Origin of the sequence: Bradyrhizobium sp. ISRA436 (assembly GCF_029910015.1) — a bacterium.
Lineage (GTDB): Bacteria > Pseudomonadota > Alphaproteobacteria > Rhizobiales > Xanthobacteraceae > Bradyrhizobium.
The window spans coordinates 1635543-1865413 of the sequence record NZ_CP094519.1 but is presented as its reverse complement, the minus strand read 5'-3'; the positions used below and the strand labels follow the sequence as shown (position 1 = coordinate 1865413).

Sequence of the window (229871 nt, the reverse complement as noted above, 5' to 3'; positions counted from 1 at the left end):
TCCTCGACGGCTTCCAGGCCGGCCTGTCCTGGATCACGATCCTGCGCAAGCGCGACAACTTCCGCAAGGCCTTCGACGACTTTCAGCCCGAGAAGATCGCGCGCTACAACGACAAGAAGGTCCACGCGCTGATGAACGACGCGGGCATCGTTCGCAACCGCGCCAAGATCGAGGGCGCGATCGCAAGCGCCAAGTCGTATCTGGAGATCATGGAGAAGGGCCCCGGCTTCTCGAAATTCCTCTGGGACTTTGTCGACGGCAAGCCGAAGGTCAACCAGTTCAAGACCACCGCGAGCGTACCGGCCTCGACGCCGATCTCGATCAAGATCTCCAAGGAGCTCGGCGCACGCGGCTTCAAGTTCGTCGGCCCGACGATCGTCTATGCCTTCATGCAGGCGACCGGCATGGTCAACGATCATCTCGTCACCTGCTTTTGTCACGAGAACTGCAGCGGCAAGCACCGCGCACCGCGGCTCAAGACGAAATGATCGCACGCAAATCGACGGAAACCGCTCGCGCCTGGCAGCGCATGTTGTCCGGGCGCCGGCTGGACCTGCTCGACCCCTCGCCGCTCGACATCGAGATTGTCGACATCGCGCACGGCCTGGCGCGGGTTGCGCGCTGGAACGGACAAACCAGCGGCGCGCATATTTTCTCGGTGGCCCAGCACACGCTTTTGGTCGAGGCGGTAATGCGCCAGCAGATGCCGCGCGTCGATGCCAGCTTCCGCCTGGCGGCGCTGCTGCATGACGCGCCGGAATACGTCATCGGCGACATGATCTCGCCATTCAAGGCAGTGCTCGGCGGCGACTACAAGGTGGTGGAGAAGCGGCTGTTGTCCGCGATCCATATCCGCTTCGGCCTGCCTGCCGTGCTCGCGGACGAGATCACCCAACAGATCAAGGCCGCGGATCGCGGCGCGGCCTATCTCGAAGCGACGCATCTCGCGGGATTTTCGGAAAGTGAAGCCAGGCGTCTGTTCGGCCGCGATCCCGGACTGCCCGAGGCGACGGAACGCGACTATCTGACGCCCTGGACCGCGGCCAGGGCCGAAAAGCAGTTCCTCGAGCGCTTCAAGGCGCTGCATAGCTGACCGGCCGCAGCGGCTTTAACCGGCCTCCACGCGGGCCTATAATTGCGGGTACAGAGACTATCTTCTAAGGACCGTCATGCTTCACGTCTGCTCACTTGCCGCGCTTCCCAACACGGTCAGGACCACGGGCGCCAGCCATGTGCTCACCGTGATGGCCAATGTCGACCAGGTGCAGCGGCCGCCTTCCGTGCTTCCCGCCAATCATCTGAAAGTGTCGATGGACGACATCACGGAAGCGATGGACGGGTTCGTCGTACCCAACGAAGAGCATATCGAAAAAGTGCTGAGCTTCGTGCGCGGCTGGGACCGTCGTGCGCCGATGGTGGTCCACTGCTATGCCGGCATCAGCCGCTCGACCGCGAGCGCATTCGCCGCCGTTTGCGCACTCAATCCGCACCGTGATGAAATGGTGATCGCCCAGCTGATCCGCGAAGCCTCGCCGATCGCGGCACCGAACAGGCTGATCGTCAGCCTTGCCGACAAGGCACTGGGACGCGAGGGCCGGATGTTGCGCGCACTCGATGCGATGGGTCCGGGCAGCATGAACGTCGAAGGCCGTCCATTCCGCATCGATGTGGAATAGCACGAACGTGCCCCGCGCGATCGCTTGAACTTCCAGCCCGTCAGGCTGCACATAATAGGTTGCGACGGGCCGCTGGCTGGCCAAAAGTCCGGCGCGGCTTTGCCGGAGGCTCAATGTTCGATTCACCCTTCGAGTTCCTGACGCTGGTCATCGCCATCGTCGCGGTCATCTTCGCGCGCAAGGCGCTGAACCAGATTGCCGCGCTGCGGAGCCGGCTGGACGCGATCGAGGCCGCGACAGGAACCCGCGCGCACCCGCTCACACGGGCACCACCAGAGGAAGCCGAGCAGACGCTGCCCGCGGCACCGTCGATCGCACCGATGCCGCCGCCGTTGCCGGAGGCGGCACCCGCTGCACCTGATGTTCAGGACCAGCCGGCCGCGAGCGCGCCGAGCGCTGCGCCGCCACCCCTGCCGCAACCACCGCCCGGCCTGGAGGAGAGATTGGGCACGCGCTGGGTGGTGTGGATCGGCGGGCTCACGCTCGCGCTCGGCGGCCTCTTCATGGTGCGCTACTCGATCGAGGCCGGCCTGCTCGGCCCCGGCGTACGCACAATGCTCGGCGGCCTGTTCGCGCTGGCACTGCTTGCGGCCGGCGAATGGACGCGGCGCAAGGAAAGCATCTCCACCATCGCAGCGCTGCCGATCGCCAACGTTCCGGCGATCCTCACCGCCGCCGGCACCGCGGTGGCGTTCGCCACCGTCTACGCCGCCTACGCGCTCTATGACTTCCTCGCACCAGCGACCGCGTTCATCCTGCTCGGTCTGGTCGCGCTCGGTACGCTCGCAGCCGCGCTGCTGCATGGGCCCGCGCTCGCCGGGCTCGGCATCGTCGGCGCCTTCGTCACACCGATCCTGGTGTCATCCGACAAGCCCGACTTCTGGTCGCTTTATATCTATCTCGCGATCGTGACCGCGGCGTCGTTCGGGCTCGCGCGGATCCGGTTGTGGCGCTGGCTTGCGGTCACGACGATCGTGTTCGCGCTGCTGTGGACCTTCCCCTGCCTGCAATGCGGTCCGGAGATGATCGCGCCGCACGCCTTCCACGTGATCGCGGGGTTCGTGCTGGCCGCGCTGCTCGTGGTGTGCGGCTTCATGTTCGGCCCGGACGGTGACGGCGAAGCGATCGAGCCGATCTCGTCCGCCTCGCTCGCGGCCTACCTGTTCGGCGCGATGCTGATCGTGCTGAACAGCGCGCATGCGGACGCCGCCATGATCAGCTTCGCGCTGCTGGTGGCCGGCAGCCTTGTCGTCGGCTGGCGCGCGCCCGCGGCAGTGGGCGCGATCGGCGCCGCGTCGATCTTCGCCTTCATCGTGTTTGGCGAATGGGCCGTCCGCCGCAATGTCGAGATGCTGGTGCTGCCGGGCGGAGCGATCCCGGGCATCGGCCCGTCAGCAACAGATGGTTCGGTCTCGCTGCACCTCGTCACCGCTGCGGTGTTCGCGGCCGCGTTCGGCATCGCGGGCTTCCTCGCGCAGATGCGTTTTGCCGCGACGAAGATCACGGTGACCTGGGCCGCCGCGGCCGTGTTCACGCCGGTCGCGTTGTTGATCGCGCTCTATGCCCGCATCGCGCATCTGGATCGCTCGATCCCGTTCGCGATCCTCGCCGTGCTGCTTGCTGCGGCCTACGCTGCCGCGACCGAGGCGCTGACACGGCGCGGCGAGCGGCCGGAGCTGTCTGCCTCGATCGCGCTGTTCGCCACGGGGGCGCTCGCCTCGCTTGCCCTCGCGCTGACCTTCGCGCTCGACCGCGGCTGGCTCACCATTGCCCTCGCGCTGGTCTCGATGGGCACCGCGTGGCTCTCGGTGCAGCGGCCGATCCGGTTCCTGCGCTGGCTCGCCGCGATCCTCGCCGCCATCGTGGTGCTGCGCATCGGCTATGAGCCGCGGATCGCCGGTGATGCCGTCGGCACCACGCCGATCTTCAACTGGCTGTTGTGGGGCTACGGCATCCCGGCACTGTCGTTCTGGGCGGGAAGCCACTTCCTCCGCCGCAACGGCGACGATGTCCCGCTGCGGATGCTCGAGTCCGCCGCCATCTTGTTCACGGTGCTGCTTGCTTTCATGGAGATCCGCCACGCCGTCAACGGCGGTGACGTCTATCGCGATACCGCCGGGCTAACCGAGGTCGCGCTGCAGGTGGGCGTGACGCTGGCGATGGCGATCGGGCTGGAGCGCCTGCGGCTGCGCAGCGGCAGCATCGTCCACAATGTCGGCGCGGTGCTGCTGACCGCCTTCGCCGGACTCGGCACCGTGTTTGGACTGCTGGGGCTGGAAAACCCGATGCTGTGGTCCGAGAACGTCGGCGGCAGCTTCATCAACCTGCTGCTGCTCGGCTACGCCCTGCCGGCCGCGCTGGCGCTGCTGTTGTTCTGCGCCGTGGCGGGACATCGCCCCGCGAGCTACGGCAACACCATCGCCGCGGGCGCGCTGATCCTTGCGCTCGCTTACGTGACCTTTGAAATCCGCCGGCTCTATCACGGACCGTTGCTGACCTACGGCGAGACCACGGACGCGGAGCAATACACCTATTCGATCGCCTGGCTGATATTCGGCGTCGCGCTGCTTGGTATCGGTATCCTGGTGAACTCGCAGCGTGCACGACTCGCATCCGCCGTCGTGATCGGCCTGACGATCCTGAAGGCGTTTCTGGTCGACATGTCGACGCTGACCGGCGTTTACCGCGCGCTGTCGTTCATGTGCCTGGGCATCGTACTGGTCGCGATCGGCTGGCTGTACCAGCGCATCCTGTTCCGCAGGCAGGCCCCGCCGCCTCTCCCGCAAGCGGAGGGATAGGCGGAGTGTTGGAGAGCGGCGAACGTCAGTCGACCGATTCCGCGACAAGGCGGATCCTGAACACGGGCTTCCGGCCTTCGTCGAGCAACTCCATGTGCCACTCGCTGTTCTGCTTGAGATTGCGCGAGATGCTGCCAAGGAAGTTGCCGCAGACTTTCGTCATCTCGGCCCAGGCCACGTCCCGGTTCTCGAACTCCGTCGCCTGATCGGAGGCGCCTGCGTATTCGCCGTGACTGATCCTGAAAAAATACTGCGCCATAAACTCTACTCAAATACGGGGCCAACGTCCGGCCTTTCGGAGAACGTTGGACATTGAGTAGCTACCAACGCATGAAGGCCGCCATCCGTATGACTACGGCTTGGCGGCCGATATAGGTCCCGGCGCGAAGATTGACTGGTGGCGTTACTCGGTCGAGCGACGCAGCTCGGGCGGGCTCTCGCTCTTGGCCGGCTCCGCCTTGGCCTCGGACTTGACCGGGTCGAGCTTGTTGCTCAGGACTCGCGGCGTTTCCACGCGTGCCGTCACCTCGGTTTGCGACGCGTCGGCCGCGCGCGTCTGCTCGGAGCGATGATGCGACCGCGGCCGCGCCACCGCGCGTGCCATCAGCATCTGATGGCCACCCTGGTGATGGAAGTCGCAATAGGCAAAGCCCATTCCGGAGACCGAGCCGCGGAATGAACGATCGTCCTGCTTGTCGAGATTGAAACAGGGCTCGAACGGCAGCCCCTTCAGCGAGGCGCAAACGCTCTGGCCGCGGATCTGCAGCGTGTTGCCGGGCAGGCGCACGTGGCGGATCGGACCCGATCCGGAGAACTGGATCGAGCCCGCCGCACCCATGTCGTCGAGAATGCGGCCGGCGCCGCGGGTGCCGTCGAAACAGGTGAAGGCGAACACCTTGCCGGCGACGAACTTACGGGCCTCGTCGGCGTTCATCATGCCCGCGAATGCCGGCACGACCATCGCTCCGGCCGTGACGGCCCCCAACATCAAACGCGCAAGCATGCAGCTACTCCAACTTACGAGCGCGGGCTCCCGCTCCTTGTACCCACAAGATTCCCGCACAGGCGCTTTCGACATCTGCGCGAGGCCTCCCAGATCATGCTGTAGGTCTCTTTACCCGCTGCTTACCATACCAACCGTGGCAACATTGGAGCAGCTTGGTTGGTAAAGTCTGAACGCGCTCAGACTATTTTTACCACGATCCGGCCGCGGACCTGGCCGCCGAGGATTTTCGGACCATAGGCAGCGACCTCGTCCAAGGCAATTTCGTGAGTGATATCAGCTAGTTTTGCCTTATCCAGATCGCTCGCAAGGCGGCGCCAGGCAGTCCTTCGCAACTCGATCGGGCACATCACCGAATCGATGCCGAGAAGGCACACTCCCCGTAAAATGAAGGGCGCGACCGACGTAGGCAGGTCCATACCGGCCGCCAAACCGCAAGCGGCGACGGCACCGCCATAGCGCGTCATGGAGAGCAGATTCGCCAGCGTGGTCGATCCAACGCTATCGACACCACCGGCCCAGCGCTCCTTCGCGAGCGGCTTGACCGGGCCCGACAGCTCGGCGCGCTCGATCACCTCGGACGCGCCGAGACCCTTCAGATAGTCGGCCTCGGACATCCGTCCGGTCGAAGCGATGACGTGGTAACCGAGCTTCGAGAGCACGGCGATCGCGACCGAACCGACGCCGCCGGCGGCGCCCGTCACTGCGATCGGACCGCTCTTCGGCGTCAGGCCATGCCTCTCCAGCGCCAGCACCGACAGCATTGCGGTGTAGCCTGCGGTGCCGATCGCCATAGCATCCCGCGCCGAGATGCCGTCCGGCAGACGCACCAGCCAGTCGCCTTTGACACGGGCCTTCTCGGCATAGGCGCCGAGATGGGTCTCGCCCATGCCCCAGCCGTTGCAGACGACCTTGTCGCCCGCCTTCCAGTCGGGATGGCTGGATTGTTCGACGGTGCCGGCGAAATCGATGCCGGCGATCATGGGGAACCGGCGCACCACCGGCGCCTTACCGGTCAGCGCGAGGCCGTCTTTGTAGTTCAACGTCGACCACTCGACCCGCACCGTGACGTCGCCGTCCATCAGCTCGGCTTCGTCGAATTGCGTGAGCGCGGCGGTGGTACCCTTGTCCGCCTTGTCGATCCTGATTGCCTTGAACGTTGCCACGATGTGCACTCCCGAAATCCCTAGGTTCGGGGCATTGTTTAACCCATCAGGCGGGCTGCGCAACCGGGCGTGCGACCGGGGCTTCGACGATCGGCAGGTTGATCAACGCCGACAGCACGCCGAACAGGATCGAAAGCCACCAGACCGGCGTGTAGGAACCGTACTGCTCGAACACCACGCCGCCGAGCCAGACGCCGAGGAAGCCGCCAACCTGATGGCTGACGAAGGCGAAGCCGTAGAGCGTGGAGAACCAGCGCGTGCCGAACATCAGCGCCACCAGCGCCGACGTCGGCGGCACGGTGGACAGCCAGGTGACGCCCGAGACCGCGCCGAACGCGATCGCCGAGAATGTCGTGATCGGGAATGAGATGAAGGCGACGGTCGCAAGCGCGCGGGTGAAATAGATCGCCGACAGCAGATAACGCTTCGGGAAGTAGTTCTGCAGCCAGCCGACGCCGAGCGAGCCGACGATGTTGAACAGACCGATCGCCGCGACCACCCAGCCGCCAGTCGATGCCGGAATGCCGCGATCGGCGAGATAGGCCGGCAGATGAATCGTGACGAACGCAAGCTGGAAGCCGCAGGTAAAGAAGCCCAGCACCAGCAGCACGTAGGAGCGATGGCCGAAGGCTTCAGCCAGCGCGGTCTTGAACGATTGCTGGTCGGCGGCCGGAACGTTGTCGGCCTCGGCCGGCGGGGTGGCGAGCGCCAGCGACAGCGGCAGGATCAACAGCATCAGCGCGCCGAACACGACAAGCGCGGTCTGCCAGCCGAAATTGTCGATCAGGGCGACGCCGAACGGCGCGAACAGGAACTGGCCGAACGAGCCGGCGGCGGTGCCGGCGCCAAGCGCGATGCCGCGCCGCTCGGGCGGCAGCAGCTTGCTGAAGGCCGCCAGCACCAGGTTGAACGACGAGCCCGACAGACCGAACCCGATCAGCACGCCGGCGCTCAAATCGAGCGACAACGGCGTGGTCGAATAGCGCATCAACAATAGGCCCGCGGCATAGAGCAAGGCGCCGACGATCATCACGCGCAGCAGGCCGAAGCGGTCGGCGATCGCGCCGGCCACCGGCTGGCCCAACCCCCACAGCAGGTTCTGGAACGCGATCGCAAGGCCGAAGATGTCGCGGCCCCAGCCGAATTCACGGCTCATCGGCTGCACGAAGAAACCGAGGCTGGAGCGCGGGCCGAAGCTGAGCAGCGCAATTGCGCAACCACAGACGATGATCACGAGTGGCGTGCGCCACGTGTCGGATGCCGGACGAAGGTCTCCGGTGGTTACAGCCATCTGATCTCTCCCCCGCAACTACCCATGCACGGCGCCGGCCGCGCGAAACGTTACAGGGAGTTAATGCAGATGCATGAAAACCCCAAGGGGGCCCGGAGAAAAATTTTCGCCTGCAGAACAGCTCTGCAAAATGAATAGAACCGCGGCCGTTCGTCCCGGGCTCGCCAAGATGCCGTGCGATCAGCGTTTCGCGCTGGCCTGCTCGGCCGAACTCTGCGCGGCTTCGGCAAGCTCGGCCGAGATCTCGGCGGTTTCCGCCGGATTGCCCCACTTCGGCGCGTCGCTGCCATCGCCCCAGGCGCGCGGGCGGTAGAAGGTGTGGACACCGAATTTGTACGTCTTCTTCATCTCGCTGACCCAGGACGGCCGTACCCAATAGGCATGGTAGTGCGTCGAACGGTTGACCTCCGGCAGCCACAGCTTGCCGTCAAGCATCGCCTTCGCGATCTTCTTCGCGCGATCCCACATGTCGGGCTCGCGAACGACGTCGGGAATGTTGTCGCAGGCGAAGGTGAACTGGCAGGCGAAATGACGGTTCTTGTTCTGGTAGACGACGCCGCACACGGTCTCCGGATATTTGCCGGAGAAGACCCGGTTCATCACCACCTGAGCGACCGCGATCTGGCCGCGCACCGCTTCGCCGCGGGCCTCGAAATAGACCGCTTCCGCCAGACACTTCTCCGACTTGGCGCGCGATTTCGCGTCGAACAGACCGAGTCGCTCGGCCGGCGTCTTGGCGCGTTGGTTGTCGGCGTTGACCTGGCCTTTCGGCGCGATGCTTTCGCCCATCTCTCCGGCCTTGACCGGGCCGTCGGCGTCGACGGGCAATGATGCCATCACCTTCATGTCGGGATCCGGCTGGGCGGCCGGCGTCACGATCACCGGCTCCTCGCCCGGCAGCCAGCGCTCGATGCTCTCCGGCGAACCGAGCGACGAGCCGAAGAACAGGCTCGCCGTCTGGAACGAGAACGGATCGCTCGGCGGCGTCGCGTGGGCGGCGGATGGTGGCGTGGCGGGCGCAGCCTTCAGGTCGTCGAGCGGGTCGGCCTCGAGCGACAGCGACACGTCGTATTGCGGCAGCGACGACGTCGAATATTGCGGCAATGGCGGCGCACGCAATGCGTCCTGCAATTCGGGATCGAGCGGCGCGTTTTCGGCAGGCGCCTTATCTGCGGTCTTCATGCCTCTGACCGACGCATTCGACGTTGCCGGGTCCTCGTGCGACGGTCCCCCGTTGGAGGGCGCAGTGGGCGCGACCGCATCGGGCTTGGTGATGACGAGGCGATCGCCCTTCAGCGTGCGATCGACCTTGGGAAAATCGGAGGCCTGGTAACGCGGCGGCGATGCCGCGACCGGATTGCGCGTCACCGCCCGGCTGACGTCGATGCCCTGATTGTCGAGCCTTGCAAGCAGGAAGGTTGGAGCCAGCGGCGCGGATGTGCCGATCGGGCGGCCGAAACTGTAGGTGGCGACCTGGATCGAGCCGACGGCGGACGCGAACACGCGCTTCTGCCAGCGCTCCGCGACGCCCGGCTGGCGGGCGAGCAGCGAGGCGATATCCTGATATCCGGTCTCGGTCGGCATCAAGGCGAAGATGCTGAGACCGAGGCCGAAGAGCGCAAGCCGAGCGCTCTTCGGCTGGTTACGCAACACAAACATCGTACGCTCACGCAACGCTTACAGAGTGCGATCGAACGCGCGGATGCGCGCAATTCGACCCTTTTTGTAGCTAACCTGTTTAGGTTGCTGCGGAGTTAATCGGCGTTGCAGGCGCGCTACACGCAAGTCATCGCGGACTTTTCGCAGGTCACATCGTGCGCCTTGGTAAATGTGCAGCGCATGAAGGTCGTAAACGTCTGGTCAACAGAGATGGTGAAGAGATTCTTGCCATACCTCTTCCATCGTCATTGCGAGGAGCGAAGCGACGAAGCAATCCATGCTTCCGCATATGCGGCGAGATGGATTGCATCGCGGAGCCTGTCATCCGGGCGCGCATTCGCGCGACCCGTTGGCTCGCAATGACGGTGGGCGGTGGCGGTGCCAGGAAACACGAATGCCCGGGACAGGCCCGGGCATCACGTCGTTTGCGGCTATGTCAGCGCCAGTTGCACGCTCACGCCTGGCTCGCGATTGGCTTGCCGAGTGCGGCCTGCGCCGCGGCGAGGCGTGCGATCGGCACGCGATAGGGCGAGCACGAGACGTAGTCGAGGCCGACCTCGTGGCAGAACGCCACCGAGGCGGGATCGCCGCCATGCTCACCGCAGATGCCAACCTTCAGGCTCGGCCGTGTCTTGCGGCCGCGCGTGACGCCGATCCTGACGAGCTCACCGACGCCGTCGCGATCGACCGAGATGAACGGATCGATCTCGAGAATACCCTTGGCGACATAGGTACCGAGGAAGCTCGCCGCGTCGTCGCGGCTGATGCCGTAGGTGGTTTGCGTCAGGTCGTTGGTGCCGAAGGAGAAGAACTCCGCGGTCTCCGCCACCTGGCCTGCCATCAGACAGGCGCGCGGCAGCTCGATCATGGTGCCGACCTGGTAGCTCAGCTTGACGCCGGTCTCCTTCATCACCGCATTGGCGGTCGCATCGATGCGCGCCTTGACGAGATCGAACTCGGCCTTGGTCGCGATCAGCGGCACCATCACTTCAAGACCAACCGGCTTGCCGGTGCGCTTACCGGCTTCGACGGCGGCCTCGAAGATCGCGCGCGCCTGCATCTCGGCGATCTCCGGATAGGCGATCGCGAGACGACAGCCGCGGAAGCCGAGCATCGGGTTGAACTCCGACAGCTCACGGGCGCGGTCGGCGAGCTTGCGCGGATCGGTGTTCATGGCGCGCGCCACTTCCTCGATCTCGGCCTGCGTGTGCGGCAGGAACTCGTGCAGCGGCGGATCGAGCAGACGGATCGTGACCGGGAGGCCCTTCATGATCTCGAACAGCTCGACGAAGTCAGCGCGCTGCATCGGCAGCAGCTTCGACAGCGCCGCGCGGCGCGACTGCTCGTCCTCGGAGAGGATCATCTCGCGCACGGTGCGGATCCGGGTTTCCTCGAAGAACATGTGCTCAGTGCGGCAGAGGCCGATGCCTTCGGCGCCGAACTTCACTGCGGTGCGCGCGTCATCAGGCGTATCGCCGTTGACGCGGACGCCGAGCTTGCGGACCTCGTCGGCCCAGCCCATCAGCGTGCCGAACTCGCCGGACAGCTCCGGCTCGATCATCGGCATGCGGCCGGCCAGCACCTGCCCGACCGAACCGTCGATGGTGATGACGTCGCCGGTCTTGAAGGTGCGCGAACCGACGCTCATGGTGCCGCGGCCGTAGTCGACGCGGATGGTGCCGCAGCCGGAGACGCAAGGCTTGCCCATGCCGCGCGCAACCACCGCCGCGTGCGAGGTCATGCCGCCGCGCGTGGTCAGGATGCCTTCGGCGGCGTGCATGCCGTGGATGTCTTCCGGGCTGGTCTCGATACGGACCAGGATGACCTTGTGCCCGTCGGCTTGCAGCTTGGCGGCTTCGTCGGACGAGAACACGATCTCGCCCGAGGCGGCGCCGGGAGACGCCGGCAGGCCGGTCGCGATCACGTCGCGCTTGGCGGCCGGATCGATGGTCGGATGCAGGAGCTGATCGAGCGAGGCCGGATCGATCCGCGTCACCGCGTCCTTCTTGGAGATCAGGCCCTCATTGGCGAGCTCGACGGCGATCCGCAGCGCCGCCTTCGCGGTGCGCTTGCCGCCGCGGGTCTGCAGCATCCACAGCTTGCCCTGCTCGACCGTGAACTCCATGTCCTGCATGTCGCGGTAGTGCTTCTCGAGCAGCGTGTAGATCCGCGTCAGTTCCTTGTACGCGTCGGGCATCGCGACTTCCATCGACGGCTTGTCTGAGCCGCTTTCCTGGCGTGCCTCCTCGGTGATGTCCTGCGGCGTGCGGATGCCGGCGACGACGTCCTCGCCCTGCGCATTGATCAGGAATTCGCCGTAGAGCTTGCTCTCGCCGGTCGAGGGGTTGCGCGTGAAGGCGACGCCGGTCGCCGACGTCTCGCCCATGTTGCCGAACACCATCGCCTGCACGTTGACGGCGGTGCCCCAGGACTCCGGAATGTCGTGCAGCTTGCGGTAGGTCACCGCGCGCGCATTCATCCAGGACGAAAACACCGCGCCGATCGCGCCCCAGAGCTGATCATGCGGATCCTGCGGGAAGTCCTGCCCGGTCTCCTTCGCCACCGCTTCCTTGTACTTGCCGACCAGTTCGACCCAGTCGTCGCCTGTGAGGTCGGTGTCGAGCGAGTAGCCCTGGCTGTCCTTGAAGGTGTCGAGGATGTCCTCGAAGTGGTGATGCTCGAAACCGAGCACCACGTCCGAATACATGGTGATGAAGCGGCGATAGCTGTCATAGGCGAAGCGACGGTCGCCGGAGAGCTCGGCGAGCGCTTCGACGGTCTGGTCGTTGAGCCCGAGGTTGAGCACGGTGTCCATCATGCCCGGCATCGAGGCGCGCGCGCCGGAACGGACCGAGACGAGCAGCGGGTTCTTCGAGTCGCCGAACGACTTGCCGGTCAGCTTGCCGACATAGTCGAGCGCCTTCTCGACCTGCGCCTTCAACTCCTTCGGATAGGTCTTGTCGTGTTCGTAGAAATAGGTGCAGACCGAGGTCGGGATGGTGAAGCCGGGGGGCACCGGCAGACCGAGATTGGCCATTTCCGCGAGATTGGCGCCCTTGCCGCCGAGCAGGTCGCGCAGGCCGGCCTGACCCTCGGCCTTGCCGTCGCCGAACGTATAGACCCACTTGCCCGCCTTGATTGCAGCAGGCGACGTCTTCGCGGATGCCGCCTTGCCGGCGGGCTTTGCCGCCGGCTTGGCGGCAGCTTTCGGCGCCGCCTTGGGGGCGCTCTTCTTCAGGACCTTGCGTGCCTGCGGCGCGGCCTTGCGGGCCGGTACGGAGGGCTTTGATTTCGCTGCTATTTTCTTGGACTTCGCGACGGCTTTGGCCATGTCAGACAACAATCCGAAAAGAGGGGTCGAAGATGCGCGCCTTACACCATTTTGAGGGGTCCCGCGCAAGCCGCGAAACCCCGCTTTCCCGCTACAAGTGGAGCCAGCGCAGGAGGCCCATTCCGACCAATCCGATGAAGATGAGGTAGATGGCTACAATGAAGTTCAGGAGCCGCGGCATGATCAGGATCAATATGCCCGCGACCAAAGCCACGATGGCAGGCACATGCGCGGCGGTGATGACCATTGAAGTTTCTCCGGCTGGGTTTCGGAAGATCGAATCGAGGGTGGGGCCGTTTATCGGCTGGCGGTGTGCCGACATCAAGACGCCCAGCGCGCCAACAGGTTCCCGCAACTCACGAAATTTGCCCGAAAATACCGCGTGTATGACGGTGATTTTTCCGGAACATCACCACAACAGATGCATTGGCTCCCTATGCGCGTCGGCGAAGGCCGGCGTGATGCAGCGTGAAAAATTGGAGCGAGCCCATGCGAAACAGAATACTGACCGTTGCAGCCGTTGCTGCTGCAATCACGGTGCCGCCTGTTGCCGCACAGGCCCAGACTGTCGGCATCGTCCGCGGTGGTCCGCCGGTCGCAGTCGAGGCTGACGAAGGGATCGCGGTCGAGCAGCGTCCGGCGTTCCGCGAATACATCGTGCGCGAGCGCGTGCCGAACTACACCATCCCTGATCGCGTCGTGGTCGGCACCGTCCTGCCGGAAGCCGGCGTGACCTATTACGATGTACCGCAGCGGTTCGGTGCGACGCCTTATCGCTACACCGTCGTGAACGGCGAGACCGTGCTGGTCGAGCCGCGCTCACGTCGCATCGTTCAGGTGATCGACTAAATGACATGATCCGGATCTGGAGGGCCGCGTCAGCAGAGAGTGGCGCGCGGCCTTCCGATCGGGAGCATGTCCCCAAGGTCGTCTGAACGATCAGTCCGGGCGCCGCGCAAGCGGATGTGCGCGAAGATCGACCGGACCCGAAAGCCCCGCTTGGCCCTCCCCTCCAGGCGGGGCTTTTGTTCCCCTGCGCGGGTGTTCCGCTTTTTCTAACGATCAATTGCCCCCTTCCGCACGACGATGCGGTGAACGACCTTGCCGGACGATGCGCTGACGAGTTCCTGGTCGAGCAGCGTCTCTGCGGCCGCCAATTCCGCCCGCACCTCGGCCGCATCGAATGCCGCGTAGAGCCGGCCGTGCGCATCGCGCCGGTCGTCGTTCTCGGTCACGCGCCAGCTCAGATAGAAGATGCCGCCGGGCTTCACGATGTCGAGCATGCGGCGGACCGACGGCGCGATCAGCGCGTGATCGAGATGCATGATCACGGTCTCGCACAGCACATTGTCAAAGCTGTTGGCCGCGATGCCGCGCAGCTCGGGCAGTTCGGCGCGGGTAAGGCGCAATTGCGGATAGCGCGTGCGGGCTTCAGAGAGCAGACCCTCTGAGGCGTCGTAGCCTTGCGCCGGGAAGCCATTGGCATTCAGCCACGCCACCTCGCGGCCGCTGCCGCAGCCGATATCGGCGGTTGAACCGCCCCTGATGAAGAAGCGCGCGACGATCTCTTGCAGGTCGACCGGCGCCGGCTGCTCGTGCCAGTCCTGCGCAAACGCCGCCGCCTCCTTGTCGTAAGCGGCAAGCGTCGCGCGATCCATCGATCAGCCCTCGATCCTGGAGAAGTCGGCAACCGCACGGGTCGCGGCGCGGATCTCATTGAGCAGCTTCAGGCGGTTTTCGCGGACTTTCGGGTCATCGTCATTGACCTTGACCTTGTCGAAGAACGCATCGACCGCCGGACGGAGTTTTGCCATCGCGCTCATCGCGGCGGCAAAATCCTCCTGCGCGACCGCGGCGGAGGCTTCGCTCTTCGCCTGGTCGATTGCCTTCGCCAGCGCCTTCTCCTCGTCGAGCTTGTACAACGCGGCATCGGGCGCGCCGTCGAAGGTCCGCTTGTCCCTCCTCTCCTCGATGGCGAGGATGTTGCTGGCGCGTTTGGTGCCGGCAAGCAGGTTCTTGCCGTCGTCGCTGTCGAGGAATTTTCCGAGCGCCTCGACGCGGCGGACGACGAGCAGGAGATCGTCCTGACCGCCGAGCGAGAACACGGCGTCGACGAGGTCGTGACGTGCGCCCTGGTCGCGGAGCTGCACCTTCAGACGGTCAGCGAAGAAGACGAGGAGATTTACGGTCCGTTCGTCCAAAAATCGTCCGCCGAATGAGATCTCTCGCCGGCCGACCGCGGCAGCCATTGCGCCACCAGTGATTCCGAGGGTCTTTGCAGCTTCTTTCTGCGCATTTGCTAGATCAATCCCCTCAAACTGATGGTCAAGTAGCGTACCGAAGGCGAGGCGAAGCTGATTGTCTACTACCAGCCTAATTACACCCAGTGCCGCACGGCGCAGCGCATAGGGGTCCTTCGACCCTGTCGGCTTCTCGTCGATCGCCCAAAACCCAACCAGCGTGTCGAGCTTGTCCGCCAGCGCCACCGCGACGCTCACTGCATCCGTCGGCACACGATCGGTGGGCCCCTGCGGCTTCCAGTGCTCTTCGCTTGCGGCGGCGACGGAGGCATCCTCGCCCTGCGCCAGCGCGTAGTACTTGCCCATCAGGCCCTGCAGCTCGGGGAATTCGCCGACCACCTCGGTCAACAGATCCGCCTTCGCCAGCCGCGCCGCGCGTTCGGTCTTCTCGACATCGGCGCCGACCAACGGCGCGATCTTGGCCGCGAGCCGCTCGATCCGCTTGATCCGCTCGGCCTGCGTGCCGAGCTTCTCGTGGAACACGATCTGTTCGAACTTCGGCAGCCGGCTCTCGAGCTTGGTCTTGAGGTCGGTCTCGTAGAAGAACTTTGCGTCCGACAGTCGCGCGCGGATCACGCGCTCGTTGCCGCCGATGATGGTCTTGCCGCCGTCGGTCGCCTCGATGTTGGCGGTCAGGATGAACTTGTTGGCGAGCTTCCCAGTCTTGGGATCGCGCACCACGAAGCATTTCTGGTTGTTGCGGATGGTGGCGCGGATCACCTCGTCGGGGATCGACAGGAACTCCTTGTCGAACGAGCCCATCAGCACGACCGGCCATTCGACGAGGCCGGAGACCTCGTCGAGCAGAACCTGGTCCTCGACCAGTTCATAGCCTTGCGCGAAGGCCAATTGCTTCGCATCGGTCAGAATGGCGTCCTTGCGCCGCTCGGGGTCGACCACGACCTTGGCGTCGAGCAGCTTGGCCTCATAGTCCGCGAAGCGGCGCACCGGGATCGGGCCCGGCGCCATGAAGCGATGACCGAAGGTGGTCTGCCCGGCCTCGATGCCGTCGACGGAGAATTTCACCACGTCGGGTTCTTCGGTCTCGAGCCCGAAGGTCGCGGTGATCGCATGCAGTGGGCGCACCCAGGTGAGCGAGCCCGATTTGGCCGAGCGCGTGCCCCAGCGCATCGATTTCGGCCAGGGGAAGGTGCGGATGATCACCGGCAGCATCTCCGCGATCACGTCGATCGCAGGACGGCCGGGCTTCTCGATCAGCGCGATGTAGAAGTCGCCCTTCTTGTCGCTCTGGATTTTTGCCTCGCTGATCGAGGCAAGGCCCGTGGCCTTCAAAAATCCCTGGATCGCGGGCTCGGGGCCGCCGACGCGCGGGCCGCGGCGCTCTTCCTTCAGGTCGGGCTGGCGCGTGGGGACACCGTGCACCGTCAGCGCAAGCCGCCGCGGAGTCGCGAACGCCTTCGCGCCCTCGTAGACGAGGCCTTCGGCGACAAGCTTGTCGGTCACCATACGGCGCAGATCGTCCGCCGCCTTGGCCTGCATGCGCGCGGGGATTTCTTCGGAAAACAGCTCGAGGAGAAGATCGGGCATCAGATCGCCCTGCCCGCTTCGGTGTGGACCCACGCCTCGCCGCAGGCCTTCGCCAGCTCGCGCACGCGCATGATGTAGCTCTGCCGCTCGGTCACCGAGATCACGCCGCGGGCGTCGAGCAGGTTGAACACATGGCTCGCCTTGATGCACTGGTCATAGGCCGGCAAGGCCATCAGATGTTCCTTTTGATTGCTGCTCTCGCGCCAGCCGGCGGCGAGATATTTCTTGCAGGCGTCCTCCGCCATCCTGAACTGCTCGAATAGCATCGCAGTGTCGGCATATTCGAAATTGTGCCGCGAATATTCCTGCTCGGCCTGCAGGAACACGTCGCCATAGGTGACCTTCTCCGCGCCCTCGCGGCCGTTGAAGTTGAGGTCGTAGACGCGGTCGACGCCCTGCACATACATCGCGAGACGCTCGAGCCCGTAGGTGAGTTCGCCGGACACCGGCGCGCATTCGACACCGGCGACCTGCTGGAAATAGGTGAACTGGCTAACCTCCATGCCGTCGCACCAGCATTCCCAGCCCAGGCCCCAGGCGCCCAGCGTCGGGCTCTCCCAGTCGTCCTCGACGAAGCGGATGTCATGGACGGCGGAATCGATGCCGATCGCGGCGAGCGACTTCAGGTACAGGTCCTGAAGGTTCGGCGGCGACGGCTTCATGATCACCTGGAACTGGTAATAGTGCTGCATCCGGTTGGGGTTTTCGCCGTAACGGCCGTCCTTGGGCCGCCGCGAGGGCTGCACATAGGCCGCGTTCCAGGGCTTCGGTCCCAGCGCGCGCAGGGTGGTGGCGGGATGGAAGGTGCCGGCGCCCATTTCCATGTCATAGGGCTGCAGGATGACGCAGCCCTGCTCGGCCCAGAACCGCTGGAGAGCAAGGATGAAACCCTGGAACGATCGTTCCGGGCGCATGTGGTCAGGCAGGGCGTCCATCGTCAGTACAGGTCTCGCGAGGGGGGTGTGAAGCGCGCGGGACCGTATCGGCGGCGGCCAATGGAATCAAGGCGATGGGGTGGATTCGGCGAGCTCTTCACCTCTCCCGTTTGCGGGGGAGGTCGGATCGCATCTCCAGATGCGATCCGGGTGGGGGCTCTCTCCGCAGTACGACTCGCGGTGATACCCCCACCCCAACCCTCCCCCGCAAGCGGGAGAGGGAGCGCAGTCCCTGCATGGCAATTAAGCGACTCTCATGCCCTAGCCCGGGCGATAGGCCCCGGTCACGGGGTCGCGGCGCAGGGTCTTGATTTCGCTCGCGCGCGCGGCTTCGGCCACGCGGGCAAGCCGCGCCTCTTCCAGTTCCTGGTTGATCCGGACGGCCGTCCTGTAGGCCCAGCGGACCACGGCCAGGCCACCCAGGACGCCTGCAAATGCGATCAGCGGCGGCATCGGTCGATCCTTGTCGTTCACGTCGGTCAGGCCCCCAATGAACGGTATTCTCGCCCAAGCCGGCCTGCGCCGCAATCGCACTTTTGGGGCCAAATGGCGCGCTCAAATCCACGTGTTCAGAACCCGAATCGGGCCCAAATCGCCCTAGTTTCCAGCGCCGAGATCAGTTCCTCCGGCAAGCCGCCGAATCCGTCGAGCCCGGCCAGCGCCCCCGCCCCGGGGGCCCGGCGTCCAAGCAGCCCTGACAGCATGCCGCTTGCGGGCGCGATCACCGGCGTCAGCACCTTGTCGCCGTAGCGGGCACGCAGCGTCGAGCGGAGATCGCCGATGCCGTCCGCGAGCCCCAGGCCAACCGCGGTCTCGCCCGCCCAGTACTCGCCGGTGAACAGCACGTCGTCGGCGCCGTTCAGGCGGCCGCCGCGGCTCTGCCTGACCAGCGCGATGAAGATCGCGTGGATCTCGCGCTGGATCGCCTTGAGCCGGGCCACATCGTCGGGGTTCTCGGGCAGGAACGGATCGAGCATCGCCTTGTGGCTGCCCGCTGTGTAGAGCCGCCGCTCCACCCCGATCTTCTTGATCAATCCCTCCAGGCCGAAGCTGCCACCGACCACGCCGATCGACCCCAGGATCGAGGACGGGTCGCAATAGATCTCGTCGCCCGCGCAGGCGATCATGTAGCCGCCGGAAGCCGCGACATCCTCGACGAACACCAGCACCGGCAGCTTCTTCTCCGCGGCCAATTGGCGGATGCGCAGGTAGATCTGCCGGGACTGCACCGGCGAGCCGCCCGGCGAGTTAATCACCAGCGCCACCGCCTTGGCATTCCGAGTGCCGAAGGCGCGCTCCAGCAGCTTGGCGACGCCGGCGAGCGTCATGCCTGGCCGCAGCGGGGTCACCGCGCCGATCACGCCGGATAGCCGCACCACCGGCACGACGGCCACGCCGCGCCTGAACCGCGCCGGAAGGATGTCCTGCATCCGCTCGACCAGTCCCGGCTTCGCTGCGCGATCACTTGTTTGTTCACTCATGCCGTTACCTCGAATTAACCACTTCTTATCACGCCACTGTCATTGGAAAGCACGGAACGCGTTTTGCATTGTGTCCGTTGGGGGTGCAATGCGCAGCGGAGAGAGCGACATGAAGATCTATCTGCTGATTTTGCTGATCGGTACACTCCTCACCGCGATCCATTTCACGTCCAGGCCGGAGCGGCAGTCGGAAACGGCTCCGCAATAAGGCCGAGCCAATGAGGGCGCGGGTAGCGGACCTGCTCGCTACGGCCGCGCCATCGGCAATCCTTCCTTTCCAGCCAAAATTCCCTGCACCCATTTGTTGGGCATGCCTGATTGATCATTGAGCAGCAGCGCGGCGTGGAGCCGCGTCGGTGCCCGTCCGCCCTTGGTGGCGCGAACCAGGATGCGGATCGCCGGTGACGTCGCGTCGGCGTGAACGGGCAGGATCTCGACGCTGCCGAAGCCGCGACCGAGCGCGCCCAAAACCTCGGCGATCCCGTCGGCCCGCCAGATCATCGCAAGCCGCCCGTTCGACTTGAGAATCCGCCGCGCGACATGAACCCAGCTCTCCAGCGTCGTCGTGGTCGCGACATGGGCGCGCTCCCGCACGCTGTCCGGCGAGGCGCGATGCCTGACCGGATCGTTGAAGGGCGGATTCATCAGCACGACATCGGCACTATCGGGCCCGAGCCCGGCTGCGGCGAACGCCGACGCCTCGGCCTCGACATCGAGCACGACCACGTCGGCCATGATCGCGTTGGCGCTGGCATTATTCCGCGCGAGCTCAGCCAGGGTTGGGTCGATTTCGACCAGCGCGAGATCGATTCCGCTGATCCGTCGTGCCACGGCCAGCCCCGCCGCACCGACGCCGGAACCGAGATCGACGACGCGATCGCCCGACCGCGCCGGCGTGGCCGCGGCGAGCAGGATCGCGTCATGGCCGGCGCGATGACCGCTGCGCGGCTGCCGCAACCGCAATTGCCCGCCGAGGAATCCATCCTCGGTGACATCAGTGGCCGGACTACTCATCGGTCCGCAATTCATGGCCAAGGCCGGCCTCGGTCAGAAGCTGGCGCGCTTGGTGGTTGTCGTCCTCATGCACCAGGATCCGGCGTGGCAGCACGCCGAGCGAGCCCTCGATGATGCTCATGTTCTGGTCGAGCACCAGGTGATGGATGTTAGCGCTGTCGAGCAGCGCGCCGACCGCGGAAACCAGCACCATGTCGTTGGTTCGAACCAATTCCCGCAAATCACGCTCTCCTCTGAACCCGGCTGTGCTGACGCGGCAACACATGTCAACAACTTCGTGGCCTTGCCGCTTCACCGCGCAGTTTCTAATGTTATAGCTGAGGATAGTGCGAATTCGGCAAAATTGGAGACCAGCGTGGCGGTTATTGTACCCTTTGAAAGCCCGTCCAATGCTTCGATCGACGGGCTGGTGGGGCTTGTCGCCGCCGACATGGAGCGCGTCAACGCGACGATCATTTCGCGGACCGGCTCCGAGGTCACCATGATCCCCGAGGTCGCCAATCATCTGATCTCCTCCGGGGGAAAACGGCTGCGCCCGATGCTGACCTTGGCGATGGCCCAGCTCTCCGACTATTCCGGCGACGGCCATATCAAGCTCGCCGCCGCGGTCGAGTTCATGCACACCGCGACGCTGCTGCATGACGACGTGGTCGACGAGAGCGAACTGCGCCGCGGCAAGCTCTCGGCCCGCATGCTGTGGGGCAACGAGGCGAGCGTGCTGGTCGGCGACTTCCTGCTCGGCCAGGCCTTCCGCATGATGGTCGAGGTCGGCTCGCTGCGCGCGCTCGACATTCTGTCGGCCGCCGCCGCCACCATCGCCGAGGGCGAGGTGATGCAGCTTGCGGCGGCCAAGAACACCGCGACCACCGAGGACGAATATCTCGCCGTGATCAGGGGCAAGACCGCCGAGCTGTTCGCCGCGGCCTGCGAGGTCGGCCCCGTGATCGCCAACCGGCCCAAGGCCGAGCAGACCGCCTGCCGCTCGGTCGGCATGAATCTCGGCATCGCCTTCCAGCTCGTCGACGACGTGCTCGACTATGGCGGCAAGTCCGCCAAGCTCGGCAAGAATGTCGGCGACGATTTCCGCGAGGGCAAGATCACGCTGCCGGTGGTGCTCGCCTTCCGTCGCGGCAATGACTCCGAGCGCAAGTTCTGGATCCGCGCGCTCGAGCGCGGCGAGATCAGTGCGAACGATCTCGATCACGCGATCGGCCTGATGACCAAGCACCGCGCCCTCGAAGACACGATCAGCCGCGCCCAGCATTACGGCGCGATGGCCGTCGACGCGCTCGCGCTGTTCCCGCCCTCACCGATGAAGACGGCGCTGGAAGGGGTGGTGGCGTTCTGCCTCGCGCGCTCGCATTGAGCATCCCTGTCGTCATGGCGACAGCCAGGACGCATAACCATCGGCGTTTGTTGTTAGAGGGGATCGCGGCCCCTGCGTCGCGCAACAATGAGCATTTGGGGTAATGGGTCCTGGCTTTCGCCAGGACGACGCTGAATGTGCGGCACGGCTTGATTTCAAGCGACCCGCAGCCTCGCATTCTCGCGACACTAATTGCCCGAGGTTTGCTGTCATTTTCTCCGCCCTCTCCTGATCAGAGGGCGCAGGGAAAGCCGGGTGCCGATCGCACCCATGGGCCCGGTGCAACAAAAAAAGCACCGGGGGTAGGACCACAGGTGAAACCGGAGCAATCCGGCTTTCCCTGCGCGATGGGTTACGGCTTACTTCGTGCTCTCCCCGGCGAGACTTGGCTTTTTTGTCACCTTCTTCGCAAAGACGCGTTCGCGTGCTTAGCGAGGAGACACCTGCCACTGGGGCGTCAGAACCACACGACTTCACCGTCCGCTTCATGCGCACTCGTCACTTGCGCAATCCGCGTCCACCGCATCCCACACCACGTTCGTGACGATCGCGATCCGCCCCTCGTGTCGGGTGAGACGCGCGCATCATAGACTGAGTTACAGTTCTGAAAAACAGAAATATTTTTGCTGCGGGGCCTTGCGCCGTCGGGCAAATCAGTGATTGCCCTGTGAGGGAGCCACCCGGCGGAAGGGTTCCCTCCCCCAAGCGCATATAACATCGGCGAGCTCCGGGCAGACGCTTCCACGTCGTCATGGCCGGGCATAGCCGTCCGAAGGACGGCGTCGCTTCCGCTCGCCTATGTCCCGGCCATCCACGTCTTCCTTCACGTGGAAAACCAAAGACGTGGATGCGCGGGACAAGCCCGGGCATGATGAGTTTGTGGGTAAACCAACCGAACCACAGGCATCGAACGCGCAGTACCGGCATATGCGATAGCCCTGCCCTTGCGGGGGAGGGAGCCTGAGAAGCGTCACTCCAAGGCGCGCCTCCTGGCGAGCCCCGGAATGACGGATGGGGGTGGCTACACGATGCCTACTCCCTCACCGGCACCCAGATCTCCAATCCGCCATTGCCGGTCGACGCATCGAAGTTTTCGTCATAGCGCTCGAAGTTGGGCGCGTCCGCGACTTTCATGCCGGATTGCGGCAGCCAGCGATTCCAGATCGTGTTGACGGTGCGGCGGATGGTCGAGATGTGATCGCCGTGGGTGAACACGACATATTTCTGCTCGGGGATGCGGACGTGCGCGAATTCGCGCGGCAGGTCGGAGAAATCCGCGACCTCGACACCGGCGATGTAGTCAAAATTTCCGGCATCGTCGCCGTTGCAGCAGACGCCATATGCCACCTTGCCGATCTGGCGGGGAATGTTGGCGCATTGCAGGTGAAACTCTTGCCACTGGTTCGGGATCCCGGCCGTGCTGCCGTTGGCGTGATTGTAGCGCTCGCCGATGCCGGCGACGAGGAACGCCTTGCCGGTCGCGATGCGCGGTGGATCGATGTGATCGAGGGCTGTCGAGATCATGGTGATCGGCTCCTGGAGCTTGAGCGTCTTCAGGCACGTCGCCGCACGCACCGTCTCGGGCGTGACGCCGAAATGGTCGCGGAACGCGCGGGTGAATGCTTCGTGGGAGCCGTAATCCGCATCCAGCGCGAGGCTGAGGATATCGGGCGCACCGGCGGCGAGCTGGCGCGCGGCCTCGCTGAGACGGCGGGCCCGCACATAACGCATCACCGAGAACCCGGTCGCCTCCGCAAACGCCCGCACCAGATGGAAGCGCGACACGCCGGCGACGCCGGCAATCTCGTCGAGCGTCAGCGGCGTGCCGAGATGGCTTTCGATGTACCAGAGCGCCTTCTGGGCTGGATTCATGGACGACGGCTTTCCCTGGAGCGTGATCTCCGCGCAAACGCGTTCCGCGTTTGTCGCGAGGAATGCTCAAACCAAAGCAGGCGCATCATGCACTGACGCCCTGCGCGGCATTTGACAGTCCTTGCTGCTCGGCGGACGAAATCGCGGTTCCGCTCCACGGAAATTTAGCGCAAAGGCGTCGCTGGTCACATGGTCGCAATCGTGCATACTCACCGCTGCATCGATCCGACGGCTCACCAAGCTGCCCGATAATCAAGACTGCATGAGCCGCGGCCAGCATGTCAGGGAGGACAATGATGCACCACCGACGCTCGAGCTATGCCCGAATCGCCGCGCTTGCGGGATGTCTCGTACTCGCCGCAAGCGCGGCCAACGCGCAGAAGAAATACGATCCGGGCGTGACCGACACCGAGATCAAGATCGGCAATATCATGCCCTATTCCGGCCCGGCCTCGGCCTACGCCACCATCGGCAAAACCGAGGCGGCCTATTTCAAGAAGCTCAACAGCGAAGGCGGCATCAACGGCCGCAAGATCAACTTCATCTCTTACGACGACGGCTACAGCCCGCCGAAAATGGTCGAGCAGGCCCGCAAGCTCGTCGAGAGCGACGAGGCGCTGCTGATTTTCAATCCGCTGGGCACGCCGGGCAACACGGCGATCCAGAAATATATGAACGCCAAGAAGGTGCCGCAGCTGTTCGTCTCGACCGGCGCCGCCAAGTGGAACGACCCGAAGAACTTTCCGTGGACCATGGGCTGGCAGCCGAGCTACCAGGTGGAGGCGCGCATCTACGCCAAATACATCCTGCAGCATTACCCCGGCAAGACGATCGGGGTGCTCTACCAGAACGACGATTTCGGCAAGGACTACCTGATCGGCCTGCATGAGGGTCTCGGCGATCAGGCCAAGAAGCTGATCGTGGTCGAATCCGCCTATGAGACGACGTCGCCGACGGTGGATTCCCAGGTGGTGCAGATCAAGGGCGCCAATCCCGACATCTTCGTCAACATCGCGACCCCGAAATTCGCGGCGCAGGCGATCAAGAAGGTCGCCGAGCTGGACTGGCATCCGGTGCAGTTCCTAACCAACGTGTCAGGCTCGATCGGTGGCGTAATGAAGCCGGCCGGCTATGAGGCGAGCCAGGGCGTGCTGTCCACGGCATATCTCAAGGATCCCAAGGACGCCGAGTGGAGGAACGATCCGGCGATGACCGAGTGGCGCGCCTTCATGACCAAGTGGTACCCCGAAGGTGACCTCGACGATGCCGCGACCGTATTCGGCTACGGCGTCGCCAAGGGCCTCGAGCAGGTGCTGCGGCAATGCGGCGACAACCTCACGCGCGAGAACGTGATGAAGCAGGCCGCCAGCCTGAACTTCGAGATCGGCATTTATTTGCCTGGCACAAAGATCAAGACCGGGCCCGACGACTATGCTCCGATCGAGCAGCTTCAGATGATGCGCTTCAAGGGCGAGAGCTGGGAGCGGTTCGGCCCGATCATGAGCGGCGGGAAGGAGTCGTAAGTTCCAGCCGACCGCCCCTCGTCATTGCGAGGAGCTCGCGACAAAATTGCAAAGCAATTTTGCGCTGAAGCGACGAAGCAATCCATTTCTCCGCAAACTCGGATAGAATGGATCGCTTCGCGAAGCCTGTCATCCGGCGGCGCTCGCGCCGACCGGGTGGCTCGCCATCACGCGGCGGTGCCCCCCGCGCAAGAAAGGCAACGACAATGAAAATCACCGACGTCCGCGCCCACCATATCCGCATCCCCTATGACGCCGGTCCGGCGAGCTTCCGCCAGGGCGCGTCGGCGATCTCGGCGCTCGACATGGTGCTCGTTGAGGTTTCGACCGATGCCGGCCTCACCGGCTGGGGCGATGCCTTCGCCTATGTCTGCCCGCAGACGAGCAGCACGGCGGTGACCGAGATGATCGCGCCGCAGGCGCGCGGCCTCGAGGTTCCCGACGCCGCGGGCATTCCCGCGGTCATGGAGCAGATCCAGCGCAACCTGCATCTGTTCGGCCGTTACGGCATCACGATGTTTGCGATCTCGGCGCTCGACATCGCGCTGTGGGATCTCGCCGGCAAGGTGCAGCGCGCGCCATTACATCAGCTGATCGGCGGCGCGAAGCGCAAGGCGATCCCGGCCTATGCCAGCCTGATGCGGATCGGCAATGCCGGGCACGTCGCATCCGAGTGCAAGAAGGCGATCAAATCAGGCTATTCGGCAATCAAGCTGCACGAGACCACGATCCCGGCCGTTACGGCCGCGCGCGAGGCGATCGGCCCCGACGTGCCGCTGATGGTCGACATGAACTGCCCGCTGGACGGACCGGCGGCGATTCAATTTGCCCGGGATTGCCAGCAGGCGGCGCCGATGTTCCTGGAGGAGCCGATCTGGCCGCCGGAGGATTTCGCGACGCTTGCGGAAGTGCGCAAGGAGGGCCGGCTCGATATCGCAGCCGGAGAGAATGCCTGCACGGTGTATCAATTCCGCCAGATGATGACGGCCGGCGCGGTCAGCCACGCGCAGCCGTCGGTGATCAAGGTCGGCGGCGTCACCGAATTCCTGAAGGTCGCGGTGCTCGCCGACGAGTTCGGAGTCAAGGTGATACCGCATTCGCCCTATTTCGGGCCCGGCTTCCTCGCAACGTTGCATCTGATGGCGATCCGCGACGAAGGCCTGATCGAGGTGTTCTTCATGAAACGCCCCGCCTGCCTGTGGGGCGACCGCATCGATGTCGATACCGGCGGCCATGTCGCCGTGCCGCAAGACCCCGGGCTCGGCTACGAGCCGGACCGCGACGTGATGGAGAAGTATCGGGTGGCGTGAGACCTCCATGAGACAGGTTCGAGCAGTCCCCGCGAAATGACTGCGCCCCCTCTCCCGCTTGCGGGGGAGGGTTGGGGTGGGGGCTTTCTCCACGAGTCGCATCGTGGAGAGAGCCCCACCCCGCAAGCGGGAGAGGCAAGCGAATTCCCGGATCAAATTTTCCTATTTCGTATCTTTCGCCGCAGGCGCTGCATCCTTCGGCGGCAGCGCGTCGGCTTTCTTCTTCAAATCGTCAGCCATCTTGACCTGCGCGGTCTGCAAGTCGGCGACGAGCTTCTGCAAGCTCGCGACCGAGCTCTTCAAGGTTTCGACCTGGCGGTTGGCGGCATCGAGCTTCTGCTGGTGATCGGCGGTGAGCTTGTTGATCGTCTTCTGCAGGAAATCGACATTGCTCTGCAGGCAGCTGGTGCGCCGTTCCATGGTTTTTTCCACGGTGCAGATTTCGATGCCGGGTACGTCCTGTGCATGCGCTGATCCGACGACGCCGAACGCAAGCGGCACGACAAGGGCAACAGCAAAGCGAGCGATCATCATCATCATCCCCAATCCGGCGCGCCGTTCACAGCTTTGTGCTTGTGACGTTGAAAGCGAGGCAGACATACCACACTGATACCGCATTCAAGCGGTGTGCTCTGGCTATTACGGGGAACTTCTCGTGGGGACGGGGGTCTTCGGAACTTGTTTGGTTCGACTCTGGAGACAAATCACATGGCGACACGCGAAAAACGGCTGGCGCAATTCGATGGCAACGGCGCACCTTCGCCAGACCAATGCGTGGAAGTGCTTTGCGAGGATCATAGCGGGACATATCAATTGCCGTTCGCCTGCCGTTTCGTCGACGGCCAGTGGCGCAATGACACAACCGGCGGCGCCTTGGAGGCCAATGTCATCGCCTGGCGCAAGCCGCGCGAGAAGCAGGCCGGCGCGACCTAGCAGGGTGCGGTTCTGCGAACCGCCCTCCGCTCTCTGCATTCGAGCATGATCACCTCGCGGCAAACGCGTCGCATTTTGCCGCGGGGGGAAAGCTTGCCGCGGGGGGAAAGCCTCTCCCCAGTTGGTGCATGGCCAGCCGCGCAGCCGGACGATGCGCGACGCGCCGCGCGTTGTTCCAAAACGCGACGCGCTTCGACCTAGTCTTAAGATTCGGAACGGGGATGGAACGAACCGCGTCCGAATCACTGATCGGGCGCTGTACTCCGTTGTTCACGGCTAGATGTGGTCATCAAGCCGAGCCAGCGCACCACATACAGAAGCATCACGATCGGCCGCAGCCAACGCCCGACGACGAAAGTTAATTCCTCCGCTGACACATCGCGATTACGTCCACGACCTCGTGCTCCTCGACAGCAGCCAGCTCAGTCTTCGCTGCATCGATCCAATGGTGCATCTCGGGCATCGTCATGACGTGCCGGCAAAGGCCGCAGCCCGTGTTCGAGCTTCACATTTAGGGATCATGAAACGGGTGACGACGGGCGTACAGCCGGTCGTTGCGAGCGAGGTGGCCAAGGACCGCTGGTCACGCCCCCTCCCGAGCATTAGTCTCCCCGCCACGACGACCCCGCGCCTCAAGAATCGTCTCCAGGAGAAACCTCCATGCGTCCCTCCGCCGTCCTCCGCACGCTCGCGCTCGCCTTCGTCGGCGCGCTTGCCATCACCACCGCGGCCTCCGCCGTCGAAATCCATGTCATGATCTCGGGCGGGCTGACCGCAGCCTACAAGGCGCTGGTGCCGGAGTTCGAGCGCAAGACTGGGAACAAGGTGGTGACCGCCTTCGGGCCGTCGATGGGCACCACGACAAACGCGATTCCGGTGCGGCTTGCGCGCGGCGAGCCGGCGGACGTGCTGATCATGGTCGGCTATGCGCTCGGCGACCTTGTCAAGCAGGGCAAGGCGGTCGCCGACAGCCGCGTCGACCTCGTGAAGTCGCCGATCGGGATCGCGGTGAAATCAGGTGCCCCGAAGCCGGACATCAGCTCGGCCGAGGCCATCAAGCGGGCGTTGCTGGCGGCGAAATCGATTGCCTATTCCGACAGCGCCAGCGGCGTCTATGTCTCGACCGAGATGTTCCAGAAGCTCGGCATCGCCGACCAGATGAAGGACAAGGCGCGGACGATCCCGGCAACGCCGGTCGGCGAAATCGTCGCCAAGGGTGAGGCCGAGATCGGCTTCCAGCAGGTCGCCGAGCTCAAGCCGGTCACCGGCATCGATATCGTCGGTCCGCTGCCGGAGCCGCTGCAGAAGATCACCGTGTTCTCCGCCGGCATTGCCACCGGATCGAAGGAGCCGGATGCCGGCAAGGCGCTGATCAGCTTCCTGGCCTCGCCGGACGCGCGCGACGCGCTGATCAAGAGCGGGCTGGACCCGATCGCGGCCGGCGCGACGCATTAGCCTGGGTGAACCTCGCCCCGCTTGCGGGGAGAGGTCGAAATTCATGCGAAGCTTGAATTTCGGATGAGAGGGAGCCTCCGCAAATTCGACTCTCACTTTGATCGCGGAGAGGGCCCTCACCCCGACCCTCTCCCCGCAAGAACGGGGAGAGGGAGCTCAATCCCTTCGCGACGGCTATCCAACCTATCGAACATGATGCGCGCCGTAGGCGAGCAGCAGGATCACGACCAACGCGAGCAGCAGCGTCGTCGACTTCCAGAACAGCACCGGATTGCGCTCGATCAGCGGTGTCGACGACTTCGTGAGGTATTTTGGGTTGGGATTGCGCAGGTCGAACAGGAATTCGGAAAAGCTGTCGTAACGCTTCAGCGGATTGGGATGCACGGCACGCTCCAGCGTGCGGTCGACCCAGGCCGGGATGTCCCGGCCGCCATGCGCGGCAGGGGCGTAGACCAGCCTGCTGAAATCGGAGCGGGTGCGGGCGCGCGCGATCTGCACGCCGTAGGGCAGCCGCCCGGTCAGCATCTGGTAGGTGATGACGCCGAGCGAGAACAGGTCGGATCGCGCCGAACCGCCCTCGCCCAGGAAATACTCCGGCGCGGTGTATTGCTGGGTGCCGAGGATAGGCTCGGTGCCCGAGGGCGCCGCCTCTGCGACGCCTGATATCCGCGTCGAGCCGAAGTCGATGATCTTCACCGTCCCGGTCTTGTCGATCATGATGTTGTCGGGCCTGACGTCCTGGTGCAGCATCTCCTTGCGGTGGAAGGCGCGCAGCCCCTTGGCGATCTGCTCGGCGATGTCGCGCACCGTCTCAAGCGCCGGATCGGGATGGTCGATCATCCACTGCTTCAGCGTCTGGCCGTCGACATATTCGGTCGCGACGTAGAGGAAATTGCGCCTGCGTGGCGGCAGCCAGGGTTTCAGCACATGCGGGCTGTCGATCCGGCGCGCGACCCACTCCTCCATCATGAGGCGCTTCAGATAGGCCGGATCGTCACGCAGGTCGACCGACGGGATCTTGATCGCAACCGTCGTGCCGCTGTCCTCATCGACCGCAAGATAGATATGGCTGCGGTGTGATGCATGCAGCTCGCGCACGATGCGGTAGCCGTCGAAGCGCATCCGCGCCTCGAGCAGCGGCGGCAGCGGCAGCTCGGTCGGCTGGCCGAACACCTCGCTTGCCTCGCCGTCGGGGAGTTCGTCGATCCGGACGATCTGCGCGGTGAGATTGTCCGGGCTGCCGCGCTCGAACGCCTGCTCCACGATCGCCCGCGCGGCCCGATCGAGGTCGGCGGCGCCGTCCTGGATGATCTTCGCGAGCTGGCGCGACGGCACATGCTCGTAGATCCCGTCGGTGACCAGCAGGAAGATGTCGCCCGGCTCGAGCCGCAGGTTCTGGTAGTCGATCTCGAGCTGCGGTTTCACGCCGAGCGCGCGGCCGAGATAGCTCTGCTGCGACGAGATCACGACACGGTGGTCGCTGGTCAACTGCTCGAGGCTGCCGCCGGACACGCGATAGATCCTGCTGTCGCCGACATGGAAGAGATGCGCTGTGGTCGACTTGATGACCACGGCGCTCAGCGTGCAGACGTAGCCCTTGTCCTTGTCGTGGGGATTCTGGCTGCGTCGGGTCTGCGCGTGCAGCCAGGAATTGGTCGCCTCCAGCACCCGCTGCGCCGAGGTCTTCACCGACCAGGATTCCGAAGTGCAGTAATAGTCGGTCAGGAAGCCCTTGACCGCGGACTCGGCGGCGATGCGGCCGACGCTGCTCGAGGAGATGCCGTCGGCCAGCACCACCGCGATGCCCTTCAGGCCGAGTAGCGGCTCCTCGGGAATCAAGACGCCGTGGAAATCCTGATTGGTGTCCTTGCGGCCCTTATCAGAGAAATGCCCAACCGATATTTTCAGCGCACGCGGCATCGCTTCGTTCAAGCTCGATGGGTCTCCCCCAAACAGGAGAGACCCATAAGCCCGGCCGGATCAAGCCGCGAGGCGTTCACGCTTCGGCGCGGTCTTCACATGCGTCGCGTAGAGCGTGAGGCCGGTGAAGGCGAGACCGCCGACCATGTTGCCGAGCGCGGTCGGAATCTCGTTCCAGATGAAGTAGTCCATGATCGAGAATTTCGCATGGAGCATCAGCCCGGACGGGAACAGGAACATGTTCACCACGGAATGCTCGAACACCATGTAGAAGAACAGCAGGATCGGCATCCACATCGCGATCACCTTGCCGGGGACGGTCGTGGAGACCATGGCTCCGACGACGCCGGTGGAAACCATCCAATTGCACAGCATGCCACGGATGAACAGCGTTGCCATGCCGGCCGCGCCATGCGCGGCGTAGCCAAGCGTGCGACCCTCGCCGATATTGCCGATGGTCATGCCGACCTTGTCTGGCTCCTGCGTGAAGCCGAATGTCGTCACGAAGGCCATCATGAACGCCACTGTCAGCGCACCGGCAAAATTGCCGATGAAGACGAGGCCCCAATTTCGCAGAACGCCGCCGAGCGTCACGCCGGGGCGTCTGTCGATCAGCGCGAGCGGCGACAGGACGAACACTCCCGTCAGCAGATCGAAGCCCAGGAGATAAAGGATGCAGAAGCCTACTGGAAACAACAACGCTCCGATGATCGGCTGCCCCGTGTTCACGTTGATCGTCACGGCGAACCAGGCCGACAGCGCGAGGATTGCGCCCGCCATGTAGGCGCGGATCACGGTGTCGCGCGTCGACATGAAGATCTTGGATTCGCCGGCGTCGACCATCTTGGTGACGAATTCGGAAGGTGCGAGATAGGCCATTTCGTCAAGTCCCCTTAAACAATCTGGTCGCGCCGATGCGACGCGGGTTGGTTGAAATGCTCGTCCGTCCGAGAACGCTGGTCGGGATCGGAAACGGCGAAGCGGCAGCTTCAACGCCGGCTGAACATCCGATGCACGATCAAGGCAGGGATCGGCGGGCGATCGCAGAGACAGAGTCGCAACGATTGCTCGAGGCGCCCAGGCATGGCGCCTTTGATCCCTTGGCCTCGGCCGGCACTGGCCAGGGCATTCCGGAGGACGGCAGTCGTCGTTGACTGAAGCAATCAAAAGCAATGGGTATGCCAATCGCCGGCTCTGTCGCCGACGCGAAAAATCCTTTTGATACAATAGCTTTGCGACCACCCCGGAAGGCCGCGCGGCAGCTTGCTGCCTATTTGTGCAGCTTGCCCAGATGTCGCCCACGGCAACGCGCGGCCGAGCACCGGGGCTTGGTGCGACCAGCGCGGCTCGCGGATGTCCGCAGACGCGCGTTACTTCGCCTCGGTGCGGACCGGCGTGTCCTTCAGGCCGTTGCCGTCATAGGCCTTGCGCAGCGTGCCGTTGGCGGTCGCTTCCGTCATGAACTTGGTGACGAAGGCCGCGGCGAGCGGATGGTTGAGCGGCACCGCGACCGCGGTCACGGTCTGCTTGAAGGTCTCGTCGAGCACGCGCGTGCCCGGGATCTTCTTCGCCATCGCATTGAGCTAGTCGCGCGACAGCGCGAAGGCGTCGATCCCGCCGCTCTTCAAGAGATTGAAGATCTCGTCGTAGGTTTGATAGCCCGTGACCTTGGGATGCTTGAGATGCGCGATCGCGCCGCGCATGGTCGTGGTGTTGTTGACCGCGGCAACCTTGACGCCGTCGCGATCGAGCTCGGAGAATGTCTTCACCGTCGAGCCCGGCCTGACGATGTAGGTGGCGTCGGCGACCTCGTAGATCGGACCGAACGTCATTTTGGTCTCGCGCTCGGGATCCCTGGGCAGGAAGGTGACGTCCCAGGTGTTCTTCGCGGCCGCGTCGGTGATCTGGCCGGAATTCTGGTGCACGACATATTCGACCGGCACCCCAACAAGCAAACGACGGACAACACGGACTCGCAAAAGATCTCACGGCCAAACAGGTACGCCGTCCAGCCCTGCGGTTTCTGGCAGGCCGCAGATCAGGTTCGCATTCTGCACCGCCTGACCGGCCGCTCCCTTGCCGAGATTGTCGACCACGCCCATCGCGATCACCAAGTTGCGCTCTGGATCGGCCGCATAACTGACGAACGCGAGGTTCGAGCCGGTAGCCCATTTGGTCTGCGGCGGCTTGTCGGTCACGCGGACGAACGCCCGCCCGGCGTAAAAGCGCCGGGCCGCGTCCAAGCACTGGCCCGTGGTGGCGCGGCCGCGGCAGTAAATGGTGGCGAGAACGCCGCGGGTCATCGGCACCAAGTGTGGCGTGAACACCAGCCCGGCCGCGCTGCCGCCACTCAGCCGCTCGATCGTCTTGGCAATCTCGGGCATGTGGACGTGCTTGAGCAGACCGTAGGGCAGCAAGTTCTCGTTGCTCTCGGCGTAGCCGAACTTGCTGTCGGCGCCGCCCCGGCCGGCACCGGAGATGCCGGTCTTGACGTCGATCACGATGTTGCCAGGCTCGATCAGCTTGTTGACCAGCAGCGGCGCCAGCGCGTTCAGCGTCGCCGCGGGGAAGCAGCCGGGGTTGGCAACGCGGATCTGACCCTCGATCTGGGCTGGCCAGACGTCGGCCAGGCCGTACGCCCACCCCTCGACGTAGCGGTGGTCGCCGCCGATGTCGACGATCTTCACGTCCTTGGGGACGCGCGCCAGCGCTTCGGCCGAGGCGCCCGTGGGCAGTGACGCGAACAGCACGTCGAGCTTCGGCAGGGTCACAGGGTCCCACTTCTCGATCACCAGCTCGGCCAGCTTGGCCGGCACACCGGGGAAGCGGTCCACCAACCGGCTGCCGGCGCTGCCCTCGCCCGCGGCGTAGATTAGCTCGAAAGACGGGTGGCTCGCGACCAGGCGCATCGCCTCGCCGCCGCCAAAACCGCTGATCCCGACAATGCCGACGCGAATGCTCATGGTGGTGTCCTACTGCTGGAGTGAGGGAAGCACAAGTTCTCATCGAACAATGGCGCAACCACTATAATACGTTGCGGCCGCATTCGGCCTTAGGATACCGGCCACCGGCGCCGCAAACCGTGCGGCCAAATATAATCCACCTCGACTACGCCGCATGATCACGCTATCTCAATAACGCTGGTATAAAATATCCGGCAGGGCCGGCAACAAACCGCATGCGACGGGGGAGCGCAACCGCCAGTTTGCGCAACGCAGCCTTCGGTACCGGGCGGTCTAGCGGACCCTGATGGTGATCTTCTGAGAGACGACGGGCGGATTGAAGGGATAGTGCTTGGCATCGCCCAGCACCAGCTGCAGCGTATGCTTGCCCGGCGGCAGGTCGAGCCGGGTCTCGGTCTGGCCCGCACCGAAGTGCAGATGCGACTTGTCCGACGGGATAGGCTCGTTGGGGTTCAGCGGCTCGTTCACGTCGACAAAGAGGTGATGATGGCCGCTGTTCGGATAGTCGTCGCCGGCGTGGGTGACACCCATGTTGCGCAGGCCGAAGCGGCACCAGAACGCCCCTTTGATGGTCGCCCCGTTGTGCGGCCAGACGAAATACAGCACTGCATCCTTGGGCGCGGGCTTGCCTTGTGCGTAAGCGGGGCTTGCGAATAGCGCGACCGCCGTGAGCAGGATGGCACACAGACCTTTCATCGACCCCTCCCCCATTCAGCGTTTGAGCTGCATCTTACCGAAAACTGGTGTCCGCCTTGCGTTCAAGTGACCCTCCGGGCTCGGATCGCGCTTTAAAGTGACAGCGCGACCCGGAAGCCGTGGGTCGGATAGCGAACGTTGGTGTCGTAATTGTCGCGATTGGCCGGTCGCATATAGCGTGCGTCGTTCTTCCAGGAGCCGGACCGGATCACGTGGGAGAAGCAGTCGCCGTCATGCCGCGCCGTCCCGTCGGCCGGCGCGCCCTGGTAATTCCGGTGCCAGCAGTCTTCGACCCATTGATCGACCCCGCCGCCCATGTCGTAGAGGCCGAACGGATTCGGTCTGAAGCTGCCGACCTTGACCGGCTGTTCGGCCGCGGCGTCACCGCCGCAATCCTTGCAGCTCGCCACGCCCGGTTGCACCTGATCGCCCCACCAGTATCTGGTCTGCGTGCCGCCGCGAGCCGCGTATTCCCATTCGGCCTCGCTGGGAAGCCGGTACGGCTTCTTCGTGCTGTCCGCGAGCCACGTTACATATTGCTTCGCATCGCTCCAGCTCACATTGGTGACCGGCGCGTCGTCATTGCCGGTCGCCGTAAAGCCGCAGCCCTTGGCGGCCGCGCAGGCATTCCATTCGCGCACGGTGACCGGATATTTGCCCATGGCAAAGGGCTTGACCGTCACCCGGTGGATCGGCCGTTCCGAAGCGTCATCATTGCTACCCATCGCAAAGCTGCCGCCGGTCAGCGAGACCATTTCGGGCTCGGGCGCGGCCGCGGCTAGCGCCGGTCCGGCAGGACTGGCGGAGGGCGCAGGCTGTGGCTGAGCCGACGATTGCTGCGCGGTCGGCGCCGGAACCGGACTCTGCGCTTGATTTGGCGCGACCGGCTCGGCTGCAGGCGCCGGCTCGGCCGGCTTCGGCGCCGGCGCGGGAGATGACGATGGCGCCAGCACCATCTCGCGCGGATTGCCGCGCGGTTGCACCAGCAAGTACCAGAGCGCGCCGCCGGCGATGATCGCGATCGAAAGGCCGAGCAGGCTGATCAGGACGTTCTCGCGGCGCCTGCGCGTCCGGCTATACGCCGCCACATCCGGCAGCACGCGATAGACCCGGACGGGATCGGTGATGTTCTTCACTCTGCGGTCGCCGAGCGACTCGTAGCCGCAAACCAGCTTGTGCTTGATCTGCTCGTAGATGCCGCCGGAGATGAAGACCTCGCCCGGGTCGGCGATCCCCTCCAGACGCGCGGCGACATTGACGCCGTCACCATAGATGTCCTCGGGTTCGATGATGATGTCACCGAGATTGACCCCGATCCGGTATTCGATCCAGAACTCCTTCGGCACCGCCGCATTGCGGCCGACCAGGTTCTGCTGAATGACAATGCTGAAGCGGACGGCCTCGACCGGACTGTCGAACATCGCGATGAAGCCGTCGCCGGTGGTCTTCACCAGCCGCCCGTGGTGCTCGGCGATGGTTGGCTCGATGAGATCGCGCAGGATTCGCTTGACGCGGTTATGCGTGCCCTCTTCGTCGAGCTGCATCAGTCGGCTGTAGCCGGCGATGTCGCCCGCGACGATCGCCGCCAGACGCCGCGGCACCGCGCCGTCGGACGGCGGCTTGCCTGATTTGAAATCGCGGATTTCACCCATGATTCCGGTTGCTCCACAAACCACAAATGGCAGTGTTTGAGGCGCAACCGGCGCCTCAGTCCCCGAAACCTGCACAAAGCCTATCACACCATCGTGCCGGGACAAGCGAAGAACGGCCCCCCGCTTGCGGCGGATGCGCGCTCCCCGCGGGGTTAATCCTACTGGGTCACAAACCTCGTAACCCTCATGGTGAGGAGCGCGGAACGCGCGTCTCGAACCATGAGGCTGTGGCCTACATCCTTCGAGACGCCCGCTTCGCGGTCTCCTCAGAATGAGGGGATATGCCGCAGTAAGATTAAGCGGAACCGGCGCGGTAAGGCGTTCCCGCCGTCAATTCACCTGCGCGACAGGCGTCCTGATCTCGCGCGGCAGGATGATCGCGGCGGCGACCGCGAGCAGGCACAGCGCCGCAAACGCACGCAGCATCGTCGTGAAGCCGCCCTGATCGTAGAGCCAGGCGACAAGACCGACCGAGGCGCCGGCGGCGGTGAAGCCGACGAAGTAGCGCACCGCATAAGCACGCGAGCGCCATTCCTCGGTGGTGTATTTGCCGACCATCGCGTCATTGACGGTCACTTGGCCGAAGGCGCCCATCACGATGCCGATCGAGACCAGGATCAGCGGCAGGTTCGACAGGCCGGCCGCGAGATAGAGGAACGGCGCCAGCACGAACGAAAGCGGCAGGGCCACCGCCTTCAGCGAATGTTTGTCAAGCAACTTGCCGATGGTGTATTGCGTCATCGCGCCGAACACGTAGACCCCGGCCGCAATCAGCCCGAGCAGCGCCGGGCTCTTGGTCAGGTCGGCGAGCCGTTCGGCGAACAGTTTTGGCAGCGCCACCGTCACCGCATTGAAGGTGGTCGAGATCGCAATCACAACGATCAGCAGCGCCAGCACCACACGCCACATGTCCTCCTTGGCGACGCGGACCTGGGCTGCGGCCTGCTTCGAGCCCTTGCGGTCCTCATGCACCACGGTCATCGCAAAGGCGATGCCGATCAAAACGGTGATCATGCCGGGCAGGATGAACGCCCAGCGCCAGCCGAGATACTGGCCGATCACGCCGGTGACCAGCGCCGAGGAGGCGACGCCGAGATTGCCCCAGACGCCGTTGATTCCCATCTGCGCGCCGAGCTTCTCGGCGTAGGACACGATCATGGCGGTGCCGACCGGATGGTAGATCGAGGCGAAGATACCGATCGCAAGCAGCGCCGCGCCGAGCTGCAACGGCGTCTGCACGAAGCCGACCGAGATCATCGAAAGCCCGATCCCGACGAAGAAGATCACCATCATGTGGCGGCGGCTCCAGCGATCGCCGAGCCATCCGGTGACCAGCGAGCCAGCGCCGAAGGCGATGAAGCCCGGCGTCGCATAGGGCAGAAGCTCCGAATAGGCCATGCCGAGCGCCGGGCTCATGATGATGACCGCGGCGGCGAAAATCAGCATCGAATAGTGGTCGATAAAGTGGGCGGCGTTGACGAAGGTGATCACCCGGCCGGGGCTGTTCATGGGGCAGTCCTGACTCGAATCTTCAATTGCTCGAAAATAGGTTATAGAAACTTGTCCTGACGGAATGTCGCCAATGACTATCGCCGAACCGCCAATCCGAGCGCTTCATGACGACCGGCGCGCCGCCGACGACGGCGTGCACCTCGTCGCGCGCACCTACAGGAAAGGCGTCCGGCTCGACCCGCACATGCACCGGGAGGCGCAACTGGTCTATGCCGCGAAGGGCACCATGCAGGTGACCACACCGAAGGGCCGCTGGCTCGTGCCGCCGGACCGCGCCGTCTGGGTGCCTGCCCTGTTTGCGCATGCGATCGACGTGCTCGCCGACATCGAGATGCGGACGCTGTATTTCGACCAGGCATGGCTTGCGCGCGAGAAACGCAGCGACAGCCTCGCCAATGAATTCGTGGTGCGGGTGTCGCCGCTGCTGCACCAGGCGATCCTTGCGCTGTTCGACAGCGCTGGCAACCGCGAGCGCACCGAGCTCCTGGTTAGGCTGCTGATGCTGGAGCTGCACCGGGCCGAGGATCCCGCGACCTTCATTCCGTTGCCGCAGGAGCCGCGTTGCCGGCGCGCCGCCGACGTCGTGCTGGTGGATCCGACACGCGACTACGAAATCGAGTCGCTGGCGCGCACCGTCGGCACCTCGGCACGGACGCTGTCGCGGCTGTTCTCGGCGGAGACGCAACTCTCCTTCAAAAGCTGGTGCCAGCGCGCCCGCATCGCGGCTGCGATCGAGCGTCTCTCGACCGATGCCAATGTTTCGGTCAAGCAGGTCGCATCCGACCTCGGCTATGCCAGCGTGCCGGCATTCTCGCACGCCTTCCGCCAGGTGACCGGCAAGACGCCGACGGAATTCGCGGAGAAAACGTGAACGCGATCCGTCATCAAGCGCCAACCAATTATACCATTGTTGTGCCGCGACATATTTCCGTACGATCCATGCGCTTGATTCCAGTGCTCCCGGCCTTAAATCCCGTGTAAGGTTCGGCTAAACTGGATACGATCCGCCAATGGCCAACGCCTTTTTCTCCGATCTGCTCGCGACGATTTCCGAACGCGGCCGCACCCTGCTCCGCCGCGCCGTCCCGACCGACGACAAGCAGGATCCTTCCGAGCTGCTGGAATTGTGCGAGGCGCTGCTATCTGGGCGCGGCGAGGCGTCCGGCACCGCAATGGCGCGCGAGGTGCTCGACCGCTACCATCACCTCGATGGCGACGGCCGGCTGTCCTTCTTCCACACGCTGGCCCGCGATTTCGGAGCCGACCAGGCCAGATTGTCGCAGGCGATCGACAGCTGGCGCGCGCAAGCCAATGGCGACGACGCCAGCGACCTGCATTTCGCCTCCGAACCGCGCCGGCAGGAGTTGATTCGCCGGCTCAATCGCGCGCCGGGCGGCACCGGCGAGTTGGTGTCGATGCGATCCGATCTGCTTTCACTGATGAAGGGCAACAAGGACCTCGCCGTGCTCGACCGCGACGTGGTGCATCTGCTCTCATCCTGGTTCAACAGGGGATTTCTCGTGCTGCGCAGGATAGACTGGTCGTCACCGGCCAATATTCTGGAAAAGATCATCCGCTACGAGGCCGTCCACGAAATCCGCGACTGGGACGATTTGCGCCGGCGCATCGACCCGGTCGATCGCCGCTGCTATGCGTTCTTCCACCCCGCCCTCGCCGACGAGCCATTGATCTTCGTCGAGGTGGCGCTGACCGAATCGATCCCGGGCGCGATCGCGCCGCTGCTCGCCGAGGAGCGCGAGCCGGTGCCGGTCGAGCGCGCCCGCACCGCCGTGTTCTATTCGATCTCGAACACGCAGCGCGGGCTCGGCGGCATCTCCTTCGGCAGCTTCCTGATCAAGCAGGTGGTCGAGGAACTGCGCCGCGAATTGCCGAAGCTCGACAATTTCGTGACGCTGTCGCCGGTGCCGGGCTTCGTGCAATGGGTGAAGCAGGCGACCGACGTGCCGCTCACCGACGACGATCGCCAGTTGCTGGAAAGCCTCGACAAGCCCGACTGGTTCGAGAATGCCGAGCTTGCGACGCAGCTGCGTGCGGTGCTGGAGCCGCTTGCCGCCTACTATTTCCTGAAGGCGCGTACGTCGAAGGGCCGGCTGATCGACTCGGTCGCACGCTTCCATCTCGGCAACGGTGCGCGGCTGGAGCGGATCAACTGGCTCGGCGATCTCTCGCCGAAGGGCCTGCGCGAATCCGCCGGCATCATGGTCAACTATCTCTACCGCATCGAGGACATCGAGAAGAACCACGAGGCCTACGCCAACACCGGCGAAGTGATCGCCTCGAGCGCGGTTAAGAAGCTGCTCAAGGGCGAAGGCCGCCGCTTGCTGGACATGCGGCTGGGGCAGTAGCCGCAGAATTCTCCACGTCGTTGCGAGGAGCGAAGGCGACGACTTGTCCACGGAAGCCTTGGCGAAGGCGGACAAGTCGCTTCGCGCGCAATGACGATCGGCGCGCGCTTTGCTACTCCGCCAGCGCCTTCATTTCCTTGTAGAGATCCGACTTGCCCTCGAAGCCGATGCCGGGAAGGTCGGGCATGACGATGTGGCCGTTCTCGACGCGCACCCCATCTGGGAAGCCGCCATAGGGCTGGAACAGGTCGGGATAGCTCTCATTGCCGCCGAGCCCGAGGCCGGCCGCGATGTTGAGCGACATCTGGTGGCCGCCATGCGGGATGCAACGGCTCGGCGACCAGCCATGGGTCTTCAGCACGGTGAGCGTGCGCTGATATTCGCAGAGCCCGTAGGACAGCGCGCAGTCGAACTGCAGCCAGTCGCGATCCGGCCGCATGCCGCCGTAGCGGATCAGGTTCCTCGCATCCTGGTGGCTGAACAGGTTTTCGCCGGTCGCCATCGCGCCCGGATAGAACTCGGCGAGCGCCGCCTGCAGGGCATAATCAAGCGGATCGCCGGCCTCCTCGTACCAGAACAGCGGATAGTCCCGCAGCATCTTGGCGTAGGCGATCGCGGTCTCCAGATCGAAGCGGCCGTTGGCATCGACCGCAAGCTGCGCGTCCTTGCCGATCTCCTTCAGCACCGCCTCGATGCGTTCGCGGTCCTCGGCCAGCGATGCGCCGCCGATCTTCATCTTCACGACGTTGTAGCCGCGGTCGAGATAGCCGCGCATTTCCTTGCGCAGGCCGCCGAGATCCTTACCCGGATAGTAATAGCCGCCGGCGGCGTAGACGAAGACGCGCGGATTGGCGGTCAGGCCGTGGCGCTCCGCGAGCAGGCGGAACAGCGGCTTGCCGGCAATCTTCGCCACCGCATCCCACACCGCCATGTCGATGGTGCCGACCGCAACCGAGCGTTCGCCGTGACCGCCCGGCTTCTCGTTCGACATCAAGGTCGACCAGACCTTGTCCGGATCGAGATTGTCGCCGCTGGCGTCAAGCAGCGACTTGGGATCGGCTTCCCTGAGCCGCGGCGCGAAGCGCTCGCGGATCAGGCCGCCCTGTCCGTAGCGGCCGTTGGAATTGAAGCCGTAACCGATCACCCGCCTGCCGTCGCGCACCACGTCAGTGACGACGGCGACCAGGCTCGAGGTCATCTTGGTGAAGTCGATATAGGCGTTGCGGATTGGCGAGGAGATCGGCTTGGTGACCTCGCGGACATCGACGATACGGACGGACATGGTGTTGTCGCTCTCTAAGTTGGATCCCCGCTTCTCTTGTCACCGTCATTGCGAGGAGCGAAGCGACGAAGTAATCCATTTCTCGACAAGCGGAGGGATGGATTCCTTCGCTTCGCTCGCAATGACGGCGCAGGGAGCGCCTCAGGACTTCTTATCCCGGAAATACGGTTCGACCGGACCGTGCACCTTGATGGTCAGCGGATTGCCGTAGCGGTCCTTGGCATTGCCGGCGGTGACGCGCACCCAGCCCTCGCTGACGCAGTATTCCTCGACATTGGTTTTCTCGACGCCCTTGAAACGGATGCCGACGTCGCGCGCCAGAATCTCCGCGTTGTAATACGGGCTGTTCGGATCGACCGAGAGGCGGTCCGGCAATTGGTCGTTGGTGGTGTCGTTGTTCTCGCTCATAGCAGCGCCTCGATATCCTTCCTCAATCCTTCGGGCCGGGCGGTCGGCGCATGCCGCGCCACCACCTTGCCGGCGCGATCGACCAGGAATTTGGTGAAATTCCATTTGATCGATGCGCCGAGCAGGCCCGACTTCTCACGCTTCATGTACTCATACAGCGGGTGCGCATTGGTTCCGTTGACGTCGATCTTGGCGAACATCGGGAACGTCACGGCGTAATTGGTCTCGCAGAACTCCGCGATCTGTTTCGCGTCGCCGGGCTCCTGCGCGCCGAACTGGTTGCAGGGAAAGCCGAGCACCGCGAAACCGCGCGGCGACAGGTCGGCGTGCAGCTCCTGCAGGCCCTTGTATTGCGGCGTGAAGCCGCAGGCGCTCGCGGTGTTGACGATCAGCAGCACCTGCCCCTCGAACCGCTGCAACGGCACGTCCTCGCCCGCCAGCGACCTGGCGGTGAAATCATAGACGCTCGGCATCCTGTCTCTCGTCGTGACCTACGTCGCCGGATCGATCGCCGCCGACGGCGTGCCACCGGCCTCGATCGCCTCGCCTGCGGCAAGGCAGAGATCTTCGCGATAGCGGCCGGCCACCAGTTGCACGCCGACGGGAATCCGCCCGACCAAGCCGGTGGAGACCGTTAGCCCGGGAAGCCCCATGAAGGGAATGGCAATCTGCGGCAGCTGCGCGTGCCATACCCGCGCAAACGACGCCTCGTCCTTGCAGTCGAGCTGATCGGGGAACGGCAACTCGCCGGACACCGGCAGCAGCAGCACCGGATATTGCTCGAAGAACGCGAACCACTCGCGGGTCAGCGTGGCGCGGCGGGTCAGCGCCTGCGACAGGTCGAACGGATGCACCTTGGCGCGGTTGCCGCGCAGGCAAGCGAGCGCGCCGGGATCGCCCTCGCGCTCGGCGATCGCGAGCTGGGCCTCGTAGCCGTCGCCGAGCCAGAGCTTGGTCTGGATCTCGGCCGCCTCGCGCAGGGGCGGCGTGTTGGCGATCTCCTCGACGATCCAGCCCGCGCGCTGCAGCCGCCTGCCGGCATCGGCCACCGCGGCGACCACCTCGGGCACCGGGTTGAGGCCGTCAGGATTGAGGCACATCGCGACGCGCTTCTCCCGCGGCGACCCCTCGAGCGGCACCGGCGCGTACCAGGGATCGCGATAGTCCGGCGCCGACATCGCCGCCAGCGCGACGCGCAGATCGTTGACGGTGCGCGCCAGCGGGCCGGACACTGCGCTGATCTGCGGGCCGATCGGGCGTTCCGGCAGCGCCGGGTTGAAAGCGGGGATGCGGCCCATGCTCGGCCGCAGGCCGTGCACGCCGCAGGCATAGGCGGGATAACGGATCGAGCCGGCGATGTCGGTGCCATGCGCGATGTGGCCGATGCCGGCCGCGACAGCCGCCCCCGCGCCGCCCGAGGAGCCGCCTGGCGTGATGCCGGGATCGCGCGGGTTCTTGGTGTCGCCGTGAATGAGGTTGGTGGTGAACCAGCGATAGGAGAAAGCCGGGCAGTTGGTGCGGCCAAGCAGCACCGCGCCGGCCTTGCGCAGATTGGCGACCACGGGATTGTCGATTTTGGCGATGGTGTCGCGCTGCAGCTTCAAGCCGTTGGTGGTGGGATAGCCTTCCTGGTCGACATTGACCTTGATCGTGACCGGCACGCCGGCAAGCGGCCCCACCTCGTCGCCGCGCGCAATCGCCGCGTCGATCGAAGCGGCCTGCGCCAGCACGTCGTCCGGCCGGTGATCGACCACCGCGTTGATCTTCGGGTTGACCGCATCGAGCCGGGCAAGCCCTGCCTGCGCCGCCTCGTTCGCCGAAACCTTCCTGGATTTGATGAGGCTGGCCAGCTCGCTGGCCGACAGACGCCAAAGATCCTGCATGTGCAACTCCGTGTGACGGGAGGCGTTTTAGCGCCGCACGAGGGACAAGGCCAGCGCTCCGCTGCCCGGGATGTCAGCGAACGCGGGCGATGTAATAGGCAAGATCGGTGATCTGGTCCTTGGTGACCGTCTGCATCACGTCGGCCATGGTGGCGTCGTAGCCGTGGCGGCTGTTGTCCTTGTATTCGGCGAGCGTCTTGGCGAGGTAATCCTCGCGCTGGTTGGCGATGCGCGGGACGTTCTCCTTCCCCGAATAATCCGTGTTGTGGCAGGTGTTGCAGCGGTTCTGCTGCGCCAGCGCCTGGCCGCGCGCGATCCGCGCCGGATCGCCGGTATCCGCGGGCGGCGCGGGCTTTGGCAGGGTGGCGATGAAATCGGAGAAGGCCCTGAGATCGTCGTCGGTCAGCGGCTTGGCCATCTCGTTCATCGGATCGAACACGCGCAGCTTCTCGCGAAACATGAAGAGCTGGACCAGCGCATACGGCGCCTGCTGGCCGCCGAGCGAGGGCGTGTTCTCGGTTTCCGATGTGCCGTGCTCGCCGTGGCAAGCAAAGCATGCTGCCGCGCGTTCCTGGATGGTTTCGGCGTTGGCGGAGAAGGCGGTCGAAGCCAACGCCACGGCGACAGCGAGCTTGCGCATCGATCCATCCTCGCATTCAATTTTCAATAGAAATCGGGGGCAGCGGGTGCTGCCCCCGATGATCTGTTGTCGACTTACCGGTCGGCGACCTTCGGCTTGCCGTAGCTGACGCGGTAGACCGCGCCGTTCCAGTCATCGGAGACGAGCAGCGAGCCGTCCTTCAACAGCATCACGTCGACGGGGCGGCCGACATACTTGTTGTCCTGGAGGAAGCCGGTCAGGAACGGCTCGACCGACTTCACGGTGCCGTCCTTGTTCAGCTTGACGACGACGACGTCACCGCCCTGCTTCTGCGTCTTGTTCCAGGAGCCGTGGCGCGCGACGAAGATCGCGTTCTTGTCGGACTTCGGGAACATGCTGCCGGTGTAGAAGCGCATGCCGAGCGAGGCGGTGTGCGGGCCCATCAGGCCGGCCGGCGGCGTGTAGTCCTTGCAGGACTTACCCCAGCCAAGCTCCTGGTCGATGATGTTGCCCTCGTAGCAGTACGGCGCGCCGAAATCCTCGCCGGCCTTGGTGATGCGGTTGAGCTCGTCTTCCGGCACCGTCTCCGACAGCCAGTCGCGCCCATTGTCGGTGAAGTACATCTGCTTGGTCTCGGGATTCCAGTCGAAGCCGACCGTGTTGCGCACGCCGAGCGCGTAGACTTCGGCGCCGGTACCGTCGAGATTCATGCGGCGGATCTGGCCGTGATCGGCGTCGTGCAGCACGTTGTTGCCGGGCTGGCCGACCGGGACATAGAGCTTGTTGTCGGGACCGATGGCGATGAACTTCCAGCCATGGGCCTCGTCCTTCGGCAGCTTGTCGTAGATCACGGTGGGCTTCGGCGGGTTGTCGAGGACGTCCTCGACCCTGTCGATCTTGGAAACCTGCGAAAGCTCGGCGATGTAGAGCGTGCCATTCTTGAAGGCGACGCCGTTCGGGCGAAGGAGGCCGGAGGCGAGCACCTTGACCGAGCGTTTGCCGTCCCTGTTGACGATCGCATAGACCTTGTCGACGAGCCGGCTGCCCACGAACACGGTGCCCTTGTCGCCGAGCGCCAGCGAGCGCGCATTGGCCATACCGGCAGCATAGACCTCGACATTGAATCCGGCCGGAACCTTGAGCTTGGCGAGTGGCAGCTTGTCGGGCGAGGCGGGGAGCGGCGGCGGTGCGACGGGTGCGAGCTTGGCAGCCGCCTCATTGTCCGGACGGCCGATCAGCGGCGAGCCCGGCGGCAGCGGCTGGGCGGCAGGCGCTGCGCCGGACGCCTGCGGCGCGGTCGGCTGCTGCGCGGCGGCACCGAGCGTGAATGCACCGAAGACAGCGCCAGCCAACAACAGGCTGCGCGGCGCGAACGAGTAACGCATCATGGTGTTCTCCCCTGGGCGGAAGCCGTCTTGGTTGGCACCGGCGACATCGACCGGCGTTAGCGGCCTTCCCGAATCGCCAATCTCGCGATTGTCCGGACAAATGCAATCGGAAACATGCCGGAAGCAGACGCGACCGGGGAAGTGTCGCGCCACGCGGCCTTTCGACACGTCAATGTCGGGTGATCGAGCGGGCCGGGCGATCGAGGATCGCTTCCGTGAACGGGAACTCCAGCACGATCTCGCCGTCGTCGTCGGTCACCTCGATCACCGCGCTCAGCAATGCACCGTCGGCGCCTTCGGTCTTGAGCAATTCGCGAATCATGGCCCGCGCCATTTCCCAGGCGCGATCGGGATCCCGCAGGATTTCGCCGTCAGGATCGGAAATCAGCTCGTCGCCGATACGGGTGTTGAAAAAATAGCGTGGCATCGGCTGAACTCGGCTCGGTTAGGCACCCCTCGTCGCCGCGGGCGCAAGAATCGTCACCAGGACCTTGGGAGGAGGCTTACGAACCCACCTCCATCCCAACATCACTATTCACCCAACTGCGAACAACAGGAAAAAGGTCTGATGCCACGGGCTTTTGACGGGAAGGCGCGCACAACTCCGTGAGTGATCGCGAAGAGATGCCGCATCGCAGCATAACAGACGCAACACAACCTTGCGAAAAATTTAAGTGGCGAACTTTTTCTGCCGCAGTACCTTAATTGCAGGGCGGAAGTTCGTCCGGTTGCAATGGGAGAGCCAAATGGCCTGGAAAGCACCGAAGATCGTCGAAGTGTCGGTCGGCATGGAAATCAACATGTATATGTGCGCAACCCGCAAGTAAGCGGCAGCGCTCCATATACATATACATTTAGCAATTAACGCAGGTGGACGTCCGGGCCTAATACGCTCCCGAGGATGGGAGCGTGTTCGAAATCCGGGCTCCACCTCGTAATGTTTCTGGGCCCGAGTCCAAGTCCGCCAGGAGACGGATCATGCTTCGCGTCGTCGTCCTGGGTGCCGCAGCGGGTGGCGGCGTTCCGCAGTGGAATTGCGGATGCCCGGTGTGCCGGGCGGCACGGAACGATCATCCGGAATTGCAGAGCACGCAGGCCTCGATCGCCTTCAGCGGCGACGGTACGCACTGGTTCCTGGTCAACGCCTCTCCCGACCTCCGCCAGCAACTGATCGCGACCCCGCAGTTGCATCCGAAGCCAGATGCACTACGCCACAGCCCGATCACGGGCGTGATCCTCACCAATGGCGAGATCGATGCCGTCGCGGGACTGCTATCGATGCGCGAGGGATCGCCCTTTACGATCTACGCGCATGAGCGCGTACTGGCGATCCTGCGCTCCAACAGCGTCTTCAACGTGCTGAGCGAGAAGAACGTCGGGCGCCACGGCATTGCGGTCGATGCCGCCTTCGAGCCCGTCCTGCCCGATGGGGCGCCCTCCGGCATCGAGGTGCTGGCGTTCGAGGTTCCCGGCAAAGGCGCCTGGTATCTCGAAGGCAGGGCGCATCCGGCAGGCGGCGACGGCGCGGGCGATACGCTGGGCCTGCGTATTGCGGACAAGCGGAGCGGCAAATATTTCTATTTTCTCGCCGCCTGCGCGCGGGTGACCGACGACCTCAAGGGACGGCTCAAGGGCGCGCCTCTGGTGTTCTTCGACGGCACGGTGTGGCGCGATGACGAGCTGATCGCGGCGGGACTCGGCAACAAGACCGGCCAGAGCATGGGACATATCGCGATGTCGGGCGAGCACGGCGCGATTGAGAGCCTCGACGGTCTCGACATCGGACGAAAAGTGTTTTTGCATATCAATAACTCCAACCCAGCGCTGCTTGGGACCTCGGCCGAGCGCAAGACGGCCGAACAGACGGGCTGGCAGATCCCCTCCGACGGAACGGAGATCGTGCTGTGAATGTGGTGCCTACCAGTGGAATGACCGCGCTTTCGATCGGCAAGGGCATCATGCTCGACAGCGCCGAGGCGATGGAGGCGACGCTACGCCAGATCGGCGCGACGCGTTACCACAGCCTGCATCCGTTCCACCGGTTGCTGCATGGCGGCAAGCTCAACAAGGGCCAGGTGCAGGCCTGGGCGCTGAACCGCTACTATTACCAGAGCACGATCCCGCTGAAGGACGCGATGGTGATCTCGCGCTTCCGCGACCGTGCGACACGGATCGAGTGGCGCCACCGCATTGAGGATCATGACGGCGACATCGGCAATGAAGGCGGCATCGAGCGCTGGCTCAAGCTGACCGACGGGCTCGGTCTCGACACCGCTTACGTGGAATCGACCGAAGGGATCTTGCCGGCGACGCGCTTCGCGGTAGAGGCCTATGTGCATTTCTGCCGCGACCGCACTCCGCTGGAGGCGATCGCCTCCTCGCTGACCGAATTGTTCGCGCCGAACCTGCATGAGGAGCGCATCGCGGGAATGCTGAAGCACTACGACTTCGTCAACCCCGACATCATGAGCTATTTCAGCCGCCGCCTGAGGCAGGCGCCGCGCGACGCGAACTTCGCGCTGGACTATGTTAAGCAGCACGCTAGGACACCGGCCGAGCGCGAGGCGGTCTGCAACGCACTGATCTTCAAGACCAACGTGCTGTGGGTGCAGCTCGACGCGCTCTATCACGCCTATGTCGACGGCCACGTTCCGCCGGGTGCCTTCGTGCCGAAGACGAGCTAGGGACAAGCCATGGCCAGCCGCAACATCAGCGTCAGCGAGACCAGCCGGCCGAAGCTGCCGCGCCATGCCAAGCTGAAATTCGATGAGACGCGGCAGGTCTGGGTGATCCTGGCGCCGGAGCGCGTGCTGGCGCCGGACGAAATCGCGGTCGAGGTACTGCAGCTCTGCGACGGCGTGCGCAGTGTCTCCGAGATGGTCGACCAACTCGCGGTGAAATATGCCGCCCCGCGCGAGGCGATCTCGGGCGACGTGGTCGCGATGTTGCAGGATCTGGCCGACAAGGGCTTCCTCACCGAAGCGCGCGAGAAGACGCCATGAGTGACACGCTCGCCGACAACAAGATGACGTCCACGGGCCCGAGCGACGGGCTGGCGGTGCTGGAAAGCCGCCGCTCGGCGGCCGAGACCTACGGCATCCCGCTCGCCGTGCTGGCCGAGGTCACGCACCGCTGCCCGCTGCAATGCCCGTACTGCTCGAACCCGGTCGAGCTCGACCGCGGCAGCACCGAGCTCACCACGGACGAGTGGAAGAAGGTACTGAACGAGCTTGCCGAGCTGGGCGTGCTGCAGATCCATTTCTCCGGCGGCGAGCCGACCGCGCGCAAGGACATTGTCGATCTGGTGCAGCACGCGACCGATGTCGGACTCTATTCCAACCTGATCACCTCGGCCGTGCTGCTGACGAAAGACAAGCTCGCGGCGCTGGCCAATGCCGGCCTGTGCCATGTGCAGATCAGCTTCCAGGGCAACGAGCCTGTTGTCGCCGACCGCGTCGCCGGGCTGAAGGACGCGCACAAGAAGAAGCTCGAGGTGGCGAAATGGACGCGCGAGGTCGAATTGCCGCTGACCGTGAATGCGGTGATGCACCGGCAGAACCTGCATCAGCTCCGCGACATCATCCAGATGGCGGTCGATCTCGACGCCGACCGGCTCGAGGTCGCCAATGTGCAGTACTACGGCTGGGCGCTGAAGAACCGCGCCGCGCTGATGCCGACGATTGCGCAGATCGAGGAGACCAGCCGCATCGTCGAGGAGGCGCAGGCGCGGCTGAAGGGCACGCTCGCGATCGACTACGTTGTGCCGGACTATTACGCGCTGCGGCCGAAGAAGTGCATGGGTGGCTGGGGCCGCCAGTTCTTCAACATCTCGCCGGCCGGCAAGGTGCTGCCGTGCCACGCCGCCGAAAGCATCACTGGGCTGCAATTCGAATCCGTACGCTCGAACCATTCGATCGCGTGGATCTGGCAGAACTCGGAAGCCTTCAACCGCTATCGCGGGACCGGGTGGATGCCCGAGCCATGCAAATCTTGCGAACTCCGCGAGGTCGATTTCGGCGGCTGCCGCTGCCAGGCTTTCGCGCTGACGGGCGATGCCGGCAACACCGACCCGGCCTGCGCGCTGTCGCCGCGGCATGAGGAGATCTTCAAGCAGGCCGAGCGCGAATCCGAAGCCGCGCAGAATCGCTTCCTCTACCGCAACTTCGCCGGCGGCACGCTGGAGACGGACGACCCCCATGGCGCCTGACGCCGAAGCCGGCAAAGCCGCCAGGCGTTCCGACCCCTTTGCACCCCTGACGTCGGAATTGCTGGATGTCGGCGACGGCCATGCGATCCATGTCGAGAGCGTCGGCCGCGAGGGTGGCGTTCCCGCCGTCTATCTGCATGGCGGACCCGGCAGCGGTTGCCAGCCGGACCATCGCCGCCTGTTCGATCCCGAGCGCTTCCACGCCGTGCTGTTCGACCAGCGCGGCTGCGGCCGCAGCCGGCCAAAGGGCAGCCGCGAGCACAACACGACGCCGCATCTGATTGCGGACATGGAAAAGGTTCGCGCGCGGTTCGGCTTCAAACGCTGGATGGTGGTCGGCGGCTCCTGGGGCGCGACGCTGGCGCTGGCCTATGCGCAAGCCCATCCCGACCGCGTCAGCGGTCTCATGCTGCGTGCAACCTTTCTCGGCACGAGTGAGGAATTAGTCGGAGCCTTCCTGCACACCTTGCCGCGCGTCTATCCCGCGCTCCATGAGGATTTCGTCGCGCTGCTGCCGGAGCACGAACGCGGCTCACCGCTCGCCTCCTATTATCGCCGCATCCTCGATCTGGACGCCGCCGTGCATGCCCCGGCCGTGCGCGCCTGGCACGACACCGAGCGCGCGCTCTCGGAGCACACGCCGAAACAGACGCGACTCGACCTCGCGTCCCTGAACGGATCAGGCGCCCTGCCCTCGACGCCGTTCATGGAGGCGCATTATTTCGCCAATGACTGCTTCATGCGGCCGAACCAGCTCATGGACGAGGCCGGCAAGCTCGCCGGCATTCCCGGCATCATGGTACAGGGCCGCTACGACCTGCTGTGCCCGCCCGCGACGTCGCACGCGCTCGCCGCGCGCTGGCCCGGCAGCGAGGTCCGCATCATCGACGGCGCCGGCCACATCCTCTACGACCCCGGCATCCGCAATGCCGTGATGAAGGCGATCGCGGATCTGGCGTCGAAGGCAGTTTGAGATTTAGTCGGATAGCGGTCGCGATGGAACTGCGCTCCCTCTCCCCGCTCTTAAGGGGTCGAGACGAGCGGAGCTCGCTCTTAGAGGGTTGGGGCGAGGGACCGTCTCCACACAACGGCGAGAGGTGCGCCTGGAGACTCCCCCTCACCCGGATCGCATCTCGCGATGCGATCCGACCTCCCCAGCCGCGCGGGCCGCCTGGTGGCAAGCCACCAGCGCTGCAATCGCGCCAAACAGGAACTTCAAAGTCGACCGGAATCCGAGAGATCCGATCTGCTCATGGATCCTGACCTGCCCGGCCCTCCCTCTTACACGATCAGTGTGGGCACCGTCCGGGCGGACACCGCGCCGGCGCGGGCCGCGCGGCAGCCGCGGGCCTCGGAGGTGCCGGCGGCGCCATCCGTGGTGGCGGCGGCGCGGCCATCCGTGGTGGCGGCGGCGCGGCCATCCGCGGCGGCGGCGGGGCGGCGCGCTGCACCTGCATCGCCGGCCGCGGGGGCGGCGGAGCAGCGACGCGTGGAGGCGGCGCAGGCGCGACGCGCGCTGGCGGAGGAGGAGCAACCCGCGGGGGCGGAGCGACCGCGCGTTGCGGCGGTGGCACCGCCGCCGTGCGTCGAGGCGGCGGTGGCGGAGCGACCACGCGCGGCGGTGGCGTCGGCCGCGATGCTGGTGGCGGGGTCACGGCGGCACGCGCCGGTGCGCTACGCATCGCCGGCGCCGGCCGGGCCGGAGCCGCGCGCATCGCCGGCGTCTGAACCGGTGCGCCCGAAGGCCTCAAAGTGCTGGTCGGCGCCGTCGCGGCGCGCGAGGGCGGTGGTGCCGTCGGCGGCTTGCCTGCGGCAGGCGCGTTCGTCCGGGCCCCCGGGGTCGGCCGTCCGATCACCCCTTGCGCCGGCGCATTGGCGGGCGCTAGGGCCGTCGCAGGCCTGCCCGGAGTGAGCGCATTCGGCCTTGCGCCCGGTTGTGCCGGATTCGCGGGTGCGGTCTGTGGCAATGGCGGGCCGTTCCTGGCACCGGGCAGCGTGTGGGCGCCCGGCGCAGCAGGGTTGTTGGGCGCGGTCGCGGCGCTCGTGCTCGGCGCTGCGCCCGGCTGGGTCGGCAGCATACCCGGCCGCGCACCGGGACCCGGCTGGCCGCCTTGCGGTCCGCCCGGCTGCACCAGATTGGCGCGCTGCAGGGCCGCTGGCGGCAGCGACGGTGCTCGCGAGATCGGCCCGCCTGGGACCGTCGGCCTCACCCCGGCCGCAGCGAGTTGCGCGGGCGTGGGATTGGGATTGTTGATGACCGTGTTGATGATCGTCGTGTTGTGGATGTTGTTGAACACGATGTTGTTCGGCGGCGGCACGACATAGGGCGGCGGTGCCACATAGCCCGGCATCGCCACGAAGAACGGCGTCGGCAGCACGAACAGGCCGATCGGTGGCGGGGGCGGCGGCAGCACCACGAAGTCCGGCGGCGGCGGCGGCAGGAAGAACACCGGCGGCGGCGGTGGCGGTTCGAAGTCAAACACCGGATCGCCGTAATAGAGCACCGGACGGTCGACATAGACCACCTCATCCGGCGGCGGCGGCGGCACGTCGTAGTCGATCGCAGTGAACTGCGGCGGCGGCTCGAGCGCAGCCGAGAGATAGGCAAGGCGCCGCCGTGCGTCGGCCGCATGCGGCCCGCGCGGATAGCGATTGAGATAGGACCAGTAGGCATCCGGCGTATCGGCGCTGTAGGTGCGCCGCCAGGTGATCGCCTCGCGCCGCGCCGCCAAGATCGCGCGCACGCGCTTGGCAAGCGGATCGTTCGGATAGGCCTGCAGGTAATCCTCGTAGCCCTGCATCGTGTCGCGCTCCAGCGCCGCTGCATAGGCATCCTGCGCCGAGTAGTCGCGGATCGGCTTGCTGCGCATTGCGGCATCGGCCTGGGCGGGCGGCGCGTCCAGCTTGCGATCGAAGAACACGAAGGGTGCGTCGATCTTCTGGGCGTCCCACGGGATCTGCGCGCCCTTGGTCATCTCGTTCACGCGCAGGCGGACCCGGTCGAACACGTCGGGCAGGCTGAGGCCGCCGGTGCGGATCATCTCGGCAAGCGCCTGGGCGTAGGGCCCGTAGGGCGGTGCGCCGTCGGGCGCGACGGTGCCGGGCGCCGAGTTGAAGGCGATCAGCATCTTCGGATCCGGATCGACCAGCGCAAGGCCGCCGGCCAGCGGCTGTCCTCCCTTGGCAAACGGATTGCTGCGCGCCGCATCGAGCACGATCACGCTCGCCTTGATCTGCAGCGCCGAGAGTTGATGGGTGTAGTCGGACAGGCGAATCGCCTCGACCGGCACGTCGGTGTCGCGGGCGATCTTGGCATCGACCGGCACGAAGTAGTTCTCGCCGGTCAGCTGCAAGCCATAGCCGGCGAGGTAAACGAAGGCGACGGTGTTCGGTCCGGCCTCCTGCACCTTCTGGACGAAATCGCGGAACGATTTGCGCAGCGTCTCGCCGTCGAGGTCGCGCGCGCCGATCACGTCGAAACCGGCCGCCTGGAGGGTCTGCGCGATCAGCCCGGCGTCATTGGCGGCGGTCTGCAGCGGAGGAGCGGCCTCGTAGGAGCCGTTTCCAATGACGAGCGCGAGCCGCTTCTCCTGGTCCTGCGCCAGCGCGGGCAGCGACGCCAGCGACACCAGACCGACGATCAATGCCCACAGAATTCGCGCCATAGCGGTCGTCCTTTTCTTCTTTAAAGAAATTGGCGGGCCAAATGGAAATGCAACCTCCGTGAACCCGCGCTGAACAGGATTGTAGCAATTGTGGCAATCCTTGGTCTGGACCGATTTTCGTCGCAGGAACCGGCTTCCGTTGCACCGGCCATTCGGCAATATTCGGCAATCAAAACAGGCACACAGGAGCAGAAGATGCCGATCACCGGACAGGGTATGCTGCTGACATCGATGGATGTCGACAGCTTACATGAAGCTGAATTCAACCGCTGGTACGACCGCGAGCACATCGAGGAGCGAGTCGCAATCGATGGTTTCATCGAAGCCCGCCGCTACGTCGCCCATGACGGCAGGCCGAAATATCTGAGCCTCTACTCGACCGCGACCTTCGACGTGCTCGACAGCGAGGCCTATCGCACGGCCCTCGCCAACCAGACCGAATGGTCGAAGGCCAACATCGCGCGCTTCAAGAACATGATCCGCGGGGTCGCCCGCATCACCATCAGCCGTGGCACCGGCCGTGGCGCAGCACTCGGCATCATTCGCCTGCGCCCGCCCGCCGACGGCGCGGACAAGCTTCGCGCGGCGCTGGAGGAGCAGCTTGATCCATCCGCGCTGGACGGGATCATCTCGATGCACCTGCTGGAGAACGATCCGGTTTTGTCGAGGCCGCTCACGCCTGACGTGGCGAAAGCCGATCCCGGCGCCGGCGATTGGTTCGTGCTTATCGATGCGACCGATGTGGATGCGGTGCCGGCCGCCGCGGCGCGCATCATCGATAACGCCGCACTCAAGCCGCTGGTGGTTACGAACGGCGTCTATCGGCTGCTGTGGGATCTCGCCAAGAGCGATCTTCCGCGCGATTAAGCGCGCTATGCGGCGGCGCGACATGCTGCACCGCCACATAACGACATTGAGATTAACGCTGGGCGCACATCAGCCGCGCGAAAGCTGATGATCGCGCAAATTTGGCTTTGCCTTCTCTGGAACGCCTCTAATAAGATAAACCTATGATCCAATTCAAAAACCAGAACAACGTCGCGTGAGCGTTCGTCGTCAACAATAAGGCCGCGCAAGCTCTGGCATTTTTCGCGCGGGTCAAAGGTAGGAATGAAACCGACTGATATCTCGGCGCCGGATTACTTCCACAAAGTAGTCGATTGCCAATGGGCCTGCCCCGCACACACCCCCGTTCCTGAGTACATCCGGTTGATTGCTGAGGGGCGTTACAGCGACGCCTACATGATCAATTGGAAGTCGAACGTGTTTCCCGGGATCCTGGGACGCACCTGCGACCGCCCCTGCGAGCCGGCATGCCGCCGCGGGCGCGTCGAGGAAAATCCGGTCGCGATCTGCCGCCTGAAGCGCGTCGCGGCCGACTTCAAGGACGACATCAAGCATCGCCTGCCGAAGCCGGGACCGAAGAACGGCCGCCGCATCGCGCTGGTCGGCGGCGGTCCGGCGTCGCTCGCGGTGGCCCGCGACCTCGCCCCGCTCGGCTATCACTGCACCGTGTTCGACGGCGATCCCAAGGCCGGCGGCATGATGCGCAGCCAGATTCCGAAATTCCGGCTGCCCGACAGCGTGATCGACGAGGAGACCGACTACATCCTGGGCCTCGGCGTCGAGTTCAAGGGCGGCCAGCGCATCGACAGCCTCAAGCAATTGCTGGCCGAGAACTATGACGCGATCTTCGTCGGCAGCGGCGCGCCGCGCGGCCGCGAGCTCGACATCCCCGGCCGCAAGGAAGCCGCCGCCAACATCCATATCGGCATCGAATGGCTGGCCTCGGTCTCCTTCGGCCATATCGACAAGATCGGCCGCCGCGTCATCGTGCTCGGCGGCGGCAACACCGCGATGGACTGCTGCCGCACTGCGCGCCGCCTCGGCGGCGAGAGCGTCAAGGTGATCGTCCGCTCCGGCTTCGAGGAGATGAAGGCCTCGCCGTGGGAGAAGGAAGACGCCATGCACGAGGACATCCCGATCCTCAACTTCATGGTGCCCGTCGCCTTCATTCACGACAACGGCAAGCTCACCGGCGTCACCTTCCAGAAGGTGAAGGCGGAATACGACGCCAAGGGCCGGCGCAATTTGGTGCCGTCCGGCGAGCCGGACGAGACCGTGCCCTGCGACGACGTACTCGTTGCGGTCGGCCAGGAGAACGCGTTCCCCTGGATCGAAGCCGATTGCGGCATCGAGTTCGACAAGTGGCACATGCCGAAGGTCGATCCCAAAACGTTCGTCTCGAGCAATCCGAAGGTGTTCTTCGGCGGCGACGCGGCGTTCGGGCCGAAGAACATCATCTGGGCGGTAGCGCACGGCCACGACGCCGCGCTCTCGATCCACCGGACGCTGTCCGGCGAGGACATCAACGAGCGCCCGCTGCCCGAGGTGGAGGTCTCTTCGCAGAAGATGGGCATCCATGAGTGGAGCTACGACAACGACATCTCCGCCGACAAGCGCTTCAAGGTGCCGCATCGCGACAAGGTGATCGCACTGAAGGACATCCGCGCCGAGGTCGAGCTCGGCTACGACCTCAAGCTCGCGCTGGGTGAGGCGCAGCGCTGCCTGAATTGCGACGTGCAGACGGTGTTTTCCGCGCCGCTTTGCATCGAATGCGACGCCTGCGCCGACATCTGTCCGATGGATTGCATTACCTTCACCCAGAACGGTGAAGAGGACGACCTGCGGCAGCGGCTGAAAGCGCCCTCGCCGCATCACGACCAGGAGCTCTATGTCTCGGGCGACCTGAAGACCGGCCGCGTCATGGTGAAAGACGAAGACGTCTGCCTGCATTGCGGGCTGTGTGCCGAGCGCTGCCCGACCGGCGCCTGGGATATGCAGAAGTACCTCATCGATATGGTTCACGCAGGTTCAACATGTCCGTCCAAAGCCCGATCAGCAGCGTAAACGACTTCGTCGTCCGCTTCGCCAACGTCAACGGTTCGGGCTCGGCGAGCGCCAACGAGCTGTTCGCGCGCTCGATCCTGCGCCACGGCGTTCCGGTCAGCCCGCGCAATATCTTCCCCTCCAACATCCAGGGCCTGCCGACCTGGTACGAGGTGCGGGTCACCGAAGCTGGCCATCTCGGCGCCCGCGGCGGCGTCGACATGATGGTGGCGATGAACCCGCAGACCTGGGACAAGGACGTCGCTTCGATCGAGCCCGGCGGCTATCTGTTCTACGATTCGACCAAGCCGATGCCCTCGTCCAAGTTCCGTGAGGACATCACTGTCATCGGCGTGCCGCTGACCGCGATCACCAACTCGACCTACACCGATCCGCGGCAGCGCCAGCTGTTCAAGAACATCATCTATCTCGGCGCGCTCTGCGCGCTGCTCGACCTGGATCCCAAGCTGGTCGAGCAACTGATCGGCGAGCAGTACAAGGGCAAGGAGAAGCTCTTGTCCTCCAACGTCCACGCGCTGCATCTCGGCCGCGACTGGGCGCTGCAGAACCTGAAATGCCCGATCGGGCTCCGGGTGAAGAAGGTGGACAAGGTCGGCGACCGCATCTTCCTCGAAGGCAACAGCGCGGCTGCGCTCGGCGCCGTCTATGGCGGCGCCACCGTCTGCGCCTGGTATCCGATCACGCCGTCATCCTCGGTCGCAGAGGCCTTCACCAGCCACTGCAAGAAGTATCGGCACGATCCTGAAACCGGCAAGGCGAAATACGCGATCGTGCAGGGCGAGGACGAACTCGCCTCGATCGGCATCGTGATCGGCGCCTCCTGGAACGGCGCGCGGGCCTTCACCGCAACCTCGGGCCCCGGCATCTCGCTGATGACCGAGTTCATCGGCCTGTCCTATTTCGCCGAGATCCCGGCCGTGATCATGAACATCCAGCGCGCCGGCCCCTCGACCGGCATGCCGACCCGCACACAGCAATGCGACGTCATCGCCTGCGCCTACGCCTCTCATGGCGATACCAAGCACGTGCTGCTGTTCCCGGAAGATCCGGCAGAGGCCTTCGAGTTCGCCGCGGCGGCCTTCGATCTCGCCGAGCGGCTGCAGACCACGATCTTCCTGATGCTCGATCTCGACATCGGCATGAACCACCGGCTATGCCGCCCGCTGAAATGGGACGACGCCCGCCAGTACGACCGTGGCAAGGTGATGACCGCGGAGATGCTGGAGGAGGGCCGCGACTTCGGCCGCTACCTCGACGTCGACGGCGACGGCATCCCCTATCGCACCTATCCCGGCACACATCCGACCAAGGGCTCCTACTTCACCCGCGGCACCTCGCGTGACCGTTACGCGCGCTATTCGGAGGAAGGCGCCGTCTACGCCGACAACATGCAGCGCCTGGTGCGCAAGTTCGAGACCGCGCAGGACATGGTGCCGCGGCCGCTGCAGGCCAATGCGGCGAAGCCGACCAAGTATGGCGTGATCTATTTCGGCTCGACCTCGCCGGCGATGGACGAGGCGATCGGCATCCTGGAGGCGCGCGGTCATCAGCTCGACCGTCTGCGCATTCGGGCCTTCCCGTTCCACTCCAGCGTCGCGAGCTTCATCGCCGACCATGATTTTGTGTATGTGGTCGAGCAGAACCGCGACGCCCAGCTTCGCCAGCTCATCGTCAACGAGAACGGCATCGATCCGGTCCGGCTGGTGCCGATCCTGCACTATGACGGCACGCCCATCACCGCGCGCTTCATCGCCAACGCGATCGGCGACCACCAGGATCATCTCAAGGTGACCCCTCTCCGCAAGGCCGTGTCATGACCTACATTGCAAAACCCAAATTCCATCATCCCGGCCTGAAGAAGAACGAGCTCGGCTATACCCATCGCGACTACGAGGGGAAGATCTCGACGCTGTGCGCCGGCTGCGGCCACGACTCGATCACCGCCTCGATCATCGAGGCCTGCTACGAGCTGTCGATCGAGCCGCAACGGGTGGCGAAGATCTCGGGCATCGGCTGCTCGTCGAAGACGCCGGACTACTTCCTCGGCAATTCGCACGGCTTCAACTCGGTGCACGGCCGCATGCCGTCGGTCCTGACCGGCGCCAACCTCGCCAACCGCGATCTGATCTATCTCGGCGTCTCCGGCGACGGCGATTCCGCTTCGATCGGCTTCGGCCAGTTCGCGCATTCGATCCGGCGCGGCGTCAACATGACCTACATCGTCGAGAACAACGGCGTGTATGGCCTGACCAAGGGCCAGTTCTCGGCCACCGCCGACCGCGGCTCGAAGTCCAAGAAGGGCGTCACCAACACCGACAATGCGATCGACCTCGTCGCGATCGCGCTGCAGCTCGGTGCGACCTTCGTGGCGCGCAGCTTCTCCGGCGACAAGACCCAATTGGTGCCGCTGATCGCGGCCGCGATCCGCCACAAGGGCGCGTCCTTCATCGACGTGATCAGCCCCTGCATCGCCTTCAACAACCACGCCGGATCGACCAAGAGCTTCGACTATGTCCGCGAACACAACGACGCGGTGAACCGCCTCGACGTGCTGGTCGGCCGCGATCCGATCAGCGTCGATTACGCGCCGGGCACCGTGCAGGTGGTCGAGCAGCATGACGGCTCGCGGCTTGCGCTGCGCAAGCTCGACGCCGACTACGATCCGCATGATCGCCTGGGTGCGATGACCTTCCTGCAGAAGCACGCGGCCAAGGGCCAGATCGTCACCGGACTGCTCTATGTCGATCCGGACGCCGAGGACCTGCACACCCATCTCGACACCGTCGAGACGCCGCTCAACACGCTCGATGAGAAGGCGCTGTGCCCCGGCTCGGCGGTGCTGGACAAGATCAACGCCAGCCTGCGTTGAGTCCCAGCTTGGTTTCAACCCGGGCCTTCCGGACTCCGCCGGAAGGCCCGGTTCGCGTTTTGGCGGTTAGTTGTCGCTCAGAACATCGCCGAACAACGCCCAGGACTTGCCGTCGAACCGCGCCATCTGGATCTGCCGGATCGGCGTCACGTTGTCAGGCTCGGTCTGGATCTTGATGCCCGGCAACAGCATCGGCATGTCCAGCGCCTTCAGGTTGGTCGCCTGCTTGATGATGTTGTCGCGGCTGTAGTCGCCGTTGCAGTTCTTCAGCACAGCCGTCATGACCTGCGCGACGGTGTAGCCCTGCACGTTGAAGAGATCGCCCGGGCTGGCGTTCGGCTGGTACTTCCTCATCCAGGCTGAAAACTCCTTCTGCCCGGGATCGTCGGCCCAGCGCGGATCCGTAGGATCCTTCAAATAAAGGCCGGTCACCACGCCGACGACATTCTCGAGACCGGCCGGTTCGAGCACCGCCGAGACCGAGTTGGATACCGACGGCAGGATGGTCAGCGGCTTCCAGCCCATGCCCGCCGCCTTGCGCAGCGCCTGCGCCGCGAATTTCGGCGTCGCCTCCGCGAAGAACACGTCCGCGCCCGACTCACGCATCGTCACCATCTGTGAATCGATGGTCGGGTCGGTCGTCAGATAAGTCGTCTCCGCGACGATCTGGCCGACATGCTCGCCGAGCCCTTCCTTGAAACCCTTCAGATAATCCTTGCCGGCGTCCTCGTTCGGCGTGATGACGGCGATCTTCGCATCCGGCTTGGTCTTCAGGATGTATTTTGCGTAAAGCTTGCCTTCGAGCTCGTAGGTCGGATTGAAGCCGACCGTCCAGGGGGAATGCTTCGGATCGTTCCACCGCGTCGCGCCCGACGAGACGAACAGCTGGGGCACGTGCTTGATGTTGAGGTACTTCTGCACGGCGATGTTAGGCGCGGTGCCGACCGCGCTGAAGAGCGCGAGCACCTCATCCTGCTCGACCAGCTTGCGCGTCTGCTCGACCGTCTTCGACGGCGAATAGGCGTCGTCGAGACTCTCGAACTCGATCTTGCGGCCGTTGATGCCGCCCTGATCGTTGAGCATCTGGAAATACGCCGCCTCGGCACGCGCAATCGTGCCGTAGGCAGATGCCGGGCCGCTATAGGGTGCGGTGTTGCCGATCTTGATCGAAGTCTCGGCTGCAACAGACGGCGAGATCAGCGAGGCCGTGAGCGCAGCAACGGCGAGAGAGCCCGCCAGACATGTGCGAGTTGACAAGAGTAAAGTCCTCTTCTTGGTTTTCTTGACGCGGCGCACATTATCAATCGCGTCCGCGCAGGCAATCACCAAGAAATTTCCGCGCGCCGGCAATCACCTTGGCGCGCTCGGCGCGACGGCGTCATGTGAGCTGAATGTTTCTGTGACGTTCGCGATGCAGACCTTCGATAGTCACGAAGGTTCATCAAGCGAGAAATCCATTCCGTACGACGGTCGATGCAGCGGCGCTAGCGTCCGCTACGCCGCAATCGCCGCCGCGCGCGGGCTGATGACGTATTCCTTCAGCACCTTGTCGGTGCCATCGACCTCGGTCAACGCAACGTCGTAGCTCCAGAGATCGGCGAGGTGCTGCAGCACGCGCCGCGTGTCGGTCTCGTTGAGTTGCGCGCCCTTCACCGTGGTGTGGCGCAGCAGCAGCCGGCGATCGCCGGCGAGATCGACATCGACCACCTCGATATTGGCGTCGACGAAGCCGACGTCGTATTGCCGCGCCAGCTCGCGACGCACCCGGCGATAGCCGCGCTCGTCGTGGATCGCATCGACCCTGATCCCTGCGCTCTCGGCGGGATCGTCGTGCAGGTGGAACATGCGGAAGCGACGGATCAGCGCCGGGCTGAGGAACTGGCCGATGAAGCTTTCGTCGCGATAATTGCTCCAGATCTCGCGCAGCACACCCTCGACGTCGCCCTTGCCCGCGATATCGGGGAACCACTCGCGGTCTTCCTCCTCCGGATTGGTCACGATCCGCTCGATGTCCTGCATCATCGCAAAGCCGAGCGCATAAGGATTGAAGCCCGAGTAGCGGCGGTCGTCGAATTCGGGCTGGAACACCACATTGGTGTGCGACTGCAGGAACTCCAGGAAATTGCCGTCGGTGATCCGGCCCTGCCGGTGCAGGCGATTGATGATGCGATAATGGACGTAGGTGGCGGTGCCCTCGTTCATCACCTTGGTCTGGCTCTGCGGATAGAAGTACTGCGCGATGTGGCGAACGATACGGATGATCTCTCGCTGCCAGGGCTGCAGCCGGGGCGCAGACTTCTCCAGGAAATAAAGGATATTCTCCTGCGGCAGCCCGAGCAGCGCACGGCGGCGCTCGGCCGTGAGCGCAGCCTTACTCTTGGTCTTGGTGTGCGGCACCGTCCGCCACAAATCGTTGAAGATGCTCTCCTCGTGCTGCCGGCGCTCTCCGGCGCGCTTTTCCTCAGTGCGGAGGTCGAGCGCCTTCTTGCCGGGATAGCGGTCGACGCCGTGCGACATCAGCGCATGCGCGGCATCGAGCGTCCGTTCCACCGCCTCGCTGCCGTGACGGTCCTCGCAAGCCGAGATGTAGGCCTTGGCGAACTCGAGATAGTCGAGGATGCCGTCGGCGTCGGTCCACTGCTTGAACAGGTAGTTGTTCTTGAAGAAATGATTGTGCCCGAAGGCCGCGTGCGCAATCACCAGCGTCTGCATCGTCGCGGTGTTCTCCTCCATCAAATAGGAGATGCACGGCGACGAGTTGATCACGATCTCATAGGCGAGGCCCATCAGGCCCTTGCGATAGGACGCCTCCTGGAAGGCGAACTGCTTGCCGAACGACCAGTGCTTGTAGAACAGCGGCATGCCGACTGACGAATAGGCGTCGAGCATCTGCTCGGCGGTGATGACCTCGATCTGGTTCGGATAGACATCCAGGCCAAGTTCGGTGCGCGCGATCTCCTCGCAGGCGTCGTGAACCCGCTGCAAGGTACGGAAGTCCCAGTCGGCGCCCTCGAACAGCAACTCGCCGGAAGATGCCATCACGCAACCCTTTCCTGCTTGCCGCGGCGCTTGAACAGGTCCTGGAACACCGGGAAGATTTCACCGCGCTCGCTCACCTTGCGCATCGACAGCGGCGCGCCATCGTTGCGCAGGCGCTCGTAGAGCGTCCAGAGCGAGGAATCTGGCATGTCGAAGGTGTAGTTGGCGGCCTCGCCGACCTCGAGATAGGCGAAGAACTGGCTCACCGGCAGGATCCTATCGGTCAGAAGCTGGCCCGTCAGCACGCTGTCGGACGTCATGTTGTCGCCGTCGGAGGCCTGGGCGGCGTAGATGTTCCAGTCCGCCGGGCGGAAGCGCGTACGAACGATCTCGTCCATCGCGACCAGCGCGCTCGACACCAACGTGCCGCCGGAGGCCGGCCCGTGGAAGAAGGTCTCCTCGTCGACCTCCTCGGCGCGGTCGGTATGACGGATGAACACGATCTCGACATGGCGATAACGCCGCTTCAGGAAGACGTAGAGCAGCATATAGAACCGCTTTGCCAGATCCTTCATGTGCTCGGACATCGACCCCGAGACGTCCATCAGGCAGAACATCACAGCTTGCGCCACCGGTTTCGGCACCGCCTCGAAACGGCGGTAGCGGATGTCGATCGGATCGATGAACGGGATCCGCTTGGCCTTCGCCTTCAGGGCCTCGAGCAGCGCCAGCAGTTCGCGCCGGCGCGCCGCATCTTCACATTCCGCAAGTTCGGCCTCGAGGGCCTCGATGTCCTCCTTGCGCGGTCGGCGCAGCGCCACGCGGCGCGCCAGCGCCCGGCTCACGGTGCGGCTGATCGAGATGTTCGCCGGCGAGCCCGACGTGGCGTAGCCGGCGCGCTGGATGCCCTCGCTCTCGGTCTCCGCAAGCTTGCGCTTGGCAAGGTCCGGCAATTCCAAGTCATCGAGGAACAGGTCGACGAACTCGTCGCGGCTGAGCACGAAACGGAACGCGTCCTCGCTGTCGCCCTCGCCGGCTCCCGAGCCCTTGGCTCCGCTCTGGTTCGGACGCGGCAACCAGTCGCCTTCGACGAATTTCTTGTTGCCGGGCAGCACCATGTCACGCGTGCCGCCCTCGCGCCGGAACCGCGGCTCGTCCATGCCGTCCAGCGGGATCGTCACTTCGCCGCCTTCCAGAACATCCTTGATGTCCCGGTTCTGCGACGACTTCTTTACGGCTCCCTGAACCAGCGCCTTGGCGCGCCGCAGGAAGCGCTGGCGGTTCTCCAGGCTCTTGCTACCCGGATTGAGCCGCCGATCGACGATATGCATGACCACGTTGCATCTTCCCTCGGATCATGACGCGATCAGGAAAGATCACATCACAATCTCATCTGATTGAGCAAGGAAAACCGATGTACAGTGTTCGGATCATGCCTAACCGGCCTGCTTCACCCTCATGTACCACTCGACGAGGCGGCGGACCTGGCGCTCGGTATAACCGCGCTCCACCATCCGCGCGACGAACTCGCCGTGCTTCTTCTCGGTCTCGCCGTCCTTCTTGGAACCGAACGAGATGACCGGAAGCAGATCCTCGACCTGCGAAAAGATCCGCTTCTCGATCACGTCACGAACCTTTTCATAGGAGGTCCAGCTCGGATTCTTGCCGCCATTGTGCGCCCGCGACCGCAGCGAGAACTTGACGACCTCGTTGCGGAAATCCTTCGGGTTGGCAATGCCGGCGGGCTTCTCGATCTTGGTCAGCTCCTGGTTCAACAGCTCGCGGTTCATCAGCTGACCGGTGTCGGGATCCTTGAAGTCCTGATCTTCGATCCAGGCGTCGGCATAATCGACGTAGCGGTCGAACAGATTCTGCCCGTAGTCGGCGTAGGATTCCAGATAGGCCTTCTGGATCTCGTTGCCAATGAACTCGGCATAGCGTGGCGCGAGATCGGCCTTGATGAATTCGAGATAGCGCTTCTCGACCTCGTCGGGCAGCTGCTCGCGCCGGATCGCCTGTTCCAGCACATACATCAGGTGCACCGCATCGGCGCCGACCTCGGTGGTGTCATGGTTGAAGGTCGAGGCCAGCACCTTGAAGGCAAAGCGGGTCGAGACGCCGTCCATGCCTTCGTCGACGCCGGCGGCGTCCCGGTACTCCTGCACGCTGCGCGCCTTCGGATCGGACTCCTTCAGGCTCTCGCCGTCATAGACCCGCATCTTGCCAAACAGCGTCGAGTTCTCGTGCTTGCGCAGGCGCGACATGACGCAGAAGCGAGCCATCGTTTCGAGCGTCGCCGGTGCACAGGGCGCGGCGGCGAGCTCGGAGCTCTGGATCAGCTTCTCGTAGATCTTCTGCTCCTCGGTCACTCGCAGGACATACGGGACCTTGATGACACAGACGCGGTCGATAAAGGCCTCGTTGTTCTTGTTGGTCTTGAAGCTCTGCCACTCTGCTTCGTTGGAGTGCGCGAGGATGATGCCGGTGAAGGGGATCGCGCCGATATTCTCGGTGCCGATGTAGTTGCCTTCCTGCGTCGCCGTCAGCAGCGGATGCAGCATCTTGATCGGCGCCTTGAACATTTCGACGAACTCAAGCACGCCCTGGTTGGCGCGATTGAGGCCGCCGGAATAGCTGTAGGCGTCCGGATCGTTCTGCGCGTAGGTCTCGAGCTTGCGGATGTCGACCTTGCCGACCAGCGAGGAGATGTCCTGGTTGTTCTCGTCACCGGGCTCGGTCTTCGCAACCGCGATCTGGCGCAACCGAGAGGGCTGGATGCGCGCGACGCGGAACTGCGAGATATCGCCGCCGAAGGCTTCGAGCCGCTTGTAGGCCCATGGCGACATCGGTCCGCTTAGCCGGCGTCGCGGGATGCCGTACTTCTCCTCGATCATCGGCCCAAGCTGTTCCGGATCGAACAGGCCGAGCGGGCTCTCGAACACGGGCGAGAGCTCGTCGCCGGCCTTCAGCACGTAGATCGGGTGAACCTCCATCAACGACTTGATGCGCTCGGCGAGCGACGACTTGCCGCCGCCGACCGGCCCGAGCAGGTAAAGGATCTGCTTGCGCTCTTCGAGGCCCTGTGCCGCATGGCGAAAGAAGCCGACAAGGCGCTCGATCGTGTCTTCCATGCCGTAGAAGCCGGCGAAGGCGGGATAGGAACGTATCGTACGGTTCAAAAAGATACGGCCAAGGCGTGGGTCCTTGGCCGTGTCGATCATCTGGGGCTCACCGATCGCCGCCAATAACCGCTCGGCCGCATTTGCATATCGCATCGGATCGCTTCGACACGACTCCAAATACTCGGCCATCGACATGTCGGTCTGGCTTCGTGCTTCAAACGACCTGGCAAAGGCGTTGAACAAAGAATCGTTGTACATGATCCCTCTCTCCACGATATGTATCGCCGCACGACTGACACGAGTCGTAACCAGAGCATCCAAGGATCGAATCAGCGTCGGCACGCTGGGTCCATTGGACACTCGACCGACTCGGTTCGGCAATGCACGGCGCGTGCAGCCTCTGCCTTATCAACAGGCAGGAAGCTTAATAGTTCATCAAGATCCCCCTGTTTCTGGCCGTTGTCGCACTCTCGCAACATCCGTGGTTTAACGGGCCCGGCCTCCAAAGGCGGACATCCGAGCGGGGCAAACTTCCCTGCCTGTCGATGAACGTTGGCCTCCCTGAAAAGGTGTGACTGTCCAGCCGTGGCGTCAAGATGCACACCTCCCAGACTGCATGAACAAATAGGTCCAGGCGCCGTTGAACGTGCCTTCTTGTCGCCGCGACTAAGGCAGCGAGCCCGCGCAGTTCCGCGCGACACCATCGCCGCGCATCAATGGTGATGCCACGACGGCGCGGCATATTCCCGAGGCCGGTCATGAAGCGGACACTCTTTGTCGTCGCTCTCGCAACTGCGGCATGCGCGGGCACCACGTTAGCCGTTCAGGCGCAGGAAGGCGTCGACAGGGCAAAGGCTGCCGCCTTCGACGACAGGGTGTTTGGAGGCCCTCCGGGCGCGAAAGCCTATGCCTGCTTTGTGCGACGATACGATGCAGATCATCTGGCGCAACATCCGCGGCAGAAGGTCAGCGCGATGAAGCTGCTGGTCACGGCGGAAGGCGGGCCGGAGGACAAGGCCCTCAACTACTCGTTCCGCCTCGGCATCCAGTACCGCCATCGCACCGGCAATTTCGATTCCAGCGGCTACTGCGATCACGCGATCGCGACCGCCGCCGGTAGTGAAGTGCGCTTCGACTGCGGCGTCGATTGTGAAGGCGGTGGCATCAATGTGGCGCTGTCGAAGGACGACAAGTCTGCGACCATCCGTCTCCAAAAAATCGTGGTCTGGAATCGCGACAAGCCGGACGACGAGGCCGGAGACGCGCTGGTCGCCGGTGCAGACGACAAGATCTTCCGGGTCGATCGCGCGGATACGAGCGAATGCGCCGAGCTTGTCACCGACCGCAAGGAACTCGCGGCACTCCGCCACAAGTGATAGGCTTCGCCCGGTCAACAACATCTGCGGGAGGGACGCCATGCATCGACGCGGCATCTTGTGGGGCGCCGTCTCGGCGGTCGGCGCGGTCTTCGCAGCGTCACGGGCGAGCGCGACCACGGAGGCGTCGCCGAAGAAGCTGAAGGTGGTCTATCACCTCGACGACCTCGACAAGGTCAACTTCGTGATCGGCAACATCCAGAACCATCTCGATGGTGTCGGCGGCCCCGACAATGTGACGATCGCGCTGGTGATACACGGCCAGGCATTGAAGGCGTTTCACTCGGCCGCGGCCAATCCCGACCTGGCGCGCCATGTCGGCCAGTTCGCAAAGGACGGGATCGAGCTCGCCGCCTGCGGCAACACCATGAAATCCCAGCACATCAGCCTGACCGACCTGCTCCCCGGCTTCGTCAGCGCCGAGAGGGGCGGCGTGGTCCGCCTCGCCGAGCTGCAGTCGCAGGGCTACTTGTACCTGAGGCCGTGAGCCGGTGGCGCGCCCCGCGACACGTCATAAAAATGCGCTGAGATCGGGTTTTCTTCGGGTCAGCATCCGGAGGGATCGAACTGATGTGAATGGCGTTATCCCTTGGAAATGCTGATATTCCGCCCGGGCCCCCACCCCATGTTGACAATCCGCTTCCGCCCCCGAAAGCTGCCCGGGAACCCAAAAACCGACCTCGATCGAACGAGAACAGGCACCCATGAATCCCGTCAAAGCACTCGAAAACCATGGCCAGGCAGTCTGGCTGGACTTCCTGGCCCGCGGCTTCGTCGCCAAGGGCGACCTGAAGCGGTTGATCGAGACCGACGGCGTTAAAGGCGTAACGTCCAACCCCTCGATTTTTGAGAAGGCGATCGGCAGCTCGGACGAATATGACGGTGCGATCGGCCGGGCCCTCCAGAGGGGCGACCGCTCGGTCGCCGACCTGTTCGAGCATCTCGCGGTCGCCGATATCCAGCATGCCGCCGACGTGCTGAGCCCGGTGTACGACCGGACCGAGGGCGGCGATGGCTTCGTCAGCCTGGAAGTGTCTCCCTATCTCGCATTGGACACCAAGGGCACGATCGCCGAAGCCGAGCGGCTGTGGAAGGACGTCCACCGCAAGAACCTGATGGTCAAGGTGCCCGCGACGCCGGAAGGCCTGCCTGCGATCGAACAGCTGATCGGCGAAGGCATCAGCATCAACATCACGCTGCTGTTCTCGCAGAAGGTCTACCGCCGGGTGGCGGAAGCCTATCTCAAGGGCATCGAAAAATATGTCGCCAAGGGCGGCGATCCCTCCCATATCGCAAGCGTCGCGAGCTTCTTCGTCAGCCGCATCGATACCGCGGTCGACAAGCAGCTCGACGAGAAGATCGCCAGGGCGAACGACCCGTCCGAAAAGGAGCGGCTCGCCGCATTGAAGGGCAAGGTCGCGATCGCCAACGCCAAGCTGGCCTACCAGGACTACAAGCGCCTGTTCGCGGGCCCCCGCTGGGACAAGCTCAAGGCCAAGGGCGCCAAGCCGCAGCGGCTGCTGTGGGCCTCGACCGGCACCAAGAACAAGGATTACAGCGACGTCCTCTATGTCGAGGAGCTGATCGGTCCCGACACCGTCAATACCATGCCGCCGGCTACGCTCGAGGCCTTCCGCGACCACGGCAAGCTGCGCGACAGCCTCGAGGAGGACATCGACGACGCCCGGCGCGTGCTGGATGAGCTGGAGAAATCTGGCATCTCGCTCGACGCGATCACCGCGGAACTGGTGAAGGACGGCGTCAAGCTGTTCGCCGACGCGACCGACAAGCTCTACGGCGCGGTTGCCTTCAAGCGCGCGACCTCGCTGGGCGGCATCGACCATCAGAAGCTTGTGCTCGGCCCGACCATCGAAAAGGCGGTCGAGAAGAGCACCGAGGAGTGGCGCGCCGTCGGCAAGATCCGCAGGCTTTGGCAGAAGGACAAGTCGGTCTGGACCGGCGACGACGAGAACAAATGGCTGGGCTGGCTCACCAGCGCCGCCTCGGCCAACGTCCCCGACTACGAGGATTTCGCCCGCCGCGTGCAGGGGCAACAGTTCACGGACGCGGTCGTGCTCGGCATGGGCGGATCGAGCCTCGGTCCGGAGGTGCTGGCCGAAACCTTCCCGCACAAATCCGGCTTCCCGAAGCTGCGCGTGCTCGACTCCACCGATCCGGCGCAGGTGCGCGCGATGGAGGAGAGCGTCGACATCGCCAAGACGCTGTTCATTGTCTCCTCCAAGTCCGGCGGCACCACCGAGCCGAACGTGATGAAGGACTATTTCTTTGATCGCGTTGCCAAGGCGATCGGGAAGGACAAGGCTGGCCACCGCTTCATTGCCGTGACCGATCCCGGCTCGTCGCTGCAGAAGGTCGCCATCAAGCAGGGCTTTGCCCGCATCTTCTACGGCGATCCCACGATCGGCGGCCGCTATTCCGTGCTCTCGCCATTCGGGCTGGTGCCGGCGGCCGCTGCCGGCATCGACGTCCGCAGCCTGGTCCAACATGCGCTCGCCATGGTGCGCTCCTGCGGCGCCGACGTGCCGCCGCATGAGAACCCCGGCGTGCAGCTCGGCCTTGCCATGGGCCTTGCCGGCCTCGAGGGCCGCGACAAGGTGACGATCTTCGCCTCGCCAAAGGTCGCCGATTTCGGCGCCTGGGCCGAGCAGTTGATCGCGGAATCGACCGGCAAGGACGGCAAGGGCCTGATCCCGATCGACGGCGAAACGATCGGCGAACCCATCAGCTACGGCAACGACCGCTTCTTCATCGACCTGCGCACCGAGGACGAGGACGATACCGCCCATGAGGCAAAGCTCGCCGCGCTCGCGGCCGCCGGCCATCCGGTCGTGCGGATCGTGATGAAATCGATCGACCATATCGGCCAGGAGTTCTTCCGCTTCGAGATCGCAACCGCGGTGGCAGGCTCGATCCTCGGCATCAACCCGTTCAACCAGCCCGACGTCGAGGCAGCGAAGGTCAAGACGCGCGAACTCACGGCGGCGTTCGAGAAGACCGGCGCACTGCCCGAGGAGCAACCGGTGGTGTCGTCGGCGGAAGCCGATCTCTACACCGACGCGCAGAACGCCGAGGAGCTGCGCAAGGCCGGCGCCGACGGCGACCTCAACTCATGGATCAGAGCGCATCTTTCGCGCTGCGGCCGCGGCGACTATGTCGCCCTGCTCGCCTATATCGAGCGCGAGCACGACACCATCGACAGCATGCAGACGATGCGGCTGAAGGTGCGTGACGCCAAGCACCTTGCGACCTGTGCCGAGTTTGGCCCGCGCTTCCTGCACTCGACCGGGCAGGCCTACAAGGGCGGGCCCGACAGCGGCGTGTTCCTGCAGGTCACGGCGGACGACGCCAAGGACCTGCCGGTTCCCGGCCAAAAGGCGAGCTTCGGCGTGATCAAGGCAGCGCAGGCGCGCGGCGATTTCGACGTGCTCACGGAGCGCGGCCGACGGGCCCTGCGCGTGCATCTCAAGGGCGATCTCGCCTCCGGATTGGCGGCGCTCGATGCCGCGATCTCGGCGGCGCTGAACTGACGGAGGCCCGAGATGCAACTTGGCATGATCGGTCTGGGGCGGATGGGCGGCAACATCGTCCGCCGCCTGATGAAGCACGGCCACACGACCGTGGTCTACGACAAGGACGCCAAGGCGGTGGCGTCGCTCGCCGCCGACAATGCCGCGCCCTCCTCGTCGCTGGAGGACTTCGTGCTCAAGCTGCAGGCGCCGCGCACCGCCTGGGTGATGCTTCCGGCGGGCAAGATCACCGAGGCTACCATCGACGCGCTGTCGAAGCTGATGCAGCCGGGCGACGTCATCATCGACGGCGGCAACACGTTCTGGCAGGACGACGTCCGCCGCGGCAAGGCGCTGAAGCAGCGCGGGCTGCATTACGTCGATGTCGGCACCAGCGGCGGCATCTGGGGCATCGAGCGCGGCTACTGCATGATGATCGGCGGCGACAAGGCCGTGGTCGATCGGCTCGACCCGATCTTCAAGGCACTGGCGCCCGGCCTCGGCGACATCCCGCGCACGCCCGGCCGCGAGGGCCGGGATCCCCGCATCGAGCAGGGCTATATCCACGCTGGTCCCGTGGGCGCCGGACATTTCGTCAAGATGATCCATAACGGCATCGAATACGGCCTGATGCAGGCCTATGCCGAAGGTTTCGACATCCTCAAGAACGCCAACATCGAGGCGCTGCCGCCGGATCATCGCTTCGACCTCGATATTGCCGACATCGCCGAGGTGTGGCGGCGCGGCAGCGTGATCCCGTCATGGCTGCTCGATCTCACTGCGGCCGCGCTCGCGGAGAACCATACGCTCGACACCTACTCCGGGTTCGTCGAGGATTCCGGCGAGGGACGCTGGACCGTCAATGCGGCGGTCGACGAGGCCGTTCCGGCCGAGGTGCTGACCGCCGCACTCTACACTCGCTTCCGCTCGCGCAAGGATCACACCTTCGCGGAGAAAATACTCTCGGCGATGCGCGCAGGCTTCGGCGGCCACAAGGAGCCGCCCAAGAAGGGATAGTGAATGGCTGAAGGTCACGTACAGAAGAAACCCGATCCCTGCTCCTTCATCGTCTTCGGCGCCACCGGTGACCTGACGCACCGGCTGGTGATCCCCGCCCTCTACAATCTCGCCGCCGGCAACCTGCTGCCGGACAAGTTCTGCGTCGTCGGCATTGCCCGCAAGGGCATGTCGGGCGACCAGATGACCGACAGCCTGATGCAGGGGCTGCGCAAATTCGCCACCCGTCCCGTGGACGATGCAATTGCCAGGCGGCTGTTCGAATGCGTCACCTCGATCGAAGCCGACCCGAGAGACCCTGCGTCCTTCGATGCAATGAGCGAACGGCTCGAAAAGCTCGAAAAGGCGCGCGGCACCGGCGGCAACCGGCTGTTCTATCTCGCGACCCCGCCCAACGCGTTCCTGCCGATCAGCGAGCAGCTTGGACGTACCGGAATGCTGGAAGAGAACGGCGCCTGGCGGCGATTGGTGGTGGAGAAGCCGTTCGGCACCGATCTCGCATCGGCCAAGGCGCTGAATGCCGCACTGCTGAAGCTGATGGACGAGCATCAGATCTACCGGATCGACCACTATCTCGGCAAGGAAACCGTCCAGAACATCCTGGTATTGCGGTTTGCCAACGGCATGTTCGAGCCGATCTGGAACCGCACTCACATCGACCACGTCCAGATCACGGTCGACGAGAAGATCGGCGTCGGCCATCGCGGCAGCTTCTACGACGCCACCGGCGCGCTGCGCGACATGGTGCCGAACCACCTGTTTCAGTTGTTGTCGCTGGTGACGATGGAGCCGCCCGCGCGGTTCGATGCACATGCGGTGCGGTCGGAAAAGGCCGAAGTGCTCAGCGCGATTCAGATCCAGAGCGAGCATGACGCGCTGTACAATTCGGTGCGCGGCCAGTACCGCGGCGGCAAGGTCGGCGACACCGAGATCGAGGATTATCTGAAGACACCCGACGTCAGGCCCGATAGCACGACGGAGACCTATGCCGCGCTGAAGCTGACGATCGACAACTGGCGCTGGGCCGGCGTGCCGTTCTATCTGCGCACCGGCAAGGCGCTCGGCATCAAGCGCACCGAGATCGCGATCAAGTTCAAGCAGGCGCCGTTCTCGATGTTCCGTAGCACGCCGGTCGACCGCCTGTCGCAGAACTATCTGGTCATCTCGACCGAGCCGACCGAGGGCATCGAGCTGCAGTTCAACACCAAGGTGCCGGGCCCGGTCATCGATATCGACGGCGTCGAAATGAAGTTCCGCTACAAGGACTACTTTAAGGCGGAGCCATCGACTGGCTACGAGACGCTGATCTACGACTGCATGATCGGCGACAACATCCTGTTCCAGCGCGCCGACAGCGTCGAGGCCGGCTGGCAGGCGGTGCAACCCTTCCTCGATGCCTGGAAGAACGCCGGCGGACGCGGCCTGCAGCCCTACAAGGCCGGCTGCGAAGGGCCAGAAGCCGCCAACGCGCTGTTGACGCGCGACGGCCGCAGCTGGCGGAAGCTCGGCTGACCATGGCAGCGGGCAGCGAACGCAGGATCATCGCCGTTGCCGATCCGGCGGCGCTGGCAAAGGCTGCGGCCGAGCGCGTGATCGCGCGGATCGCGGAGAACAGCGGCCGGATCGCGATCTGCCTCACCGGCGGCTCCAGCCCCAAGGCGCTCTACCAGCTCTTGGCGACGCCGGAGTATCGCAGCATGATCCCATGGGACCGCGTGGAGTGGTTCATCGGCGACGAACGCCTAGTGCCACGCAAGGACCCGCTGCACAACATGAGCATGGCACGCCAGGCCTTTCTCGACCGCTGCGCGCCGGCCGCCAATGTCCATCCGATTGCCACTGACACGGCCGACCTCCTGGACCCGGACAAGAGTGCTGCGCTCTACGAGAACGAGCTGATGGCCTTCTACGGCGCCGAACAGCTCGATCCGGCGCGGCCGCTGTTCGACCTCGTGCTGATGGGCGTCGGCCCCGACGGCCACACCGCCTCGCTGTTTCCCGGCTACCCGGCGGTCGAGGAGACCGCGCGCTGGGTGGTCGGGGTGCCCAAAGCCAATGTCGAGCCGTTCGTGCCGCGCGTCTCGCTGACCCTGCCCGCGCTCGCCTCCTGCCGCGAGATGCTGTTCGAGATCGCGGGCCAAGGCAAGCGCGCGATCTTGACGCGACTGCTCGCGGGCGAGAACCTTCCGGCGAATCGCGCGCGATCGCAGCACGAGACCATCTGGCTCGTCGATCAGGCCGCGCTGCCGGAGGATTTTCGTGGGTGACAAGCACAGCCCCTGCGCACTGGTGGTGATGGGTGTTTCCGGCTCGGGCAAGAGCACTATCGCCGACCACCTCGCGATCAGGATCGGCTGGCGCTACGAGGACGGCGACACCTTCCACCCGCCGGGCAATGTCGCGAAGATGAGTGCGGGCCAGCCGCTGACCGACGAGGACCGCCGGCCGTGGCTGCAGGCGATCGCCGACGAGATCGACCGGACCTGCAAGGTGCGCGAACGCGCCGTGATCGCCTGCTCGGCGCTGAAGCGCACCTACCGCGACATCCTGGTGCATGGACGCGACGACGTCCGCCTCATTTTCCTCGAGGGCACGCAGGACCTGATCGCCGCACGCCTGGCCGCGCGCAAGGGCCATTTCATGCCGCCCGGTCTTCTCACCAGCCAGTTCAGGACGCTGGAACCGCCGACCGCCGATGAGCGCCCGATCGTGGTCGCGATCGACCGCACGGTCGACACCATTGTCGAAGACATTGTCAGCCAACTCAACCTGGACCGCCCATGACCCGTATCGACCTTGTCGTGTCCGACGTCGACGGCACGCTCCTGACCAAGGACAAGATCCTGACCGATGGCGCCAAGGCCGCCGTGCGCAGGCTGCACGATGCCGGGATCGGCTTCACCATCGTTTCCAGCCGGCCGACCATCGGGATGGACTTCCTGGTCGCGCCGCTCGCCATCACACTGCCGATCGGGGCCTTCAACGGCTCTTCGATCGTCGATGCGGAGCTCAAGCCGGTCGAGCAGCACCTGATCCCGCCTGCGATCGTCAAGCGCAGCATCGGCCTGCTCCGCGACCGCGGCATCGACATCTGGCTGTTCACCAACGACCGCTGGCTGACGCGCAATCCCGACGGCGAATACGTCACGCATGAGCAGCGCACGATCAAGCACGATCCGGCCATCGTGCCGGATTTTGCGCCCTATCTCGAGCGGACCTGCAAGATCGTCGGCACGAGCTCGGACGCCGCCCTGCTGCAGCGTTGCGAGGCCGAGATGCAGCAGGCGGTCGGCAACCAGGCGCTGGCAGTCCGCTCGCAAACCTACTATCTCGACATCACGCCGCCCGGCCACGACAAGGGCACCTTCGTCGAGACCATCGCCAAACGCGTCGGCGTGCCGCTCGCGAACGTCGCGACGATCGGCGACATGCAGAACGATCTCGCCATGTTCGCAAAGAGCGGCGTCTCCTTCGCGATGGGCAATGCGAGCGACGACGTGAAGGCGCGCGCCACAAACGTCACCGACAGCAACGAGCATAACGGCTTCGCGCGCGCGATGGACGTCGTGCTGAGGACCGGCCGCTAGATCGATAGATCGATTCTATTTCGAGCGTTGCATCGCCGGCTTCCCCGCCTCCGCCATGGCCTCGCTGAGGTTGTGCGCGGTGTTGATCAGCGCGATATGGGTCAGAGCCTGCGGGAAGTTGCCGGTCTGCCGGCCAGCGCCTGAATCGAACTCCTCCGCGAGCAGGCCGAGGTCGTTGGCGACGGCCACCACCCGGTCGAACATGGTCTGCGCCTTGTCAAGATCGCCCGCCAGCACATGGGCGTCGGCGAGCCACAGGCTGCAGGCAAGGAACGCCCCCTCGATCGGCTGCGTCTCGTCGGACACCTCGCGCGGATCATGGCGCAGCACAAAGCCGTCGCGCATCATGTATCTTTCGATCGCATCGATCGTGCCGCGGACACGCGGATCGGTCGGCGGCAGGAAGCCGACCGCCGGCAGCAGCAGAATGCTGGCATCGAGCAGCTTCGAGCCATAGCTTTCGACAAAGCTGTTGAGGTCGCGGTCAAAGCCGTTCTGGCAGACGTCGCGGTGGATGGCTTCGCGCAACACCCGCCACTTGACCAGAGGCGCCTTGAAGCCGAACCGCTCCGCGCTCTTGATGGCGCGGTCGAAGGCGACCCAGGTCATGACCTTGGAGAAGACATAGTGCCTGGGTTCGCCGCGGCGCTCCCAGATGCCGTGATCCGGCTTGTCCCACACATCGGCGAGATGATCGATCACCGTGCATTCCAGCGACCAGTTCTCCTCGCCGAGTTTGAGCTGGGCCATGCGGGATTGGTGGAAGGCATCGATCAATTCGCCGTAGACATCAAGTTGCAGCTGCGCATGCGCGGCGTTGCCGATGCGCACCGGCTGGGCCCCTTCATAGCCCGGCAGCCATCCGGCCTCCCATTCAAGGAGCCGGCGCTGGCCCATGATGCCGTACATGATCTGCATGTCTGCCGGCGTTCCGGCCACCGCCCGCTGCAGCCAGCTGTGCCAGGCCGCCGCTTCCTCGGTATAGCCCGAGTTCATCAGCGCCAGCAGCGTGAAGGTGGCATCGCGCAGCCAGCAGAATCGGTAGTCCCAGTTGCGCGCGCCCGCGAGCTTTTCCGGCAATGAGGTGGTCGGCGCCGCGACGATGCCGCCGGTCGGCCGGAACGTCAGGGCCTTCAGCGTGATCAGCGAGCGGACGACGAGGGCGCGGTTGACACCGTGATAGCTGCATCGGTTGCACCATTCGGTCCAGTAGTCCTCGGCATCCTTCAGTGCCGCTTCCGGGTCGATCGGCTCCGGGACCGGAAGATGCGACGGGCCGTAGGTCAGCACGAAGGGGATCGTCTCCCCCTCACCGACCTCGAAGTCGGCCACCGTGGTCAAGTCCTCGCCGCGGGTTTCGACCTGAGTGCGCAGCACGATCATGTCCTGCCCGCAGATCGCGAGCAGCCCGGGCCCATCCGGATTCCTCCTCACCCAGGGCACATCGATCCCGAGGCCGAAGCGGATCACCAGGTCCAGGCGCATCTTGACCCGGCCGCTGATCCCGCGGACGAGGCGGACCACGTCGGAGGCTTTGCCGCGCGGCGGCATGAAATCGATCAGCACGACCACGCCGCGATCCGTCTCGAACCGCGTCTCCAGGATCAGCGTATTGTCCCGGTAGCGGCGCGACGTCCCGGTGATCCCGCCTGCGGGCGATATCCGCCAGCGGCCATGCCTCGACTTGCCGAGCAGCGCCGCGAAACAGGCATCAGAATCGAAGTTCGGCCAGCACAGCCAGTCGATCGATCCGTCGCGGCCGACCAGCGCCGCGGTCTCGCAGTCCCCGATCAGTCCATAATCTTCGATCCGCGAGGCCAAGTGCTGCGCTCCGCGTTAGCTTGCGCGCGACCGCTCACGGGTCGCACGCTTGAGCGCTTCGAGGTCGATCGCCGACGACAGATGCTCGATCGAGACCGGAAGCCGCCGCCGCCAGTTCGGATGTTCGTAGACGGTGCCCGGAATATTGGGCTGCTCGACCAGGCCGAGCAGATCCTCCATCGAAACCGCCGTCATCCGCGATCGGGTCCGCGCCAGGAAGCTCACCACCGAATAGAAATCGTGGTTGTGGATGTCGTGCCGGCGCAGCACGTCGTCGAACTGGCCGAGTGCGTGCCAGCGTCCCTCGTCGGTTTCCCCGGGATCGATCCCGAGCGCGCGCTTGGTCTTGAGATCGCTGAAGGAGCGCCAGCCGGCATAGGTCGAGAGGTCGTGGGTGTTGAAAGTGACGAGCGCATCGGCGAGGTAATAGTCGGCGTTACGGAAGGCACCCCGCTCGTCGGTTTCGAATATCATCACGAGGTAGGACCAGATGCCCCAGCCATTCATCTGCTCGCGAAACCCCTCCGGCACGGTGCCGAGATCCTCGCCGATCACGACGCAGCGATTGGCCACGCTCTCCTGTGCGGTCGCCGCCAGCAGCGCCTCGAACGGCATCAGCACATAGGCGCCGTTGGCGGGGCCGAAGCCCCGCGGCACGAGATAGAGCCGCTTCAGTCCGAACGCGTGGTCCAGCCTGACGGCGCCGGCATGCCGCATCGCGGCGCGCAGCATCTGCCTGAACGGCTCGAAGGAGCGCAGTTCGAGGCCTGCGGCATTGAAGCCGGCGAGCCCCCAATCCTGACCGGCGGTGTTGAGCGGATCCGGCGGCGCACCGACGCCGAGGTGGCGCGAGATCGCGGTCTGCTCGTTCCATGCGTCGAAGCCGTCCGACTGCACGCCGACGGCGACGTCGAGATAGAGCCCGACGCGCATGCCGAGCTTGTGCGCGAGCGCCTGGCAGGCGCCGAGCTGGCGATCGGCGATCCACTGCACGAATTCGACGAACTCGACCTCGGCGGCGGTGTCATGTGCCCTGCGCAACTTCGCGCATGCCGTGTCGTTGGGTTGCCTCCATTCATCCGGCCATTCCCACCACGGCGTTTTGAATTTGTGCCTGACGACCTCGAAGCAGGCGAAGTGCGACAGGAGCGCGCCCTGTTCGCTGCGATAGGTCTCGAAATCCTGCCAGCGGCCAAGGCCTGGATTGGCCTTGAAGGTTGCGAAGGCCGCGCGCAGCGCGCGCCACTTCAGCGCAGCGACCGCAACATAATCGACCATGTCGCGGGTGTGGAGCTGCGCCAGTGCGGCCTGCGTCTCCGCATCGATCCGGAACTCGGGAATGGCTTCGACGTCAATGTACAGCGCGTTGAGGAACAGCCGGCTGTTCGGCGAGTAAGGGCTGCAATCGCCGGGCCGATCGTCGAACAATGCGTGCAGCGGATTGAGCCCGATACCGTCGGCGCCGACCTGATGGGCGAATTCGAGCAACTGATGCAGGTCGGTGAAGTCGCCGATGCCCCAGTTGCGCGCGGAGCGGACGCCATAGAGCTGCACGGCGATCACCCAGCAACGATCGAAGTCGCCGCCAAAGGCCCCTTCCGGCGCAACCAGCAGCGGCACCTCTTCGCTCGTGCCGGACGCATCCGACAGGTGCAGGCGATGCACGCCTCCGGGCAGATCGGCCGGCCAAGCCACGCTCCGGTCGCGCGCCTCGCCTTGCGCGAGCACGCCGGAGCCATTCGTGACCTTCCACTGCACCGGAAGCCGGGCGACCTCCGAGAGCTCCGTTCGCGGGGCGCGACCGGCGCGAATGACCACCGGATCGGCGATGAGCCGGCGCGGTGTCTGGGGGGGCAGCGCATCGAGAATCGCCGAGAGCGCCGCAGGCGTCGTCACACGGCGGTGACCACTGCCATCGATATATTCAGTCTGGATTCCCAGGGTTCTGGCTTTGGCGTAAAGGTCCATTCGGCACGCTGCTTGCTTGCAACGGCATTTCGCTCGTTGCTAAATTGTCCAGATAAAGGAAAGGGATAGACGATGCTCAACGCTCTACCCCGCCTCGCGTTCCCGCCGGGAACCAATGCCCGGCGAGCGACTTTCTATATGGGTCTGGCGCGCCTCCTTCCCGCCGCCGGGACGTCATTTGCATGTTCGATGGCGGCATCACCGTGACCAAAACTGCCCGACCTGTCGAGAGTGCCAACGGCACTTTTCATATCACCGACGTCTATCCGTCGGTCGATTGCAGCCGTTTTCCGGTCAAGCGCATTGTGGGCGAACCCGTTGAGGTGTGGGCTGACATTTACCGCGACGAACATCACGTGATTGCCGCCACACTGGTGTGGCGGCATGACGGCGACGACGAATGGCAGCACGCGCCGATGACGCTACACAGCGATGATCGCTGGGGCGGCGCCTTCGTTCCTGATCGGCCCGGCCGTTACACGTTCGCGATCGAGGCGTGGACCGACGAATTCGCCAGCTGGCGGCAGCGCTTCGAGCAGAAGCAGAAAAGCAACAACGACCTCACGCTGGATGCGATCGAAGGCGCGGGCATGCTGACCCAGGCGCAGGCGGGGGGTCCGGCGGCAGCTGCCGTGATCATCAGGCAATGCGAAATCTACCTGCAGACCGGTGAGGCCGGCGCGCTGCTCGCGCCGGAATTGAAGGAGGCGATGGAAGGCAGCCAGTTTCGTTCCGATGTAACTCGATCTCAGCTATTTCCCCTGATCGCTGACCGGCCGCGGGCGCGCTATGGCGCCTGGTACCAGATGTTTCCGCGCAGCCAGGGCAAGGTGCCCGGCGCGCATGCGACCTTCCACGACTGCATCGCGCGACTGCCCGACATCGCCGCGATGGGCTTCGACGTCGTCCTGCTCGCGCCGATCCACCCCATTGGACGCGAGCACCGCAAGGGCCGCAACAATACGGCAACCGCGCAGCCCGGCGATCCCGGCAGCCCCTACGCGATCGGCACGGCGGATGGCGGCCACGACGCCGTACACCCTGAACTCGGCACGTTGGAGGATTTTCGTGCCTTCGTCGCAGCCAGCCGGACGCATGACATGGAGGTCGCGCTCGACTTCACCGTGCAATGCTCGCCTGAACACCCCTGGCTGAAGCAGCATCCGCAATGGTTCAAGCGACGCCCGGACGGATCGATGCGCCCTGCCGAGGACGGGCCGCGACGAGACGATGCCGTCGATCCCGACTTCGCAAGCGAGGACGCCGCTGCGTTGTGGCAGTCGCTGCGTGACGTGGTCCTGTTCTGGGTCGACCAGGGCGTCAGGATTTTCCGGGTCGACAATCCGCACACCAAGCCCCTGGGCTTCTGGGAATGGCTGATCCGCGAGGTACAGCGTCACGATCCCGGGGTCATCTTCCTGGCGGGCGCCTTGGTGCGGCCGAAGCTGATGAAGGGCCTGGCAAAGCTCGGCTTCACGCAGTCCTATACCTACTTCGCCTGGCGCACGCTGCGCTGGGAGCTCGAGCGGCATCTCGGCGAATTGATCTCCTATCCCGAGCGCGACTTCTTTCGGCCGAATTTCTTCGTCAACACGCCTGACATCCTGCCCTTCCACCTGCAAAGCGGCGAATCCTGGATGTTCAAGTCGCGTCTCGCGCTCGCCGCGACGCTGTCGAGCAATTACGGCATCTACAGCGGCTTCGAGCTGCTGGAGCATGCCCCGGTCCCCGGCCGGGAAGAATATCTCAACGCGGAGACATACGAGATCAGGGTTCGGGACTGGGAACAGCCCGGGAACATCAGGCCGTATGTCGCCGCCCTCAACCGGATCAGGCGCGGCAATTCAGCGCTGCAACAGACGAGCAATTTGCGTTTTATCGGCGTCGAGGACGGCAATGTGATCGGCTTTGTCAAGGAGTCCGTCGATCAGACCAATGTGATCGCGGCCGTGATCGCATTGTCACCCGATGTGCACGACATCTGGCTTCCACTCGGGGACACCAGGGTCGGCCCTGGCGATGCGCGCCGTCCGGTCGCTGCCGTGGAAGACCTCGTCACCGGCGAGCGTCATACACTCGAATGGGGAGGTGTACGCCTGCATATTGATCCCGAGCGCGATCCCGCGCGGCTGTTGCGCTGCGTGGCCTGAAGGAGCCGTCATGAACGTATTCTCCACCGTCGATACCAAGGTGAAGATCGCGACCGAGACCGCGGACGAGCTCTGGTACAAGGACGCCATCATCTATCAGCTTCACGTCAAGGCGTTTGCCGACAGCAACAATGACGGCATAGGCGACTTCGCAGGCCTGACGGAAAAGCTGCCCTATCTGCAGGAACTCGGCGTCACCACGCTGTGGCTGCTGCCGTTCTATCCCTCGCCCGGCCGCGACGACGGTTACGACATCGCCGACTATGGCGACATCAACGCCGATTTCGGGACGATGAAGGATTTCAAGCGCTTCATCCAGGAGGCGAAAAAGCGCGGCCTCCGCGTCATCACCGAGCTCGTCGTCAATCACACCTCGGACCAGCACGCCTGGTTCAAGCGCGCGCGCCGCAGCCCGCCGAACTCGAGCGCGCGGAGCTGGTACGTCTGGAGCGATACCGACCAGAAGTATCCGGGCACCCGGATCATCTTCACAGATACCGAGAAGTCCAACTGGACGTGGGATCCGGAGGCCGGCCAGTTCTACTGGCACCGTTTCTTCTCGCATCAGCCGGACCTGAATTTCGACAATCCGCGCGTGGTGCGCGCGATCGTGCAGGTGATGAAGCGCTGGCTCGACACCGGCGTCGACGGGTTCCGGCTCGATGCCATTCCCTATCTCTGCGAGCGCGACGGCACCAACAACGAGAACCTGCCGGAGACGCACGCCATCATCAAGCAGCTCCGGCAGGAGCTCGACGCCTACGCCAAGGGCAAGGTCCTGCTGGCCGAGGCCAATCAGTGGCCGGAGGACGTGCAGGAGTATTTCGGCCATGGCGACGAATGCCACATGGCCTATCACTTCCCGCTGATGCCGCGCATCTACATGGCGATCGCGCAGGAAGACCGCTTTCCGATCACCGACATCCTGCGGCAGACGCCAGACATCCCCGCCGCCTGCCAGTGGGCGCTGTTCCTGCGCAATCACGACGAGCTGACGCTGGAAATGGTGACCGACGTCGAGCGCGACTATCTGTGGTCGACCTATGCCAACGATCCGCGCGCGCGGATCAATGTCGGAATCCGCCGGCGGCTTGCGCCCTTGATGGACAATGACCGGCGCAAGATCGAGCTGATGAACTCGCTGCTGCTCTCCTTCCCGGGCACGCCGATCATCTACTACGGCGACGAGATCGGCATGGGCGACAACATCTATCTCGGCGACCGCAACGGCGTGCGCACGCCGATGCAGTGGTCGCCGGACCGCAACGGCGGCTTCTCGCGCGCCGACCCCGCGCGGCTCTACGCGCCGATGATCATGGATCCGGTCTACGGCTACGAGGCCGTCAACGTCGAGGCGCAGTCGCGCAGCCTGTCGTCCCTGCTCTCTGCGACCAAGCGGCTGATCGCGGTGCGCAAGTCGACGCTGGCGTTCGGGCGCGGTACCATGACATTCATCCGCCCGGAGAACCGGTCGGTGCTCGCCTATGTGCGCCAGTACCAGGGCGAGGCCATCCTGTGCGTTGCCAATCTGTCGCGCTCGGCGCAGGCGACCGAGCTTGACCTCTCCGCCTTCAAGGACCGCATTCCGCTGGAGATGCTCGGACGGACCCGCTTCCCGGCGATCGGCGAGCTGCCCTACATGATCACGCTCGCGCCCTACGGCTTCTACTGGTTCCAGCTGCAGGAACGCGACAAGTCCGAGCCGGTGCCACCGCGCGCAGTGCCGGAGTTCGAGACGCTGGTGGTGCCCCTCAATTCCACCTGGACCTCGCTGGCACGCACTCGCGGTGTGTTCGAGCACGACGTGCTGCCCGGCCACCTCGCCCGCACGCGATGGTACCCCGAGCACTCCGCCAGGGCGATCCAGCCGACGCTGATGTCCGCGATCCCGTTCTGCGACATCGGCGACAACCGGCCCTGGCTGATCTTCTTCGAAACCACGGAGCGCGGCACGACCAGTCGCTACGTTCTGCCGATGCAGATCGAATGGGTGCGCTTCGACCGCGAGCGCTACAACCCGCGTGCCTTCGCCGCCGTGCGGCAGGGCGCCCGCGAGGGCACGCTGCTCGACGTCGCCACCGACCAGATTTTCACCGGACTGTTCCTGCGCAATCTGCGGGAAAATCTGACCGTCGATGAAGGCGAGCAGGGCCTGAAACTCGAATTCCGGCCGACCAGCCGTTTCGCCGACAGGCCGGTCCGGCAGCCGGAGCACATTCGCGTCTTCGAGAACGATCAGCCGCACTCAACCGCGTTGGTCGACAACGAATATGTCACCAAGATCTACCGGAAGCTCGAGGTCGGCATCAATCCGGAGATCGAAATGAGCCGCTTCCTCACCGAAGTGATCGGTTTCCCGAACACTCCCGCTTTGCTCGGCACGGCCGAACTGATCGAGGGCGACAAGCGCAGCGCCATCGCGGTTCTGCATGCCATGGTCGTCAATCAGGGCGACCTCTGGGCGGTTGGGGTCGCGCATTTGGATCGCCTTGTCGAAAAGCAACGCTTGCTCGCGGCGAGCGAAGACCCGGTAGAGAACGGCGATCAAGCAACCTATCTGCGCCACATGTCGCAGGCCGGCAAGCGCCTCGCCGAGTTGCATCTCGCGCTCGCCAGCAACAGGGACCTGCCGGACTTCGCGCCCGAGCCGACCCGGCCCGAGGACCTGCAGCGCTGGAACGACGAGATCATGGCGCGCGCCGAGCGCGTGTTCGACACGCTGAAGCAGCGCCGCGACAGCCTGAAGGAGGCCGACCGGTTGCTGGCCGACCAGTTGCAGGCGCAGCACGACACGCTGCCCAATAGGCTCAAGGCCCTGTTGCCGCGCGAGACCGAAGGGCTCAACATCCGCCATCATGGCGACCTGCATCTTGGCCAGCTGCTGGTCGTCAAGGACGACGTGTTCATCATCGATTTCGACGGAGGCCCGGGCCGCACGATCGCCGAGCGCCGCCGCAAGGCGCCGGCTGCACGCGACGTCGCGGGCCTGATCCGCTCGATCGATTATGCGATGACAGCCGCGCTGGAACGCGCGCTCAAGGTCGCGCCGGACGAGAGCGGCAGATTGAGCATCGCGCTGGGCGAATGGCGCGATCGGGCAACGGACGCTTTCCTCGCAGGCTATCGCGAGGCGATGGCCGGCCAGCGCCTGTGGCCTGCCGACGCCAAGGCGGCCGACCGCCTGCTCAGCTTTTTCCTGCTTGAGAAAGCCCTCTACGAGATCGAATATGAGCTCGCCAACAGGCCGGATTGGCTGCGGATTCCGCTGACCGGCTTGTTGAGAATCCTGGCGGAACAGCCGCATGAGGTCGCATGAGCAAACTGCCTGCCGAGGCCTATGCCATCATCGAGGGCCGCCACTCGGATCCCTTTCACTATCTCGGCCTCCACGTCGAGGGGGACCGCAACGTCGTGCGCGCCTTCCTGCCGGACGCCAGCAATGTCGAAGCGATCGGTGAGCATGGCGAGACGGCGCCGCTCACGCGGATTCATGACGCCGGGCTGTTCGCCGGCCCACTGCCCAACGGCTCCACGCGCTATCAGCTCCGTGCGCGGTTCGGCGACAACGTCGTCGAGTTCGAGGACGCCTACAGGTTTCCGCCGATCCTGAGCGACTTCGATCTCTATCTGCTCGGCGAAGGCACGCATCTCCGCATCTACGATACGCTCGGCGCGCACCCGATGACGCTGGATGGCGTCGACGGCATCGGCTTCGTGCTGCTGGCGCCGAACGCGCGGCGCGTTAGCGTGGTCGGTGACTTCAACTTCTGGGATGGCCGGCGGCACCCGATGCGGGTCCGCGGCGTCGGCTATTGGGAGCTGTTCATCCCGCGCGCGCGCGTCGGCGACCACTACAAGTTCGAGATCATCGGACGGAACGGCCAGCATCTGCCGTTAAAGTCGGATCCACTAGCCTTCGCGGCCGAGGTCCGTCCGAAGACCGCATCGATCGTGTTCGACGAACGCACCATCCCGCGTCCGCGCCCGGCCCCCGACGCCGTCAATGCGCTGCGATCGCCGGTCTCGATCTACGAGGTCCATCTCGGCTCCTGGCGGCGCAAGGGTCACAACGAGTGGCTGACCTATCGCGACATGGCGGAACAGCTTCCCGGCTATATCAGGGATATGGGTTTCACGCATGTCGAGTTCCTGCCCGTCACTGAACATCCGTTCGACGGCTCCTGGGGCTACCAGCCGACCGGCCTGTTCGCGCCGACCAGCCGCTTCGGTTCGCCGGACGACTTCGCGGCGCTGGTGAATGCCTGCCATCGCGAGGGGCTGGGCGTGCTGCTCGACTGGGTCCCCGGGCATTTTCCTGACGACCCGCACGGGCTCGGCCACTTCGATGGCACAGCACTCTACGAACACGCCAACCCGCTGCAGGGCCGTCATCTCGACTGGGGCACCCTGATCTACAATTACGGGCGCACCGAGATCACCAATTTCCTAGTGTCGAATGCGCTGTTCTGGCTCGACCGCTACGGCGTCGATGGGCTGCGCGTCGATGCCGTTGCCTCCATGCTCTATCTCGACTACAGCCGCCCCGCCGGCGGCTGGATTCCGAACAAGTATGGCGGCCGCGAGAACATCGAGGCCATCGACTTCCTGCGCCGCTTCAACACCGAGGTGTTCGCGCACTTTCCCAAGGCGACGACGGCGGCCGAGGAATCCACCGCTTGGCCGCAGGTATCGCGGCCGGTCGAATATGGCGGGCTCGGCTTCGGCTACAAGTGGAACATGGGCTGGATGCACGACACGCTGAAATACATCGGCAAGGATCCGATCCACCGCAAATACCATCACGGCGACATCCTGTTCGGTCTGCACTACGCCTTCTCGGAAAACTTCATTCTGCCGCTGTCGCATGACGAGGTCGTGCACGGCAAGCGTTCGATCCTGGGACGCATGCCCGGCGACGACTGGCAGCGTTTCGCCAACCTCCGCGTCTACTACAGCTTCATGTTCGGCCACCCCGGCAAGAAGCTGATGTTCATGGGCTGCGAATTCGGCCAGGAGCGCGAATGGGACCACGATCACTCGCTGGACTGGCACCTGCTGGAACAGCCGCGACATTCCGGCGTCCAGAATCTGGTCCGCGACCTCAACCGCCTTTATCGCGCACTGCCGGCGCTGCATGAGCTCGACTGCGATCAGGCCGGCTTCGAATGGGTTGTTACCGACGACGCCAACAACAACGTGTTCGCCTGGATTCGCAAGGGCAGCGGCGAGCGGGCCCGCTGCCTTGTGGTCGCGAACTTCTCGCCCAACGTCTATCGCAACTACCGTGTCCGCGTGCCGTTCGCTGGCAAATGGCGCGAAGTGCTCAATTCGGACTCGGCGCATTACGGCGGCAGCAATGTCGGCAATGTCGGCGAGGTCCGTGCCTCGGAGGGCGACGCGCCCGAGCTGAGCCTGACCATTCCGCCGCTGGCTGCGATCTTTCTCGTACCGGAAAGCTGATCCATGCGACTGACCGAGGGGACGTCCTCGCGGCTTGGTGCAAGCTGGGACGGCAGGGGCACCAATTTTGCGCTGTTCTCCGCCAATGCGGAGAAGGTGGAGCTGTGCCTGTTCGACGGTCAGGGCCGCCGCGAGCTCGAGCGGATCGAACTGCCGGAGCGCACCGAGGACGTCTGGCACGGCTATCTCAACGATGTCTCGCCGGGCCAGCTCTACGGCTATCGTGTCTACGGGCCCTACGCGCCGGAGCGCGGCCACCGCTTCAATCCCAACAAGCTGCTGCTCGATCCCTATGCCAAGCGGCTCGCCGGGCGGCTGGTGTGGAGCGACGCGCACTTCGCCTACCGCACCGGCAGCGCGCGCGAGGACCTTTCCTTCGACCGGCGCGACAACGCCCGCGGCATGCCGAAGGCGGTGGTGGTCGACGAGACCTTCAACTGGGGCCGCCGCGAGATCCGGCCGCAGATTCCCTGGGAAGACACCATCATCTATGAAGCCCACGTCAAGGGCTTGACGCAGAGGCGCGAGGACGTGCCGCCGGGCCTGCGCGGCACCTATGGAGGGCTATCGTCGCCCGCGATGATCGATCACCTCAAGCGGCTCGGCGTCACCACGATCGAGCTGTTGCCGATCCACGGACTGATCGACGACCGCATCCTGATCGAGAAGAAGCTGGCGAATTACTGGGGCTACAACACGATCGCCTTCTTCGCGCCGGAGGCGCGCTACGCGCAGGACAATGCGCTCGACTCCTTCCGCACCACGGTGGCACGGCTGCACGACGCCGGCATCGAGGTGCTGCTCGACGTCGTCTACAACCACACTGCCGAGGGCAACCATATGGGCCCGACGCTGTGCTTCCGCGGCATCGACAACGCCTCCTATTACTGGCTGAACCGCGAGAACCCGCGCTACTACGATGACTTCACCGGCTGCGGCAGCTCAGTCAACCTCACCCATCCGCGCGTGATGCAGATGGTGATGGACTCGCTGCGCTACTGGGTCGAGGTCTGCCATGTCGACGGCTTTCGCTTCGACCTCGCCACCACGCTGGCGCGCGGGCCGAACGGTTTCGACCGCGGGCACTCGTTCCTGACCGCGGTGCGCCAAGACCCGGTGCTGGCGACCGTGAAGCTCGTCGCCGAGCCCTGGGATCTCGGCCTCGGCGGCTACCAGGTCGGCGCGTTTCCGTCGCAATGGTCGGAATGGAACGATCGCTATCGCAGCGCGATGCGACGCTACTGGAGCGGCGAAGGCAGTCTGATCGGCGATATCTCGAGCCGCATGACCGCCTCCTCGGACCTGTTTCACCACGACAACCGCGCGACCCGCGCCAGCGTCAACCACATCACCGTGCATGACGGCTTCACGCTCGCCGACCTGTTCAGCTACAACGAGAAGCACAACGAAGCCAACGGCGAGGATAATCGCGACGGCTCGAACGACAATCACAGCAACAATTGCGGCCATGAGGGCCCGACCGACGATCCCAAGATCAACGCGCTGCGCCGCCGGCTCAGGAAGAATGCGCTGGCCTGCCTGCTGCTCGCGCAGGGCACGCCGCTGATCCTGGCCGGCGACGAGGTCGCGAACACGCAAGCCGGCAACAACAACGCCTATTGCCAGGACAACGAGACCGGCTGGATCGGCTGGGAGAATCTCGGCAGCGAGGACGACTTCACCGGCTTCATCGCGCATCTGACCGGGCTACGCCGCCGCTTCAGGCAGATCCGCTGCCAGCGCTGGCTCGATGGCCGCCGCACCGACGGCAGCTACGGCGTGCTGTGGCTGACGCCCGCATCGGAAGATATGAAGGAGTCCGACTGGAAATTCCCCGAAGGCCGCTTCCTCTCCTATGTGCTCGGGCCGATGGAACCAGGACAGGCGCCGATCTTTATCGTGCTGAATGCCGCCCCCGAGGAGATCCTCTTCAAAATGCCGGTTATGAAAGACATCAGAGCCTGGGAGCAGGTTCTGAACACAACCGAGACGGTGCAGATGCCCGAGCAATTCGCTGGCGGCGCCGACACCAAGGCGCCGCCACGCTCGGTGCTCGCGTTTGCGGGGGTCACATGAATGCGCAGCATTTCGGTCCGCAGCTGACATCCGACGGCGCGCGCTTTCGGCTGTGGGCGCCGGCGGCAAAGCGCGCCGACCTCCTGCTCGAGAAGCCCCATGCGCTCACACGTGACGCAGGCGGCTGGTACGTCGCCGAGATACCGGGCGCAAGGGCCGGCACGCGCTACAAATTTCGCATCGATGACGAGGTCGACGTCCCCGATCCGGCCTCCGCGTTCCAGCCGGATGACGTGTTCGGCCCGAGCGAGGTGATCGATCACGCGGCCTTCAAATGGCGCGCGACGGGATGGCGCGGGCGGCCCTGGCATGAAGCCGTCATTCTCGAGGCTCATGTCGGCACCTTCACGCCCGAGGGCACCTATCGTGCCATGATCGACAAGCTCGATCATCTTGTCGCGACCGGCATCACCACGCTGGAATTGATGCCGCTCGCGGATTTCGCAGGCCGCCGCAACTGGGGCTATGATGGCGTGTTGTGGTACGCCCCCGACAGCGCCTATGGACGCCCCGACGATCTGAAGACGCTGATTGACGAGGCGCATCAGCGCGGCCTGATGGTGATGCTCGACGTGGTCTATAATCACTTCGGGCCCGAGGGGAATTACCTCGGCCGCTATGCACCCTCCTTCTTCAGCGATGCGCACACGCCATGGGGCAGCGCGATCGATTATCGCGTACCCGAAGTGCGCGCCTTCGCGATCGGCAACACATTGAACTGGCTGCGCGACTATCGCTTCGACGGGCTGCGGCTCGATGCCGTCAACACCATTGTGGAAGCCGGCGAAGTCTCCATCCTGCACGATCTCAGCGACGCGGCAGGACGCCTCGCCGCGGAGACCGGACGGCATATCAACCTCGTGCTCGAAAACGGCGATAACATCGCAAGCCTGCTGGACGCCACGGAGGACCCGCCGCGCGGCAAGTATCGCGGACAGTGGAACGACGATTATCACCACGCCTGGCACGTGATCCTGACCGGCGAAACGCAGGGCTATTACGGCGACTATCGGCGCGCGCCGAAGCAGGATCTGGCGCGTGCGCTGGCCTCCGGCTATGTCTATCAGGGCGAGGTCTCGACCTTCTGGGGCGGCAAGGCCCGCGGCGAGCCGAGCGGCGCGCGGGCGCCGACCTGCTTCATCAATTTCCTGCAGAACCACGACCAGATCGGCAACCGGCCGCTGGGCGATCGTCTCGTGGGCGTCGCAAAGCCGGAAGCGGTCGCGGCCGCGCTGGCGGTCACGCTGATCGCGCCAACGACGCCGATGCTGTTCATGGGCGAGGAATGGGGCGCGACGTCACCGTTTCCGTTCTTCTGCGATTTCAAGGGCGATCTGGCCAACGCGGTTCGCAAGGGCCGGCGCAAGGAGTTCGCCTGGGCCTACGCGAAATATGGCGACGACATTCCGGATCCGCTCGCCGACGACACCCTGCGATCGGCCGTGCTTGACTGGACGGCCCTCGACCACAGCCCGGGCCGCGCGCGGCTGGCGCTGGTGCGCGACCTGCTCGCCGTCCGACGCCGCGAGATCGCGCCGCGGCTCGCGGCCGCTCGCTTCGGCGATGCTCGCATCACGGGCGATCTGCTGACCGCACATTGGACGATGGGCGATGGGAGCACACTGCAGCTCGCGGTCAACTTGTCGGACCGGGAGATCGCAAGCCCGGTTCAGCCGACGGGACGCCTGATCTGGGGTCATGCATCGTCGGACCGCATCGCGCCGTGGTCGGTGCGCTGGTACATCGGATAGCGCAATGCCCCGGGCGATCCCGATCGCGACATACCGCCTGCAGCTCACCGCCGATTTCAATTTCGATGCCGCCGCGAACGTCGTGCCGTATCTGAAGGCGCTCGGCATCAGCCACCTCTATGCGTCGCCTTTCATGAAAGCGCGTAAGGGGTCGACGCACGGCTATGACGTTGTCGACCACACCAAGTTCAATCCGGAGCTCGGCGGTGAAGAGGGTTTTGCCCGGCTCAGCGATGCGTTGAAGCAGAATGACCTCGGCCTGATCCTCGACTTCGTGCCGAACCATGTCGGCGTGCATTTCGCCGACAATCCGTGGTGGCTCGACGTGCTGGAATGGGGTCCGCTGTCGCCGCACGCGGTCTCTTTCGACATCGACTGGGACCAGCTGCCCTATCGCGCGCGCGGCGGCGTGTTGCTGCCGATCCTCGGCTCATCCTACGGGCAGGCGCTGGAGCGCGGCGAGATCGAGCTGCGCTATGACGAGCGCGAGGGCAGCTTCTCGGCGTGGTATTTTGAGCACCGGCTGCCGATCGCGCCGGAACGCTATGGCGATGTGTTGCGGACCATTGTCAGGGAGACCGCAGCCGAGGACAGCGCGGCCGGGCGGGCCATGCTCGCTCTCGCGGCACGCTACAGGGGGCTGCGTCATCCCAATCGCGCCGAGGCTCCGGCCTTCAAGGCGGAGCTGCGCGCGGTCGACGGCGGCGCCGAGATCATTACGCGCGGCATTGCCGCCTATCGCGCCGGCGACGGCCCCACCCAGACGCTGGCGCTGCATCGGCTGATGGAACGCCAGCACTACCGGCTCGGTCACTGGCGGCTCGCCTCCAGCGACATCAATTACCGCCGCTTCTTCGACGTCAACACGCTGGCGGGCCTCAGGGTCGAGGATGCCGACACCTTCGAGGCGAGCCACAGCCTGGTGAGGCGGCTCATCGCGGAGGACCGGCTGCAGGGCCTGCGGCTCGACCATATCGACGGCCTGCGCGATCCCGCGCAATATTTCCAGCGGCTGCGCCGCCTGATCCGCTCCGCGCAAGGCGCCAAGGCAAGGCCGTTCTACATGGTGGTCGAGAAAATTCTCGGCGAGGGCGAGAAGTTGCCGAAATTCAGCGCCGTCCACGGCACCACCGGTTACGAGTGGATGAACGCGATCAGCCGGGTTCTGGTCGAAGGTAGCGGGCTTGATCCGCTCAGCGAGATCTGGCGCCAGATCAGCAACCAGTCGCCGAACCTGACCCCGGTACTGCGCGAGGCCAAGCAGCGCGTGCTCGAGACGCTGCTGACCAGTGAATTCACGGTGCTCGCGCGGCTGCTGGCGCGCATTGCCAGCGGTCACTATTCGACCCGCGACTTTTCAGCCGACAGCCTGCGGCAGGCACTTGAGCTCTACGTGCTGCATTTCCCGGTCTATCGCACTTATCTCGCCGGTGCCGGCCCGACGGGGCACGACCGCGCGCTGATCAGCGCCGCGATCGGGCGCGCCCGCGCCGACTGGTTCGCCGCCGACGAAGGCATCTTCGACTTCCTGCGCGATGCGCTGACCATGGACCTGCTCAAGCCCGGCCGGCCGCCGCATGGCGCGCCGCGGGTCCGCCGCTTCGCGCTGAAGGTGCAGCAATTCACCGGGCCGATGATGGCGAAGTCGCTGGAGGACACGACCTTCTACCGCTACCACCGCTTGCTCGCGCTCAACGAGGTCGGCGGCGATCCGGCAGCGAGCGCGCTCTCCGCCGAGCGCTTCCACGACATGATGAAGGCCCGCGCCCATGAGCTGCCGCACGGAATGACGGCGACCGCGACCCACGACACCAAGCGCGGCGAGGACGCACGCGCGCGGATCATGGCGCTCGCCGAAATTCCGGGCGAATGGACCAGCGCGGTGGCGCGCTGGAAGGTGCTGAACGCGCCGCATCTTGTGCTCGACGGCGACATGCGCGCCCCATCGGCGACGTTCGAATATATGCTGTATCAGGCTCTGCTCGGCGCCTGGGATCCGGACGACGCGTCGCTTGTCGCGCGCATCCAGGCCTATGCGCTGAAGGCGGCGCGCGAGGGCAAGCAGGAGACGAGCTGGCTCAATCCGCACGAATCTTACGAGGCCGGCGTCACGACCTTCATCGACCGGATCCTCGATCGCAAGCTTTCCCCTGAATTCCTCGATGCTCTTGATACGCTGGCGCAACGCACCGCGCTGATCGGCGCGCTGAACTCGCTCGGTCAGATCACGCTGAAGGCGACGATGCCTGGTGTGCCAGATTTCTATCAGGGCACGGAAACGTGGGACCTATCGCTGGTCGATCCCGACAACCGCCGTCCGGTCGACTTTGCCAGGCGCGCGAAGACGCTCGCGACGGTGGAACGGTCCGATTGGGACGCACTAGCGCAGAGCTGGCGCGACGGCCGCCTCAAGCTGGCGTGGACACGTCACCTGCTGCGGCTGCGCAACGAGATGCCTGACGTCTTCACGAACGGCGACTACGAGCCGCTCGCGGTAAGCGGTCCGCATTGCGATCATGTCGTCGCATTCGCGCGGCGCCACGGTCGCGATGCGGTCGTCGTCGCCGTCGGTCGGTGGTTCGCCCCGTTCACGCAGGGCGGGCGGGCATGGCCGCGCCCAGACTCTTTCGACGGCACAATCGGTACCGCCGGACTTGCGACCGAACTTGGCAGGGACAAGCTTCAGCTCTCTGCACTGTTCGGTCACCTGCCTGTCGCGGTGCTGAAAGCGAAGGTCGCAACCGGAGCGAAGCGAGCGTCGAAGCGAGCGCACGCGGGAAGCCGCTCCTAGAAGCGCGACGGCCGCGAGTCAGCCTCGCTTGGTCAACAGCAGCTGTCCGCGCTTCTGGATGGCGACCTGCGCGGCCTCGGCGAAGCGCTGCAGCAGCCAGGGCAACGTCACCTCCAGCCGCACATGCGCATCCTCGACGTCGAGGTGTCCGGCAGCAACCTGACCGAGCGCGCGCACCCGGAAAGTCATCCGGTTGGCGTCCCAACGCTCTTCCTCGACGCTCAACACCGGCACGCTCGCCGCCGCACGCGACAGGCCCGTCTTCAGGCGACGCATGGCCTCGTCACGACCGAGATTGTGCGGAATTGAAACGATAAGCGGCGCCGACATCGCAAAGCTCTCCTCCACCGTTTTCGTTGATGTAATTCCGTTCCTCGCAAATGGAAGGTTCAAGCATCATATCACGCCCCTTCGCGAGTCCGATTGTTTGCTCAAACCGCCGCGGCGTACTGGATGCCCCGCCTCCGCGGGGCATGACGGCTGAGGGTGCCGTGCCTCCCAGCGTGGTCTACCGCGCCGCGAGCTTCTTCATCGCCGCTTTGATCGAGGCCGCCGCATCGTCGTAGCCGTCCCAGGCCTTGGTCTTGGCGAGCAGCGCCGGCACGGTTCGTATGGTATATTTCTTCGGATCGAGATCGCCACGCACTTGCGTCCAGGTCAGCGGCATCGAGACGGTGGCGCCCTCGCGTGCACGCGGCGACAGCACCGCGACCGCCGTCGACAGGCGATCGTTGCGCAGATAATCGAGGAAGATCTTTCCCGTGCGCTTGGCCTTTGACATGTTGAGCAAATAGCGCTCGGAATCATCCTGCGCCATCCACTGGCAGATGCCTTGCGCAAAGGCCTTGGCTTCCTTCCACGTCACTTTGTCATTGGCGCCGTGAAGCAGCGGCGTCACGACGTGCAGGCCCTTGCCGCCGGTGGTCTTGCAGAAGCTTTCGAGGCCGACCGCGGAGAGGCGCTTCCGCATCTCCTTGGCGGCGTCGATCACCTCGCTGAATTCAACATCGGGAGCCGGATCGAGATCGAACACCAGCCGGCCCGGCGTGTCGTAGGCATCGGGCGCGCAATTCCAGGGATGCAGCTCGAGCCCACCAAGCTGCGCGACCGCAGCCAGTCCCTCGACCTGATCGATCTGCAGATAGGGTTTGCGGTCGCCGGAAACCTTGGCGAGCTTCAGGAGCTTCGAGGTGCCGGCCATCGCGTGCCGCTGAAAGAATGTCTCGCCCTTGATGCCATCCGGCCCCCGCACGATCGAGCAGGGCCGGCCCTTGAGATAGCCGATCATCCATTCGCCGACGGCCTCGAAATACCTGGCGAGATCGAGTTTCGTCACCGGCTCATCGTCGCCGGCGCTGGGCCACAGTTCCTTGTCCGGATGGGAGATGACGACGCCCATCACCTCGGCGGATGACTTCCCCGCACCCTTGGCCATCGGCTTCACCACTTTCGTCACGGCGGGCGTCTCGGCCTCCACCTCGTGCGCCGGTTTGTCCTGTCGCAGACCCTTGAATGCGGCCTGCCGGATATTGCCGCCCTCAGTCCAGCCGGCAAACTCGATCTCGGCAACCAGCTCCGGCTTCAGCCAATGCACATCGCAGGTCTTGTTCGGCGCATCCTCGCCGCCGAACGGGCTCTTGTCGGACGCTGCCGCTTTCAGCGCCGGCATGATGCGGCGAACGGTGTCCTGTCCAAAGCCAGTGCCGACAATGCCGACAAAGGCCAGATGATCGCCGCGATAGACGCCCGCCATCAACGAGCGGAATTTGCCGTTGGTGGTCTTCCAGCCGCCGATCACCACCTCGTGGCCTGCTCGAACCTTCGTCTTTGTCCAGTCGTCCGACCGGCCGGACCGATAGGACGCCGCAAGCTTCTTGGAGACGATCCCCTCCAGCCCGAGCTTTCGCGCCGAGTCCAGCACGGTTTCGCCATCCTCCTCGAAGTGCTCGACATAGCGGATCAGCTTTTCCTTGCCCTTGCGCGCCTTGAGCAACTGCTTCAGCCGCGCCTTGCGCTCGCTCAACGGCAACGGACGAAGATCCTCCTTGCCGGCAAACAGCAGGTCGAATGCATAGAAGATCAGCTTGTCCGTCTTGCCGTCCGACAGCGCGGCCTGCAGCGTCGAGAAGTGCGGCGTACCGTCCCGGTCGAGCGCGACGATCTCGCCGTCGATCAGGGCGTCGGGCAGCTTGCCGGCCTCCTTCGCGATCGCGCCGAACTTCTCGGTCCAGTCCAGCCCCTTGCGGGTCTTCAGCACGGCCTCGCCATCCTCGACGCGGAGCTGCACCCGGTAGCCGTCGAACTTGATTTCATGGCACCAGCCCGCACCGCCGGGCGGAGTTTCGACCGCCGCACAGAGTTGCGGCGCGACGAAATCCGGCATCGCCGACACCTGCTTCGGCTGCGCCTCAAGCCGGGCCTTCGGCGGCGGCGCCTTGGTTCGAGCCCGCGCCTCGGCGGCCTCGCCGCGATTGGAGTGCCAGACCGCGTCGGCCTTGGCCTTGCCGTTGCCCTTGGCCAACATGAACGGCTTTGGCGCCCGCCCCTTGCCGGCTGCGATCTGCGCCATCGACCGGCCGGAGGCGACCGAGTGGTCGTCCTCGAGGATGCCGGCCCCGTCGCCATCCACTGCGTATTCGTCCCGATGCTTGATCAACAGCCAGTTGGTGCGCTTGCCGCCGTAGCGATCGCTCTTCATCCGCACCAGCACCCAGCTGCCATGCAGCCTCTCGCCGTCGAGCGTGAATTTCAGGTCGCCCTTCTTGAAGCCGCGCTCGGGATCGTCAGACTCCCAATAGCCGCGGTCCCAGAGCTGCACCGTGCCGCCGCCATACTGGCCTTCCGGGATGGTGCCTTCGAAATCACCGTAATCGAGCGGATGATCTTCCACCTCCACCGCCAACCGCTTATCGTGCGGATCGAGCGAGGGGCCGCGCGTCACCGCCCAGGATTTGAAGACGCCGTCGAACTCGAGCCGGAAATCATAGTGCAGCCGGGTCGCATCGTGCTTCTGGATGACAAAGCGCCGCCGCTTCGCCGGCGCGACCCGGACATCGCCCGACGGCTCACTGGTCTTCTCGAAGTCGCGCTTCTTGCGATAGGTGGACAGATTTCTCGGCGACACGTGCGGGCCTCTGCGCAAACGACGGCCACCGCCCTTCGCGGCCATCAGGAACCAAAACCAACGGTATCCGTTCAGGTTCCAAACTCAAGCTGTTTGGAGACGATCATGGCCGCTCCCCGCGCCTACTGGAAAGGCACGCTCAAGCTCTCGCTGGTGTCATGTCCCGTGGCGCTCTATCCGGCCTCGACCGCAGTCGAGAAGACCCGCTTCCACATGATCAACAAGGAGACCGGCAACCGGCTGAGGCAGCAGATGGTCGACGCCGAGACCGGCGATGTCGTCGATGGCGACCAGAAAGGCCGCGGCTACGAGATCAGCAAGGGCAAATTTGTCGAGATCGACATGGACGAGCTCGAGGCCGTGCAGATCGAGAGCAACCACACCATCGACATCGACAGCTTCGTGCCCGAGGGCGAGATCGACAAGCGCTATCTCGATCACCCCTATTACATCCGACCCGACGGCAAGACCGGCGCCGATGCATTCGCGGTGATCCGCGACGCCATGAAGGACCAGGATCGCGTCGCGCTGGCCCGCATCGTCCTGACAAACCGCGAGCACGTGATCGCGATCGAACCGCTCGACAAGGGCCTGCTCGGCACCACGCTGCGTTACCCCTATGAGGTCCGCGACGCGGACGATTATTTCGACGACATCAAGAGCCCGAAGGTGACAAAGGACATGATCGAGCTCGCCGGCCACATCCTCGACAGCAAGGCCGCGCACTTCGATCCATCGAAATTCAAGGACGAGTATGAGACCGCGCTGAAGGCGCTGGTCCGCCGCAAGGCCTCCGGCAAGTCGATCAAGACCGCCGAGCGCGAGGAAAAGCCGAGCAACGTCGTAAACCTGATGGATGCGTTGAAGCAGAGCCTTGAGGGCCGGGGCGGCGCACGGCGCTCGACGGCGCGTCGGCCGACCTCGCATCGCCGCGCCGCCAAGAAGTCCCATCGGTCGAGCGCGCGATCGCGCAAGGCGGGGTGAGCTTTCACCTATCGTCATTGCGAGGAGCGAAGCGACGACTTGTCCGCGAAGCATCGGCGAAGGCGGAAGCAATCAATCTTTCCGCGTATGCGGAGAGGTGGATTGCTTCCGCCTTCGCTCGCAATGACGGGTGGGTGGATTTTGCGCGCCCTACCGCTTCTTGGCGGGCTTGCGCTTCTTCGTCGTCTTCCGCTTCTTGGCCAACCTCTTCTTCGGTACCTTCCTGCCCTTGGCCCGCGCCTCCGACAGTCCGATGGCGATCGCCTGCTTGCGGCTCTTCACCTTCTTCTTGGAGCGACCGCTGCGCAGCGTTCCGGCCCTGCGCTTCTTCATCGCGCGTCGAACGTCGCTCGACGTCTTCCTCGAATACTTTCTTGCCATATTTCTTCTCCCGGTGAGAGAAAACAATCCTCGCCGGCTACGAAAGTTCCGAAGCTGTATGTTGTCGCGAGAGACCGTAGCGTACTGATCGGCTCCGCGTGAGGCAGGGTACTAATCCGCCGCGCACAGCCGATGCCGGCCTCGGTCAACACGAATTGCGGACGCTCGGGATCAGCCTCGATCTTCTGGCGCAGCTGGCACACATAGACGCGCAGCAGACCGATCGACACGACGCCGACAAGCGAGTAATCGAAGATCATCGCGCGCTCCCCTAGAGCCGTTCGCGGCCAACCTCACTCACTGGGATGAAATGACCGCCTACGTCGCGCTGCGCGCGCTCGGCACCGGCATCGTCCAGCACCTCTGAAATCACCTGCGCACTCCTATGCTCCTCCTGTGATGTCGGGCTCTCATTCGCACTCGATTTCATATCCGGCCCTCGCGACATTGAACGCGTGACCTGAACTTGAGGTCACTTGGACAAGGAATGACGTAAAACTCGTCAAACCTCCCTCGTGAGCGCAGCTCCCACTGTCGTCTTCATCGGCCGCGCACGGCAGACAACCAACCTCCCCGCAAGCCACGTCGCCGATCCAGCGATGACTCGCCACCGCATGCGACCGAATGGCTCACTGGTTACGCTCCCGATCTCCCGACGCCCTTCAACGAAGAGGGCGGGATCGACGAGATCGTCCAGGCGATGGCTGGCTTCGCCGATGAATATCTGGCCGGAGCGCAGTGAAGGCTGCGGCGTGAGCCATCGCAACGCACAATGACCTGAGCGTACGTCGCCTGCGATCCCGTACCCATATTGAGGTTGCGGAACGGACCCCCATATGCTCGGCAAGGGAGTGCTTGCCGTGCAGACCGTAAGGGCGGCCCTCGTTGCGGCGACCGTGCTTGTCGCTCTGGTTCTCTCGATCCGCCCCGGTGCGGCGGAGGATAGCAGCCGCCGTGCCCTGACCATTTCGATCGACGGCGCGATCGGGCCGGCGACCGCCAGCTACGTGAAGGACGCCTTGGCCAAGGCGGCCGAACGGCGCGCCGAGGTCATTATTCTGCGAATGAATACGCCCGGCGGTCTCAGCAGCAGCATGCGCGAGATCATCACCGACGTGCTCGCCTCGCCCGTTCCTGTCATCGGCTACGTCGCCCCCTCCGGAGCTCATGCGGCAAGCGCCGGGACCTATATTCTCTACGCAACGCATATCGCAGCCATGGCGCCCGGCACCAATATCGGCGCCGCGACGCCGGTCCAGCTCGGCAGTCCGATACCGGGCCTGCCGAGCGGCACCCCGGAGAAGGGCGACAAGGACAAGAAGGGCAGCGACCACCCGTCCGAGACGGACACCATGACGATGAAGGTGACGAACGATGCCGTCGCCTTCATCCGCAGCCTGGCCGAATTGCGCGGCCGCAATGCCGACTGGGCCGAGAAGGCGGTCCGTGAGGCCGCCACCCTCTCCGCCAAGGGCGCCTTGCAAGCCAAGGTCATCGATCTCATCGCGCAAGACCAGGCCGACCTGCTGAAGCAGGTCGATGGTCGGGCGGTGGAGGTCGCTGGCGGCAAGGCGCAACATTTGGCGACGAAGGACGCCGTGATCGAAGCCATCGATCCCGGCTGGCTTGCGAAGTCACTGGCGATCATTACCGACCCCAACGTCGCCTTCGTTCTCCTGATGGTCGGGATTTACGGCCTGATCTTCGAATTCATGTCGCCCGGTGCGGTGGCGCCGGGAGTTGTCGGGACGATCTGCCTGCTGCTCGGCCTCTACGCCCTCAACATGTTGCCGATCAATTATGCCGGCTTCGCCCTGATGCTGGTCGGGATCGCGCTGCTCGCCTTCGAGGCCTTCAACCCGACCGTCGTGATCGGCATCGGAGGCGTGATCGCTTTTGTGTTGGGCGCGGCCATGCTGTTCAGGATCGAGGCGCCCGGATACCGGTTGTCATGGTCGGTCATCGGCATTGTCGCGGCGATGTTGGTCGGCCTGATTGTGGTCGTGCTCGGCGCACTCCGCCGGGCGCGCAAGGGTCCTGTCCGGCTCGGCGCGCAAGCCATGCGCGGACTGCCGGCCGAGGTGCTCGACTGGTCGGAGACCACGGGTCACGTCTTCGCCAACGGTGAACGCTGGCAGGCGCGCGGCACCGAGACGTTCAGGTCCGGAGAGATGGTCGAAGTGGCCAACATCGTTGGCTTGACGCTGGTGGTTCGGCGTGCGCCAGCCGCCACCGGCGAAGGAGGTACAGCATGATGCTCGACTATCTCACCTACGCTGCAATCGCGCTGCTGATCATCATATTTCTCTCGCAGGCGGTTCGCATCCTGCGCGAATACGAGCGCGGCGTCATCTTCACGCTCGGCCGCTTCACGGGTGTGAAGGGCCCGGGGCTCATCATCCTGATTCCGGTCGTGCAGCAACTCGTGAAGGTCGATCTCAGGGTGATGGTGCAAGTCGTGCCGCCGCAGGACGTGATTTCGCGCGACAACGTCTCTGTCAAGGTCAACGCCGTGCTCTACTTCCGCATCGTCGACGCGGAGCGCGCCATCATCAAGGTCGGCGACTACATGGCGGCGACCAGTCAGCTCGCGCAGACCACGCTGCGCTCGGTGCTCGGCAAGCACGATCTCGACGAGATGCTCGCGGAGCGCGACAAGCTGAACGCCGACATCCAGGAGATCCTCGACAAGCAGACCGACGTCTGGGGGATCAAGGTCACCTCGATCGAGATCAAGGATGTCGACATCAACGAAACGATGGTGCGGGCGATCGCCAAACAGGCCGAGGCGGAACGGTTGCGGCGCGCCAAGGTGATCAATGCGATGGGCGAGCAGCAGGCCGCCGAGAAGCTCGTCGAGGCCGGCCGGATGCTCGCCCAGGAGCCGCAGGCGATGCAGCTGCGCTATTTCGCGGCGCTGCACGACATCGCGGGCGAGCGCTCATCGACCGTGGTGTTCCCGCTGCCGATGAACCTGCTCGATCACCTCACACGACGAAGCGAGGCAACCTGACCCTGCTGATGCTTGGCGCGCCAGGCCGATCCCGGACCCACAGCGATGCCGAATATGCCCGGCATAAAGGGCGAGCCGCGCCCGAGGCCTGATGGGCATGCTGCAGATCGGGACATCGTGAGGGTCTCCTCAGTTGACCCGCACTGGAGCCGGTTTACGGCAGGCGACAACATCGGTAACCTTGTGTCCCAATGCGACATGGAGAGCTGCCCATGCGGCCCAAGGATCCCATCAACTGGATGCTGTCGGATGCGATCGAGACGCTCGCCCGCGCCGAGCGCCTGCACCAGCGATTCCTGACCATCCATCCGCTCACAGAAAATCGCGAGCCGAGCTGGGAACCGCCGACCGACGTGATCGAAACGGATGATGAAATCCTGATCCTGGTCGCGCTACCGGGGGTCGACCCCGACGACGTCGAGGCGGCGCTCGATGGCGGAACGCTTGTGATCAGCGGACGCCGCACCCTGCCCCCGGAACTGCGCAATGCGCGCATCCTGCGCCTCGAGCTGCCGCAAGGCCGGTTCGAGCGCCGCATTCAGCTGCCTACCGGCCGCTACACCATCAGCCGCTTCGCCGCGCATGGTTGCGTCGGGCTGCGGCTTGGAAAATCGAGCTAAGGAGTTCGGCATGGCTGCTTCCGACGCATCAAGCTCGACGCCGGTCTCGTCGTCCGAACGTACGACGCCGATTCCGGGCGATGCCCTCATCATCGTCCCGGCACGCAACACCGTGCTGTTTCCGAACGTCATTGTCCCGATCACGATCGGGCGGGCGAAATCGATTGCTGCGGCCCAGCAGGCCGTCCGCGAACAGCGGCAGATCGGCATCCTGCTGCAGCGCGACGCTGAGGTGGACGAACCCGGCCCCGACGATCTGTACCGCATCGGCACCGTCGCCAATATCGTGCGCTATATCACCGGCCCCGATGAGACGCATCATTTGGTCTGCCAGGGTGTGCAGCGCATGCGTGTGCTCGACTACCTGCCGGGAACGCCGTTCCTGGCCGCGCGTGTGCTTCAGATTCCGGAGCCCACCACGACGTCCCCGGAGATCGAGGCGCGCTTCCTCAATCTTCAGCGGCAGGCGCTCGAAGCCGCGCAGCTCTTGCCGCAGGTGCCGCCGGAATTGATCGCCGCGCTGCAGGGCACGAGCTCGCCAGCGACGCTGGCCGATCTTGCGACCTCCTACATGGACATCAAGCCGCAGGAGAGGCAGGACATCCTCGAGACGATCGACCTCGCGGCTCGGATGGACAAGGTGTCACGTCATCTCGCCGAGCGCATCGAGGTGCTGCGGCTCAGCCAGGAGATCGGGCAGAAGACCAAGGCCGCCTTCGACGAGCGGCAACGCGAGGCGATCCTGCGCGAGCAGATGGCGACCATCCAGCGCCAGCTCGGCGAAGGCGACGGCAAGGCGGCCGAAGTGGCGGAGCTGACCAAGGCGATCGCCGCGGCCGAGATGCCGCCGGAGGCCGAAAGCCAGGCGCAGAAGGAGCTGCGCCGCTACGAACGGATGCCGGAGGCTGCCGCCGAATCCGGCATGGTCCGCAGCTACCTCGACTGGCTGATCGATCTGCCCTGGAGCCTTCCGGACGAGAAGCCGATCGACATTGCCGAAGCGCGGCGCATCCTTGACGCTGACCACTATGGCCTGGAGAAGATCAAGAGCCGCATCATCGAGTATCTGGCGGTGCGCAAGCTGGCACCCAGCGGCAAGGCCCCGATCCTCTGCTTCGTCGGGCCGCCCGGCGTCGGCAAGACCTCGCTCGGACAGTCAATCGCGCGCGCGATGGCGCGGCCGTTCGTCCGCGTCAGCCTCGGCGGCGTGCATGAAGAGGCGGAGATCCGCGGCCACCGTCGCACCTATATCGGCGCGCTGCCCGGCAACATCATCCAGGCGATCAAGAAGGCCGGCGCGCGCAATTGCGTGATGATGCTCGACGAGATCGACAAGATGGGCCGCGGCATCCAGGGCGATCCCTCGGCGGCGATGCTCGAAGTGCTCGACCCCGAGCAGAACTCGACGTTCCGCGACAATTATCTCGGCGTGCCGTTCGATCTCTCGCGCGTCGTCTTCATCGCGACCGCTAACATGCTCGACGGCGTCCCGGGGCCGCTGCTCGATCGCATGGAGCTCATCAGCCTTGCGGGATATACCGAGGAGGAGAAGCTCGAGATCGCGAAGCGCTATCTGGTCCGCCGCCAGCTCGAGGCCAACGGCCTGAAGGCCGAGCAGGCCGAGATCGAGGCCGACGCGCTCAGGCTGATCATCCGCAGCTACACCCGTGAGGCCGGCGTGCGCAATCTGGAGCGCGAGATCGGCAAGGTGCTGCGCAACGTCGCGGTGCAGATCGCCGAAGGCAGCGCGAGCCATGTCACCATTGCCCCGAAGGACATCGTGCCGCTGCTCGGCCAACCGCGGTTCGAGAACGAGATCGCGATGCGCACCAGCATTCCGGGCGTTGCGACCGGGCTCGCCTGGACCCCGGTCGGCGGCGACATCCTGTTCATCGAGGCGTCGCGCACGCCGGGCCGAGGCTCGCTGATCCTCACCGGCCAGCTTGGCGAGGTGATGCGCGAAAGCGTGCAGGCCGCGCTCACGCTGGTGAAGAGCCGGGCCTCGCAGCTCGGGATCGATGCTGGCGTCTTCGAGAAGAGCGACATCCACGTTCACGTGCCCGCGGGCGCGACGCCGAAGGACGGTCCGAGCGCGGGCGTAGCGATGTTCACGGCACTGACCTCACTGCTGACCGAGCGCACCGTCCGCAGTGACACCGCGATGACCGGCGAGATCTCGCTGCGCGGCCTCGTGCTTCCGGTCGGCGGTATCAAGGAGAAGGTCGTCGCCGCCGCCGCAGCCGGCCTGACCCGCGTGATGCTGCCGGCGCGCAACAAGCGCGACTTCGACGACATCCCGGCGAGCGCGCGAGCCAAGCTGGAATTCATCTGGCTCGAACGCGTCGACGACGCCATCGCTGCGGCGCTGGAGACCGCCAAGACGACGCCCGCCGCCGCGGAGTGAATGCAGCGCGAGGCTTCGATCGGTCAGCTCGCCTGGGGCTTACCTCTCTCCCGGCCCCTCCCCCACAAGGGCGGAGGGAGCCCGATCAGCGTGCTCACCTCACGTTGTGAACATATTAAAGAAACGCAGACGATGTTTGGGACACGTGCGTAAGGCACATGCGGACACGTTCCCTCCTCCCCTTGCAGCAGGGCAATCGCATATGACATCGGCGAGGTCCGGGGCAGACGTTTCCACGTCGTCATGGCCGGGCCTGTCCCGGCCATCCACGTCTTCCTTCACGTGGGAAACCAAAGACGTGGACGCGTGATTGCCCTGCCCCTTGCGGGGGAGGGTTAGGGAGGGAGGTGCCACACGGCATGCTCCCTCAACGGCTCACTTCAAGCATGAATCCAGCAGCACCTACTCCGCCGCCGAGCGGAATTCGGCCTTTTCGGCGCGCACCGCGCAGAACTTGAATTCCGGAATCTTGCCGAACGGATCGAGCGCCGGATTGGTCAGCAGGTTGGCCGCCGCCTCGGCGTAGCAGAACGGCATGAACACCATGTTCTCGGGCACGTCGCGGTCGGAACGCACCTTGACCTCGACCGCGCCGCGGCGGGTCTGCAGGCGGATGAAATCGCCCGGCCAGAGCTCGAGGCGGCGCATGTCCTTCGGCGCCATGAACGCGACCGCCTCCGGCTCGATCTGGTCGAGCACGGCGGCGCGGCGCGTCATCGAACCGGTGTGCCAGTGCTCGAGCACGCGGCCGGTCGACAGCACCATCGGGTACTCGTCGTCGGGCAGCTCATCCGGCGGGATGACGTGCGCCGGCACGATCTTGCCGCGCCCGCTCTCGGTCGGGAAGCCCGTGGTGAAGATGATCTCGTTGCCGGGCTGATGCGGATCGTCGACCGGATAAGTCACTGCGCCCTCGCGCACCAGGCGCTCCCAGGTGATGTTCTTGAGCGACGGCATCACCTCGGTCATTTCGGCGAACACATCGGCGGGGCCGCCGTAGTTCCACGGCAGGCCCATGCGCCTGGCGATCTCCTGGATGATCCAGAGGTCCTGGCGCGCGTCGCCCGGCGGCCGGATCACCTCACGCGCGAGCTGCACGCGGCGGTCGGTGTTGGTGAAGGTGCCGGACTTCTCGGCGAACGCCGAGGCCGGCAGGATCACGTCGGCATGGAACGCGGTCTCGGTGACGAAGAGATCCTGCACCACCAGATGATCGAGCTTGGCCAATGCCTCGCGGGCATGCTGCAGATCGGGATCCGACATCGCGGGGTTTTCGCCCTCGACATACATGCCGTGGATCTCGCTGGCATGGATCGCGTTCATGATCTCGACCACGGTCAGGCCGCGCACCGGATCGAGCTGCTGCTGCCAGAGCTGTTCGAACGGCGCGCGCAGATCGGTGCGATCGACCGGCTGGTAATCCGGCAAAAACATCGGGATCAGGCCGGCGTCGGAGGCGCCTTGCACGTTGTTCTGGCCGCGGAGCGGATGCAGCCCGGTGCCGGGACGGCCAACTTGGCCGGTGATCAGCGCGAGCGCGATCAAGCAGCGCGCATTGTCAGTGCCGTGGACATGCTGGCTGATGCCCATGCCCCAGAAGATGATCGACGACTTCGCTTTCGCGTAGGTCCGCGCCACCTCGCGCAGGGTCTCCGCCGGGATACCGCAAATCGGCGCCATCTTCTCCGGCGGGAAATCCTTGATCTTCTCCTTCAGCTCATCAAAGCCCTCGGTGTAGCCGGCGATGTACTGATCGTCCGTCAGGCCTTCGGTGATGATCGTATGGATCATCGCGTTCAGCATTGCGACATCGCTGCCCGGCTTGAATTGCAAATGCTGCGTCGCGTGGCGCGACAGCGTCTGCCGGCGCGGATCCATCACGTAGAGCTTGGCGCCGTTCTTGGCCGCGTTCTTGATGAAGGTCGCCGCGACCGGATGGTTCACGGTCGGATTGGCGCCGATCACCCAGATCACTTCGGCGTCCATCGCCGCGGCGAACGGCGCCGACACCGCGCCGGAGTTGAGGCCTTCCGTCAGCGCCGCCACCGACGAGGCGTGGCAAAGCCGCGTGCAATGGTCGACATTGTTGGAGCCGAAGCCGGTGCGCACCAGCTTCTGGAACAGATAGGCCTCCTCGTTGGAGCCCTTGGCCGAGCCGAAGCCGGCGAGCGCCTTGACGCCCTTCTTGTCGCGGATCGTCTTCAAGCCCCGCGCCGCGAGGTCCAGCGCCTCCTCCCACGAAGCTTCCCGGAAGTGGGTGTAGGGATTGGCCGGATCGACCTGGTCGTTCGGATCCTTCTTGACATTGGGCAGCCGCACCAGCGGCTTGGTCAGGCGGTTGGGGTGATGGATGTAGTCGAAGCCGAAACGGCCCTTGACGCACAGCCGGTTGTGATTGGCCGGACCGTCGCGCCCCTCGGCGTAGATCACCTTCTCGTCCTTGACCTGGTAGGTGACCTGGCAGCCGACGCCGCAATACGGGCACAGCGAATCCACCTTGCGGTCAGGATAGGTGACGCGCTCCTGCCTGTCGTCGAGCATCACCGCCGGCATCAGCGCGCCGGTCGGGCAGGCCTGCACGCATTCGCCGCAGGCGACACAGGTCGACTCGCCCATCGGGTCGTCGAAGTCGAACACGACTTTTGAGCCGTGACTACGATAAGCCATGCCGATGACGTCGTTGACCTGCACCTCGCGGCAGGCGCGCACGCATAATCCGCACTGGATGCAAGCGTCCAGATTGACGCGCATCGCCGGGTGGCTGGCATCGGTCGTCCAGCGTTCCGCGGCCGGAAACCGGCTTTCAGTGACGCCGGTCTTCTCAGCCCAGTGCCAGAACTTGGAGTCCGGATCGTGCGAGGTCTCGCGCGCCGGCTGGTCGGCGACCAGGAGCTCCATCACCATCTTCTGCGCGGCAACGGCGCGATCGCTTGCGGTCTTGACCTTCATGCCGACGCTCGGCGTGCGCTTGCAGGACGCCGCCAGCACGCGCTCGCCCTCGATCTCGACCATGCAGGCGCGGCAATTGCCGTCGGGCCGATAGTCCGGCGCCGGCGAGTAGCAGAGATGCGGAATCTCGTTGCCTTGGCGTTTTGCGACTTGCCAGATGGTTTCGCCGGGATTGGCCTCGACCTGCTTGCCGTCGAGCTCGAACGTGATCCTGGTCATTCGGCAGCTTCCTTGAACTCGTCGGGGAAGTATTTAATCACTGATGTCAGCGGATTGGAGGCAGCCTGCCCGAGGCCGCAGATCGATGCATCGCGCATCGCCTGGCTCAGCTCGTCGAGCAGCGCCCGGTTCCAGACCGGCCGTTCCATCAGCTGCGCCGCCTTCTGGGTGCCGACGCGGCACGGCGTGCACTGGCCGCAGCTCTCGTCCTCGAAGAAGCGCATCAGGTTCAATGCCGCCGCCTTCACGCTGTCCTGCTGCGACAAGATGATGATCGCGGCGGAGCCGATGAAGCAGCCATATTTCTCCAGCGTACCGAAATCGAGCGGAATGTCGTCCATCGCCGCCGGCAGGATGCCGCCCGACGCGCCGCCCGGCAGATAGGCGTGGAAGCTGTGGCCGTCGGCCATGCCGCCGCAATATTCGTCGATCAATTCGCGCACCGTGATGCCGGCCGGTGCCAGCTTCATGCCGGGGTTCTTCACCCGCCCCGAGACCGAGAAGCTGCGCAGCCCGAGCCGGTCGTGGCGGCCATGGCTCTTCCACCAGTCGGCGCCCTTCTCGACGATATCGCGCACCCACCACAGCGTCTCGACATTGTTGATCAGCGTCGGCAGGCCGAACAGGCCGACCTGGAACGGATAAGGCGGCTTGTGCCGCGGCAGCCCGCGCTTGCCCTCGATGCTCTCGAGCAGCGAGGATTCCTCGCCGCAGATATAGGCGCCGGCGCCGCGGCGCATGTGCAGCTTCGGGCCGCCGGCGGGCAGCTTCGCGATCTCGCGTTCGAGGATTTCGCGGCAGGCCGGATATTCGTCACGGATGTAGATGTAGACCTCAGACGCCTCCACCACGTGCGCGCCGATCAGCGTGCCCTCGAGGAAGCGATGCGGATCCCTTTCGAGATAGACGCGGTCCTTGAAGGTGCCGGGCTCGCCCTCGTCACCGTTGACGGCCATCAGCCGCGGGCCGGGCTCGCCAAGCACCGCGCGCCATTTCCGGCCCGTCGGGAAGCCAGCGCCGCCGAGCCCACGCAGGCTGGCGTCGTCGAGCGCCTTCAGCAGGCCTTCTTTCGCGAGCTCGCCCGAACGCAATCGGTTGAGCAGCCTGTAGCCGCCATCGGCGACATAAGTGTCGTAGTCGATATAGGAGGGCAGATGCGCATGCGTGTCTTGGGCTTTCGCCGTCGCCAGCACATTGTCGACGGTGGCGTGATCGATGAAATTGTGCCCGACCTCGGCGGCGGGCGCGGTGTCGCAGCGGCCGACGCAGGGCGCGCGCACGACGCGGATGCCCGGGCCGGCCGCGCTCTGCAAATCCTGCAGGAGCTGCTCCGAGCCGAGCATCGCGCAGGTCAGCGAGTCGCAGACGCGGATGGTCAGCGGGGCGATATCGGGCTCTCCTTCCTTCACCACGTCGAAATGCGCGTAGAAGGTGGCGGTCTCGAACACCTCGGCAAACGACAGCTTCATCTCGTCGGCAAGGGCGGCGAGATGCGCCGCCGAGATTTGGTGGTAGCGGTCCTGGATCAGGTGCAGGAACTCGATCAGCATGTCGCGCTGCCGCGGCCGGTTGCCGAGCAGTTGCTCGACCTCGTGGGCCGCGGCCGGGTCGACCTGGCGGCCCTTGGGGGTAGGTTTCGCGCGCTTCCGCCCCGCGCCGGGGTGCTCGAAGCTGCGAACCTGGTGCACGTCATGCGTCGTCATAGGCGTCTCGTTACCGCTGTCAGATCAATAGTCTAGCCCCTTGGCATGCCAGATGCCAATTAAATTCGAAGTGTTCCAAACAGCATTAGGGGGCATGCAGCCGCCGCTGTCACGCCCCCTGATCCCAACGCATTTGCGAAGTACCGGTTCGTCTTCTCCATGCAATCCGCGATGTAGAACCGGGGGTCGTCGCCGGTCAGCCCCTTGGCCTTCACCTCCTTGCGACAGGCTTTCAGCTTCGGTTTGTCGGCTCTCCAGTGCGCCTTCATGCTCTTCAGCTTCTTCATCGTCAGCTTGATCTTCGACGATTTGGCCGTGGTCGAGGCCGGCGCAGGCGCGGCCGGCGAAGCGGTCTGGCCGATGCCATATGCAGCCTGCCTGATACGAGCAGCATAGCGGCGAGACAGGTTCCGATGCGAAACATTGGGAAATTCCCTTTTGGTCTATCCATTGAATTGAAAGACGAGGCAAGCCGCGGAACGAGCCTGCTCGTTCCGCGGACTGCGTGACATGAAATCAGAGGATCTTGACGGCGCTCTCCAGCGTCTTCCAGACGCCCCAGGCCAGCGGAATGCCGACGAACAGCCAGAACAGCGCCGCCTTGCCGTCCAGGCCGCCCTTGCCGATGCCGAACGACCCATGCTGGATCGCCGCGTCGCTCTTGGCGCTTGCCGCCTGCAACTTGGCGACCTCCTCCTCGCTCATGTGCCATTTCGGATCGACCGGCTTGATCAGATAGTTGCAGATCAGGCCCGCGATCAGCATGGCGCACAGGATGTACATCGTCGTGTTGTAGAGCTGGTCGCGCGGCACGCCGGCGGCGAGCTGGAATTCGCGGATGTAGTTCACCACCACCGGACCGATGATGCCGGCCGTCGACCATGCCGTCAGCAGCCGGCCATGAATGGCGCCGACGAACTGGGTGCCGAACATGTCGGCGAGATAAGCCGGCACCGTGGAGAAGCCACCGCCATACATCGACAGGATGATGCCGAAGCCGAGCACGAAGAGGAGCTTCGAGCCCATCGCCGCAAAGGTCGGCGCCAGCGCATAGAGCGCGATGCCGAGAACGAAGAAGGTGTAGTAGGTGTTCTTGCGGCCGATATAGTCCGACAGCGAGGCCCAGAAAAAGCGGCCACCGATGTTGAACAGCGACAGCAGGCCGGCAAAGCCCGCGGCAATTCCGGCGATGACGGTCTTCTGCTCGACCGAGAGCTGACCGAACGCCAGCTCAGGATGTCCGATCAGCTTGCCCGCGAAGATCTCCTGAAGCATCGGCGAGGCCATGCCGATCACACCGATGCCGGCCGACACGTTCAAGCAGAGCACCCACCAGATCAGCCAGAACTGCGGCGTCTTGTGCGCATTATCCAGATGCACATTGTGCTCCGAGATCATCGACTTCTTCTCGCTCGGCGGCGTCCAGCCGTCCGGCTGCCAGCCCGGCGGGGTCACGCGATAAGCGAAGGCGCCGATCATCATGAATACGAAATAGATGACGCCCATCGCGACGAACGTCTCCCAGACGCCGACCGAGGTCGGCGTCTTGAAGTAGTTGATCAGCAGGTTGGCGAGTGGCGCACCGATCATCGCGCCGCCGCCGAATCCCATGATCGCCATGCCGGTCGCCATGCCGCGGCGGTCGGGGAACCACTTGATCAGCGTCGAGACCGGCGAGATGTAACCGAGGCCGAGACCGACGCCACCGATCACGCCGGCACCGAGCCACATGATCCAGAGCTGATGCACGTAGATGCCGAGCGCGGCGATGATCAGTCCGCCGCCCCAGCACAGCGCCGCGACCACGCCCGCCTTGCGCGGTCCGGCGCGCTCGAGCCATCCGCCCCAGATCGCAGCGGAAACGCCGAGCAGCACGAAGAACAATGTGAACATCCACCCGAGGCTCGCGACCTTCCAGTCGCAAGTGGTCGTGAACAATTCACCGAGCAGCGAAATGTCCGGGCAGGCCTTCGGCGCGTTCAGCCCGATCGCACGCGACAGCGGCAGCCAGAACACCGAGAAGCCATAGGCCATGCCGATGCAGAGATGAATGCAGAGCGCGGCGGGCGGCACCAGCCAACGGTTGAAGCCGGCGGTCGCAACCGTCCGCTCCCTGTCAAGGATACCTGCGCCTGCTGCGGATACAGTTCCGGCGCTGCTCATCGTCGTCATTGTAGCCTCCCCTGCAGCCGCCGTCCTTCCCAGCGCGTCTGCCGTATTCGATCCCGCTTCCACCCGTTGCGGCGCAACCTTGATGCTGTTGTTCCGCACAATTCGTTGCATGCGCCGGGACCACCATGCGCATTTTGGAATTCTAACACCCGACGCGGCCGGATATGCCTGCGGTCGTGCGGCCGATCTGGAGGGAGGTCTGCCCTATGCCCACCCTCGCGCCGCTTCCCAGGCACGACTCCGTCTCCACACCCCAGTGGAGATTATCAATTCGTGCAGAAGCCGGAATAGGTGTCGATAGGCAAAAGGTAGATATCAAGCCGCGTCTAGTTGATACGCGGCGATGCAGCATTTGACTTGTCTATCGCTCCATTCATCTTCTCGATCAGGAAGACGATGCGGACGTCGCTTCGTTCAGTGATCTCGACCTTGTCGCCGGTTTCGCGAATGAGGTTCGGGATGTCGATCACCGAAAGCGGATCGGTGCAATGCACTTCGAGAAAATCTCCGGGTGTCACGCTCTTGAGCGCCTTGCGCGTCTTCAATGCGGGCAGCGGACATTTCAAGCCGGTGAGGTCGAGCTTTGTCGTGGTCATGGCTCGAACATGGCGAAGCGACTGCGCATCGTCAACGCTCACATCAGGTTTGCATAGGACAGGAAGCCGACCATCTGGCCCGGCTCGACGCGCGTCACCTGCTCGCCCAGTTCGACGAGCCCGTCGGTGTCGACCAGTGACGACAACAGCCCGGCGCCTTCGCGCGGAAACTTGATCGCCTCGCGCGCACCGTCATGCGTTTCGCGGAGATTGACACGCACATATTCGCGCCGCCCGAACTTCTTCTTGTATGTGAAGGCCGCGCGCACCGGCAGCGGAACCAGCGGCTCCTGCCGCGCGCCCATCAGCGCCAGCACGGTCGGGCGCACCACGTGAACGAAGGTGACGAAGCTCGCCACTGGATTTCCCGGTAGCCCGATCAACGGCGTGCCCTCGATGATGCCCATCGCGACCGGCCGCCCCGGCTTGATCGCCATTCGCCACAGCACGAGCTTGCCGACCGCCTCGATACCGGCCTTGACGTGATCCTCCTCGCCGGTCGAGACACCGCCGGTGGTGAGGATCAGATCATGCGCGCCGGCGACGTTGCGCAGCGCCGCCGCAAGTGCCGCGCGTTCATCGCGCAGGATTCCGAGATCGCTGATCTCGCAGCCGAGCCGGCGCAGCATCGCCATCAGCATGAAGCGGTTGGAGTCGAAAAGCTGTGGCGCCGCGCGGTGTTCGCCGGGCGAGACCAGCTCATTGCCGGTCGAGAACACCGCAACGCGCAGCCGCCTGACGACGGCGAGTTCGGTCAGGCCGAGCGCTGCCGCGAGCGCCACATCCTGCGGCCGCAGCCGCTGGCCGGCCTGCAATGCCACATGTCCGAGCGGAATGTCCTCACCCGCCGGGCGGACATTGGCGCCGGGCTTCAGCCCCGCCGGCAGAACGACCTTGTCGTGCTCGAGGCGGACATCTTCCTGCATGAACACGGTGTCCGCGCCATCAGGCATCGGCGCCCCCGTGAAGATGCGCATCGCCTCGCCCGGTTTCAGCGCGGCCTGCGCCGAGGCGCCGGCTTGCACGCGGCCGGATAATGGAAAGGCTTGTGCATCGGCCTGCGGCAGGTCGCCGCTCGCCACCGCATAACCATCGACCGCAGAGTTCGTGAACGGCGGCAAGGGCACGGGCGCCGCGATGTCGCCGGCAAGCACTCGACCGTCGGCAGCCGCAAGCGTCACCGTCTCGACATCTGCGACTGCGGTGACACGCGCAGCGATCAGGCGCACCGCCTCGTCCACCGACATCATCGGCCCGCCAAAGGCAAAGCAATCGTCGGACAGTTGCGCCATTCAGCCTCTTCAGAGTGGAATGAGATGACGTCGACCTGCTACCGCGGCGGAGCTGCGCCCCCTCTCCCGCTTGCGGGGGAGGTGATGTGAACTCGCGGATAGACTGATCAAACTGGAGATCGTCATGTTTCAGCTCCCGGCCGAAGCCATCGCCAGCACGTCGGCGACCGGAATCGCCGCCCGCAGCATCAATTTGGCGACCTCCTCGATGTCGTCGAGATGAGCCACCGGCAGCGTGGTTTCAACCGCGACGTCGCTTGCGATCCCGACCACGGTCGCATCGTGGGGAAACAGCAGCGGCTTGCCGTTGGCCGCGCGATGCACCTCGATCTTGTTGATCGGCTCGCGCTTGAAGCCCTCCACCACCACCAGATCGACCCGCGCCATCTTGGCGAGCAGTTCCGGCAGCCGCGGCTCGCTCGCGCCGCGCAGCTCGTGCATCAGCGCCCAGCGCCGTGTCGAGGACACCAGCACCTCGGTGGCGCCGGACTGCCGGTGCACCCAGGAATCCTTGCCGGGGACGTCGACGTCGAACTCGTGATGGGCGTGCTTGATCACGGAGACGCGCAAGCCGCGGCCGAGCAGGTGCGGGATCACCCGCGACAGCAAGGTAGTCTTGCCGGCGCCGCTCCATCCCGCGAGGCCTATCACTTTCATCTGACTTCGCTCTCCATGACGGAACCGGCTCGCCCCGTCATTGCGAGGAGCGGAGCATGGCTCCACCGGGTGGATAGATGGACTGCTTCGCTGCGCTCGCAATGACGGAGCCGTATTTTACTTGGCTTCCCACATGCTTATATCGGTTGTAGGCCCTTGTCATGCTAGCCTGACCGACATGATGAAGATCGAGAAAGCGCCCGTTCCCCTGATCGTCCCCAATCCGGACGATCCGCGCCTGACCGAGCGCGTCAAGGGTACCGACCAGACCGGAGCTGCGGTCGAGATCAAGGTGCCGGTGGAGCGGCCGCTGACGCTGTACCTCAATGCGCAGGAGATCGTCACCATGATGACGATCGGCGACTATCCGGAATACCTGGCGCTCGGCTATCTCCTGAACCAGAACATGCTCAAATACGACGATGTCGTCACCGAGGTCGAATATCACGGCGATCTCCAGGTGGTGGTCGTCCGCACCGAGCACCACACCAATTTCGAGCAGAAGCTGAAGAAGCGCACGCAGACCTCAGGCTGCGCGCAGGGCACCGCATTCGGCGATCTGCTGGAGGCGGTCGAAAGCGTCGTGCTGCCGAAATCCGAACTGCGCACCTCCTGGCTTTACCAGATGACGCACACGATCAACACCATGCCCTCGCTCTATCTCGAAGCCGGCGCGATCCATGGCTGCGTACTGTGCAAGGAAGGCACCCCGCTCTGCTACACCGAGGACGTCGGCCGTCACAACGCCGTCGACAAGATCGCCGGCTGGATCTACCGCCACGGGGTCGATCCCGGCGACAAGATCCTCTACACCACGGGACGGCTGACCTCGGAGATGGTGATCAAGACGGTGCGGATGGGGATTCCGATCCTGGTGTCGCGGTCGGGCTTCACCGCCTGGGGCGTCGAGCTGGCGCGGCAGGTCGGGCTGACGCTGGTCGGCCGCACGCGCGGCAAACGCTTCATCGCATTGTCGGGGCAGGAGCGCCTCGTGTTCGACCAGAACCTCGACTATGTCGAGGAGGAATCGGCGCTGCACAAACGCAAGGGCGAAGCGCGTGACGACTAATATCCCTGGCGTTCTCCTCGCTGGCGGCCTGGCGCGGCGAATGGGCGGCGGTGACAAGCCGATGCGCACGATCGCCGGCCGCACCATCCTCGAGCGCGTGATCGCGCGGCTGGCGCCGCAATGCGGCGGCCTTGTCCTCAACGCCAACGGCGATCCCGCGCGCTTCGCCGCGTTCGGGTTGCCCGTGATCGCCGACACGGTTGCGGATTTCCCCGGCCCGCTCGCCGGCATACTTGCCGCACTCGATTGGGTCGCGACGAACCGGCCTGATGTCTCGCTGGTGCTGAGCGCCGCCGCCGACTGCCCGTTCCTGCCGCGCGACCTGGTGGCGCGGCTTTACCGGGCGCTCGCCGAGCAGGACGCGAAGCTCGCAGTCGCCGCTTCCGGCGGCCAGTCGCATCCGGTGATCGGACTGTGGAGCGTTGGACTGCGCGACGAACTGCGCCACGCACTGGTCGTCGAGGACGTGAGGAAGATCGACCGCTGGACCGCGGGTTACAAGCTTGCGACCGTCACCTGGCCGACCACCCCGCTCGACCCGTTCTTCAACGCCAACACGATGGACGACATCGCGGAAGCGGAGCGGCTGGCGGCGCTGGATGGGGCGGGTGCGCGGTAGGACCGCGCCTCGGCAATCAGGCAGCCGTGCACGAATCTCCTTGGCGACCTCCGGGCGATAGCTGGCGCGCCGCTATCCCGGAGGTCCCAACCCCGTAGGGTCAGTCACTCCGTTGACTGACAGGCCGTCCTGGCTTGGCAAGCCTTGCCGATCGGTGCTCTTTGGAGGCCTGGTAGCACGCGCGAAACCGCTTCCGAAGGCGCTGCGGGTCGCCCGCCAGGACTTCTTCCAAGGTTGTGTTCCTGAAACGAAGTCGTCTTAACATGGCATTGCTCCCTGACACAGGCGGGAGCCCAATTGGTCTCTCAGCCACAGGCGCCTGCGATGGGCCCTGCCGGTGATAAACGATAACTTGCGACGGGGTATTTTGCTTCAACCGGACGATCGCAACTTTTGTCGTGTTCCACCTCCTGTACCCGTTACCGGTTGAGATACCTCTTATCCGATTGATTTACCGCGAAATTTCCAGGAGGTTCCTACAGGAAGGCGCCTGAAATGGAGTAGGGTTCCACGCATTCGTCGCAGCGGGAATTTTCACACATGCCTCGCGCGCCTTCGATCGTGCCGCAGCAAGCGGACCATGATACCTATTTGGTGCTGAACGATTTCGGCAGACTTGGCCGCGCCTGGTGCGAAGCGGATGAAGAAGGCACCGATCGGAAGACCCTGATCCGACGTCTTATGGACGACCAGTATAGCCACCCGGTCCGTATTGTGGCCTTCAACACTGCCGAAGGATGGTCTCGTGATGTAACCAAGGATATTGCCGACGAACTCCGGCGCTGCATTGCGGAGTACGATGAAGTCCCGCGCTCTGTACAGGAGTTCGTGGAGGCAACCCTCCGGCACTGAGTTCAACACGACGGCCAATGTCCTTCGCAATCGATGTCGCGTCCGAACCACTTGAGCCAACCAAGGGTTATCACGGCAATTAGGCACCGCCCTAAGCCCGATTTGTGGATTGGAACTCGACCTCCAAGGTGTAGGTTGTTCCCCATCACCAGTTTCGGCTCTTGCCCGTAGGCGCTGGTGGCTGAGAGACCGATCGCGCTCCCGCCTGCAAAGGAGAGGACCGCATGTCCCACCTTGGAAGAACGCCTCGAGAGGCACCCCACCGGGCGTTGAGCGCGAGCGTCTTATTCGCAGAACCCGCCAAGCCGAGACCGCTTCTGATCTGACCAAGTGGCTGAACTCGCGCGGACTGCAAGCACCAAAGTGAGGCTATATGATTATCGACCGATTGTTGCACGGCTTCACGATAGAGACGGAAACGATTAGCCGCATCACAGCGGCTTACGAGCGAGCGTTGCATACGCTCTGCGTCAAGGACCGCGACGACCCGCTCACGGAAATGATCGCGAAGACGATCATCAAGGTTGCGCAAACCGGTATCGAAGACCCCGCAAAGATTTCGGCTCAGGCGATCAAGGAACTGGAAACCCGGTAGCCGCCGATAGCCTCCTTGCTATGCAGGACTTGCCGCCATCCGCTTGGACGACGCGGTGCATTTGGTTGCTTCAAAAAACGAGAAAGGCCCCGACGCGGGGCTGATTGCGTTGAGGCCCATTCCGGATAGCAGTGCCCGGTAAGAACGGCCGCGACTGGGCAGTCGTTCTCTCGGGTTACTCCAATTTCCTCAATAACTCTACTGGGACGACATGGTGAACGTTCTAGCCACAGCAATGTTTACGAGGCGGAAGGACTTCTCATTCAGCGCGGGATTTATTTCCGTAGTTCTCCGGCCGTGAACATAGTTCGCGCGCTTCAACTGTTACCGGTGGAGCTTGGGAGGACGATCGCCGGATCGCAGAATTCAAGCCGGTGAACGAGAAGACGCGCACTCTAGAACGACTGTCTTTCCCGCAATCAGGAACGACATGCGCGAACCGGCATTGGCGACAATGGACGACAAAAACCTGCAAGTGAACAAGCCCTTGTCGTGATGGCCCTCAGCACCGCAACGCTGATCGCGTCCGTCGCCCTTTTAGTAGCTGCATTGTAAGGCCGTCTCAGTTGGCGCCTCGATGCCAGATCAGGCGCTGTTCGATATTTGGATCGCGCTCCCGAGTGGAACGAGCGCGATAGCGCCGATCGCAGCATTCGCTCCCGCGTTCGGGAACCGAAACATTCCGACCCTCGGCGAATTAACGCTTGGAGGCTTCGGAGCTTCGCAAGATGCGAGGCATGTCATGACCCCACTTTCAGCGGGCAACGCCTTCCTCATAGTCGCGATTATGAGCGTCACTTTCCTGACTGAGGTCGCCGTTTTCATCTTGGTCGGGTTGTTCTGAAAGGAACGCGCGCGCTCTGGGCACCGCACCAGCCAAGCGAGGATCTAACTCAACGGCGAGGCTTATCCCGGCGCTCAGCCGCTGGAATGATCGAGGGTGACCGCTCTTCCAATTCGCGGAGCCGGCTGATTTGCATTCTTAGTCTCGGCGAGAGTTCCGTCTCTGGTTTCAGCGACGCTCGCAGCCTCTCGCCGATCTCTCGAACGATGGCCCGGCTGTGGACGTAGTTGATGTCGATGCGGTTGCGCATAACACAGCCTCCGGTCGGTATGAACAACGCCACCGGCAGGCCGACAGTACGCTCCCCCCGCAACTGATCGGGGCGCAGTTGGCGATTTTGAATAAGACCGGAGACCGCCGCTTTTGGCTATCTTGCGCGAGCGCTTGTTTTGACAACAGCGGGTCTGATAGCGACCTTTGGCTATCCGCGACATGCGCCGGGTTGTTCACCAGCGAGCGGCGGTCTCATGGCTTCTAAAGTCCTGGCAAGGCTCTTCGTTCCCAATTCTGATCGCGAACGGAATGAGGAATCTATGGGAGCGCAGTGCCGAAGCATTGATCATGCAAAGGCCGGGCAGCGATCCCTGCCGGCGATGCCCATGGAACTCACTCGCGCTCGGGAACCAATTCTGAAAGTGTCCGGTTAATTCGTGGGACCGATGGGAGGGACCATCGCCATGAGGATCGAATATCTTGCTGCAATTGCGATCGCTGCCTTCACCGCTGGTGCTGCACTGGCGGTGCATCCCGTCGGCGCGCTAACGCTCGAAAAGCAGTCCACGCCGTCCGCCGCCGAATTGGCGACCCGGCTGGCTGCGTCCGTGGATACGTTTTTGCATCGGCCCGGTGGCTAACAGCCGGCGCAACTCAAGCGCATAGGCGGCGTTCGGCCCCTACGGCAGTAAACATCAATCGGCTGATCGCAAACAAGTTGTATCTGTTTATCATGCCGCTGACGAATGCCGTACAACCAGCCCCGCCCGCGCACCAAACACTAAGAGTAAGGTCGCCTTAGTTCGTGGCCTCTCGCGCGCTGGCCAACCGCCCGCCGTTTAACAGTTTGGTACCAATTGGTGTCGGCATCTCATAATTGCAGATAGGGCGCGATCAGCGGCAGCGAATTCTCAAATGTCCTAACCCGACCAGCGCGGTTGGCGGTCTTTCCGAAGGAGAGGCCCATGCTCAAAGGCTTCGCAATAGCAGCATTCGCGCTGCTTGGTGCATCCAGATCGATCAGTATCTTACCCACAGTCGGATACCCCACAGCCGAATGCGGGTGCGGTGGATGTCGAGGGTATCGCCGTCGATGACGCTGGCCTGTCCGATCAGGCCGGCGGACAAAGCTGGGCTCATCGACATGTAAACCGTAGCGGCAACAAGAAGCGATCGCATCCAAGAAGCGACAAGATCGTTCGGGTGCCCGCCGAGCCCAAGATCCTGCCGCCGGCGGCGCAGCGTGCGCTGGCCGAAGCCGAACGGCGCCGCGCGCCAACGACGGCTCTCTAAGACGCTCCCGTGCTTTCCATTTGCACGGGACCCATGGGTGCGATCGGCACCCGGCTTTCCCTGCGCCCTCTGTTCAAGAGAGGGCGAAACGAAATGCAGGCCTCGGCAGATCATGTCGCGAGAATGCGAAGCTGCGTCCCCATCCACTTCTGTCATCGCCCGGCTCGACCGGGCGACCCGGTACGCCGCGGCCTCTCGGTCAAGCTCCGCGTCTCTGGAATACTGGATCACCCGCATGCGGCTGGTGATGACACCGCGCTGTTTGACAATCGAATCCGAGCCTAACCCCAACGTTGTCCCGGCTTTTCGCCGGGACGACACCGGACTTGTTGCGCCACCCGCCCTACGCGGCCAGCGCGCGGTGGACTCTGGCCCGGCTATGCCGGTCTGAAGCCCGCTTTTGCCAACGCCGCGCGGCTCTCCTCCGACGCCAATGCGTCGAGGAACGCCTGCACCGCGGACCGTTGCTTGCGCGCCGTCACCAGCGCGAAGTCATAATGCTCTTCGGCCAGCGGAATGAAACCAAGCCCGGACGCATGGGCGACCGGCGCGATGGTCATGCCCCAATCGGCGCGATGCTGCGCTACTGCGGCCGCGACCGCGTTGTGCGAGCGCGGCTGATTCCAGTAGCCGTCCGGCCTGCAGCCGCCGAGCAGCCGGTCGATCAGAATGCGCGTGCCCGCCCCCTGATTGCGGTTGACCATGATGCAGGCGGGATCGGCGAGCGCGGCCTGCACCGCTTCCTGCGCGCTCAGGCCTTCGAAGCGCGTGTCGTCCTTGCGGAACACGATGCCCTGCATGCGGCGCCAGCCCGGCACGAGCTCGAGGCCGTCGGCAAGATACGGCGTGTTGTAGGTCTCGGTCCTTTCGTCGAACAGATGGATCGGCGCGAGATCGCATTCGCCGCGCTTGGCCGCCGCGAGCCCGCCGAGGCTGCCCACCGCGATCGACCGCACAGTAAGGCCGGCATGCGCGAGCGGCGTGGTGACGAGATCGAGCCCGGTGCAATGGCTGCCGACGATGACGAGATCCGGCACCCGCACATGCGGCGTGAACATCGTCACCTCGGCTTCACTGCCTGCCGGCATCTGGTCGGCGAGCGCGTCGATCTTCAGGAAACCATCGGCCTGCGCAAAGGACGTGATTGCGCCCGAGCCCTTGCCGCTGGGATAGGCGATCAGCCCGTCGGCTCCTTCGACCAGCGACACCATCACGAACTCGGTGCGCCCGAGTTCGGATGCGATCCGCACCGGCACCTTGGCCGTCACCTTGGCATCCGAGCGCGGCGGCAGGCCGGCCATCCGCCGCAGCACCGGGACGATCATGTCGTGGAAGGTGAACATCGCCGAGGTCGGGAAGCCCGGCAGGATGATCACCGGCTTGCCGTCACAGACCGCAAGACAGAGCGGCTTGCCCGGCTTCAGCGCCACGCCATGTGCAATGATGCCGGGCTGGCCGAGCCGGCCGATGATCCGGTGCGAGACGTCGCCCGCGCCCTTGGATGTGCCGCCAGACAGCACCAGCATATCGCTTTCCGCCAGCGCCTGGCGCATCGCGGCCTCCAACTTGCCCTCGTCGTCCGCGATCGCGCCAAGGAAATGCGCCTCGCCGCCGTTCTCGGCAATCGCCGCCGTGACGATCGCGCCGTTGGTGTCATAGATCGCGGCCGGCCGCAGCCGCTCGCCTGGCTGCACCAGTTCGTCGCCGGTCGAGAGGATCGCAACGCGAGGACGGCGCGCCACCAGGACCTCGGCGATGCCGCAGGCCGCGAGCATGCCGATCTCGCGCGAGCCGATGATCGTGCCGGCGCGAAGCAACGCCTCGCCGCGCGCGATGTCGGAGCCGGCATAGGAGACGAATTTTCCGGGCGATGCGGCGCGCCGCACCTCGATCGCGCGATTGCCGGCGGGCTGGGTGTGCTCGACCATCACGATGGCGTCGGCGCCGCGTGGCACCGGGCCGCCGGTCGCGATCGCCGTTGCGGTGCCCGACAGCACCGGCCGCGTCGGCGCGGTGCCGCAGGCAATCGTCTCGTCGTTCAGGGTGAGTTGCACCGGCGCGGCTTCGCCCGCGCTTGCGAGATCGCGGGAGCGCACGGCAAAACCGTCGACATTGGAGCGATCGAACGGCGGCACGTCGATCGGCGCAACCACGTCCTCCGCCAGCGCGCAGCCAAGCGCATCGGCGAGCGGCCGCGCCTCGCTCGGTGCTCCGCGCGGAAACAGCGCGGCCTCGAAGCGCGCGAGTGCGGCCTCACGCGAGAGGATGGTCAGGAACTGGTCCTGATCGACGGACGGACTGGGCTTCGGCGTGGGCGTGGGCGTGCTGGTCATCTCGGGAACTCACTCCCGCAACATAAACTCACTCTCATAGCATATAGGCATCGACGAGCGTGCCCGCAGCAAAACCCTCCGCGGCGCCGGGCACGATCAGCACGGCCTCAGCGCGCGCAATGGCGTCGAGCGACAGTTCCCCGATCGCGAGCGTCGCCCAGGTACCCTGCTGACGCGCGAGCAGCGCGACCTCGGCAATGCCGACGCTGGACGCAATCTTGCGCGCAAGCGGCAGCGCGAGCATCTCGTGCGGATGCCGGCCCGACAGGCGATCAAGCACGGGAACCGCAATCGCCCACCACGCCGCGAAGGCCTGATCCGGCGCGCCCGGCAACGCGACGACCGGCGTCGTACGGATCCGCCCCACCGCCATGGTGCGCCCGGGCTGCAAGGCGATACCGTGCGCGATCACCTCGCCACGGCTGGCAAGCGCGGTCACCGCCGCATCGGTACGGCCGACGCCGCTGCCGCCGATCGTGATCAGCAGATCGCAACCATCCGCATCGAGTGCGCTTGCGATCGCCGCCGCATCACGCCCAGCTGCGTCGATGCAGACGACATCGGCGCCCGCGATGCGCGCGGCTTCCGCGATGAACGGCGCGGTCACATGGCCGCCGGGACTATTGACGATGCGAAGCCGCGGCCGCCGCACACACAACCTCTCCAGTCCGGCCGCCCCCGCGAGCAAGAGGTCGCGCGCCAGCACGGGCTGCCCTGCTTCCACTAGCGCTCGCCCCTCGGCGATATCGCCGCCGGCGCGCCGAACTCCCTGCCCCGGGATCGCTTCGGCAAGCACCTGCGCGAGCGGGCCGGAGATGTCGACCTCGTCGGCATCGACCACGCAGTCGGCGCCATCCGGCATGGCTTGGCCGGCCTCGACCCAGACCGGGGGCGTGGCCAGCAGCAAGGGCGCATAGGACGATGCTCCGACCAGATCGTTGGCGCGCATCGCCCAGCCGTCATGGACCGCGACGTCGCGCGACGGATGCGCGCGCAGCGGCGGCATCTCGGCTGCGATGCAGCGCAAGGCGTCGGCCAGCGGCAGTTCGATCGGCGCCACCGGCGCGACGCCGCGCAACAGGGCGGCGAGCGCCACATCGAGCGGGGTGAGCGAAGCCGGCAGACGTTGGGCTGTGACCATGGCCCGCTATGGACTGAATCGACGCCGAAAGAAACCGCCTTGGGCCGGTCTGCCCCTCGCCATTAGACCGAAGGCGCGTTGACCGGCCTCCAAAATGGTTGCAAAAGAAACCAATATGGCCGGACGGCAAAGCCGCGGCTCAAGCAATAACGGGCCAATGCGCCAATCCAGGGAGGGAAACAGGATGATCGCCAGAAGACTATCCATGTTCGGGACGCTCGCAGCCGCGCTGCTGGCCTCCTCGGCCGCGATGGCGCAGATTTCCGATGACGTGGTCAAGATCGGTGTGCTCACCGACATGAACGGCCCTGCCTCGACCCCGACGGGACAAGGCTCCGTCACCGCCGCGCAGATGGCGGTCGACGATTTCGGCGGCAAGGTGCTGGGCAAGCCTGTTACGGTGATCGTCGGCGACCATCAGCTCAAGCCCGACATCGGCGCGACCATCGCCCGGCGCTGGTACGATGTCGACCAGGTCGATCTCATCGTCGACGTGCCGGTGTCGGCGGTCGGGCTCGCGGTGCAGAACATCGCCAACGAGAAGAAGAAGCTGTTCATCGCGCACTCGACCGGCGCGACCGATTTCCACGGCAAGTTCTGCTCGCCCTACGCGATACAATGGGTGTTCGACACTAGGGCCCTCGCGGTCGGCACCGCCAGGGAAGTAGTGAAGCGCGGCGGCGACAGCTGGTTTTTCATAACCGACGACTACGCGTTCGGCCACTCGCTGGAGAAGGACGCTTCCGCCGTGGTGACGAAGAACGGCGGCAAGGTGCTGGGCGCGGTGCGGCCGCCCTTTGCCACCCCCGATCTGTCGTCCTTCATCCTGCAGGCGCAGGCGTCGAAGGCGAAGATCATCGGGATTGCCGGCGGGCCGCCGAACAACACCAACGAGATCAAGACCGCGGGCGAGTTCGGCGTCTTCGCCGGCGGGCAGCAGATGGCGGCGCTGCTGGCCCTGATCACCGACGTCCACTCGATCGGCCTCTCTGCCGCGCAGGGGCTGTTGCTGACCACGTCGTTCTACTGGGACATGGACGACAAGACCCGCGAATGGTCGAAGCGCTATTTCGCCAAGATGAACCGGATGCCGACGATGTGGCAGGCCGGGGTCTACTCTTCGGTCATGCACTATCTCAACGCCATCAAGGAGAGCGGCACCGACGATCCGCTCAAGGTCGCCGCCAAGATGCGCGAGAAGCCGATCGAGGATTTCTTCGCCCGCAACGGCAAGCTGCGCGAGGACAATCTAATGGTGCACGACCTCTGGCTGGTGCAGGTCAAGACGCCCAAGGAATCGAAATATCCGTGGGACTATTACAAGATCCTGGCGAAGATTTCGGGCGACGACGCGTTCGGCCCGCCGGACCCGGCCTGCCCGCTGATCAAGAAGTGAGCGAGTGGCGAATGGCGAGCAGCGAATGGATGTCGCGATTCGCTAGTCGCCACTCACCATTCGCCCCTCTACTTCACCAGCCCGACCTCGCGGAAATATCTGAGCACGCCGGGGTGGATCAGGTTGATATCAGGCGCGGCGGCGACGGTGTTCGCCGCCGTGGTCTCGCAGGCCTGCGCGAGCTTCTTGCAGAAGGTCGCCTCAATCCCGTGCAGCGTCTTCGCGAGGCGATAGGCGACGTCATCGGGCAGGCTCTCGCGCACGAGGATGTAGCTCCAGGACCCGACCGAGGCGATCGGCTCGAGCTGCTTCGGATAGCTGCCCGCCGGAACCGTCAGCGGCTTCAGGAAGGCGTGCTTGGCGCGGATGCGCGCAATCTCGTCCGCACTTGGCGCGATGAAGCGCGCGCCGCCCGCGCTCTCGGCCATTTTGGTGAAGCCGGGCCAGCCGATGCCGGCGCCCCACAGCGCAGCGGCGCGGCCGTCCTCCACCATCGCCGGGCCGTCGCCGGCGCGATCGAGATAGATCGACTTGAAGTCCTCGTCCTGCTTCAGCCCGATGCCGTCGAGGATGTAGCGCGACAGGATCGGCAGGCCCGAGCCCCTGGCGCCGAAGGCCACGGGCTGACCGACCAGATCCCGGATCGTCTTGTAGGGGCTGTCGGCGCGAACCACGAACATGCCCGGACTCGAATACATCGCGGTGAGGATCTTCAGCTTCGTTGCCGGCGGCCGCCCGATTCCCATGAAGGCCTCATAGGACGGCTCACCCGCAACAGTCGCAATATCGATCGTACCGGCCTCGAGCAGCGGGATGTTCTCGTTGGATCCCTTGGTGTTGCGCGGCTCGATCGACAGCGTCGGGTCGGCGGCGTTCATCACCTCGGCGAAGGCGTTGCCATAGAGCGGGAAGCCACCGCCCGGCGTCGCGGTGCCGAAATGGATCGTGGTCTTCGACATGGCTTTGCCCCCTTCTTGCGCGCCCGCGCCGGCCGCGAACAGCAACACGGCGGCGAAAATCATGACAGCGAATTTCATGTCAGGCCTCAAGCAGCATTCGATGCAGGGCCAACCATCGTCGCACGGCCGATGTCCGTAGGCAAAGGCAGCGTTTTGTGAAACCATGACGGCAACGCTCACAAGAAAATGACGGGAGAAACAATGATCCGGTTTGCGCGCGCCGCCTGCTTGGTTTGACCTGCTGCCTTGCCTCTGTCGTCCCCTCCTCCGCCTCCGATTATCCGAACCGGCCGGTGCGCTGGCTGATCGGCTTTGCCGCCGGCGGCCCGGTGGACATCGTCGCGCGCATCATGGGCCAGTGGCTGTCGGATCATTTCGGCCAGCAATTCGTGGTCGAGAACCGCGCCGGCTCCGGCGGTAATATCGCAGCGGCGGCGGCGATCAACTCGCCGGCGGACGGCTACACGCTCTTGTTCGTCGCGCCCAACAACGCGATCTCGACCTCGCTCTACAAGAAGCTGCCCTACGACTTCCTGCGCGACACCACGCCGGTCGCGAGCATCATGCAGCTCACCAACATGCTGGTGGTCACCAACGCGCTGCCGGTGAAGACCGTCCAGGAGTTGATCGATTACTGCAAGGCCAATCCGGGCAAGCTCGCCTATGCCTCGTCCGGAAACGGCACCTCGGTGCACATGTCGGCCGAGCTGTTCAAGGCGATGACCAAGTGCGACATGCAGCACGTGCCCTATCGCGGATCCGCGATCGCGTTTCCCGACATCATCTCCAACAAGGTGCAGCTGATCTTCGACAATTTGCCGTCGGCGCTGGAACAGTCGCGCGGCGGCAGCGTCCGCGCGCTCGGCGTCACTTCGCCGCAGCGCTGGCCCGGCGTGGCCGACGTGCCGGCGATCGCCGAGACGGTGCCGGGCTTCGAGGCGGTCGGCTTCTACGGCATTTCCGCGCCGAAGGGCACGCCGCCGGAGATCGTCGATGTCCTCAACAAGGCGGTGGGCGAAGCGTTGAAGGACCCCAAGCTCGCGGCGCGCCTCGCCGAGGCCGGCGGCATTCCGAAGCCGATGACCCCGGCCGAATTCGGCAAGCTGGTGGCCGACGAGACGGACAAATGGCGCAAGGTGGTGGAGTTCGCCGGCGTCTCGGTCGATTGAACCACGGTCTTTCGAGAAGAGAGCGGATTGCATCCGGTCGATCATCAGTCGGCCAGCACTCCGCGCTCCCGCGACATGATGTGTCCGAGCTTTGCATCGTCATTGTCCCTCGCTGCAAGGCAGAGGGCGCAGGGAAGACCGGGTGCCGATTGCACCCATGGGCCCTGTGCAACTAAAAAGCACAGGGGTAGGACCACAGGTGAAACCGGAAACAACCCGGCCTTCCCTGCGCGATGGTTTTACGGCTTACTTCGTGCTCTCCCCGGCGAGACTTGGCTTTTTTGTCACCGTCTTCGCAAAGACACGTTCCGCGTGCTTAGCGAGGAGACACCTGCCACTGGGGCGTCGGAACCACACGACTTCACCGTCCGCTTCATGCGCACTCGTCAGTTGCGCACTCCGCGTCCACCGCATCTCACCGCAACACTCGTGACGATCGCGACGCGCCCCTCAATCGGGTGAGACGAGCGGATTCAAACCACTGATTTGCCCGATGAGGGAAGCGGAATATTTTCCGTCCAGGGACTGGACAGCCCAAATCGGCTTGAGATCATTTAGGAATTTCGATTTCTTGCGCATGGGTTTAAAGCCCGAAATTGAGGCTTCGACAATCAGGACGGGGCGGAAGCGGTGCAGTTGGCCGATACCTCAACAGAGCGCGGAGCGGCATTGCCGGAACGCCACTCACCCTGTAAACGGAGCCCGCACCGTTGCCGGCCGCCCCGTGCGACCCGCAGGCGGCGGGGCCTGTAGCTCAATGGTTAGAGCCGGCCGCTCATAACGGTCTGGTTGCAGGTTCGAGTCCTGCCGGGCCCACCAATGAAATCAACTCCTTATTGGATCTTGTTTGGCCGAAGCGGGATAACCGCACCAGAAACCGCACCAGATACGTGCGCATTTCGTTCGCTGTGCTCATGCATGGCGATCTTCTCGACGGCGTCGGAGAGATAATCTGGGTGATGATGACCGTAGGTGTTCAGCAGGACGTCAAGTGACATTCCGAGATAGCCAGCTGCCTGCCACGGATCTGCGCCCCTCTGCATCAGCCAAGTCGCCGCCGTGTGTCGCAAGGTATGAGGAGATATTCCGGGACCAAGCCCCGCAAGCTTGACGGCGCTCTTGAATGCGGTTTTGACCGAGGCCACCGGCCTGCCGTTGAACTCAACGAAGTGCCTTGCGTCTGGATCAATGCGGTGCCAACGCCGCAAGTGGGTGAGCAAGCGCGAGGGGATCGGGACCGTCGGTTGCCGCTTGTTGGTTTTCGCGCTGCCCTGCTTCTGACGGTAGTAGCGTCCGCGCTCCAGGTCGACATAAGAACGACCGACCGCTGGGATTGGTGATGCCGCGGCTATGGCTCCAGCCCGCGTCCCGCTGTAGATGCCCAAGAGTATGAAGCGAGCAAGATGTCGCAGCGGACGCTTGCGCGTCGGGGCCTTCACATCCTCCATCGGTCGGCGCGAATTCTTTTGCCGTTCGCGATAGCGCCAGCAAGTCCAAATCAGCTTGGCCGCGTCGCTGCGTGTCAACCACTTGTCGCGCGGCTCACCCTTCTCCGGCAACGAGACCTTGACGATTTCCCTGTGGTATCCTTCGGCTGCATGGTGACCAACAGCGGCACGCAGATCCTCAAGATCTCGGCGCGCGCCGCCCTTTCTGCGGCATTTCTTGTATGAGCGGCATGCCTCTCCGTTTACTTCGCCAAGCATTTTTGCGCCCCACCACTCGTTCAATCGCTCGATGCGCTTCTTGAACTTGCGGATAGCGGGAATGGAATCTTCGTTTTCGCCATCGACGTTAAAGCGATCGCGAAGCTTTTCAAGCTGCGCATCTAAGTAAATCGACAGAACATCCGCGACCGGAATATCGTCGATGTGCCGTATTCGTCGCTCCGGCGTGTACTTAGACGCTAAGTATTCCTCTAATTTCCTTTCCGCAGCCGCAATCTCATCTGCAGCGCAGCCTGTGCCGACATCCCGGCCGTTGTCTCTGATAATCCAGGTAGCTTGGTGGGTGATCTTTCCGCTTTTGTCTCGGCGGGCGGCCTTGAGCTGGAGCCTGGCGCCCTTGCTTCGTCGCGGCATAGCTCTCGCATCCGTTCAATGTGAGCCAGAGTGGTAAATTCCTTGCCGGCAATCTTCTCAACTAGCAGTCGGTTACGATCGCGCTCACGTCGCAGGCCGGCGACCGTCATTCCGCCCATAGGGAATGCGATCTTCACGGCATCAGCAAGGCGAAGCGGGGTATCTGGCGTAATTTCCGATTGCGTTCGATCTCTCATCGACGCCTGCGCGGTTCTTCAGCGGCAAAGCCGCACTTGTTGAATTATGGTCCTCCCAATCCTGCGAAGGAAGCCGACGTTCCCCATTATCGCACAGTGCCGTGTAACCTCGTACAATTGGCCAGATAGCTTCAAGACCACCGTCCGGGAAGTTGGCGCTTGGACACCCGAGCGGGTAGCCACGGCTTCGCGCGCTTCGGTGACACGACTGAGAAACGTTTTGTACGTTTCGGACGTTGCCATCGAGATTTCCCCATACATTTCGAAGTTACCGTCGTCGACCCTGATCGATGATTGCGCAAGATAAGCAATCTGCTGCGGCACGATCGAACATCGACACCGGTCGTGTCGTGCGTCTTGAGGACGCCCGCCGCTAATTTATGCCGCGAACGCGTCGATCCCTTATCAAATTGTCCGATTTGCACCTCGCAGCCGCCAATTGCCGCACTAGCCGAGGGAAAGGCTTCCCGAAACGCAGAATTCACATACACCTTGAACTAACGGCGGAGCCGAAGGGCTCGCTAATCCATGAGCACCCTGTCCAAGCATGCCGAAGCATAAAGTCGACAAGCTCGCCCGCGCAAAAGCGCGGCCCAATCCCGCCCAATGGGACGAGGACGAAGTGATGACGCTTGTGGAGGCTGTTGCCGTGTTCTTTCCACACGGACCGTTGACGTTATCGTCCTTGCGCAAGGCCACGGCTGTAGGGACTCTTGAAATCGCCAAAGTAGCAGGGAAGGATCTGACGACCCCTCGTGCCATCCGCAAAATGGTCAAACCATCATGCCGGGCCGCAAAGCCAAACCGCCGCGACTCTGGCTGCGAGAAGACGAAGGATGCTGGGTCATCCTCGATCAATCGGGCGGAAAGCGACGGCAGATCCGCACAGGCTGCTGCCGCGATGACACTGATGGAGCAGCGCAAGCGCTGGAAAAATACATCGGCTCGCGCCACACGTTCGCAATTGGGGCGACCGACCCTCGTATCCTCTCGATAGCGGATATCCTGACCTTTTATGAGACGTTGAAACGACCCCGGTCGCAGGACTCCCGGAAACTCGCAGACCATGAGCTATTGCTCATTCGCTTGCTCGATCTGAACGCATTTTTCGGTGCGAAGAAGATCTCAGAGCTTAAGGCGCAGCTCTGCCGGGACTTTGTCGACTGGTCGACCGGCGCTCCGAACCAGAACAATAGAGCGGCCGGTATTACACCGCGCGCCGGAACTGTCTCGGATCAAACGGCGCGGCGGCGGCTAGAAGATCTGCGTGCCGCGATTAACGCCTACCATGCCGAGCACACGCTTAGCATCGTGCCAAAGGTTACGTTGCCGCCAAAGGCAGACGGCCGGCAGCGTTGGCTAACGCGAAACGAGGCCGCTCGTCTATTCGGTGCAGCGATGGGCTACGTTTGGGATGTCGCGCGTGGTCACTGGAAGAGCACTCTGAACGGGCGCCTGATCCGCCGTGAGCGCTGGATCATCAATCGGCGTCGGCCGGCAGCACGCTTTATTCTCATCGGGCTGTACAGCGCCAGGCGAGAGGAGACGATCCGCCGGACACAATGGATGGCGACCACTACGCATCCATGGTTGAACCTCAATGCCATGATCTATCAGGGTCGAGGCAGCGACGAACAAGCCACCAAGAAGCGGCGTCCTCCAACAAAAATTGCCAATCGACTACGACCACATTTGGTGCGCTGGCGTTCTATCGACGCGCGGCGTTCGGCCAAACTGCGCGCGGCGGGGCTGATGAAGGATGGCGAGGAAATCCGCTTCGTCGTCAACCGCATGCATGACGGCCAGCCTCTCGCTGGAAAGATCCGCTCCGCCTGGGAGGGAATCCTTGAGGATGCAGGGCTTGGCGATGAAGTCGTGCGGCACTCGCTCCGACATACCGCGGCTACGTGGCAAATGCAGGCAGGTACCGATCTGTGGGAAGCCGCTGGATGGCTTGGTATGACCGTCGAGCAGCTCGAGCAAAACTACGGCCATCATCATCCAGACTTCCAAGAGGAAGCGGCAGAGGCTTTCGGGGGACGCCGCTAGCTCAACATTCGAGCTTCGACCTCAAGCGTCGACACGCGCGTCGCGGGCCTCCCGCCACCGAATGCCGATTATCACGACTAAGAGTTCCCGGACGTCGCCCCCACACCTCAAGGGGCGAGGACCGCCACCCTGATGATACTGCCAGCACCAGAAAGAATGGCATCAAATGGCCGCGCAACGGTGTAAGATGACCCAATTCGTTGCGCATTTCGTTGCGCCATCAGACCGGCGAAACTATAAGCCATTGAAAGAATGGTCGGAGTGGCAGGATTCGAACCTGCGACCCCTGCGTCCCGAACGCAGTGCTCTACCGGGCTGAGCCACACTCCGACTAAGAGGCCCGGCTTATAGCGTTGGGTTTCAGGGACTGCAAGATACCCGATTGAGGATTTGGTCACAGTGGATACAGGCCTGAAAACGCTCGTTTTGCCCGCCGGCTCCGCCGCCACCGCGACGGCTGCGGGGGTGTTGGCCGAGGGCGGCCTGGTGGCCTTCCCGACCGAGACCGTCTACGGCCTTGGCGCCGATGCCGGCAACGCGGCCGCGATCGCATGCCTTTACCAGGCCAAGGGCCGGCCGGCCTTCAATCCGCTGATCGCCCACGTCGCCGATCTCGCTGCCGCCCGGCGGATCGCCCTGTTCGACGGGCAGGCCTTGCGGCTTGCGGAAGCCTTCTGGCCCGGCCCGCTGACCCTGGTGCTGCCAAAGGCCCTGTCCTGCCCGGTGGCGGAGCTGGCTACCGCCGGCCTCGAAACTGTCGCGATCCGTGTCCCGGCCCACAAGGTGGCGCGCGAGATCATCAAGACCTTCGGCGGTGCCGTGGTGGCCCCCTCGGCCAATCTCTCCGGTCATGTCTCGCCGACCACGGCCGAGCATGTGAACAGCGACCTCGCCGGCCGTATCGACCTGATCGTCGATGGCGGGCCGGTCGAGGTCGGGGTTGAATCGACCATCGTCGGCTGCTTCTCGGATCCAGTGCTGCTGCGGCCCGGCGGCCTGCCCCGCGCCGAGATCGAGCGCGTGCTCGGCCATCCCCTGCAATCGCCGCCGCCGGGCGCGGAGGGCGACGACGGCCAGCCGGTGGCGCCCGGCATGCTCGCCTCGCACTACGCGCCGCGCACGCCGGTCCGGCTCAATGCCAGCGACGTCCACGTCGGCGAAGCACTGCTCGCGTTCGGGTCCGCCAAGATCGCGCGGGCCGGATTCGCCTCCGTCGTGATGAACCTGTCCGAGCGCGGCGATCTCGCCGAGGCCGCCGCCAATCTTTTCGGCTATCTTCGCGCGCTCGACACAAAAAACGCCGATGCAATCGCGGTGATGCCGATTCCGGACGACGGCCTCGGCGAAGCCATCAACGACCGGCTGCGCCGCGCGGCCGTCGGCCGGGCATGATCCGAACAAGGAACCGCCGTTCGGACAGCCCCCGCTCAGCCAAGGAGATCAGCGCGTGATGCGGTTGCCGCAATGGCATCATGCTCGACATCGGGAGTGAAAGACCAAGAACAATGAATATCGTCCAGCCTGCCATGCCCCCGCTTCCGCCCGACCTGATCCAGAAATTCCGCGCCATCGTCGGCGAGAAATATGCGGTGACCGATGCCGCCGATATCGCGCCCTACCTCACCGAGGAGCGCAACCTGTTCCAGGGCCGCTCGCCGCTGGTGCTGCGCCCGGGCTCGACCGCCGAGGTCTCCGCAATCTGCAAGCTCGCGACCGAGCACCGGATCGCGCTGGTGCCGCAGGGCGGCAACACCGGCCTGGTCGGCGGCCAGACGCCGCACAATGGCGAAGTGGTCGTCTCGATGCGGCGCATGGACAAGATCCGCGACATCGACACTGAATCCAACACCATGACCTGCGAGGCCGGCGTGGTGCTGCAAGTCGCGCAGCGGAAGGCCGGCGAGGTCGACCGGCTGTTTCCGCTCTCGCTCGGCGCCGAAGGCAGTTGCACGATCGGCGGCAACCTCTCGACCAATGCCGGCGGCACCGCGGCGCTGGCCTACGGCGTCGCGCGCGAGATGGCGCTTGGCCTCGAGGTCGTGCTGGCGGACGGCCGCGTGCTGAACGCGCTGTCAAAGCTGAAGAAGGACAACACCGGCTACGACCTGCGCAACCTCTTCATCGGCGCCGAAGGCACGCTCGGCATCATCACCGCGGCGACGCTGAAGCTGTTCCCGAGGCCGCGTGCAGTCGAGACCGCCTATGTCGGCTTGAAGTCGCCGGAAGCCGCATTGAAGCTGCTGTCGATCTCGCGCAACGAGGCGGCGGGCGCTCTGACCAGCTTCGAACTGCTCGGCGACATCGCGGTCGATTTTTCGATCCGCCACGGCATCGACATCCGCGATCCCTTGACGAGCAAGCATCCCTGGTACGTGCTGATGGAGCTGTCGTCCTCGCGTGACGACGCCCGCGACACGCTGGAAGCGATCCTCACCAAAGGCATGGAAGACGGCATCGTCGACGACGCCGTCATCGCCGCGAATCTGAGCCAGCGCCAGGCCTTCTGGAAACTGCGCGACGAGATGTCGGCGGCGCAGAAGCCCGAGGGCGGCTCGATCAAGCACGACATCTCGGTGCCGGTCGCCGCCGTCCCCGCCTTTATCGAAGAGGCCAACGCCGCCGTGGTGAAGCTGATCCCGGGGTCGCGGCCGGTGCCGTTCGGCCATCTCGGCGACGGCAACATCCACTACAATGTCAGCCAGCCTATCGGCGGCAATGCCGCCGACTTCCTGGCGCGCTGGCACGACGTCAACGCCGTGGTGTTCGAAATCGTGCTGCGCTTGGGCGGCTCGATCTCGGCCGAGCACGGCATCGGCGTGCTCAAGCGCGACGAGCTTCCGGACGTGAAGGACAAGGTCGCGATCGAGCTGATGCGTTCCATCAAGGCGATGCTCGATCCGCTCGGCATCATGAATCCCGGCAAAGTGCTGTGACTGCGTGTGCGACCATGCCCTCTCCCGCCCTGTCCATTGCTCCGATCACCGATCACGACATCGCCGACGTCGTTGCGCTGTGGCAGGCTTGCCGCCTGACGCGGCCGTGGAACGATCCCACAGCCGACATCGCGCTGGCGCGGCGCGGGTCGAATTCGGCCGTGCTGGTCGGTCGCGCCGGCGGCGCGATCGTGGCGACCGCGATGGTCGGTCACGACGGGCATCGCGGCTGGGTCTATTACGTGGCTGTCGATCCCGGCCGGCAGGGCAAGGGCCTTGGCCGCACCATGATGACGGCGGCGGAAGACTGGCTGCGCGAGGCCGGCGTGCCGAAGCTGCAACTGCTGGTCCGGCGCGAGAACGCCAAAGCGGGCGCATTCTACCAATCGCTCGGCTACGAACAATCAACGTCGGTGATGCTGGCCAAATGGCTCGACGGCCGCGAAGCGACGACGTGAACGAGATCCGGATCCACGCATGAGCATATCCGACCGCGTTCGCGTCAAGGAGGTCCGCGTCCTCTCCAAGGCGCGCTACCTGCTCACGAGCGCGACGTTCGACTACCGCCGCGCCAATGGCGAATGGCAGACCCAGGTGCGCGAGGTCTACGACCGCGGCAATGGCGCGGTGCTGCTGCCTTACAATCTGAAGACCCGCACCGTCGTGCTGGTGCGGCAATTCCGCTACCCCGCCTTCGCCAACGGCTATGACGACCTGCTGATCGAGGCCGCCGCTGGCATGCTCGACGACGCTGCGCCGGAGCTACGCATTCGCGCCGAGGCGGAGGAAGAGATCGGCTACCGGCTCGCGCACGTGCGCAAGGTGTTCGAGGCGTTCATGACGCCCGGCGCGGTGACCGAGAAGCTGCATTTCTTCGTCGCCGAATACGATGCCGCGATGCGCGCCGGCGACGGCGGCGGGCTCGCCGACGAGGGCGAGGACATCGAGGTGCTGGAGCTATCGATCGACGAGGCGCTCGCCATGATCAGCGACGGCCGTATCGTCGACGCCAAGACCATCATGCTGCTGCAATATGCAGCGCTGCATCTGTTCAGGTGAATGCCGAGCCGTCCCGTCGCGTGGCGGGACGACATCACGCAAGATGCGCCGATGAGCGCGGCGCGCTACTGCATCGTGATCGCAAGGCCGCTCAGATCGGCGTTCGCCATCAGGCCCACTTGCTGGCCGGTCAGTTCGAGCACGGCGCCCTTCTGGTTGGTGAGCACGATCGCGCGGGCGCCGCGGCCAAGCGCCAGCCCCGCGCCCGCCGCGCCATAGACGCCGGCGACGTCGGAGGGACGATTGATGTTGCTGACACGGCCGCGCAGCACGGTCTTCGAGCCGCCGAACACCAGGCCGTAGTCGAGCCCGCCGGTGGAGAGCGCATAGGTGCGGCCGCGGAACGTCAAGGTGCCGCTGCCGCCGGAACCGCCGATGATCCATCCGGCCTTGTAGATCGTGAGTCTGATGAAGCCGCTATCGGCTTGGGCGGCAGAGGACAAGGCGGCGCCTGCGAACGCCGTCAGTGCGACCAGCGCAGCACGAAGGGCGGATGACAATCTCATTGTGCGGTCTCCCCGAAGTTTGCTCACGTCGCGACGCGGATACGAATCGCGGCGCACCGACTGTAGCAAGCGCGCGTCGCGGCGCAATTTGGCACGGCGGCCGAGAATGCCCGGGCGGGCGTACGGCAATGCCGCGACGCCCGTCCGTGTGCTGTCCGGCATGGCGATGCCGCGTCAATGATGCTTGATCAGCGCGTCGCGCGCGGCGGCCAGTTCGAGGAACGCCGCGCCGTTGCCGCCGCCATCGGGATGCACCGTCTTGGCGGCGCGCTTGAAGGCCTGATGGATCTCGGTCGCTGCCAGGCGCCGACCGAGCGGCAGGCCGAGCAATTGCCGATACTGGTCTTCCAGCGTCAGCATCTTCGGCGCGAGGCCGCGCCGGCCGAACTGCGGCGCGGACAGCCTGTGCAGCGCATCGCTGATGATGCCAAGGCGGCGTCGCGCCATCTCCTTGGTGCGGCGATCGGCCGATCTTGCGGCCGCGCGGCGCAGGATCGGCAGCACCTGTGCGGCCGCCTGTCGCAGCGTCTCGTCGATATCGGTTGCGGCGAGCTCGGCCACCATCCGGGCCATCTCGCCGTAGTCGGGATCGGGCGCCGCGCGGAAGCGCTCGATCGCAAGTCTCCACTGTCTGATATGCGGGTCCATGTTCGGGTCCGTGCTGTCATCCGAATCTGGATGACAGCAACGCACAAACACGGCTTGGCGTTTCCATTGCCGCAGTTTTGAATAGTGTTGTCGACAACCCACAACAAACGAGGAACGCCATGCCCCTACTCGACAATCACATTGCCGTCGTCACTGGTGCGGGCTCCGGCATCGGGCGCGCGATCGCCGTGGGCTACGGACGCGAGGGCGCGCGCGTCGTGCTGCTCGACATGAACGGCGACGCCGTGGCCGCGGCGGCAAAGGAAATCCGCGGCGCCGGCGGCAAGGCGGAGAGCTTCGCGCTCGACGTCACCGATCGCGACGCCTGCATCGCGATGGCAAGGCAGGTGGCCGACAAGGTCGGGCCGGTCTCCATCCTGGTCAACAATGCCGGCATCGCCCGCCGCAACGGCATGCTCGGCACGGACGAGGCCGTGATCAAGGATTGGGAAGACATCATCTCGATCAATCTCACCGGCGTCTTCAACGTGACCCATGCCTTCCTTGCGCCGCTGCGCAAGAACAAGGGGCGCATCGTCAATATCGGTTCGATCCAGTCCTTCGTGCATCTGCGCACGCCGAGCTCGCCCGCCTATACCGCTTCCAAGCACGGCGTGCTCGGCTTCACCAAGGCGCTCGCCGCCGAGCTCGGCAAGGACGGCGTGCGCGTCAATGCGATCGGCCCGGGGTTCATCGAGACACCGCTGAACGAGAAGGTGCGCGCCACCAATCCGGATCTGGTTAAGGTGTTCATGGATCACACGCCGCTCGGCCGCGCCGGCAAGCCGGAAGACATTGTGGGGCCCGCGATCTTCCTGGCCTCTGATATGTCGGCCTATGTCTCCGGGTCGATCGTGATGGTGGATGGCGGCTATCGGACACTGTGACGACGGGAACCCAATCGTGGCGATTTCGGGGTATTTGCGTTATAGTGCAGATGCTTAGTGGATATTAAGGAGTTGTTAACCAAACAGGCACAGCGTGAAATTACAGGCTTTGGGGTAGTTCGATTCTCGATGTTTCCGCTTCATCGGTGAGGCGGGCGTTGATCGGGAGGTGTCAATGTCCTACGCGTCCACCCTGCCTGCGCCGGAAGCTGTGCTGCTGCCGTCGCTGGCCCCAAATGAAATCGTGCCACTGCTGATCGGTGCGACCGTCGACGAGGTCGAACGGGAGCTCGTGCTGCAGACGCTGGCGCGCTGCGACGGCAACCGCACCCGCGCCGCGCGCGTGCTCGGGCTGTCGGTCCGGACCTTGCGGAACAAGATACGCGAGTATTCCGCCGACGGCATCGTCGTGCCGCCGCACGCCGATCACGGCGGCGGCTAGCGGCTCAGATCGGCAGGTCGATCGCAAGGCGCCGCCAGCGCGACAGCAGCGGGCTGTCGTCGGGACCGAGATAGCTTGCGAGGCTCATTTCGGTTGCCGCGGTCTGTTGCAGCGTCTGCGCGGTCAGCGCGACCGCATAGTCCCAATAGTCGCGCCGGTCGCATGGATCCTCCGCGACCAGCGACTTTGCGAGGATCTCGACATAGATCGCGGTCACGGCCTTCCGCCAGAGTTCGCGAGCGTTGGTCGCTGCGCGCGGCCCGTCGCTCCGCGCGTGCCACATCAGCCAGTAGTTCTCTTCCGCACCGGCCCAGGCCGACGGCGGTAACGTCGGATCGAGACACGGCGAGCGGCACCGCAGCGGCTTCCTCATACGCGCATCGCAGAAGAAGGAATAGCCGAGCTTGTGATACCAGCTCACGCGAAGAAATTTGCGGATCTCAGCCTGCTCATGCGCCTCCAGCAATCGACCGCCCGAACGTTCGAGATCGGCGATGATTGCCTCCACCCTGTCACGATCGAACGGTTCGACTTCCAGCACCACGCCGACATTGCGCGGAAACAATTCGTCGAGCATGTCGATCATCTCGCGATAAAACATCCGCGCCAGGCCGCCGCCCCGCCACGCCTTCTGTACGCCGACATAGTTGCAAAAGATCAGATTGCTTGCGTGATCGCAGGTGAAGAAGCCGAGCCCGATCGCCCGCTCGGCGGCGCGCAGAATGAAGAAGCGCGAGTCGAGGCAATACGACATCTCCTGACCGTCGAGAGTGAAGGACCGCGGCTCGCCGACATCATCTGATAGCACCCAGTGCACGATATCGTCCGAATCGTCGCGCTCGCTCGCGGGAAACAGCTCTTCATAGAGATCGAGGACGCCAGTACCGCGCAAGGTCTCCTCGTCAAGCAGGTCGTGCCGCGCGACCACGATATCGAGCGTCGGCAACCGTGCAGGTCCGCCTGCAGCCTCGCCACGCGTGTCATTCAGAATCCGCAACGCGCCCTCCATCGTCACCAACACATCGAATTATGACTGTTGATCGCTTGCATCAGCATTGGCCGCCAGAATTGAAGCTGTCATCCAACCTCTGTTACAAGCAGCCTGAAATCTTGACGGAGCATATCAGTGGCTGACGACGCAACTTCCCGCCAGGGGCTGCGGGGACCGCAGGGGCCGCAAGGCCGTCAGGGCGAGCCGGGACGTCCGGGTCCACAGGGCCATCCGGGGCGGCCGGGGCCGGAAGGCCCGCGCGGCAAGCCGGGTCCCCAGGGAAAGGCTGGGCCGGTCGGCAAGGCAGGCCCGCAGGGCAAGCCCGGGACGCCGGGCAAGGCGGGCCCGCAAGGCGCCCGCGGCGAGCCTGGTCCGCAAGGCCCGCAGGGTCCCGCGGGGCCGCGCGGCGAAGCCGGACCGCCCGGGCAGTTGCCGTCAATCGACCAAGTGATGCCATGGCTGCACATGATCTTCGACGCCTGGGAAGACTACAAGCGCGCCAAGGAGCGCGAAGCGGCCGAGCAGGCCGAGCGCGACGCAGCCGAACGCGCAGCCGCGGAGGCGATCGCCCTTGACGTCGACCCCGGCGATTACGACGAAGATGATGACGACGACGATGATCACAAGAAAAAGAAGAAGCACCGCAAGAAGGACAAGAAGTAACCCTTCTTGTCCTTAGCTGCGCGGGCACTCCTTGTAGCCGAACCGGTCGATGATCATCGCGCCCGGGATCGCGTGGAATTCCAGCGTATCCATGTAGTGATGCGCAAGCACGTATTGCCGTAGCGCGGGCTTGTAGGCATTCAGCATCCGCTGGGTCGACGTCGCATTGATGTTGCGCTGGCGGTCGTGGCCGGCGTGAAACAACAGCGTCGCGCTGCGCTCGACGCAGACATTGCGCAGCCCGAGGAATAGCGTGCAGTTCGACTGACAATGTCCCTTGATGCGGAATAGCTCGCGCGTAGCGTTGGCCCGGTCTGTCTCGGGCTGGAATTTGCCGATCCAGCCGCCCATGCCGTAGCCCTCGGACGTGCCCGCGCAAGCGGCCGACGACACCAGCGCAACGACCGTGACCTGCATCACGGAATGTCGGGGCCTCAGCCGAACCGCAAACGGGAGCGCTCCCTCGCCTTTTCAGCCTCGACCTCGCGGTCGCGCGCCGGCGCCGTGGTCTGCAACGAGATCAGGAGTTTTCGCGCCGCCTCGGAGACCTCGGACACGGCAAGATTGAACGCGGCCTCATTCGCCTGCGACGGCTTGTTGAAGCCGGACAATTTGCGCACGAACTGCAGCGCTGAGGCGTGGATCTCCTCCTCCGTGGCGGGCGGCTCGAAGTTGAACAGTGTCTTGATGTTGCGGCACATGATGGTCTCCCTCGCCCCCGGATGAGGGGGCGGCTGCCCCAAGGACGATCGGCTGCTGCAAAATACGACATCGTGGTTTATTCTGGCAGCCCTCATCGTCCAAAGCGGAGCGAGGTTCCCGATGAGCCACGTGATCTATAAGGTCGTTCAGCACGATGGTGGCTGGGCCTATACCGTCAACGGGGTGTTTTCGGAACCGTTTCCAACGCATGCCGCAGCGCTCGCCGCCGCGCGCCGGGCCGCGACGGAGCAACGCGTCCCCGGGCGCACCGAGGCGATCCAGTACGAAACCTCCGACGGCAAGTGGACGACCGAAACCGCCGCCGGCAACGATCGCCCCGAGACGGATGTCGATGACGGCCGCTAGCGTATTTGACGTAGTCAAAACGGAACCTGCACGCCTAGCCGATCGAAGAACGCCCGTCCCCTATCCGTGATCTGCAACGCACGCGGAATGCGATGCGGTGCGACACAGCGCGCCGCGAGCAGTCGCGCGAGCACCGCATTGGCAAAGGGACCGGCGAGATGCGGCACGCGCTCGGTCCAGTCGTTGCAGAGCCGCAGATGCGGCTGCCGCGCAGGGTCGAAATCGATCTCCTCGGCCCGGCACCAGGCCAGCCCCTGCTCGGTCACGTGACCGCTGCGGCCATCGACGACGACGAGCCGGCGGCGAACCAGCGCATTCGACAGCAGCACGCCAAGCTGACCCGCCAAATGATGGTAGCAGGTGCGAGATTGCCTAAGCTGCTCGGCCGGCATCGCTCGCCTGCGCGTGGCATTGGTTCTGGCGGCCAGGTCGACCAGGGTCTCGATCAACGCCGCAACGTCGTCGTCCTTGATCCGATAATACCTGAACCTGCCCTGAGCCCAGACCGACAGCACGCGCGCATCGACCAGCTTCTGCAGATGCGCGCTCGCACTTTGCGGTGAGATCCCAGCGACGGCGGCAAGTTCGCCGGCGGGCAACGCCTTGCCATCGGCGAGCGCGCTGACCATCGCCTCGCGCGCCGGATCGCCAAGCGCCTCCGCGATCCGCGAAAATCCTGTCTGCACGGACTGGGATGATCCCACCGCATCGTCCTCCACGTCGACCGCAACGTCCTAACCATATTCAGGACGCTACGAAACTCATTTCAGATTTTCCTGAAACGTCAGAGCCGCGTCTTCAGCTCAAATCGGTACAGGTCAACAGAAAGACAAGGGAACAGTCATGACATCCGACAGGAACGATGCGGAACGCATCTACAGGCTTTGGGACGAAGCCCTCGGCAACAAGGACTTGGAAGCGGCGCTGGTGCTCTATGCCCCCGACGCCTCGATCGAAAGCCCGCTGGTTCAGCACCTGATGCAGACAAGCGAGGGGATCGTCCGCGGAAAGGATGTGCTGCGCGAGTTCGTCACGCGGGTGTTCCGCACCAACCCGCCGCAGCGCAGGCGCTTCAAGCAAGGCTTCTTCACCGACGGCCGGATCATCACCTGGGAGTATCCGCGACAGTCTCCGGACGGCGATCAGATGGATCTCGTCGAGGTCATGGAGATCAAGGACGGCCTGATCCAGCGCCATCGCGTCTACTGGGGATGGTATGCGCTCAACATCTTGAGGGCGAGCTAGCGCGACAATTCTCCCCCGATCGCGCGGCGGGCCACTCGGAGAGCTCGCTCTGTCATGATAGGCTTGCGCCTACGCGGCTGGACAAATGCGCCGCGCTCGGGGAGAAGGCGCGATGATCCGTTTGTGCGCGGCGCTTGTGGCCGCTCTGGTCTTGATGTCGGTACCGGCCATGGCTGCAGACTATCCCGCCCCGCAGCGGACGATGTAGCGATCGAAATCAGCCGATGTCGCAGGACCGCTTCCGCAAGATCGCGCTCAGTCTGCCTGACGCGATCGAGAGCGCCCATCAGGGCCACGCCGATTTCCGTGTCGGCAAGCGCATCTTCGCAACCTTAGGCTATCCCGACGAGGATTGGGGCATGGTGAAGCTGACGCCGGAGCAGCAGGCGATGATCGTCGAGGCGGAGCCGGAGATCTTCCGGCCCGTGCCGGGCGGCTGGGGCAAGGGCGGCAGCACCAATGTCCGCCTTGCGAAAGCCGATGCCACCACGCTGCGCAGCGCGCTCAAGTTGGCCTGGGACAACATCACTGCAAAGCCGACCAGGAAGCCGCAGGCGAAGAAATCGCCTTGAACGACAACGATGATGTCGCACTGCATCAGGTCCCGTGGCTTCGTTTCGGCGATTCGTTGAGCATGCATCTCAGCACCCGTTCCTGCCCAATCGCATCAACAACTGCTTCGTTCCCGCGGACGCGGTTCAGATGACGTCGAGATGACGGCGCCCGGCGCTCGGTGCTAATCTCAGGTTTCATCCGATGGGAGAGCGCCGTGACCGATCTTGCCGCAACCGACCTCGCCACGATCTATCCGCAGCCGACCGCACGCGTGATCGCCAAAGCGCGTCCGGAGATCGACGTGCACGCGCGAAAGTTCATCGAGATGTCGCCGTTCTGCGTGCTGGCAACCTCCGGCTCCGACGGCAGCGTCGATGCGTCGCCGCGTGGCGGCACGCCGGGCTTGGTCAGCGTGACAGGGCCAAATGAACTGTTGCTGCCGGACCGCTCCGGCAACAATCGCATCGACAGTTTCCGCAACATCGTCGAAGGCACGGGCCTCCTGCAGCTGATCTTCTTCGTGCCGGGCATCGACGAGACGCTGCGGGTCGGCGGCAAGGGCCGGCTGTCGGCCGATCCGGATCTGCTTGCGGCGATGATCGAGTTCGGCAAGCCGCCACGCGCAGTGCTGCGCGTCGATGTCAAGGAAGCCTATTTCCATTGTGGCAAGGCGCTGATGCGCTCGAAATTGTGGGCGACAGAGACGCGGGTCGAACGCAAGGTGTTTCCGAGCATCAGCCAGGTGATTCACGAGCAGACCGCGCTCGGCGAACCGGAGACCCAGGAGGCGGTCTACGAGCGCTACAAGACCCAGCTGTAACGTAGATACGGCGGCGCCTCCCGAGATTTTGAGACAAGTCTCCCTATTAAGATTACTTCTTAACTAATAATTAAGTATGAGTTTGCGGACGCAGCGGGGCACGGCTTAGCGTCCCTCACCGAGTCCGTAACGCAAGAATTGGTGCGTGCCATGGCCTGTAGAATCTATCGGACGCTTGTTGCGTCCGCCGGCGTTGCCGCGCTGATGTTTGCGGGCGCGACCGAGACTTTCGCAAGATCGGGAGCGGCGGCGCGCGGTGCGTTCGCCACGCACCATCCGGCCTTCCGTCATCATGGACGTGTGCCCGGCACCTTCTGGCCGGCCACCGTCGGCTTTGATTACGGCCCGTTCGAAGAGCCGCTCGTCGAGGCCGCGCCGCCGATCTCGAACGACATCCGCTACACCTACACCTATGACGTTCCCTGGGACTGGGCGCATCGCTATCCGCCGGCGGTCGTGCCGTCGGACCGTCCCTATGTGTCGAGCTGTCCGACCGAGAGTGTCACGGTTCCCGGACGCGGTGGAGACCGAACCGTCAACATCACCCGGTGCTACTGACGCGCCGGATCCAACCGATACCACAAGCGAAAGAGGCCGCCCGTATGGGCGGCCTCTTGCAATTTTGAGGATGATCCAGCGAACGCCGCTCAGGAATCCTCGCCCTTCAGATGGCCGACGTGCTTCTGGGTGTAGAGCTCAAGGCCGATACGCTTGATCAGGTCGAGCTGGGTCTCGAGGAAGTCGATGTGATCCTCCTCGTCCTTCATCAGCTCCTCGAACAGGTCGCGGCTGACATAGTCCTTGACGCCGTGGCAGTGAGTCGCCGCCTCCTCGTACAGCGCGCGTGCGGCGATTTCGGACGCGAGATCGCACTCGATGATTTCCTGGACGTTCTGGCCGATCTTCAGGGGATCAAGCACCTGCAGATTCGGAAAACCCTCAAGGAACAGGATGCGAGCGACGAACTTGTCGGCGTGCTCCATCTCCTCGATGGATTCCTTGCGCCAGACCTTGGCCATCTCCAACAGGCCCCAGTTGTCCAGCATCCGATAGTGGAGCCAGTACTGGTTGATGGCGGTCAGTTCGCTGCGCAGCCCCTTGTTGAGATAATCGATGACCTTCGGGTCGCCTTGCATGATCCACTCCACCTGTCGCGGCCTAATCGGCCAGATTCCAACTTTAGAATGCTTCTAAGTCAGATCGCTGGCAAGGGCAACCCTCCGCGGAAGCGCGTGGATAATCCTGATTGCAGTCGATTTGGGGAGGGATCAGCAGGCCGCGAGCGCGAATTCGGCGGGCTCGGCATCCTCGTCGTTGGCCGCGTGGGGATGGCTGTGCGGGCAGCCGGCGCAGCAGGCCTTGGCGCAGGGACCCAGCGCCTCATCGATGATGGCCTTGATCGTGCGCGCGCAACGGCCGCATTCGGCGCTGCAGCCGAGGCAGCCGTACATCTGCTTGGCATTTCGTGTCAGGGACCCGCCGGTGCTCACGGCATTGCGGACATCTTGGTCGCTGAGGACGTTACAGGAACAGACAATCACGGGCAGGTCCATCGGTGATGCTTGCCATTATCGATATTGTCGGGTCTCGCCGGATGCAAAAGGAAAAAGCGCTTTTTGAAGCAATTCCAAACTGATGCGGGATTCATATTGGAACGAGTCTAAACTGGTCGGGCATTGAAGCCCATTCTGGCGCTCGTCAGGCCAGTGGCACTCAATCGCCGCTGCCACCACCTCCTCCATCGCCGCCGCCGCAGTCGCCACCGCGCCGTCGGCGCTGCAGTAACCGGAACCGCCGCTATCGGAGCTACTGCTGAACCAGCCGAAGCCCTCGCCGTCTCCGCTGGGATCGCTCGCGCCGTCACCGGCCCCGCTGTGCCGTCTGCGGCCGTGCTCCGCGTTCGCGGACCTCAGGACGTAAGCGACGAGCGAGGCGCCGGCGACCGTGATCATCAAGCCCGTCATACGCTTATCGCCATGCCCCATGTCTCCGTTGTCCACAGATACGTCCTCGGTTTGTGCGGCGCGAGACGTGGCGAAATCTACACGCATTCGTGGCCAAATGAGGCGGCTCCGTTCATTGATCGTTCAAGCGAAATATGGAACCTTCGGCGAGACAGATCACTTGCATGCTGTCCCCGCTCGCGAGAGAAAAGGTGAGGCCATGAAGAAGACATTGCTGGCGCTTTGCGCCGCCGCCGCCTTGGCGGTTTCGACCGTGGCGGTCCCCGCCCCTGCCCACGCACAACGCGGTGTCGCCGCTGGCGTCGCTGCAGGCTTGATTGGCGGCGCCATTGTCGGCGGCGCGATCGCATCGCAGAACGGCTATTACGGCCCCGGCTATTACGCGCCACCGGCTTATGTTGCAGGGCCCGGCTACTACTACGGCCCGGACTGCTATTGGCAGCGCCAGCGCTTCTGGGATGGCTACGGCTGGCGGATTCGCCGCGTCAGGGTCTGCGATTAATCGCCGTTCATCTTGATTAAGTCGAACCAGACGTTCCGGAGAACCGACTGTTTTCCGGGACGTCCGCTTTATGTGGCCTGAAAAAACCGCTTTCTTGGCCGATAGAGCCGCCGACGTTTACTTTCGATTGACTGTTCTGCGCTGTTTAGCAAGACAGCAGTTCGAACCAGCGTGTGAGTCATCTCAAACCGGCGTCGGACCACGGCGCCACCCCTTCCAGGAGAGCCAAAGACATGAAGAAGACTTTAGCTGCCCTTGTCGCCGTCACTACGATTGCCGGTTCGCTGGCCGTTGCTCCGGCCGCCAAGGCCGGTGACGGCGGCGCGATCGCGGCCGGCGTTGCCGGCGGCCTGATCGGCGGCGCCCTGCTCGGCGGCGCTATTGCGGGAGCCCGTCCCGCCCCGGTCTATGTTGCACCGGCCCCGGTCTACGTCGAAGAAGCCCCTTGCCGCTGGGTTCGCGAGCGGTTCTGGGACGGCTATGGCTGGCGTTTCCGTCGCGTCCAGGTTTGCGACTGATCCATCGACGCGACTTCAGCATTAGTTTTCGAAACCCGGCCTCTTGCGGCCGGGTTTTTCTCTGGTCACGGATGCGCCCCGGGAATTCCGTGCCGCAGCGTCAGCGCGCGCAGGATCGCGTCCTTGCCCTCAACGAACCGGCGGCCGATTGCTCGACCGGTTTCGAGCCCGTGTTCAGCATCGTCGGCAAGCACGAGAACCGGCAGCGACTGGTTCTCGACACCGATGAGCGCCACAACCGCCTGCCTTGGCCGCGGCCACGCGATCCGCTCGACGTCGATCGCCTCCTCAAGGTCAGGAAATGACGCAAGCACGCCTTCCAGCAACGCGCAGTGCCAGCAATAGAAGCGCTGGCCGGGGAAGGCCGGATCCTCGAAGCCGGGCTTGAGAAGAAACAGCCTGTCGCGCACCGCGCTTCCTCCCCCGGATCGACTGTCAGCGTTGGCCGCGCATCGCGCGCAGCACCGTGTCGCTCGGCCAACAATCGACCTTCAGCCCGGCCTGTTTCTGATAGGCACCGAGCGCGGCGCGGGTGAGCATTCCGGCCTTGCCGTCGAGCTTGTCCTTGTAGAGGCCGATCCGCGTCAATTCATGCTGCATGGCCTCGACGTCGGCGGAGCGAAGCTGCGTCGACGCCGACCACGGCGTCGCAAACGACAGCGGGCTTGTCATGCGGTCGGCGAGATGGCCGACGAACAGCACGTAGAGATCGGAGAAATTGTACTCCTTGATCACGAAGTAGTTCTTCGTGGTCAGAAAAGCCGGGCCGTAGATGCCCTCCGGCTGCAGCAGCGAGGCCGGCTGCGCCTGCTCGGCGGCGCTGAGCTTCAGCCCGCGCACCGGCACGAAACCGGCGCGGAGCCACTGGCCGATCGGCCTGGTCACCTCGGGCACACCCATCGTGCAATCGACATCGGCCGGCGCCTTGACCTCGTAGGCCCAGCGCACGCCGGGCTGCCAACCCTTGTTGACGAGCTGTTGCGCCGCGGAGGCGAGCGCATCCGGCACCGAGTGCCAGATATCGACGCGGCCGTCGCCATCAAGATCGACGCCGTGCTTGTAATACTCGGACGGCAGGAACTGGGTGTAGCCGGTCGCGCCGGCCCAGGAGGAGGTCATTTCCTTGCGCTTCACCATGCCCTCGCCGAGGATCTTCAGCGCCAGGATGAATTCGGTGCGGTACTGATCCTTGCGGCGGCCGACATAGGCTTGCGTCGCGACCACGCGCAGCGTGTCGTAGGGCAGCGCATAGCGGCCGTAGTCAGTCTCGCGACCCCAGATCGCCAGCACGATCGGGGCCGGCACGCCGAAGCGCTTCTCGATCGCGTCGAGCGGCGGGCGATATTTCTGCAGCAGCTTCTGCCCTTCGGCCGCAAGCCGCGCGATGGAGGCTTCCTTGATGTAATCAGCCGGCACCTGCACGAACTCGGCCTGCGCCGGCGCGCCGGTCTTGGGACGCCCGGGCAGAATGAGGTCGGGCAGCTTGTAGTCGGGCTCGAGCCCGCGGGTCTCGCGCTCGAAAGTCGCGCGCGACACTCCGGCGGCCTGTGCTTCCGGCCACAGCGAGGCGATGAACTGGGTGAAGGCGGCATCTGCAGCGCGCGCGGGCGAGACGATGGGCCAGGATAAAAGCAGAAGCCCGAGGGCGAATGCGCGGAGGAATGTCAAATCCAACAGCCTGTTCACGCAGCGGTCCAATGGGCGCGCCGTCCGGCGACGCCCGTCATGTTCGTGCCGTGAGCCTTATCACGACACCGGATGGCTGTGAACCGCAGGCGGCGCAAGGGCTGCGCTCAGTGCGCGGCCTGCTGCTTGGCTCCCTCGATCGAGTCGTTCGACAGCTTGTCGACGATGGCGATCCCGATGGCCGACAGGATGAAGACGCAGTGGATGATGGTCTGCCACATCACGCCGGTCTCCGTGTAGTTGCCCTTGCCCGACGTCAACGCGCCCGCCTCGATGAAGGTGCGCAGCAGATGGATCGAGGAGATACCGATGATCGCCATCGCCAGCTTGATCTTCAGCACGCTTGCGTTGACGTGGCTGAGCCATTCCGGCTCGTCGGGATGGCCCTGCAAATTGAGGCGCGACACGAAGGTCTCGTAGCCGCCGACGATCACCATCACCAGCAGGTTCGAGATCATCACGACGTCGATCAGGCCGAGGACGGCCAGCATGATCTGCTGCTCGCTGAAATCGAAGGCATGGGCGAACAGGTGCCAGAGCTCCTTCAGGAACAGCACCACATAGACGCCCTGGGCAATGATGAGGCCGACATAGAGCGGCAATTGCAGCCAGCGCGATCCGAAGATCAGCATGGGAACTGGACGCAGCGACCGGCCCTTCAGGGGCGCACGCACGTCGGAGATGGCGGACATGTCGGATAGCTCGCGGAATTTGGATTGCAGAGCGCTCTATCTACGCAATCCCAGGCGCTTGAAAAGCGACAACTGGCCGCAGATTGCGCCGCGGTGCGGTCACGATCTTACCGCTCCTTCAGCCTTCTCCGCCGGCCACAGGTCGGCAGCACGGCATCGTCTTCAGTTGTCGAGCTCAGCTCTGTGAACGAACGGCGACAACCATCTCCAATTCGATGGGCGCGCCTCGCGGTAGCTCGGCAACGCCGATCGAGGTGCGTGCGTGCCGCCCGCGCTCGCCGAGACGTTCGATGAGCCGATCCGAGGCGCCATTCACGACTTGTGATTGCTGGGTGAATCCTGGCGCCGAGGCGACATACCCCACGACCTTCAAGACTTGGACGATCTTGTCCTCACCGCCCGCGGCATGTCTGACGGCGGATATGCAGAGATCAGCGCACAACGCGGCAGCTTCCTGGGCGGCCTTAATATCGACGGCGGCTCCGACCTTGCCGGAGTAAAGGAGATCTTCGCCGCGGCGAGGCAATTGACCACTCACATAGGCAAGTCCGCCGTGGATCACGACGGGGACGTAGTTTCCTCCGGGCTTATTCACGCCTGCAGGGCCATCCGTAGACATTCTGTGTCACCCTTCTGCGTCGCGCGTGAGGCATTCCTCGACAGGTTCGACCGTCCCGGCCGCTCGATCACCGCGTCAGCTTCTTGTACTTCACGCGATGCGGAATGATGCTGTCCTGGCCGAGCCGGCGCATCTTGTCCTTCTCATAGTCCTGGTAGTTGCCTTCGAACCATTCGACATGGCTGTCGCCCTCGAAGGCCAGGATGTGGGTCGCGATGCGGTCGAGGAACCAGCGATCGTGGCTGATGATAACGGCGCAGCCGGCGAAATCCTCCAACGCCTCTTCCAGCGCGCGCAGCGTGTCGACGTCGAGATCGTTGGTCGGTTCGTCGAGCAGCAGCACGTTGGCGCCCGACCTCAGCATCTTGGCGAGATGCACGCGGTTGCGCTCACCGCCGGAGAGCGCGCCGACCTTCTTCTGCTGATCCGCGCCCTTGAAGTTGAAGGCCGAGCAATAGCCGCGCGAATTGACTTCCTTCTTGCCGAGCAGGATCAGCTCGTTGCCGCCGGAGATCTCCTCCCACACGGTCTTGCTGCCGTCGAGCGCGTCGCGCGACTGATCGACATAACCGAGATGCACGGTCTCGCCGACCGTGATCGTGCCCTTGTCCGGCGTTTCCTGCTGGGTGATCATCTTGAACAGCGTGGTCTTGCCGGCGCCGTTCGCGCCGATCACGCCGACGATGCCGCCGGGCGGCAGCTTGAAGGTGAGATCGTCGATCAGCAGGCGGTCGCCGAAGCCCTTGCTGAGGCCTTCGAAGTCGACCACGTTGGCACCGAGCCGCTCGGCGACCGGAATGATGATCTGCGCGGTCTGGGTCTGCTTCTCGCTCGCCTTCTTGAGCAGATCCTCGTAGCGCTGGTAGCGCGCCTTCGACTTGGCCTGACGCGCCTTCGGCGAGGACGCGACCCATTCCTGCTCGCGGGCCAGCGTCTTCTGGTGCGCGGCCTCCTCGCGGCCCTCTTGCTCGAGCCGCTTCTGCTTCTGCACCAGCCAGGACGAGTAGTTGCCCTCGTAGGGAATGCCGCGGCCGCGGTCGAGCTCGAGAATCCACCCGGTGACGTTGTCGAGGAAGTAGCGGTCGTGGGTGACGATCAGGATCGCGCCCGGATAGTTCCGCAGATGGCTTTCCAGCCACGACACCGACTCGGCGTCGAGATGGTTGGTCGGCTCGTCGAGCAGCAACAGGTCTGGCTGGTCGAGCAAGAGGCGGCACAGTGCGACGCGGCGGCGCTCGCCGCCCGAGAGCTTGGTGACGTCGGCGTCGTCGGGCGGGCAGCGCAGCGCGTCCATCGCCTGGTCGACCTTGCTGTCGAGATCCCACAGGCCCTGGGCCTCGATCTCGTCCTGCAGCTTGGTCATCTCGTCGGCGGTCTCGTCCGAATAGTTGACCGCAAGCTCGTTGTAGCGGTCGAGGATCGCCTTCTGCTTGGCGACGCCCTGCATGACGTTTTCGCGAACGGAAAGCTTGGGATCGAGGTGCGGCTCTTGCTCGAGATAGCCGACGCGGGCGCCGTCGGCGACCCAGGCCTCGCCGGTATATTCCTTGTCGAGGCCGGCCATGATCTTGAGCAGCGTCGACTTGCCCGAGCCGTTGACGCCGAGCACGCCGATCTTGGCGTCCGGGTAGAAGCTCAGATGGATGTTATCGAGCACCTTGCGGGTCGGGTAGCTCTTGGTCAGACCCTGCATGAAATAGATGAACTGGCGCGCCATCCGCTGTCCCTGGAATTGATCCGATTTGTGGAAATTTTGCTGCCGCCGATGTAACGGCCAGCCCCCGAAAGCGCAACCGCGGGACCGGCGTTTTCCGGCCGTTCACCACGAGCGATTACCGGTTCGACACCATGTGTGCGCCGGATCACGACAATTGAAACCATCTTTTAATAAATCAGGCCAAAACTCGTTTTCAGGCGCCGAAAATGGCGTTTTTCGCGGCGAAACCGCGATCAAATGAGTAGAGGCCGCGTCATGGCTACCATCACTTCGGCATCTTTCCCGCGCCCGGCGACCAGAAGCGAGACCGGGCTGTTCAACGAATTCCGTGCCTTCTGGCGCGCCTTCATTGCGAGGGCGTTCAACCCCTATCGGCCGGAACTGCACTATATGCGTGGCCCGGGCCCGGCCTGGCGCGCCAAGCACGTCGCCGTGTCACCCGCTGTGCAATCGATGCTCGCCGAAATCCGCACCGCGAAGGCGCACAAGTCCTCTCCGTCCGCATAACAGCCGTCACCACAGCCGCTTGCGCGCCCGCCGATTGCGCGCGACCATGACGACCCACGACGGTGCATATTCGCCGTCGCCCTCGCCATGAACGGACCTGCCAATGACGCGGCTCAGCTGTGCAATCCTCGACGACTATTTTGATCTCGCGCTTTCGGTCGCCGACTGGCCCCGGATCAAGGACCGCGTCGATGTCAGCGTCTTCGACAAGCCGTTCGCAGGCGAGGCCGATGCGGCGGCGAAGCTGAAAGATTTCGACATCATCTGCGCGATGCGCGAGCGTACCCCATTTCCGCGCTCGCTGCTCGAGGGCCTGCCTAGGCTGAAGCTCTTGATCACCTCGGGCATGCGCAACGCGTCGATCGACATGGAGGCGGTCAAGGATCGCAAGATCGTGCTGTGCGGCACGCAGTACGGCCGCGATCCCACCGCGGCCCTGGCCATGGGCCTGATCCTGGAACTCACCCGCGGCATCGGCCGCGAGAACGCACGGATGCATGCCGGCGAGCCCTGGCAGACCTTTGCCGGCACCGAGATCGAGGGCAAGACGCTCGGCATCATCGGCCTCGGCAAGCTCGGCAGCAAGGTCGCCGGCATGGCCAAGCCGTTCGGCATGAACGTCATCGCCTGGAGTCCCAACCTCACGCCCGAGAAGTGCAAGGAGGTCGGCGTCGGTTACGCCAGCAAGGACGAGCTGTTCGCCACCGCAGACATCATCACCATCCATGTCGTGCTGAGCCCACGCTCGCGTGGGCTGGTCGGTGCCGCCGACCTCGCGCGGATGAAGCCGTCGGCCTATCTCATCAACACGGCGCGCGGACCGATCGTCGATGAGGATGCCCTCCTCGCGGTGCTCCGCGAGAGGAAGATCGCTGGTGCCGGCATCGATGTGTTCGCGGTCGAGCCGCTGCCATCGGACCATCCGTTGCGCAAGCTCGATAATGTCGTGATCACGCCGCATCTCGGCTACGCAACGCGCGAAGGCCTGCAGACGCATTACGGGCAGATGGTCGATTGCATCGACGCCTTCGCCAAGGGCGGCGAGCTGCCGCGGCGTCTGGCCTGAGGCGCACGGAACCACGCTCAGCGCGACCGAACTGCGAGAGCGGCGACGCCTCTACGACTTCAATATCCAGCGAAATGCGCGTCGAAGCTCGGCGCCGCCGTCACGGTCGTACCAGCGGCCATGGGCGAGGATGATCCGTTCGGGATTCCATTCGATCATGGAGGCGACGGCGGCCTTCACCGTGGCACCGTTCTTCGCGAAGGTCAGCCGCATGTCGCGCGGCGTGCTGCCGTCGGGATCGCGCACGCCACCGATCCAGGTCAGAAATCGCATCAGCGATGAGTTGATCCGGCCCGCCTCGAAATTCTCGATCAGGTCGGTCAGCACCAGCGTCAGCGACGGGCGATGGAAGAACACGACCTCCGTCATGTACTTCCCTGCGACTGGCAACGTCGCGATCGCGTCGTCCCAGGGATAGCCCGATGGCCGGTCCAGCGCCTCGCCATCGCAGGCCAGCCGCGCGCCGGCCTGCTGCCTGATCCCGGGTGCGAGATAGACGCGTGCCTCGGGATAGGCAGCATGCCAATCCGGTATCCACCAGTAATGCAGCCGGTTTGGTCCGACGATCCAGCAAGGCTTGCCGAGGCGCGCAATCTCGGCCTTGAGCGCGTCATCCAGCGGCGTCGGCGAATGAACGAACAGCCTGTCCCCGGCGAGCCGAATGATCGTCGCACGTGTTGGAAACGGCATCCTGAGCCAGCGCGGACCGAACCGGATGACGGGGCCATCGACGATCCACACGTCGTCTGCGACCGGCTTCGGCGTGTTCAGCGGTGGGTAGGTCAGGCGGGCTTCGTGCATCGCATGCCTCGCGTCGGCAACGTCGAGATGCCCAGCTTGTTACAACAAAAAAGGCGCGCTGTTCGCGCGCCGTTTTCGATGAATTGTGAGCCAGCCTGGAGCGCAATGAATTTGGATCGAATCGGTTCGGCGACCTCTCCCCGACGGGGAGAGGTCGATTTGCGCAGCAAATCGGGTGAGGGGCCGCGGCTTTAACGAGAGACCGTAATCCCTCACCCGGCGCTACGCGTCGACCTCTCCCAAGGGAGAGGTGAACCGCCGCCACTCCTCTCAACCTAATCTCATCGCGCTCTAAGGTCCGGACTCAATCAGGTCCACCAAATGATAGCGGCAGCAAGATTGACGGCCGAGAGGAAGTTTCTGGCGAGCTTGTCATAGCGGGTTGCAATGCGCCGCCAGTCCTTGAGCCTGCAAAACATGCGCTCGACGAGGTTGCGCCGCTTGTATGCGGCGCGGTCGAACGGATGGAAGCGTTTTCGGGTGGGATTGTTTGGGATGACCGGGGTTGTTCCCCGTTCGATGAGGAATTGCCGCAGTTCGTTCGCGTCATAGGCCGTGTCGGCCGCACAGCAACGCGGTGGTGGCAGAGAGCTGAGCAGGGGCAGCGCCGCGCGGATGTCACCACGCTGACCTGGCGTTACTTCGAGCGCGATGGCGCGTCCGAGACTGTCGCAGACGGCGTGGATCTTGGTGGTCCTGCCACCGCGGGAACGACCGATGGCCTGAGCCTCCGCCCCCCTTTTCCACCGGCCGCCGCACGGTGCGCCTTGGCGGTCGTGGAATCGATGGCCTGGAAGTCGTCATCGGGCGACAGGCCCCGAAGTGCTTCGAACAGATTGCGCCAGACCTCGCGCCGCGACCAGCGGTTCCAGCGATTGTAGACGGTCGTGTAAGGGCCGAACACTGCCGGGCAATCGCGCCAGCGGCAGCCGGACTTCAACACATGGATGATGCCACTGATCACGCGGCGATCATCGACTCGACGAGCGCCGGGCTGATTTTGCGGCAGCAAGGGCTCGATTGCTGCCCACTGCCGATCATTCAACCAAAACTCGCCCGCCATGATCCAAGCCCCGCAAATGCAGAGCTTGAATCATATCTCCACGTAAAATTATACATCTGATTGAGTACAAACCTTAGCGGACCGTGACCGGCGCAGGCAGCGGCTGGACGGAGGTCGGCTGCGTGCCGGGCAGCGGCGCGGCTTGAGCCTGCGGGGCGGCAGCAGCCACCGAGGTGCTGTCGGGTGTCGGCGCGGCGGATGCCGTCGCCGTTCCCGCAGGCGGGTTGCCCGGCCAGACAACCACGCGGGTGCCGACCTTGACCCGATCGAACAGGTCCGAGACGTCTTCGTTCAGCATGCCGATGCAGCCCGACGACACGAACTTGCCGATGGTCGACGGCTGGTTGGTGCCGTGAATACGGTACACGGTCGAGCCGAGATACATCGCACGGGCACCGAGCGGGTTGCCGGGTCCGCCGGCCATGAAGCGCGGCAGATAGGGCTGACGCTCGATCATCTCCGGCGGCGGATGCCAATCCGGCCACTCGGCCTTGCGGGTGATCTTCTGCACGCCGGTCCAGGTGAAGCCATCGCGGCCGACGCGGACGCCGTAACGGATGGCCCGACCGTTGCCGAGAACGTAGTAGAGATAGGTGTGCGGCGTATCGACCACGATGGTGCCCGGCGGCTCCTTGGTCTGGAACGCCACTTCCTGGCGACGCAGATTCGGCGCAAGTTGCGCCGGACCGTCTTCGGGCTGCTCATCCGGCGGCAGGGCAGCAATCTGCACCGGCTTGCCGTCGGCGCCGATCGGAGGCGACTGCGGCGGCACCGTTCCGGTGACACCGGCCGCATTCACTGCGCCCGGCGGGCGCATTCCGTTGCGATCATTTCCATTCGGATTGGCGGGATAGACCACGTTTGCGGCCGGAACGCCGCCGTCACCGTAGGCCTGTTGCTGCTGCGATCCACCCTGCGGGCGGTCGGCATAGATCACCGGTGGCGGCCCCATCGGGCGGCCGTAGCGCGGATCGTCCGGCGACATCACCGGGCCCGATGGCGCACGATCGGAGTAAGCCGGCTGGGCATTCATCGGACGCCCATAGCGCGGGTCATCCGGGGACATCACAGGACCGGGTGGCGGCAACGAGGCCGAATTCTGCGGCGCATCGTCATCGTCGAGCGAGTCGAAATTCGGCATGTTGCCCGGCGAATAGGGCTGGGGCGCCGCGGAATAGGCGGGACCCTGGGGAGCCGGATAACCCTGCTGCGCATGCGCAAACGAGGTTCCTGCCACCCCAAGTGCCGCGGCAGCGCAAATCGTCAGAATGCGGTTGATCATCATTGCTCTTGTATAGTCCCCAAGCCACACCGGACCGTTAACGGCCCAATGACCGAAGATAGCGGCGCATTCAAGACAAATCCGCGAAACCCAGCCCAATTCGGGCATTTTGTGATCCCGTGTGACTACGGCAACGGTGTCCCATGGCTTGGAAAAGACTGTCTACGTGCCCGAAATCATCAATCACCCGCATTTTGTAACAAACAGTCTTCAAGCGTTGCGATATCCTCGAATCGGCCTGATTCGCGCTCGCGACACTGGCCTCCTCGAGTGGTCACCGCGTTCCCTGTTCATCAAGACCCCGCGCAGAAGGGGGAACCCGCGCCCATGCTTCCCGGCCTCCGTTTCTTGTTCGCCGCGATCGTGCTGGCGACGTCGCTCTTGGTGTTCGGGTTGGGTGCCGCGGCGCTGTTCCGCGCCGCGCATGAGGAATTCGCCAGCATTCCCGCCCGCCAGGCTCCGCCCGAGCCACAATTCGCCCAGCCGCCGGTGCTTGCGATGATGCGCGTCGACCCGCCCGCGGACGCGCCGCTCACCGACAAGGTGACAGCGGATAGCCCATCGCCATCGATCCCCGCCGCGTCCGAACCCACCGCCCCGGCAGAGCCACCGCCGGCCGCCGAACCGGAGAAGGTCGCTGCCGTGAAGGCGGCGGATGATCTGCCTCCCCCGGCTGCACCGACGCTTGTGACGGAGGCCGTGGAAGGCGCCGCGCCGGTGCAGGCCGCCGAGGCCGCTCCGCAGGCCCCGGTCACGGACATTCCGCCACCGACTGAGGCCGCGCCGCAAGCCACAGAGGCCGCGCCGGTGGCGCAGCCGGCTCCGGCGGCCGCCGGAGCTGCGCCCGCTCCCGCCGAGCCGAAGGTCGCTGCGGTGGTTGAGCCGCCCGCCGCAGTCAGCGAACCCGTATCCGCCCCATTAGCGCCAGCCATGGTTGCGCCGGAACCGGCGCCACCGCCATCGCCCGAAGCGATCGCGGCTGAGAGCAAGATCGCAACGTTGGGCGGACCGGAAGTCGTGATCGAACAGCCCGCTCCACAGAAGTCTGCAGGGACGAAGCACGCGACCGCCGAGGCGAAGAAGAAGCCGGACCACAGCGCGAGCCGCAAGCCGGCGCATCGCAAGGAGCGCCGCCGAGTGGCCCGTGCGCGACCGGCCCGGCAGGCGGTGGTCCAGCAGCAGGTGCTGGATCCGTTTGGCCAGCCAGTGACCGTGACCCGACGATAGCGCCGTCGTCAGGCCGGCCCCGTTGCAATCGGCGGGCCGCCGGCCTGCCCCCATTCCGACCATGAGCCGTCATACAGCGCGGTGTCGGTGATGCCGAGCCGGTAGAGTGCGAGCGTCAGCACGGCGGCCGAGACGCCCGAGCCGCAGCTCGTCACGATCGGCGCATCGAGCTTCACGCCGCCCCCCGTGAACGCTGCGCGCAGATCGTCGAGCGGCTTCATGGCGCCGGTCGCGGCATCGAACAGGACGTTGTAAGGGACGTTACGGGCACCCGGGATGTGGCCTGCGCGGATGCCCGGCCGCGGCTCCGGCGCGCGCCCCTCGAAGCGATCGGCGGCGCGCGCGTCTATCACCTGCTCCTTGCTGCTTTCGACATTGGCGATCATCTGCTCGATGCTGCGCACGCGCTTCGGATCGTAGCTCGCCCTGAAGGTCGCAGGCTGCGGCGTCGCCTCGCCGCTGTCGACGGGGCGGCCCTCGGCGCGCCACTTCTTCAAGCCCCCATTGAGGATGCGCACATCGCGGTGACCGTACGAGAGGAACATCCACCAGGCGCGAGGCGCGGCCACCCAGCCGCCGGCATCATAGATCACGACGGTGTCGGCGTTGCTGACGCCGAGCGCGCCGACGTCGCGGCCGAACTGCTCGGCGCTAGGAAACATGTGCGGCAGCGGATTGGAATGATCCGACACAGCATCGACGTCGAAGAACACCGCGCCGGGAAGATGCGCGGCGAGGTAGTCGTCCTTCGGCAGCGGCAGCACGCCCGGCAGCTTGAAGGTCGCGTCAAGGAGCTTCACCTTGGCGTCGCCGAGATGCGCGGCCAGCCATTCTGTTGAGACAAGCGGATCGTCGGCAACGGTCATGATGCGCATTTCTCCAATCGTCATTGCCGGACTTGGTCCGGCAATCCATCTTTTGAAATGATGGACGCGCGGGTCAGGCCCGCGTGTGACATCTACTAACCTTTCTTCTTCGGCTCCCACGCCTCGATCGGCCCGCCGGCGTCGCGCCAGGCCGCGAAACCGCCGCCCATATGCGCGACCGGCTTCAGGCCCATGTCCTTTGCGGTCTTGGCGGCGAGCGCAGAGCGCAGGCCGCCGGCGCAGTGGAAGATGAATTTCTTGTCTTCCTGGAAGATCGGCTTGGCGTAGGGGCTCTTCGGGTCGATCCAGAATTCCAGCATGCCGCGGGTGCAGGAGAAAGCGCCGGGGATCCTGCCGTCGCGCTCAATCTCGCGGGGATCGCGGATGTCGACAATGACGACGTCGTCCTTGCCGATCAGCGTGATCGCATCGGCCGCGCTGATGGTCTCGATCTCGGCATTGGCCTCGTCGATCATCGCTTTGATGCCACGGTGAATGGTCTGGGCCATGGGACTCTCCCTTGATGTTGTTGGCACGCCCGTGGGCGCGCGACGCCTTGTGCGCTTATCGCACCAGCTCCCTCATCGCATTCTCCAGACCCTCGATCGTAATCGGATACATGCGTTCGGAGAAGATGCGGCGGATGATGGTGGTCGATTCCGAATAATCCCAGTGCTTCTGCGCCACCGGATTGAGCCACACCGCATGCGGATAGGTGCGGATGATGCGATCGAGCCAGACCGAGCCGGCCTCCTCGTTGACATGCTCGACCGAGCCGCCGGGGACCATGATCTCGTAAGGCGACATCGACGCATCGCCGACGAACACCACCTTGTAGTCGTGCGGATACTTGTGCAGCACGTCCCAGGTCGGCGTGCGGTCAGTGAAGCGCCGCTTGTTCTGCTTCCACACGCCTTCATAGAGGCAGTTGTGGAAGTAGAAATACTCCATGTGCTTGAATTCGCTCTTGGCGGCCGAGAACAGCTCCTCGACCTGCTCAATATGCGAATCCATCGAGCCGCCGATATCGAAGAACACCAGCACCTTGACCGCGTTGCGCCGCTCGGGACGCATATGCACGTCGAGATAGCCGTGGTTGGCGGTCTCCTTGATCGTGGTGTCGAGGTCGAGTTCGTCGGGCGCGCCGGTCCGCGCGAACTTGCGCAGGCGGCGCAGCGCGACCTTGATGTTGCGGATGCCGAGCTCGACATTGCCGTCGAGGTCCTTGAACTCGCGCCGGTCCCACACCTTCACCGCGCGGTTGTTGCGGTTCTTCTCCTGCCCGATGCGGACGCCTTCGGGATTGTAGCCATGGGCGCCGAACGGCGAGGTGCCGGCGGTGCCGATCCATTTGCTGCCGCCCTGATGGCGGCCCTTCTGCTCCTCGAGCCGCTTCTTCAGCGTCTCCATGAGCTTGTCCCAGCCCATGGCCTCGATCTGCTTCTTCTCTTCCTCGGTGAGATATTTCTCGGCGAGCTTCTTCAGCCACTCCTCAGGGATCTCGGCCTTGTCCATGGCATCGAGCAAGCTCTCGAGCCCCTTGAACACGGAGCCGAACACGCGGTCGAACTTGTCGAGATTGCGCTCGTCCTTCACCAGGGCGGCGCGCGACAAATAATAGAAGTTCTCGACCGATTGTTCGGCGAGATCGGCGTCGAGCGCTTCCATCAACGTCAGATATTCCCGTAGCGTCACGGGGACCTGGGCGTCGCGCAGCGATGTGAAGAACTGCAGGAACATAGTTACCTAGATCGCCCGCTGGGCCGGTGCCGTCAAGGGGCCCCGGCCGTGCTCCATCCCGAGGTCAGCCATTCATTTCCACCCGATGGCTGGCTGCGACCCTCGGTCCAGCAGAGGTGTTTGCACGGTGTAACAGTCGCGCACGAGCCGGCAGTCATTCCGCACAGCGGAAAGATGATACCTGACATTCCATGCCGATACCGCTTTCGGCACCGCTGCACTGCGGAATCCGCGCTAGACCGGCCGGGTTTTTCAACTAGAATTGTATGTGACAGGTCATTGAGGCAGAGGCGGTTTGAATGGGTATCATCGCGGCGCTGGTGATCGGCGCGATCGCCGGCTGGCTCGCGGGGCAGATCGTGCGCGGCGCCGGCTTCGGGTTGATCGGCAACATCATCGTCGGCATCATCGGCGCGCTGGTAGCCAGCTGGCTGTTGCCGCGGCTCGGCATCAGCCTCGGAAGCAGCGCGATCCGCGACGTCATCAACGCGACCATCGGCGCGGTGATCGTGCTGGTGATCCTGTCGCTGGTCAGACGTGTGTGAACGACGAAATTGCACCCCGAACGACCGCTGCGAAAGCGGTCGTTTCATGTTGAGGCCCAGTTGGCCAAGGAACGAACCAAGGCAAAGAGATAGATGAAATTCACGGGTACCAAGGACTACGTCGCAACCGATGACCTCAAGGTCGCCGTCAATGCCGCCATCGTGCTCGAGCGCCCGCTCCTGGTGAAGGGCGAGCCCGGCACCGGCAAGACGGTGCTGGCCGAGGAGGTCGCCAAGGCGCTCGACGCGCCGCTGCTCACCTGGCACATCAAGTCCACGACCAAGGCACAGCAGGGCCTCTACGAATACGATGCCGTTTCGCGCCTGCGCGACAGCCAGCTCGGCGACGCGCGCGTGTCCGACATCAAGAACTACATCAAGCGCGGCAAGCTGTGGGAAGCCTTCGCCAACCAGAAGCGCCCGGTGCTGCTGATCGACGAGATCGACAAGGCGGACATCGAATTCCCCAACGACCTGCTGCTCGAACTCGACCGCATGGAGTTCCATGTCTACGAGACCGGCGAGACCATCAAGGCGAAGCTGCGCCCGATCGTGATGATCACGTCGAACAACGAGAAGGAGCTGCCGGACGCCTTCCTGCGCCGCTGCTTCTTCCACTACATCAAGTTCCCGGACTCCGAGACGATGGGCAAGATCGTCGACGTGCACTTCCCCGGTATCAAGAAGCGGCTGGTGGAAGAGGCGCTGCGCATCTTTTTCGAGGTCCGCGAGGTGCCCGGCCTGAAAAAGAAGCCCTCGACCTCCGAACTGCTCGACTGGCTCAAGCTGCTGCTGAACGAGGACATCACGCCGGAGATGCTGCGTGAGCGCGATCCGCGCAAGCTGATCCCGCCGCTGCACGGCGCGCTCCTGAAGAACGAGCAGGACGTGCATCTGTTCGAGCGGCTGGCGTTCCTGAGCCGCCGCGAGGTCTAGTTCCGATATCGGCGAACGCCGGGGCCGAGGCTCCGGCGTTTTGCTTAACCGCCTCATCCAACAAGAAGACCAGGGAAGATGAACGTCCAGACCCAAATCCGCGCCGCCGAGCCCGTCACAACCGAACATTTCGACGTCCTGATCGCGGGCGCCGGCATCTCCGGCGTCGGCGCCGCCTATCATTTGACGACGCAATGCCCGGGCACCAGCTTCGTGGTGCTGGAGACGCAGAAGACGTTCGGCGGCACCTGGTCCACTCATCGCTATCCCGGTATCCGCTCGGACAGCGACCTGCACACCTTCGGCTATCGCTTCAAGCCGTGGACCAGCGCGCCGATCGCGACTGCGGCCGAGATCTTGAAGTATATGGGCGAGGTGATCGAGGAGAACCACCTCGCGCCCCACATCCGCTATCGCCACACCATCACCGCGGCGAAGTGGTCGAACGAGACCAATCTCTGGACCATCGATGCGACGCGCATCGACACCGGCGAGAAGCTGCGCTTCACCACCAATTTCTTTTGGATGTGCCAGGGCTATTACCGCCACGCCGAGGGCTACACGCCCGAATGGACCGACATGGCGAAGTTCAAGGGCCCGATCGTGCATCCGCAGAAGTGGCCGGAGGACCTCGACTACAAGGGCAAGCGCGTGATCGTGATCGGCTCCGGCGCTACCGCCGCAACGCTGATCCCGGCGATGGCGAAGGACGCCGGCCACGTCACCATGCTGCAGCGCTCGCCGACCTATTTCCGCACCGGCCGCAACGCGATCGAGATCGCCGAGGAGCTGCGCAAGCTGCAGGTCGACGAGCACTGGATCCACGAGATCACCCGCCGCAAAATCCTGTTCGACCAGGACGCCTTCACCCGCAAGACCTTCGCAGAGCCCGAGGCCGCCAAGAAGGATTTGCTGTCGGCGGTGGAGGCCTATCTCGGCAAGGACTACGACATCGCCACCCACTTCACGCCGCGCTACCGGCCGTGGCGGCAGCGCATCGCCTTCATTCCGGACGGCGACCTGTTCCAGGCCATCAAGGGCGGCAAGGCGTCCGTCGTCACCGACGAGATCGACCGCTTCACCGAGAAGGGCATCCTGCTGAAGTCCGGCAAGGAGCTCGAGGCCGACATCATCATCACCGCGACCGGCTTCCACCTCTCCGCCAACGGCGACATCGATTTCGAGATCGACGGCAAGCCGCTCGATTTCGCCGATACCGTGACCTATCGCGGCATGATGTTCACCGGGGTGCCGAACCTGGTCTGGGTGTTCGGCTATTTCCGCGCCAGCTGGACGCTGCGCGTCGACCTCGTCGCCGATTTCGTCTGCCGCATGCTCAAGCACATGAAGGAGACCGGCGCGAACAAGGTGACGCCGGCGCTGCGCCCTGAAGACCGCAACATGCCGCTGCTGCCGTGGATCGATCCGGAGAACTTCAACCCCGGCTACATGATGCGCGGCATGCATCTGCTGCCGAAGCGCGGCGACAAGCCGGAATGGCAGCACAACCAGGACTACTGGGCCGAGAAGGACGAATTCCCGGCGATCGACCTCAAGGACAAGGCGTTCGTCTACGGCTGAGCTCCTTCTCTGGTTCCGTCATCCTGGCGCTGTCCCGTCATCCCCGCGCAACGGCTTTGCCGTTGTCGCTGGAGGTGCTCGCGCAGCAAGCCTCGAAGGATGCACGGCCCCAGTCGGGCCGTCGTGCTTCGAGACGGCCGCTGCGCGGCCTCCTCAGCATGACGGTGATAGATCAAGCGCGCTGATCGACGAGCATCATCGCGCACCGCCTCTCTTTCCTCACGCATATTCCGGCAGCTTCGCGGCGAGCTCAGGTGCCTTGCCGCGGATCATGTCGGAGGCCTTGTCGGCGATCATCAGCGTGGAAGCGTTGAGATTGGCCGAGATCATCCGCGGCATGATCGAGGCGTCGATCACGCGCAAGCCCTCCATGCCGTGGACACGAAGCTGGTCGTCGACCACGGCCCATGGCGCGTCCGCCGGGCCCATCCGGCAGGTGCAGCCGGGATGGAAAGTGGTGGTGCCGCGCTGGGTCGCGGCGGCGAGGAACTCATCGTCGCTCTGCACCTTGGGACCCGGAAAATCCTCATAGGCGAAATACGGCTTGAGCGGCTCGGAGGCGAGCAGCCGGCGCGCCAGCTTCATGCCGGCGACGACGACGCGGCGGTCGATCTCCTCGGCGAGATAGTTGGTCTGGATGATCGGCGCCTGGAACGGATCGGCGGAGCGGATCCGGACATAGCCGCGGCTCTCCGGCCGCTGCTGCCAGGACGCCACCGTCATGCCGGGCTCGTCCTCGAGCTGGCCCTGCACGCCTTCCTTGTAGCTGGCCGGCGTGAAGGTGAGCTGCAGGTCCGAGCTCTCGGTGGTCTCGCCGGAATGCCAGAAGCAGTAGACCATGGTCGGCGACAGCGACAGCAGGCCGCGCCGCGTCGTCGCCCATTTCAGCGCCTCGACCCACAGGCTCATGCCGCGGCGAAGCTCGTTGATGGTCCTGATGTTCTTGACCCGCGCCACCGAGCGCGGCGCGTAGTGATCCTGCAGGCCCTCGCCGACACCCGGCAGCGCGTGGCGCACCTCGATGCCGTGCGACTTCAACAAATCGGGCGAGCCGACGCCGGAGAGCTGCAGCAACTGCGGCGAGTTGTAAGCGCCGCCGGAGAGAATGACTTCCTTGGTGGCGCGGATCTCGAGCGGGTCGCCATACTTGCCGCCCCTGTTGTAGCGCACGCCGACCGCGCGCTTGCCCTCGAAGATAATGCCGGTCACATGCGCATGCGTGCGCACGTCGACATTCGGCCGCCGCCGCGCCGGATGCAGGAAGGCGGTCGCGGCGCTGACGCGGCGGCCGTTCAGGATGGTACGCTGGCAATAGGAGACGCCCTCCTGGATCTTGCCGTTGTAGTCGGGATTGCGCGGAATGCCGAGGCTGACCGCGCCATCCATGAAGGCCTCGCAGAGCGGGTCCTGCCAGTCCATCGTGGTGACGGTGAGGTTGCCGTCGCGGCCGCGATAGGTGTCGTCGCCCTCACCGATGCGCCGCTCCATGCGCCGGAAATAGGGCAGCACGTCGGGATAGCCCCAGCCGCGATTGCCGAGTTGCGCCCAGGTGTCGAAATCCTGGCGCTGGCCGCGATTGTAGATGTGGCCGTTGATCGAGGACGAGCCGCCGAGCGTCTTGCCACGCGGCGCATAGATGCTGCGCCCGCCGGTGTACGGACCCACCTCCTGCTGATAGGCCCAGTTCACGCTCTTCATGTGGAAGGTCTTGATGAAGCCGGCCGGCAGATGGATGTAGGGGTGCCAGTCGCTCGGGCCCGCCTCGAGCACACAGACCCTGACGCCCGGATCTTCACTCAACCGGTTGGTCAGCACGCTCCCGGCGGAGCCTGCGCCGATAATCACATAATCGAACGTTTCCATCGTCTCGCTTCTCGCGCCGACTGCGGTGTCAGCGCGGCTTGTCGTTGAGTTGATAATTGAGATGCGCCTTCACCGTCGGCCACTCGCTGGCGATGATGCTGTAAACCACCGTGTCGCGCAACGTGCCGTGGGGCGAGATCTGGTGGCTGCGCAGGATGCCGTCCTGCTTGGCGCCGAGACGCTCGATGCCGCGGCGGCTCTGGTGATTGAAGAAATGCGTGCGGAACTCGACCGCGATGCAGTCGAGCTTCTCGAAGGCATGGGAGAGCAGCAGCAGTTTGCACTGCGTATTGACCGCGCTGCGCTGCACACGCTTGGCGTACCAGGTCGAGCCGATCTCGACGCGGCGGTTCGGCGTATCGACATTCATGTAGGTCGTCATGCCGCTGATCTGGCCCGCGGCGTCGAACACCGTGAACGGCAGCATCGAGCCGGCGGCCTGCAGGCCGAGCCGGCGATCGATCTCCTTGGTCATATTCTCCGGCTTCGGAATGGCCGTGTACCAGAGCTTCCAGAGCTCGCCGTCCTTCACGGCCTCGGTCAGTCCAGCGACATGATCATGCGACAGCGGCTCGAGCCGCGCATGGGTGCCGCGAAGGGTGACCGGTTCAAGCCAGGGCATTTTGCATCCTTTCCGTCATTGCGAGAAGCTCGCGACAAAATTGGAAAGCAATTTTGCGCTGAAGCGACGAAGCAATCCATTATTTCCGCGTCCGTGGCTGCATGGATTGCTTCGCTTCGCTCGCAATGACGTTCTTACGTCACTTGTTCAGAAAGTTCAGCGGCAATCCCGGCCGCGACCAGTCCATCGCGATCAGTTCGCCCTTGCCCGACAGCGTGATGTAGGCGGTCTTCAGCTCCGGGCCGCCGAAGGCGATGTTGGTGGTGACGCGGTCGCCGGTCGGCACCTGCTCGACCAATGTGCCGTCGGGCGCGATCACCGAGATGCAGCCCGAGACCAGCGTCGCGACGCAGACATTGCCGTTCGCCTCCACCGCGAGTGAATCGAACATCTGGTAGCCCCCGAGGCCTGCGATCGGCTTGCCGCGCTCGCCGCGATAGATCACGTCGCGCGGCTTGACGGTGCCGGGCTCGGAGAGTTCGTAGGCCCACAGCCGCGCGGTCGGCGTTTCAGCGATGTAGACGGTCTTCTCGTCAGGCGACAAGCCGATGCCGTTGGCCGGCAGGATACCGTGCACGGCCTCGACGATCTCGGTCATGCCAGGCTTCAGATAGTAGAATGCGCCGACATCCATGTCGCGGGCGCGGCGCTTGCCGAGGTCGGAGAACCACAGGCCGCCCTGCTTGTCGAACACCAGGTCGTTCGGCCCGCGCAGCTCGTGCTCGCCGCATTTGGTGGCGACGGTCTCGACCTTGCCGGATTGCAGATCGACGCGCTGGATCGAGCCGCCGAGATAGTCCGCCGGCTGCGGCCCCGGCATGATCATGTTGCGGGTCGGGATCCAGGAGAAGCCGCCGTTGTTGCAGATATACATTTTGCCGTCGGGACCGAGCGCGGCGCCGTTCGGGCCGCCCGGGACCTTTGCGACCACTTCCTTGCGCCCATCGGGATAGACCCGGGTCAGGCGCTGGCCGCGGATTTCGACCAGCACGACCGAACCGTCGGGCATGACGACCGGACCTTCGGGAAACTCCAGATCGGTGGCGAGAACACGAATATTGGCCATGGCATCCTCCCGGCTCTTTGGCTGCAGGCGGATTCCCTTGCGGTCCCCCACGCGCAACATGTTGTTTCGTCCTGTTATGGCAAAGTGGGTATGGCTTGCCAAGCAATCGGGCCGCAACGCTGCCCGGCGTTGGGAGGTAGCCGGCCCCCAAAGTGGCAGCGGCGCTCAAATGCCAAACGTCGTCATTGCGAGCGAAGCGAAGCAATCCATGGTTCAGCATATGCGGAACGATGGATTGCTTCGTCGCTTCAGCGCAAAATTGCTTTGCAATTTTGTCGCGAGCTCCTCGCAATGACGGTGGCTTGGCGCAGAAACCCGCATTCTCGCGGCACGATGTGTCCGAGGTTTGCCTGTCGTTTCACCCTCTTGCTCAATAGAGGGCGCAGGGAAAGCCAGGTGCCGATTGCGCCCATGGGTCCCGAGCAAATGGAAAGCTCGGGAGGTAGGACCACAGGTGAAACCGGATCATCCCGGCTTTCCCTGCGCGATGGGTTACGGCTTACTTCGTGCTCTCCCCGGCGAGACTTGGCTTTTTTGTCACCGTCTTCGCAAAGACGCTGTCCGCGTGCTTAGCGAGGAGACACCTGCCACTGGGGCGTCGAGACCACACGACTTCACCGTCCGCGTCACGCATGCTCGTCAGTCATGCGATCAGCGTCCACCGCATCTCACCGCAACACTCGTGACGATCGCGACGCGCCCCTCAATCGGGTGAGACGGGCGGATTCAACATCTGAGTTGGGTGAATCGCGAAGCGAAAAATTGCCCGTCGGGTTGGTTTGTCGCACCCTTCCCTGTCATTCCGGGGCTCGCGAAGCGAGAACCCGGACCAGAGTTTGACGGTGGATAGAACTTATTCGTAGGGTGGGTTGGCGAAGCGTAAACCACCGCCTCCGTCGCAGCGATTTTGGTGGATTACGCCTGCGGCTAAGCCACCCTTCGGATCATGCGAACTCCATCAGCTCAACGTGCCCGCGTGCACCCACCAGCCGGGATGCTCGACACGCAGCTTCTCGCCGGCCGCCTGGGCGTCGGCGTCCTTGCCGAAGATCGCAAAGCACGTCGCGCCGGAGCCCGACATGCGCACGAGGCGAACGTCCTTGGTCTCGCGCAGCGCAGACAGCACGTCGCTGATCACGGGTTCGATCCGCGCCGCAGGCGCTTCGAGATCGTTGGTGCCGCGCGCGAGCGCCTCGATCCAGTCGTCGATCGCGCACCCCGCCTCCGGCCAGGACGGCGCCTGGATCACGACGTCGGTGGCGCCGACCAGGAGCTCGCCGTGACGCAGACCGAGCGCATTGAACACGTCCTTGGTCGCGACCGGCACCCGCGGATTGACCATCACGCAAGGCAGCTTCGGCAAATTAAGCGGCAGCAGCGTCTCGCCGACACCGGTCATGTCGCAGGCGTGCGAGGCGACGCACACGGGCACGTCGGCGCCGGTCTGCAGCGCCACTTCCATGATCCTGGTGTCGTCGAGCGAGAGCTCGTTGAGCCGCGCGAGCAGCCGCAGCGCGGCCGCGGCATCCGCCGAGCCGCCGCCGATGCCGGCAGCGACGGGCAAGACCTTTTCCAGCGTGAAGTGGCCGACCCTGAGGTCCGCGACGCGTTCACCGAGCAGGCGCGCCGCCTTGAGTACGAGATTGTCCGAGGTGTCGCCGCAGGCATCGGCCAGCGGTCCCTCCATCGTCAACGCGAGCTCGGAGCCCGGCTTGAGCGTGAGACGATCGGCGCAATCGGCAAACGCGACGACGCTCTCCAGGTCATGAAAACCATCGACGCGCCGCCCGACCACCTTCAGCGTCAGGTTGACCTTGGCACGCCCCTCTTCAACAAGCGCCGGCACGGCGACAAACCCCTAAAAAACAAAGATCGTGTGCGATTAGCGTAAATCGCATCATGATCCTATCCCTTTTGTTTGAGCAGAAATTCCGCGCTGCTACCTCTCCCGCTTGCGGGCAGGGCAATCGCATATGATATCCCCGGGCTCTGGCGCTGACGTTTTCACATCGTCATGGCCGGGCTTGTCCCGGCCATCCACGTCATTCTTCACATGGAAAACCAAAGACGTGGATGCCCGGGACAAGCCCGGGCATGCCGCATTTGTGGGTAGACCAACTAGGCCGCAGCAGCATGATCCGCATATGCGATCGCCCTGTGCTTGCGGGAGAGGGAAACGAAACCTCAGCGACGCAGCATCCTGCCCGACTAGATCATGATGCGACTAGATCGAATTGCATCATGATCTCATCTCTTTGTTTGAGCATGATCTTTTCGGAAAACCGGTTTCCACTTTTCCGGATCATGCTCTAACCGCCCTTGTCGTTGTCCTTCTTCTTGTCGGCTGCCGCGGCGGCCGGCGCAGGTTCGTCGGGCAGGCCGTTCTCGATCTTGGCCAGGATCTTCGGCAGCTCTTCCGGCTCGGGCTTGAGGTCGCGCGCATGCGCCCACTGGAACTTGGCCTCCAGCTTGCGGCCGACGCGCCAATAGGCATCGCCGAGATGGTCGTTGATGGTCGGATCCTCGGGCTTCAGATCGATCGCGCGCTCGAGATTCTTCACCGCCTCGTCGTAATTGCCGATGCGGTAATAGGCCCAGCCGAGCGAGTCCACGATGTAGCCGTCGTCGGGGCGCTGATCGACGGCACGCTTGATCATCTTCATGCCTTCGTCGAGGTTGATGCCCTGGTCGATCCAGGAATAGCCGAGATAGTTCAGCACATGGGGCTGCTCGGGCTGCAGCTCGAGCGCCTTGCGCATGTCGACCTCGGCCTTGTTCCACTGCTTGGAGCGCTCCTCGCAGATGCCGCGGTAGTAATAGGTAACCCAGGCGTTCTTGTCGCCGCCGTCGACGGTCGGCAGCACGTCGATCGCCTGCGAATAGGTCCCGACGCAGTCGGCGAACTTCTTGCGGCCGCGCTCGATGTTGCCGAGCGCCATGATGGCCTCGATATCCTTCGGCGCGTCTGCCGTGACTCCCTTCAGGATCTTGATCGCCTCGTCGCTGCGGTCGGCGGCGTCGAGATCGGTCGCGAGCTGGATCTGCGCGTTGCGCTTCAGCGGCGAAGACGCCGGCATCCGCTCATAGACCTTGATCGCCATCTGCGGCTTCTTCACCGATTCATAGAGATCGGCAAGCGACAGCAGCGCCAGCGGATGGTTGGGCTGCAGATACAGCGCAAGCTGCAGGTAGACCAGCGCAAGATCCTCGCCGCCGCGCCGCGTCAGCGTCGCGCCGATGCCGTAGAGCGCCTCGGCCGCGCCGGCCTGCGCCGACTCGACCAGCGGCGGCAGCTTCTTGCCGGCCTTGGTGTCCTTGATGCCTTCCAGCACCAGCGGATGCCGCGGCAGCTTCTTGTCGAAGGCCTCGTAAAGCGCGGTGGCGGCGGCCGCATCCTTGTTGCGCGAGGTCCAGCGCGCATATTCGTCGACCGTGCGCAGCATGGAATCGTCGAGCTTGTAGGCGCGCTCGAAGCGTGCGCCGGCATCCTTCTCCTTGTGGGCGAGCTCGAGGATCATGCCGGCGTGCAGGTCCTTGAAGATCGGGTACCAATCCGGCCCGGTCAGCTTGTCGATGCTGGCGACCGCGCCCTTCGCGTCGCCGGCGCCATAGGCCGCCCAGGCCGACAGCAGCGTCGCCACCAGGTCGGTGATCGGACCGCGCACCGACTGGTTGATGTTGGACTGCGCGGCTGCGTATCTCTTCAGCTTGAGGTCGCGCACGCCGATGACCAGACGCGCGACGCGGTTGGCCTTGTCCTGGGTCAGGATGCGGTCGGCGAGCTTGACCGCCTCGTCGATGTCGCCGTCGGCGAGCGAGGAGATGAAGGCGCGGTCGAGCAGCTCGGAATTCTTCGGATCGGTGCGCAGCGCCGAGCGGTAGAACGCCGCGGCGGAGGCCGCATCGCGCTCGACGCTGGCATGGCGGGCCGCCAGATAGCTGCCGGCCGTCGTCAGCGACTTCAGCTCGTTCTTGGTCGGAAACTGCGCCGCGTTGTCGGCGGGGTGATCGGGCGTTTGCGCCGCAAGCTGCGCGGGCGCGGCGAGCGCGGCAGCGGCGATGAGGGCAATCGTCAGGCGGTTGAAACGGGTGGACAGCATCACGGTCGCCTTGCTCCAGGGATTTACGGCCACGATCTTGCGTTCAGTCTCAAATGCGAACCCAAGCGGCGGCATCGCGGCCAGCGACAATGCCGCTTTTGGCGTTCAACCGCAAGGATACGCATGACGAATCGATAGGCAGATTAAGCCTTTAGGCCCGCCGATCCAGCCAGGCCACCGCAAAACGCTTCCAGTGTGGCGGTATCGTGGCCGGTCCGGGCACAATCGCGTTGGGAAACAACTGTGTGGGCAAGTGGCCGCCACGGTACCGGTTCCCACCTCTCCCCTTGCGGGAGAGGCGAAGCAGAATTCGCAGCAACAGCAGAAGGTCCCCTCACGCAAATGTGGTCTGGCCAGCCTCTCGTTACATCGCCTCGTAGTTCGGGCCGCCGCCGCCCTCCGGGGGAACCCAGGTGATGTTGCCATTGGGGTCCTTCACGTCGCAGGTTTTGCAGTGGACGCAGTTCTGGGCGTTGATCTGGAAACGCGGGCCGGAGGCTTCCTCGACCCATTCATAGACGCCGGCCGGGCAATAGCGGTTGGAGGGCCCGGCGAACACGTCGTGCTCCGACGTCTTCTGCAGGTTCATGTCGGCAACCTTGAGATGGACCGGCTGGTCCTCCTCGTGATTGGTGTTGGACAGGAACACCGACGACAGCTTGTCGAAGGAGATCTTGCCGTCCGGCTTCGGATACGCGATTGGCTGGTGCTGCTTGGCCGGATCGAGCGTCTTGCGATCAGGCTTGGCGTGCGACTGGGTGCCGAACAGCGAGAAGCCGAGCGTGTTGCACCACATGTCGAAGCCGCCGAGCACGACGCCGACGACGGTGCCGAATTTCGACCACAGCGGCTTGACGTTGCGGACCTTGTGCAGGTCCTGGCCGACGGCGGACGAGCGCCAAGCGTTCTCGTAATCGACGAGTTCGTCATTGGCGCGGCCGGCGGCGAGCGCGGCGGCGACGTGCTCGGCAGCGAGCATGCCGGTGCCCATGGCGTTGTGCACACCTTTGATGCGCGGCACGTTGACGAAGCCCGCCGCGCAGCCGACCAGCGCGCCGCCCGGGAAGGTGAGCCGCGGCACCGACTGATAGCCGCCCTCGGTGATCGCGCGCGCGCCGTAGGCGAGACGCTTGCCGCCCTCGAACACGCCGCGGATCGAAGGATGGGTCTTGAACCGCTGGAACTCGTCGAACGGCGACAGATACGGATCGTCGTAGTTCAGATGCACCACGAAGCCGACCGCGACGCGATTGTCGTCGTAGTGGTAGAGGAACGAGCCGCCGCCGGTGGAATTGTTCAGCGGCCAGCCGAAGGAGTGCTGGATCAGGCCCTTCTGATGCTTGGCCGGATCGATCTGCCAGACCTCCTTCAGACCGATGCCGAATTTCGGCGGCTCGCTCTTGGCGTCGAGCTGGTACTTCGCGATCAGCTGCTTGGACAGCGAGCCGCGTGCGCCTTCGGCGAACAGCGTGTACTTGCCGAGCAGTTCCATGCCGCGGGTGTAGGAATCCTTGTGGCTGCCGTCCTTGGCGATGCCCATGTCGCCGGTGGCGATGCCCCTCACCGTGCCCTTGTCGTCATAGAGCACCTCGGCCGCGGCGAAGCCCGGATAGATCTCGACGCCGAGCGCTTCCGCCTTCGGCGCCAGCCAGCGGCAGACATTGCCGAGCGAGCCGATGTAGCAGTGATGATTGTTCATCAACGGCGGCATCATGAAGTTCGGCAGCCGGATCGCGCCACCGCCGGTCATCCAGTAGAAGCGATCGTCCTTCACCTGCGTCTTCAGCGGACAGTCGGCATCTTCGCGCCAGTCCGGGATCAGCCTGTCGAGCGAGGCCGGATCGATCACCGCGCCCGACAGGATGTGCGCGCCGACCTCGGAGCCCTTCTCCACCACGACGATCGAGAGCTCGGGATTGAGCTGCTTGAGCCGGATCGCAGCCGACAGGCCCGAGGGGCCGGCGCCGACGATGACGACGTCGAATTCCATGGACTCGCGCGCGGGAAGTTCTTCAGCACTCATGATCTGGTCTCAGCCCGTTGAGAACGCTTCTAAGCTTTTCAGGGCTCGTTGTTTCCGATTTTTGGCGGAAGGACAACCATGGAATTGCAATCCGGGGCGTTTCGCGCGGCCAAACGGCTCTTGCGCATGAGCTTTGCGGAAAAACCGGTCTCCACTTTTCCCCATCATGCTCTAAATTGCCGTCCATCATGGCCCTGACGCCCGAACCCGCCCCCACACTGCAGCAATTGCTGGCCTTTTACCTCGAGGCCGGGGTCGATTCCGCGCTCGGCGACGAGCCGATCAACCGGCTGGAGGAACCGGACGCTGTTCCCGCGCCCGCCGCACCGCGGCCCGACGCCGCGCCCAGTCCGCTACGTCCCCTGCCTGCGGCAACGCCAGCCATTCCCCGTAGCGAAATCACCGTCGCACCGGACGCCGCGATCGCCTCCGCGCGCGAGGCCGCGCGCACCGCGCCGACGCTTGCAGCCTTGCGCGAGTTGATGGAGACGTTCGACGGCTGCGCGCTGAAGCACACCGCGACCAAGCTGGTGTTCGCCGACGGCAATCCGGAAGCGCGCGTGATGTTCGTCGGCGAGGCGCCGGGCCGCGACGAGGACATCGAGGGCCTGCCCTTCGTCGGACGTTCGGGAAAGCTGCTCGACCGCATGATCGCGTCGATCGGCCTCGACCGCCGCTCAGCCTATATCGCCAACGTGATCCCGTGGCGGCCGCCCGGCAACCGCACGCCGACGCCGCAGGAGACGCAGGTCTGCCTGCCGTTCATCCAGCGCCAGATCGAACTGGTGAATCCCGACGTGCTGGTGACGCTCGGCAATCCCTCGACCCAGGCGCTGCTCGGCACCCGCGAGGGCATCATGCGCACCCGCGGCAAATGGCTCGACTTCGACACCGGCACGCGCACGATCCGCGCCATCGCCACCTTCCACCCGGCCTATCTGCTGCGTTCGCCGTCCTACAAGCGGCTGTCATGGCAGGACCTGCGCGCGATCGCGAAAGCGCTGCAACAGGCGGCGGCGTCTTAATTGGCAAGCGGCGTAGGATGGGTAGGACGAAGCGAAACCCATCGCGAATGGTGGGTTTCGCTTCGCTCTACCCACCCTACAGCTTCGCGGCTTACCCCTTCGGCCGCACGATCGCCCAGCCGATCCGCAACACGCCTTGCCTTCCGTTGACCAGCCGGTCGAACGAGCGCGGGACTTCCGGCACGAGGCCGGGAAAGCGCTGCGCGATCTCGAGCGGCGGCGTGCCGCCGGTATCCTGCGCGCGCCACACCACGACGCCGCCGGTCTCGTTGAACTTCGCGATCGACAGCCACGGCGTCCGCTGCGGCGTGGCGTCGAGCAGAAGATGCGGACGGCGTCCATCCATCGCGATCAGGCTGGCGAGTTCGGGATCGCCGGCCACCGCGCGCAGGCGCTGGTTGGTGCGGCGCTCATAGCTGTCGTCGAAGAAGCGGCCGATCGCGGCTGCCGGCAGCGAGGTCGGCACCTCCATGGTGCTGGTCCAGGGCATGAACAGCGCCATGGCCAACGCGACCACCGCCGGCGCGCCAACGGCGAGCGCCCAGGCCGTGCGCAACAGCCGCTGGCGCCGCAGATGGATCAGATCGCCGGCGGCGACCACGACGGCGAGTCCCGACATCAGCAGCGCCACGCCGGCGCCGCCGAAGACGCTGTCAACATTGAACAGGCCCGAGACGAAGCTGCCGACGATCGCCGGCGCGAAGGCGAAGAAATAGGCGAACTGCTGTGCGAGCGGCCCGACCGGCGGGCGGTGGATGACCGGCGCATCCTCGCTGTCGCGGGCGAACCAGCGCGAATTGAGAATCACCAGCGCCACGATAGCGACCATCGCCACGATCAGCCCACCGAGCACCACGCCCCAACGCAGCGCGCGGGCCTTGAGATCGGCGATAGCGGGCAACGGCGGCAGCGCAATCGCGTCGGCGCGGACCAGCCAGATCAGATAGGGCAGCGCCAGCACGATAACGACGAGCAGCGCGCAGAGCGGGTCGACCGACATTAATGTACGCCGTCCGCGCGGGCTGGTGACGGCAAAGACAGCGACCAAAAGGATCATGCCGATCGCCGCCGGCGTCGTCAGCAGCAACAGGCCGCAATCGATCGACCAGGCGAACCAGGCGCTGCGCCGATTCTGGCCGATCAACTGCCAGGAGTGCAGCAGCAGCAGCGCCCATAGCGGGCGCGCCAGGATCAGCGGACCGAACTCGACGCTCGGCGACGAGAACACCACGACCGTCATCGACAGCAGCACCGCGAGCACCGCCTGCGGGCCGCCAACGATGGCGCGCGCCAGATGGTAGAGGGCGATGAAGGTCGCGACCTCGCAGACCTGCGCCAGCAGATAGACGCCGAACACGTGATTGCCGGCGGCGCGGAACGCGATGTCGGCGAGCCAGAACGACAGCGGCGGCCCCATGTCGGTGCCGACCTGATATTCGCGGCCGAACGCGAGCACGGTTGCGAGATTGCCGGGCGGGCTGCCGTAGAAGATCAGCGGCAGCAACAGCCAGATCGCCGCCTGCGCCAGCACCACGATCCAGACCACCAGCCGTGGCCGGGCGCGGATCAGTTCGACAACCAGGGAGGTAAACCGCATGAAACGCCTGAAAATGCCCCAGCCACCGCGTCAGCGGCTCAATTTTATCCCGTGATAACGGGCGACAGCGGGAGAGGCAACGGTGGTGAACCCACGCGACAAAGCCAATTTCCGCCGTCATGCCCCGCGAATGCGGGGCATCCAGTACGCCGCGCCCTCTCGGGCTGAAGACCATGGCCTCTGGAATACTGGATCGCCCAATCAAGCCGGGCGATGACAGTCGAGATTGTGGCTCGAGTCTTGTGCTTTACGCCGCCGCTGACGCCGCGGCTTCGCTCTCCGGATCCACCGTGAACAGGTCGGGCTCGGCGAGCGTCGGGAAATGCTTCGCGCGCGCCGCGACGACGGGGGCGAAGAAGCTGCGGTGATGGGCGCTGGGACCGAGCCGGTCAAGCGCCTCGAGATGCTCGGGCACGGCGTAGCCCTTGTGCTGCTCGAAGCCGTAGCCCGGGCAATCCAGCGCCAGCGCGCTCATCAGGCGGTCGCGCGTCACCTTGGCGATGATGGACGCCGCCGCGATCGACACCACGAGGCCGTCGCCGCCGATCACCGCCTCGCAATCGCAGGCCGTGGCGAGCTTGTCACGGCCGTCGACGAAGACATGCTTCGGCATTTCCGGCAGCGCGTGGACGGCGCGGGCCAGCGCCCACAGCGAGGCGCGCAGGATGTTGTCACGGTCGATTCGCGCCGGCGAGGCCACCGCGACCGAGAAGGCGGCAGTCGCACAAATCTCCTCGAAAAGCTCCTCGCGGCGCTCGGCGGTCAGCCGCTTGGAATCGTCGATGCCTTTCGGGATGCGATTGGGATCGAGCACCACCGCGGCCGCGACCACCGGCCCGGCCAACGGACCGCGCCCGGCCTCGTCGCAGCCGGCGATCGGCCAGATGCCGCGCTTGATCAGCGCACGCTCGCGCCGGAAGCTCGGCCGCGCCACCGCGACCACGCGCTTCTCCGGCCTGGCCGGCTCGACCGGCTTCTTCTTCGCAGACTTGTCCCGAATCATGCCGGGATGGTGATCAAGCCCGGCCCGCGGCGCAACCGGGAACCTGCCACCCGTCCCCGCTATTCATCATTGCTGGCGGGCAATCCGCTAATCGGGCAGCGATACCCGCCCGTCATCACGGACCTCGAAGCCCGGCGCGCGGACCACCTCCCAGGCATGGCCGTCGAGATCGGCGAAATAGCCGCAATAGCCGCCATAGCTCGTCGGCTGTGCGGGCTTCAGCAATTTGGCGCCTTTCGAGAGCGCGAAGGCCATGACGGCATCGACTTCCGCGTCGTCGCGGCAGTTCCACGCAATCGCGCCCCCGCGAAACGCCGCCGGCCGCGGCTGATCGGGCAGTGAGGCGTCCGCGGCGAGCAGATGCCACGGGAACAGCCCGAGCACAGTGCCGCCGGTCTCGAAGAAGGCGACCTCCTCGCCCGTCGCGCGGAATTTCCTCGTAAAGCCGAGCGACTCGTAGAACGCGATGCTGCTGCGCATGTCGCTGACGCCGAGCGTCAGGACGGTGAAGCGCGGGGTCGGGACGGTTGCGGTGTTACTCATGATTATCCTTCTCCGTCATTGCGAGGCGCTCGCGACAAAATTGCAAAAGCAATTTTGCGCTGAAGCGACGAAGCAATCCATCTATCCCAGTGTTGCGACACGGATTGCTTCGCTTCGCTCGCAATGACGCCCTTGGTTCTTCTTGCCCCGCCTAGAACAAGCTCAACTGCTGCCCGTTGCACTTCGGCTTGGCGAAATGGTCCGTGGTCAGCTTGGTGCGCCGCTTGTTCATCCCGAGCTTTTCGCAGGCGATCTCGAAGCGGCGGCCGATCATCCAGGCCATCGGGCCGGTGCCCTTCATCCGGGTGCCCCACTGCGAATCGTAGTCGCGGCCGCCGCGCATGTCGCGGATCAGCGTGAAGACGTGGCGATACCGATCGGGATAGTTCGACATCAGCCATTCGCGGAAGAGGTCGCGAACCTCGAGCGGCAGGCGCAGCAGCACATAGCTCGCCTCCTTGGCGCCGGCATGCGCGGCGGCATCGAGGATGCGCTCGATCTCGGAGTCATTCAGCGCCGGGATCACGGGCGCCACCATCACCGTGGTCGGGATGCCGGCGTCAGTGAGCCGCTTGATCGCCTCGAGCCGCTTCGGCGGGGTCGAGGCGCGCGGCTCCATAGTGCGGGCCAGCTTCGGATCGAGCGTCGTCACCGACAGCGCGACCTTGACCAGATTGCGCTTGGCCATCCGGGACAGGATATCGATGTCGCGGGTCACCAGCGCTGATTTGGTCACGATGCCGACCGGATGGCCGGCCCGCTCCAGGACCTCCAGGATGCCGCGCATGATCTTCCGCTCGCGCTCGATCGGCTGGTAGGGATCGGTGTTGGTGCCGATCGCGATCATCCGCGCTTCGTAGTCCGGCGCCGCCAGCTCCTTCTCGAGCAGCTCGGGCGCATCCGGCTTGGCGAACAGCTTGGATTCGAAGTCGAGCCCCGGTGACAGGCCGAGATAGGCGTGGGTCGGCCGCGCGAAGCAGTACACGCAGCCGTGCTCGCAGCCGCGATAGGGATTGATCGAGCGGTCGAAGCCGATGTCGGGCGAGTCATTGCGGGTGATCACCTTGCGCGAGGTATCGATCGCCACCGAGGTCTTGAACGGCGGCAGGTCGTCGAGGCTCTGCCAGCCGTCGTCGAAGGCGACCCGCGCCTCGGCCTCGTAGCGGCCGCTGGCGTTGGACTGCGCACCGCGGCCGCGCCGCCGCTCGCGCTCGATCGCGACCGCAAGCTCGGCAAAAGGGGAAGATGCACCCGCCGGGTTATCGGAGGGCGCCGTTACCGGCGGGTGCGTGAGGGCATGAGAGGATGCTCGGCTCATGCTGTGAAGCTAACACAGCGATAGAACAAATCAAGAACAAGCATCGTAAAAATCCACAAAACCCTGCCGCAAGAATCCGCAGCCGCAAAGGCTGCGTTGAGTGTGACAAGGTGATAACACGGCTCAGCTTTTCAACCGTTTGAGCCATCGAAGCCTCAACTCATGCTGAGCGTGATCATTCCGACCGACGGGGTCGAGCGCACCGTGGTCGCGACATTGGCGGCGCTGGTACCGGGCGCGGCCGCGGGAATCATCCGCGAAGTGCTGCTGGTCGATCGCACCAATACCGCTGTGATGGAGCGCGTCGCCGACGTGGCGGGCTGCCGGTTCCTGCGCTTCGAGGGCACCCGCGCCGCGGCGCTCGCCGCGGGCGCGAAGCAGGCCCGCTCACCCTGGCTGATGTTCCTGCATCCAGGCGCCGTGCTCGACGCGGGCTGGATCGACGAAACCACCCAGTTCATCCAGATGGTGGCCGCGAGCGGCAGGGACCGCGCCGGCATCTTCCGCTACGCCCGCGCGCCCTACACCGACCCCGGCCTGCGCGACGGCCTCAAATTCGTTGCCCGCATGATCGCCGGCCCCTCGGCCGAGCAGGGCCTTCTGATCGCGCGCGACCATTACGAACGGATCGGCGGCTACCGGCCGGACGCCCGTCGCTCGGAGGCGCGGCTTTTGCGCCGTCTCGGCCGCTCCTCCCGCACCATACTGCGCAGCCGGATCATGGTGGCGTAGAAAGCTCTTGCGCATCGTTTGATTTCGTCAAATAATATATTTGATGAAATCAAATATATCGAACGACACCCTCGAGAGCCAGGTCGCCGCAGTGCGCGGCTTCAGCCGGTTCTATACCCGCAAGCTCGGTATCATCGAGCCGAAGCTCCTGCACAGCCCGTTCACGCTGCAGGAGGCACGGATCATCTACGAGATCGCGCATCACGACGGCTGCACCGCGACCGACCTGGTGCGCGAGCTCGATCTCGACGCCGGGTTCGTCAGCCGCACGCTGGCGGCTTTACAGCGCCGCCAGATCGTGACCCGCACGCCGTCGGAGGCCGACAAGCGCGTCAATGAGGTGACGTTGACCGCCAAGGGCCGCGCCGCGGCCTCCGACCTCGACAGCCGGTCGCGCAGCGAAGTCGCAGCACTCCTGAAGCAGATGGACGGCAATCAGCGCGCGGCCGTGGTGCGCGCGATGGGCACGATCGAGCAGTCGATGGAGCCTGCCGTGCCCAAGCCGGCCGGCTTCCTGCTGCGCAGCCATCGCGTCGGCGACATGGGCTGGGTGATCTCGCGGCACGGCGCCGTCTATGCGCGGGAATATGGCTGGGACATCTCGTTCGAGGCACTGGTCGCCGAGATCGCTGCGCAATTCCTCAAATCGTTCGATCCTGCTTGCGAACATTGCTGGATCGCGGAGGTCGACGGCGAGCCGGTCGGCTCGATCTTCCTGGTCAAGGGACCCGATGGGGTGGCCAAGCTCAGGCTGTTATTGGTGGAAGAGAAGGCACGCGGGCTCGGCGTCGGACGGGCGCTGGTCGAGCAGTGCATCCGCTTCGCCCGCGAGAAGGGCTACAGCAAGATCATGCTGTGGACGCAAAGCATTCTGGTCGCCGCACGCGGCATCTACGCCCGCGCCGGCTTCCAGCGCATCAAGGAAGAGAAGCACCACAGCTTCGGCGTCGATCTGGTCGGTGAGACCTGGGAGCTGGAGCTGTAGAGTGGGGTACCACTTTCACCTCTCCCGCTTGCGGGGGAGGGAGCGCAGTCCCTACGCGGTCGCTACTCGGCCACAGCGAACGTTACGCCGTCGTCCCCTGGGCCTTCGGGCGGCGCAAATGCTCGTCCAGCCGCGGCATGATCTCGACGAAATTGCAGGGACGCGTGCGGTAGTCGAGCTGCGCGGCCAGGATGCCGTCCCAGCCGTCGCGGCAGGCGCCGGGCGAACCGGGCAAACAGAAGATGAAGGTCGCGCCCGCGACACCCGCGGTGGCGCGGCTCTGGATCGTCGACGCTCCGATCTTGGCGTGGCTCAGCATGTGGAAGGCGATCGAAAAGCCGTCCATCCGCTTCTCGAACAGCGGCTCGATCGCCTCCGGCGTCACGTCGCGCCCGGTGAAGCCGGTGCCGCCGGTGGTGATGACCGCATCGACGCCAGGATCCGCGATCCAGCGTCTGACCACGGCGCGGATCGCCTCGACATCGTCGGTGACGATCTCGCGCGCTGCCAACTTGTGACCCGCCGCCGTGAGGCGATCGGCCAGCGTGGTGCCCGACTTGTCATCGGCCAGCGTGCGGGTGTCGGAAATCGTCAGCACCGCGACGTTGAGCGGGATGAAGGATTTGGATTCGTCGATAGAGGACATGACTAGTTCTTCTCGTCATGCCCGGGCTTGTCCCGGGCATCCACGTCTTCACATCCTACCAGAGATAAAGACGTGGTGGCCGGGACAAGCCAAGACAAGCCCGGCCACGACCGATCAAAACCTCCAACGTCTCGGTTCCTAACCGCTGCCAAACGTGTTGCAAGCCTGCACCGTGCCCTGCTTGTAGCCGGTCATGAACCATTGCTTGCGCTGCGCGGCGGAGCCGTGAGTGAAGGAATCAGGCACCACCCTGCCCGTCGCCTGCCGCTGCAGGGTGTCGTCGCCGATCGCGTTCGCGGTGGTGAGCGCGGCGTCGATGTCGCCGGCCTCGAGGAAGCCGGGCCGCTTTTTCTCCTCGCGGTTGACCCAGACGCCGGAGAGGCAGTCGGCCTGCAGCTCGACCCTGACCTGCAGCGCGTTGGCTTCCGCCTTGCTGCCGGCCTGCTGCTGCAACCGCGTCACGCGCGGAATGATGCCGAGCAGATTCTGGATGTGATGACCCGCCTCATGCGCGATGATATAGGCCGCGGTGAACTTGCACGCATTACCCGAGCAGCCGCGGAAGCGCGTCTCGACCTCGCGGAAGAAGCCGGTGTCGAGGAAGATGGTCTTGTCCGGCGGGCAGTAGAACGGACCCATCGCCGACTGCGCCATGCCGCAGCGCCCGCCATTGGTCGCGTTGCGGAACAGCACGATCTTGGGTCCGGTGTAGGTCTGGCCGCTGGCCTGGAAGATATCGCTCCAGCGGTCGTCGATCTCGCCGAGGATGCCAGAGATCATGCTGCCCATCTCGTCGGTCGGCGCGCCGCGCTTGACCTGCCCTCCCGACGCCTGGCGGTCGGTCTGGTAGGTCGGCGCCTGGCCGCCGCCGGTGAGGATTTCCGCGCCGCCGATCAGGATGCGCGGGTCGATGCCGAAGGCATAGCCGAGGAGGCCGAGCACGATGATGGTGCCGATGCCGAGGCCGCCACCGCCGCCCATCGGAATGCCGAAACCGCCGCCGCCTCCGCCCATCCCGCCTTCGTCGCGACGGTCTTCGATGTCGTCGCTGCGACGGAAATCATCATAGCGCATGGCGGCTTCCCTTCATTCCAGTCGGCGACCCAACGTGGGCAGACACCAACCTAAAATTTCCATTCTGTTAATCAATAACCCGCCCGGCAAAAATTGCCTAGTCCGCAGGCGCACTCGCGGCGCGTACGGCTTGCCAAGCGACGGCAAATCTACCGGTCGAATCGTGCCGGTTTGATGATCGACAAAATTTTTCGCAGAACGCGCTGATGTTGCAGCACAACGCCAATGGCAACGCGCCACCTCGTTCAAAAGATGCTACAATCTTCTGCGTGAAGATTTCCAATTAAGTCGATTTTTACTTTGCCCGGTCAATGTATCGCCAGTCGGTTGTTTAGTCCCGCGTCGCCGACAGCGTCGCCTGAGTCAGAGTTATTGAGTCATGGTTGTGTCGCGTCGCGGGGCGTCTGCAAGGGCGCCCCGCACTAAATTTGAGAGTACTCCGTCGAGCCGAATCGTCATTGGCGATTGCGTGGCCGAGATGTCGAAGCTGCCGGCCGGTTCGGTCGACCTGGTCTTCGCGGATCCTCCCTATAATCTGCAGCTCAAGGGCGATCTCAAGCGTCCCGACGAATCGCATGTCGATGCCGTCAACGATGAATGGGACAAGTTCTCGTCCTTTGCCGCCTATGACGATTTCACCCGCGCCTGGCTGCTCGCCTGCCGGCGCGTGATGAAGCCGTCGGCGACGCTGTGGGTGATCGGCTCCTATCACAACATCTTCCGCGTCGGCGCGATCATGCAGGACCTCGGCTTCTGGCTCCTGAACGATATCGTGTGGCGCAAGTCGAATCCGATGCCGAACTTCCGCGGCCGCCGCTTCACCAACGCGCACGAGACCATGATCTGGGCCGCGCGCGATGAGAAGGCCAAGGGATACACATTCAATTATGAAGCGCTGAAGGCCGCCAACGAGGACGTGCAGGCACGTTCCGACTGGCTGATCCCGCTGTGTACCGGCGAAGAGCGCCTGAAGGACAATGACGGCAAGAAGGTGCACCCGACGCAGAAGCCAGAGCAGCTTCTCGCCCGCGTGCTGTTGTCGTCGTCAAAGCCCGGCGATCTCGTGATCGATCCGTTCAACGGCACCGGCACTACCGGCGCCGTCGCCAAGCGCCTCGGCCGCAACTATATCGGCTTCGAGCGCGACCGGGCCTATGCCGCCGCGGCGGAAGCGCGCATTGCCGCGATCGAGCCGCTGCCGAACGCAACGCTCGCACCGTTCATGACCGCCCGCGATGCGCCGCGCGTCGCGTTCTCGGAGCTGATCGAGCGCGGCATGATCGTGCCCGGCGCTAAACTGGTCGACGCCAAGAAGCGCCATGGCGCGCTGGTCCGCGCCGATGGCGCCATCATGCTCGGCGACAAGGTCGGCTCGATCCACCGCATCGGCGCGGTCGCGCAGGGCTCCGGCGCCTGCAACGGCTGGACCTTCTGGCACGTCGAGACCAAGAACGGCTTGCGGCTGATCGACGAACTGCGCGCCGAGATCCGTTCCGAGATGGCGCAGGCGAGCTGAGCTCTTCAAGAATTGCAGGGTGGGCGACGGCGCAACGCGCCGTGCTCACCACGTCTCCGTGATCTTGCATGCGAGTAGCGGGCAGGTTTCGCTCTGCTCACCCCTACAGCTTGCTGAATATCTCCTTCCGCCAGCACGCGTCCTTTTCACAAACTCGTCGCTTGCGCATCGCAATAAAGTTTGCACATGAAGGGCAGCGCGCGACTTTCCCCCGCTGCGTCCCGATTCCGTCGGTCACAACATCAAAGGGAGACTTTCATGCTCAAATTCTATTTCAACGGCGCGCCGAACCCGAACAAGGTCGCGCTGTTCCTGGAAGAGTCCGGCCTGCCCTTCGAGGCGGTCCCGGTCGACACCCGAAAGGGCGAGCAGTTCGCGCCTGACTTCCTGAAGGTCAACCCGAACGGCAAGGTGCCGGCAATCGACGACAACGGCACTTTCGTGTTCGACTCTAACGCCATCCTGCTCTACCTCGCCGAGAAGACCGGCAAGTTCCTGCCCGCCAACACGCCGGCCAACCGCGCCGCCACGCTGTCCTGGCTGATGTTCATCGCGACCGGGCTCGGCCCCTATTCCGGCCAGGCGGTGCACTTCAAGCATTTCGCGCCGAAGGATCTCGACTACGCCAACAACCGTTACCAGTACGAGGCGCATCGCCACTACAAGATCCTCGACGATCACCTCGCCAAGTCGCGCTACATGGTCGGCGACGCCTACTCGATCGTCGACATGGCGTTCTGGGGCTGGGCACGGATGGCGCCGTTCGTGCTCGGCGAGGAAGGCTACGCGAAATATCCCAACGTGAAGCGGCTGGTCGACGAGATCTCGGCGCGACCTGCAGCGGCGCGCGCGATCGCGCTCAAGGACAAACACACCTTCAAGACCGAGATGGACGACGAGGCCCGCAACATCATGTTCGGCCACCTCAAGAACAAGGTGGCGTGATTCGATCCACACGACAAGAAAACGGCGCCCGTACGGGGCGCCGTTTTCGCTTCTGCCGCTCGCTGGTGGAGCGTGGCTATCTCGCCGGAAACGCACCGAGCGCCTTCTCGGTCAGCACCGAGTCGCAATACTCCCTGACCTCCTTGATCTTGCCGCCGTCGAACCGCAGCACCAGGCAATAGTCGTTGTCGTAACGCTGGCCGGTCTTGGTGAGGTTGTCGCCTTTGGCCTCGACCACGACGATGTCGCCGTCGGCGATGAAGCGATGGGCGACGGTGCGGCCGCGCTCGACCAGCTTCGAGCGGACGTGGCCGTGCAGGTCGCCGAGGATCGATTGCTTGCCGGTGAAGGTGCGCGACCAGGAATATTGCCCTGTTACGGTCCAGGTCGCGTCGTCGGCGAGAACAGCCATGAACAGCGATTTCTCGCGCACCGCGGGATCGGGGTCACCGGCGATCGCGAACATCTCCTGCACCAGTTTCTTGTTGTCGGCTGCGCTCATGGCGGCACTCCTTCGATTGATGGGCCTTTGATCTGAGGTGTCTTCGCGAAGCGAACCCCGCTCCATTCGAAAACGCCTTGCCCGCCAATCCTGCGGCGCTGACGCCTATTCTTCCAATCGATAGGTGGCATGATATATATCCACCACATGAATTTGAATTCGCTTGACCTCAATCTGCTGGTCGCGCTCGACGCGCTGCTGAGGGAAGCCAATGTCAGCCGCGCTGCGATGCGGCTGCATCTGTCGCAGCCGGCGACCAGCCACGCGCTGCAGCGGCTGCGCGACCTGATCGGCGATCCGCTGCTGGTGCGCAACGGCGCTCGGATGGAATTGACGCCGCGGGCGCAGGCGTTGCGCGGACCGCTGGCGCAGGCCCTTGAGCAGGTACGCTCGCTGTTCGTCCCGGACGATTTCGACGCCGCGCGCAGCGAGCGGCACTTCCGGTTGATGATGCCGGACCTCGCGGTCGAGCTGATGATGCCGCGGCTGATGGAAAAGGTGACGCGGGCGGCGCCCAACGTCACCATCGACGTGGTGCCGTGGCGGGGGCCTGCGATCTTCACGCCCGAATTCGCTCGCACCATCGATCTGGTGATCTCGATCGGCGACGCCTTCAAGGGCTTTCACCGCCAGCGGCTCTATACCGACAGCGATGCGCTGGCGGTACGGCGCGGCCATCCGGTCGGCACCAAGCTCAGGAAGCGCGAGGCGTTCCTCGCCGCGCGCCATGTCGCCGTGGTGATCCGCGGCCAGAGCGAGGACCTGATCGACAGCTGGCTGCGCGCAAAAGGCATTGAGCGGCGGATCGCGCTGGTGGTGCCGGGCTATATCGAGGCGCTGCACATCACCGCGCGCACCGACCTCGTCGCCTTCGTGCCCCGCCGGCTGATCTCGGCGCTGTCGAAGCAACTGTCGCTGGTCACGGTGACGCCGCCGTTCGATCCCGGCATCGACGAGCAGCACATGTTCTATCCGACCCGGGCCCAGATGGATCCAGGCTCGATCTGGCTGCGCCAGCTGATGCTGGAGACCGGGCGGGAGATGGAGACGCGGAAGACGTGAGCGCGCTCTGTCCACGTCATTGCGAGGAGCGATAGCGACGCAGCAATCCATCTCTCGCTTTGCGGCGAGGTGGATTGCTTCGCTCCGCTCGCAATGACGCGCTTTCTTCGCCCTGCCTGCGCGGCTGGGTGAAGATGCTACGCCTTCTGCTCGGCGAGCACCTTCTGCACGGCCGGGCGCTGCTCCATCGCCGCGCGATGCGCCTTCACCTTGGGCAGGGTCGCGATGTCGACGCCATCGCCGTCGAGCCACAGCGTCAGCGTGTAGAGATAGGCATCGCCGACGGTGTAGCTGTCGCCCATCACCCATGGGCCCTTCAGCATGTCGCGCTCGATCAGGTTGAAGCAGGCCCCCATGGTCTTCGGGATCATCGTCTTCATGTCGGCGAACGAACTCTCCTGCGTCGCCCAGCGGCCGCCGCGCACCTTGTGGGCGTGGGCGACATGCACCGTCGAGCAGAGATAGGAGTTGAAGGCCTGCAGCTTGGCGAACTCGAGCGCGTCGTCGAGCGGCGCGAGCTTTGCCTGCGGGAAGCTCTGCGCGATATAGGCGAGGATCGCCGGCGTCTCGGTCAGCACGCCGCGATCGGTCACCAGCGTCGGCACGCGGCCCTTTGGATTGAGCTTCAGGTACTCCGGACTGTTTTGCTGGTTGGCCTTGAAGTCGAGCTTCTCGGTCGTGTAGGGCGCGCCGGCTTCGGCGAGCACGATATGGGAGGCGAGCGCGCAGGTCCCGGGGGCAAAATAGAGCTTGAGCATGGTGCTGTCCTTTTCGGGCCTTGTCGGTTCGGCAGAACCCGGCCGTCGCTTCTTGTTTTGACGCGGCAGAAATTAACGGCACCGCCGTTTGCCGTCCATCCCCACCCAACGCCGCAGCGCTTTCGCGGTTGCCCACAATGCCACCGCCATGCCATGACCGGCCGGATCAAGAGGGCTTTTCATGACTGTACTCATTGCAGGTGGCGGAATTGGCGGGCTGACGCTGGCGCTCAGCCTGCACCAGATCGGCGTTCCCTGCCGCGTGTTCGAGAGCGTGCCCGAGCTGAGGCCGCTCGGCGTCGGCATCAACGTATTGCCGCATGCGGTGCGGGAACTGATCGAGCTCGGCCTGGATGACCGGCTCGACGCCGAGGCGGTGCGGACGCGGGAGCTCGCCTATTTCTCCAAGCACGGCAAGCCGATCTGGAGCGAGCCGCGCGGGCTGGAGGCCGGATACAAATGGCCGCAATTCTCGATCCATCGCGGCCGGCTGCAGCAACTCCTGCTCGATGCCGCGACCGAGCGGCTGGGAGCAGCAAACATCCTGACCAGCCATCACCTCACCGGCTGGACCGAGACCGCAGACGGCGTCCGCGCCGACTTCATCGACCGCGCGACCGGCAAGCCCGCCGGCAGTCACGATGGCGCGATCCTGATCGCGGCCGACGGCATCCATTCGGCGGTGCGCGAAAAGCTCTATCCAGACGAAGGGCCGCCGATCTGGAACGGTCGCATCCTGTGGCGTGGCATCACCCGCGCCAATGCCTTCCTCACCGGCCGCACCATGATCATGGCCGGCCACGAGATCCTGAAATTCGTCTGCTATCCGATCTCGAAGGAAGCTGGCCCCGACGGCAAATACGACATCAACTGGGTCGCGGAGCGGCACATGCCGCCGACCTATCAGTGGCGCCGCGAGGACTATAACCGCACCGCTAGGCTCGACGAGTTCCTGCCGTGGTTCGAGAGCTGGAATTTCGACTGGCTCGATGTGCCGGGCCTGATCCGGAACTGTCCGCACGCCTATGAATATCCGCTGGTCGATCGCGATCCGATTCCGCAATGGACCTTCGGCCGCGTCACGCTGATGGGCGATGCCGCGCATCCGATGTACCCGATCGGCTCCAACGGCGCCTCGCAGGCAATTTTGGATGCGCGGGTGCTGACCCGCGAGATCCTGGCGCAGGGCCCGAGCCATGCGGCGCTGATCGCCTACGAGGCCGAGCGGCGGCCGGCCACCACTGACCTGGTAATGCTGAACCGCCGCAACGGCCCGGAGCAGGTGATGCAGCTCGTCGAGGAGCGCGCGCCCAACGGGTTTGGCGTGGTCACCGAGGTGCTGTCGCAGCAGGAGCTCGAAGGCATCGCCGCAAACTACAAGCGCGTCGCCGGCTTCCAGGTCGAGGGCTTGAACGCCAAACCGCCAATCGTGCCGCGGGCGGGCGCGGCTTGAACGGGACGCGAGTTCTATCCCGTCATGCTTCGAGGCTCGCTACGCGAGCACCTCAGCATGACGGATTTGGCTGAAGCGCGGATTCCGCTACCGCAGCGCCCGCGCCGATTCCACCAGCCGAACGCTGTTCGTCGCGGTGGCCAATAGCGTGCCGTCCTTGGCCGTCAGCCGGCCCTCGACGAAGGCAACGGTCTTGCCGAGCTGGGTCACTGTCGCCTCGCCCGTGATCGGCCCGGGCTTCGCAGGCGCCAGGAAGTTCACATTCATCGTGATCGTCGTGGTGTAAAGCCTGCCCTCGGTCATCACGAACACCGCAGGCCCCATCGTGTCGTCGAGCATGGCCGAGAGGATGCCACCCTGGACGAAGCCGGCGGGATTGCAGAAGGCCTCCTTGCCGTCGAACAGGATCCTGATCCAGCCGTCCTGCGGGCGAGCATCGATCAGGCGCCAGCCGAGCAGTTTGGCACAGGGCGGCGCGGGGCTGTGGTCGAGCGCGGTTGCGATCATGGCGGCCTCCGTTTGCCCGAGGTCGTAACCGAGCCCTGCTGCCAGCATGGTGTCAGCAGGTTGAGCTGGCGCTAAAGCGCGATGAGATTGGGTTGAATCGTCATCGCGCTTTAGCCTCTTGTTTGAGCATGATCTCCGCGCAAACGCGTTCCGCGTTTGTCGCGAGGAAAACCGCTTCACACTTTTCCGGATCATGCTCAGAGATCGAGACCGTGCGCGACGACCTTGCGCATGACGTTCGGGAACGCTTCGCCGTCGATGGTTGCGACCGGCACCCAGCGCATGCCCGCAGGCGCGCGCGTCCGCGGCGGAACGCTGGCGGTGTAGACGACCAGCTCCAGCGGGAAATGCGTGAACACGTGAGTGACGACGCCGGCCTTGCGGTGCCAGCGGGTGACGCTCTTGAGCTGGGGCGCCTGCGCCAGCGCCGCCTTATCCTCCTGACCGGCAAGCCAGTCCGATCCCGGCACCTCGGTCATGCCGCCGAGCAGGCCCTTTTCGGGGCGCGAGCGCACCAGCAATTCGTCGCCCCGCGTCACCACGAAGGCCGCGCCGCGGCGCAACGTGCCGTTCTTCTTGGGCGCCTTGCGCGGGAACGTCTCCTGGTCGCCGCGCGCGCGCGCCGCGCAGTCGTCGTTCAATGGGCACAGCGAACACGCCGGCTTCTTCGGCGTGCAGATCGTGGCACCCAAATCCATCAGCGCCTGAGCGCTATCGCCGGCGCGAGACTTCTCGTCGCCGGCGCGAGATGGGCCGAGCAATGTCGCGGCCAGTTGCTGGATCAGCGGCTTTGACTGCGGCAGCGGCTCCTCGACCGCGTAGAGCCTGGTGACGACGCGCTCGATATTGCCGTCGACCGGCATGGTGCGGCGGTCGAACGCGATCGCGGCGATCGCCGCCGCCGTGTAGGGCCCGATCCCCGGCAGCTTGCGCAGGCCGGCTTCGGTATCGGGAAAGACCCCGCCATGCTCATTGCGCACGACGACCGCGCAGGCGTGCAGGTTGCGCGCCCGCGAATAATAGCCGAGCCCGGCCCACATCCGCAGCACGTCGTCGAGCGACGCACGGCCGAGCGCGGTGACATCGGGCCAGCGCGACACGAACTTCTCGAAATAGGGCCCGACCGCCTTCACCGTGGTCTGTTGCAGCATGATCTCCGACAGCCACACAAGGTACGGATCCGCCGGTTCGCCAGCCGCCGCCCGCCACGGCAACCGCCGGCGATGCCGGTCATACCAGGCCAGCAGCCGCGCCGGACGGTCGGCACGAGCTTCCTTCAGTTTCGCTTTTGCGGCGGCGCGCGAGCTCATGGATCTACTTTAAGGCGCCGATGCTGATCTCTCCACGTCATGCCCGCGGCTTGTCCCGAGCATCCACGTCTTTCTTCATGGGCACAAAGACGGGGATGGCCGGGGCGAGCCGTCCAATGACGATTGACATGGTTTCGGTTGCGTTGGCCACGCTGCTATAACCCTCCCATGTCCAAGCCCGTCCCGGTCAGCGCAAAGCCCCTGTCGATCCTGCTCAGCGACGTCTTCACCGACGCCTATGCCAAGCAGGGCTTTGCCGCGCGCGAACTGGTGACGCGCTGGAGCGAGATCGCCGGCGAGCGGATTGCCGCCTATTGCGAACCACTCAAGATGCAATGGCCGCGGCCGGTGGAGGGGCAGCCGCAGGAGCCGGCGACGCTGGTGCTGCGGGTCGAGGGGCCGATGGCGCTGGAGATCCAGCACTCCTCCGACGTCATCTTGGAGCGGGTGAATCGCTTCTTCGGCTGGCATGCGGTCGGCCGGCTGACCATCCGGCAGGCGCCATTGTCGCGACGCAATCGCCCGGCACGCCCCCGCCCGCCGGACGCGAAGGCGGTCGCCAAAGTGGCAGAAGACCTTGCGGCGGTGGAGGACGAGGAACTGCGCGCGGCGCTGGCGCGGCTGGGCGCCTCGATCAAGCGAAATTGACGCTTTTGGGCCAGTCGGCCAATGGAACCCGCCATTGCCACAATAGTCGTTTCAAGCTAGCGAAAGCTTCTCTCGGGGACCCCTCATTCATTCGGCGTGAATGCGCCAATCCAGGAGCCGACCTTGATCATCACGCGCCGCGCCTTCACCACCGCTCTCTCGCTCACCGGGCTTGCCGCCCTCGCCGGTCTCTCGCCGCTGCGCCTGATCACGGGCACCTTCGCGCAGACCGCCGCCGAGGTCGCCAAACCGCAGTCGCTGCCCGACATGGCGCTCGGCCCAAAGGACGCCAAGGTCACCATCACCGAATACGCCTCGATGACCTGCCCGCACTGCGCCAACTTCAACGAGACCGTGTTCCCGAAGCTCAAATCGGCCTACATCGACACCGGCAAGATCCGCTACGTGTTCCGCGAATTCCCGCTCGACATCAAGGCGGCCGCCGGCTCGATGCTGGCGCGCTGCATCGCCAAGGACGACGCGCCGAAATATTTCGCCGTGATCGATCTGCTGTTCCGCCAGCAGAATGACTGGGTGATGAAGAACACCACAGAGACGCTGACGCGGATCGGCAAGCAGGCCGGCCTCAGCCAACAGCAGGTCGAGGATTGCCTGAAGGACCAGAAGCTGCTCGACAAGATCGCCGCCGACCAGAAATACGCCAACGACGTGCTGAAGGTGAATTCGACGCCGACCTTCTTCATCAATGGCGAGATGCTGAAGGGCGAGACCTCGTTCGAGGAATTCAGCAAGCACATCGATCCGCTCCTCAAGAGCTGATCGGAACCGGCCGGATCGGACAGAATTTCGCCATCGACGTCCGAAAGATCGAGGGCGTTTCGCGCTGTTTCATCGACGACACCGTGATCGTCGGTGAAATCGCGTTCGCGGAATTGAGCTAGCGCATCGATTCGCTGTTGAAAACTCGGTTTGCCGAAATCGGATTGTTGCGGCCCGTCGAAGTCGCAAAACTGCTGCAAAACCCCTGCAAATCCCTTGGGAAAAGCCGCGTCAAGCGGTTGCTCTCTTGCGCGGGCCTCGCCATTGTCCCGCTCCATGAGAGCTGCACGCAGCGACTCACCCACACACCGACATTGCCTTCTATGGTATTGTCACGGCAGGGAGATTCGCGCCCGGCCAAGCGAGATTTGTGTACATGAAGCTCACGCGCCTCCGCCTCCACGGTTTCAAGTCGTTCGTTGATCCCACCGACTTCATGATCGAGCCGGGCCTGACTGGCGTCGTCGGACCGAACGGCTGCGGCAAATCCAATCTGGTCGAAGCGCTGCGCTGGGCGATGGGCGAAACCTCGCATAAGTCACTGCGCGCCGCCGACATGGATGCCGTGATCTTCGCCGGTTCCGGCAATCGTCCGGCGCGCAACCACGCCGAAGTGGTGATGACGATCGACAATGCCGATCGCTCGGCCCCGGCCGCCGTCAACGACAGCCAGATCCTGGAAATCTCCCGCCGCATCGAGCGCGAGGCGGGCTCGGTCTACCGCATCAACGGCCGCGACGTGCGCGCGCGCGACGTACAGATTCTGTTTGCCGATGCCGCCACCGGCGCGCGCTCGCCGGCCCTCGTCCACCAGGGCAAGATCGGCGAAATCATTCAGGCCAAGCCCGAGCAGCGCCGCCGCGTGCTGGAAGATGCCGCCGGCGTCGCCGGCCTGCACGCCCGCCGCCATGAAGCGGAACTACGGCTCAAGGCGGCCGAAACCAACCTGACCCGCGTCGAGGACGTGATCGGCCAGCTCACCGGCCAGATGGATGGCCTGAAGAAGCAGGCCCGTCAGGCGATTCGCTACCGCGAGGTGGCGGCGAAGGTGCGCAAGTCCGAGGCCATGCTGTTCCACCTGCGCTGGATCGAGGCCAATGCCGACGTCAACGACGCCGCGCACACCCACGATCTCACCGTGCGCGAGATGGCCGAACGCACCCAGCATCAAGCCGAAGCCGCCCGCATCCAGGCGATCCGCGCCGCCGAGTTGCCGGCGCTGCGCGATGCCGAGGCGCGCGCCGCCGCCGGCCTGCAGCGCCTGACCAATGCGCGCGAGATGCTCGACCGCGAGGAACAGCGCGCCAAGGAGCGCGTCGGCGAGCTCGATCGCCGCCTGACGCAATTTGCTGCCGACATCGCCCGCGAACAGCAGCAGACCTCGGACGCCGACATCGCGCTGCAACGGCTCGACACCGAAGACGCCGAGCTGAGGGAAGAGATCAAGTCGCGCGTCGAGAAGCGCTCCGGCGTCGACGAGCGCGTCGCGGAAGCCGAAGCCATTCTGGCGGCAACCGAGCGGCAGTTCGCCGAGCTCACCACGCAGCTCGCCGACCTCACCGCGAAGCGCAACCAGCTCGAGGCCGGCGTGCGCACCCATCGCGACCGGCTGGCGCGGCTCGATCAGGAGATCGCCAACGTCCAGGCCGAGGAGGAAAAGCTCGCGCAGGAAACCGGCAATCTCGGCGACATCGATGCGCTCGCAGCCGCCATGGAGATGGCGCAGCAGACGCTGGCCGAATCCGAGGCCGCCGTGCAGGCCAGCGAGGCGCATCACGCCGCGGCGCGGCAGACGCTGGAGTCCTCCCGCAACCCGCTTACGGAGGCCGAGAAACGCGTGCAGCGGCTCGAGACCGAAGCGCGCACCATCTCGAAGCTGGTCAACAGCGAGACCAAGAATCTGTGGCCGCCGATCATTGACGGCATCACGGTCGCGAAGGGTTACGAGAAGGCGATCGGCGCCGTGCTCGGCGACGATCTCGACGCGCCGGTCGATCCGTCCGCGCCGATGCGCTGGACCAATGTCGGCGCCGACGGCAGCGATCCGGCCCTGCCCGATGGCGTCGTGCAGCTGGCCGACCATGTGCAGGCCCCGCCGGAACTGGCGCGGCGTCTGGCGCAGATCGGCGTCGTCGCCAAGGAACGCGGCGCTGCGCTGGTGTCGCAGCTCAAGACCGGCCAGCGGCTCGTGTCGCTGGAAGGCGACGTCTGGCGCTGGGACGGCTTCGTCGCCGACGCGCATGCGCCGACCGGCGCGGCACGCCGCCTCGCCGAACGCGCCCGCCTCGTTGATATCGAGCAGGATCTGGAACAGGCCCGCATCGATGCCACCGCCAAGCGCCAGGCGCTGGAGACGGCCGAAGCGGAACTGCGCTCTGCATCGGCAGCCGAAGCTGCTTCCCGCGAAGCGGTGCGGGCAGCCCGCCGCGAGACCGACGCCGCACGCGAGCGTCATGCCGCGACCGAACGCGAGATCAACCGCCATGCCGCGCGCAAATCGGCACTGACCGAGGCCCACAGCCGCGTCGCCGCCGACCGCGCCGAGGCCGAAGCCGCGCATGAGAGCGCGGTCGCGGCCCTGTCCGAGCTGCCGCCGAGCGTCGAGACCGAGGCCCAGCTCGCCGCGGTTCGCGCCGAGATCGACAACCAGCGCCGTGGCGCCGCGCAGGTCCGCGCCGAGGCCCAGGCGCTCGCCCGCGAGGCCGAGCTCGCCGACCGCCGCGTGCAGGCGATCCTCGCCGAGCGCAACGAATGGCAGAACCGCAAGACCAGCGCGGCCTCGCAGGTCGAGACCATCGAGGCCCGCATCGCCGAAGTCTCGGCCGAGCGCGAGGAACTCGCCAACGCGCCGGAGGTGTTTGCCGAGAAGCGCAGCGCGCTGATCTCCGAGATCGAGCACGCCGAAAGCGATCGTCGCATCGCCGCCGATGCGCTCGCGACCGCCGAAGCCGCGATGGCGGAAACCGACCGCGTCGCCAAGGCTACGCTCGAAGCCCTCTCCTCTTCCCGCGAGGCCACCGCACGCGCCGAGGAGCGCATGGAAGGCACCCGCCGCCGCCTCGCCGATATCGAGCGCGAGATCCACGACATGCTCGAGGTCGAACCCAACGCCGTGGCTGCCATGGCCGAGATCGAACCCGGCGCGGAGCTGCCGCCGGTTGCCCAGATCGAGGAAGAGCTCGAAAAGCTGCGCCGCGACCGCGAGCGCCTCGGCGCCGTCAACCTGCGCGCCGAAGAGGAGCTCAAGGAGGTCGAGACCCAGCACACCGCGCTGACCACCGAACGCGACGATCTCGTCGAGGCGATCAAGCGGCTGCGCCAGGGCATCCAGAGCCTCAACCGCGAGGCCCGCGAGCGGCTCTTGACCTCGTTCGAGACCGTCAACAACCACTTCAAGCGGCTGTTCGTCGAGCTGTTCGGCGGCGGCGAAGCGGCGCTGCACCTGATCGAGAGCGACGATCCACTCGAGGCCGGCCTCGAGATCATCGCCAAGCCCCCGGGCAAGAAGCCGCAGACGCTGTCGCTGCTCTCGGGCGGCGAGCAGGCGCTGACGGCGCTGGCGCTGATCTTCGCGGTGTTCCTCACCAACCCGTCGCCGATCTGCGTGCTGGACGAGGTCGACGCGCCGCTCGACGACCACAACGTCGAACGGTTCTGCAACCTGCTGCACGAGATGACCGGCTCGACCGAGACGCGCTTTATCATCATCACGCACAATCCGATCACGATGGCGCGGATGAACCGGCTATTCGGCGTCACCATGGCAGAGCGCGGCGTGTCGCAGCTGGTCTCCGTGGACCTGCAGGGTGCGGTGGATATCCTCGACCAGAACGTGGCTTAGGGTTACGCCTACGCGTCGACGTCATTTTCGTGATACCTCAGCACCGTCATTGCGAGGAGCGATAGCGACGACTTGTCCGCCGTCGCTCGAAGAGCGAAGGCGGAAGCAATCCACGTCTCCACAAGTGGCGCTATGGATTGCTTCGCTGCGCTCGCAATGACGTGGGGAGAGTACGTCTTATGACATCGCCCGATCTCCCCGCCGAACTGAAAGCTGCGCTCAACGCCAGACTCGAAGGCCTGTCGCGCAACGATGCGGCGAGCCGGGCCGCGGTGATCTCGCAAACCTATCGCGAAGGCGGCGGCTCCGGGACGATCAGGTCCAAGACCGATGCGCTCGCCTACGCGCTGGCGCGGATGCCCGCGACCTATGCGGCAGTCGTCGCAAGCCTCAATGCGCTCGCCGAGGTCAGGCCGGACTTCGCCCCCACAACGTTGCTCGACGTCGGCGCCGGGCCGGGGACCGCGACCTGGGCGGCGACGGAAGCATTCTCCTCGCTGCGACGCCTTACTCAGCTCGACGCCAATGGCGCGTTGCGAACGCTCGCGCAGCAGCTCGTTCGCAACAGCACGCGCCTGCACGCTGCCACCTATGAGCTCGGACAGGCTCAAGCCCTGCTCGCACAGGCCGAATCCGCCGACCTCGTGATCGCGAGCTACATGATGGGCGAGATCGGAGATGCCGAGCGCACGGCGCTGGCCGAGGCGCTGTGGTCCAGGACCAGGGATACGTTGCTGGTGGTCGAGCCCGGCACGCCCGCAGGCTATGCACGGATCGTCTCGCTCCGCGCGCAGTTGATCGCGGCGGGCGCCCATGTCGCCGCGCCCTGCCCGTATGACGGCGCCTGCCCGCTGGTCGCACCCGACTGGTGCCATTTCTCCCAGCGCCTGCAGCGCTTGCGCGCGCACAAGCAGGTCAAGGGCGCCGAGGTGCCGTTCGAGGACGAACGCTTTGCCTATGTCGCGCTGACACGCGCGCCGGTGACCACGCGTCCATTCCGGGTGCTGGCGCAGCCTGATGTCGGCAAGGTCGAGATTTCAGCCAAGCTGTGTACGGCTGATGGCGTCGTCGTCACCAGGATTCCCCGCCGCGCCAAGACCGATTACGCGCGCGCCCGCCGCTGGCGCTGGGGCGACGCGCTGGTCGGCGATCAAACATCCGTTGCAGGTCGTCCCGGTGAAGGCCGGGACCCATGACCACCAACGCCAATGGTTGAGAACGGCGTTGGCCCCAGTGCCCAAGGAAAAGCCGCGGCGTATGGGTCCCGGCCTTCGCCGGGACGACTGAGCACTGTTGAACTAATTCGACACCATCGCCGACCAAAGCTTTGCCCACCTTTTCGCGGCGGGCTGTCGTGTGCCCTGATTTGGGCTACGCTGCCGCCGTGTCGTCCCATCAGGAGCTGTCCCGTCATGTCGACCAGCTGGATCGTTATCGGCGTCATCGTCCTTCTCGTGCTGTTTGCATTTGGCGCCTACAACCGCCTCGTCGCGCTCAGCCAGCGGGTCAACCAGGCCTTTGCCGACATCGACGTTCAGCTCAAGCAGCGCCACGACCTGATCCCGAACCTGGTCGAGACCGTGAAAGGCTATGCGGCGCACGAACGCGGCACGCTGGACGACGTGATCAAGGCGCGCAATTCGGCGATGTCGGCGCAGGGGCCGGCGCAGGTCTCGGCGGCGGAGAACCAGCTCTCCGGCGCGCTCGGCCGGCTGATTGCGCTGTCGGAGGCCTATCCGGATCTCAAGGCCAACGCCAACTTCCAGCAGCTCGCCGCGGAGCTCTCCGATCTCGAGAACAAGATCGCCGCCAGCCGCCGCTTCTTCAACAATGCGGTCCAGGAGTACAACACCGGCATCCAGCAGATGCCGGCCGCGCTGTTCGCCGGCATGTTCGGCTTCACCCGCAAGGATTTCTTCGACCTCGGCACCGGCCGCGCCGACGTCGAGACGGCGCCGAGCGTGAAGTTCTGAGGCGCGAAGCGCGTCGGCGAAAGGCAGCTTCCTGATGGCCGCCTACGGTCTCTACACGCATATCGCATCGAACAAGTTTCGTTCGCTGCTGCTGCTTGGCGGCCTGTTCCTGCTGATCTACGTGCTGGTCTATGCCGGTGCGCTGGTCGGCGAGGTGGTGATCGATAGCGGCCGCTCGGTCGACCATTACCTGACACGGGCCGCGCACGACCTGATGTCTGCCTTCCCCTGGGCCACGATCGCTGCCGCGACCTGGATCGTGATCGCATATTTCTTCCACCAGGACATGATCGATGCCGTCACCGGCGGCGAACAGGTGACGCGGCAGCAGCAGCCGCGTCTCTACAATCTGCTGGAGAACCTCTGCATCTCGCGCGGCATCCGGATGCCGAAGCTGAAGGTGATGGACAGTCCGGCGCTGAACGCGTTCGCGACCGGGTTGAACCCGCGGCAATACGCCGTCACCGTCACCACGGGCCTGCTGAAGACGCTCAACGACCAGGAGATCGAGGCCGTGCTCGGCCACGAGCTCACCCACATCAGGAACGGCGACGTGCAGCTAATGGTGGTCGCCGTCATCATCGCCGGTGTGGTCGGCTTCTTCGGCGAGCTCTTCTTCCGCATCTTCACAAATCTGTCGTGGAACTCGACCGGCGGCGGCTGGTCGTCGTCCTCGTCATCCTCCTCGTCTTCATCGTCCTCCTCGTCGGACCGCGACGGCAAGGGCTCGCGCGGCGGCGCGATCGTCGTGATCATCATCGCGATCGTGCTGATCCTGCTGTCCTGGCTGCTGTCGCAGGTCGTGAAGCTGGCGCTGTCTCGGTCGCGCGAATTCCTGGCCGATGCCGGCTCGGTCGAACTGACGAAAAATCCGGATGCGATGATCTCGGCGCTGCGCAAGATCGAGAACCGCGGCGAGCTGCCGGGTGCGACGTCGGCGGTGATGGAACTCTGCGTCGACAATCCGCGCGAGGGCTTCGCCGACCTGTTCGCGACCCACCCGTCGATACAATCCCGGGTCGATGCGCTGGTGAAATATGCGGGCGGCCGCGATCCGGGGCCGCTGGCCCTGCCCCAGGACAATCCGGACGATGCCGGCACACCGGCCGAGCAGCCGGACACCATCACCGGTCAGCCACCGCACCGCGGCCCCTGGGGCGAGGCCACAACGCCCGATGGTACGCCGCCGCTGCCAGCCCCCGACCCGGCGCAAGATGCGCCTCGGGGACCTTGGGGCCGACACGTCTAAAGTCCGGCACAGCCCTCTCATTCCATTAAGGAAATCCCCACCAAACCAAATGTGGGCTCGTTAAGGAATTGAATTCTCCCTCGATTCTGCCATGTTCGCGCCCAAAGCAGGCGTGGGGACTTGCCGATCGCCCTCGCGATCGGGAGCGCGCTTTTAAGGGACTTCCATGGCAAAGCCGGTTGTGATCGTGGTGGGCGCTGACAAGGGCGGGGTCGGCAAGACTACCGTTTCGCGGACGCTCCTGGACTATTTCAGCGCCAACAATGTGCAGACCCGGGCGTTCGACACCGAATCGCCGCGGGGAACGTTGAGGCGCTTCCATCCTGACATCACCGAGATCGTCGATATGACGACGACCGCGGACCAGATGAAGATCTTCGATACGCTGAGCTCGGGCCCCTCGGTGACCGTGATCGACGTCCGCGCCGGTCTGCTCTCGCCTGCTTTGGCCTCGCTGCGCGACATCGGTTTCCTCGACGCGGCACGCTCCGGCCAGATCACCTTCGCCGTGTTCCATATACTGGGCCCGTCGATCGCCTCGCTCGATGAGATCGCCGAGACCGCCAACTTCATGACCGGCGCGAAGTACTTCCTGGTGAAGAACTTCATCAACGACACCCAGTTCTTCCAGTGGGACCAGTCGACCTACAACTCCTACTTCCACCGCATCAAGGATGCGACCGACCTCACGATCCCCAAGCTCAACGAAATGGCCTATGAGCAGGTCGAGGTCGCCTCCGTCCCGTTCCTGAAGTTCGTCGCCAACAAGCTCATCAACGACGACGCCGCGAACTATTCCTTCGTGCTGCGCGGCTATGTGCGGCACTGGCTGGCCAACGTCTGGAGCGAGTACGACCGGATCAAGCTGACCGATCTGGTCGGCGCCAAGTCGACCACCCGCGGCGAAAAATAGTCGCGCCTTGGGGCAGCGATGGGGCTGGATTAGGCAAAAATTTGGTCTGATATAGCGGGCGATGTCATCCACGCCCGTCTACATCATCTGCTCGCCCCGCCCGCAGGTCGGCAAGACGCTGATCGCGCGGCTGTTGAGCGAATTTCTGCTGCTGAAGAACGGCGACGTGATCTCCTTCGACATCAATCTGAAGGAGCCGTCGCTGGTCGACTATCTGCCGCGGATCACGGAAACCGCCGACGTGATCGATACCTATGGCAAGATGCAGCTGATGGACCGCGTCATCATCAATGACGGCATCGCCAAGGTGATCGACCTCGGCTACCACGCCTTCGACGAATTCTTCAAAATGTGCGACGAGATCGGGCTGATGAAGGAGGCGCTGCGCCGCCGCGTCGCGCCGGTGATCCTGTTCGTCGCCGACATCGACCGCGTCTCGGCGCGCGCCTACGACACGCTGTACCGGCTGATCCCACCGAATGCGCTCGTCGTGATCGACAACGAGTTCGTGGTGCGCGGCGAGTTGCCGCCGGCGATGTCCCGCAGCCGCGTGCTGCGCTGCCGCGCGCTGCCGGTATTCCTCAAGACCTATATCGACCGGCTGAACTTCTCCTTCACGGGATATCTGCGCCATGAGAAGGATTCATCGACCGAGCTGCATCAATGGATCCGCCGGAACTACACCATGTTCCGCGATCTCGAATTGAGCCTGCTGCTGCAGAGATCGTAGCTCTTCCCCCTCTCCCCGTTCTTACGGGGAGAGGGTTGGGGTGAGGGGCTGCTTCCGCAAACCAGCGGGCCGTAACGTGCGCGGAGACCCCCCTCACCCGGATCGCATCTCGGATGCGATCCGGCCTCTCCCCGCAAGCGGGGCGAGGCGAGAGAAGATCAATGCCCCTCGAACGCCATCAGCGTGCGCACCGGGACGTCCATCGCCCGCAGCTTGGCTGCGCCGCCGAGATCGGGCAGATCGATGATGAAGCAGGCGGCGACGACATTGGCGCCGATCTGGCGCAGCAGCTTCACCGCGCCCTCCGCGGTGCCGCCGGTCGCGATGAGATCGTCGACCAGGATCACGCGCTCGCCGGGCTGCACGGCGTCGGCATGCATCTCCATCTCGTCGATGCCGTATTCGAGCGAATACGCGATCCGCACGGTGGTGTGCGGCAGCTTGCCCTTCTTGCGGATCGGCACGAAACCGGCCGAGAGCTGGTGCGCCACCGCGCCGCCGAGGATGAAGCCGCGCGCCTCGATGCCTGCGACCTTGTCGACCTTCGAGCCCGCCCAGGGATGCACCAGTTGGTCGACCGCCCGCCGGAACGCCTGGGCATCCGCCAGCAATGTCGTGATGTCGCGGAACAGGATGCCCTTCTTCGGGTAATCCGGGATGGTGCGAACGGTCGACTTGATGTCCTGGTCAAAGGTCATTGGTGTCTCAACCCCTACTCTATCGCCCCGTCATTGCGAGGAGCGAAGCGACGAAGCAATCCACTTTTGTCTCCGTGCGGCGAAATGGATTGCTTCGCTTCGCTCGCAATGACGGTGCCGTCAGTTCGCATCCAGCCGGAATGCATTCTCCACGATGCGCAGCCCCACCTCGCCGCCGAGGGACATCAGCGATTCCGGATGGAACTGGACACCGGCGACCGGCAGGGTCTTGTGCTCGATCACCATCGCGACGCCGTCTTCGGTGGTCGCGGTCACCGTCAGCACGTCGGGCACGCTGTCGCGTTCGACGAAGAGCGAGTGGTAGCGGCCGATCACGATCTCATTGGGCAGGTTCCGCATCAACCGCCCGCCACGCACCTGGACGCGGGAGGGACGGCCATGCGCAGGCTGCCCGAGCTGACCGAGCTGGCCGCCGAAATATTCGCCGATCGCCTGCACGCCGAGGCAGACGCCGAAGATCGGCAGCTTCTTCTCCAGCGCCGTGCCGATGGTTTTCGAGATGCCGAAATCCTCAGGACGCCCGGGCCCGGGGGACAGCACCAGGAGGTCCCAACCCTTCTGCTTCAGCATATCCTGGGCATGAATGTGCCTGACCACGGTAACATTGGCGCCGACCTGGCGGAAGTAATCCGCCAGCATGTGCACGAAGCTGTCGTCATGGTCGATCAAGAGCACGTTCTTGCCCGAGCCGGTGGCGTCGGGCGCGAAGTCCGACAGCGGTTTCGGCGGATCGCCGCGCAGCGCCTGGAACAGCGCAGCCGCCTTGACCTGGCATTCGCGGTCCTCGGCGGCGGGATCGGAATCGAACAGGCAGGTCGCGCCGACACGTACTTCCGCCAAGCCGTCCTTCATGCGGATGGTGCGGATGGTGAGGCCGGTGTTGATGCTGCCGTCGAAATTCACGCAGCCGATCGCGCCGGCATACCAGCGCCGCGGCGAGCGCTCATGGTCCTCGACGAACTGCATCGCCCACAATTTCGGCGCGCCGGTCACCGTCACCGCCCAGGCGTGGGTGAGGAAGGCATCGAGCGAGTCGAAGCCCGGCCGCAGCATGCCCTCGACGTGATCGACGGTGTGGAACAGCTTTGAGTAGGTCTCGATCTGGCGCCGCGCCAGCACCTTGATGGTGCCGGGCACGCAGACGCGCGCCTTGTCGTTGCGGTCGACGTCGGTGCACATGTTGAGCTCGAACTCGTCCTTTTCCGAGTTCAGAAGCTTGCGGATCTGCTCGGCATCGCCGATCGAGTCCGAACCGCGCGCGATGGTGCCCGAGATCGGGCAGGTCTCGACGCGGCGGCCGTCGGAGCGCACGAACATCTCCGGCGACGCGGAGACGAGGAATTCGCCCTCGCCGAGGTTCATCAGCGCACCATAGGGCGACGGGTTGATGCGGCAGAGCCGCTGGAACACTTCCGCCGGCGAGCGCTCACAAGGCTCGGCGAACAGCTGGCCGGGCACGGCCTCGAACAGGTCGCCGCGGGCGAAGGCTGCGCGCGCGACCTCGACGGTTGCCTGGTATTCGCCCGGGGCGTGGTCGGCAAATCCCTGCCGCGCCGTCTTGGCATAGACGCTCGCTGTGGTCTCGTGCGACAGGCCTGCGGTGGATTTTCCCTTCCAGGCGAATTCGTAAGTCAGCACCACGCCGCGGCCGGTGGCGCGGTCATAGGCGAGCAGGTGGTCCGGCACATAGAGCACGATGTCGCGCTGGTCGGCCTCGCGGGCGCGCTTCTGCATGAGGTCCTCGATCTGGAACACGAGGTCGTAGGCGAAGGCGCCGAACAGGCCGAGCAGCGGATCGGCATTGGAGGCAAACGCCGCCACCATGTCGCGCACCAGCGACATCACACTGGCGCGGCGGGTGCGCTGATCCTCCTCGACCGGCGCAGCGCCGCGGATGATGTGGCCCGACAGCTTCGTCGCGCTGCGCTCCGAGATCACGACGCAGGGCTCGCGCAGCACGTCGCCGAGGAAGGCGATCAGCACCTCGCCGCGCGGATTGAGCGCAGAAAGCGAGAAATCGGTGCCCGATGTCTCCAGTCCCAGCGGCGGATCGGCAAAGCCGAGGTCAAAGCTCTCGTAGCGGCCCGGCACCGTGGTACCCGAGGACAGCACGACGCCGCGGCGGCGGTCCAAGAGCGCGATCAGGTCGTCGAGGCGGTTGGCGCCGCCGGTGAACTGCTCGACCACCCGCGCGACCGCGAGGCCGCCATTGGTGAGGTACTCGCTCTTGGCCGGCAGGGAGAAGACTGTCCTGTTCATGTGATCCTCTTACGAGACTTGCCGAGAGAGCGCCACACAGGACAAACGAAGGGACCGTCGCACTGCGATGGCGACCTTCGACGTTTCTGAGAAATGAAATCGCACCGGCCACCTATGAGAAGGTGGGCCACCAACGACGGGATGGACTGGCAACGGTGCTCATGGACCGTTACTCACCACCCGGCGCGGGCCGTGTCAAGGGATGGCCGCAACCCTGCCCCCTCCGGCCGTGCCTTTTCGGGGTTTGAAAGGACGGAAATCCGCGTAGGATTTGCCGAAATGGCGGCCGATCGACCGCCCAAAAACAGACAATGGCGGAGACGTACATGGCGATCTTGGGTCTCGGATATGCCGGCTTCGGCTCCGACGCGCTCGACGACTGGCGGCAGTTCGGCACTGGCCTGGTCGGGCTGCAGGCGATCGACCGCGGCAATTCACTGCTCGCCTTCCGGATGGATGATCGCAAGCAACGTATCGTGATCGACCGCGCGCTAGCCGAAGGCACAAGGTTCTTCGGCTGGGAGGTGGCGGATGCCGCTGCGCTCGATGGGCTGGCGGCGCGGCTGGAGCGGGCGGGCGTTGCGGTGACCGCCGAGCCGCAATCGCTGGCCGACACGCGGCGCGTCCGCGGCCTGATCTCGTTCCACGACCCGGCCGGCAACCGCCTCGAAGCGTTTCATGGCGCCGAGATCGACGACACACCGTTCAAGCCGGGACGATCGATCTCCGGCTTCCGCACCGGGCCGCTTGGCCTCGGCCACGCCGTGCTGACGGTCGAGCACATCGCTCCCGTCATGGCCTTCTATGTCGACGTGCTCGGCTTCGGCCTCAGCGACTACATCGAGAAGCCGTTCCGCGCCTATTTCTTCCACGTCAATCCACGCCACCACTCTCTGGCGCTGATCGAGACAGGCACCAACGGCATGCATCACCTGATGATGGAGCTGTTCTCGCTCGACGATGTCGGCCAAGCCTACGACATCGCGCAGAAGGAAGACCGCGTCAACGTCACGCTCGGCCGCCACACCAACGATCTGATGACGTCTTTCTACGCCAGGTCGCCGTCGTCCTTCATGGTCGAGTGCGGCTGGGGCGGCCGCGAGATCGATCCGGCAAACTGGACGCCGGTCGAGATGCATGACGGCCCGAGCCTGTGGGGCCATGAGCGGGTCTGGCTGTCGCCGGAGGACCGCGCGGTGGCGCGCGAGATGCGTATGCGCGCCGCCGCCGAGGGCCGCCGCGCCCCGGTTCAGGTGATGGAAGGCAATTTCAAGCTGATGTCGGGGACATGCCCGTGGTGGGACGGGGTGAAAGACGCATAGCAAACTGCGTCGTCCCGGCGAAAGCCGGGACCATAACCACTGGGCGCAGTTATCGGGCGGGATGACCGCCAGTGTGCCTATTGCCACGGCCGCGGCGTATGGGGTCCCGGCCTTCGCCGGGACGACATCGCGCTTGTATCTCGCGCTCCGGCCAAAATGATTGCGCAAGCGCGTGGCCAGGATCGCGCATGGCGTAATCCGGGACCACCTTCTCCGGGGGGATACTGCCCCGGATTGCGCTTCGCTCCATCCGGGCTTCTGTAACGGGCCTTGGTTAGTCAATCCCTTTTTGCGTGGTCCACTTGCCGGGCACTTGCTTCTGTACGGGATCGGCGCAGTGGCCGTCGCCTGATGGGGTGCATTGAGGAGCCGGCCGGCCAATCTACGGAAGCGTGGTTGTGAACCGACTTCCCGGATGGCGGCCTGACCGGATCCGTCGTCCCGGCAAAGGGACTTCGCTCGGGGAAGGCCTGGTGTCGTGGCCTGCCCAGATCGGTTGAGGCTCCTTCCTTAGGTTGCGTGGGCCATCGGATTGAAGGGTTTCGCATCAGCCAGCATCCGATGCAGGATGACTGCGAGCTTGCGCGCCAGCGCCACCTTGGCCTTGCGCATGCCCGCACGTTTGGCAAGCCGCATGGCCCAGCTCTTCAGCGCCGAGCAGTTCCTGACCGGCTTGGTCAGCATGACGTGGGCGGCCTGGTACAGCGCCTCCCGCACCGACGCGTCGCCGATCTTGCTGATGCGGGCAGTGTAGTCGGTTTGCCCCGACTGATACTTCTTCGGGGTGAGCCCAAAATGCGCGCCGGTCGCCTTCGAGGAACGGAACCTGATCGGATCGTCGATCGCGGCGGCATAGGTGAGCGCCACGATCGGGCCGACGGCCGGCGTTGTCATCAGAAGCCGGGCCGGGGGATGCGATCTGGCGAGCTTCTGGGTGTGTCTGTCCAGGCCATTGAACTCGCGCAGCAACACGGCATGGGCTTCGAGCAGGGCCTGCGCCACCAGCTCAAGTCCGGGGTGGCCGGCGACGAGCTCCCGGATCCGGTTGGCGAACGTGCGCTCGGTGGTCTTGCCGACCTTCAGGCCAAAGCCCCGCAGCACGCCACGTACGCTGTTCTCGATGTCGCGCAGCTTCGACTGCAGCAGCTTGCGGGCCGTCAGAACCGCCCGCGTCTCCTGCGCTTCAATCGACTTGCAGTGGACCGGCCGGAACCAGCCGAGCCGCATCAGTTGGGCGATGCCGCGGGCATCGTTGCGGTCCGACTTCACCGGCATCGCCTTGAAGGCATCGCGGACGTGCCGGGTCTCCAGCAGCTCGACGGCAAGCCCGGCCGCGCGCAGCGCCGTGGACAGCCATTGCGACAACGGACCGGCCTCCAGTCCGATCCGCTCCATCGCCTGGCCCAGCGATCGGAACCAGGCGATCAGCGCTTCCGGCTCGCTGGCAACCTTCGCCTCCCGCAAAATCTTGCCCGCGCCATCGACAACGCAAACGCTCGAGCTTTCCAAAGACACGTCGATTCCTGCATAGTGGTACATGGTCGTCCCTTAATGATGCTTGGAGCGGGCTCGCCCGACTCCGTTTGAACACCATCAGTTTGAGGGACGACCGCCTGCCCGAAAAGCCGCACGCGAGCGCGCTTCCACATCGCGCCGTCGCGACCGGGCGGCTATATCCGTCGGCCCGTTACCCCATCTACAAATTTATCCCAAATGCTTCTTGAAGAAATCAGTGGCGCGGCCCCAGGCGAGTTCGGCGGCCTGGCGATCGTGCACGGATTGGCGCTGCTCGTTGACGAAGGCGTGCTCGGCGTCATAGCGGAACAGCTCGAGCGACTTGCCGGCGGCCTTCATCGCCTTCTCGAAATTGTTGACCGCCTCCGGCGTGCACCAGTCGTCCTTGTTGGCGAAATGGGCCTGCAGCGGGATCCTGACGTCGGCGGGCTTGGCGGCCTGCTCCGGCGGAATGCCGTAGAACACGACGCCCGCGGTCAGTTCCGGCACATGCACCGCGCCGATGATGGTCACCGCGCCGCCGAGGCAGAAGCCGGTCAGCCCGACCTTGGCACCGTTCTTGGCGAGATACTGCGCGGCGCCGCGCACCGTCTGCGTGGTGGCGTCCATGAAGTCGAGCGAGTTCATCTCTTTGCCGGCCGCGTCGGTGTCGTGATAGGGCACCACCTTGCCCTTGTAGAGATCGGGCGCCAGCGCATCGAAGCCGGCTGCCGCGAAGCGGTCGCACAGGCCCTTGATCTGATCCGACAGGCCCCACCATTCCTGGATCACGACCACGCCCGGTGCGTTGCCGCGCGCGGCGTTGGCGAGATAGCCCGATGCGTCCTTGCCGTCCGGGCGCTTGAAGCTGATGCTGGTACCCATGAGTTCCTCCGCAATGTTTGCCGGCCGATTGGCCGGCATTTTGTCCGCACTCGGCAAGGGACGCAATCGCCCTGCGGCAAGCTCGCACACTCGTCATCGCGCCTGCAGACCGAGGCGCTTTCGTCGCGCGGCAAAGCCGCCCCCTGTCATATCCCGGTCACGCGACAAATAAAAAAGCCCCCGCAGGGGCTTTTTCAATGTCGTGACAGCAGCCGCGCGTCAGTGCGCGTTGGCCCAGACCCGCTTCTTGGTGAAGTACATCAGGAAGGCGAAGATGATCAGGAACACGAAGACCTGCATGCCGATCCGCTTGCGCTCTTCCATGTGCGGCTCGGCGGCCCACATCAGGAAGGTCGTGACGTCGTGGGCGTACTGCGCGACCGTCGCCGGCGAGCCGTCATCGAAGGTCACCTGACCGTCGGAGAGCGGCTTCGGCATCTTGATCGCGTGGCCGGGGAAGTACTTGTTGTAGTACGAGCCCTCCGGGATCGTGACGCCAGCCGGCGGCTTGTCCTCGAAGCCCTGCAGGATCGCCGAGACGTAGTCGGGTCCCTGCTCCTGGTACTGGGTGAAGAAGTCGATGATGAACTGCGGGAAGCCGCGGTCATAGGAGCGCGCCTTCGCGATCAGCGACAGATCCGGCGGCGCTGCGCCGCCATTGGCCGCGCGTGCAGCCTGCTCGTTCGGGAACGGCGACGGGAAGTAGTCCGCCGGGCGGCCCGGACGCTCGAACATCTCGCCCTGGTCGTTCGGACCGTCCTTGATCTTGTACTCGGACGCGAGCGCAGCCACCTGCGCCGGCGAGTAGCCGGGGCCACCGGGATCGGCGAGGTTGCGGAACGCCACATAGGAGAGCGCGTGACAGGCCGAGCAGACTTCCTTGTAGACCTTCAGGCCACGCTGCAGCGAACCGCGGTCAAACTTGCCGAAAGGACCGGAGAACGACCACTTCTGGGCCGGGGGCGCCTCATCGCCCTCGGCCTTGGCGTACTGGGTGCTGCCGGCAAACACGCCGCCTGCGACCACCAGCGCGAGCGCGACGGACGCCACGGTCGCGGCCTTGCCCCGGCTCTTCGACAGTACGTCATCGGCGATCGAGTTCGGCAGCGGGCGCGGCGTCTCGATCCGGGCGAGCAGCGGCAGCACGATCAGGAAGTACGCGAAATAGCAAGCTGTCAGGACGCGGCCGGCGACCACATAGATACCTTCCGGCGGCTTTGAGCCGAGATAGCCGAGCCCGATGCAGACCACCACGAAGATCCAGAAGAACTGCTTGGCCAGCGGACGGTACTTCGACGAACGGGTCCGCGCGCTGTCGAGCCAGGGCAGGAAGCACAGAATGATGATCGCCGAAAACATCACGACGACGCCGGCGAGCTTGTTCGGAATGCTGCGCAGCATCGCGTAGAACGGCAGGTAGTACCACTCCGGCACGATATGCGCCGGTGTCACGCCGGGATTGGCAGGGATATAGTTGTCCGCCTCCATCAGATAGTTCGGCATGTAGAAGATGAACCAGGCAAAGAAGATCATGAAGCAGGACACGCCGAACAGGTCCTTGATCGTCGCATACGGCGTGAACGGCACGGTGTCCTTCTCGGTCTTGGCCTCGACGCCGGCCGGATTGTTCTGGCCCGCGACATGCAGCGCCCAGATATGCAGCACGACCACGCCGGCGATCACGAACGGCAACAGGTAGTGCAGCGAGAAGAAGCGATTCAACGTCGGGTTGCCGACCGAATAGCCGCCCCACAGCAGCGTCACGATGCTCTCGCCGACATAGGGAATCGCCGAGAACAGGTTGGTGATGACGGTGGCGCCCCAGAAGCTCATCTGGCCCCACGGCAACGCATAGCCCAGGAAACCTGTTGCCATCATCAGCAGGTAGATGATGACGCCGAGGATCCACAGCACCTCGCGCGGCTCCTTGTATGACCCGTAATAGATGCCGCGGAACATGTGGATGTAGACTGCGAAGAAGAACATCGACGCGCCGCTGGCGTGGATGTACCGCAGCAACCAACCGTAATTGACGTCGCGCATGATCAGTTCGACCGACCTGAAGGCGAGATCGGCGCTCGGCGTGTAGTGCATCGCCAGGATCACGCCAGTGATGATCTGCACCGCCAGCATCATCGAAAGGATGGCGCCGAAGGTCCACCAGTAGTTCAGGTTGCGCGGCGTCGGATAGGCCACGAAGGACGAGTGGACCAGGCCCATAATCGGAAGGCGCCGTTCGATCCACTTCAAGGCGGGGTTGGTCGGTTGATAATCGGATGGTCCGCTCATTGATGCGATCCTGAGAAGAAAAACGACGCGATGGGTCCAAGTTGAGGCCGAAGCCCGGAAGGGTCCGGGACTTAGCCGATCTGGATTTTGGTGTCGGAAACGAACGTATAGGGCGGCACCGCCAGGTTGGCGGGCGCCGGCCCCTGCCGGATGCGGCCGGAGGAATCGTACTGCGAACCGTGGCACGGGCAGAAGAAGCCGTCGTAATTGCCCTCATGAGCGATCGGGATACAACCAAGATGCGTGCAGATGCCGATCACCACCAACCACTGATCGTGGCCGGCCTTGACGCGCGCCGAATCCGGCTGCGGGTCGGGCAGGCTCGAGAGCGCCACGCTCTGGGCTTCCTCGATCTGCTTCTTGGTGCGATGGCTGATGTAGATCGGCTTGCCGCGCCAGAAGACCTTGATGTCCTGGCCCTCGGCGATCGGCGTCAGGTCGACCTCGATCGGCGCACCGGCCGCGATCGTGGCGGCGTCCGGGTTCATCTGGGTCACCAGCGGCCAGACGGTAGCGACTGTGCCGACCGCGGCGGCCGCTCCGGTTGCAACAAAAAGGAAATCACGGCGTGTCGGATGGTCCGCCGAAGACGCTGTCGTCACGTTTCCAAGCCCTTTCATATCCGCAGCCGGTGGAACCGCCCCGGAGACGCAGAACGCGCCCAGGAAAGGCTGCCGGCGCCCGCGGCCCCCGCGGCGGCAGAAAACTGCCCTTCCGCACCCCAAACGGCGGAACAGCAGTCCAGAATCGTTCTATTGGCACCCTTGCCGGACGAGCGCAAGCCCGCTATCGGCTCGCAAGCGTGCAATGCACGAAATCCGCGCCAAGCGATGTTTTATTAAGACAATTTCATCCGGACTTCACAGGTCGCCAGCATCATGCAGATCGCGCTGTTCCAGCCCGATATCCCCCAGAATACAGGAACGATTCTACGCCTCTGCGCCTGCCTGGACGTGGCTGCCCATATCATCGAACCGGCGGGCTTCGAGGCCTCGGACCGGCATTTCCGCCGGGCGGGCATGGACTATCTCGACCATGTAAGGTTGATGCGCCACGACTCATGGTCAAAATTCGAGGAATGGCGTACCGAGGCAGGGTGTCGGCTGATCCTGTTCACGACCAAGGCGGCGAAATCCTACCTTGATTTCCAGTATACCGCCTCCGATGTCCTGCTCTTCGGGCGCGAGACGGCAGGGGTCACCGACGCAGTGGTGGCCGCCGCGGATGCGCGGCTGGTGATTCCGATCAAGCCGAGTTTGCGCTCGCTCAATGTGGCGGTCACGGCGGCCATGGCACTCGGTGAGGCGCTGCGCCAGACCGGCTCGGCAACTTAAGGGATTTTCGGTGAGCTACGCAGTCAAGGAGATCTTTCTGACCCTGCAGGGCGAAGGCGCCCATGCGGGGCGGGCCTCCGTGTTCTGCCGCTTCGCCGGCTGCAATCTCTGGAGCGGCCGCGAGCAGGACCGCGCCGGCGCGGTCTGCCGATTCTGCGACACCGATTTTGTCGGCACCGACGGCACCCTGGGTGGCCGCTATGCGACCGCCGAAGAGCTCGCGGAGACCGTTGCCGCGCAATGGACCGGCGGGGACGCCGACCGCTATGTGGTGCTGACCGGCGGGGAGCCGCTGCTGCAGGTCGATACGCCCCTGATCGAGGCCCTGCACGGCCGCGGCTTCGCGATCGCGATCGAGACCAACGGCACCATCGCGCCACCCGATGGGCTCGACTGGATCTGCGTGAGCCCAAAGGCCGCGACCGAACTCGTGGTGCGCAAGGGACATGAGCTCAAGCTGGTCTATCCGCAGCCGGAGAACAGCCCGGAGGATTTCGCGGGCCTCTCCTTCGAGCGCTTCTCGCTGCAGCCGATGGACGGCCCCGACGTGATCGTGAACACCGCGCGTGCGATCGAGTACTGCCTGAAGCACCCGCAATGGCGGCTCAGCGTGCAGACGCACAAGGCGCTTGGCATCAGATGAACTGGAATCTGACAGAACTGGATTGTTGAGAGAGATGTGGGAATTGACGAAAACGTTCCGCTTCGAGGCTGCGCATGCGCTGTCCGGAACGACCTTTGGCGCCGGCAGCGAGGAGATTCACGGCCACTCCTTTCGCGCCGAAGTCACCGTGCGCGGCACGCCGGATCCGAAGACCGGGATGGTGGTCGACCTCGGCCAGCTCGAACGCAGCATGGCCGAGGTGCAGAAGACGCTCGACCATAAGTTCCTCAACAAGATCGAGGCGATCGGGTTGCCGACGCTAGAGAACCTGTCGCGCTTCATCTGGGAGCGGTTGCAGCATGCCGGAAAGCTGACGCGCGTCAGCGTCCACCGCGACAGCTGCGGCGAGAGCTGCACCTATTACGGCCCGCAGGACTAGCCATGCGGCCGACAGACCCCGCCATCATCGAGGATCGCAAGGCGCGCGCGCGGCGCTGGTTCGAGGCGTTGCGCAACGACATCTGCGCGGCCTTCGAGCGGCTCGAGGATGACGCCCCCTCGGCCCTCTATCCCGGCAGCGCGGGCCGGTTCGTGCGCACGCCCTGGGACCGCACCGACCACACCGGCAAGCCCGGCGGCGGCGGCGTGATGTCGGTCATGAAGGGGCGGCTGTTCGAGAAGGTCGGCGTGCACTGCTCGACGGTGCATGGCGAATTCGCCCCCGAATTCCGCGCGCAGATTCCCGGCGCCGCCGACGATCCGCGCTTCTGGGCGTCCGGCATTTCGCTGATTGCGCATTTACGCAATCCGAACGTGCCCGCCGTGCACATGAACACCCGCTTCGTCGTCACCACCAAGGCCTGGTTCGGCGGCGGCGCCGACCTGACGCCGGTGCTGGACCGGCGCCGTACCCAGGACGACCCCGACACGATCGCCTTCCACGCCGCGATGAAGGAGGCCTGCTCCGGTCCGAACGGCGTCGCCGACTACGACAAGTACAAGAAGTGGTGCGATGAATACTTCTACCTGCCGCATCGCAAGGAAGCCCGCGGCATCGGCGGCATCTTCTACGACTGGCACGACAGCGGCGACTGGGAGGCCGATCTCGTCTTCGCCCAGGACGTCGGGCGCAGCTTCCTGAAGATCTATCCCGAACTGGTGCGGCGCAATTTCCAGCAGGCCTGGACCGCCGAGGATCGCGAGGAGCAATTGATCCGCCGCGGGCGCTATGTCGAATTCAACCTGCTCTACGACCGCGGCACCATCTTCGGCTTGAAGACCGGCGGCAACGTGGATTCGATCCTGTCGTCGCTGCCGCCGGAGGTGAAATGGCCGTAAAGAGCCTGCCGCGTGCGATGCTGATCGACATGGATGACACCATCCTGTCGGCCTATGGTCGCCCTGAGATCGCCTGGAACAAGATCGCCACCGAATTCGCCGATGAGCTGGCGCCCCTGCCCCCGGAGCAGGTCGCGACTGCGCTGCTGGCTTCCGCACGGCAATTCTGGTCGAAGGCGGAGCCGATCTGGCGGATCAGGCTCGGCGAGGCGCGGCGGCTGACGGTGAGGGGCGGTTTCGCGGCGCTCGCGGCGGCCGGACACCGCGCGCTGCCGGACGATCTCGCCGACCGCATCGCCGATCGCTTCACCACGCTTCGCGAGGAGGAGATGTTCGTCTTTCCCGGCGCACACGAGGCGATCGATGCGCTGAAGGCGCTCGGCATCAAGCTCGCGCTGGTCACCAATGGCGCCGCCGACATGCAGCGCGCCAAGGTCGAGCGCTTTGCGCTCGGCCACCGCTTCGATCACATCCAGATAGAGGGCGAGCATGGCTTCGGCAAGCCGGAGGAGCGCGCCTATCTGCACGCGATGGAGGCGCTCGGCGTCACTGCCCCTGACACCTGGATGGTCGGCGACAATCTGGAGTGGGAGGTCGTGGCGCCGCAACGGCTCGGCATCTATGCGATCTGGATGGACGTGCATGGCGAGGGCCTGCCGCCGGGATCGACGGTCAAGCCCGACCGCATCATCCGCTCGCTGACCGAGCTGGTGCCGGTCGCGCGCAAATAGCGCTTCGCTGGTTGTTCCTCACACCAAATCCACTGCGCTTTGCGTCGGCCGTGATCGGACTGTCATGACCGATCGATAGCCTGCCGTCCGCGTCATCAAGCGCGGAGGGAAATCATGGAACTGAAACCAGGCGATGTCGTCATGCTGAAATCCGGCGGCCATCCGTTGACGGTGGTTGAAGTCGAGGACGACAAGGTCGGGTGCCTCTGGATGGAGACGGACGGCGATCTGTTTCGCGAAACGCTGCCGCTCGTCGCGCTCGAATCGGCCGCACTCGATCCGGAAGACGACGAAGAAGAGGATGACGAGGACGAGGACGAGGACGACGACGACGACGGCCGCAAGAAGAAGCGCAAGCCTGCCTAGCACATCTGCTCTGCGCGCGATGCTGCCTGGCGCGCCGCCGGCAGCATCGTCTCGCCGGGCGTTCAGAGCGCGCGCAGCGCTGAGACAATCATCACCATTCCGCCGATGATCACCGCGACATCGCGCTGACCGCGTTGGTCATGTCGGCAAAAGCCGGAGAGCAAGTTCACAGCCGGTGGTCACGGGTAAAACGGGAAACGGCCTGGTCGGCGATGCCAGACAGCACTTGCGGATCCAGCGGGAAATCCGCGGCAAGCCAGGCATCCTCGGCCAAGGTCAGGACATGCCCCAGCGCCGGTCCTTCGGCGATTCCGCGTGCGATGAAATCCGACGCTCTCAACGGAAAGTGAGGCGCGCGCCAGCGCTGCGGCAGCGTCGCAAGCGCGCGCCACTGCTCGACATTTCGGCCCGCGCCGGTTCGCGCCCAGGCGAGCAGCAGCCGGTCGCGATAGGGCTGCTCGTCGAGCCGATACAGCCGGCGCTTTGCATGCGCCTCGTCCATGCCGGGCAACCGCCACCAGCGATGGCCCATCGAGTCGAGTGCCTTGGCCTCGGCATTGGAGAGCCGCAGCCTGCTTGCGATGCGCCGCGCATCCTCGGTGACGGCGACCGTCAGCGCAGCGAGCCGGCGTACCGCGCTTGGCGCCAGCCCCATCAGCTTCTCGATCTCGATCATCGCCGCGAACGGCCCGGTATAGGCGACGCCGCCGAACAGCGGCAGCAGCAGGCCGCCGTCCGCCATCGCGACGACCGCGGCGGCGGCACCGTCCGCCACCACGAGCTTGAGCATTTCCATGCGGATGCGCTCGGCCGAGAGACCGGCAAGTCCGGCGCGCCCGCCGATGCAGGCGAGATAGCCGGCGCGGTCGACCTCGCCGGCGCCATAGGCAGCGTGGAAGCGGAAGAAGCGCAGGATGCGCAAATAGTCCTCCGCGATCCGTTGCGCGGGATCGCCGATGAAGCGCACGCGCCTCGCCTTGATGTCGGCGAGCCCTCCGACGTGATCGTGTACGACGCCTTCCGCATCGACCGACAGGCCGTTGATGGTGAAATCGCGCCGCTCGGCATCGCGCACCCAGTCGCGGCCGAACGCCACCTTCGCCTTGCGGCCATAGGTTTCGGTGTCCTCGCGCAGCGTCGTCACCTCGAAAGGATGACCCTCGACGACCAGCGTGACAGTGCCGTGCTCGATGCCGGTCGGCACGCTCTTGATACCGGCCTGCTTGGCGCGGCGGACCACTTCATTCGGCAGTGCGGTGGTGGCGATGTCGATGTCGCCGAGCGGAATCCGCATCAGTGCGTTGCGGACGGCGCCGCCGATCACGCGCGCCTCCTCGCCGTCGGCATTGAGCAGGCCGAGCACGCGCGCCGCCGGACCGGAGGCGAGCCATGGCGCGTCGGACAACAGGCGCACCTCGCTCATTTGTCAACTCCGGTCTCAACTCCGGGCACCAGCCTGCCGTTCTCGATATGGGCAGGCACGTAGGTCGAGTTCGGCGGCGCGCCGGTATACTCCGCGAGCAGGACGAAGCTCACGATGACGAGCAGCAGCGCCGCCAGCGTCAGCTTCGCCAGCATGTCGAGCGGCCACGACGCCGGCAGCGCCACGCCGGCGCGCGTCGCGATCAGGAAGCTGGCATAGACCGCGAACGGGATCAGGAAGATTCCGACCTCGGTCAACACCGTGCGGATCATGACAGGTAAATCCGCTCATACAGCACGCGCAGGATACCCGCGGTCGCGCCCCAGATGTAGCGCTCGGCGAACGGCATCGCGTAATAGGATCGATCCATGCCGCGGAATTCCTTGGTGTGGATCTGATGATTCTCGGGATTCATCAGGAAGGCGAGCGGCACCTCGAAGGCATCGACGACCTCGGCTTCGTTGATGTCAAGCGCGAACCCCGGCCGCACCTTGGCGACCGTCGGCAGGATGCGGAAGCCGAACGCGGTGCCGTAGAGGTCGAGATAGCCGACCGGGTCGATGAAGTCGCGCTTGAGCCCGACCTCCTCGCAGGCCTCGCGCAGCGCGGCATCGAGCGGCGAGGTGTCGGTGGCGTCGATCTTGCCGCCGGGAAACGAAATCTGGCCGGCGTGACTCGACAGATTGGGCGAGCGCTGCGTCAACAGCACGGTGGGCTCAGGACGATCGACCACTGGAATCAGCACGGCGGCCGGCCGCACCGGCTGCTCCTTCGCGACGATCTCGAGCATGCGATCGTTGCCGGAATCTCCGGTGCGCGGAATGATCCGAGGATCGATCAGGCCCGGCGGCACGTCGAAATTGAGCCGCGCGCGAGCTCGCGCAAAGAATTCCGTCGAACTGATCGTCGCCGGCCCCGCCTTCAGCAACGGCTCGTTCAAAGTGCGTCCCTCACCTGCTTCGCATCCGCCATCGCGAAGAACTCGCCCCCGGACTCGACGCCGAACATTTGACGACCATCGATCATCCGCTCCTCGCCCATGTCAACCAGATCGTAATAGAGCGCGCGGGTGACCTTGGCCCAGAGATCGGCGCGGACATGCAGATAGGGCGTCAGCCCGCCATCCTCGGCGACCTCGAAGCGCAGGCCGTGGCCCTTCTCGCAATCGACCCAATCATCGACATTGGTGCGGAACCTGAGCAGGCGACCGCGGTTGTCTTCCTGCTTTTGCATTTCGACGGCGAGGAACGGTGCATCATCGACGCGGATGCCGACTTTCTCCACAGGTGTGACGAGAAAGTGCTTGCCGTCCTCGCGTTTCAGGATTGTGGAGAACAGCCGCACCAGCGCCGGACGGCCGATCGGCGTTCCCATGTAGAACCAGGTGCCGTCACCGGCGATTCGCATGTCGAGATCGCCGCAGAATGGAGGATTCCACAAATGCACCGGGGGTAGTCCCTTGCGCCCGGTCTGACCCGATGTCGCAGCTTGATTGGCCGCAGCGGTGAGGCCTTCGAGACCCTTGCTTTCGAGGCCCGCGGTTTCACGGTCCTGCTCGGTCTGCCCTTGCTTCGCCATTGTTTGCCTTAAGGTTTCCTACCTTCAATCTGGCACGATTGGTGCACGTATCTTTGAGATGTGATCGGGATGCCATTCTCGCCACATCGTGATGCCGTTCATACCCTGAAATACCGATAAGGTGGGGATAGTTTAATTCAACGAATACATGGCCTTCGTGCAGGTTTAGCATGAGGGCCATGACATGACGACGCGGGAAGCTCGCATCGTCAAGAAGGAGCGGACAGAATGGCTGGAGACAGTGTCGAGAAACTGGAGGATGTGATCGTCCGTTCGGCTGAACAGGTCGCCGGCCAGATCCGCGCCGCCAAGGAAGCGGTTTCCACCGTCATTTTCGGCCAGGATCGGGTGATCGAAAACACGCTGGTGACGATTCTATCCGGCGGCCATGCGCTGCTGATCGGCGTGCCCGGCCTTGCGAAGACCAAGCTGGTCGAGACGCTCGGCATCACGCTCGGGCTCGACGCCAAGCGCATCCAGTTCACGCCGGACCTGATGCCGTCGGACATTCTCGGTGCTGAAGTGCTGGACGAGAGCTCGACCGGCAAACGCTCGTTCCGCTTCATCTCCGGTCCGGTGTTCGCACAGTTGCTGATGGCTGACGAGATCAACCGCGCCAGCCCGCGCACCCAATCGGCGCTGCTGCAAGCCATGCAGGAGCAGCACATCACCGTTGCCGGCGCACGGCATGACCTGCCGAAGCCGTTCCACGTGCTCGCGACTCAGAACCCGCTGGAGCAGGAAGGCACCTATCCGCTGCCCGAGGCGCAGCTCGACCGCTTCCTGATGGAGATCGATGTCGACTATCCTGATCGCGACGCAGAGCGACGCATCCTGTTCGAGACCACCGGCGCCGACGAGACCGCCGCCAAGCCGTCGATGGACGCGGAAGCGCTGATCACCGCACAGCGGCTGGTGCGCCGCTTGCCGGTCGGCGACTCCGTGGTCGAGGCGATCCTGTCGCTGGTTCGCGCCGCACGCCCCGGCCCCGAGGGCGGCGAAGCCGGCAAGCTGATCGCCTGGGGACCGGGTCCCCGCGCCAGCCAGGCACTGATGCTGGCGGTCCGCGCTCGCGCGCTGCTCGACGGGCGGCTCGCGCCATCGATCGACGACGTGCTTGATCTCGCGGAACCCGTGCTCAAGCATCGTATGGCGCTCACCTTCTCGGCGCGCGCCGAGGGCCGCACTATTCCTGATGTGATCAGGCAATTGAAGACGCGGATCGGTTGATGGCGGCGGAGAACAGGCACCTGAACGAGGAGAAACTGGCGGTCCGACGTGCAGATGGCGAAAGCCGAACGCTCGCCGCATCGCTGCCGCGCCTGGTGCTTGAGGCCCGCCGCATCGCCGCCAACGTGATCCACGGCCTGCACGGCCGCCGCCGCGCCGGCGCGGGCGAAAGCTTCTGGCAGTACCGCCGCTTCGTCTCGGGCGAGCCGTCGCAGCGCGTCGACTGGCGACGCTCGGGCCGCGACGACCATCTCTATGTCCGCGAGCAGGAATGGGAAGCCGCGCACACCGTGTGGATCTGGCCCGATCGCTCGCCCTCGATGGTCTTTGCCTCACGCGGCGCTCGCGACAGCAAGCTTGAGCGCGGCCTGATCGTCGCCTTCGCGCTGGCCGAGCTGCTGGTCGCCGGCGGCGAGCGCGTCGGCATTCCCGGCCTGATGAACCCGACCGCGAGCCGTGCCGTGATCGACAAGATGGCGGAGGCGATGCTGCACGACGACAAGACGCGCGCGAGCCTGCCGCCCTCCTTCGTGCCGTCGTCGCTCGCCGAGATCGTGGTGCTCTCGGATTTCTGGTCGCCGCTGCAGGAGATCAAGACGATGCTGGCCGGGCTCGCCTCGTCCGGCGCGCATGGCAGCCTGATCCAGGTCGTCGATCCCGCGGAAGAGACCTTCCCCTATTCCGGCCGGGTCGAATTCGTCGAGCCCGAAGGCGGCGGCGTCATCACCGCGGGCCGCGCCGAAAGCTGGACGACCGATTATGTCGCGCGCGTCGCCTTGCATCGCGACCAGATCCGCGCTGAGACCAACCGGCTCGACTGGCTGTTCTCGACCCACACCACCAGTCGCTCCGCGGCCGAGTTGCTGCTGTTCCTGCACGCCGGCATGATGGCGAGCAAGAGCGGCGGACGCACGACCGTCAAGGCGGGACGAAGCGCATGATCGCGGGTCTGCCCCTCTCCTTCGCCGAACCGCTGCTGCTGCTGGGGCTGGTCAGCCTGCCGGTGCTGTGGTGGCTGCTGCGCGTGATGCCGCCGCGGCCACGGCGCATCGAATTCCCGCCGACGCGGCTGTTGTTCGACATCACGCCGAGGGAGGAGACGCCGTCGCGCACGCCATGGTGGCTGACGCTGCTCAGGCTTGCCGCCGCCACGCTCGTCATCCTCGCCGCCGCCGGTCCGATCTGGAATCCGCAAACCGGCATTGCCGCGAGCAAATCGCCGCTCGTCATCCTGCTCGACGACGGCTGGAGCGCCGCCTCGAGCTGGGATGCCCGCATCAAGGCCGCCGACGAGCTGATCGCCGATGCCGAGAGCGACCGCCGCGGCGTCGCGCTGGTGCCGCTGTCGGAGCCCGCGCGGGACATTACGCTGATGCCGGCCGGCACCGCGCGCGTCGCGCTGCGCCAGCTCGCGCCAAAGCCCTACTCGATCGACCGGGTCGACACGCTTGCAACGCTCGGACGCTTCCTCAAGGCGACCGGCGATTGCGACATCGCCTGGCTGTCCGACGGCGTCGATACCGGTCGCGGCACCGAATTCGCCGAAGGCCTCGGCAAGGTGATCGAGGGCCGCAACCTGACGATCTTCGAGGGCGGCACGCCGCCCGCGCACGCGCTGGTCGCGGCCGAGAACGCTGCCGCCAAGATGACGGTCAAGGTATTGCGCACCGAGGGTGGGATCGCGAGCGGCACCGTGCGCGCGCTCGACGCCAAGAGCTCGCCGATTGGCGAGGCCCACTACACGTTCGCCCCGCAGGAACGCGAGACCGAAGCCTCATTCGATCTTCCTGTTGAGCTGCGCAACGACATCGCGCGGCTAGAGATCGCGGGCGAACGATCGGCCGGCGCGGTCCAGCTGCTCGACAAGCGCTGGCGTCGCCGCGCGATCGGCGTGGTCTCGGGATCGAGCACGGATACATCGCAGCCGCTGCTCGCCTCGACCTTCTATCTCTCCCGCGCGCTGCAGCCGTTCGCCGATGTACGGTTGGGTAATCGCGGCGCGCCGCAGCAAGTGATCGCGCAATTCCTCGATCAGCGGCTGCCGATGATCGTGATGGCCGATGTCGGCACGCTGTCGCCTGAGATCCGCGACCGGCTCAACGCCTGGATCGAGCAAGGCGGCGTGCTGGTCCGCTTCGCAGGTCCCCGCCTCGCGCAGGCCGACGACGACCTCGTCCCCGTGAAGCTGCGCCGCGGCGGCCGCACCCTCGGCGGCAGCCTGACCTGGGAGAAGCCGCAGCATATGGCTTCGTTTGCCGCCGACGGCCCGTTCGCGGGATTGAGCGTGCCCAAGGATGTCACCGTGAGCCGGCAGGTGCTGGCGGAGCCTGACGCCGTGCTGGCGACCAAGAGCTGGGCGTCGCTTGAGGACGGCACACCGCTCGTCACCGGCGAGCATCGCGGCAAGGGCGTGATCAGCCTGTTCCACGTCGGCGCCGACATGCGCTGGTCGGACTTGCCGATGTCCGGCACCTTCGTCGAGATGCTGCGGCGGCTGGTCGACATGTCCGGCTACACCTCGAAGCCGGGTCCCGGCGTCGCAACCGATCCCAAGGCCGAGACGGTGGCGCCGCTGCGGACGCTTGACGGGTTCGGCGCGTTCGGCCCGCCGCCGTCTAGCGCCAAGCCGATCTCGGCGGACTATCACGATCGCGCCACCGCGGATCATCCGCCCGGCCTCTACGGCCCGGCCGACGGTCCGGTCGCCATCAACACGCTTGCCTCGTCCGACCGCATCGCGCCGCTCGATACCTCGAGCCTGCACGCGCGGCGCGCGAGCTACACCAACACCGAGCCGCGCGATCTGCGAGGCATCATGCTGTCGTCGGCGCTCGCGCTGTTCCTGATCGATGCGATCGTGGTGGCGATGCTCGGTGCCGGACTTGCCGCAGTGCTGCGGCGGCGTGCGGCACCCGTCGTGCTTGCGTTCGCCTTCATGCTCGTCGCCCTGGCGCCCTCGGCGACGCGCGCCGAGAACGGTGACGACTTCGCCATCAAGGCGACGTCACAGACCAGGCTCGCCTATGTCGTGACGGGCAATGCCGACGTCGATTCCATCGTCAAGGCCGGGATGTCCGGTCTGACGCTGTTCCTGGCGCAGCGCACCGCGCTGGAAGCCGGCGATCCCGTGGGCGTGGACCCGGCCCGCGACGAGCTCGCGTTCTTCCCGCTGATCTACTGGCCGATCGTGCCGGGCGCGCCGAAGCCGCCGCAGGACGCCATCAACAAGATCGACGCCTACATGAAGCAGGGCGGCACGGTCGTGTTCGACACCCGCGACGCCATCGAGGCGGGGCCGGGCGACAATGGCGCATCACAGACGCCGGGCATGCAGACGCTGCGCGAATTGCTGTCCACGCTCGACGTCCCCGAGCTCGAGCCGGTGCCGCGCGATCACGTGATGACCAAGACGTTCTACCTGCTGCGCGATTTCCCCGGCCGCTTCAACACCGGTCAAACCTGGGTCGAGGCGCTGCCGCGCGGGGACGACGACGAAGCCGCGCAGCGGCCGGCGCGCGGCGGCGACGGCGTCTCGCCGATCATCATCACCTCGAACGATCTCGCCGGCGCCTGGGCGATCCGGACCGACGGGCAGCCGATGCTGCCGTTGACGCCGGGCGAGCCGCGCCAGCGCGAATTCGCCTTCCGCGCCGGCGTCAACATCGTGATGTACACGCTGACCGGCAACTACAAGGCCGATCAGGTACACGCACCTGCCCTCATCGAGCGGCTGGGACAATAATATGAACTACGGTATTGCGTTCACACCGCTGGTTCCTTCGCTCGTGCTGTGGCTCGCGCTCGGCGCGATCGTCGTGATCGCAGCACTGTTGCTCTTGTCGCGCGCGCGCGGCACCGCGGTGCGCGTCGGCGCGCTGGCGCTGATCCTGCTCGCGCTGGCCAATCCCTCGTTCACGCGCGAAGACCGCGAGCCGCTGTCCTCGGTGGCCGTCGTGGTGGTCGACAAGAGCCCGAGCCAGAACTTCGGCACGCGCAATCAGGAGACCGAGAAGGCCAGGGAAGCGCTGGTCGACAGCCTGAAGCAGATCAAGGGGCTCGAAGTCCGCGTCGTCGAGGCCGGCCAGGCCGACGGCGAGACCGACGGCACCAAGCTGTTCGGCGCGCTGTCGTCGGCGCTTTCTGACGTTCCGGTCGAGCGCGTCGCCGGCGCGTTCATGATCACTGACGGGCGCGTGCATGACATTCCCGCCAATGCACAGGCGCTCGGTTTCCAGGCCCCGGTGCATGCGCTGGTCACCGGCCGCAAGGACGAGCGCGACCGCCGTATCGCGATCACGGCAGCGCCGCGTTTCGGCATCGTCGGCCAGAGCCAGACCATCACCTTCCGGCTCGACGATCAGGGCGTCACCGGCGAGCGCGCCAAGGTCACGGTCCGCCGCGACGGCGAGGTGATCAGCGAGCGCACGATGACCAGCGGCCAGACCGCCAGCGTCGACGTCGACATCAAGCACGCCGGTCAAAACATCGTCGAGATCGAGGCCTCGCCGCTCGAGAACGAGCTGACGCCGGTCAACAACCGCGCCGTGGTCTCGATCGACGGCGTGCGCGACAAGTTGCGCGTGCTGCTGGTCTCGGGCGAGCCGCATTCCGGCGAACGCACCTGGCGCAACCTGCTGAAATCCGACCCCAGCGTCGATCTCGTGCACTTCACGATTCTGCGCCCGCCGGAGAAGCAGGACGGCACGCCGATCAACGAGCTGTCGCTGATCGCGTTTCCGACCCGCGAGCTGTTCCAGCAGAAGATCAACGAATTCCAGCTGATCATCTTCGACCGTTACGCCCGCCAGGGCGTGCTCCCGATCGCCTATTTCGACAACATCGCACGCTATGTCCGCGCCGGCGGCGCGGTGCTGGTGGCGGCCGGGCCCGACTACGCCTCGACCACCAGCATCTGGCGCACGCCGCTCGACTCGGTGCTGCCGGCCGAGCCGGTCGGCGTGAGCGAGAAGCCATTCTACGCGCATTTGAGCGATGCCGGGAAACGTCATCCGGTGACGCGCGGCTTGGAAGGCTCGGCCTTCGAGCCGCCGCATTGGAGCCGGTTCTTCCGCAGCGTCGACACCCGCAACGCGGTCAATCCGCCGGTCATGACCGGCGCCGACGGCAAGCCGCTGCTGCTGCTGTCGCACTTCGGCGAGGGCCGCGTCGCGCTGCTGCTCTCCGACCATATCTGGCTGTGGGCTCGCGGCTACGAAGGCGGCGGCCCGCATCTGGATCTGTTGCGGCGGGTGTCGCACTGGCTGATGAAGCAGCCCGACCTCGACGAAGAGGCGCTGCGCATGCAGGTGCACGGCAAGGACCTCACGGTGGTGCGCCAGACCATGGCCGACACCGTCTCGCCTGTCACCGTGACGGCGCCGAGCGGCACCACGCACGAGCTGACGCTGACCGCCGGCGATCCCGGCGAGTGGCGCGCGACGCTGCCGGCCAACGAGCTCGGCCTGTGGCAGGCGACCGATGGCACATTGAAAGCGCTGATCAATGTCGGACCGACCAATCCGAAGGAGTTTTCGGAAGTCACCTCGACCACGGACACGCTGAAACCGCTGGCGCAGGCGACCGGCGGCGACGCCCGGCGCATTGCCGACGGATCGAGCCTCAACATGCCGCGCATCGTACCGGTGCACGGCTCCTCGATCTTCCGCGGCGACGGCTGGCTCGGCGTCAAGATGCGCGATGCGAGCGTGGTCAAGGGCGTCGGCGTTTTGCCTATGTTCGCCGGGGTGGTCGGCCTGTTGCTGCTGCTCGGCGCCTTTGCAGCCACCTGGCTGCGCGAAGGACGCTGATCGGGTTCGACGGACACGTTGCGTCAATCCCACAAGGACGGCCGATCGAGCGCAGGTTGCCTCGACGGCGGTTGACATCGCGATGGCCATCCGATGTTATAATGTAACACTGGCACGGGGTCATGGTCATGATGCCGTCCCGAGGGCGGGCATCAATCGGATGAAGTGGTTCCGGAGACACATCAGAACTGGCTCGCGGCTGGCGTTGTTTGCGCTTGCCGTCCAGTTCGTGCTGTCGTTCGGTCATTTCCATCCCATCGCAGCTGCGAACGCGGCTCCGGCTGTCCAGACCGGCCTGTCGAAGCTCGACTTCGCCTATATCGGCACCTCTGCGACGCCGGATCTCGCAATTCAGGTCGTCCACAAGCAGCCGCCGGCCGATCAGGACAAGAACCGGCATCCCGCTGACAATTGCGCGATCTGCGCCGTCATCTCGATGGCCGGCAACCTGCTGGTCGGGGGCCCTCCGGTGCTGCTGCTGCCGGAAGCGGTGGAGTTTCTCCGCCGCACCACCGATGCCGAATTCCTCCACCTCAAGTCGGCCCCCACGGCGTTCCGTTCCCGCGCACCTCCGCTCTCCTGACATCGATTGCTGTCTGTGCCTCTGAGATCGGGCCGCATTGAGTGGCGGGGTCTCGGAGAAATCGTTCAATCGGTCCGTCGCAAATGACGGCGAGGCCTGCCAGCTCCACCACAACAGATCAGCTGGCGGCCTTCAGGATCCCGACCATGAAGTCCCCGTTCAGAGCTTCCCTCCTCCTGTCCGCATCAGCCTCGGTGCTGCTCGGACTGGGCCATGTTGCCAGTGCGCAGACCCCTCCGCCTGGAGCCGAGGGCACCACCACCTTGCCAAAAATCGAGGTCATCGAACCCAAGCACGCGCAGCCGCCGCGGCGCCCGAAGAAGCGCGTCGTTACCACGCGACGCGCGGCGCCGCCGCCGGCGGCTCCCGCGCCTACCGAGGCGCAGGTGGTGACGAGCACCAACGAGAAGTTCGACGCGGCACGCCAAAACGTCGTCGCCCCGGTCGGCGCCAACGCGCATCGGGTCAATCACCAGGCGATCGAGGCGATGCCGCAAGGGGCGGACGCGCCGATCGACAAGGTGCTGCTGCAGTTCCCCGGCGTGACGCAGGACTCTGCGGCCAGCGGCGAACTGCATGTTCGCAACGAACACGCCAACGTTCAGTATCGCATCAACGGCATCATGCTGCCCGACGGCGTCGGCGCCTTCGGCCAGATCCTCGATACCGGGATCGTGGGCAGTCTTGCCTTGCTCACCGGCGCACTGCCGGCGCAGTTCGGCTTCCGCACCGCTGGCGTGGTCGACATCCAGACCAAGGCCGATGCCTTCAACAATGCGGGCAAGGTCGGCGTCTATGGCGGCAGCCACGGCACGATCACACCGAGCTTCGAATATGGCGGGACGGTCGGGCAGACCCAGTATTTCGTCTCGGGACGCTATTTCCAAAGCAGTGTCGGCATCGAGAATCCAACGCCGTCCTACAACGCGATCCACGACAACACGTCGCAGGAGAAGGGATTCCTCTATCTCTCGACGGTGATCGACCCAACCAGCCGCCTGACCTATATGGGCGGCGTCTCCAACAGCACCTACCAGATCCCGAACAATCCGGGGCAGACGCCGAACTTCACGGCCTTCGGCACGTCGGATTTCGATTCCTCGAAGCTCAACGAACGCCAGACCGAGTTCAACCAGTTCAACGTCGTGGCGTATCAGAAGTCATTCGAGGACATCGACATGCAGCTGTCCTACTTCAACCGCTACAGCCAGCTGCACTTCTACCCCGACACGGTCGGCGATCTGGTGTTCAACGGCGTCGCGTCCGACGTCTATCGCCAGAGCTTCGTCAACGGCATCCAGGAAGATACTGCATGGCGCGTCGGCTACGCCCATACGCTGAGGTTCGGCTTCTCGGTCTCCTCCGAGCGGTCCCTGGTCAACAACTTCTCGACCATTCTGCCTTTGGTCGATCCGACGGATCCGAGCGCGGGCACGATCGACGCGCCGTACTCGATCTTCGATTCGAACGCCAAGACCGGCTGGCTGATCGGCACCTATCTGCAGGACGAATGGCGGATCACCAACCAGCTGACCCTCAATGCCGGCCTGCGCTTCGACCAGATGTATCAATATGTCGATGCCAACCAGCTCAGCCCGCGCATCAATCTGACCTGGAAGCCGTACGACGGAACGGCGTTCCATGCCGGTTATGCGCGCAACTTCACGCCGCCGACCCAGGTCATCGCCGCTCCCGTCAATCTCGCCCTGGTGCAGGGTTCGTCGCAGCAGCCGGAGATCAACAAGAGCAGCCCGGTGCTGCCGGAGCGGTCCCATGTCTTCGACGTCGGCGTCGACCAGAAGATCTACGCAATCCCGGGCCTCGAGGTCGGCGTCGATGGCTACTACAAGATCGCGCGCGACCTGCTCGATGACGGCCAGTTCGGCGCCGCCTATGTGCTGACCGGATTCAACTACGATCGCGGCGAGAACGTCGGCGTCGAGCTCAAGGCCAAGTACACCAACGGCAATTTCAGCGCCTACGGCAACGTCGCATGGGCAAGGCAGATCGCCACCAACGTGGTGTCAAACCAATATCTGTTCGAGCAGGACGAGCTGAACTACATCGCCACACATTACATTTACACGGACCATGCCCAGACCTGGACGGCCTCCGCCGGCGCGTCATACCTGTGGAACGGCACGCGCTTCTCTGCCTCGATGATCTACGGCAGCGGCCTGCGCTCGGGCTTTGCCAACACCGATCATTTACCGGGCTATACCCAGGTCAATCTCGGTCTGTCGCACGACTTCAACATCGTCGCGCCGAACAAGCCGACCACGATCCGCTTCGACGTCGTCAACCTGTTCGATACGATCTACCAGATCAGGGACGGCTCGGGCATCGGCGTGTTCGCCCCGCAATATGGGCCGCGTCGCGGCTTCTACGTCGGCATTTCGCAGAAGCTGTGACGACAACACGGTGCATGGCGCTGCGCGCGCCATGTGCCGGTTGAGGCGATGCCACGTGCTGAAGCAGCCAAGCTCTCCTGCCGTTCACGGCGGGAGAGATTGCCTTAAACGATGCCAGTCGTCAGTGACCGACGACGACTTCGCTGATCTGGATCACCGGCTGCAGATCGGTGTAGTTCGGGATGTCGCCCATGATCTCCTTCACATGCGGCCCGAAACCGGCCTGGAAGTCCTCGACCGAGTCGCAGAAGATGTGGCACATTCCGACATAGGTGGCTGGTGCGCCGGGCGCGCCGCCGGCGAGACCTTTGTCGATCGTATAATACTTGCACTTGTCGCCGAGACGCGCCTTCACCAGCGGCATGTGCTTGTCCCGATAGTAGTCGTGATCGAAACGCGCGCCGGGATTGTTTGGATACATCACACTGACCTTGATCATCGCGCGCTCCCTTTGACATGACATGCGCCGGCTATGGCCCGGCGCTTGACGTCAACTGTGCTTCAGTTCTGTCGGGCGCGCAACTGTTCCGGTTGTGACGCGAGGAGGCTAAAACGCCTTGCTCCAATCGGGCTGGATCGGCCCGGACACGCCCTCGAAGGCGCCATCGACCAGTTCCAGGACAAGCAAACGGCTGTAATCGACCGGGCCGGGCATGGTCACCCGTCCCTTCGGGATCGGCTTGAAGCCGACACGTGCATAATAGGGCTCGTCGCCGACCAGTACGATGAGCCGATGGCCTTCCGCGCGGGCGTCGTTGATCGCGCGCTTGAGCAGCGCGCGGCCGACGCCGCGGCTGCGGAACGGCGGCTCGACCGTCAGCGGTCCGAGCATCAGCGCAGGCGTGTCGCCGATACAGATCGGCAGCTGCCGCACCGACCCGACCAGCAGCGTGCCGATCCGCGCCGTGAAGGAGACATCAAGCAGGTGATCGACATGCTCGCGCAGCCGGTAGGCGCTGAGAACGAAACGGCCGGGCCCGAAGGTACGCTCGTGCAGGCGCTCGATCGCCTGGGCGTCTTTCGGGGTCTCGGGCAGGATGGTCAGGGACAGCTCGGTCATTGTGGAGCGCGGGATAGCATCTGATGCGTGTGCGGTCCATCGCCCAGCCAGCGGGAGCTGCGGCTTTCTGGCCGTCGCGGAGCGTGATGTCCGCCGGTTACCGATTGAGCCGCATTCACCGCCATGTGGCCGTCAACGGCCTGCCCTCGAGCACCTCCGCGATCCGCAATCGTGTGCCGGGCGTGGTGCCGTCAGGCAGCGCAGCCGGATCGAAGAAACCGCAGGCCACGATCTCGCGATTCGGCTCCGGCAGCCGGTCCTGCCGATAATCTCTGATAACATAGACCGCGACGTGATCGCGGCGGGAGACGTGGCTGTTGAAGAAGATGCCGTGCAGCGCCGGCTCGCCGGCGAGCTCGATCCGCCCCTCCTCGACCAGCTCGCGCCGCAGCGCCTCCAGGACGCTCTCGCCGACCTCGACCCCGCCGCCCGGCAGATACCAGCCGTGAACGTAGCTGTGCTTGACCAGGAACACCTTGTTGTCGGCGTCAAGCACGACGGCGCGGACGCCCAGCGTCATGCCGCGGACCAGCCGCCAGTAGAAGTGAAACACCCGCCTGAGCTGCGGCTCGAAGCGCTTGCGTAGGCCCGGCAGGTCCGTCACTGAACCCTCGACATCATGGTGTTTGATCCTTGCGCGGACGCGGTCCGCTTGCCAATACAGAGCAGGATTTTCGGGATAGCACGACATGACCGGTTGCCGGCCACCTTTTACAGGCAATCCGAACGGGACCGAATGATGGCGGCGTTCCGGCTCGCGCACCTGTCCGACCCGCATCTGCCGCCATTGCCGGCGGCACGGCTGCGCGATCTCGCCGGCAAGCGCGTCTTCGGCTATCTCAACTGGACACGTAACCGTCACAAATACCACCGCCGCGACGTGCTCGACACGCTGGTGTCGGACATGCAGGCGCAGCAGCCGGACCATGTCGCCGTGACCGGCGACCTTGTCAACCTGGCGCTGGACGCCGAGTTCAATCCGGCGCGGGAATGGCTCGAGGGCGTCGGCCGCCCCGCCGACGTGACCGTGGTCCCCGGCAACCACGACGCCTATGTGCGCGCGACCCGGCACCGCTTCGCCCACATCTTCAGCGACTACCTTCGCGGCGATACCGCCGACGTACCGGTGAGCTTCCCCTTCGTGCGCCGGCGCGGGCCGCTGGCGCTGATCGGCGTCTCCTCGGCGGTGCCGACGCCACCGCTGATGGCGACCGGCTGGCTCGGCCACCCGCAGCTTGCCGCGCTGGACACGATCCTCGCGCAACTGTCGAGGGACGATGCCTTCCGCGTCCTGCTGGTGCATCACCCGCTGCACTCCGACGGACGCGCGAAGCGTTTGACCGACTCGCATCAGCTGCTGGCGCTGCTCAAGCGGCACGGCGTCGAGCTGGTCCTGCACGGCCACGACCACATCCATTCGACGATGTGGTTTGACGGTCCCGACTGGAAGATCCCGGCGATCGGCGTGCCCTCGGCATCGGCGCTGGCGCGCGCGCACTATCCGGCCGCGGCCTACAACCTGTTTTCGATCGAGCGCAACGGCAATGCGTGGCGCTGCGAGCAGACCGTGCGCGGCCTCGACGGCGAGCGGCGTGTCGTGGAACTCTCGACCGCGCGGCTGATCTAGAAGTCGCGCAGGCTCGAGAACAGCGCGAAACCGAACAGTGTGAGCGCGCCGATGATGAAGCCGAGCACGAACACGCCGAACCTGCCGCGCCGCTTCGGCGCCGGCAGGGGCGGCGGCTGCGCCGGCGGTTCGGCAACCGGAAGCGGCGTTGCGACCATCGCGTGCTCGCGCTCGATCAGGCGCCGCGCCACATAGTCGGTGACGGCATCGACGATCGCGGGCACGTCGTGCGATTCGGCGAGCACGATGCGGCCGAACCTCGTATCCTGCACGAAGCGGTAGATACGCTTGTCGCGGCCCATCAGGATGTGCGCGACGACATCGATCCACAACCGCGGCGTCTCGCCCTGGCTGATGCCGCGGTCGAACAGGTCGACCTTCTCCGGCACCTGGGCGAACAGCGGATCGAGCGCGTCGTTGAGAATCTCGAGCCGCGCCACCTCGGCATCGCGCAACTCGACCACGACGCCGGTACGGTCGGCCGCCTCGATTCGCGCCCGCCGCAAGGCCTCACGCAGCGTCGGCCGCAGCTCGCGCGCCTCATTGCCGGTGTTCTGGAGGTCAGACATGCCTCGCGGCCTCATGGTGACGAGTTTTCGTAACCGTTAACCTACCAGCAACCATGCCGTCCGCAAAGGCTGTTTATTCCCAAGGGGTTACGCAGCCACTTATCCCCAGACCAAACCCAAGGGCAGCTGTCCCGAAAGCGGACAACCCCACCCGGATGAACCGGATGGGGCCGCCGTCCTTGGACGTTTCTTGATTGGATGAGGCGGCCGTCAGGCCGAGACCCGCGACGGCTCCTCGACGATCGAGAAGCGCACGCCGGCCTTGTGGCGATGCTCTTCGGAGACCTCGCGCCAGCAGTCCTCTGCTTCCTTGCGGGTCTTGAACGGGCCTTTGACCTGGGCGGAGCCTTCCACCAGCTTGTGGAAGTTCATCGAGCCGAACTCGCCGCCGATCACCCAGAAATTGCTGCCTTTGGTCATTGTCAGTCTCCTCACAAAAATCCGGCCGTCTTTACTCGGCCGCCTGAACGGTGATGTCAGAACCGTGCGACTTGAACTGCGCGGCCTCGGTCGAATCGTGAAGCGCCGTGGTCGAGGACTGGCCACCGGAGATGGTGGTCGAGACCAGGTCGAAGTAGCCGGTGCCGACCTCGCGCTGGTGGCGCGTAGCCGAGTAGCCGTGCTTCTCCGAGGCGAACTCGGCCTGCTGCAGGCGGGAATACGCCGCCATGCCTTCGGTCTTGTAGCCGCGGGCCAGCTCGAACATGCCGTGATTGAGCGAGTGAAAGCCCGCCAGCGTCACGAACTGGAATTTGTAGCCCATCGCGCCGATCTCGCGCTGGAACTTGGCGATCGTATCCTTGTCGATGTTGGCTTCCCAGTTGAACGACGGCGAGCAGTTATAGGCCAGCATCTTGTTCGGATACTCCGTGCGCACCGCTTCCGCGAAGCGCTTGGCGTCGTCGAGATTGGGCGTCGAGGTTTCCCACCACAACAGGTCGGCATATTTGGCGAACGACAGCCCGCGCTTGATGCAGTGATCGACGCCCGTGCCGGGCTTCAGGCGATAGAAACCTTCCGCGGTCCGCTCACCGGTGATGAACTCGCGATCGCGCTCGTCGATGTCGGAGGTGATCAGCTTCGCGCTCTCGGCATCGGTGCGCGCCATCACGAAGGTCGGCGTGCCGCAGACGTCGGCGGCGAGACGCGCAGCGATCAGGTTGCGCTCATGCGCCGCGGTCGGGATCAGCACCTTGCCGCCCATGTGGCCGCACTTCTTCTCCGAGGCGAGTTGATCCTCGAAGTGAACGCCGGCCGCGCCCGCCTCGATATAGGCCTTCATGATCTCGAACGAGTTCAACGGACCGCCGAAGCCCGCTTCCGCGTCCGCGACGATCGGCAGGAACCAGTCGATCTTGGCGCCGCCTTCCGCGTGCTCGATCTGGTCGGCACGCTGCAGCGCGCGGTTGATGCGGCGGCAGAGCTCAGGGCCGGCATTGGCCGGATAGAGGCTCTGATCCGGATACATCGCGCCCGCGGTGTTGGCGTCGGCCGCCACCTGCCAGCCTGAGAGATAGATCGCCGGCAGACCGGCGCGGGCCTGCTGCATCGCCTGGTTGCCGGTCACGGCGCCGAGCGAGTGCACATAGGGCATCGTGTGCAGCGAATCCCACAGACGATTGGCGGCGCGCTCCGCGAGCGTATAGGCGATCGGGAAGGAGCCACGCAGCTTCTCCACCTCAGCCGGTGTGTAGGGACGCTGGATGCCGTCGAAACGGCCCTTCGGCGCACTCGGGACCAGCTGTTCAAAGGTCTTCGCCATCTGTCCTCTCCAATCGACATTCTTGACAGTGCATTGCGAAACGCGTCTCAGGAGATAAACGCGAAAAGAAGAAGTTCGTATAGACTCCTTGTTTTTGAATGGTGATGTCATGTAACATATGAACTTGTAATAAATGTCGATTTGTAAATTTTGTCACAATAAGGTTCAGGAAGGCTGTCATGCATGCGCTCTTTTCTCCCTCTCCCCGTTCTTACGGGGCCGGGACAAGCGAAGCTCGCCCTGTGAGGGTTGGGGTGAGGGGCCCCCATCCGCGAGCGATAAACGCGGATGGACCTGTACCCCCTCACCCGGATCGCATCAGGCGATGCGATCCGACCTCTCCCCGCAAGCGGGGCGAGGTGATCCGAGTTCACCCCCACAGCCCGGGAGCCGTTGATGCCCGCTGAGTCCGGCAAGAAACTCTTCGTCGGCCCCCGCTTCCGGCGGATCCGCCAGCAACTCGGGCTGTCGCAGACCCAGATCGCCGAGGGGCTCGGCATTTCGCCCTCCTACATCAACCTGATCGAGCGCAATCAGCGTCCGGTCACGGCGCAGATCCTGCTGCGGCTGGCCGAGACCTACGACCTCGACCTGCGCGACCTCGCCACCGCCGACGAGGATCGCTTCTTCGCGGAACTTAACGAGATCTTCTCCGACCCCCTGTTCCGCCAGATCGACCTGCCGAAGCAGGAACTGCGCGACCTCGCCGAGCTCTGCCCCGGCGTGACGCATGCGCTGCAGCGGCTCTATGCCGCCTACACCGAGGCGCGCCGCGGCGAGACGCTGGTCGCCGCGCAGATGGCCGACCGCGAGGGCTCGCAGTTCGAGGCCAACCCGATCGAGCGCATCCGCGACCTGATCGAGGCCAACCGCAATTATTTTCCGGAGCTCGAGACCGCGGCGGAAAACCTGCGCGACGAGATCAACGTGCCGGCCGAAGACCTGTTCGCCGCGCTCACCGCGCGCCTGCGCGAGAAGCATTCGATCGTCACCCGCATCATGCCGGTCGACGTGATGCGCGAGACGTTGCGCCGC

The 229871-nt window shown here is 64.7% G+C and carries 202 protein-coding genes, 2 tRNA genes and 4 pseudogenes (2 of these 208 cut by a window edge); 101 read left to right on the top strand and 107 right to left on the bottom strand.

Translation table 11 applies throughout. The annotated features are described in order from the left end of the window. The 4 genes from MTX23_RS08840 to MTX23_RS08825 all read left to right on the top strand — a co-directional run. Positions 1-488, top strand: the 3' portion of a protein-coding gene (locus tag MTX23_RS08840; RefSeq protein ID WP_280976242.1) for a DNA-3-methyladenine glycosylase I. 139 nt of this gene lie to the left of the window's left edge; 488 of the gene's 627 nt are visible here — the last part of the coding sequence; its start codon lies beyond the left edge, outside the window; the stop codon is at positions 486-488. Further along, a complete protein-coding gene (locus MTX23_RS08835) occupies positions 485-1093 on the top strand; it encodes an HD family hydrolase (protein ID WP_280976241.1) in 609 nt (202 codons plus the stop codon). The genes MTX23_RS08840 and MTX23_RS08835 overlap by 4 nt, the downstream gene beginning before the upstream one ends. 76 nt (positions 1094-1169) lie before the next feature. Next, the gene (locus tag MTX23_RS08830) at positions 1170-1676 is read left to right on the top strand and encodes a protein-tyrosine phosphatase family protein (RefSeq protein WP_280976239.1); all 507 of its coding nucleotides are present in this window, start codon (positions 1170-1172) and stop codon (positions 1674-1676) included. A gap of 113 nt (positions 1677-1789) precedes the next feature. Further along, positions 1790-4474 carry a DUF2339 domain-containing protein gene (locus MTX23_RS08825; protein ID WP_280976238.1) on the top strand — a complete coding sequence of 895 codons (2685 nt, stop codon included), beginning with the start codon at positions 1790-1792 and terminating at the stop codon, positions 4472-4474. A gap of 25 nt (positions 4475-4499) precedes the next feature. Here MTX23_RS08825 and MTX23_RS08820 read toward each other — a convergent pair whose 3' ends face one another. From MTX23_RS08820 to MTX23_RS08790, 7 genes are all read right to left on the bottom strand, one after another. Further along, the gene (locus MTX23_RS08820) at positions 4500-4733 is read right to left on the bottom strand and encodes a hypothetical protein (protein WP_280976237.1); all 234 of its coding nucleotides are present in this window, start codon (positions 4731-4733) and stop codon (positions 4500-4502) included. 144 nt (positions 4734-4877) lie between these two features. After that, entirely contained in the window at positions 4878-5477 is a 600-nt protein-coding gene (locus MTX23_RS08815; protein ID WP_280976236.1) for a hypothetical protein, read from the bottom strand. A gap of 179 nt (positions 5478-5656) precedes the next feature. Further along, complete coding sequence (locus MTX23_RS08810; RefSeq protein WP_280976235.1) at positions 5657-6643, bottom strand: MDR family oxidoreductase; 987 nt, start codon at positions 6641-6643, stop codon at positions 5657-5659. 46 nt (positions 6644-6689) lie between these two features. After that, entirely contained in the window at positions 6690-7934 is a 1245-nt protein-coding gene (locus MTX23_RS08805) for an MFS transporter (RefSeq protein WP_280976234.1), read from the bottom strand. Between the two features lie 180 nt (positions 7935-8114). After that, complete coding sequence (locus MTX23_RS08800) at positions 8115-9593, bottom strand: cell wall hydrolase (protein ID WP_280976233.1); 1479 nt, start codon at positions 9591-9593, stop codon at positions 8115-8117. A 454-nt stretch (positions 9594-10047) separates the two neighbouring features. Continuing rightward, positions 10048-12924 carry a pyruvate, phosphate dikinase gene (gene ppdK, locus MTX23_RS08795; protein ID WP_280976232.1) on the bottom strand — a complete coding sequence of 959 codons (2877 nt, stop codon included), beginning with the start codon at positions 12922-12924 and terminating at the stop codon, positions 10048-10050. A gap of 91 nt (positions 12925-13015) precedes the next feature. Beyond that, positions 13016-13171 carry a DUF3096 domain-containing protein gene (locus MTX23_RS08790; RefSeq protein WP_280976231.1) on the bottom strand — a complete coding sequence of 52 codons (156 nt, stop codon included), beginning with the start codon at positions 13169-13171 and terminating at the stop codon, positions 13016-13018. Between the two features lie 242 nt (positions 13172-13413). On the opposite strand from MTX23_RS08790, the gene MTX23_RS08785 reads away from it, so the two are divergent. Beyond that, complete coding sequence (locus MTX23_RS08785; protein ID WP_280976230.1) at positions 13414-13773, top strand: DUF1236 domain-containing protein; 360 nt, start codon at positions 13414-13416, stop codon at positions 13771-13773. A gap of 206 nt (positions 13774-13979) precedes the next feature. Here the strand turns inward: MTX23_RS08785 and MTX23_RS08780 are convergent, their stop codons facing one another. The 7 genes from MTX23_RS08780 to MTX23_RS08750 form a co-directional block, all read right to left on the bottom strand. Continuing rightward, the gene (locus MTX23_RS08780) at positions 13980-14582 is read right to left on the bottom strand and encodes a class I SAM-dependent methyltransferase (RefSeq protein ID WP_280976229.1); all 603 of its coding nucleotides are present in this window, start codon (positions 14580-14582) and stop codon (positions 13980-13982) included. Between the two features lie 3 nt (positions 14583-14585). Then, positions 14586-16772 (bottom strand): glycine--tRNA ligase subunit beta, encoded by a 2187-nt coding sequence (glyS, locus tag MTX23_RS08775; protein WP_280976228.1) that lies wholly within the window; start codon positions 16770-16772, stop codon positions 14586-14588. After that, complete coding sequence (locus MTX23_RS08770; protein WP_280976226.1) at positions 16772-17707, bottom strand: glycine--tRNA ligase subunit alpha; 936 nt, start codon at positions 17705-17707, stop codon at positions 16772-16774. Before MTX23_RS08770 ends, glyS begins: the two co-directional genes overlap by 1 nt. Positions 17708-17968: 261 nt before the next feature. Continuing rightward, positions 17969-18160: a hypothetical protein gene (locus tag MTX23_RS08765; protein ID WP_280976225.1), complete on the bottom strand. Its 192-nt coding sequence runs from the start codon at positions 18158-18160 to the stop codon at positions 17969-17971. Between the two features lie 116 nt (positions 18161-18276). Continuing rightward, entirely contained in the window at positions 18277-19188 is a 912-nt protein-coding gene (locus tag MTX23_RS08760; RefSeq protein ID WP_280976224.1) for a S49 family peptidase, read from the bottom strand. A gap of 246 nt (positions 19189-19434) precedes the next feature. Further along, positions 19435-20202, bottom strand: coding sequence for a methyltransferase (locus MTX23_RS08755; RefSeq protein ID WP_280976223.1), 768 nt, complete (start codon positions 20200-20202; stop codon positions 19435-19437). Next, positions 20195-20422, bottom strand: coding sequence for a DUF2007 domain-containing protein (locus tag MTX23_RS08750; RefSeq protein ID WP_280976222.1), 228 nt, complete (start codon positions 20420-20422; stop codon positions 20195-20197). Before MTX23_RS08750 ends, MTX23_RS08755 begins: the two co-directional genes overlap by 8 nt. A gap of 135 nt (positions 20423-20557) precedes the next feature. Between MTX23_RS08750 and MTX23_RS08745 the strand changes: the two genes are divergently transcribed. Then, a complete protein-coding gene (locus MTX23_RS08745; protein WP_280976221.1) occupies positions 20558-21568 on the top strand; it encodes a polyprenyl synthetase family protein in 1011 nt (336 codons plus the stop codon). A 1032-nt stretch (positions 21569-22600) separates the two neighbouring features. Here the strand turns inward: MTX23_RS08745 and MTX23_RS08740 are convergent. Further along, entirely contained in the window at positions 22601-23440 is an 840-nt protein-coding gene (locus MTX23_RS08740) for an AraC family transcriptional regulator (protein ID WP_280976220.1), read from the bottom strand. A 293-nt stretch (positions 23441-23733) separates the two neighbouring features. Here MTX23_RS08740 and MTX23_RS08735 point away from each other — a divergent pair, with 293 nt between their 5' ends. Then, positions 23734-24963: an ABC transporter substrate-binding protein gene (locus MTX23_RS08735; protein ID WP_280976219.1), complete on the top strand. Its 1230-nt coding sequence runs from the start codon at positions 23734-23736 to the stop codon at positions 24961-24963. A 206-nt stretch (positions 24964-25169) separates the two neighbouring features. After that, on the top strand, positions 25170-26273 hold the full coding sequence (locus MTX23_RS08730) for a mandelate racemase/muconate lactonizing enzyme family protein (RefSeq protein WP_280976218.1): 1104 nt from the start codon (positions 25170-25172) through the stop codon (positions 26271-26273). Positions 26274-26435: 162 nt separating this feature from the next. Here the strand turns inward: MTX23_RS08730 and MTX23_RS08725 are convergent, their stop codons facing one another. After that, the gene (locus MTX23_RS08725) at positions 26436-26804 is read right to left on the bottom strand and encodes a hypothetical protein (RefSeq protein ID WP_280976217.1); all 369 of its coding nucleotides are present in this window, start codon (positions 26802-26804) and stop codon (positions 26436-26438) included. 177 nt (positions 26805-26981) lie between these two features. Between MTX23_RS08725 and MTX23_RS08720 the strand changes: the two genes are divergently transcribed. Continuing rightward, entirely contained in the window at positions 26982-27206 is a 225-nt protein-coding gene (locus MTX23_RS08720) for a hypothetical protein (RefSeq protein WP_280976216.1), read from the top strand. A 660-nt stretch (positions 27207-27866) separates the two neighbouring features. After that, positions 27867-28661 carry a substrate-binding domain-containing protein gene (locus MTX23_RS08715; protein ID WP_280976215.1) on the top strand — a complete coding sequence of 265 codons (795 nt, stop codon included), beginning with the start codon at positions 27867-27869 and terminating at the stop codon, positions 28659-28661. Between the two features lie 183 nt (positions 28662-28844). Here MTX23_RS08715 and MTX23_RS08710 read toward each other — a convergent pair whose 3' ends face one another. From MTX23_RS08710 to argC, 4 genes and pseudogenes are all read right to left on the bottom strand, one after another. Then, the gene (locus MTX23_RS08710) at positions 28845-30581 is read right to left on the bottom strand and encodes a bifunctional protein-serine/threonine kinase/phosphatase (protein ID WP_280978011.1); all 1737 of its coding nucleotides are present in this window, start codon (positions 30579-30581) and stop codon (positions 28845-28847) included. A 60-nt stretch (positions 30582-30641) separates the two neighbouring features. After that, the gene (locus MTX23_RS08705; protein WP_280976214.1) at positions 30642-31460 is read right to left on the bottom strand and encodes a formate/nitrite transporter family protein; all 819 of its coding nucleotides are present in this window, start codon (positions 31458-31460) and stop codon (positions 30642-30644) included. A 491-nt stretch (positions 31461-31951) separates the two neighbouring features. Then, a pseudogene (locus MTX23_RS08700) lies at positions 31952-32530 on the bottom strand (transporter substrate-binding domain-containing protein); the annotation flags it as partial. Positions 32531-32566: 36 nt separating this feature from the next. Continuing rightward, positions 32567-33544, bottom strand: coding sequence for an N-acetyl-gamma-glutamyl-phosphate reductase (gene argC, locus MTX23_RS08695; RefSeq protein WP_280976213.1), 978 nt, complete (start codon positions 33542-33544; stop codon positions 32567-32569). 20 nt (positions 33545-33564) lie between these two features. Between argC and MTX23_RS08690 the strand changes: the two are divergent. Beyond that, positions 33565-33702, top strand: a pseudogene (locus tag MTX23_RS08690) (integrase core domain-containing protein); the annotation flags it as partial. Between the two features lie 115 nt (positions 33703-33817). Here MTX23_RS08690 and MTX23_RS08685 read toward each other — a convergent pair. From MTX23_RS08685 to MTX23_RS08675, 3 genes are all read right to left on the bottom strand, one after another. Next, positions 33818-34240, bottom strand: coding sequence for a DUF4399 domain-containing protein (locus MTX23_RS08685; protein ID WP_280976212.1), 423 nt, complete (start codon positions 34238-34240; stop codon positions 33818-33820). 92 nt (positions 34241-34332) lie between these two features. Continuing rightward, complete coding sequence (locus tag MTX23_RS08680; RefSeq protein WP_280976211.1) at positions 34333-35892, bottom strand: SUMF1/EgtB/PvdO family nonheme iron enzyme; 1560 nt, start codon at positions 35890-35892, stop codon at positions 34333-34335. A gap of 330 nt (positions 35893-36222) precedes the next feature. After that, positions 36223-37401, bottom strand: coding sequence for an MFS transporter (locus MTX23_RS08675; RefSeq protein ID WP_280976210.1), 1179 nt, complete (start codon positions 37399-37401; stop codon positions 36223-36225). 73 nt (positions 37402-37474) lie between these two features. Between MTX23_RS08675 and MTX23_RS08670 the strand changes: the two genes are divergently transcribed. Together MTX23_RS08670 and MTX23_RS08665 are read left to right on the top strand one after the other, a co-directional pair. Then, a complete protein-coding gene (locus MTX23_RS08670; RefSeq protein ID WP_280976209.1) occupies positions 37475-38275 on the top strand; it encodes a helix-turn-helix transcriptional regulator in 801 nt (266 codons plus the stop codon). Between the two features lie 139 nt (positions 38276-38414). After that, a complete protein-coding gene (locus tag MTX23_RS08665; RefSeq protein ID WP_280976208.1) occupies positions 38415-39770 on the top strand; it encodes a malonyl-CoA decarboxylase in 1356 nt (451 codons plus the stop codon). 112 nt (positions 39771-39882) lie between these two features. On the opposite strand, the gene MTX23_RS08660 is transcribed toward MTX23_RS08665, so the two are convergent. The 7 genes from MTX23_RS08660 to MTX23_RS08630 all read right to left on the bottom strand — a co-directional run bounded on the left by MTX23_RS08660 (position 39883) and on the right by MTX23_RS08630 (position 45759). Further along, positions 39883-41052 (bottom strand): mandelate racemase/muconate lactonizing enzyme family protein, encoded by a 1170-nt coding sequence (locus MTX23_RS08660; RefSeq protein WP_280976206.1) that lies wholly within the window; start codon positions 41050-41052, stop codon positions 39883-39885. 141 nt (positions 41053-41193) lie between these two features. After that, entirely contained in the window at positions 41194-41460 is a 267-nt protein-coding gene (locus MTX23_RS08655) for a DUF3297 family protein (RefSeq protein ID WP_280976205.1), read from the bottom strand. After that, on the bottom strand, positions 41457-41933 hold the full coding sequence (locus MTX23_RS08650; RefSeq protein ID WP_280976204.1) for a glutathione peroxidase: 477 nt from the start codon (positions 41931-41933) through the stop codon (positions 41457-41459). Before MTX23_RS08650 ends, MTX23_RS08655 begins: the two co-directional genes overlap by 4 nt. Before the next feature lie 18 nt (positions 41934-41951). Beyond that, positions 41952-43343 carry an amidase family protein gene (locus MTX23_RS08645; protein ID WP_280976202.1) on the bottom strand — a complete coding sequence of 464 codons (1392 nt, stop codon included), beginning with the start codon at positions 43341-43343 and terminating at the stop codon, positions 41952-41954. A 73-nt stretch (positions 43344-43416) separates the two neighbouring features. Next, a complete protein-coding gene (locus tag MTX23_RS08640; protein ID WP_280976201.1) occupies positions 43417-43983 on the bottom strand; it encodes a c-type cytochrome in 567 nt (188 codons plus the stop codon). Between the two features lie 74 nt (positions 43984-44057). After that, a complete protein-coding gene (locus tag MTX23_RS08635; RefSeq protein ID WP_280976200.1) occupies positions 44058-45332 on the bottom strand; it encodes a PQQ-dependent sugar dehydrogenase in 1275 nt (424 codons plus the stop codon). Positions 45333-45501: 169 nt separating this feature from the next. Beyond that, positions 45502-45759 (bottom strand): hypothetical protein, encoded by a 258-nt coding sequence (locus MTX23_RS08630; protein WP_280976199.1) that lies wholly within the window; start codon positions 45757-45759, stop codon positions 45502-45504. A gap of 319 nt (positions 45760-46078) precedes the next feature. On the opposite strand from MTX23_RS08630, the gene pqqA reads away from it, so the two are divergent. The 6 genes from pqqA (at position 46079) to pip (ending at position 50512) form a co-directional block, all read left to right on the top strand. Then, entirely contained in the window at positions 46079-46159 is an 81-nt protein-coding gene (gene pqqA, locus MTX23_RS08625; RefSeq protein ID WP_035635412.1) for a pyrroloquinoline quinone precursor peptide PqqA, read from the top strand. A 151-nt stretch (positions 46160-46310) separates the two neighbouring features. Beyond that, entirely contained in the window at positions 46311-47240 is a 930-nt protein-coding gene (gene pqqB / locus MTX23_RS08620; protein ID WP_280976198.1) for a pyrroloquinoline quinone biosynthesis protein PqqB, read from the top strand. A gap of 20 nt (positions 47241-47260) precedes the next feature. Next, positions 47261-48016 carry a pyrroloquinoline-quinone synthase PqqC gene (gene pqqC / locus MTX23_RS08615; RefSeq protein ID WP_280978010.1) on the top strand — a complete coding sequence of 252 codons (756 nt, stop codon included), beginning with the start codon at positions 47261-47263 and terminating at the stop codon, positions 48014-48016. 9 nt (positions 48017-48025) lie between these two features. Further along, positions 48026-48334 (top strand): pyrroloquinoline quinone biosynthesis peptide chaperone PqqD, encoded by a 309-nt coding sequence (pqqD, locus tag MTX23_RS08610; RefSeq protein WP_280976197.1) that lies wholly within the window; start codon positions 48026-48028, stop codon positions 48332-48334. Continuing rightward, positions 48331-49539, top strand: a complete 1209-nt coding sequence (gene pqqE, locus MTX23_RS08605; protein ID WP_280976196.1) for a pyrroloquinoline quinone biosynthesis protein PqqE — start codon at positions 48331-48333, stop codon at positions 49537-49539. Before pqqD ends, pqqE begins: the two co-directional genes overlap by 4 nt. Continuing rightward, positions 49529-50512 (top strand): prolyl aminopeptidase, encoded by a 984-nt coding sequence (pip, locus tag MTX23_RS08600; protein ID WP_280976195.1) that lies wholly within the window; start codon positions 49529-49531, stop codon positions 50510-50512. The genes pqqE and pip overlap by 11 nt, the downstream gene beginning before the upstream one ends. Before the next feature lie 316 nt (positions 50513-50828). Here pip and MTX23_RS08595 read toward each other — a convergent pair whose 3' ends face one another. After that, positions 50829-53204 carry a caspase family protein gene (locus MTX23_RS08595; RefSeq protein WP_280976194.1) on the bottom strand — a complete coding sequence of 792 codons (2376 nt, stop codon included), beginning with the start codon at positions 53202-53204 and terminating at the stop codon, positions 50829-50831. 195 nt (positions 53205-53399) lie between these two features. Between MTX23_RS08595 and MTX23_RS08590 the strand changes: the two genes are divergently transcribed. From MTX23_RS08590 to MTX23_RS08575, 4 genes are all read left to right on the top strand, one after another. Further along, positions 53400-54071: a DUF4286 family protein gene (locus MTX23_RS08590; RefSeq protein ID WP_280976193.1), complete on the top strand. Its 672-nt coding sequence runs from the start codon at positions 53400-53402 to the stop codon at positions 54069-54071. A 243-nt stretch (positions 54072-54314) separates the two neighbouring features. Further along, positions 54315-56114: an FAD-dependent oxidoreductase gene (locus tag MTX23_RS08585; RefSeq protein WP_280976192.1), complete on the top strand. Its 1800-nt coding sequence runs from the start codon at positions 54315-54317 to the stop codon at positions 56112-56114. Continuing rightward, positions 56084-57931: a 2-oxoacid:acceptor oxidoreductase subunit alpha gene (locus MTX23_RS08580; protein WP_280976191.1), complete on the top strand. Its 1848-nt coding sequence runs from the start codon at positions 56084-56086 to the stop codon at positions 57929-57931. The genes MTX23_RS08585 and MTX23_RS08580 overlap by 31 nt, the downstream gene beginning before the upstream one ends. After that, the gene (locus MTX23_RS08575) at positions 57928-58983 is read left to right on the top strand and encodes a 2-oxoacid:ferredoxin oxidoreductase subunit beta (RefSeq protein WP_280976190.1); all 1056 of its coding nucleotides are present in this window, start codon (positions 57928-57930) and stop codon (positions 58981-58983) included. The genes MTX23_RS08580 and MTX23_RS08575 overlap by 4 nt, the downstream gene beginning before the upstream one ends. A 66-nt stretch (positions 58984-59049) precedes the next feature. Here MTX23_RS08575 and MTX23_RS08570 read toward each other — a convergent pair whose 3' ends face one another. The 4 genes from MTX23_RS08570 to MTX23_RS08555 all read right to left on the bottom strand — a co-directional run bounded on the left by MTX23_RS08570 (position 59050) and on the right by MTX23_RS08555 (position 65342). Next, positions 59050-60240, bottom strand: coding sequence for an ABC transporter substrate-binding protein (locus MTX23_RS08570; protein ID WP_280976189.1), 1191 nt, complete (start codon positions 60238-60240; stop codon positions 59050-59052). Between the two features lie 237 nt (positions 60241-60477). Beyond that, on the bottom strand, positions 60478-62022 hold the full coding sequence (locus MTX23_RS08565; RefSeq protein ID WP_280978009.1) for a SpoVR family protein: 1545 nt from the start codon (positions 62020-62022) through the stop codon (positions 60478-60480). Next, on the bottom strand, positions 62022-63293 hold the full coding sequence (locus MTX23_RS08560) for a YeaH/YhbH family protein (RefSeq protein WP_280978008.1): 1272 nt from the start codon (positions 63291-63293) through the stop codon (positions 62022-62024). Before MTX23_RS08560 ends, MTX23_RS08565 begins: the two co-directional genes overlap by 1 nt. 105 nt (positions 63294-63398) lie before the next feature. Next, entirely contained in the window at positions 63399-65342 is a 1944-nt protein-coding gene (locus MTX23_RS08555) for a PrkA family serine protein kinase (RefSeq protein ID WP_280976188.1), read from the bottom strand. Positions 65343-65842: 500 nt separating this feature from the next. Here MTX23_RS08555 and MTX23_RS08550 point away from each other — a divergent pair, with 500 nt between their 5' ends. The 8 genes from MTX23_RS08550 to MTX23_RS08515 all read left to right on the top strand — a co-directional run bounded on the left by MTX23_RS08550 (position 65843) and on the right by MTX23_RS08515 (position 74591). Next, the gene (locus tag MTX23_RS08550) at positions 65843-66460 is read left to right on the top strand and encodes a hypothetical protein (protein ID WP_280976187.1); all 618 of its coding nucleotides are present in this window, start codon (positions 65843-65845) and stop codon (positions 66458-66460) included. A gap of 40 nt (positions 66461-66500) precedes the next feature. Continuing rightward, on the top strand, positions 66501-66947 hold the full coding sequence (locus MTX23_RS08545) for a DsrE family protein (RefSeq protein ID WP_280976186.1): 447 nt from the start codon (positions 66501-66503) through the stop codon (positions 66945-66947). A gap of 217 nt (positions 66948-67164) precedes the next feature. After that, complete coding sequence (locus MTX23_RS08540; protein ID WP_280976185.1) at positions 67165-70008, top strand: bifunctional transaldolase/phosoglucose isomerase; 2844 nt, start codon at positions 67165-67167, stop codon at positions 70006-70008. Positions 70009-70020: 12 nt separating this feature from the next. Next, on the top strand, positions 70021-71004 hold the full coding sequence (gene gnd, locus MTX23_RS08535) for a phosphogluconate dehydrogenase (NAD(+)-dependent, decarboxylating) (RefSeq protein ID WP_280976184.1): 984 nt from the start codon (positions 70021-70023) through the stop codon (positions 71002-71004). A 3-nt stretch (positions 71005-71007) separates the two neighbouring features. After that, positions 71008-72516, top strand: a complete 1509-nt coding sequence (gene zwf, locus MTX23_RS08530; protein ID WP_280976183.1) for a glucose-6-phosphate dehydrogenase — start codon at positions 71008-71010, stop codon at positions 72514-72516. A gap of 2 nt (positions 72517-72518) precedes the next feature. Beyond that, entirely contained in the window at positions 72519-73271 is a 753-nt protein-coding gene (gene pgl / locus MTX23_RS08525; RefSeq protein WP_280976182.1) for a 6-phosphogluconolactonase, read from the top strand. Between the two features lie 28 nt (positions 73272-73299). Further along, a complete protein-coding gene (locus MTX23_RS08520) occupies positions 73300-73788 on the top strand; it encodes a gluconokinase (RefSeq protein WP_280978007.1) in 489 nt (162 codons plus the stop codon). Beyond that, entirely contained in the window at positions 73785-74591 is an 807-nt protein-coding gene (locus tag MTX23_RS08515) for a Cof-type HAD-IIB family hydrolase (RefSeq protein ID WP_280976181.1), read from the top strand. Before MTX23_RS08520 ends, MTX23_RS08515 begins: the two co-directional genes overlap by 4 nt. A 15-nt stretch (positions 74592-74606) precedes the next feature. Here the strand turns inward: MTX23_RS08515 and MTX23_RS08510 are convergent, their stop codons facing one another. Further along, a complete protein-coding gene (locus MTX23_RS08510) occupies positions 74607-76412 on the bottom strand; it encodes a glycoside hydrolase family 15 protein (RefSeq protein WP_280976180.1) in 1806 nt (601 codons plus the stop codon). Between the two features lie 15 nt (positions 76413-76427). Further along, on the bottom strand, positions 76428-78380 hold the full coding sequence (malQ, locus tag MTX23_RS08505) for a 4-alpha-glucanotransferase (RefSeq protein ID WP_280976179.1): 1953 nt from the start codon (positions 78378-78380) through the stop codon (positions 76428-76430). A gap of 182 nt (positions 78381-78562) precedes the next feature. Between malQ and MTX23_RS08500 the strand changes: the two genes are divergently transcribed. From MTX23_RS08500 to treY, 6 genes are read left to right on the top strand one after another with little or no spacing between them, the layout of a single operon-like run. After that, positions 78563-80530, top strand: coding sequence for an alpha-1,4-glucan--maltose-1-phosphate maltosyltransferase (locus MTX23_RS08500; protein WP_280976178.1), 1968 nt, complete (start codon positions 78563-78565; stop codon positions 80528-80530). Positions 80531-80540: 10 nt separating this feature from the next. Further along, on the top strand, positions 80541-83846 hold the full coding sequence (gene treS / locus MTX23_RS08495; RefSeq protein WP_280976177.1) for a maltose alpha-D-glucosyltransferase: 3306 nt from the start codon (positions 80541-80543) through the stop codon (positions 83844-83846). Beyond that, positions 83843-85990 carry a 1,4-alpha-glucan branching protein GlgB gene (gene glgB / locus MTX23_RS08490; protein ID WP_280976176.1) on the top strand — a complete coding sequence of 716 codons (2148 nt, stop codon included), beginning with the start codon at positions 83843-83845 and terminating at the stop codon, positions 85988-85990. The genes treS and glgB overlap by 4 nt, the downstream gene beginning before the upstream one ends. A 3-nt stretch (positions 85991-85993) precedes the next feature. Then, entirely contained in the window at positions 85994-88066 is a 2073-nt protein-coding gene (gene glgX, locus MTX23_RS08485; protein WP_280976175.1) for a glycogen debranching protein GlgX, read from the top strand. Beyond that, positions 88063-89817: a malto-oligosyltrehalose trehalohydrolase gene (gene treZ / locus MTX23_RS08480; protein ID WP_280976174.1), complete on the top strand. Its 1755-nt coding sequence runs from the start codon at positions 88063-88065 to the stop codon at positions 89815-89817. The genes glgX and treZ overlap by 4 nt, the downstream gene beginning before the upstream one ends. Before the next feature lie 4 nt (positions 89818-89821). Continuing rightward, positions 89822-92608, top strand: coding sequence for a malto-oligosyltrehalose synthase (gene treY / locus MTX23_RS08475; RefSeq protein WP_280976172.1), 2787 nt, complete (start codon positions 89822-89824; stop codon positions 92606-92608). 18 nt (positions 92609-92626) lie between these two features. Here treY and MTX23_RS08470 read toward each other — a convergent pair whose 3' ends face one another. Together MTX23_RS08470 and ligD are read right to left on the bottom strand one after the other, a co-directional pair. Then, the gene (locus tag MTX23_RS08470; protein WP_280976171.1) at positions 92627-92938 is read right to left on the bottom strand and encodes a polyhydroxyalkanoic acid system family protein; all 312 of its coding nucleotides are present in this window, start codon (positions 92936-92938) and stop codon (positions 92627-92629) included. A 178-nt stretch (positions 92939-93116) separates the two neighbouring features. Further along, positions 93117-95777, bottom strand: coding sequence for a DNA ligase D (gene ligD / locus MTX23_RS08465; RefSeq protein ID WP_280976169.1), 2661 nt, complete (start codon positions 95775-95777; stop codon positions 93117-93119). A gap of 60 nt (positions 95778-95837) precedes the next feature. Here ligD and MTX23_RS08460 point away from each other — a divergent pair, with 60 nt between their 5' ends. Beyond that, the gene (locus MTX23_RS08460; RefSeq protein ID WP_280976168.1) at positions 95838-96716 is read left to right on the top strand and encodes a Ku protein; all 879 of its coding nucleotides are present in this window, start codon (positions 95838-95840) and stop codon (positions 96714-96716) included. Between the two features lie 150 nt (positions 96717-96866). On the opposite strand, the gene MTX23_RS08455 is transcribed toward MTX23_RS08460, so the two are convergent. Both MTX23_RS08455 and MTX23_RS08450 read right to left on the bottom strand, forming a co-directional pair. Next, on the bottom strand, positions 96867-97049 hold the full coding sequence (locus MTX23_RS08455; protein WP_280976167.1) for a DUF6496 domain-containing protein: 183 nt from the start codon (positions 97047-97049) through the stop codon (positions 96867-96869). A gap of 176 nt (positions 97050-97225) precedes the next feature. Continuing rightward, positions 97226-97312 (bottom strand): annotated as a pseudogene (locus tag MTX23_RS08450) (DNA-binding response regulator); the annotation flags it as partial. A gap of 645 nt (positions 97313-97957) precedes the next feature. On the opposite strand from MTX23_RS08450, the gene MTX23_RS08445 reads away from it, so the two are divergent. From MTX23_RS08445 to lon, 4 genes are all read left to right on the top strand, one after another. After that, positions 97958-99352 (top strand): nodulation protein NfeD, encoded by a 1395-nt coding sequence (locus MTX23_RS08445; protein WP_280978006.1) that lies wholly within the window; start codon positions 97958-97960, stop codon positions 99350-99352. Beyond that, on the top strand, positions 99349-100110 hold the full coding sequence (locus tag MTX23_RS08440; RefSeq protein WP_280976166.1) for a slipin family protein: 762 nt from the start codon (positions 99349-99351) through the stop codon (positions 100108-100110). Before MTX23_RS08445 ends, MTX23_RS08440 begins: the two co-directional genes overlap by 4 nt. Positions 100111-100322: 212 nt before the next feature. Beyond that, entirely contained in the window at positions 100323-100730 is a 408-nt protein-coding gene (locus MTX23_RS08435) for an Hsp20/alpha crystallin family protein (RefSeq protein ID WP_280976165.1), read from the top strand. 10 nt (positions 100731-100740) lie between these two features. Then, positions 100741-103134, top strand: coding sequence for an endopeptidase La (lon, locus tag MTX23_RS08430; protein ID WP_280976164.1), 2394 nt, complete (start codon positions 100741-100743; stop codon positions 103132-103134). A 402-nt stretch (positions 103135-103536) separates the two neighbouring features. Here the strand turns inward: lon and fdhF are convergent, their stop codons facing one another. From fdhF to mobB, 7 genes are all read right to left on the bottom strand, one after another. Continuing rightward, positions 103537-106302, bottom strand: a complete 2766-nt coding sequence (fdhF, locus tag MTX23_RS08425) for a formate dehydrogenase subunit alpha (protein WP_280976163.1) — start codon at positions 106300-106302, stop codon at positions 103537-103539. Beyond that, positions 106299-108005, bottom strand: coding sequence for an NADH-ubiquinone oxidoreductase-F iron-sulfur binding region domain-containing protein (locus MTX23_RS08420; protein ID WP_280976162.1), 1707 nt, complete (start codon positions 108003-108005; stop codon positions 106299-106301). The genes fdhF and MTX23_RS08420 overlap by 4 nt, the downstream gene beginning before the upstream one ends. A 59-nt stretch (positions 108006-108064) precedes the next feature. Continuing rightward, positions 108065-108292, bottom strand: coding sequence for a hypothetical protein (locus MTX23_RS36350; RefSeq protein ID WP_348637548.1), 228 nt, complete (start codon positions 108290-108292; stop codon positions 108065-108067). Positions 108293-108521: 229 nt separating this feature from the next. Continuing rightward, positions 108522-110177 (bottom strand): OFA family MFS transporter, encoded by a 1656-nt coding sequence (locus tag MTX23_RS08410; RefSeq protein WP_280976161.1) that lies wholly within the window; start codon positions 110175-110177, stop codon positions 108522-108524. Positions 110178-110503: 326 nt separating this feature from the next. Then, positions 110504-110773 carry a sulfurtransferase TusA family protein gene (locus MTX23_RS08405; protein WP_280976160.1) on the bottom strand — a complete coding sequence of 90 codons (270 nt, stop codon included), beginning with the start codon at positions 110771-110773 and terminating at the stop codon, positions 110504-110506. A gap of 38 nt (positions 110774-110811) precedes the next feature. Continuing rightward, entirely contained in the window at positions 110812-112065 is a 1254-nt protein-coding gene (glp, locus tag MTX23_RS08400; RefSeq protein WP_280976159.1) for a gephyrin-like molybdotransferase Glp, read from the bottom strand. Between the two features lie 129 nt (positions 112066-112194). Continuing rightward, the gene (gene mobB / locus MTX23_RS08395) at positions 112195-112722 is read right to left on the bottom strand and encodes a molybdopterin-guanine dinucleotide biosynthesis protein B (protein ID WP_280976158.1); all 528 of its coding nucleotides are present in this window, start codon (positions 112720-112722) and stop codon (positions 112195-112197) included. Positions 112723-112900: 178 nt separating this feature from the next. Between mobB and MTX23_RS08390 the strand changes: the two genes are divergently transcribed. From MTX23_RS08390 to MTX23_RS08375, 4 genes are all read left to right on the top strand, one after another. Continuing rightward, complete coding sequence (locus MTX23_RS08390; RefSeq protein WP_280976157.1) at positions 112901-113791, top strand: formate dehydrogenase accessory sulfurtransferase FdhD; 891 nt, start codon at positions 112901-112903, stop codon at positions 113789-113791. 40 nt (positions 113792-113831) lie between these two features. Then, complete coding sequence (gene mobA, locus MTX23_RS08385) at positions 113832-114410, top strand: molybdenum cofactor guanylyltransferase MobA (protein WP_280978005.1); 579 nt, start codon at positions 113832-113834, stop codon at positions 114408-114410. A gap of 540 nt (positions 114411-114950) precedes the next feature. Next, a complete protein-coding gene (locus MTX23_RS08380) occupies positions 114951-115262 on the top strand; it encodes a hypothetical protein (protein WP_280976156.1) in 312 nt (103 codons plus the stop codon). Positions 115263-115635: 373 nt separating this feature from the next. Further along, positions 115636-115857 (top strand): hypothetical protein, encoded by a 222-nt coding sequence (locus MTX23_RS08375; protein ID WP_280976155.1) that lies wholly within the window; start codon positions 115636-115638, stop codon positions 115855-115857. Positions 115858-116750: 893 nt separating this feature from the next. Here the strand turns inward: MTX23_RS08375 and MTX23_RS08370 are convergent. Continuing rightward, positions 116751-116951 carry a hypothetical protein gene (locus MTX23_RS08370; protein ID WP_280976154.1) on the bottom strand — a complete coding sequence of 67 codons (201 nt, stop codon included), beginning with the start codon at positions 116949-116951 and terminating at the stop codon, positions 116751-116753. A gap of 427 nt (positions 116952-117378) precedes the next feature. On the opposite strand from MTX23_RS08370, the gene MTX23_RS08365 reads away from it, so the two are divergent. Then, positions 117379-117555, top strand: a complete 177-nt coding sequence (locus MTX23_RS08365) for a hypothetical protein (protein WP_280976153.1) — start codon at positions 117379-117381, stop codon at positions 117553-117555. Positions 117556-117934: 379 nt separating this feature from the next. Here MTX23_RS08365 and MTX23_RS08360 read toward each other — a convergent pair whose 3' ends face one another. From MTX23_RS08360 to MTX23_RS08350, 3 genes are all read right to left on the bottom strand, one after another. Continuing rightward, a complete protein-coding gene (locus tag MTX23_RS08360; RefSeq protein ID WP_280976152.1) occupies positions 117935-118444 on the bottom strand; it encodes a hypothetical protein in 510 nt (169 codons plus the stop codon). Between the two features lie 140 nt (positions 118445-118584). Continuing rightward, a complete protein-coding gene (locus MTX23_RS08355) occupies positions 118585-120540 on the bottom strand; it encodes a molybdopterin biosynthesis protein (protein ID WP_280976151.1) in 1956 nt (651 codons plus the stop codon). A 34-nt stretch (positions 120541-120574) separates the two neighbouring features. Continuing rightward, positions 120575-121681 carry a molybdopterin-binding protein gene (locus MTX23_RS08350; RefSeq protein WP_280976150.1) on the bottom strand — a complete coding sequence of 369 codons (1107 nt, stop codon included), beginning with the start codon at positions 121679-121681 and terminating at the stop codon, positions 120575-120577. Positions 121682-121886: 205 nt separating this feature from the next. On the opposite strand from MTX23_RS08350, the gene MTX23_RS08345 reads away from it, so the two are divergent. Then, positions 121887-123077 (top strand): ABC transporter substrate-binding protein, encoded by a 1191-nt coding sequence (locus MTX23_RS08345; protein ID WP_280976149.1) that lies wholly within the window; start codon positions 121887-121889, stop codon positions 123075-123077. A 68-nt stretch (positions 123078-123145) separates the two neighbouring features. Here the strand turns inward: MTX23_RS08345 and MTX23_RS08340 are convergent, their stop codons facing one another. Continuing rightward, positions 123146-124114 (bottom strand): TAXI family TRAP transporter solute-binding subunit, encoded by a 969-nt coding sequence (locus MTX23_RS08340; protein WP_280976147.1) that lies wholly within the window; start codon positions 124112-124114, stop codon positions 123146-123148. A 146-nt stretch (positions 124115-124260) separates the two neighbouring features. Between MTX23_RS08340 and MTX23_RS08335 the strand changes: the two genes are divergently transcribed. After that, a complete protein-coding gene (locus MTX23_RS08335; RefSeq protein WP_280978004.1) occupies positions 124261-125205 on the top strand; it encodes a tripartite tricarboxylate transporter substrate binding protein in 945 nt (314 codons plus the stop codon). Between the two features lie 743 nt (positions 125206-125948). Further along, positions 125949-126024 (top strand) — tRNA-Ile (locus MTX23_RS08330). A 14-nt stretch (positions 126025-126038) separates the two neighbouring features. Here the strand turns inward: MTX23_RS08330 and MTX23_RS08325 are convergent. Next, positions 126039-127286 (bottom strand): site-specific integrase, encoded by a 1248-nt coding sequence (locus MTX23_RS08325; RefSeq protein ID WP_280976145.1) that lies wholly within the window; start codon positions 127284-127286, stop codon positions 126039-126041. A gap of 980 nt (positions 127287-128266) precedes the next feature. Between MTX23_RS08325 and MTX23_RS08320 the strand changes: the two genes are divergently transcribed. Next, positions 128267-129532, top strand: coding sequence for a hypothetical protein (locus MTX23_RS08320; RefSeq protein ID WP_280976143.1), 1266 nt, complete (start codon positions 128267-128269; stop codon positions 129530-129532). Between the two features lie 253 nt (positions 129533-129785). Here MTX23_RS08320 and MTX23_RS08315 read toward each other — a convergent pair. Then, positions 129786-129862, bottom strand: a tRNA-Pro gene (locus MTX23_RS08315). 69 nt (positions 129863-129931) lie between these two features. On the opposite strand from MTX23_RS08315, the gene MTX23_RS08310 reads away from it, so the two are divergent. From MTX23_RS08310 to MTX23_RS08295, 4 genes are all read left to right on the top strand, one after another. Beyond that, a complete protein-coding gene (locus MTX23_RS08310; protein WP_280976142.1) occupies positions 129932-130924 on the top strand; it encodes an L-threonylcarbamoyladenylate synthase in 993 nt (330 codons plus the stop codon). A 113-nt stretch (positions 130925-131037) separates the two neighbouring features. Continuing rightward, the gene (locus MTX23_RS08305) at positions 131038-132465 is read left to right on the top strand and encodes an FAD-binding oxidoreductase (RefSeq protein ID WP_280976141.1); all 1428 of its coding nucleotides are present in this window, start codon (positions 131038-131040) and stop codon (positions 132463-132465) included. Between the two features lie 14 nt (positions 132466-132479). Further along, positions 132480-132923: a GNAT family acetyltransferase gene (locus tag MTX23_RS08300; RefSeq protein ID WP_280976139.1), complete on the top strand. Its 444-nt coding sequence runs from the start codon at positions 132480-132482 to the stop codon at positions 132921-132923. Positions 132924-132942: 19 nt separating this feature from the next. Then, the gene (locus MTX23_RS08295) at positions 132943-133524 is read left to right on the top strand and encodes a GDP-mannose pyrophosphatase (RefSeq protein ID WP_280976138.1); all 582 of its coding nucleotides are present in this window, start codon (positions 132943-132945) and stop codon (positions 133522-133524) included. Between the two features lie 65 nt (positions 133525-133589). Here the strand turns inward: MTX23_RS08295 and MTX23_RS08290 are convergent, their stop codons facing one another. Continuing rightward, positions 133590-134030, bottom strand: coding sequence for a hypothetical protein (locus MTX23_RS08290; protein ID WP_280976137.1), 441 nt, complete (start codon positions 134028-134030; stop codon positions 133590-133592). Between the two features lie 174 nt (positions 134031-134204). Beyond that, positions 134205-134678, bottom strand: coding sequence for a hypothetical protein (locus MTX23_RS08285; protein WP_280976136.1), 474 nt, complete (start codon positions 134676-134678; stop codon positions 134205-134207). Between the two features lie 119 nt (positions 134679-134797). Between MTX23_RS08285 and MTX23_RS08280 the strand changes: the two genes are divergently transcribed. Next, the gene (locus tag MTX23_RS08280; protein ID WP_280976135.1) at positions 134798-135565 is read left to right on the top strand and encodes an SDR family oxidoreductase; all 768 of its coding nucleotides are present in this window, start codon (positions 134798-134800) and stop codon (positions 135563-135565) included. 175 nt (positions 135566-135740) lie between these two features. Further along, positions 135741-136007, top strand: a complete 267-nt coding sequence (locus MTX23_RS08275) for a helix-turn-helix domain-containing protein (RefSeq protein WP_280976134.1) — start codon at positions 135741-135743, stop codon at positions 136005-136007. Positions 136008-136011: 4 nt separating this feature from the next. Here MTX23_RS08275 and MTX23_RS08270 read toward each other — a convergent pair whose 3' ends face one another. Then, a complete protein-coding gene (locus MTX23_RS08270; RefSeq protein ID WP_280976133.1) occupies positions 136012-137004 on the bottom strand; it encodes a hypothetical protein in 993 nt (330 codons plus the stop codon). Between the two features lie 129 nt (positions 137005-137133). Here MTX23_RS08270 and MTX23_RS08265 point away from each other — a divergent pair, with 129 nt between their 5' ends. Continuing rightward, a complete protein-coding gene (locus MTX23_RS08265) occupies positions 137134-137661 on the top strand; it encodes a collagen-like protein (RefSeq protein WP_280976132.1) in 528 nt (175 codons plus the stop codon). Positions 137662-137673: 12 nt separating this feature from the next. Here the strand turns inward: MTX23_RS08265 and MTX23_RS08260 are convergent, their stop codons facing one another. Both MTX23_RS08260 and MTX23_RS08255 read right to left on the bottom strand, forming a co-directional pair. Beyond that, entirely contained in the window at positions 137674-138078 is a 405-nt protein-coding gene (locus tag MTX23_RS08260) for a hypothetical protein (RefSeq protein WP_280976131.1), read from the bottom strand. Between the two features lie 17 nt (positions 138079-138095). Then, positions 138096-138362, bottom strand: a complete 267-nt coding sequence (locus MTX23_RS08255; RefSeq protein ID WP_280976130.1) for a DUF2277 domain-containing protein — start codon at positions 138360-138362, stop codon at positions 138096-138098. A gap of 121 nt (positions 138363-138483) precedes the next feature. On the opposite strand from MTX23_RS08255, the gene MTX23_RS08250 reads away from it, so the two are divergent. Then, positions 138484-138729: a DUF2188 domain-containing protein gene (locus tag MTX23_RS08250; protein WP_280976129.1), complete on the top strand. Its 246-nt coding sequence runs from the start codon at positions 138484-138486 to the stop codon at positions 138727-138729. Between the two features lie 14 nt (positions 138730-138743). On the opposite strand, the gene MTX23_RS08245 is transcribed toward MTX23_RS08250, so the two are convergent. Further along, a complete protein-coding gene (locus tag MTX23_RS08245; protein ID WP_280976128.1) occupies positions 138744-139415 on the bottom strand; it encodes a metalloregulator ArsR/SmtB family transcription factor in 672 nt (223 codons plus the stop codon). A 157-nt stretch (positions 139416-139572) separates the two neighbouring features. On the opposite strand from MTX23_RS08245, the gene MTX23_RS08240 reads away from it, so the two are divergent. From MTX23_RS08240 to MTX23_RS08225, 4 genes are all read left to right on the top strand, one after another. Then, positions 139573-139974, top strand: a complete 402-nt coding sequence (locus MTX23_RS08240) for a nuclear transport factor 2 family protein (protein ID WP_280976127.1) — start codon at positions 139573-139575, stop codon at positions 139972-139974. A 224-nt stretch (positions 139975-140198) separates the two neighbouring features. Further along, entirely contained in the window at positions 140199-140546 is a 348-nt protein-coding gene (locus tag MTX23_RS08235; protein WP_280976126.1) for an MmcQ/YjbR family DNA-binding protein, read from the top strand. Positions 140547-140743: 197 nt separating this feature from the next. Beyond that, positions 140744-141349, top strand: a complete 606-nt coding sequence (locus MTX23_RS08230; protein WP_280976125.1) for an MSMEG_1061 family FMN-dependent PPOX-type flavoprotein — start codon at positions 140744-140746, stop codon at positions 141347-141349. A gap of 150 nt (positions 141350-141499) precedes the next feature. Then, positions 141500-141907, top strand: coding sequence for a hypothetical protein (locus MTX23_RS08225; protein ID WP_280976124.1), 408 nt, complete (start codon positions 141500-141502; stop codon positions 141905-141907). Positions 141908-141996: 89 nt separating this feature from the next. On the opposite strand, the gene bfr is transcribed toward MTX23_RS08225, so the two are convergent. The 3 genes from bfr to MTX23_RS08210 form a co-directional block, all read right to left on the bottom strand. Continuing rightward, a complete protein-coding gene (bfr, locus tag MTX23_RS08220; protein WP_280976123.1) occupies positions 141997-142485 on the bottom strand; it encodes a bacterioferritin in 489 nt (162 codons plus the stop codon). A gap of 132 nt (positions 142486-142617) precedes the next feature. Then, a complete protein-coding gene (locus tag MTX23_RS08215) occupies positions 142618-142890 on the bottom strand; it encodes a (2Fe-2S)-binding protein (RefSeq protein WP_280978003.1) in 273 nt (90 codons plus the stop codon). Positions 142891-142917: 27 nt separating this feature from the next. Next, on the bottom strand, positions 142918-143301 hold the full coding sequence (locus MTX23_RS08210) for a hypothetical protein (protein WP_280976122.1): 384 nt from the start codon (positions 143299-143301) through the stop codon (positions 142918-142920). Between the two features lie 211 nt (positions 143302-143512). Between MTX23_RS08210 and MTX23_RS08205 the strand changes: the two genes are divergently transcribed. Together MTX23_RS08205 and MTX23_RS08200 are read left to right on the top strand one after the other, a co-directional pair. Then, complete coding sequence (locus MTX23_RS08205) at positions 143513-143815, top strand: hypothetical protein (protein WP_280976120.1); 303 nt, start codon at positions 143513-143515, stop codon at positions 143813-143815. A 233-nt stretch (positions 143816-144048) separates the two neighbouring features. After that, complete coding sequence (locus tag MTX23_RS08200; RefSeq protein WP_280976119.1) at positions 144049-144333, top strand: hypothetical protein; 285 nt, start codon at positions 144049-144051, stop codon at positions 144331-144333. A gap of 65 nt (positions 144334-144398) precedes the next feature. Here MTX23_RS08200 and MTX23_RS08195 read toward each other — a convergent pair whose 3' ends face one another. The 5 genes from MTX23_RS08195 to ettA all read right to left on the bottom strand — a co-directional run bounded on the left by MTX23_RS08195 (position 144399) and on the right by ettA (position 149047). Then, positions 144399-144743, bottom strand: a complete 345-nt coding sequence (locus MTX23_RS08195) for a DUF3088 domain-containing protein (RefSeq protein ID WP_280976118.1) — start codon at positions 144741-144743, stop codon at positions 144399-144401. 25 nt (positions 144744-144768) lie between these two features. Beyond that, positions 144769-145968: a lytic murein transglycosylase gene (locus tag MTX23_RS08190; protein WP_280978002.1), complete on the bottom strand. Its 1200-nt coding sequence runs from the start codon at positions 145966-145968 to the stop codon at positions 144769-144771. Between the two features lie 158 nt (positions 145969-146126). Continuing rightward, a complete protein-coding gene (locus tag MTX23_RS08185) occupies positions 146127-146711 on the bottom strand; it encodes a TIGR00645 family protein (RefSeq protein WP_280976116.1) in 585 nt (194 codons plus the stop codon). A 175-nt stretch (positions 146712-146886) separates the two neighbouring features. Beyond that, complete coding sequence (locus MTX23_RS08180; RefSeq protein WP_280976115.1) at positions 146887-147330, bottom strand: RidA family protein; 444 nt, start codon at positions 147328-147330, stop codon at positions 146887-146889. A gap of 67 nt (positions 147331-147397) precedes the next feature. Next, positions 147398-149047 (bottom strand): energy-dependent translational throttle protein EttA, encoded by a 1650-nt coding sequence (ettA, locus tag MTX23_RS08175; protein ID WP_280976114.1) that lies wholly within the window; start codon positions 149045-149047, stop codon positions 147398-147400. A 255-nt stretch (positions 149048-149302) separates the two neighbouring features. On the opposite strand from ettA, the gene MTX23_RS08170 reads away from it, so the two are divergent. Continuing rightward, positions 149303-149554 (top strand): hypothetical protein, encoded by a 252-nt coding sequence (locus tag MTX23_RS08170; protein ID WP_280976112.1) that lies wholly within the window; start codon positions 149303-149305, stop codon positions 149552-149554. Positions 149555-149657: 103 nt separating this feature from the next. Continuing rightward, a complete protein-coding gene (locus MTX23_RS08165) occupies positions 149658-150620 on the top strand; it encodes a D-2-hydroxyacid dehydrogenase family protein (RefSeq protein WP_280976111.1) in 963 nt (320 codons plus the stop codon). A gap of 51 nt (positions 150621-150671) precedes the next feature. On the opposite strand, the gene MTX23_RS08160 is transcribed toward MTX23_RS08165, so the two are convergent. The 3 genes and pseudogenes from MTX23_RS08160 to MTX23_RS08150 form a co-directional block, all read right to left on the bottom strand. Then, positions 150672-151421 (bottom strand): DUF4336 domain-containing protein, encoded by a 750-nt coding sequence (locus MTX23_RS08160; RefSeq protein WP_280976110.1) that lies wholly within the window; start codon positions 151419-151421, stop codon positions 150672-150674. 308 nt (positions 151422-151729) lie between these two features. Beyond that, a pseudogene (locus MTX23_RS08155) lies at positions 151730-152484 on the bottom strand (IS5 family transposase). Positions 152485-152557: 73 nt separating this feature from the next. Continuing rightward, positions 152558-153769, bottom strand: coding sequence for a L,D-transpeptidase (locus MTX23_RS08150; RefSeq protein WP_280976109.1), 1212 nt, complete (start codon positions 153767-153769; stop codon positions 152558-152560). Positions 153770-154093: 324 nt separating this feature from the next. Here MTX23_RS08150 and MTX23_RS08145 point away from each other — a divergent pair, with 324 nt between their 5' ends. Continuing rightward, positions 154094-154993, top strand: a complete 900-nt coding sequence (locus MTX23_RS08145; RefSeq protein ID WP_280976108.1) for a hypothetical protein — start codon at positions 154094-154096, stop codon at positions 154991-154993. 8 nt (positions 154994-155001) lie between these two features. Here MTX23_RS08145 and sseA read toward each other — a convergent pair whose 3' ends face one another. The 3 genes from sseA to MTX23_RS08130 all read right to left on the bottom strand — a co-directional run bounded on the left by sseA (position 155002) and on the right by MTX23_RS08130 (position 157599). Beyond that, positions 155002-155859 (bottom strand): 3-mercaptopyruvate sulfurtransferase, encoded by an 858-nt coding sequence (gene sseA / locus MTX23_RS08140; RefSeq protein WP_280976107.1) that lies wholly within the window; start codon positions 155857-155859, stop codon positions 155002-155004. A 95-nt stretch (positions 155860-155954) separates the two neighbouring features. Beyond that, on the bottom strand, positions 155955-156368 hold the full coding sequence (locus MTX23_RS08135; protein ID WP_280976106.1) for a rhodanese-like domain-containing protein: 414 nt from the start codon (positions 156366-156368) through the stop codon (positions 155955-155957). Positions 156369-156423: 55 nt separating this feature from the next. Further along, a complete protein-coding gene (locus MTX23_RS08130; RefSeq protein WP_280976105.1) occupies positions 156424-157599 on the bottom strand; it encodes a VWA domain-containing protein in 1176 nt (391 codons plus the stop codon). 299 nt (positions 157600-157898) lie between these two features. Between MTX23_RS08130 and MTX23_RS08125 the strand changes: the two genes are divergently transcribed. The 3 genes from MTX23_RS08125 to MTX23_RS08115 all read left to right on the top strand — a co-directional run bounded on the left by MTX23_RS08125 (position 157899) and on the right by MTX23_RS08115 (position 160661). After that, positions 157899-158144, top strand: coding sequence for a GlsB/YeaQ/YmgE family stress response membrane protein (locus tag MTX23_RS08125; RefSeq protein WP_280976103.1), 246 nt, complete (start codon positions 157899-157901; stop codon positions 158142-158144). Between the two features lie 93 nt (positions 158145-158237). Next, a complete protein-coding gene (locus tag MTX23_RS08120; RefSeq protein ID WP_280976102.1) occupies positions 158238-159080 on the top strand; it encodes a MoxR family ATPase in 843 nt (280 codons plus the stop codon). Between the two features lie 78 nt (positions 159081-159158). Next, a complete protein-coding gene (locus tag MTX23_RS08115) occupies positions 159159-160661 on the top strand; it encodes an NAD(P)/FAD-dependent oxidoreductase (RefSeq protein WP_280976101.1) in 1503 nt (500 codons plus the stop codon). Positions 160662-160880: 219 nt separating this feature from the next. Here the strand turns inward: MTX23_RS08115 and MTX23_RS08110 are convergent, their stop codons facing one another. The 6 genes from MTX23_RS08110 to MTX23_RS08085 all read right to left on the bottom strand — a co-directional run bounded on the left by MTX23_RS08110 (position 160881) and on the right by MTX23_RS08085 (position 170335). After that, complete coding sequence (locus MTX23_RS08110; RefSeq protein ID WP_280976100.1) at positions 160881-162524, bottom strand: GMC family oxidoreductase N-terminal domain-containing protein; 1644 nt, start codon at positions 162522-162524, stop codon at positions 160881-160883. Between the two features lie 28 nt (positions 162525-162552). Next, the gene (locus tag MTX23_RS08105) at positions 162553-163146 is read right to left on the bottom strand and encodes a GNAT family protein (protein ID WP_280976098.1); all 594 of its coding nucleotides are present in this window, start codon (positions 163144-163146) and stop codon (positions 162553-162555) included. Between the two features lie 139 nt (positions 163147-163285). Then, a complete protein-coding gene (locus MTX23_RS08100) occupies positions 163286-164212 on the bottom strand; it encodes an SMP-30/gluconolactonase/LRE family protein (protein ID WP_280976097.1) in 927 nt (308 codons plus the stop codon). Positions 164213-165170: 958 nt separating this feature from the next. Beyond that, the gene (locus MTX23_RS08095) at positions 165171-166058 is read right to left on the bottom strand and encodes a 4-(cytidine 5'-diphospho)-2-C-methyl-D-erythritol kinase (RefSeq protein WP_280976096.1); all 888 of its coding nucleotides are present in this window, start codon (positions 166056-166058) and stop codon (positions 165171-165173) included. 463 nt (positions 166059-166521) lie between these two features. Continuing rightward, positions 166522-168312 carry a tetratricopeptide repeat protein gene (locus MTX23_RS08090; RefSeq protein WP_280976095.1) on the bottom strand — a complete coding sequence of 597 codons (1791 nt, stop codon included), beginning with the start codon at positions 168310-168312 and terminating at the stop codon, positions 166522-166524. A 364-nt stretch (positions 168313-168676) separates the two neighbouring features. Beyond that, positions 168677-170335, bottom strand: a complete 1659-nt coding sequence (locus MTX23_RS08085) for an electron transfer flavoprotein-ubiquinone oxidoreductase (protein WP_280976094.1) — start codon at positions 170333-170335, stop codon at positions 168677-168679. 194 nt (positions 170336-170529) lie between these two features. Here MTX23_RS08085 and MTX23_RS08080 point away from each other — a divergent pair, with 194 nt between their 5' ends. Continuing rightward, the gene (locus MTX23_RS08080) at positions 170530-171360 is read left to right on the top strand and encodes a uracil-DNA glycosylase (protein WP_280978001.1); all 831 of its coding nucleotides are present in this window, start codon (positions 170530-170532) and stop codon (positions 171358-171360) included. Between the two features lie 91 nt (positions 171361-171451). Here MTX23_RS08080 and MTX23_RS08075 read toward each other — a convergent pair whose 3' ends face one another. The 4 genes from MTX23_RS08075 to MTX23_RS08060 all read right to left on the bottom strand — a co-directional run bounded on the left by MTX23_RS08075 (position 171452) and on the right by MTX23_RS08060 (position 175821). Further along, the gene (locus MTX23_RS08075) at positions 171452-172957 is read right to left on the bottom strand and encodes a glycosyltransferase family 39 protein (RefSeq protein ID WP_280976093.1); all 1506 of its coding nucleotides are present in this window, start codon (positions 172955-172957) and stop codon (positions 171452-171454) included. A gap of 247 nt (positions 172958-173204) precedes the next feature. After that, positions 173205-173960: a ribonuclease HII gene (locus MTX23_RS08070; RefSeq protein ID WP_280976092.1), complete on the bottom strand. Its 756-nt coding sequence runs from the start codon at positions 173958-173960 to the stop codon at positions 173205-173207. An 87-nt stretch (positions 173961-174047) separates the two neighbouring features. Next, positions 174048-174503: a VOC family protein gene (locus MTX23_RS08065; protein WP_280976090.1), complete on the bottom strand. Its 456-nt coding sequence runs from the start codon at positions 174501-174503 to the stop codon at positions 174048-174050. 151 nt (positions 174504-174654) lie between these two features. Continuing rightward, the gene (locus MTX23_RS08060; protein WP_280976088.1) at positions 174655-175821 is read right to left on the bottom strand and encodes a PA0069 family radical SAM protein; all 1167 of its coding nucleotides are present in this window, start codon (positions 175819-175821) and stop codon (positions 174655-174657) included. Between the two features lie 162 nt (positions 175822-175983). Between MTX23_RS08060 and MTX23_RS08055 the strand changes: the two genes are divergently transcribed. Both MTX23_RS08055 and MTX23_RS08050 read left to right on the top strand, forming a co-directional pair. Continuing rightward, positions 175984-176553, top strand: coding sequence for a glycosyl transferase (locus MTX23_RS08055; RefSeq protein WP_280976087.1), 570 nt, complete (start codon positions 175984-175986; stop codon positions 176551-176553). Between the two features lie 43 nt (positions 176554-176596). Then, positions 176597-177538 carry a helix-turn-helix domain-containing GNAT family N-acetyltransferase gene (locus MTX23_RS08050; protein WP_280976086.1) on the top strand — a complete coding sequence of 314 codons (942 nt, stop codon included), beginning with the start codon at positions 176597-176599 and terminating at the stop codon, positions 177536-177538. Between the two features lie 82 nt (positions 177539-177620). Here MTX23_RS08050 and moaB read toward each other — a convergent pair whose 3' ends face one another. Together moaB and MTX23_RS08040 are read right to left on the bottom strand one after the other, a co-directional pair. Then, positions 177621-178184 (bottom strand): molybdenum cofactor biosynthesis protein B, encoded by a 564-nt coding sequence (gene moaB, locus MTX23_RS08045; RefSeq protein ID WP_280976084.1) that lies wholly within the window; start codon positions 178182-178184, stop codon positions 177621-177623. Between the two features lie 138 nt (positions 178185-178322). Next, positions 178323-179258, bottom strand: coding sequence for a neutral zinc metallopeptidase (locus tag MTX23_RS08040; protein WP_280976082.1), 936 nt, complete (start codon positions 179256-179258; stop codon positions 178323-178325). A gap of 379 nt (positions 179259-179637) precedes the next feature. Here MTX23_RS08040 and MTX23_RS08035 point away from each other — a divergent pair, with 379 nt between their 5' ends. Then, positions 179638-180774 (top strand): site-specific DNA-methyltransferase, encoded by a 1137-nt coding sequence (locus tag MTX23_RS08035; protein WP_280976080.1) that lies wholly within the window; start codon positions 179638-179640, stop codon positions 180772-180774. A 258-nt stretch (positions 180775-181032) separates the two neighbouring features. Continuing rightward, positions 181033-181719, top strand: coding sequence for a glutathione S-transferase family protein (locus MTX23_RS08030; RefSeq protein WP_280976079.1), 687 nt, complete (start codon positions 181033-181035; stop codon positions 181717-181719). A 76-nt stretch (positions 181720-181795) separates the two neighbouring features. Here MTX23_RS08030 and MTX23_RS08025 read toward each other — a convergent pair whose 3' ends face one another. Beyond that, on the bottom strand, positions 181796-182221 hold the full coding sequence (locus MTX23_RS08025) for a nuclear transport factor 2 family protein (protein WP_280976078.1): 426 nt from the start codon (positions 182219-182221) through the stop codon (positions 181796-181798). Positions 182222-182368: 147 nt separating this feature from the next. On the opposite strand from MTX23_RS08025, the gene MTX23_RS08020 reads away from it, so the two are divergent. Further along, positions 182369-183283, top strand: coding sequence for a LysR family transcriptional regulator (locus tag MTX23_RS08020; RefSeq protein ID WP_280978000.1), 915 nt, complete (start codon positions 182369-182371; stop codon positions 183281-183283). Positions 183284-183420: 137 nt separating this feature from the next. Here MTX23_RS08020 and MTX23_RS08015 read toward each other — a convergent pair whose 3' ends face one another. After that, on the bottom strand, positions 183421-184041 hold the full coding sequence (locus MTX23_RS08015) for a glutathione S-transferase family protein (RefSeq protein ID WP_280976076.1): 621 nt from the start codon (positions 184039-184041) through the stop codon (positions 183421-183423). A 181-nt stretch (positions 184042-184222) separates the two neighbouring features. Between MTX23_RS08015 and MTX23_RS08010 the strand changes: the two genes are divergently transcribed. Continuing rightward, positions 184223-185494: a flavin-dependent oxidoreductase gene (locus MTX23_RS08010; RefSeq protein ID WP_280976074.1), complete on the top strand. Its 1272-nt coding sequence runs from the start codon at positions 184223-184225 to the stop codon at positions 185492-185494. Positions 185495-185581: 87 nt separating this feature from the next. Here MTX23_RS08010 and MTX23_RS08005 read toward each other — a convergent pair whose 3' ends face one another. After that, on the bottom strand, positions 185582-186001 hold the full coding sequence (locus MTX23_RS08005; protein WP_280976073.1) for a PaaI family thioesterase: 420 nt from the start codon (positions 185999-186001) through the stop codon (positions 185582-185584). A 197-nt stretch (positions 186002-186198) separates the two neighbouring features. Then, positions 186199-187311, bottom strand: coding sequence for an A/G-specific adenine glycosylase (mutY, locus tag MTX23_RS08000; RefSeq protein WP_280976072.1), 1113 nt, complete (start codon positions 187309-187311; stop codon positions 186199-186201). Between the two features lie 168 nt (positions 187312-187479). On the opposite strand from mutY, the gene MTX23_RS07995 reads away from it, so the two are divergent. The 8 genes from MTX23_RS07995 to MTX23_RS07960 all read left to right on the top strand — a co-directional run bounded on the left by MTX23_RS07995 (position 187480) and on the right by MTX23_RS07960 (position 197445). Beyond that, positions 187480-187959: a DciA family protein gene (locus tag MTX23_RS07995; RefSeq protein ID WP_280976071.1), complete on the top strand. Its 480-nt coding sequence runs from the start codon at positions 187480-187482 to the stop codon at positions 187957-187959. A gap of 123 nt (positions 187960-188082) precedes the next feature. After that, positions 188083-188739, top strand: a complete 657-nt coding sequence (locus MTX23_RS07990; protein WP_280976070.1) for a DsbA family protein — start codon at positions 188083-188085, stop codon at positions 188737-188739. A 376-nt stretch (positions 188740-189115) separates the two neighbouring features. Beyond that, entirely contained in the window at positions 189116-192580 is a 3465-nt protein-coding gene (gene smc, locus MTX23_RS07985) for a chromosome segregation protein SMC (protein WP_280976068.1), read from the top strand. 179 nt (positions 192581-192759) lie between these two features. Next, on the top strand, positions 192760-193776 hold the full coding sequence (locus MTX23_RS07980) for a small ribosomal subunit Rsm22 family protein (RefSeq protein ID WP_280976067.1): 1017 nt from the start codon (positions 192760-192762) through the stop codon (positions 193774-193776). 216 nt (positions 193777-193992) lie between these two features. Then, a complete protein-coding gene (locus MTX23_RS07975) occupies positions 193993-194553 on the top strand; it encodes a LemA family protein (RefSeq protein ID WP_280976066.1) in 561 nt (186 codons plus the stop codon). A 34-nt stretch (positions 194554-194587) separates the two neighbouring features. Then, positions 194588-195802, top strand: coding sequence for a M48 family metalloprotease (locus tag MTX23_RS07970; protein ID WP_280976064.1), 1215 nt, complete (start codon positions 194588-194590; stop codon positions 195800-195802). A gap of 166 nt (positions 195803-195968) precedes the next feature. Further along, complete coding sequence (locus MTX23_RS07965; protein WP_280976063.1) at positions 195969-196715, top strand: hypothetical protein; 747 nt, start codon at positions 195969-195971, stop codon at positions 196713-196715. A 61-nt stretch (positions 196716-196776) separates the two neighbouring features. Continuing rightward, positions 196777-197445, top strand: coding sequence for a hypothetical protein (locus tag MTX23_RS07960; protein ID WP_280976062.1), 669 nt, complete (start codon positions 196777-196779; stop codon positions 197443-197445). Between the two features lie 158 nt (positions 197446-197603). On the opposite strand, the gene MTX23_RS07955 is transcribed toward MTX23_RS07960, so the two are convergent. Then, complete coding sequence (locus MTX23_RS07955; protein WP_280976061.1) at positions 197604-198143, bottom strand: adenine phosphoribosyltransferase; 540 nt, start codon at positions 198141-198143, stop codon at positions 197604-197606. 120 nt (positions 198144-198263) lie between these two features. Next, positions 198264-200423, bottom strand: a complete 2160-nt coding sequence (locus MTX23_RS07950; protein ID WP_280976060.1) for an anthranilate synthase component I — start codon at positions 200421-200423, stop codon at positions 198264-198266. A 326-nt stretch (positions 200424-200749) separates the two neighbouring features. On the opposite strand from MTX23_RS07950, the gene MTX23_RS07945 reads away from it, so the two are divergent. Further along, positions 200750-201745 (top strand): VOC family protein, encoded by a 996-nt coding sequence (locus MTX23_RS07945; RefSeq protein ID WP_280976059.1) that lies wholly within the window; start codon positions 200750-200752, stop codon positions 201743-201745. Positions 201746-202255: 510 nt separating this feature from the next. On the opposite strand, the gene MTX23_RS07940 is transcribed toward MTX23_RS07945, so the two are convergent. The 4 genes from MTX23_RS07940 to petA all read right to left on the bottom strand — a co-directional run bounded on the left by MTX23_RS07940 (position 202256) and on the right by petA (position 207015). Next, entirely contained in the window at positions 202256-203284 is a 1029-nt protein-coding gene (locus MTX23_RS07940; RefSeq protein WP_280973967.1) for an IS110 family transposase, read from the bottom strand. Between the two features lie 165 nt (positions 203285-203449). Next, positions 203450-204124 (bottom strand): dienelactone hydrolase family protein, encoded by a 675-nt coding sequence (locus tag MTX23_RS07935; RefSeq protein WP_280976058.1) that lies wholly within the window; start codon positions 204122-204124, stop codon positions 203450-203452. A 219-nt stretch (positions 204125-204343) separates the two neighbouring features. Beyond that, positions 204344-206413 (bottom strand): cytochrome c1, encoded by a 2070-nt coding sequence (locus MTX23_RS07930; RefSeq protein ID WP_280976057.1) that lies wholly within the window; start codon positions 206411-206413, stop codon positions 204344-204346. 71 nt (positions 206414-206484) lie between these two features. Continuing rightward, complete coding sequence (gene petA / locus MTX23_RS07925) at positions 206485-207015, bottom strand: ubiquinol-cytochrome c reductase iron-sulfur subunit (protein WP_280976056.1); 531 nt, start codon at positions 207013-207015, stop codon at positions 206485-206487. Positions 207016-207291: 276 nt separating this feature from the next. Between petA and MTX23_RS07920 the strand changes: the two genes are divergently transcribed. The 6 genes from MTX23_RS07920 to MTX23_RS07895 all read left to right on the top strand — a co-directional run bounded on the left by MTX23_RS07920 (position 207292) and on the right by MTX23_RS07895 (position 210786). Continuing rightward, complete coding sequence (locus tag MTX23_RS07920) at positions 207292-207747, top strand: tRNA (cytidine(34)-2'-O)-methyltransferase (protein ID WP_280976055.1); 456 nt, start codon at positions 207292-207294, stop codon at positions 207745-207747. A gap of 10 nt (positions 207748-207757) precedes the next feature. After that, complete coding sequence (gene queE, locus MTX23_RS07915; protein WP_280976054.1) at positions 207758-208390, top strand: 7-carboxy-7-deazaguanine synthase; 633 nt, start codon at positions 207758-207760, stop codon at positions 208388-208390. A gap of 34 nt (positions 208391-208424) precedes the next feature. Further along, the gene (locus MTX23_RS07910; protein ID WP_280976053.1) at positions 208425-208790 is read left to right on the top strand and encodes a 6-carboxytetrahydropterin synthase; all 366 of its coding nucleotides are present in this window, start codon (positions 208425-208427) and stop codon (positions 208788-208790) included. 2 nt (positions 208791-208792) lie between these two features. Then, a complete protein-coding gene (hemF, locus tag MTX23_RS07905) occupies positions 208793-209689 on the top strand; it encodes an oxygen-dependent coproporphyrinogen oxidase (RefSeq protein WP_280976052.1) in 897 nt (298 codons plus the stop codon). After that, a complete protein-coding gene (locus MTX23_RS07900) occupies positions 209680-210420 on the top strand; it encodes an HAD family hydrolase (protein ID WP_280976051.1) in 741 nt (246 codons plus the stop codon). The genes hemF and MTX23_RS07900 overlap by 10 nt, the downstream gene beginning before the upstream one ends. Positions 210421-210534: 114 nt before the next feature. Next, positions 210535-210786, top strand: coding sequence for a DUF2158 domain-containing protein (locus tag MTX23_RS07895; protein WP_280976050.1), 252 nt, complete (start codon positions 210535-210537; stop codon positions 210784-210786). A 166-nt stretch (positions 210787-210952) separates the two neighbouring features. On the opposite strand, the gene MTX23_RS07890 is transcribed toward MTX23_RS07895, so the two are convergent. The 4 genes from MTX23_RS07890 to MTX23_RS07875 are packed head-to-tail and all read right to left on the bottom strand — an operon-like array spanning position 210953 to position 213787. Beyond that, entirely contained in the window at positions 210953-212209 is a 1257-nt protein-coding gene (locus tag MTX23_RS07890) for a CCA tRNA nucleotidyltransferase (protein WP_280976049.1), read from the bottom strand. Further along, positions 212206-212481 carry a DUF6111 family protein gene (locus MTX23_RS07885; protein WP_280976048.1) on the bottom strand — a complete coding sequence of 92 codons (276 nt, stop codon included), beginning with the start codon at positions 212479-212481 and terminating at the stop codon, positions 212206-212208. Before MTX23_RS07885 ends, MTX23_RS07890 begins: the two co-directional genes overlap by 4 nt. Beyond that, on the bottom strand, positions 212478-213149 hold the full coding sequence (locus tag MTX23_RS07880; RefSeq protein ID WP_280976047.1) for a CoA pyrophosphatase: 672 nt from the start codon (positions 213147-213149) through the stop codon (positions 212478-212480). The genes MTX23_RS07885 and MTX23_RS07880 overlap by 4 nt, the downstream gene beginning before the upstream one ends. Beyond that, entirely contained in the window at positions 213146-213787 is a 642-nt protein-coding gene (locus MTX23_RS07875; RefSeq protein WP_280976046.1) for a DUF1285 domain-containing protein, read from the bottom strand. Before MTX23_RS07875 ends, MTX23_RS07880 begins: the two co-directional genes overlap by 4 nt. Positions 213788-214015: 228 nt before the next feature. Here MTX23_RS07875 and MTX23_RS07870 point away from each other — a divergent pair, with 228 nt between their 5' ends. The 6 genes from MTX23_RS07870 (at position 214016) to MTX23_RS07845 (ending at position 223818) form a co-directional block, all read left to right on the top strand. Then, entirely contained in the window at positions 214016-215017 is a 1002-nt protein-coding gene (locus MTX23_RS07870; RefSeq protein ID WP_280976044.1) for a MoxR family ATPase, read from the top strand. Next, the gene (locus MTX23_RS07865; RefSeq protein ID WP_280976043.1) at positions 215017-215958 is read left to right on the top strand and encodes a DUF58 domain-containing protein; all 942 of its coding nucleotides are present in this window, start codon (positions 215017-215019) and stop codon (positions 215956-215958) included. Before MTX23_RS07870 ends, MTX23_RS07865 begins: the two co-directional genes overlap by 1 nt. After that, positions 215958-218759, top strand: coding sequence for a DUF4159 domain-containing protein (locus MTX23_RS07860; RefSeq protein ID WP_280977999.1), 2802 nt, complete (start codon positions 215958-215960; stop codon positions 218757-218759). Before MTX23_RS07865 ends, MTX23_RS07860 begins: the two co-directional genes overlap by 1 nt. Position 218760: 1 nt before the next feature. Then, entirely contained in the window at positions 218761-220824 is a 2064-nt protein-coding gene (locus MTX23_RS07855) for a hypothetical protein (RefSeq protein ID WP_280976042.1), read from the top strand. 160 nt (positions 220825-220984) lie between these two features. Further along, positions 220985-221407, top strand: coding sequence for a DUF2946 family protein (locus tag MTX23_RS07850; protein WP_280976041.1), 423 nt, complete (start codon positions 220985-220987; stop codon positions 221405-221407). Between the two features lie 146 nt (positions 221408-221553). Then, positions 221554-223818, top strand: a complete 2265-nt coding sequence (locus MTX23_RS07845; protein WP_280976040.1) for a TonB-dependent receptor — start codon at positions 221554-221556, stop codon at positions 223816-223818. Between the two features lie 121 nt (positions 223819-223939). Here the strand turns inward: MTX23_RS07845 and MTX23_RS07840 are convergent, their stop codons facing one another. The 3 genes from MTX23_RS07840 to MTX23_RS07830 form a co-directional block, all read right to left on the bottom strand. Further along, positions 223940-224257: an EthD family reductase gene (locus MTX23_RS07840; RefSeq protein ID WP_280976039.1), complete on the bottom strand. Its 318-nt coding sequence runs from the start codon at positions 224255-224257 to the stop codon at positions 223940-223942. 108 nt (positions 224258-224365) lie between these two features. Beyond that, positions 224366-224878: an N-acetyltransferase gene (locus MTX23_RS07835; RefSeq protein ID WP_280976038.1), complete on the bottom strand. Its 513-nt coding sequence runs from the start codon at positions 224876-224878 to the stop codon at positions 224366-224368. Between the two features lie 115 nt (positions 224879-224993). After that, on the bottom strand, positions 224994-225482 hold the full coding sequence (locus MTX23_RS07830; protein WP_280976037.1) for an NUDIX domain-containing protein: 489 nt from the start codon (positions 225480-225482) through the stop codon (positions 224994-224996). Between the two features lie 135 nt (positions 225483-225617). On the opposite strand from MTX23_RS07830, the gene MTX23_RS07825 reads away from it, so the two are divergent. Then, positions 225618-226505: a metallophosphoesterase gene (locus MTX23_RS07825; protein ID WP_280976036.1), complete on the top strand. Its 888-nt coding sequence runs from the start codon at positions 225618-225620 to the stop codon at positions 226503-226505. On the opposite strand, the gene MTX23_RS07820 is transcribed toward MTX23_RS07825, so the two are convergent. The 3 genes from MTX23_RS07820 to aceA all read right to left on the bottom strand — a co-directional run bounded on the left by MTX23_RS07820 (position 226502) and on the right by aceA (position 228836). Further along, a complete protein-coding gene (locus MTX23_RS07820) occupies positions 226502-227074 on the bottom strand; it encodes a hypothetical protein (RefSeq protein WP_280976035.1) in 573 nt (190 codons plus the stop codon). The genes MTX23_RS07825 and MTX23_RS07820 overlap by 4 nt on opposite strands. 210 nt (positions 227075-227284) lie before the next feature. Next, positions 227285-227494 (bottom strand): hypothetical protein, encoded by a 210-nt coding sequence (locus MTX23_RS07815; protein ID WP_280976033.1) that lies wholly within the window; start codon positions 227492-227494, stop codon positions 227285-227287. Positions 227495-227525: 31 nt separating this feature from the next. Further along, complete coding sequence (gene aceA / locus MTX23_RS07810; RefSeq protein WP_280976032.1) at positions 227526-228836, bottom strand: isocitrate lyase; 1311 nt, start codon at positions 228834-228836, stop codon at positions 227526-227528. A gap of 396 nt (positions 228837-229232) precedes the next feature. Between aceA and MTX23_RS07805 the strand changes: the two genes are divergently transcribed. Beyond that, on the top strand, positions 229233-229871 hold the beginning of the coding sequence (locus tag MTX23_RS07805) for a short-chain fatty acyl-CoA regulator family protein (protein WP_280976031.1). It continues 804 nt past the right edge of the window; the window shows 639 of its 1443 coding nt (coding positions 1-639); the start codon lies at positions 229233-229235; the stop codon falls past the right edge of the window.

Excerpts from the sequence above, each read along its gene's own strand:
- MTX23_RS08835 (WP_280976241.1), top strand. The coding sequence starts at position 485 with ATGATCGCACGCAAATCGACGGAAACCGCTCGCGCCTGGCAGCGCATG.
- MTX23_RS08830 (WP_280976239.1), top strand. The coding sequence starts at position 1,170 with ATGCTTCACGTCTGCTCACTTGCCGCGCTTCCCAACACGGTCAGGACC.
- MTX23_RS08825 (WP_280976238.1), top strand. The coding sequence starts at position 1,790 with ATGTTCGATTCACCCTTCGAGTTCCTGACGCTGGTCATCGCCATCGTC.
- MTX23_RS08820 (WP_280976237.1), bottom strand. The coding sequence starts at position 4,733 with ATGGCGCAGTATTTTTTCAGGATCAGTCACGGCGAATACGCAGGCGCC.
- MTX23_RS08815 (WP_280976236.1), bottom strand. The coding sequence starts at position 5,477 with ATGCTTGCGCGTTTGATGTTGGGGGCCGTCACGGCCGGAGCGATGGTC.
- MTX23_RS08805 (WP_280976234.1), bottom strand. The coding sequence starts at position 7,934 with ATGGCTGTAACCACCGGAGACCTTCGTCCGGCATCCGACACGTGGCGC.
- MTX23_RS08800 (WP_280976233.1), bottom strand. The coding sequence starts at position 9,593 with ATGTTTGTGTTGCGTAACCAGCCGAAGAGCGCTCGGCTTGCGCTCTTC.
- ppdK (WP_280976232.1), bottom strand. The coding sequence starts at position 12,924 with ATGGCCAAAGCCGTCGCGAAGTCCAAGAAAATAGCAGCGAAATCAAAG.
- MTX23_RS08790 (WP_280976231.1), bottom strand. The coding sequence starts at position 13,171 with ATGGTCATCACCGCCGCGCATGTGCCTGCCATCGTGGCTTTGGTCGCG.
- MTX23_RS08785 (WP_280976230.1), top strand. The coding sequence starts at position 13,414 with ATGCGAAACAGAATACTGACCGTTGCAGCCGTTGCTGCTGCAATCACG.
- MTX23_RS08780 (WP_280976229.1), bottom strand. The coding sequence starts at position 14,582 with ATGGATCGCGCGACGCTTGCCGCTTACGACAAGGAGGCGGCGGCGTTT.
- glyS (WP_280976228.1), bottom strand. The coding sequence starts at position 16,772 with ATGCCCGATCTTCTCCTCGAGCTGTTTTCCGAAGAAATCCCCGCGCGC.
- MTX23_RS08770 (WP_280976226.1), bottom strand. The coding sequence starts at position 17,707 with ATGGACGCCCTGCCTGACCACATGCGCCCGGAACGATCGTTCCAGGGT.
- MTX23_RS08765 (WP_280976225.1), bottom strand. The coding sequence starts at position 18,160 with ATGCCGCCGCTGATCGCATTTGCAGGCGTCCTGGGTGGCCTGGCCGTG.
- MTX23_RS08760 (WP_280976224.1), bottom strand. The coding sequence starts at position 19,188 with ATGAGTGAACAAACAAGTGATCGCGCAGCGAAGCCGGGACTGGTCGAG.
- MTX23_RS08755 (WP_280976223.1), bottom strand. The coding sequence starts at position 20,202 with ATGAGTAGTCCGGCCACTGATGTCACCGAGGATGGATTCCTCGGCGGG.
- MTX23_RS08740 (WP_280976220.1), bottom strand. The coding sequence starts at position 23,440 with ATGAATCCAGCCCAGAAGGCGCTCTGGTACATCGAAAGCCATCTCGGC.
- MTX23_RS08735 (WP_280976219.1), top strand. The coding sequence starts at position 23,734 with ATGATGCACCACCGACGCTCGAGCTATGCCCGAATCGCCGCGCTTGCG.
- MTX23_RS08730 (WP_280976218.1), top strand. The coding sequence starts at position 25,170 with ATGAAAATCACCGACGTCCGCGCCCACCATATCCGCATCCCCTATGAC.
- MTX23_RS08725 (WP_280976217.1), bottom strand. The coding sequence starts at position 26,804 with ATGATCGCTCGCTTTGCTGTTGCCCTTGTCGTGCCGCTTGCGTTCGGC.
- MTX23_RS08720 (WP_280976216.1), top strand. The coding sequence starts at position 26,982 with ATGGCGACACGCGAAAAACGGCTGGCGCAATTCGATGGCAACGGCGCA.
- MTX23_RS08715 (WP_280976215.1), top strand. The coding sequence starts at position 27,867 with ATGCGTCCCTCCGCCGTCCTCCGCACGCTCGCGCTCGCCTTCGTCGGC.
- MTX23_RS08710 (WP_280978011.1), bottom strand. The coding sequence starts at position 30,581 with ATGCCGCGTGCGCTGAAAATATCGGTTGGGCATTTCTCTGATAAGGGC.
- MTX23_RS08705 (WP_280976214.1), bottom strand. The coding sequence starts at position 31,460 with ATGGCCTATCTCGCACCTTCCGAATTCGTCACCAAGATGGTCGACGCC.
- argC (WP_280976213.1), bottom strand. The coding sequence starts at position 33,544 with ATGAGCATTCGCGTCGGCATTGTCGGGATCAGCGGTTTTGGCGGCGGC.
- MTX23_RS08685 (WP_280976212.1), bottom strand. The coding sequence starts at position 34,240 with ATGAAAGGTCTGTGTGCCATCCTGCTCACGGCGGTCGCGCTATTCGCA.
- MTX23_RS08680 (WP_280976211.1), bottom strand. The coding sequence starts at position 35,892 with ATGGGTGAAATCCGCGATTTCAAATCAGGCAAGCCGCCGTCCGACGGC.
- MTX23_RS08675 (WP_280976210.1), bottom strand. The coding sequence starts at position 37,401 with ATGAACAGCCCCGGCCGGGTGATCACCTTCGTCAACGCCGCCCACTTT.
- MTX23_RS08670 (WP_280976209.1), top strand. The coding sequence starts at position 37,475 with ATGACTATCGCCGAACCGCCAATCCGAGCGCTTCATGACGACCGGCGC.
- MTX23_RS08665 (WP_280976208.1), top strand. The coding sequence starts at position 38,415 with ATGGCCAACGCCTTTTTCTCCGATCTGCTCGCGACGATTTCCGAACGC.
- MTX23_RS08660 (WP_280976206.1), bottom strand. The coding sequence starts at position 41,052 with ATGTCCGTCCGTATCGTCGATGTCCGCGAGGTCACCAAGCCGATCTCC.
- MTX23_RS08655 (WP_280976205.1), bottom strand. The coding sequence starts at position 41,460 with ATGAGCGAGAACAACGACACCACCAACGACCAATTGCCGGACCGCCTC.
- MTX23_RS08650 (WP_280976204.1), bottom strand. The coding sequence starts at position 41,933 with ATGCCGAGCGTCTATGATTTCACCGCCAGGTCGCTGGCGGGCGAGGAC.
- MTX23_RS08645 (WP_280976202.1), bottom strand. The coding sequence starts at position 43,343 with ATGCAGGATCTTTGGCGTCTGTCGGCCAGCGAGCTGGCCAGCCTCATC.
- MTX23_RS08640 (WP_280976201.1), bottom strand. The coding sequence starts at position 43,983 with ATGCGCAAGCTCGCTGTCGCCGTGGCGTTGGCTTCGACCGCCTTCTCC.
- MTX23_RS08635 (WP_280976200.1), bottom strand. The coding sequence starts at position 45,332 with ATGATGCGTTACTCGTTCGCGCCGCGCAGCCTGTTGTTGGCTGGCGCT.
- MTX23_RS08630 (WP_280976199.1), bottom strand. The coding sequence starts at position 45,759 with ATGCCACGCTATTTTTTCAACACCCGTATCGGCGACGAGCTGATTTCC.
- pqqA (WP_035635412.1), top strand. The coding sequence starts at position 46,079 with ATGGCCTGGAAAGCACCGAAGATCGTCGAAGTGTCGGTCGGCATGGAA.
- pqqB (WP_280976198.1), top strand. The coding sequence starts at position 46,311 with ATGCTTCGCGTCGTCGTCCTGGGTGCCGCAGCGGGTGGCGGCGTTCCG.
- pqqC (WP_280978010.1), top strand. The coding sequence starts at position 47,261 with ATGACCGCGCTTTCGATCGGCAAGGGCATCATGCTCGACAGCGCCGAG.
- pqqD (WP_280976197.1), top strand. The coding sequence starts at position 48,026 with ATGGCCAGCCGCAACATCAGCGTCAGCGAGACCAGCCGGCCGAAGCTG.
- pqqE (WP_280976196.1), top strand. The coding sequence starts at position 48,331 with ATGAGTGACACGCTCGCCGACAACAAGATGACGTCCACGGGCCCGAGC.
- pip (WP_280976195.1), top strand. The coding sequence starts at position 49,529 with ATGGCGCCTGACGCCGAAGCCGGCAAAGCCGCCAGGCGTTCCGACCCC.
- MTX23_RS08595 (WP_280976194.1), bottom strand. The coding sequence starts at position 53,204 with ATGGCGCGAATTCTGTGGGCATTGATCGTCGGTCTGGTGTCGCTGGCG.
- MTX23_RS08590 (WP_280976193.1), top strand. The coding sequence starts at position 53,400 with ATGCCGATCACCGGACAGGGTATGCTGCTGACATCGATGGATGTCGAC.
- MTX23_RS08585 (WP_280976192.1), top strand. The coding sequence starts at position 54,315 with ATGAAACCGACTGATATCTCGGCGCCGGATTACTTCCACAAAGTAGTC.
- MTX23_RS08580 (WP_280976191.1), top strand. The coding sequence starts at position 56,084 with ATGTCCGTCCAAAGCCCGATCAGCAGCGTAAACGACTTCGTCGTCCGC.
- MTX23_RS08575 (WP_280976190.1), top strand. The coding sequence starts at position 57,928 with ATGACCTACATTGCAAAACCCAAATTCCATCATCCCGGCCTGAAGAAG.
- MTX23_RS08565 (WP_280978009.1), bottom strand. The coding sequence starts at position 62,022 with ATGGCATCTTCCGGCGAGTTGCTGTTCGAGGGCGCCGACTGGGACTTC.
- MTX23_RS08560 (WP_280978008.1), bottom strand. The coding sequence starts at position 63,293 with ATGCATATCGTCGATCGGCGGCTCAATCCGGGTAGCAAGAGCCTGGAG.
- MTX23_RS08555 (WP_280976188.1), bottom strand. The coding sequence starts at position 65,342 with ATGTACAACGATTCTTTGTTCAACGCCTTTGCCAGGTCGTTTGAAGCA.
- MTX23_RS08550 (WP_280976187.1), top strand. The coding sequence starts at position 65,843 with ATGAAGCGGACACTCTTTGTCGTCGCTCTCGCAACTGCGGCATGCGCG.
- MTX23_RS08545 (WP_280976186.1), top strand. The coding sequence starts at position 66,501 with ATGCATCGACGCGGCATCTTGTGGGGCGCCGTCTCGGCGGTCGGCGCG.
- MTX23_RS08540 (WP_280976185.1), top strand. The coding sequence starts at position 67,165 with ATGAATCCCGTCAAAGCACTCGAAAACCATGGCCAGGCAGTCTGGCTG.
- gnd (WP_280976184.1), top strand. The coding sequence starts at position 70,021 with ATGCAACTTGGCATGATCGGTCTGGGGCGGATGGGCGGCAACATCGTC.
- zwf (WP_280976183.1), top strand. The coding sequence starts at position 71,008 with ATGGCTGAAGGTCACGTACAGAAGAAACCCGATCCCTGCTCCTTCATC.
- pgl (WP_280976182.1), top strand. The coding sequence starts at position 72,519 with ATGGCAGCGGGCAGCGAACGCAGGATCATCGCCGTTGCCGATCCGGCG.
- MTX23_RS08520 (WP_280978007.1), top strand. The coding sequence starts at position 73,300 with ATGGGTGTTTCCGGCTCGGGCAAGAGCACTATCGCCGACCACCTCGCG.
- MTX23_RS08515 (WP_280976181.1), top strand. The coding sequence starts at position 73,785 with ATGACCCGTATCGACCTTGTCGTGTCCGACGTCGACGGCACGCTCCTG.
- malQ (WP_280976179.1), bottom strand. The coding sequence starts at position 78,380 with ATGGACCTTTACGCCAAAGCCAGAACCCTGGGAATCCAGACTGAATAT.
- MTX23_RS08500 (WP_280976178.1), top strand. The coding sequence starts at position 78,563 with ATGTTCGATGGCGGCATCACCGTGACCAAAACTGCCCGACCTGTCGAG.
- treS (WP_280976177.1), top strand. The coding sequence starts at position 80,541 with ATGAACGTATTCTCCACCGTCGATACCAAGGTGAAGATCGCGACCGAG.
- glgB (WP_280976176.1), top strand. The coding sequence starts at position 83,843 with ATGAGCAAACTGCCTGCCGAGGCCTATGCCATCATCGAGGGCCGCCAC.
- glgX (WP_280976175.1), top strand. The coding sequence starts at position 85,994 with ATGCGACTGACCGAGGGGACGTCCTCGCGGCTTGGTGCAAGCTGGGAC.
- treZ (WP_280976174.1), top strand. The coding sequence starts at position 88,063 with ATGAATGCGCAGCATTTCGGTCCGCAGCTGACATCCGACGGCGCGCGC.
- treY (WP_280976172.1), top strand. The coding sequence starts at position 89,822 with ATGCCCCGGGCGATCCCGATCGCGACATACCGCCTGCAGCTCACCGCC.
- MTX23_RS08470 (WP_280976171.1), bottom strand. The coding sequence starts at position 92,938 with ATGTCGGCGCCGCTTATCGTTTCAATTCCGCACAATCTCGGTCGTGAC.
- ligD (WP_280976169.1), bottom strand. The coding sequence starts at position 95,777 with ATGGCCGCGAAGGGCGGTGGCCGTCGTTTGCGCAGAGGCCCGCACGTG.
- MTX23_RS08460 (WP_280976168.1), top strand. The coding sequence starts at position 95,838 with ATGGCCGCTCCCCGCGCCTACTGGAAAGGCACGCTCAAGCTCTCGCTG.
- MTX23_RS08455 (WP_280976167.1), bottom strand. The coding sequence starts at position 97,049 with ATGAAGAAGCGCAGGGCCGGAACGCTGCGCAGCGGTCGCTCCAAGAAG.
- MTX23_RS08440 (WP_280976166.1), top strand. The coding sequence starts at position 99,349 with ATGATGCTCGACTATCTCACCTACGCTGCAATCGCGCTGCTGATCATC.
- MTX23_RS08435 (WP_280976165.1), top strand. The coding sequence starts at position 100,323 with ATGCGGCCCAAGGATCCCATCAACTGGATGCTGTCGGATGCGATCGAG.
- lon (WP_280976164.1), top strand. The coding sequence starts at position 100,741 with ATGGCTGCTTCCGACGCATCAAGCTCGACGCCGGTCTCGTCGTCCGAA.
- fdhF (WP_280976163.1), bottom strand. The coding sequence starts at position 106,302 with ATGACCAGGATCACGTTCGAGCTCGACGGCAAGCAGGTCGAGGCCAAT.
- MTX23_RS08420 (WP_280976162.1), bottom strand. The coding sequence starts at position 108,005 with ATGACGACGCATGACGTGCACCAGGTTCGCAGCTTCGAGCACCCCGGC.
- MTX23_RS36350 (WP_348637548.1), bottom strand. The coding sequence starts at position 108,292 with ATGAAGAAGCTGAAGAGCATGAAGGCGCACTGGAGAGCCGACAAACCG.
- MTX23_RS08410 (WP_280976161.1), bottom strand. The coding sequence starts at position 110,177 with ATGACGACGATGAGCAGCGCCGGAACTGTATCCGCAGCAGGCGCAGGT.
- MTX23_RS08405 (WP_280976160.1), bottom strand. The coding sequence starts at position 110,773 with ATGACCACGACAAAGCTCGACCTCACCGGCTTGAAATGTCCGCTGCCC.
- glp (WP_280976159.1), bottom strand. The coding sequence starts at position 112,065 with ATGGCGCAACTGTCCGACGATTGCTTTGCCTTTGGCGGGCCGATGATG.
- mobB (WP_280976158.1), bottom strand. The coding sequence starts at position 112,722 with ATGAAAGTGATAGGCCTCGCGGGATGGAGCGGCGCCGGCAAGACTACC.
- MTX23_RS08390 (WP_280976157.1), top strand. The coding sequence starts at position 112,901 with ATGATGAAGATCGAGAAAGCGCCCGTTCCCCTGATCGTCCCCAATCCG.
- mobA (WP_280978005.1), top strand. The coding sequence starts at position 113,832 with ATGGGCGGCGGTGACAAGCCGATGCGCACGATCGCCGGCCGCACCATC.
- MTX23_RS08380 (WP_280976156.1), top strand. The coding sequence starts at position 114,951 with ATGCCTCGCGCGCCTTCGATCGTGCCGCAGCAAGCGGACCATGATACC.
- MTX23_RS08375 (WP_280976155.1), top strand. The coding sequence starts at position 115,636 with ATGATTATCGACCGATTGTTGCACGGCTTCACGATAGAGACGGAAACG.
- MTX23_RS08370 (WP_280976154.1), bottom strand. The coding sequence starts at position 116,951 with ATGCGCAACCGCATCGACATCAACTACGTCCACAGCCGGGCCATCGTT.
- MTX23_RS08365 (WP_280976153.1), top strand. The coding sequence starts at position 117,379 with ATGAGGATCGAATATCTTGCTGCAATTGCGATCGCTGCCTTCACCGCT.
- MTX23_RS08360 (WP_280976152.1), bottom strand. The coding sequence starts at position 118,444 with ATGCGGGTGATCCAGTATTCCAGAGACGCGGAGCTTGACCGAGAGGCC.
- MTX23_RS08355 (WP_280976151.1), bottom strand. The coding sequence starts at position 120,540 with ATGACCAGCACGCCCACGCCCACGCCGAAGCCCAGTCCGTCCGTCGAT.
- MTX23_RS08350 (WP_280976150.1), bottom strand. The coding sequence starts at position 121,681 with ATGGTCACAGCCCAACGTCTGCCGGCTTCGCTCACCCCGCTCGATGTG.
- MTX23_RS08345 (WP_280976149.1), top strand. The coding sequence starts at position 121,887 with ATGTTCGGGACGCTCGCAGCCGCGCTGCTGGCCTCCTCGGCCGCGATG.
- MTX23_RS08340 (WP_280976147.1), bottom strand. The coding sequence starts at position 124,114 with ATGAAATTCGCTGTCATGATTTTCGCCGCCGTGTTGCTGTTCGCGGCC.
- MTX23_RS08325 (WP_280976145.1), bottom strand. The coding sequence starts at position 127,286 with ATGCCGCGACGAAGCAAGGGCGCCAGGCTCCAGCTCAAGGCCGCCCGC.
- MTX23_RS08320 (WP_280976143.1), top strand. The coding sequence starts at position 128,267 with ATGCCGGGCCGCAAAGCCAAACCGCCGCGACTCTGGCTGCGAGAAGAC.
- MTX23_RS08305 (WP_280976141.1), top strand. The coding sequence starts at position 131,038 with ATGAATATCGTCCAGCCTGCCATGCCCCCGCTTCCGCCCGACCTGATC.
- MTX23_RS08300 (WP_280976139.1), top strand. The coding sequence starts at position 132,480 with ATGCCCTCTCCCGCCCTGTCCATTGCTCCGATCACCGATCACGACATC.
- MTX23_RS08295 (WP_280976138.1), top strand. The coding sequence starts at position 132,943 with ATGAGCATATCCGACCGCGTTCGCGTCAAGGAGGTCCGCGTCCTCTCC.
- MTX23_RS08290 (WP_280976137.1), bottom strand. The coding sequence starts at position 134,030 with ATGAGATTGTCATCCGCCCTTCGTGCTGCGCTGGTCGCACTGACGGCG.
- MTX23_RS08285 (WP_280976136.1), bottom strand. The coding sequence starts at position 134,678 with ATGGACCCGCATATCAGACAGTGGAGACTTGCGATCGAGCGCTTCCGC.
- MTX23_RS08280 (WP_280976135.1), top strand. The coding sequence starts at position 134,798 with ATGCCCCTACTCGACAATCACATTGCCGTCGTCACTGGTGCGGGCTCC.
- MTX23_RS08275 (WP_280976134.1), top strand. The coding sequence starts at position 135,741 with ATGTCCTACGCGTCCACCCTGCCTGCGCCGGAAGCTGTGCTGCTGCCG.
- MTX23_RS08260 (WP_280976131.1), bottom strand. The coding sequence starts at position 138,078 with ATGCAGGTCACGGTCGTTGCGCTGGTGTCGTCGGCCGCTTGCGCGGGC.
- MTX23_RS08255 (WP_280976130.1), bottom strand. The coding sequence starts at position 138,362 with ATGTGCCGCAACATCAAGACACTGTTCAACTTCGAGCCGCCCGCCACG.
- MTX23_RS08250 (WP_280976129.1), top strand. The coding sequence starts at position 138,484 with ATGAGCCACGTGATCTATAAGGTCGTTCAGCACGATGGTGGCTGGGCC.
- MTX23_RS08240 (WP_280976127.1), top strand. The coding sequence starts at position 139,573 with ATGACATCCGACAGGAACGATGCGGAACGCATCTACAGGCTTTGGGAC.
- MTX23_RS08235 (WP_280976126.1), top strand. The coding sequence starts at position 140,199 with ATGTCGCAGGACCGCTTCCGCAAGATCGCGCTCAGTCTGCCTGACGCG.
- MTX23_RS08225 (WP_280976124.1), top strand. The coding sequence starts at position 141,500 with ATGGCCTGTAGAATCTATCGGACGCTTGTTGCGTCCGCCGGCGTTGCC.
- bfr (WP_280976123.1), bottom strand. The coding sequence starts at position 142,485 with ATGCAAGGCGACCCGAAGGTCATCGATTATCTCAACAAGGGGCTGCGC.
- MTX23_RS08210 (WP_280976122.1), bottom strand. The coding sequence starts at position 143,301 with ATGATCACGGTCGCCGGCGCCTCGCTCGTCGCTTACGTCCTGAGGTCC.
- MTX23_RS08205 (WP_280976120.1), top strand. The coding sequence starts at position 143,513 with ATGAAGAAGACATTGCTGGCGCTTTGCGCCGCCGCCGCCTTGGCGGTT.
- MTX23_RS08200 (WP_280976119.1), top strand. The coding sequence starts at position 144,049 with ATGAAGAAGACTTTAGCTGCCCTTGTCGCCGTCACTACGATTGCCGGT.
- MTX23_RS08185 (WP_280976116.1), bottom strand. The coding sequence starts at position 146,711 with ATGTCCGCCATCTCCGACGTGCGTGCGCCCCTGAAGGGCCGGTCGCTG.
- MTX23_RS08180 (WP_280976115.1), bottom strand. The coding sequence starts at position 147,330 with ATGTCTACGGATGGCCCTGCAGGCGTGAATAAGCCCGGAGGAAACTAC.
- ettA (WP_280976114.1), bottom strand. The coding sequence starts at position 149,047 with ATGGCGCGCCAGTTCATCTATTTCATGCAGGGTCTGACCAAGAGCTAC.
- MTX23_RS08170 (WP_280976112.1), top strand. The coding sequence starts at position 149,303 with ATGGCTACCATCACTTCGGCATCTTTCCCGCGCCCGGCGACCAGAAGC.
- MTX23_RS08165 (WP_280976111.1), top strand. The coding sequence starts at position 149,658 with ATGACGCGGCTCAGCTGTGCAATCCTCGACGACTATTTTGATCTCGCG.
- MTX23_RS08160 (WP_280976110.1), bottom strand. The coding sequence starts at position 151,421 with ATGCACGAAGCCCGCCTGACCTACCCACCGCTGAACACGCCGAAGCCG.
- MTX23_RS08150 (WP_280976109.1), bottom strand. The coding sequence starts at position 153,769 with ATGATGATCAACCGCATTCTGACGATTTGCGCTGCCGCGGCACTTGGG.
- MTX23_RS08145 (WP_280976108.1), top strand. The coding sequence starts at position 154,094 with ATGCTTCCCGGCCTCCGTTTCTTGTTCGCCGCGATCGTGCTGGCGACG.
- sseA (WP_280976107.1), bottom strand. The coding sequence starts at position 155,859 with ATGACCGTTGCCGACGATCCGCTTGTCTCAACAGAATGGCTGGCCGCG.
- MTX23_RS08135 (WP_280976106.1), bottom strand. The coding sequence starts at position 156,368 with ATGGCCCAGACCATTCACCGTGGCATCAAAGCGATGATCGACGAGGCC.
- MTX23_RS08130 (WP_280976105.1), bottom strand. The coding sequence starts at position 157,599 with ATGTTCCTGCAGTTCTTCACATCGCTGCGCGACGCCCAGGTCCCCGTG.
- MTX23_RS08125 (WP_280976103.1), top strand. The coding sequence starts at position 157,899 with ATGGGTATCATCGCGGCGCTGGTGATCGGCGCGATCGCCGGCTGGCTC.
- MTX23_RS08120 (WP_280976102.1), top strand. The coding sequence starts at position 158,238 with ATGAAATTCACGGGTACCAAGGACTACGTCGCAACCGATGACCTCAAG.
- MTX23_RS08115 (WP_280976101.1), top strand. The coding sequence starts at position 159,159 with ATGAACGTCCAGACCCAAATCCGCGCCGCCGAGCCCGTCACAACCGAA.
- MTX23_RS08110 (WP_280976100.1), bottom strand. The coding sequence starts at position 162,524 with ATGGAAACGTTCGATTATGTGATTATCGGCGCAGGCTCCGCCGGGAGC.
- MTX23_RS08105 (WP_280976098.1), bottom strand. The coding sequence starts at position 163,146 with ATGCCCTGGCTTGAACCGGTCACCCTTCGCGGCACCCATGCGCGGCTC.
- MTX23_RS08100 (WP_280976097.1), bottom strand. The coding sequence starts at position 164,212 with ATGGCCAATATTCGTGTTCTCGCCACCGATCTGGAGTTTCCCGAAGGT.
- MTX23_RS08090 (WP_280976095.1), bottom strand. The coding sequence starts at position 168,312 with ATGCTGTCCACCCGTTTCAACCGCCTGACGATTGCCCTCATCGCCGCT.
- MTX23_RS08085 (WP_280976094.1), bottom strand. The coding sequence starts at position 170,335 with ATGAGTGCTGAAGAACTTCCCGCGCGCGAGTCCATGGAATTCGACGTC.
- MTX23_RS08075 (WP_280976093.1), bottom strand. The coding sequence starts at position 172,957 with ATGCGGTTTACCTCCCTGGTTGTCGAACTGATCCGCGCCCGGCCACGG.
- MTX23_RS08070 (WP_280976092.1), bottom strand. The coding sequence starts at position 173,960 with ATGATTCGGGACAAGTCTGCGAAGAAGAAGCCGGTCGAGCCGGCCAGG.
- MTX23_RS08065 (WP_280976090.1), bottom strand. The coding sequence starts at position 174,503 with ATGAGTAACACCGCAACCGTCCCGACCCCGCGCTTCACCGTCCTGACG.
- MTX23_RS08060 (WP_280976088.1), bottom strand. The coding sequence starts at position 175,821 with ATGAGCCGAGCATCCTCTCATGCCCTCACGCACCCGCCGGTAACGGCG.
- MTX23_RS08055 (WP_280976087.1), top strand. The coding sequence starts at position 175,984 with ATGCTGAGCGTGATCATTCCGACCGACGGGGTCGAGCGCACCGTGGTC.
- MTX23_RS08050 (WP_280976086.1), top strand. The coding sequence starts at position 176,597 with ATGAAATCAAATATATCGAACGACACCCTCGAGAGCCAGGTCGCCGCA.
- moaB (WP_280976084.1), bottom strand. The coding sequence starts at position 178,184 with ATGTCCTCTATCGACGAATCCAAATCCTTCATCCCGCTCAACGTCGCG.
- MTX23_RS08040 (WP_280976082.1), bottom strand. The coding sequence starts at position 179,258 with ATGCGCTATGATGATTTCCGTCGCAGCGACGACATCGAAGACCGTCGC.
- MTX23_RS08035 (WP_280976080.1), top strand. The coding sequence starts at position 179,638 with ATGGTTGTGTCGCGTCGCGGGGCGTCTGCAAGGGCGCCCCGCACTAAA.
- MTX23_RS08030 (WP_280976079.1), top strand. The coding sequence starts at position 181,033 with ATGCTCAAATTCTATTTCAACGGCGCGCCGAACCCGAACAAGGTCGCG.
- MTX23_RS08025 (WP_280976078.1), bottom strand. The coding sequence starts at position 182,221 with ATGAGCGCAGCCGACAACAAGAAACTGGTGCAGGAGATGTTCGCGATC.
- MTX23_RS08020 (WP_280978000.1), top strand. The coding sequence starts at position 182,369 with ATGAATTTGAATTCGCTTGACCTCAATCTGCTGGTCGCGCTCGACGCG.
- MTX23_RS08015 (WP_280976076.1), bottom strand. The coding sequence starts at position 184,041 with ATGCTCAAGCTCTATTTTGCCCCCGGGACCTGCGCGCTCGCCTCCCAT.
- MTX23_RS08010 (WP_280976074.1), top strand. The coding sequence starts at position 184,223 with ATGACTGTACTCATTGCAGGTGGCGGAATTGGCGGGCTGACGCTGGCG.
- MTX23_RS08005 (WP_280976073.1), bottom strand. The coding sequence starts at position 186,001 with ATGATCGCAACCGCGCTCGACCACAGCCCCGCGCCGCCCTGTGCCAAA.
- mutY (WP_280976072.1), bottom strand. The coding sequence starts at position 187,311 with ATGAGCTCGCGCGCCGCCGCAAAAGCGAAACTGAAGGAAGCTCGTGCC.
- MTX23_RS07995 (WP_280976071.1), top strand. The coding sequence starts at position 187,480 with ATGTCCAAGCCCGTCCCGGTCAGCGCAAAGCCCCTGTCGATCCTGCTC.
- smc (WP_280976068.1), top strand. The coding sequence starts at position 189,116 with ATGAAGCTCACGCGCCTCCGCCTCCACGGTTTCAAGTCGTTCGTTGAT.
- MTX23_RS07980 (WP_280976067.1), top strand. The coding sequence starts at position 192,760 with ATGACATCGCCCGATCTCCCCGCCGAACTGAAAGCTGCGCTCAACGCC.
- MTX23_RS07975 (WP_280976066.1), top strand. The coding sequence starts at position 193,993 with ATGTCGACCAGCTGGATCGTTATCGGCGTCATCGTCCTTCTCGTGCTG.
- MTX23_RS07970 (WP_280976064.1), top strand. The coding sequence starts at position 194,588 with ATGGCCGCCTACGGTCTCTACACGCATATCGCATCGAACAAGTTTCGT.
- MTX23_RS07965 (WP_280976063.1), top strand. The coding sequence starts at position 195,969 with ATGGCAAAGCCGGTTGTGATCGTGGTGGGCGCTGACAAGGGCGGGGTC.
- MTX23_RS07960 (WP_280976062.1), top strand. The coding sequence starts at position 196,777 with ATGTCATCCACGCCCGTCTACATCATCTGCTCGCCCCGCCCGCAGGTC.
- MTX23_RS07955 (WP_280976061.1), bottom strand. The coding sequence starts at position 198,143 with ATGACCTTTGACCAGGACATCAAGTCGACCGTTCGCACCATCCCGGAT.
- MTX23_RS07950 (WP_280976060.1), bottom strand. The coding sequence starts at position 200,423 with ATGAACAGGACAGTCTTCTCCCTGCCGGCCAAGAGCGAGTACCTCACC.
- MTX23_RS07945 (WP_280976059.1), top strand. The coding sequence starts at position 200,750 with ATGGCGATCTTGGGTCTCGGATATGCCGGCTTCGGCTCCGACGCGCTC.
- MTX23_RS07940 (WP_280973967.1), bottom strand. The coding sequence starts at position 203,284 with ATGTACCACTATGCAGGAATCGACGTGTCTTTGGAAAGCTCGAGCGTT.
- MTX23_RS07935 (WP_280976058.1), bottom strand. The coding sequence starts at position 204,124 with ATGGGTACCAGCATCAGCTTCAAGCGCCCGGACGGCAAGGACGCATCG.
- MTX23_RS07930 (WP_280976057.1), bottom strand. The coding sequence starts at position 206,413 with ATGAGCGGACCATCCGATTATCAACCGACCAACCCCGCCTTGAAGTGG.
- MTX23_RS07920 (WP_280976055.1), top strand. The coding sequence starts at position 207,292 with ATGCAGATCGCGCTGTTCCAGCCCGATATCCCCCAGAATACAGGAACG.
- MTX23_RS07910 (WP_280976053.1), top strand. The coding sequence starts at position 208,425 with ATGTGGGAATTGACGAAAACGTTCCGCTTCGAGGCTGCGCATGCGCTG.
- hemF (WP_280976052.1), top strand. The coding sequence starts at position 208,793 with ATGCGGCCGACAGACCCCGCCATCATCGAGGATCGCAAGGCGCGCGCG.
- MTX23_RS07900 (WP_280976051.1), top strand. The coding sequence starts at position 209,680 with ATGGCCGTAAAGAGCCTGCCGCGTGCGATGCTGATCGACATGGATGAC.
- MTX23_RS07895 (WP_280976050.1), top strand. The coding sequence starts at position 210,535 with ATGGAACTGAAACCAGGCGATGTCGTCATGCTGAAATCCGGCGGCCAT.
- MTX23_RS07890 (WP_280976049.1), bottom strand. The coding sequence starts at position 212,209 with ATGAGCGAGGTGCGCCTGTTGTCCGACGCGCCATGGCTCGCCTCCGGT.
- MTX23_RS07885 (WP_280976048.1), bottom strand. The coding sequence starts at position 212,481 with ATGATCCGCACGGTGTTGACCGAGGTCGGAATCTTCCTGATCCCGTTC.
- MTX23_RS07875 (WP_280976046.1), bottom strand. The coding sequence starts at position 213,787 with ATGGCGAAGCAAGGGCAGACCGAGCAGGACCGTGAAACCGCGGGCCTC.
- MTX23_RS07870 (WP_280976044.1), top strand. The coding sequence starts at position 214,016 with ATGGCTGGAGACAGTGTCGAGAAACTGGAGGATGTGATCGTCCGTTCG.
- MTX23_RS07865 (WP_280976043.1), top strand. The coding sequence starts at position 215,017 with ATGGCGGCGGAGAACAGGCACCTGAACGAGGAGAAACTGGCGGTCCGA.
- MTX23_RS07855 (WP_280976042.1), top strand. The coding sequence starts at position 218,761 with ATGAACTACGGTATTGCGTTCACACCGCTGGTTCCTTCGCTCGTGCTG.
- MTX23_RS07850 (WP_280976041.1), top strand. The coding sequence starts at position 220,985 with ATGAAGTGGTTCCGGAGACACATCAGAACTGGCTCGCGGCTGGCGTTG.
- MTX23_RS07845 (WP_280976040.1), top strand. The coding sequence starts at position 221,554 with ATGAAGTCCCCGTTCAGAGCTTCCCTCCTCCTGTCCGCATCAGCCTCG.
- MTX23_RS07840 (WP_280976039.1), bottom strand. The coding sequence starts at position 224,257 with ATGATCAAGGTCAGTGTGATGTATCCAAACAATCCCGGCGCGCGTTTC.
- MTX23_RS07835 (WP_280976038.1), bottom strand. The coding sequence starts at position 224,878 with ATGACCGAGCTGTCCCTGACCATCCTGCCCGAGACCCCGAAAGACGCC.
- MTX23_RS07825 (WP_280976036.1), top strand. The coding sequence starts at position 225,618 with ATGGCGGCGTTCCGGCTCGCGCACCTGTCCGACCCGCATCTGCCGCCA.
- MTX23_RS07820 (WP_280976035.1), bottom strand. The coding sequence starts at position 227,074 with ATGTCTGACCTCCAGAACACCGGCAATGAGGCGCGCGAGCTGCGGCCG.
- MTX23_RS07815 (WP_280976033.1), bottom strand. The coding sequence starts at position 227,494 with ATGACCAAAGGCAGCAATTTCTGGGTGATCGGCGGCGAGTTCGGCTCG.
- aceA (WP_280976032.1), bottom strand. The coding sequence starts at position 228,836 with ATGGCGAAGACCTTTGAACAGCTGGTCCCGAGTGCGCCGAAGGGCCGT.